This window comes from Corynebacterium antarcticum (assembly GCF_016595285.2).
GTDB lineage: Bacteria > Actinomycetota > Actinomycetes > Mycobacteriales > Mycobacteriaceae > Corynebacterium > Corynebacterium antarcticum.
In genome coordinates this window covers 1-230686 of the sequence record NZ_JAENIP020000003.1, presented here as the reverse complement: position 1 = coordinate 230686, position 230686 = coordinate 1, and the positions used below count along the sequence as shown (strand labels likewise).

The 230686-nt window shown below is 67.1% G+C and carries 198 protein-coding genes, 4 tRNA genes, 3 pseudogenes and 1 riboswitch (1 of these 206 cut by a window edge); of the genes and pseudogenes, 91 read left to right on the top strand and 114 right to left on the bottom strand.

Annotated features, from left to right (window positions below; all coding sequences use genetic code 11):
- From JIM95_RS08400 to typA, 4 genes are all read right to left on the bottom strand, one after another.
- On the bottom strand, positions 1–395 hold the 5' portion of the coding sequence (locus JIM95_RS08400) for a hypothetical protein (RefSeq protein ID WP_248113538.1). The gene continues 13 nt to the left of window position 1, outside the view; the window shows 395 of its 408 coding nt (coding positions 1–395); its start codon is at positions 393–395; its stop codon lies off the left edge, out of view.
- Positions 392–1312, bottom strand: a complete 921-nt coding sequence (gene mshB / locus JIM95_RS08395) for an N-acetyl-1-D-myo-inositol-2-amino-2-deoxy-alpha-D-glucopyranoside deacetylase (RefSeq protein ID WP_200259978.1) — start codon at positions 1310–1312, stop codon at positions 392–394. Before mshB ends, JIM95_RS08400 begins: the two co-directional genes overlap by 4 nt.
- Complete coding sequence (locus JIM95_RS08390; RefSeq protein ID WP_200259975.1) at positions 1313–3211, bottom strand: ABC transporter family substrate-binding protein; 1899 nt, start codon at positions 3209–3211, stop codon at positions 1313–1315.
- A gap of 133 nt (positions 3212–3344) precedes the next feature.
- Positions 3345–5258, bottom strand: coding sequence for a translational GTPase TypA (typA, locus tag JIM95_RS08385; protein WP_200259972.1), 1914 nt, complete (start codon positions 5256–5258; stop codon positions 3345–3347).
- Positions 5259–5692: 434 nt separating this feature from the next.
- Here typA and JIM95_RS08380 point away from each other — a divergent pair, with 434 nt between their 5' ends.
- From JIM95_RS08380 to JIM95_RS08365, 4 genes are all read left to right on the top strand, one after another.
- Entirely contained in the window at positions 5693–6418 is a 726-nt protein-coding gene (locus JIM95_RS08380) for an Rv1157c family protein (RefSeq protein WP_248113536.1), read from the top strand.
- 6 nt (positions 6419–6424) lie between these two features.
- On the top strand, positions 6425–6967 hold the full coding sequence (locus JIM95_RS08375) for a ribonuclease FAU-1 family protein (protein ID WP_200259966.1): 543 nt from the start codon (positions 6425–6427) through the stop codon (positions 6965–6967).
- A gap of 189 nt (positions 6968–7156) precedes the next feature.
- Positions 7157–8008: a formate/nitrite transporter family protein gene (locus tag JIM95_RS08370; RefSeq protein WP_200259963.1), complete on the top strand. Its 852-nt coding sequence runs from the start codon at positions 7157–7159 to the stop codon at positions 8006–8008.
- A gap of 99 nt (positions 8009–8107) precedes the next feature.
- Entirely contained in the window at positions 8108–8974 is an 867-nt protein-coding gene (locus JIM95_RS08365; RefSeq protein ID WP_200259960.1) for a S1 family peptidase, read from the top strand.
- 60 nt (positions 8975–9034) lie between these two features.
- On the opposite strand, the pseudogene JIM95_RS08360 reads toward JIM95_RS08365, so the two are convergent.
- Positions 9035–9223 (bottom strand): annotated as a pseudogene (locus tag JIM95_RS08360) (hypothetical protein); the annotation flags it as partial.
- 213 nt (positions 9224–9436) lie between these two features.
- Positions 9437–9658 carry a hypothetical protein gene (locus JIM95_RS08355; protein ID WP_200259954.1) on the bottom strand — a complete coding sequence of 74 codons (222 nt, stop codon included), beginning with the start codon at positions 9656–9658 and terminating at the stop codon, positions 9437–9439.
- Between the two features lie 467 nt (positions 9659–10125).
- Here JIM95_RS08355 and JIM95_RS08350 point away from each other — a divergent pair, with 467 nt between their 5' ends.
- Positions 10126–10596: a hypothetical protein gene (locus JIM95_RS08350; protein ID WP_200259950.1), complete on the top strand. Its 471-nt coding sequence runs from the start codon at positions 10126–10128 to the stop codon at positions 10594–10596.
- 198 nt (positions 10597–10794) lie between these two features.
- Here the strand turns inward: JIM95_RS08350 and JIM95_RS08345 are convergent, their stop codons facing one another.
- The 11 genes from JIM95_RS08345 to JIM95_RS08300 form a co-directional block, all read right to left on the bottom strand.
- Positions 10795–11184 carry a hypothetical protein gene (locus JIM95_RS08345; RefSeq protein WP_200259947.1) on the bottom strand — a complete coding sequence of 130 codons (390 nt, stop codon included), beginning with the start codon at positions 11182–11184 and terminating at the stop codon, positions 10795–10797.
- A gap of 39 nt (positions 11185–11223) precedes the next feature.
- Entirely contained in the window at positions 11224–11463 is a 240-nt protein-coding gene (locus JIM95_RS11580) for an AAA family ATPase (RefSeq protein WP_410170773.1), read from the bottom strand.
- Positions 11464–11658: 195 nt separating this feature from the next.
- Entirely contained in the window at positions 11659–13344 is a 1686-nt protein-coding gene (locus JIM95_RS08340; RefSeq protein WP_200260154.1) for a dipeptide ABC transporter ATP-binding protein, read from the bottom strand.
- Between the two features lie 47 nt (positions 13345–13391).
- Positions 13392–14399 (bottom strand): ABC transporter permease, encoded by a 1008-nt coding sequence (locus JIM95_RS08335; protein ID WP_200259944.1) that lies wholly within the window; start codon positions 14397–14399, stop codon positions 13392–13394.
- Complete coding sequence (locus JIM95_RS08330) at positions 14392–15318, bottom strand: ABC transporter permease (protein ID WP_200259941.1); 927 nt, start codon at positions 15316–15318, stop codon at positions 14392–14394. Before JIM95_RS08330 ends, JIM95_RS08335 begins: the two co-directional genes overlap by 8 nt.
- A gap of 233 nt (positions 15319–15551) precedes the next feature.
- On the bottom strand, positions 15552–17138 hold the full coding sequence (locus JIM95_RS08325; RefSeq protein WP_200259938.1) for a peptide ABC transporter substrate-binding protein: 1587 nt from the start codon (positions 17136–17138) through the stop codon (positions 15552–15554).
- Between the two features lie 296 nt (positions 17139–17434).
- Positions 17435–17839, bottom strand: coding sequence for an NUDIX hydrolase (locus JIM95_RS08320; RefSeq protein ID WP_200259935.1), 405 nt, complete (start codon positions 17837–17839; stop codon positions 17435–17437).
- Between the two features lie 11 nt (positions 17840–17850).
- Positions 17851–18384, bottom strand: coding sequence for an AAA family ATPase (locus JIM95_RS08315; RefSeq protein WP_248113530.1), 534 nt, complete (start codon positions 18382–18384; stop codon positions 17851–17853).
- An 11-nt stretch (positions 18385–18395) separates the two neighbouring features.
- On the bottom strand, positions 18396–19154 hold the full coding sequence (locus tag JIM95_RS08310; protein ID WP_200259929.1) for an energy-coupling factor transporter transmembrane component T family protein: 759 nt from the start codon (positions 19152–19154) through the stop codon (positions 18396–18398).
- Positions 19147–20688, bottom strand: a complete 1542-nt coding sequence (locus tag JIM95_RS08305) for an ABC transporter ATP-binding protein (RefSeq protein WP_248232451.1) — start codon at positions 20686–20688, stop codon at positions 19147–19149. Before JIM95_RS08305 ends, JIM95_RS08310 begins: the two co-directional genes overlap by 8 nt.
- Positions 20689–20691: 3 nt before the next feature.
- Positions 20692–21327 carry an ECF transporter S component gene (locus JIM95_RS08300; RefSeq protein ID WP_200259926.1) on the bottom strand — a complete coding sequence of 212 codons (636 nt, stop codon included), beginning with the start codon at positions 21325–21327 and terminating at the stop codon, positions 20692–20694.
- A gap of 329 nt (positions 21328–21656) precedes the next feature.
- Between JIM95_RS08300 and JIM95_RS08295 the strand changes: the two genes are divergently transcribed.
- Positions 21657–22319, top strand: a complete 663-nt coding sequence (locus JIM95_RS08295; protein WP_200259923.1) for a DUF4232 domain-containing protein — start codon at positions 21657–21659, stop codon at positions 22317–22319.
- Here JIM95_RS08295 and JIM95_RS08290 read toward each other — a convergent pair whose 3' ends face one another.
- Positions 22320–23291, bottom strand: a complete 972-nt coding sequence (locus JIM95_RS08290; RefSeq protein ID WP_200259920.1) for a lactate/malate family dehydrogenase — start codon at positions 23289–23291, stop codon at positions 22320–22322. It lies immediately after the preceding gene.
- A 128-nt stretch (positions 23292–23419) separates the two neighbouring features.
- Here JIM95_RS08290 and JIM95_RS08285 point away from each other — a divergent pair, with 128 nt between their 5' ends.
- The 3 genes from JIM95_RS08285 (at position 23420) to JIM95_RS08275 (ending at position 25917) form a co-directional block, all read left to right on the top strand.
- Complete coding sequence (locus JIM95_RS08285; RefSeq protein ID WP_200259918.1) at positions 23420–23845, top strand: DUF3592 domain-containing protein; 426 nt, start codon at positions 23420–23422, stop codon at positions 23843–23845.
- A 31-nt stretch (positions 23846–23876) separates the two neighbouring features.
- Entirely contained in the window at positions 23877–24890 is a 1014-nt protein-coding gene (locus tag JIM95_RS08280) for a zinc-dependent alcohol dehydrogenase family protein (protein ID WP_200259915.1), read from the top strand.
- A 79-nt stretch (positions 24891–24969) separates the two neighbouring features.
- Positions 24970–25917, top strand: a complete 948-nt coding sequence (locus JIM95_RS08275) for a DUF808 domain-containing protein (protein WP_200259912.1) — start codon at positions 24970–24972, stop codon at positions 25915–25917.
- Positions 25918–25986: 69 nt separating this feature from the next.
- Here the strand turns inward: JIM95_RS08275 and JIM95_RS08270 are convergent, their stop codons facing one another.
- The 5 genes from JIM95_RS08270 to ychF all read right to left on the bottom strand — a co-directional run bounded on the left by JIM95_RS08270 (position 25987) and on the right by ychF (position 32464).
- Positions 25987–26229: a hypothetical protein gene (locus tag JIM95_RS08270; protein ID WP_200259909.1), complete on the bottom strand. Its 243-nt coding sequence runs from the start codon at positions 26227–26229 to the stop codon at positions 25987–25989.
- 134 nt (positions 26230–26363) lie between these two features.
- Positions 26364–27611: an Nramp family divalent metal transporter gene (locus JIM95_RS08265; protein ID WP_200259905.1), complete on the bottom strand. Its 1248-nt coding sequence runs from the start codon at positions 27609–27611 to the stop codon at positions 26364–26366.
- A gap of 277 nt (positions 27612–27888) precedes the next feature.
- A complete protein-coding gene (locus tag JIM95_RS08260; RefSeq protein WP_200259902.1) occupies positions 27889–28719 on the bottom strand; it encodes a methyltransferase domain-containing protein in 831 nt (276 codons plus the stop codon).
- Between the two features lie 206 nt (positions 28720–28925).
- Positions 28926–31034 (bottom strand): GmrSD restriction endonuclease domain-containing protein, encoded by a 2109-nt coding sequence (locus JIM95_RS08255; RefSeq protein WP_200259899.1) that lies wholly within the window; start codon positions 31032–31034, stop codon positions 28926–28928.
- Positions 31035–31384: 350 nt separating this feature from the next.
- Positions 31385–32464, bottom strand: a complete 1080-nt coding sequence (gene ychF / locus JIM95_RS08250) for a redox-regulated ATPase YchF (protein ID WP_200259896.1) — start codon at positions 32462–32464, stop codon at positions 31385–31387.
- A gap of 332 nt (positions 32465–32796) precedes the next feature.
- Between ychF and JIM95_RS08245 the strand changes: the two genes are divergently transcribed.
- From JIM95_RS08245 to JIM95_RS08225, 5 genes are all read left to right on the top strand, one after another.
- Complete coding sequence (locus tag JIM95_RS08245; protein WP_200259893.1) at positions 32797–34425, top strand: sodium-dependent transporter; 1629 nt, start codon at positions 32797–32799, stop codon at positions 34423–34425.
- Positions 34422–34613 carry a methionine/alanine import NSS transporter subunit MetS gene (metS, locus tag JIM95_RS08240; protein WP_198735548.1) on the top strand — a complete coding sequence of 64 codons (192 nt, stop codon included), beginning with the start codon at positions 34422–34424 and terminating at the stop codon, positions 34611–34613. Before JIM95_RS08245 ends, metS begins: the two co-directional genes overlap by 4 nt.
- A 286-nt stretch (positions 34614–34899) precedes the next feature.
- Positions 34900–36282 (top strand): AI-2E family transporter, encoded by a 1383-nt coding sequence (locus tag JIM95_RS08235; protein ID WP_234034707.1) that lies wholly within the window; start codon positions 34900–34902, stop codon positions 36280–36282.
- Positions 36283–36322: 40 nt separating this feature from the next.
- Positions 36323–37492, top strand: a complete 1170-nt coding sequence (locus JIM95_RS08230) for a DNA recombination protein RmuC (protein WP_200259890.1) — start codon at positions 36323–36325, stop codon at positions 37490–37492.
- Between the two features lie 72 nt (positions 37493–37564).
- Entirely contained in the window at positions 37565–38740 is a 1176-nt protein-coding gene (locus JIM95_RS08225) for a DUF6542 domain-containing protein (protein ID WP_323373338.1), read from the top strand.
- A gap of 479 nt (positions 38741–39219) precedes the next feature.
- On the opposite strand, the gene JIM95_RS08220 is transcribed toward JIM95_RS08225, so the two are convergent.
- Positions 39220–40191, bottom strand: coding sequence for a 4-hydroxy-3-methylbut-2-enyl diphosphate reductase (locus JIM95_RS08220; RefSeq protein ID WP_200259884.1), 972 nt, complete (start codon positions 40189–40191; stop codon positions 39220–39222).
- 116 nt (positions 40192–40307) lie between these two features.
- Here JIM95_RS08220 and xseA point away from each other — a divergent pair, with 116 nt between their 5' ends.
- A complete protein-coding gene (gene xseA, locus JIM95_RS08215; RefSeq protein WP_248232448.1) occupies positions 40308–41546 on the top strand; it encodes an exodeoxyribonuclease VII large subunit in 1239 nt (412 codons plus the stop codon).
- Positions 41547–41583: 37 nt separating this feature from the next.
- Positions 41584–41865, top strand: a complete 282-nt coding sequence (locus tag JIM95_RS08210) for an exodeoxyribonuclease VII small subunit (RefSeq protein ID WP_248113517.1) — start codon at positions 41584–41586, stop codon at positions 41863–41865.
- 25 nt (positions 41866–41890) lie between these two features.
- Here the strand turns inward: JIM95_RS08210 and JIM95_RS08205 are convergent, their stop codons facing one another.
- Positions 41891–42457, bottom strand: a complete 567-nt coding sequence (locus tag JIM95_RS08205; RefSeq protein ID WP_200259876.1) for a DUF4245 domain-containing protein — start codon at positions 42455–42457, stop codon at positions 41891–41893.
- 376 nt (positions 42458–42833) lie between these two features.
- Between JIM95_RS08205 and glpX the strand changes: the two genes are divergently transcribed.
- The 4 genes from glpX to JIM95_RS08185 all read left to right on the top strand — a co-directional run bounded on the left by glpX (position 42834) and on the right by JIM95_RS08185 (position 48027).
- Entirely contained in the window at positions 42834–43835 is a 1002-nt protein-coding gene (gene glpX / locus JIM95_RS08200; RefSeq protein WP_198737491.1) for a class II fructose-bisphosphatase, read from the top strand.
- A 346-nt stretch (positions 43836–44181) separates the two neighbouring features.
- A complete protein-coding gene (locus JIM95_RS08195) occupies positions 44182–45588 on the top strand; it encodes a class II fumarate hydratase (RefSeq protein WP_200259873.1) in 1407 nt (468 codons plus the stop codon).
- A 193-nt stretch (positions 45589–45781) separates the two neighbouring features.
- A complete protein-coding gene (locus JIM95_RS08190) occupies positions 45782–46462 on the top strand; it encodes a TetR/AcrR family transcriptional regulator (RefSeq protein WP_234034674.1) in 681 nt (226 codons plus the stop codon).
- 8 nt (positions 46463–46470) lie between these two features.
- Positions 46471–48027, top strand: coding sequence for an MDR family MFS transporter (locus tag JIM95_RS08185; RefSeq protein WP_234034705.1), 1557 nt, complete (start codon positions 46471–46473; stop codon positions 48025–48027).
- A 99-nt stretch (positions 48028–48126) separates the two neighbouring features.
- Here JIM95_RS08185 and JIM95_RS08180 read toward each other — a convergent pair whose 3' ends face one another.
- From JIM95_RS08180 to JIM95_RS08170, 3 genes are all read right to left on the bottom strand, one after another.
- On the bottom strand, positions 48127–48657 hold the full coding sequence (locus tag JIM95_RS08180; RefSeq protein ID WP_200259867.1) for a GNAT family N-acetyltransferase: 531 nt from the start codon (positions 48655–48657) through the stop codon (positions 48127–48129).
- 207 nt (positions 48658–48864) lie between these two features.
- Positions 48865–49608: an LGFP repeat-containing protein gene (locus JIM95_RS08175; protein ID WP_200259864.1), complete on the bottom strand. Its 744-nt coding sequence runs from the start codon at positions 49606–49608 to the stop codon at positions 48865–48867.
- A 147-nt stretch (positions 49609–49755) separates the two neighbouring features.
- Positions 49756–50466, bottom strand: coding sequence for a type 2 periplasmic-binding domain-containing protein (locus JIM95_RS08170; RefSeq protein WP_200259861.1), 711 nt, complete (start codon positions 50464–50466; stop codon positions 49756–49758).
- A 23-nt stretch (positions 50467–50489) separates the two neighbouring features.
- Between JIM95_RS08170 and JIM95_RS08165 the strand changes: the two genes are divergently transcribed.
- The 5 genes from JIM95_RS08165 (at position 50490) to pcaD (ending at position 56570) form a co-directional block, all read left to right on the top strand.
- The gene (locus JIM95_RS08165) at positions 50490–50897 is read left to right on the top strand and encodes a DUF5997 family protein (protein ID WP_200259857.1); all 408 of its coding nucleotides are present in this window, start codon (positions 50490–50492) and stop codon (positions 50895–50897) included.
- Positions 50898–53426: 2529 nt separating this feature from the next.
- Complete coding sequence (locus JIM95_RS08160) at positions 53427–55106, top strand: FAD-dependent oxidoreductase (RefSeq protein WP_200259854.1); 1680 nt, start codon at positions 53427–53429, stop codon at positions 55104–55106.
- Between the two features lie 51 nt (positions 55107–55157).
- Positions 55158–55430, top strand: coding sequence for a metal-sensitive transcriptional regulator (locus JIM95_RS08155; protein WP_200259851.1), 273 nt, complete (start codon positions 55158–55160; stop codon positions 55428–55430).
- 58 nt (positions 55431–55488) lie between these two features.
- Entirely contained in the window at positions 55489–55653 is a 165-nt protein-coding gene (locus JIM95_RS08150) for a hypothetical protein (RefSeq protein WP_200259848.1), read from the top strand.
- 119 nt (positions 55654–55772) lie between these two features.
- Positions 55773–56570 (top strand): 3-oxoadipate enol-lactonase, encoded by a 798-nt coding sequence (gene pcaD / locus JIM95_RS08145; RefSeq protein WP_200259845.1) that lies wholly within the window; start codon positions 55773–55775, stop codon positions 56568–56570.
- Between the two features lie 117 nt (positions 56571–56687).
- Here the strand turns inward: pcaD and glyA are convergent, their stop codons facing one another.
- The gene (gene glyA / locus JIM95_RS08140) at positions 56688–57998 is read right to left on the bottom strand and encodes a serine hydroxymethyltransferase (protein WP_200259842.1); all 1311 of its coding nucleotides are present in this window, start codon (positions 57996–57998) and stop codon (positions 56688–56690) included.
- Between the two features lie 173 nt (positions 57999–58171).
- On the opposite strand from glyA, the gene coaA reads away from it, so the two are divergent.
- The gene (gene coaA / locus JIM95_RS08135) at positions 58172–59098 is read left to right on the top strand and encodes a type I pantothenate kinase (RefSeq protein ID WP_200259839.1); all 927 of its coding nucleotides are present in this window, start codon (positions 58172–58174) and stop codon (positions 59096–59098) included.
- A gap of 40 nt (positions 59099–59138) precedes the next feature.
- On the opposite strand, the gene JIM95_RS08130 is transcribed toward coaA, so the two are convergent.
- The 4 genes from JIM95_RS08130 to mca form a co-directional block, all read right to left on the bottom strand.
- A complete protein-coding gene (locus JIM95_RS08130; RefSeq protein ID WP_200259837.1) occupies positions 59139–59675 on the bottom strand; it encodes a flavodoxin domain-containing protein in 537 nt (178 codons plus the stop codon).
- A 24-nt stretch (positions 59676–59699) separates the two neighbouring features.
- Entirely contained in the window at positions 59700–60470 is a 771-nt protein-coding gene (locus JIM95_RS08125) for an isoprenyl transferase (protein ID WP_200259834.1), read from the bottom strand.
- A gap of 93 nt (positions 60471–60563) precedes the next feature.
- The gene (locus JIM95_RS08120) at positions 60564–60845 is read right to left on the bottom strand and encodes a hypothetical protein (protein ID WP_200259829.1); all 282 of its coding nucleotides are present in this window, start codon (positions 60843–60845) and stop codon (positions 60564–60566) included.
- A complete protein-coding gene (mca, locus tag JIM95_RS08115) occupies positions 60846–61721 on the bottom strand; it encodes a mycothiol conjugate amidase Mca (protein WP_200259826.1) in 876 nt (291 codons plus the stop codon). It abuts the gene before it with no gap.
- A 216-nt stretch (positions 61722–61937) separates the two neighbouring features.
- Between mca and JIM95_RS08110 the strand changes: the two genes are divergently transcribed.
- The 3 genes from JIM95_RS08110 (at position 61938) to JIM95_RS08100 (ending at position 63816) form a co-directional block, all read left to right on the top strand.
- On the top strand, positions 61938–62396 hold the full coding sequence (locus JIM95_RS08110) for a DUF4307 domain-containing protein (RefSeq protein ID WP_248113501.1): 459 nt from the start codon (positions 61938–61940) through the stop codon (positions 62394–62396).
- Positions 62397–62716: 320 nt separating this feature from the next.
- Positions 62717–63244, top strand: coding sequence for a transcription elongation factor GreA (gene greA / locus JIM95_RS08105; RefSeq protein ID WP_200259819.1), 528 nt, complete (start codon positions 62717–62719; stop codon positions 63242–63244).
- A 35-nt stretch (positions 63245–63279) separates the two neighbouring features.
- Positions 63280–63816, top strand: a complete 537-nt coding sequence (locus JIM95_RS08100; protein ID WP_200259816.1) for a hypothetical protein — start codon at positions 63280–63282, stop codon at positions 63814–63816.
- Positions 63817–64039: 223 nt separating this feature from the next.
- Here JIM95_RS08100 and JIM95_RS08095 read toward each other — a convergent pair whose 3' ends face one another.
- From JIM95_RS08095 to JIM95_RS08045, 11 genes are all read right to left on the bottom strand, one after another.
- Entirely contained in the window at positions 64040–64870 is an 831-nt protein-coding gene (locus JIM95_RS08095) for a Bax inhibitor-1/YccA family protein (protein WP_200259813.1), read from the bottom strand.
- Positions 64871–65040: 170 nt separating this feature from the next.
- A complete protein-coding gene (locus tag JIM95_RS08090) occupies positions 65041–66213 on the bottom strand; it encodes a helix-turn-helix domain-containing protein (RefSeq protein WP_200259810.1) in 1173 nt (390 codons plus the stop codon).
- A gap of 730 nt (positions 66214–66943) precedes the next feature.
- Positions 66944–67020: transfer RNA gene (locus JIM95_RS08085), tRNA-Leu, on the bottom strand.
- Between the two features lie 48 nt (positions 67021–67068).
- Entirely contained in the window at positions 67069–68028 is a 960-nt protein-coding gene (locus JIM95_RS08080) for a Ppx/GppA phosphatase family protein (protein ID WP_200259807.1), read from the bottom strand.
- Positions 68025–68582, bottom strand: coding sequence for a DUF501 domain-containing protein (locus JIM95_RS08075; protein ID WP_200259804.1), 558 nt, complete (start codon positions 68580–68582; stop codon positions 68025–68027). Before JIM95_RS08075 ends, JIM95_RS08080 begins: the two co-directional genes overlap by 4 nt.
- Before the next feature lie 47 nt (positions 68583–68629).
- Entirely contained in the window at positions 68630–69238 is a 609-nt protein-coding gene (locus tag JIM95_RS08070; protein ID WP_234034673.1) for a septum formation initiator family protein, read from the bottom strand.
- A gap of 115 nt (positions 69239–69353) precedes the next feature.
- On the bottom strand, positions 69354–70631 hold the full coding sequence (gene eno, locus JIM95_RS08065; RefSeq protein WP_200259801.1) for a phosphopyruvate hydratase: 1278 nt from the start codon (positions 70629–70631) through the stop codon (positions 69354–69356).
- 247 nt (positions 70632–70878) lie between these two features.
- Complete coding sequence (locus tag JIM95_RS08060; RefSeq protein WP_200259798.1) at positions 70879–71667, bottom strand: lytic transglycosylase domain-containing protein; 789 nt, start codon at positions 71665–71667, stop codon at positions 70879–70881.
- Positions 71668–72023: 356 nt separating this feature from the next.
- Positions 72024–72653, bottom strand: a complete 630-nt coding sequence (locus tag JIM95_RS08055; protein WP_200259795.1) for a MazG nucleotide pyrophosphohydrolase domain-containing protein — start codon at positions 72651–72653, stop codon at positions 72024–72026.
- 22 nt (positions 72654–72675) lie between these two features.
- A complete protein-coding gene (gene mfd, locus JIM95_RS08050; RefSeq protein WP_200259792.1) occupies positions 72676–76359 on the bottom strand; it encodes a transcription-repair coupling factor in 3684 nt (1227 codons plus the stop codon).
- 69 nt (positions 76360–76428) lie between these two features.
- On the bottom strand, positions 76429–77127 hold the full coding sequence (locus tag JIM95_RS08045) for a TetR/AcrR family transcriptional regulator (protein WP_200259789.1): 699 nt from the start codon (positions 77125–77127) through the stop codon (positions 76429–76431).
- A gap of 85 nt (positions 77128–77212) precedes the next feature.
- On the opposite strand from JIM95_RS08045, the gene JIM95_RS08040 reads away from it, so the two are divergent.
- From JIM95_RS08040 to pth, 5 genes are all read left to right on the top strand, one after another.
- Positions 77213–77284, top strand: a tRNA-Gln gene (locus tag JIM95_RS08040).
- A 314-nt stretch (positions 77285–77598) separates the two neighbouring features.
- On the top strand, positions 77599–79098 hold the full coding sequence (gene glmU / locus JIM95_RS08035; RefSeq protein ID WP_200259786.1) for a bifunctional UDP-N-acetylglucosamine diphosphorylase/glucosamine-1-phosphate N-acetyltransferase GlmU: 1500 nt from the start codon (positions 77599–77601) through the stop codon (positions 79096–79098).
- Between the two features lie 2 nt (positions 79099–79100).
- Positions 79101–80078, top strand: coding sequence for a ribose-phosphate diphosphokinase (locus JIM95_RS08030; RefSeq protein ID WP_200259783.1), 978 nt, complete (start codon positions 79101–79103; stop codon positions 80076–80078).
- Positions 80079–80348: 270 nt separating this feature from the next.
- Complete coding sequence (locus tag JIM95_RS08025; protein WP_410170772.1) at positions 80349–80996, top strand: 50S ribosomal protein L25/general stress protein Ctc; 648 nt, start codon at positions 80349–80351, stop codon at positions 80994–80996.
- Between the two features lie 154 nt (positions 80997–81150).
- Positions 81151–81777, top strand: a complete 627-nt coding sequence (pth, locus tag JIM95_RS08020; protein ID WP_248232440.1) for an aminoacyl-tRNA hydrolase — start codon at positions 81151–81153, stop codon at positions 81775–81777.
- 45 nt (positions 81778–81822) lie between these two features.
- On the opposite strand, the gene JIM95_RS08015 is transcribed toward pth, so the two are convergent.
- The 3 genes from JIM95_RS08015 to JIM95_RS08005 all read right to left on the bottom strand — a co-directional run bounded on the left by JIM95_RS08015 (position 81823) and on the right by JIM95_RS08005 (position 84770).
- Positions 81823–81999 carry a hypothetical protein gene (locus JIM95_RS08015; RefSeq protein WP_200259777.1) on the bottom strand — a complete coding sequence of 59 codons (177 nt, stop codon included), beginning with the start codon at positions 81997–81999 and terminating at the stop codon, positions 81823–81825.
- Positions 82000–82128: 129 nt separating this feature from the next.
- A complete protein-coding gene (locus JIM95_RS08010; protein WP_200259774.1) occupies positions 82129–83577 on the bottom strand; it encodes a glyceraldehyde-3-phosphate dehydrogenase in 1449 nt (482 codons plus the stop codon).
- Positions 83578–83723: 146 nt separating this feature from the next.
- The gene (locus JIM95_RS08005) at positions 83724–84770 is read right to left on the bottom strand and encodes a nitronate monooxygenase (RefSeq protein WP_200259771.1); all 1047 of its coding nucleotides are present in this window, start codon (positions 84768–84770) and stop codon (positions 83724–83726) included.
- Between the two features lie 97 nt (positions 84771–84867).
- Between JIM95_RS08005 and JIM95_RS08000 the strand changes: the two genes are divergently transcribed.
- Positions 84868–86520 carry a peptide chain release factor 3 gene (locus JIM95_RS08000; protein WP_200259768.1) on the top strand — a complete coding sequence of 551 codons (1653 nt, stop codon included), beginning with the start codon at positions 84868–84870 and terminating at the stop codon, positions 86518–86520.
- A 32-nt stretch (positions 86521–86552) separates the two neighbouring features.
- On the opposite strand, the gene JIM95_RS11605 is transcribed toward JIM95_RS08000, so the two are convergent.
- The 3 genes and pseudogenes from JIM95_RS11605 to JIM95_RS07990 form a co-directional block, all read right to left on the bottom strand.
- Complete coding sequence (locus tag JIM95_RS11605; RefSeq protein WP_472924524.1) at positions 86553–86846, bottom strand: FeoC-like transcriptional regulator; 294 nt, start codon at positions 86844–86846, stop codon at positions 86553–86555.
- Positions 86846–88842 (bottom strand): annotated as a pseudogene (gene feoB, locus JIM95_RS07995) (ferrous iron transport protein B). Before feoB ends, JIM95_RS11605 begins: the two are co-directional and overlap by 1 nt.
- A gap of 88 nt (positions 88843–88930) precedes the next feature.
- Positions 88931–89197, bottom strand: coding sequence for a FeoA family protein (locus JIM95_RS07990; RefSeq protein ID WP_200259765.1), 267 nt, complete (start codon positions 89195–89197; stop codon positions 88931–88933).
- A gap of 531 nt (positions 89198–89728) precedes the next feature.
- Between JIM95_RS07990 and JIM95_RS07985 the strand changes: the two genes are divergently transcribed.
- Positions 89729–90403, top strand: a complete 675-nt coding sequence (locus tag JIM95_RS07985) for a TetR/AcrR family transcriptional regulator (protein ID WP_200259762.1) — start codon at positions 89729–89731, stop codon at positions 90401–90403.
- Here JIM95_RS07985 and JIM95_RS07980 read toward each other — a convergent pair.
- On the bottom strand, positions 90343–90711 hold the full coding sequence (locus tag JIM95_RS07980; RefSeq protein WP_200259759.1) for a GntR family transcriptional regulator: 369 nt from the start codon (positions 90709–90711) through the stop codon (positions 90343–90345). The genes JIM95_RS07985 and JIM95_RS07980 overlap by 61 nt on opposite strands.
- 128 nt (positions 90712–90839) lie before the next feature.
- Between JIM95_RS07980 and JIM95_RS07975 the strand changes: the two genes are divergently transcribed.
- Together JIM95_RS07975 and JIM95_RS07970 are read left to right on the top strand one after the other, a co-directional pair.
- The gene (locus tag JIM95_RS07975) at positions 90840–92105 is read left to right on the top strand and encodes a DUF6882 domain-containing protein (RefSeq protein ID WP_200259756.1); all 1266 of its coding nucleotides are present in this window, start codon (positions 90840–90842) and stop codon (positions 92103–92105) included.
- 14 nt (positions 92106–92119) lie between these two features.
- A riboswitch (FMN riboswitch) is annotated at positions 92120–92272 on the top strand.
- 122 nt (positions 92273–92394) lie between these two features.
- Positions 92395–93132: a nicotinamide mononucleotide transporter family protein gene (locus JIM95_RS07970; RefSeq protein ID WP_200259753.1), complete on the top strand. Its 738-nt coding sequence runs from the start codon at positions 92395–92397 to the stop codon at positions 93130–93132.
- A 57-nt stretch (positions 93133–93189) separates the two neighbouring features.
- On the opposite strand, the gene JIM95_RS07965 is transcribed toward JIM95_RS07970, so the two are convergent.
- The 4 genes from JIM95_RS07965 to JIM95_RS07950 all read right to left on the bottom strand — a co-directional run bounded on the left by JIM95_RS07965 (position 93190) and on the right by JIM95_RS07950 (position 97160).
- The gene (locus JIM95_RS07965; protein WP_200259750.1) at positions 93190–94272 is read right to left on the bottom strand and encodes an enoyl-CoA hydratase/isomerase family protein; all 1083 of its coding nucleotides are present in this window, start codon (positions 94270–94272) and stop codon (positions 93190–93192) included.
- 98 nt (positions 94273–94370) lie between these two features.
- Positions 94371–95279, bottom strand: a complete 909-nt coding sequence (ppk2, locus tag JIM95_RS07960) for a polyphosphate kinase 2 (RefSeq protein WP_200259747.1) — start codon at positions 95277–95279, stop codon at positions 94371–94373.
- Positions 95280–95358: 79 nt separating this feature from the next.
- A complete protein-coding gene (locus JIM95_RS07955; protein WP_200259744.1) occupies positions 95359–95682 on the bottom strand; it encodes a putative quinol monooxygenase in 324 nt (107 codons plus the stop codon).
- Between the two features lie 956 nt (positions 95683–96638).
- The gene (locus JIM95_RS07950; protein WP_200259741.1) at positions 96639–97160 is read right to left on the bottom strand and encodes a hypothetical protein; all 522 of its coding nucleotides are present in this window, start codon (positions 97158–97160) and stop codon (positions 96639–96641) included.
- 518 nt (positions 97161–97678) lie between these two features.
- Here JIM95_RS07950 and JIM95_RS11395 point away from each other — a divergent pair.
- From JIM95_RS11395 to JIM95_RS07940, 3 genes are all read left to right on the top strand, one after another.
- Positions 97679–97810 carry a hypothetical protein gene (locus JIM95_RS11395; RefSeq protein WP_267164863.1) on the top strand — a complete coding sequence of 44 codons (132 nt, stop codon included), beginning with the start codon at positions 97679–97681 and terminating at the stop codon, positions 97808–97810.
- Between the two features lie 85 nt (positions 97811–97895).
- Positions 97896–98405 (top strand): hypothetical protein, encoded by a 510-nt coding sequence (locus tag JIM95_RS07945; RefSeq protein WP_200259738.1) that lies wholly within the window; start codon positions 97896–97898, stop codon positions 98403–98405.
- Positions 98406–98418: 13 nt separating this feature from the next.
- On the top strand, positions 98419–98634 hold the full coding sequence (locus tag JIM95_RS07940) for a tyrosine-type recombinase/integrase (RefSeq protein ID WP_248702955.1): 216 nt from the start codon (positions 98419–98421) through the stop codon (positions 98632–98634).
- A 145-nt stretch (positions 98635–98779) separates the two neighbouring features.
- Here JIM95_RS07940 and JIM95_RS07935 read toward each other — a convergent pair whose 3' ends face one another.
- The 8 genes from JIM95_RS07935 to JIM95_RS07900 form a co-directional block, all read right to left on the bottom strand.
- Entirely contained in the window at positions 98780–99268 is a 489-nt protein-coding gene (locus tag JIM95_RS07935; RefSeq protein ID WP_200259732.1) for a hypothetical protein, read from the bottom strand.
- A 229-nt stretch (positions 99269–99497) separates the two neighbouring features.
- Positions 99498–101333, bottom strand: coding sequence for an ATP-binding cassette domain-containing protein (locus JIM95_RS07930; RefSeq protein WP_200259729.1), 1836 nt, complete (start codon positions 101331–101333; stop codon positions 99498–99500).
- A gap of 13 nt (positions 101334–101346) precedes the next feature.
- Positions 101347–102273 (bottom strand): 4-(cytidine 5'-diphospho)-2-C-methyl-D-erythritol kinase, encoded by a 927-nt coding sequence (locus JIM95_RS07925; RefSeq protein WP_200259726.1) that lies wholly within the window; start codon positions 102271–102273, stop codon positions 101347–101349.
- Positions 102270–103181: a 16S rRNA (adenine(1518)-N(6)/adenine(1519)-N(6))-dimethyltransferase RsmA gene (rsmA, locus tag JIM95_RS07920; protein ID WP_200259723.1), complete on the bottom strand. Its 912-nt coding sequence runs from the start codon at positions 103179–103181 to the stop codon at positions 102270–102272. The genes JIM95_RS07925 and rsmA overlap by 4 nt, the downstream gene beginning before the upstream one ends.
- 66 nt (positions 103182–103247) lie before the next feature.
- Positions 103248–104393, bottom strand: a complete 1146-nt coding sequence (locus JIM95_RS07915) for a resuscitation-promoting factor (protein ID WP_234034672.1) — start codon at positions 104391–104393, stop codon at positions 103248–103250.
- Positions 104394–104600: 207 nt separating this feature from the next.
- Positions 104601–105407: an energy-coupling factor transporter transmembrane component T family protein gene (locus tag JIM95_RS07910; RefSeq protein WP_200259720.1), complete on the bottom strand. Its 807-nt coding sequence runs from the start codon at positions 105405–105407 to the stop codon at positions 104601–104603.
- A complete protein-coding gene (locus tag JIM95_RS07905) occupies positions 105404–107530 on the bottom strand; it encodes an ATP-binding cassette domain-containing protein (protein ID WP_248702954.1) in 2127 nt (708 codons plus the stop codon). The genes JIM95_RS07910 and JIM95_RS07905 overlap by 4 nt, the downstream gene beginning before the upstream one ends.
- Positions 107531–107767: 237 nt before the next feature.
- The gene (locus JIM95_RS07900; RefSeq protein ID WP_200259713.1) at positions 107768–108616 is read right to left on the bottom strand and encodes a TatD family hydrolase; all 849 of its coding nucleotides are present in this window, start codon (positions 108614–108616) and stop codon (positions 107768–107770) included.
- A 265-nt stretch (positions 108617–108881) separates the two neighbouring features.
- Between JIM95_RS07900 and JIM95_RS07895 the strand changes: the two genes are divergently transcribed.
- From JIM95_RS07895 to JIM95_RS07870, 6 genes are read left to right on the top strand one after another with little or no spacing between them, the layout of a single operon-like run.
- On the top strand, positions 108882–109460 hold the full coding sequence (locus tag JIM95_RS07895) for an MptD family putative ECF transporter S component (protein ID WP_200259710.1): 579 nt from the start codon (positions 108882–108884) through the stop codon (positions 109458–109460).
- Positions 109457–110176, top strand: coding sequence for a CbiQ family ECF transporter T component (locus JIM95_RS07890; RefSeq protein ID WP_200259707.1), 720 nt, complete (start codon positions 109457–109459; stop codon positions 110174–110176). Before JIM95_RS07895 ends, JIM95_RS07890 begins: the two co-directional genes overlap by 4 nt.
- Positions 110173–111678: an ABC transporter ATP-binding protein gene (locus JIM95_RS07885; protein ID WP_248113465.1), complete on the top strand. Its 1506-nt coding sequence runs from the start codon at positions 110173–110175 to the stop codon at positions 111676–111678. The genes JIM95_RS07890 and JIM95_RS07885 overlap by 4 nt, the downstream gene beginning before the upstream one ends.
- A 1-nt stretch (position 111679) precedes the next feature.
- The gene (locus tag JIM95_RS07880; protein ID WP_200259701.1) at positions 111680–113479 is read left to right on the top strand and encodes an ABC transporter ATP-binding protein; all 1800 of its coding nucleotides are present in this window, start codon (positions 111680–111682) and stop codon (positions 113477–113479) included.
- A 5-nt stretch (positions 113480–113484) separates the two neighbouring features.
- The gene (locus JIM95_RS07875; protein WP_200259698.1) at positions 113485–115248 is read left to right on the top strand and encodes an ABC transporter ATP-binding protein; all 1764 of its coding nucleotides are present in this window, start codon (positions 113485–113487) and stop codon (positions 115246–115248) included.
- Between the two features lie 14 nt (positions 115249–115262).
- Positions 115263–115904 carry a TetR/AcrR family transcriptional regulator gene (locus JIM95_RS07870; RefSeq protein WP_200259695.1) on the top strand — a complete coding sequence of 214 codons (642 nt, stop codon included), beginning with the start codon at positions 115263–115265 and terminating at the stop codon, positions 115902–115904.
- A gap of 20 nt (positions 115905–115924) precedes the next feature.
- Here the strand turns inward: JIM95_RS07870 and JIM95_RS07865 are convergent, their stop codons facing one another.
- The 5 genes from JIM95_RS07865 to rsmI form a co-directional block, all read right to left on the bottom strand.
- Positions 115925–116725: an HAD-IIA family hydrolase gene (locus tag JIM95_RS07865; RefSeq protein WP_200259692.1), complete on the bottom strand. Its 801-nt coding sequence runs from the start codon at positions 116723–116725 to the stop codon at positions 115925–115927.
- A gap of 74 nt (positions 116726–116799) precedes the next feature.
- Positions 116800–118869 (bottom strand): outer membrane protein assembly factor BamB family protein, encoded by a 2070-nt coding sequence (locus JIM95_RS07860; RefSeq protein ID WP_200259689.1) that lies wholly within the window; start codon positions 118867–118869, stop codon positions 116800–116802.
- Positions 118870–119319: 450 nt separating this feature from the next.
- Positions 119320–121149: a methionine--tRNA ligase gene (metG, locus tag JIM95_RS07855; protein ID WP_200259686.1), complete on the bottom strand. Its 1830-nt coding sequence runs from the start codon at positions 121147–121149 to the stop codon at positions 119320–119322.
- A gap of 115 nt (positions 121150–121264) precedes the next feature.
- Complete coding sequence (locus JIM95_RS07850) at positions 121265–123097, bottom strand: BCCT family transporter (RefSeq protein WP_200259683.1); 1833 nt, start codon at positions 123095–123097, stop codon at positions 121265–121267.
- Between the two features lie 157 nt (positions 123098–123254).
- Positions 123255–124103: a 16S rRNA (cytidine(1402)-2'-O)-methyltransferase gene (gene rsmI, locus JIM95_RS07845; RefSeq protein ID WP_200259680.1), complete on the bottom strand. Its 849-nt coding sequence runs from the start codon at positions 124101–124103 to the stop codon at positions 123255–123257.
- Positions 124104–124201: 98 nt separating this feature from the next.
- On the opposite strand from rsmI, the gene JIM95_RS07840 reads away from it, so the two are divergent.
- Positions 124202–125824 carry a dolichyl-phosphate-mannose--protein mannosyltransferase gene (locus tag JIM95_RS07840; RefSeq protein WP_410170768.1) on the top strand — a complete coding sequence of 541 codons (1623 nt, stop codon included), beginning with the start codon at positions 124202–124204 and terminating at the stop codon, positions 125822–125824.
- A gap of 53 nt (positions 125825–125877) precedes the next feature.
- On the opposite strand, the gene JIM95_RS07835 is transcribed toward JIM95_RS07840, so the two are convergent.
- The 4 genes from JIM95_RS07835 to galE all read right to left on the bottom strand — a co-directional run bounded on the left by JIM95_RS07835 (position 125878) and on the right by galE (position 129392).
- Positions 125878–127122, bottom strand: a complete 1245-nt coding sequence (locus JIM95_RS07835) for an alpha-amylase family protein (protein ID WP_200259677.1) — start codon at positions 127120–127122, stop codon at positions 125878–125880.
- A 115-nt stretch (positions 127123–127237) separates the two neighbouring features.
- A complete protein-coding gene (locus JIM95_RS07830; RefSeq protein WP_200259674.1) occupies positions 127238–127930 on the bottom strand; it encodes a zf-HC2 domain-containing protein in 693 nt (230 codons plus the stop codon).
- On the bottom strand, positions 127927–128331 hold the full coding sequence (locus JIM95_RS07825; protein ID WP_200259671.1) for a DoxX family protein: 405 nt from the start codon (positions 128329–128331) through the stop codon (positions 127927–127929). The genes JIM95_RS07830 and JIM95_RS07825 overlap by 4 nt, the downstream gene beginning before the upstream one ends.
- Positions 128332–128384: 53 nt before the next feature.
- Entirely contained in the window at positions 128385–129392 is a 1008-nt protein-coding gene (gene galE / locus JIM95_RS07820) for a UDP-glucose 4-epimerase GalE (RefSeq protein ID WP_200259668.1), read from the bottom strand.
- 448 nt (positions 129393–129840) lie between these two features.
- On the opposite strand from galE, the gene JIM95_RS07815 reads away from it, so the two are divergent.
- Complete coding sequence (locus JIM95_RS07815) at positions 129841–130674, top strand: mechanosensitive ion channel family protein (protein ID WP_200259665.1); 834 nt, start codon at positions 129841–129843, stop codon at positions 130672–130674.
- Positions 130675–131034: 360 nt separating this feature from the next.
- On the opposite strand, the gene JIM95_RS07810 is transcribed toward JIM95_RS07815, so the two are convergent.
- The 7 genes from JIM95_RS07810 to JIM95_RS07780 form a co-directional block, all read right to left on the bottom strand.
- Positions 131035–131391: a DoxX family protein gene (locus JIM95_RS07810; RefSeq protein WP_198737566.1), complete on the bottom strand. Its 357-nt coding sequence runs from the start codon at positions 131389–131391 to the stop codon at positions 131035–131037.
- Positions 131388–132011: a TetR/AcrR family transcriptional regulator gene (locus JIM95_RS07805; RefSeq protein WP_200259661.1), complete on the bottom strand. Its 624-nt coding sequence runs from the start codon at positions 132009–132011 to the stop codon at positions 131388–131390. Before JIM95_RS07805 ends, JIM95_RS07810 begins: the two co-directional genes overlap by 4 nt.
- Before the next feature lie 661 nt (positions 132012–132672).
- Positions 132673–132745: transfer RNA gene (locus tag JIM95_RS07800), tRNA-Ala, on the bottom strand.
- Positions 132746–132913: 168 nt separating this feature from the next.
- Entirely contained in the window at positions 132914–134239 is a 1326-nt protein-coding gene (sepX, locus tag JIM95_RS07795) for a divisome protein SepX/GlpR (RefSeq protein ID WP_200259658.1), read from the bottom strand.
- Between the two features lie 137 nt (positions 134240–134376).
- Positions 134377–135081 carry a GNAT family N-acetyltransferase gene (locus JIM95_RS07790; protein WP_200259655.1) on the bottom strand — a complete coding sequence of 235 codons (705 nt, stop codon included), beginning with the start codon at positions 135079–135081 and terminating at the stop codon, positions 134377–134379.
- A gap of 27 nt (positions 135082–135108) precedes the next feature.
- A complete protein-coding gene (gene glp, locus JIM95_RS07785; RefSeq protein WP_200259652.1) occupies positions 135109–136398 on the bottom strand; it encodes a molybdotransferase-like divisome protein Glp in 1290 nt (429 codons plus the stop codon).
- 145 nt (positions 136399–136543) lie between these two features.
- Complete coding sequence (locus JIM95_RS07780; protein ID WP_200259649.1) at positions 136544–137455, bottom strand: UTP--glucose-1-phosphate uridylyltransferase; 912 nt, start codon at positions 137453–137455, stop codon at positions 136544–136546.
- Between the two features lie 72 nt (positions 137456–137527).
- Between JIM95_RS07780 and JIM95_RS07775 the strand changes: the two genes are divergently transcribed.
- The 3 genes from JIM95_RS07775 (at position 137528) to mscL (ending at position 139463) form a co-directional block, all read left to right on the top strand.
- A complete protein-coding gene (locus JIM95_RS07775; protein WP_200259646.1) occupies positions 137528–138223 on the top strand; it encodes a 5-formyltetrahydrofolate cyclo-ligase in 696 nt (231 codons plus the stop codon).
- The gene (locus JIM95_RS07770; RefSeq protein ID WP_200259643.1) at positions 138195–138965 is read left to right on the top strand and encodes an SAF domain-containing protein; all 771 of its coding nucleotides are present in this window, start codon (positions 138195–138197) and stop codon (positions 138963–138965) included. Before JIM95_RS07775 ends, JIM95_RS07770 begins: the two co-directional genes overlap by 29 nt.
- A gap of 72 nt (positions 138966–139037) precedes the next feature.
- Complete coding sequence (gene mscL / locus JIM95_RS07765; protein WP_200259640.1) at positions 139038–139463, top strand: large conductance mechanosensitive channel protein MscL; 426 nt, start codon at positions 139038–139040, stop codon at positions 139461–139463.
- Positions 139464–139664: 201 nt separating this feature from the next.
- On the opposite strand, the gene JIM95_RS07760 is transcribed toward mscL, so the two are convergent.
- The 6 genes from JIM95_RS07760 to JIM95_RS07735 form a co-directional block, all read right to left on the bottom strand.
- Positions 139665–140240 carry a MogA/MoaB family molybdenum cofactor biosynthesis protein gene (locus JIM95_RS07760; protein WP_200259637.1) on the bottom strand — a complete coding sequence of 192 codons (576 nt, stop codon included), beginning with the start codon at positions 140238–140240 and terminating at the stop codon, positions 139665–139667.
- Between the two features lie 79 nt (positions 140241–140319).
- Entirely contained in the window at positions 140320–141648 is a 1329-nt protein-coding gene (locus JIM95_RS07755; RefSeq protein ID WP_200259635.1) for a S1C family serine protease, read from the bottom strand.
- Positions 141649–141722: 74 nt separating this feature from the next.
- Positions 141723–143180, bottom strand: coding sequence for a HAMP domain-containing sensor histidine kinase (locus JIM95_RS11490; RefSeq protein WP_248113418.1), 1458 nt, complete (start codon positions 143178–143180; stop codon positions 141723–141725).
- Positions 143177–143869, bottom strand: a complete 693-nt coding sequence (locus JIM95_RS07745) for a response regulator transcription factor (RefSeq protein WP_200259632.1) — start codon at positions 143867–143869, stop codon at positions 143177–143179. Before JIM95_RS07745 ends, JIM95_RS11490 begins: the two co-directional genes overlap by 4 nt.
- Before the next feature lie 242 nt (positions 143870–144111).
- Entirely contained in the window at positions 144112–144285 is a 174-nt protein-coding gene (gene rpmF, locus JIM95_RS07740) for a 50S ribosomal protein L32 (RefSeq protein WP_200259629.1), read from the bottom strand.
- A gap of 15 nt (positions 144286–144300) precedes the next feature.
- Positions 144301–144567, bottom strand: a complete 267-nt coding sequence (locus tag JIM95_RS07735; RefSeq protein ID WP_198735423.1) for a type B 50S ribosomal protein L31 — start codon at positions 144565–144567, stop codon at positions 144301–144303.
- A gap of 877 nt (positions 144568–145444) precedes the next feature.
- On the opposite strand from JIM95_RS07735, the gene rpmB reads away from it, so the two are divergent.
- From rpmB to JIM95_RS07705, 6 genes are all read left to right on the top strand, one after another.
- Positions 145445–145681 (top strand): 50S ribosomal protein L28, encoded by a 237-nt coding sequence (gene rpmB, locus JIM95_RS07730; protein ID WP_198735422.1) that lies wholly within the window; start codon positions 145445–145447, stop codon positions 145679–145681.
- A 2-nt stretch (positions 145682–145683) separates the two neighbouring features.
- Complete coding sequence (gene rpmG, locus JIM95_RS07725; protein ID WP_010187624.1) at positions 145684–145848, top strand: 50S ribosomal protein L33; 165 nt, start codon at positions 145684–145686, stop codon at positions 145846–145848.
- 3 nt (positions 145849–145851) lie between these two features.
- Positions 145852–146157, top strand: a complete 306-nt coding sequence (gene rpsN, locus JIM95_RS07720; RefSeq protein ID WP_198737577.1) for a 30S ribosomal protein S14 — start codon at positions 145852–145854, stop codon at positions 146155–146157.
- A gap of 12 nt (positions 146158–146169) precedes the next feature.
- Positions 146170–146418 carry a 30S ribosomal protein S18 gene (gene rpsR / locus JIM95_RS07715; protein ID WP_198735420.1) on the top strand — a complete coding sequence of 83 codons (249 nt, stop codon included), beginning with the start codon at positions 146170–146172 and terminating at the stop codon, positions 146416–146418.
- Positions 146419–146671: 253 nt separating this feature from the next.
- On the top strand, positions 146672–147670 hold the full coding sequence (locus JIM95_RS07710) for a putative nucleotidyltransferase substrate binding domain-containing protein (protein WP_200259626.1): 999 nt from the start codon (positions 146672–146674) through the stop codon (positions 147668–147670).
- A 92-nt stretch (positions 147671–147762) separates the two neighbouring features.
- Positions 147763–148425, top strand: coding sequence for a TetR/AcrR family transcriptional regulator (locus JIM95_RS07705; RefSeq protein ID WP_200259623.1), 663 nt, complete (start codon positions 147763–147765; stop codon positions 148423–148425).
- An 18-nt stretch (positions 148426–148443) separates the two neighbouring features.
- Here the strand turns inward: JIM95_RS07705 and JIM95_RS07700 are convergent, their stop codons facing one another.
- The 4 genes from JIM95_RS07700 to JIM95_RS07685 all read right to left on the bottom strand — a co-directional run bounded on the left by JIM95_RS07700 (position 148444) and on the right by JIM95_RS07685 (position 153389).
- On the bottom strand, positions 148444–149304 hold the full coding sequence (locus tag JIM95_RS07700; protein WP_200259620.1) for an HpcH/HpaI aldolase/citrate lyase family protein: 861 nt from the start codon (positions 149302–149304) through the stop codon (positions 148444–148446).
- Between the two features lie 134 nt (positions 149305–149438).
- The gene (purH, locus tag JIM95_RS07695; RefSeq protein WP_200259617.1) at positions 149439–150995 is read right to left on the bottom strand and encodes a bifunctional phosphoribosylaminoimidazolecarboxamide formyltransferase/IMP cyclohydrolase; all 1557 of its coding nucleotides are present in this window, start codon (positions 150993–150995) and stop codon (positions 149439–149441) included.
- A gap of 95 nt (positions 150996–151090) precedes the next feature.
- Positions 151091–151693 carry a phosphoribosylglycinamide formyltransferase gene (gene purN / locus JIM95_RS07690; protein WP_200260129.1) on the bottom strand — a complete coding sequence of 201 codons (603 nt, stop codon included), beginning with the start codon at positions 151691–151693 and terminating at the stop codon, positions 151091–151093.
- Between the two features lie 67 nt (positions 151694–151760).
- A complete protein-coding gene (locus tag JIM95_RS07685) occupies positions 151761–153389 on the bottom strand; it encodes a cell division protein PerM (protein WP_200259614.1) in 1629 nt (542 codons plus the stop codon).
- Between the two features lie 525 nt (positions 153390–153914).
- On the opposite strand from JIM95_RS07685, the gene JIM95_RS07680 reads away from it, so the two are divergent.
- Positions 153915–154658 (top strand): M23 family metallopeptidase, encoded by a 744-nt coding sequence (locus JIM95_RS07680; protein WP_200259611.1) that lies wholly within the window; start codon positions 153915–153917, stop codon positions 154656–154658.
- A 90-nt stretch (positions 154659–154748) separates the two neighbouring features.
- Here the strand turns inward: JIM95_RS07680 and JIM95_RS07675 are convergent, their stop codons facing one another.
- Positions 154749–157262: a UvrD-helicase domain-containing protein gene (locus JIM95_RS07675; protein WP_200259608.1), complete on the bottom strand. Its 2514-nt coding sequence runs from the start codon at positions 157260–157262 to the stop codon at positions 154749–154751.
- A gap of 138 nt (positions 157263–157400) precedes the next feature.
- Here JIM95_RS07675 and JIM95_RS07670 point away from each other — a divergent pair, with 138 nt between their 5' ends.
- Positions 157401–157700 (top strand): chorismate mutase, encoded by a 300-nt coding sequence (locus JIM95_RS07670; RefSeq protein WP_198737585.1) that lies wholly within the window; start codon positions 157401–157403, stop codon positions 157698–157700.
- 21 nt (positions 157701–157721) lie between these two features.
- Here the strand turns inward: JIM95_RS07670 and JIM95_RS07665 are convergent, their stop codons facing one another.
- A complete protein-coding gene (locus JIM95_RS07665) occupies positions 157722–157994 on the bottom strand; it encodes a hypothetical protein (RefSeq protein WP_200259605.1) in 273 nt (90 codons plus the stop codon).
- Positions 157995–158216: 222 nt separating this feature from the next.
- A complete protein-coding gene (locus tag JIM95_RS07660; RefSeq protein ID WP_200259602.1) occupies positions 158217–159698 on the bottom strand; it encodes an NAD-dependent succinate-semialdehyde dehydrogenase in 1482 nt (493 codons plus the stop codon).
- A 286-nt stretch (positions 159699–159984) separates the two neighbouring features.
- Here JIM95_RS07660 and pgi point away from each other — a divergent pair, with 286 nt between their 5' ends.
- From pgi to JIM95_RS07645, 3 genes are all read left to right on the top strand, one after another.
- Positions 159985–161625 (top strand): glucose-6-phosphate isomerase, encoded by a 1641-nt coding sequence (gene pgi, locus JIM95_RS07655; protein ID WP_200259599.1) that lies wholly within the window; start codon positions 159985–159987, stop codon positions 161623–161625.
- Between the two features lie 288 nt (positions 161626–161913).
- Positions 161914–163749, top strand: coding sequence for a site-specific DNA-methyltransferase (locus JIM95_RS07650; RefSeq protein ID WP_248702953.1), 1836 nt, complete (start codon positions 161914–161916; stop codon positions 163747–163749).
- 12 nt (positions 163750–163761) lie between these two features.
- Positions 163762–166731, top strand: coding sequence for a restriction endonuclease (locus tag JIM95_RS07645; protein WP_200259596.1), 2970 nt, complete (start codon positions 163762–163764; stop codon positions 166729–166731).
- A gap of 271 nt (positions 166732–167002) precedes the next feature.
- Here the strand turns inward: JIM95_RS07645 and JIM95_RS07640 are convergent, their stop codons facing one another.
- From JIM95_RS07640 to JIM95_RS07620, 5 genes are all read right to left on the bottom strand, one after another.
- Positions 167003–176230 (bottom strand): type I polyketide synthase, encoded by a 9228-nt coding sequence (locus tag JIM95_RS07640; RefSeq protein ID WP_248702952.1) that lies wholly within the window; start codon positions 176228–176230, stop codon positions 167003–167005.
- Positions 176231–176676: 446 nt separating this feature from the next.
- Positions 176677–177372, bottom strand: a complete 696-nt coding sequence (locus JIM95_RS07635; RefSeq protein WP_248702951.1) for a TetR/AcrR family transcriptional regulator — start codon at positions 177370–177372, stop codon at positions 176677–176679.
- Positions 177373–177460: 88 nt separating this feature from the next.
- A complete protein-coding gene (locus JIM95_RS07630) occupies positions 177461–177874 on the bottom strand; it encodes a YccF domain-containing protein (RefSeq protein ID WP_200259586.1) in 414 nt (137 codons plus the stop codon).
- Between the two features lie 62 nt (positions 177875–177936).
- Positions 177937–178785: an Fpg/Nei family DNA glycosylase gene (locus JIM95_RS07625; RefSeq protein ID WP_200259583.1), complete on the bottom strand. Its 849-nt coding sequence runs from the start codon at positions 178783–178785 to the stop codon at positions 177937–177939.
- 576 nt (positions 178786–179361) lie between these two features.
- Positions 179362–184287, bottom strand: coding sequence for an Lhr family ATP-dependent helicase (locus JIM95_RS07620; protein WP_200259580.1), 4926 nt, complete (start codon positions 184285–184287; stop codon positions 179362–179364).
- A 142-nt stretch (positions 184288–184429) separates the two neighbouring features.
- On the opposite strand from JIM95_RS07620, the gene JIM95_RS07615 reads away from it, so the two are divergent.
- The 4 genes from JIM95_RS07615 to JIM95_RS07600 all read left to right on the top strand — a co-directional run bounded on the left by JIM95_RS07615 (position 184430) and on the right by JIM95_RS07600 (position 186898).
- Positions 184430–185191 carry a 3'(2'),5'-bisphosphate nucleotidase CysQ gene (locus tag JIM95_RS07615; RefSeq protein WP_198737598.1) on the top strand — a complete coding sequence of 254 codons (762 nt, stop codon included), beginning with the start codon at positions 184430–184432 and terminating at the stop codon, positions 185189–185191.
- 70 nt (positions 185192–185261) lie between these two features.
- The gene (locus JIM95_RS07610) at positions 185262–186071 is read left to right on the top strand and encodes a thymidylate synthase (RefSeq protein WP_200259577.1); all 810 of its coding nucleotides are present in this window, start codon (positions 185262–185264) and stop codon (positions 186069–186071) included.
- 3 nt (positions 186072–186074) lie between these two features.
- Positions 186075–186614, top strand: coding sequence for a dihydrofolate reductase (locus JIM95_RS07605; RefSeq protein WP_200259573.1), 540 nt, complete (start codon positions 186075–186077; stop codon positions 186612–186614).
- Between the two features lie 29 nt (positions 186615–186643).
- Positions 186644–186898 (top strand): mycoredoxin, encoded by a 255-nt coding sequence (locus tag JIM95_RS07600; RefSeq protein WP_200259570.1) that lies wholly within the window; start codon positions 186644–186646, stop codon positions 186896–186898.
- A 238-nt stretch (positions 186899–187136) separates the two neighbouring features.
- Here JIM95_RS07600 and JIM95_RS07595 read toward each other — a convergent pair whose 3' ends face one another.
- The 3 genes from JIM95_RS07595 to JIM95_RS07585 form a co-directional block, all read right to left on the bottom strand.
- A complete protein-coding gene (locus JIM95_RS07595) occupies positions 187137–187529 on the bottom strand; it encodes a hypothetical protein (protein WP_200259567.1) in 393 nt (130 codons plus the stop codon).
- 113 nt (positions 187530–187642) lie between these two features.
- Positions 187643–188401 carry a precorrin-6A synthase (deacetylating) gene (cobF, locus tag JIM95_RS07590; RefSeq protein ID WP_200259564.1) on the bottom strand — a complete coding sequence of 253 codons (759 nt, stop codon included), beginning with the start codon at positions 188399–188401 and terminating at the stop codon, positions 187643–187645.
- An 87-nt stretch (positions 188402–188488) separates the two neighbouring features.
- Complete coding sequence (locus JIM95_RS07585; protein WP_200259561.1) at positions 188489–188758, bottom strand: cg0963 family protein; 270 nt, start codon at positions 188756–188758, stop codon at positions 188489–188491.
- A 216-nt stretch (positions 188759–188974) separates the two neighbouring features.
- On the opposite strand from JIM95_RS07585, the gene JIM95_RS07580 reads away from it, so the two are divergent.
- The 3 genes and pseudogenes from JIM95_RS07580 to JIM95_RS07570 all read left to right on the top strand — a co-directional run bounded on the left by JIM95_RS07580 (position 188975) and on the right by JIM95_RS07570 (position 191991).
- Positions 188975–189050, top strand: a tRNA-Arg gene (locus JIM95_RS07580).
- Positions 189051–189379: 329 nt separating this feature from the next.
- Complete coding sequence (locus JIM95_RS07575) at positions 189380–190792, top strand: ArnT family glycosyltransferase (protein ID WP_418904043.1); 1413 nt, start codon at positions 189380–189382, stop codon at positions 190790–190792.
- 327 nt (positions 190793–191119) lie between these two features.
- Positions 191120–191991 (top strand): annotated as a pseudogene (locus tag JIM95_RS07570) (DUF1906 domain-containing protein).
- Positions 191992–192006: 15 nt separating this feature from the next.
- On the opposite strand, the gene JIM95_RS07565 reads toward JIM95_RS07570, so the two are convergent.
- The 7 genes from JIM95_RS07565 to JIM95_RS07535 form a co-directional block, all read right to left on the bottom strand.
- Positions 192007–193347: a cation:proton antiporter gene (locus JIM95_RS07565; protein ID WP_200260123.1), complete on the bottom strand. Its 1341-nt coding sequence runs from the start codon at positions 193345–193347 to the stop codon at positions 192007–192009.
- Positions 193348–193523: 176 nt separating this feature from the next.
- Entirely contained in the window at positions 193524–194420 is an 897-nt protein-coding gene (locus tag JIM95_RS07560; RefSeq protein WP_200259555.1) for a hypothetical protein, read from the bottom strand.
- A gap of 148 nt (positions 194421–194568) precedes the next feature.
- A complete protein-coding gene (locus JIM95_RS07555) occupies positions 194569–196221 on the bottom strand; it encodes a solute symporter family protein (protein ID WP_200259552.1) in 1653 nt (550 codons plus the stop codon).
- Between the two features lie 8 nt (positions 196222–196229).
- On the bottom strand, positions 196230–196574 hold the full coding sequence (locus tag JIM95_RS07550) for a DUF485 domain-containing protein (RefSeq protein WP_200259549.1): 345 nt from the start codon (positions 196572–196574) through the stop codon (positions 196230–196232).
- 400 nt (positions 196575–196974) lie between these two features.
- Positions 196975–199398, bottom strand: coding sequence for an HAD-IC family P-type ATPase (locus JIM95_RS07545; protein ID WP_410170764.1), 2424 nt, complete (start codon positions 199396–199398; stop codon positions 196975–196977).
- 133 nt (positions 199399–199531) lie between these two features.
- A complete protein-coding gene (locus JIM95_RS07540) occupies positions 199532–200317 on the bottom strand; it encodes an enoyl-CoA hydratase (RefSeq protein WP_200259546.1) in 786 nt (261 codons plus the stop codon).
- Positions 200314–201174: an aldo/keto reductase gene (locus JIM95_RS07535; protein WP_200259543.1), complete on the bottom strand. Its 861-nt coding sequence runs from the start codon at positions 201172–201174 to the stop codon at positions 200314–200316. Before JIM95_RS07535 ends, JIM95_RS07540 begins: the two co-directional genes overlap by 4 nt.
- Positions 201175–201310: 136 nt before the next feature.
- Between JIM95_RS07535 and JIM95_RS07530 the strand changes: the two genes are divergently transcribed.
- Genes JIM95_RS07530 through JIM95_RS07505 form a run of 6 tightly spaced genes read left to right on the top strand, consistent with a single transcriptional unit; the run spans position 201311 to position 206354 of the window.
- Positions 201311–201580, top strand: a complete 270-nt coding sequence (locus JIM95_RS07530) for a helix-turn-helix transcriptional regulator (protein ID WP_200259540.1) — start codon at positions 201311–201313, stop codon at positions 201578–201580.
- 22 nt (positions 201581–201602) lie between these two features.
- Positions 201603–202049 carry a hypothetical protein gene (locus JIM95_RS07525; RefSeq protein ID WP_200259537.1) on the top strand — a complete coding sequence of 149 codons (447 nt, stop codon included), beginning with the start codon at positions 201603–201605 and terminating at the stop codon, positions 202047–202049.
- On the top strand, positions 202046–202627 hold the full coding sequence (locus JIM95_RS07520; RefSeq protein ID WP_200259534.1) for a hypothetical protein: 582 nt from the start codon (positions 202046–202048) through the stop codon (positions 202625–202627). The genes JIM95_RS07525 and JIM95_RS07520 overlap by 4 nt, the downstream gene beginning before the upstream one ends.
- A 22-nt stretch (positions 202628–202649) precedes the next feature.
- Positions 202650–203558 (top strand): ABC transporter ATP-binding protein, encoded by a 909-nt coding sequence (locus JIM95_RS07515; RefSeq protein ID WP_200259531.1) that lies wholly within the window; start codon positions 202650–202652, stop codon positions 203556–203558.
- Positions 203555–204799 (top strand): ABC transporter permease, encoded by a 1245-nt coding sequence (locus JIM95_RS07510; protein ID WP_200259528.1) that lies wholly within the window; start codon positions 203555–203557, stop codon positions 204797–204799. Before JIM95_RS07515 ends, JIM95_RS07510 begins: the two co-directional genes overlap by 4 nt.
- Positions 204800–204845: 46 nt before the next feature.
- Entirely contained in the window at positions 204846–206354 is a 1509-nt protein-coding gene (locus JIM95_RS07505) for a carboxyl transferase domain-containing protein (protein ID WP_200259525.1), read from the top strand.
- Positions 206355–206440: 86 nt separating this feature from the next.
- Here the strand turns inward: JIM95_RS07505 and fkpA are convergent, their stop codons facing one another.
- Positions 206441–206800 carry an FKBP-type peptidyl-prolyl cis-trans isomerase FkpA gene (gene fkpA / locus JIM95_RS07500; protein WP_198737617.1) on the bottom strand — a complete coding sequence of 120 codons (360 nt, stop codon included), beginning with the start codon at positions 206798–206800 and terminating at the stop codon, positions 206441–206443.
- Positions 206801–206988: 188 nt separating this feature from the next.
- Positions 206989–208338: a citrate synthase gene (locus JIM95_RS07495; protein ID WP_200259522.1), complete on the bottom strand. Its 1350-nt coding sequence runs from the start codon at positions 208336–208338 to the stop codon at positions 206989–206991.
- Positions 208339–209101: 763 nt separating this feature from the next.
- On the opposite strand from JIM95_RS07495, the gene serC reads away from it, so the two are divergent.
- From serC to JIM95_RS07480, 3 genes are all read left to right on the top strand, one after another.
- On the top strand, positions 209102–210235 hold the full coding sequence (gene serC / locus JIM95_RS07490) for a phosphoserine transaminase (protein ID WP_200259519.1): 1134 nt from the start codon (positions 209102–209104) through the stop codon (positions 210233–210235).
- 155 nt (positions 210236–210390) lie between these two features.
- Positions 210391–211362, top strand: a complete 972-nt coding sequence (sepH, locus tag JIM95_RS07485) for a septation protein SepH (RefSeq protein ID WP_200259515.1) — start codon at positions 210391–210393, stop codon at positions 211360–211362.
- Between the two features lie 7 nt (positions 211363–211369).
- Positions 211370–212260 carry a DUF6928 family protein gene (locus JIM95_RS07480; protein ID WP_200259510.1) on the top strand — a complete coding sequence of 297 codons (891 nt, stop codon included), beginning with the start codon at positions 211370–211372 and terminating at the stop codon, positions 212258–212260.
- Between the two features lie 59 nt (positions 212261–212319).
- Here the strand turns inward: JIM95_RS07480 and JIM95_RS07475 are convergent, their stop codons facing one another.
- Positions 212320–213171 carry a TrmH family RNA methyltransferase gene (locus JIM95_RS07475; protein ID WP_248702950.1) on the bottom strand — a complete coding sequence of 284 codons (852 nt, stop codon included), beginning with the start codon at positions 213169–213171 and terminating at the stop codon, positions 212320–212322.
- Positions 213172–213275: 104 nt separating this feature from the next.
- Positions 213276–214763: an NCS2 family permease gene (locus tag JIM95_RS07470; protein ID WP_200259507.1), complete on the bottom strand. Its 1488-nt coding sequence runs from the start codon at positions 214761–214763 to the stop codon at positions 213276–213278.
- A 223-nt stretch (positions 214764–214986) separates the two neighbouring features.
- On the opposite strand from JIM95_RS07470, the gene JIM95_RS07465 reads away from it, so the two are divergent.
- Together JIM95_RS07465 and JIM95_RS07460 are read left to right on the top strand one after the other, a co-directional pair.
- Positions 214987–216930: a chorismate-binding protein gene (locus JIM95_RS07465; protein ID WP_200259504.1), complete on the top strand. Its 1944-nt coding sequence runs from the start codon at positions 214987–214989 to the stop codon at positions 216928–216930.
- Entirely contained in the window at positions 216927–217631 is a 705-nt protein-coding gene (locus JIM95_RS07460) for an aminotransferase class IV (protein ID WP_200259501.1), read from the top strand. The genes JIM95_RS07465 and JIM95_RS07460 overlap by 4 nt, the downstream gene beginning before the upstream one ends.
- Here the strand turns inward: JIM95_RS07460 and JIM95_RS07455 are convergent.
- Positions 217628–218395, bottom strand: coding sequence for a DUF3027 domain-containing protein (locus JIM95_RS07455; protein ID WP_248113383.1), 768 nt, complete (start codon positions 218393–218395; stop codon positions 217628–217630). The genes JIM95_RS07460 and JIM95_RS07455 overlap by 4 nt on opposite strands.
- A gap of 36 nt (positions 218396–218431) precedes the next feature.
- Between JIM95_RS07455 and JIM95_RS07450 the strand changes: the two genes are divergently transcribed.
- Entirely contained in the window at positions 218432–219262 is an 831-nt protein-coding gene (locus JIM95_RS07450; RefSeq protein ID WP_200259495.1) for a glutaminyl-peptide cyclotransferase, read from the top strand.
- A 9-nt stretch (positions 219263–219271) separates the two neighbouring features.
- Positions 219272–219805, top strand: a complete 534-nt coding sequence (locus JIM95_RS07445) for a DUF2771 domain-containing protein (protein WP_200259492.1) — start codon at positions 219272–219274, stop codon at positions 219803–219805.
- Between the two features lie 30 nt (positions 219806–219835).
- Here JIM95_RS07445 and JIM95_RS07440 read toward each other — a convergent pair whose 3' ends face one another.
- Positions 219836–220225 carry a cold-shock protein gene (locus JIM95_RS07440; protein WP_200259489.1) on the bottom strand — a complete coding sequence of 130 codons (390 nt, stop codon included), beginning with the start codon at positions 220223–220225 and terminating at the stop codon, positions 219836–219838.
- 656 nt (positions 220226–220881) lie between these two features.
- Between JIM95_RS07440 and JIM95_RS07435 the strand changes: the two genes are divergently transcribed.
- On the top strand, positions 220882–221529 hold the full coding sequence (locus tag JIM95_RS07435; RefSeq protein ID WP_200259486.1) for a resuscitation-promoting factor Rpf1 domain-containing protein: 648 nt from the start codon (positions 220882–220884) through the stop codon (positions 221527–221529).
- A 207-nt stretch (positions 221530–221736) separates the two neighbouring features.
- Here the strand turns inward: JIM95_RS07435 and JIM95_RS07430 are convergent, their stop codons facing one another.
- Positions 221737–221928 (bottom strand): hypothetical protein, encoded by a 192-nt coding sequence (locus JIM95_RS07430; protein ID WP_200259483.1) that lies wholly within the window; start codon positions 221926–221928, stop codon positions 221737–221739.
- A 64-nt stretch (positions 221929–221992) separates the two neighbouring features.
- On the opposite strand from JIM95_RS07430, the gene JIM95_RS07425 reads away from it, so the two are divergent.
- The 7 genes from JIM95_RS07425 to JIM95_RS07395 all read left to right on the top strand — a co-directional run bounded on the left by JIM95_RS07425 (position 221993) and on the right by JIM95_RS07395 (position 230544).
- Positions 221993–224374, top strand: coding sequence for a helicase-associated domain-containing protein (locus tag JIM95_RS07425; RefSeq protein ID WP_200259480.1), 2382 nt, complete (start codon positions 221993–221995; stop codon positions 224372–224374).
- Positions 224375–224465: 91 nt separating this feature from the next.
- On the top strand, positions 224466–226127 hold the full coding sequence (locus tag JIM95_RS07420; RefSeq protein ID WP_200259477.1) for a DNA repair helicase XPB: 1662 nt from the start codon (positions 224466–224468) through the stop codon (positions 226125–226127).
- Positions 226128–226181: 54 nt separating this feature from the next.
- Positions 226182–226832 (top strand): DUF3239 domain-containing protein, encoded by a 651-nt coding sequence (locus tag JIM95_RS07415; protein WP_200259474.1) that lies wholly within the window; start codon positions 226182–226184, stop codon positions 226830–226832.
- 364 nt (positions 226833–227196) lie between these two features.
- Positions 227197–228135 (top strand): hypothetical protein, encoded by a 939-nt coding sequence (locus tag JIM95_RS07410; RefSeq protein WP_200259471.1) that lies wholly within the window; start codon positions 227197–227199, stop codon positions 228133–228135.
- Complete coding sequence (locus JIM95_RS07405; RefSeq protein ID WP_200259469.1) at positions 228135–228404, top strand: hypothetical protein; 270 nt, start codon at positions 228135–228137, stop codon at positions 228402–228404. The genes JIM95_RS07410 and JIM95_RS07405 overlap by 1 nt, the downstream gene beginning before the upstream one ends.
- Positions 228405–228616: 212 nt before the next feature.
- Entirely contained in the window at positions 228617–229372 is a 756-nt protein-coding gene (locus JIM95_RS07400; protein ID WP_200259466.1) for a hypothetical protein, read from the top strand.
- An 899-nt stretch (positions 229373–230271) separates the two neighbouring features.
- Positions 230272–230544, top strand: a complete 273-nt coding sequence (locus tag JIM95_RS07395; RefSeq protein ID WP_200259463.1) for a hypothetical protein — start codon at positions 230272–230274, stop codon at positions 230542–230544.
- Positions 230545–230686 lie beyond the last annotated feature (142 nt).

Here is a 230686-nt window from a genome sequence, read left to right as displayed (position 1 = left end):
ATCAACGGCCAACCGCCACCGGCGGTCCCGGCCACGAGTAGCAGCGCCCCGCGCAATGTCTGGGCGACGATGATGTCCCCTGTCACCTCCGGCCAGATGAGCAGGGCGAGGTATCCGAGCAGCCAGACGCCCAGTGGGATCCCCGCGACGAGGCGGTTCTCCGTCCACAGCAGGGCCGTCCGGGACAGGACGAGGGTGAACCCGAAGGCGATCAGGATGGTGAATGGAAAAGCGACGGTCTGTCCCGTCGGCACCGTGATCCGGGCTCCGACGTACACCACCTCGAGAAGCACGGACAGCAGAGCACCGACGGAGAGCCACGCCAGTCCCACGACCTTCTCCCCCGTCGTGTGCTCGCGGTAGATGTAGCGATCTGATGGAGCATCGATGGTCACGGGAACTCCAGTCCAGCCACCGGATCCGACCCGCCGTCCAGCGGGATGCCCCACCCGACCCGGTAACACTCGTTCCGCAGCAGCGGCTGCGCGATGAGGTTGCTCAACGCGAACACGTGGGGTGCCGCCCCAGGATCGTCGACGGCGGCGAAGGCCGCCACCGGATTGACGCGGCTGACCGAGCCGTCGGCGAACCAGATCTGCGTGGCGTGCGCCGCCATCGCCGCCTTCTTCGCCGCCAGGGAACCGTCGTCCAGGGTGATGGTGAGGTCGTGACCCTCGACGGAGGCGAGCTCGCCCGGCTCCGCCCGGCGCCACCCGTCGGGGATCCGGGAGATGGCGTCGAGTCCCGCACGCTGATCAGCGCGCCCGGTCACCGCCCAGAGGATGCGCTGCGGAGCCCGGTCCTCGGGCTCCCGCGCCACCAGTTCCGCGACCGCGGCGTGCGTGATCTCGTGCGCACGGACGTGATCGGGGTGCCCGTAACCACCGTCGGGCCCGTAGGTGACCACCAGCTGCGGGCGGATGTCGCGGAACACGCTGACGAGCTGTTCGACCGATCGTTCACCGGAGTTGGTGAATGCCCGGGGGTGCCGGTTCGCGGGATCGCCGGCCATACCCGAGTCGCGCCAGCATCCGGCGCCCCCTAGGTGAATGCCCGACGCCCCGAGATGCACGAGCGACTCCGTGAGTTCCGCGATCCGGAATCCACCGAGCTGGTCCGCGACATCCGCGACGAGTCCCTGGTAGGGATCTCCGATGACCTCACCCTGTTCGCCGAGCGTGCAGGTGATGACGGTGACGTCGGCGCCCCGGCGGGCGAGGTGGGCGAGCAGCCCGCCGGTCCAGATCGCCTCGTCATCCGGGTGCGCGTGCACCGCGCACACCGTCAGACCCGTGAGGTCGTGTCCACTCATCTACTGCTCCTCCACGGCGGTCCATCCGGCGGCGGTCGACAGTAGGCTGGTCGTCCGCTCCGGATGCCCGGACCATTCTTCGATATCGGTGTCCGGCACCACGATACCGGGTCCCCGGACGATGATGCGGGTCTCCGCGAGGAGCGGGACGGTGAGCATCTCCCGCTCCTCGACCCGGCGCAGCTCGGGCAGTACCGCATCGAGGGTCTCCTCACCGGCCAGCACCGACATCAGCGTACCGTCCAGGGTCCTGGAGCAGATGCCCGAGAGATTCCCGGTCCTGATCACCGGGCGTTTCCGGGAGCGCGAGGACATCGAGGAGACGTCGCTCGCGCGATTCGCGGTGGAGGCGGTCACATCCGACGGATCGACCGCACCGGGACACAGGAACCGGTCCGCCACCGCGACGGGATCGAGCGTGCTCCGGAGTCTGCCGACAACGGCGTCGACTTCCCCGGAAGGCAGAAGATCTCCGGCGATCTCGGTGAATGGGGCGAGCACGACCTCGGCGGCGACCTCCTTCCGGGCGAGGAGATCGACGATGGTGTTCGCCGCAGCGGTCGCCGTCCGGTCGGACGGGTCCGCGGCGATGCGGAGAGGGCGGTTGCGGATCGCGGCCTCGAGGGTGGGGCCGGTGGGTCCCGCGGGTGTGGTGGAAGGCGACTCACCGGCCGGGCCGGTGGCACCCGCGTCCCCGTCCTCCGGCGACGTTCCCCGTGCGAGGGCGGACGCGAAGGCCGTCGGGTCCTCCTCCCCCAGCACACCGCCCGGAATATCGAGATCGGTGGAGCGCCCGGTGGCGAGACGGGCGACCACACCCCTGTCGATGAGTGCGGCGAACTCCCGGCGGAGGGCAGCGGTGGAGAGGATCGGTGAGGTCACCGACATGGTCAGCTCGAGGGCCGCCTCCCGCTGCCGCACGGACACCCGGGTGTCCGGCAGGAGGCTGAAGGCGTCGAATGTCGTCTCCGCAGGGGTGAGGTCGAAGTAGCTGACCTGCCCGGAGCGGAGCATCTGCACCCCCTGCTGGACGGAGCGGATCTCGCGGAACACCAGCGTCTCGGTTCTCGCCGGGTCCGATCCCCAGAAGCGGTCGTTGCGGACCAGAGTCACGATCCCCCGTTGCCGGTCCACCTGATCCACCGTGTACCGCCCACCGGCTGCCGGGATGGACTCGTCCAGGCCTCTCGTGAATCCGTCGGTGGCGTCGCGGAGGAGATGACTGGGCAGGAGGTGGTCGAACAGCCCGCTGACATCGGCGACACGGCGCCGGAAATCCACGTCCACGGTGCGGCCGCCACCGGATGTCCGGATCGCACTGATCTGCCCGTATCCGGCGGCACCGATGACGCCCGGGGTGGAGACCATCGAATCCCGGAGGTAACTGAAGTCAGCGCCGGTGATCGGGGTTCCGTCGGACCACTGCGCCGCCGGGTTCAGCTCGTAACGCACGGTCTGCGCGACCCCCGGAGTCGGCGGATCGATGAAGTCGACCGACTCCACGAGATCGGTGTTGAGTTCGTCGTTGACGTACACCCCCGGGAGGACCAGGTCTGCGAGGGCCTGGACGAAGGCCGAATCCTGGGAGATGAGGTGCGGGTTGAATCCGCCGTCGAGCGGGTCGATCCCGATGGTGATCTCCTGCGCCAGCGCGGACCCGTCCGAGGCGCCGCCGGTGTGGTCCGGGGCCTGTTGAGGTATCACCGACGGGCTCCCGGCGGCGGGCGTGGCCGGAAGGGGCGTGGGTTCGTCGGAGGAGCAGCCGGCCACCGTCATGACGAGCGTCGAGGTGAGTGCGACCGCCGTCCACCGGAGGGGTCGGGGTCGCCGGGCCGCGGAGGCACCGGTCGGGGTACGGGAAACACCCTTCACCGGGATCCAACTCGAGAGAACAGACACACGTCCATCCTAGTCCGTGCGGGTTCCCGGAGGGGCCGCGCTCACGCGGACACCCCGCCGCCCGGGCATCTGTGGTGTCGCCGGGTCAGCGGGGTGTCGATCGTCCGGAGGTTCGCGTCCGGGAATTCGGGGATCAGCCCTTGTTGCGCTGCTTGTCGCGGGAGCGGGCGCGACCGCGTTCGGTGGCGTTGAGGATCGCCTTACGCACCCGGATGACCTCCGGGGTGACCTCGACGCACTCGTCCTGGCCGCAGAACTCCATGGCCTCGTCGAGGGTGAGGTTCCGGGCCTTCGCGAGCGTGACCGTGGCGTCGGCGTTGGCCGAGCGCATGTTGGTCAGCTTCTTCTCACGGGTGATGTTGATGTCCATGTCCTCGTCGCGGTTGTTCGCACCGACGACCATGCCCTCGTAAGCCTGGGTTCCGGGCTCCACGAAGAAGGAACCGCGGTCCGCCAGCTGCTGAAGGGCGTAGGCGGTGATCTGACCCGTGCGGTCGGCGACCAGGGAACCGGAGGCGCGGCCCTTGATCTCGCCGGCCCAGGGCTTATAGCCCTCGGAGTAGTGGTTCGCGATACCGGTGCCGCGGGTCTCCGTCATGAACGTGGTACGGAAACCGATCAGGCCACGGGCCGGGACGGAGAACTCCATGCGGACCCAGTCGGTGCCGGTGTTGTCCATGGACAGCATCTGTCCCTTGCGGGCGGCCAGCAGCTGGGTGATGGCACCCTGGAACTCGGCGGGAACGTCGATGACGATGTGCTCGAAGGGTTCGTGCAACTTGCCGTCGATGGTCCGGGTGACCACCTGGGGCTTGCCGACGGTGAGCTCGAAACCCTCGCGGCGCATGGTCTCGACGAGGATGGACAGCGCCATCTCGCCACGACCCTGGACCTCCCAGGCGTCGGGACGCTCGGTCGGCAGCACCTTGATGGAGACGTTGCCGATGAGCTCCTGATCGAGGCGGGCCTTGACGACACGGGCGGTGAGCTTGTCGCCGCCGCCACGGCCTGCCATCGGGGAGGTGTTGACGCCGATGGTCATCGCGATGGCGGGCTCGTCGACGGTGATCCGGGGCAGAGCGACCGGGTTCTCGGGATCGGCGAGGGTGTCACCGATCATGATCTCCTCGATACCGGAGATGGCCGCGATGTCGCCTGCGATGACCTCGTCGGTGGGGACCCGGTTGACGCCGACGGTACGGAGCAGTTCGGCGATTTTGGCCGTCTTGGTGTGCTGGTTTCCCTCGGAGTCGTAGTGGATCCAGGCGACCTGCTGGCCCTTCTTCAGGCTGCCCGCGTGGACACGCACGAGACCGATCCGGCCGAGGAACGAGCTGGAGTCGAGGTTGGTGACGTGGGCCTGCAGCGGACCGTTCAGGTCCGCGCTGGGCTCCGGGAGAACGTTGTAGAGGACGTCGAAGAGGTCCTGCAGGTTCTCGGTCGACGGCGCGTTGCCGTTGCCGGGGTTCTCCGTCGACGCCTTGCCTTCACGGCCGGACGCGTAGAGCACCGGGAGGTCGAGCAGACTCTCGGCGGCCTCGGCGGCCTCCGGGTCCTCGAGGGTGGAGGCGAGCTCCAGGAGCAGGTCCTGGCTCTCGTCGACGACCTCGTCGATGCGGGCGTCGGGGCGGTCGGTCTTGTTCACGACGATGATGACCGGCATCTTCGCGGCGAGGGCCTTGCCCAGCACGAAACGGGTCTGGGGCAGCGGACCCTCGGAGGCGTCGACGAGCAGGACGACACCGTCAACCATGGACAGCGCGCGCTCGACCTCGCCACCGAAGTCGGCGTGCCCCGGGGTGTCGATGACGTTGATGACCAGATCGGCGCCGTCCTTGCCGACCCCCTTGCGTCGGATGGCCGTGTTCTTGGCCAGAATCGTGATGCCCTTTTCCTTTTCCAGGTCCCCGGAGTCCATCACGCGGTCGACGGGTTCGGCGCGTTCCTCGAAGGCGCCGGACTGACGCAGCATGGCGTCGACGAGGGTGGTCTTTCCGTGATCGACGTGCGCGACGATCGCGACGTTACGGAACTCTGTGGTGCTCACTGGTGTTTTCTCTCCTGGCGGAATGCGAGCGGAGGGACTGAAGCGCCCGCCGCTGTGTTAATCGGTGGTTCAGCGTACCCGCATCGGTGCCGGAACCACACTTTCCCCCTTTTCGGCGTGTGGTCGGGTCACCGTGCCGCACTGTGATCCCGACCCGGTTGTGTAACGAATCGTTATCTTTCCGCGACACAGGGAGTGACCCGGGCGACGGTTTCCCCGACTCCCCCGAGGGGCGGGAACACCGCCCATCCACCACAATCGGCCCCGGACCGACTGGTGCAAAACTAAATGAATGGGGCTAAAGTTACGCATGTTGCTTTAGTGAATGGTGTGAGCGAGTGCGAATGGGTGTCTCCGGCTCCGTGGAAGCTCTCCTCCCACACCCGTCCAACCCCTTTCCCACGATCACACAAAGACAGATGGAGTCCGTCCCCGTGCCAGCCACCTCCCGCAGCATCGCCGCCGCCACAGCGACTCTCCTCCTGTCCACGGCGATTCTCGGCGCATCACCCGCGACCGCGGATCCCGCGGGGTCGGCACCCGTCGGCTCCAGTGCCCCCGGACTCCCCCAGCTTCCGCCGCCGCCGGTGGACCACCTCGGCCGCCCCGCCCCGCACATTCTCCAGCAGCTCCGCGACCTCGCGGCGCAGGAGTTCCTCCCGGAGAAGATCCGCGACATGCTGCTCGCGGCGGTCGGTTTCTTCGAGGGGGGCGGCGAACCGGGTGCCCCGCTCCCCGAGAATGCGCCGGTCTTCGCCCAGTTCGGTTGGCCCACCGTCGCCGAGAACTGCATCGGAGGCGAGAACAGGGCGACCGGAACGGCGATCGCGGTTCCCGGACCCGCCGATCTGCCGCTGCCCGGGGTCCCCGCGGGTCACGCGACCTTCGTCTTCACCGCACTCGGCACCGGACGCGTCGCGGAGAACCAGCAGGCGTCCATGCAGGTCCGCTGGATCAACATCAGCAACCTGCGCACCGGCGTGACCCCCCTCACCTACACCGGCATCAACCCGGACGGGCCCGCCACGATCGCGGGAACCGCCGACACCGGAACGGGGACGATCGTCGCGCTCCTCGACGGTGGTGTGACCACCACCGGGGACGGCGGCGACTCCACCTGCCGATTCCTCCCGACCACCGGCATCTTCGACGTGAGGTAACCAGACATGACCGATCTGCACCCCGTGAAGCACGAGAGTTTCGACATCGACGGCGGCACGAACACCGATCCCAAGGGATTCATCCGTGAGGTCGACACCTACCGCTCGACGGACTTCGGCCTCTACATGGCCCGGGGCGCCAATCATCCACGGTTCGGCTACCTGGAGACCTGGCTCCTCCCGGGGCTGGGCCTGCGGGTCAACATCTTCCACTTCCGCGACGGTGTCGACGTCCACCAGGACTTCTACGTCGACGTCGCGGAGATCACGGTCGGTACGGACGGCACATGGCGCACCCGTGATCTCTACGTCGACCTGGTCTCCGTCACCGGCGAACCGGTCGAGGTCATGGACATAGACGAGCTCGCCGCGGCCACCTCAGCCGGCCTGATCTCCGCGGAGGACGCCGAAACCGCGATCGACACCACGCTTCTCGCGGTCGAGGGAATCACCAGAAACAACGACGACCTCATGGCCTGGCTCCGGAAGAAGGGCATCGAGCTCGACTGGGCGGATCCCGCCACGGTCACCCTCACTCCCCCCGAGTAGTACGCGGGAGTAGTACTTCCCGGACCCCCGTGGATTTCCCGCCGTGGTACCCGCTGGCTACACTGACCTCCCGCCCACCGGCCGGATCTTCCGGCCCGGCACACCATCCGCGCCCCATCCCGGTACCCGATCCGACCCGATCGGGACTGTGTGACATCGGCACGCGCTGAAACGGCCAAGGAGTCCGCAATGTCCGACGAACACGATCCGACCAGAATCGCCCCCCTCGACTGCCGGGAAGACGACGACACCGACACCGACGGCCTGTCGGAGGCGATGATCAAGCAGATCAACGAAGGGACCGAGCGCCTGGTCCGCCCCCCGGCGGCGCTGCTGGTCACCGGGATCATGGGCTCGCTCGAGGTCGGTGTCGGACTGCTCGCCGAGTACATCGTGACCGCCTCCACCGGCAGCGAGATGCTCGGATCGATCGCGTTCGCGATCGGCCTCGTCATCATCCTCCTCGCACACTCGGAGCTATTCACCGAGGGCTTCCTGGTCCCAGTCTCCTCCGTCGTCGCCGGAAAGATGCCCCTCCACCGTCTCGTGAGATTCTGGGCGATCACCTTCGCCGGGAACATCATCGGTGCAGCGGTCATCATGGCGCTCCTCGTCGTCGCCTACCCGGACATGCACCCGCATCTCATCGAGGAGGCCCGCCACTACGCGCTCATGCCGATCGACCCGCAGCACGTCATCCTCGCCGCGCTCGGTGGAATGTTCCTCACCCTGGTCACCCGCATGCACCAGTTCACCGACGAGGTCGTCCCCATGATCATCGCCAGCACCATCGGCGGATTCCTGTTGTCGGCCACGGGCATCGTCCACTCGATCCTCGACACCCTGTTCATCTTCGGTGGTCTCTTCACCGGGGAGTCGGGACTGGTGTTCACCGACTGGCTCTCCTTCGTCTGGTGGGTTGCCCTGGCCAACCTGATCGGCGGGCTGGGACTCGTTTCCGCCCTCCGCTTCGTCCAGGCGGGCCAGGTCGTACGTGAACAGAAGAACGGGGATTCCCCCGCCGGGAAGCACCCCCAGTAGCGCACACGAAGGTAGAGTGTCTCGGAAAGGGCCCGGAAACACACGGGCCACACCGGCACCACGACCACCAGTACCCCACCGCAGAGGAATCCACCGATCATGGCCCACCGCATCCGCCGTGCACTCGCGACAACCGCCGTAGGCGCCGCGCTGCTGTCCCCCCTGGCAACGGCGGTCCCCGCAGGTGCGATCGTCGGGGCCCACAACGCCCATCCCACCCGGGCCGCATCAGCGGTCCGGCTCGCACTCGGCGACATGAACTGCACCGGCACGCTGATCGCACCGGAATGGGTTCTCACCGCCGAACACTGTGTCGGACAGGGCGACACCTCGGAGATCCACGTCGGACCAACCTACCGCTCCGAGAATCACTTCGCCCGCGAGGTCATCATCCACCCGACGGTGGACCTCACCCTGGTGAAGCTCGACCGCCCGTCGGCGGCACCGGTGGCGGCACTCTCCGGGCACCACATGCAGCCCGGCGACATCGGGCAGGCCATCGGCTGGGGCGGGATCCACGGCAGCATCGCTCCCCCGGTCCAGGAGTCCGCCGTGACGGTCCAGCGCCGCGTGACCAATGTCCCCAGCCCCAACCGCTCCGCAACGATGGTCGAGACCTGGGTCGACAGCGGCCGCATCCAGCCGGGCGACTCGGGCGGCGCCGTATTCATGGACGGTGCGGTCACCGGGGTGATCGCCATGTCGAACGCCGGAGCCGAGAACACGGTCGACGGCACGGTCGCCTGGTACATCCCGGTCGCCGAGCACCTCGAGTGGATCAGCCGGTACTCCGGCGCGCCCCGACCGGCGCCCATCGGCTCGCCGGCACCGCTCGTTGACGCCACAAGATACCCGACCGTCGTGCCGGACCGTCCCGATCCCCTGCCTTTCGGGAGCAGCATGCTGCAGCTTCCGCCGGAGCTCTCCTTCCTTCTCCGGGGACTTCCCCCGGTCGGATCCTCCTAGAAGGGCACCGCGCCCGTCCGGCACCACCCCCGGACAGACGAAAGGCCCGACCCCCGATTCTCATCGTGGGGCCGGGCCTTTCGTGCGGGACGAACTCGTCTCGATGGTCGCCCCGAGTTCGCTCCCGAGACCGGGAACCGAGTCGATGAGATCCCGGGTGTACGCTTCCTTCGCTCCGGCGAAGATTTCGTCGGCGGTACCCGCCTCGACGGCCCGCCCCTGCTTCATCACGACGATGTCGTCTGTCGTCTACCGTCTGCCGCGGGGCAGCGGGTTCACGGATGATGGGAGCTTCACCCCGCCACCCCGACCCCGACAGACAACACGAGCAGAGCATGTGGAAAAGCGCCGGACCTGAAGGCTAATTCAAGCCGCCACCGTATCTCGTAGGACAACGGGCCAGAAACTGTAGCGACACCCCAGAATCATCAACCCATGAAAACCAGGCCAGAGCCGTTTACATCAGGCGTCATGCCTCCCAATCACTGGACGCGCAAGCGCAACAGCCAAGGGTAATGGAAAAAGGGTGTAGACAAGAATTTTGAGGTAGGGATCTGTTTCTTCGAGACCCAGGACATGAGCCAGCCCGCTATCGCCTAATACCATTTCGGCAAAGCTCCAAACAATGATTTGGGTTACCAGCCAAATCATTAACACGACCAGGAGGAATTTAAGTGATTTCATTTACGGAGTACAGTTTCCTCGTCCCGGAACGGTCTTGATTTGATAAGAACGGCCTTTCCATTGGCAGCAAGTTACATCGTTGACCTGCCGTAGATTGTCTAGCGCGATTCTGAGAGACCACAGAGCAACCGTAGGTCCTGCCGTCAAACAAAGAAGCTCGGCAGTTTTTACAACCATTGTATAACATAGTTAACCGACCCATGCACATTGGAGCATGCGCGCGACATGACATGTGCATGGACAGAGCTGACCGAAACCGCTAAGGCTACTGGGACTGCAATGATCACCTCTTCCAACACATGGAAAAAGTATGCAGCAACGTCCACACAGCAGTAGACTCGAGACACTACAATTGCCGATACTTCCGCGACGTCTACCGGCTGGCCGTGACTGGCGCCCATCTCGATAATCTCTAGGAGTTGAGTTTGTTTCAACCTACCCAGTTTCTCTTAGGCACAACATGGCTGGTGATACTTCCAACAGCGATCGGAATAGCAATCATTGCCAGGGAAATGAAAAAACGGGAGAAAAGAAGTGAATTACGAAGCATTATAGGCCCAGCATTCACATCCTATCTCCTTGGAATTATCACTGCCACACTATGGCTTTCATGGAATGATTACCACTCCATCAGCGACACATTCCAAAAACGACCTCCGGCCGAAGTGCCTATTTGGCAAGTTGTAGCTTGTGGAATAACGCTTGCAATCTGTTCAGCATCACTTTCCAAATATAGGGCATCAAGAAAAGGCGAAGCAATCCTTTTCACTGTCCTACTGGCATCGGGCCTATCCACGGTAATGTCATTCGGGGTTTCTTTTGGAGTCGGTTCCCAAGAGGGAGTCGGTGTTATCTTCAGCTTCATGGGAGCGCTCCTTGTATCCGCAGTATTTGGACTAATTGCACAGGCAACCGTAAAGTCCGATTCCCCCAAGTGATCTACAACAGACACAGTTTGAGCTCAACACGTACTCCATAGAAAAATCGATAGATACCGAAAGGACTTTTATCGGCGGTTACCCTGCCGCCCGCACACCATCGGCGCATACTTCTCGGCCTTGTCGACCCGACCAAACACGCGGGCCACATCCATGACCGGCCCCTGGGCGGAGCGCCCGGTGGAGAGTTTTTCCAGTTCACACCGTGATCATGCACTCAGCGTCGCAGTGGAATGTGTCCCGTACGGTCGGCGGCCGCTTCGTTCCGTCCGGGGTGATCTGCTCGACTACCCGACGCTGCCCGTTGCGCACCACATCGCCCACACCCGTAGTCAGCGACCGGTCATCACGGCGGGTCAGAGGCGCATCCCCTACAAACGCCCGGTCATCTCGACGCACTCGTCCACCACCTTCTGCACCGCTCGATTCAGAGCTCCGGTTCGAGGCCACCAGGGATTTCTTATCCTCGGAGGTAGCACGCCTCCAGTCGTGGAGGGCGTCGGTCATCACGATGGTTACCGAGCCTGTGGCCTGGGCGGTCTTCAAGGTGCGCACCATCTCCGGGGATACCAGGCCTGCCTCGTCCACGATCACGACAGTATCGGCGTTCCAGCCCAACATCTGCCACTACAGCCCCCGGCTCCGCATCAGCCGTATCGGTCCAGAACTCCGGCGACATCTGCACCGATACGGCTGCCCCTCCCCTTCCATCACGTCAGCCGCTTTGCCAGTCAGAACCAGCCCGAGAACGGTTTTTCCGGGGTTCTCCCACGCACTCCGAGTCGTCTCGAGCGAGGATGTTCTGCCGGCGCAGGCTGGGGCAACGACAACGCAGACCCTGGAAGTCGGAGGGGCTGCTCGTCGAATACCGTGAGCGAAGCAGCCGGCAGCGACATGCTCGGGCCCCTCGCTCTCGCCATCATCCTGCTCACCTACTCCGAGTTGTTCACGGTATACAGCCGGTCGGATCCTCCCGATACCCGGAACCGATTCACCGACCGGAAAAGGCCCGGCGCCCGATTCTCATCGTGGGTCCGGGCCTTTCGTGCGGAACGACCTCGTCTAGATGGTCGTCCCGAGTTCGATCCCGAGACCGGGAACCGACTCGATCAGATCCCGGGTGTAGGCCTCCTCCGCTCCTGCGAAGATCTCGTCGGCGGTACCGGTCTCGACGACCTGCCCCTCCTTCATCACCACGATGTCGTCGGCGGTCTGCCGGACGACCGCTAGGTCGTGGGTGATGAAGAGATAGCTCAGATCCAGTTCGGCCTGGAGATCCGCCAAAAGCTGGAGGATCTGGTTCTGCACCAGCACGTCCAACGCGGACACGGCCTCGTCGAGGACGATCACCTCGGGGTTGAGCGCGAGTGCGCGGGCGACGGCGATACGCTGCCGCTGACCACCGGAGAGTTCGTTGGTGTACCGGCGCATCGTGGACCGTGGCATGGCGACCATGTCGAGCAGCTCGGCCACCCGGTTCTCGCGTTCCTTCCGGTTGCCGACCTTGTGCACCTTCAGCGGTTCCTCGATGCACCGGTAAATGGAGTACATCGGGTCCAGCGACCCGTACGGGTTCTGGAACACGACCTGCAGCTTGCGCCGCATCTCGAAGAGCTCCCGACGATTCAGAGTCGACAGGTCCGTTCCCTTGTAGTAGACCTTCCCGGAGGTGGGGTCCAGAAGGTTGAGCACCATGTTCGCGACGGTCGACTTACCCGATCCGGACTCACCGACGAGTGCGAGCGTCGTGCCCTTCCGGAGACCGAAGGTCACGTCGTCGACGGCCTTGAACTTCTTCTTCGCGCCCCTCGCGCCGCGGATGTCGAAGACCTTGGTCAGGCTCTCCACCCGGATGACCTCTTCACCGACGGTCCCGTCCGTCGAGTGATTCAGCAGCTCCGAGGTCTCCATGCCCTGTTCCTGTGCGGACCTGATCCGCGCGCTGGCCAGTGACGGCGCCGCCTTGACCAGGCGCCGGGTGTAGGGGTGCTTCGGATCGCGGAGAATGTCGAGTGAAGGGCCCGACTCGACGACCCGTCCGCGGTGCATGACCACCAGATGTTCCGCGCGTTCGGCCGCGAGCCCGAGGTCGTGGGTGATGAACAGGACGGCGTTGCCGAGCTCATCGACGAGTTTGCCGAGATGATCGAGAATCTGCTTCTGCACCGTCACGTCGAGGGCGGAGGTCGGCTCATCGGCGATGAGAAGATTCGGTCGGGCTGCGAGTCCCATTCCGATCAGGGCACGCTGACGCATACCCCCCGAGAACTCGTGCGGGTACTGCTTCGCACGACGCTCCGCGTCCGGCAGCCCGGCCTCCTCCAGTAGCTCGGCGACACGCCTGTCGGCCTCTGCTCCGGTGGCGATGTTGTTGGCCTTCAGCGACTCCTTGATCTGGGTACCGATCCGCCAGACCGGATTGAGGTTGCTCATCGGGTCCTGCGGGACGAGCCCGATCTCGGCCCCACGGTAGGCCTCCATCTGTCCGGAGGAGAGCGTGGAGATGTCCTCACCCTTGTACAGGATCCGTCCGCCGGTGATCCTGCCCGTCCCGGGGAGCAGGCCGATCACCGCCATGGCGGTGGTGGACTTCCCGGAACCCGATTCACCCACGATGGCCACCGACTGACCGGGGTAGATCGTCAGATTGACGTCTCGGACCGCCTCGACGGTGCCGGTCGACGTGGTGAATGAGACACAGAGATCCTCGAGCTCGAGCAGCGGTTCATCGCCGTGACGGTGCCCCATGGGGCGGGTGCCGTCGGCGTCCGGGGTGGTGGGATTCACTGGATCGTTCATCGCTTCCTCGCCTTCGGGTCGAGGGCGTCACGTACGGCGTCGCCCATCATGATGAAGCTCAGCACGGTCAGCGCAAGAGCCATGGCCGGGTAGAAGAGCACCATCGGCTGGGTGCGCAACGAACTCTGGGCCTTCGAGATGTCACCACCCCAGCTGACGATCGTCGTCGGGAGGCCGATACCGAGGAAGGACAGCGTCGCCTCGGCGACGATGAACATGCCCAGGGCGACTGTGGCGTAGACGATGATCGGGGCTGCCGCGTTCGGCAGCACGTGGCTGGTCAGGATCTTCGTGGGTGACGCCCCGACGGCACGGGCGGCGGTGACGTACTCCTCGTTCTTGACGCTCATCACCGCGCCCCGGGTGATCCGGGCGATGGAGGTCCAACCGAACAGTCCCAGGACGAGTACGACGGTGGTGATGGTCCGCTGTTCCTTGAACATCTGCATGACGACGATCGCGGCGAGGACGAGCGGAACGGCGAAGAACGTGTCGGTGAGCCGGGAGAGCACGGCGTCGATCCAGCCACCGACGTATCCGGCGACGGAACCGATCAGGGTACCGATGAACACGACGAGCGCCGTGGTCAGGATACCGACGGTCACGGACGCCCGGGCACCGTAGATCGTCCGGGCGAAGATGTCGCAACCCTGCCGGTCGAATCCGAAGGGATGCCCCGCACGCGGCCCCTCCAGGGAGTTCGACAACTCGCACAGGGTGGGATCGGTGGAGGTGAACAGCCCCGGGAAGGCCGCCAGGAGCACCGCGATGAGAATCAGTGTGGCGGACACCCAGAACAGGGGGCGCCGACGCAGATACCGCCAGGACTCCCCCCACACGCTCGTGGGTGCGGATTCGTCGGCCACCGCGTCGACGGCGCCGAGGCCGGTTTCGTCGGTCTCCGCGATGAAGTGGTCCTGACCACGACGGTTCGGGGGGAAGAACGTCCCGGCGGCATCCTCGACTCCCGGGCTGGGCAGTGGCTTGTCAATGTTGTCATGCATAGCGGATCCTCGGATCAAGTACGGCGTAGAACAGGTCCACGAGAAGGTTCGCGACGATGTAGACGATGACCAGGACGGTCGTGAAACTGACCACCGTGGTCGGTTCGCCCTTCAGGATGGCGTTGAACATGGTGCCACCGACACCGTTGATGCCGAAGATTCCCTCCGTGACGATCGCTCCCCCCATGAGCGCACCGAGGTCGGCACCGAGGAACGTGGTCACCGGGATCATCGAGTTCCGCATCACGTGACGGAGCATGACGGAATTGTTGCTCAGGCCCTTGGCGCGCGCCGTGCGCACGTAATCGGCGGTGAGATTCTCGGAGACGGACTGACGGGTCAACCGGAGCACATACGCCAGGGAGACGGCACCGAGCACGGCTGCTGGCATGAGCAGGTTCTTGACCGAGTCATGCGGCCCGACGGTGGACGGGAGCAGGTTGAACTTCACCCCGACGACGTACTGGAAGACGAAGCCGATGACGAAGCTGGGGACGGCGATGACGATGAGGGAGACGACCAGCACGGTCGAGTCGAAGATGCCGCCACGACGGATACCTGCGATGAAACCGAATCCGACACCGATGACGGCCTCGAAGATCAGCGCCATCACAGCGAGCTTGATGGTCACCGGGAAAGCGGTGGCCATGACGGAGCTGACGGGTTGGCCGGAGAAGGTGGTGCCGAAATCAAGGGACAGGATCCCCTTCAGGTACAGCAGGTACTGGATGATGAACGGCTTGTCCAGATTGTATTCGGCCCGGATCCGCTCGGCGGTGGCCTCGGTCAGTCCGCGGTCACCGCCGAGCGCCTGGACCGGGTCACCGGGCATGAGGAATACGAGCGCATAGATGAGGAATGTCGCACCGAAGAAGACCGGAATCATCTGGAGCAGACGGCGCCCTACGTAACGCAGCATGGGGGTTCCTTCTGTCGAGGGAGTTGGGGGCGGAACATGCCCGGCCCCGGAAGGTACCGGGTTACCGTGCCAGGCCCCGGGTCGCCGAAAACGGGGACCCGGGGCCTGGCGTGAACCCAGCTCACCTGGGAACGGGACTCATCCGGCGATCGGGCCACCGCGGCCCGTACCGACCGGATGAGCTCCACGGTCGGTGAGGAGTCTGTGGTACCGGGGCATCCCGGTACCGTCGATCACTCCTTGGTGATCTCGTAGTAGATCGGCAGCGAGTTCCAGCCGAACTGGACGTTCTCGACCGCCGAGGACCAGCCGGCCGTGACGTTCTGGTACCACAGCGGGATCACGGGGAGATCCTGCAGCAGGATCTCCTGCGCCTCGTTGTAGAGCTTCGTGGCGTCATCGACACTGGACGCGCCGGCCGCCTGGTTCAGCTTGCCGTCGAAGTCCTTCGACGAGTAGTCGCCGTCGTTGGAACCGGCACCGGTGCCGTAGACCGGGGCGAGGAAGTTACCCACGGAGGGGTAGTCGGCCTGCCAGCCGGTACGGAAGGCACCGGAGATGGTGCGGTTGGTCACGTCGTCACGCAGGGACTTGAAGTCCGGGTAGGGGTTGCCCACCGCATCGATGTCGAGGGTGTTCTTGATGGAGTTCGCCACCGCGTCGACCCAGGCCTGGTGTCCGCCATCGGCGTTGTAGGAGATGGTGAACTGGCCGGTCCACGGGGAGATCTCATCGGCCTTCCGCCACAGTTCCTTGGCCTTCTCCGGGTTGTACTCGAGAACGTCTGCCCCCTTCAGGGAGTCACTGTGGCCATCGATGACGGGGGATGAGAAATCGGTCGCGGGGGAACGTGTTCCGTCGAAGATCTTGTCGGTGATCTCATCACGGTTGATGGACATGGAGAGCGCCTCACGGCGCAGCCGTCCCTCTTCACCATTGAAGTGTTCGAGCTTCTCCGGGATGGTGAAGGACTGGAAGATCGCGGCGGGCTCGTTGACCCAGCGTCCGTCGAGTTCGTCCTTGTACTTGGTGAAGGCCGAGTCCGGGATCGTGTCGAGGACGTCGAGGTTTCCGTCCAGAAGCGCGGCATACGCGGAGTCCGGTTTCGGGTAGAACACGAACTCGATACCGTCATTCTGCGGTTTGCGGCCACCGTCGTAGTTCTCGTTCGGGACCATCGTCAGGGACTTGTTGTGCGCCCACTCGGCGACCTTGTAGGGCCCGTTGCCGATGGGTTCCTGGCCGAAGGCGTCCATGTCGTCGAACGCGGCGTCGGGCAGCGGGCAGAACGCGTAGTACCCGAGGCGCAGCGGGAAGTCGGCCTCGGGCTGCGTCAGGGTGACGGTGAAGGTGTGGTCGTCGTTGACCTCGAGACCGGTCAGTGACTTACCCTCCTCGAAGCCCTCGATGGGCTCGAAGAAGTGGCTGGACAGGGTCTCATTCTCAACGGCGTAGTTCCATGCGTCGACGAAGTTCTTCGCCTTGACCGGGGACCCGTCGGAGAAGGTCTCGCCTTCCTTGATCTTGATGACGAACTTCTTGTTTCCATCCTCCGGCGTGATGGATTCAGCGAGATCGTTGTGGGCCTTGCCGTCGCCGTCGTAGTAGACGAGGCCGGCGAAGAGGTTCTCGACGACGCGACCGCCACCGGTCTCGTTGGTGTTCTGCGGGACCAGCGGGTTCTGTGGCTCGGAGCCCCAGGCCGTGACATAGTTGCCGCCACCTGAACCACTGCCCCCCTCGGAGTCGGATGAGCAGGCGGACACGGATACGGCGAGTGCGGCCGCGGTCATCGCGGCGATTGTCTTCTTCAGAGTCATGCGTGGGACCTCCAGTATGGGTGAACGGGAACCCGACAGTTGTGTTGTCTCGTTGTCAACTGCCAGTTTCACTGTGGGTCATCTTAACTGTGACCCACCTCAATTATCGAGCGCCCACCCACCCCTGTCACATCGGCGATCCGATACCACAGGCCCCACCCGCACGGCCGACGGTCTGGACCTGCACCTTCATCACTGCTCAACCGATTCAGCACACGGGTCCGTTATTGAATCGTTAGCATACTGACGATGAATGACAGATGAGTCGAGCCTGACAGGACACCCAATCCCGCGGTTCAGCGGGAAATGTCGGCCAGGACCGGGAACACCACCTCACGACTGAGCGGGGCCAACGAGGGGGCCGTCGACTCTACCGGGAAGAAGCGCGCCTCGGCGATCTCCGCCCGGACGGCCGGGACACGGTGCAGGGGGTCGTGGTGAATGAATACGTCGCAGTCGACGCTGCACCCGGCCTCGTTCGCGGCCCGTGCGCTGAAGCGACCGAGAAACGTGAGAGCCCCGGGTTCCAGGTCGAGACCGAGTTCCTCCGAGATCTCACGGACCGCGGCCCCGCGGCCCGTCTCACCCGGTTCGAGTTTCCCACCCGGCATCATGAACGCGTCTGTACCCCGCTTGCGCACACTGAGAACCTCCCCGTCGGAGTTGCGGAGAACGACGGCTGCGATCCGGATGACTGTCATGGTGGATGATCCTATCCACCGGCCACGACGAGATCGACGTCGGACAGAACGTTGGCCGCGTCCGCGGCATGCCGTTCCTCCGAGAGAGCCCAGTACTCCCACCAGTCACCGAACTCCGGGTCCCGGGCCAGGGCGCGGGCCCGACGCGTCTCCTGATCGAGTTCAACGCGGACGGTGACACAGGTACCACGTCGTCTCGCGGCCCGGAGATTCTCCGGGGTCAGCGTTCCAACCCCCTCGACGATGAGCACCTCCCCGGGATCCAGGGGCACCCACCCACCGGGACGGTCGTTCCCCCAGTCCCAGCGGGTGTAGCCGGGATCCACCGGTGCGAGCACATCGCGGGCCACCATGCGGCTCCCCTCGGCCAGTCCACCCCAACCGGGATAGAAATCGTCGAGGTGCACCACCTTGTGTCCGGTCCGCTCCGCCACCGCCCGGGCGAGCGTCGTCTTACCGGAGCCCGACCGTCCGCCGATGAGTATCGTGCGGGTACCCCGGGCGCAGACGTCTGCGAGCAGATCCACCGCGGCATCGAACGACACGACCCCGTCCATCACACCCCCAGGAACCGGAAGTCACCGGTGGCGACCGCGACGCCGAGCGACAGCAGGGAGACCGCGAGACAGCCCCCCATCAGAACCCAGTCACGCGGATGCAGCCGGGTGGGTCTCGCCCAGGTGCGGGTGATCTCCGCTCCGAACGCGCGGGCCTCCATGGCGGTGGCCAGCTTCGCTCCGCGACGCAGTGCCAGAACAAGGAGACCGAAGAGCATGGTGACACCACGGACGATGCGGCCGTCGTCGGCCAGCCCACGGGACCGCCGGGCTCTCCCCATCGCCTGCCAGTCGCGTCTGAACAGGGTTGCCAGACGCACTCCGGCGACAGTGCCGATGACGAACTTCGCCGGCAGGTGCCAGATCTGCGCGAGACTGTCCCCGAGATCCGTCGGGTCCGTCCTCCCGATCATCACGATGGCGGGCAGGCCGATGGCGAAGATGCGGACCATGATCGCCAGCGCAAGCTGAATCGAGTTGTCCGTCACGTGGATCCAGCCGTAGGAGAGGTACTCGGTACCCTCCGGTCGGCCGTACAGGACCATCGAGATCCCCGACAGTGGCGCCGCCAGGAACAGCGGCCACGCACGGATCGGCAGACTCCGGATCTCCGTCCCGGTGAACGGAAGTGCGATGAGGATGGCTCCGAGGCAGCAGGCTGCGGACACGACGTCGATCGACAGCAGCAACGGCGTGGTCAGAAGGGCGAGTCCGGCGATCCGGGCCACCGGGTTGGTGCGAGCGAGGAGATCAGGCATGCTTCCCCACCTCTATCCCGTGGTCCCCGAGAGCACCCGCGAACAAATCGTCGTGGGTGATCGACGCCAGTGTCACACCGGAATCGACCAGCCCGCGCAGCAGCAGCACCAACTCGGTGAACGTCCGACGGTCCTGCCCGAAGGTCGGTTCGTCGAGGATGAGGACCGACGGGGTGGTGACGAGCGCGGTGGCCACGCTCAACCGACGTTTCTGTCCCCCGGAGAGGGAGAAGGGATTCGCCTCCGCGAGATGGTCGAGACGCAGACGGACGAGGAGTTCGTCCACCCGCTCCCTGTCGGCGGCGGTGACCGCGTCCGCGGGTGTGTGACCGGTGAGCCGTCGCCACAGGCCGAGGCGACCGCGCCCACCAGCGGTGACGGCCGGGCCGATCAGCAGTTCCGAGCGGACCGTCCGGGCGACGAACTGGTGCTCCGGATCCTGGAACACGAACCCGATCCTGGTGGCCAGGTCGCGGGACGACCAGGAGTGCGGCCCACCCGACAGCCCCGAGGCAACGCGCTCGCCGGCGTGGACGGACCCGCCGAGGGGGTCGAGCAGACCCGCCAGTGTGAGCGCCAGGGTCGACTTTCCGGCGCCGTTCGGTCCGGTGATCACCGTGGATCGACCTTCCGGGAGGATCAGGTTGTGGGGTGGCCCCACGGCCCGTCCCTCCTCCCACCCGACGGTGAGGTCCACCGCGTCGAGCGCGGGGACGGGGGCAACGCCTTCCGCCGTCTCCGCGGGTGGGAGATCCAGCGGTATTCCGGGGACCCAGACCCCGTTGTCGGCCAGTCGGGTCCCCTCGGCGGCGATCACGTCGTCGAGGGGTCCGGCTGCGATCAGACCGCGGTCGGCGGTGCCGAGGACGAGTGCGTGGTCGACGACGCCGGACCAGATCTCCACCCGGTGCTCGACGACGATGAGGGTGGCTCCCGTCTCCCGCGCGACGCGGTCGACGGCGTCCCGGACCTCGGCGACGCCGTCCGGGTCGAGGTTCGCGGTGGGCTCGTCGAGCAGGATCAGGCGCGCCCCCATGGCGATGACGCCGGCGAGGGCGAGGCGTTGTTTCTGGCCTCCGGACAGTTCCGCGGTGGGGTGATCCAGGGGGAGATCGAGGCCGACCAGCTCCAGCGCGCGGGCTACCCGACGCCAGATCTCCTCGCGTTCGACGCCCAGGTTCTCACATCCGAAGGCGACGTCGTCGCCCACCCGGGAGGAGATGACCTGGGAGTCGGGGTCCTGCAGGACCATTCCCACGACACCGCGGGCCTGCTCGGGCGGGTGTCCGTCGACGAGGAGCGTGCCCTGCCGGTCCCCCTCGTCGTCGCCGCCGAGCACCCCGGCGATCGCGGCGAGGAGGGTGGACTTCCCGGAGCCGGACTCCCCGAGCAGTAGGATGCGCTGGCCCGGTTCGATGTCCAGGTCGAGTTCGGAGATGGTGGGGTGCAGACGCCCGGCGTGCCGCCAGCCGAAACCGGTCGCACGGATCGCCGCTCCCCGGGGCCCGGTACCGGTCAACGGATCCGGTGCCACGGTCTAGACCTGCCGCTGGCGTTCACGCCCGGCGGCGAAGCGGTCCAGTGCACCGGTCGCGGCCAGCGCGCGGACGAGGAGCCAGGAGCAGATGCCGGCGATGACCGCGCCGGAGACCAGGAGTGTGGCGAGGTAGGTGACCTGAAACTCGGTCGACTTACCGAAGTTGCCGGAGAGGAATCCCTCGAGGATCCATGCGCCGGCACCCGCTCCGGCGCCGGCGAGCGCGGCGACGACCGGGCCGAAGCGGCGGTAGAGGAAGATCGCGAGGATGATCTCCGCACCGAGGCCCTGCGCGATACCGGAGTAGAGGGTGCTGATCCCCCACTGGTTGCCGAGGCCGGCGGACACGGAGGCGGCGATGACCTCACAGAGCAGCGCCGCCCCCGGCTTGCGGATCACCAGGCCGCCGAGGACACCGGCGAACAGCCAGGGGCCGACGGCGAGGCCGCCGAATCCCGGGGTGACGGCGCTGATCGACTCATAGAAGGCGCCACCGGGGCCGTTGTAGACCCAGAACACCAGTCCTGCGGCGACCCCCAGGACGGCGAGTGCGATGATGTCGATTACCCGCCAGCTCTTCCTCGACGGTGCGGTGACCGTGATCGGTGTGCGGGTTTCAGGCACAGAAGTGCTCATTGTTTTCCTCATCTCCCTAGCGCCGGCATTACCCGGATCAGGTTGTTACGGTCACCGGTGCGCCGCGGGGTCGAACACCTCGCGGTCAACCGATGTCTCAGCCCGATTCACGCTCGGACACCCGTGGGACCGGGCCAATGATACAGACCGGCCGTGCCGGACGCGAGACGGCGGCGGTACCTCTGATCCGGCGGTTTTCCCCGGACCCACCCCCGAAAGGGAGATGCCCGGACCCGGGGACCCGGTGGTTGATCCGACACGGACCGGTGGACGGTGTTTCCGGTACTGGATTCCCGGGGCCGGGGTTTTGCGGCTATCCTGAAACGATGATGAGTAACAGGAGCCACAGCAGAACCAGCGGCCTCGCGAGCGTTCTGCTGTTCGGTCGACCGACCCGCGGTGGCCGGACCTCCGCGGTGCTGCTGGCGTCCCTCGCCGCGACCTCGGGCCTGGTGAGCGGCTGCGCCGACGACAAACCCTCGGAGGTGATCCTGGCAGGGTCCTCCGGTGCGGGATTCAGCTCCACGGTCACGACCGGGACCACGCCGTGGTCGACCAGCCCTCCGGACCCGTCCCGTGCCTGTCCCGCGGAACAGCTCGACGCGTCCGTCGACTCCACCAGTGCAGGTGCCGGCCACACCTTCTACTCGATCCGGCTGACGAACACCGGCACCCCCTGCACCGTGTCCGGGTACCCGGGAGTGTCCCTCATCGACGCCACAGGGAACCAGGTGGGAGCGCCAGCTGACAGGGAGATCGGGGCGAAAGGTGCCCCCGTGCGGCTCAATCCAGGTACATCGGCGGTCTTCTCCACCAGGTTCAGTCAGCCGTACGCCTACAACGCCGAAGCCTGCCAGCCCACCGAGCGCGCCCAGAGGCTGAAGATCTACCCACCGAACGACACCGGTTGGCTCACGGTCCCGGTGAGCCAACCGACCTGCGGTTCCGAACGGATCAGCACGATCACGGTCACCGGGGTGAGTGCGGGCTGATCACATCACCAGCGCACCCGCATCGGTCATAGCCTGCCGCACCGCGTCCGCCGACGTCATCAACAACGCCTTCTCATCATCGGCGAGTTCAGGTGCGACACGGCGCAGAATCCCTCCTCTGCCGATGACACAGGGCAGCGAGACAGAGACACCGTCCAATCCGTACTCGCCGTCCAGCGGATATGTCGCCGGGTACACGGCGCGCTCATCGAGCAGCACAGCCCGAGCCATCACGATCGCTGACTGCGCCACCCCCGCATTCGTCCAGCCCTTGGCGTTGAAGACGTCGTAGGCCGCCCTGACGACATCATGGGCGAGTTCATCCAGCTCATAGGGATCACCGCCGAACGCGTCACCGAGTCCGGAATTCGGCACACCAGCCACAGAGACCAGGCTCAACGCCGGAACAGCGGACAGACCGTGTTCCCCGAGCATCAGTCCGTGCACGGAACTCGGGTCGATACCGTGGCGATCCGCGAGGAGCCGCCGCATCCGTGCCGAATCCAGCATCGTTCCGGTACCGAAGACCCGCCCGCGGGGAAATCCGAACTCCGTCGCCGCTATGTGGGCCATCGTGTCGCAGGGGTTGGTGATCACGATGACTACCGGGTCGTGGGTCACCGCGGCGATGTCGCCCATCACCTGGCGGATCACCGCGGCGTTCGTCTTCGCGAGCTCGGCGCGATCCGGCACCCTGTTCTCCTCCGAGGGGATGATCGACGGGCCCGCCGCGACGATGACGACGTCGGCGTCCGCGCAATCGTCGTAGTCACCGGCGTGAACGTCGACGTTGACCCGCGTATTCAGTGCGGTCGCGTGATGCTGGTCCAGCGCCTCACCGACGGCGACGCCGTCGGCGGTGTCGATCAGCGCGATCTCACCGTAGAGCCCGGACGCGACCGCATCCGCGAGGACATAGGAGCCGACGTGCCCCAGTCCGACGATGACGAGTTTGTTCACGTGTGTGTTCATGTCTCCAACCCCCAGGGTGTCAGGTCGTCAGGAGGAGATCCGGTGGACAGGGTGGCGCCACAGCGCATCTCCATTTGTGCACCTCCGACGGTACCGCCAAACCCTCCACGAGGGTAGGTTCTTCAGACATGGCCAGTGGACTTCTCGACGCAGCGGTACTCCTCGGTATCGGGTTGCTCGGAATCGCCGTCGCCGCGGGTCTCGTCTTCCGCCGTGTCCGGGTACGACGGAGCTGGTACCGCACCGAGGGCACGGTCATCGATGCGGTCCCGCGGCCCGGCGCGCCCGCCAATGATCCGTTCCGGTGTGCGGTGATCACCTTCACGGGCCCGGACGGTGGCCTCCGCCAGTGGACCGACCCTCACCACACCTCCTTCGCCCGGGAGCAGATCGGCCAACGGGTCGACCTGTTCGTCACGAAGCACGGCACCGGTGACGTCCGCAGGCCCCCGACGGTCGACCCCTTCTTCTTCGTCGTCACGTTTCTCTCGGTCGGAGGACTGGCGCTCATCATGGCGGGAATCGTGCTCGGCACCGAGGCCACACTGCGGTAACCGGGGAGTCCGCCACGTACCATGGCGTGCCATGAAGGCAACCATGATCCACGCCCCCGGCGACATCCGCCTGGAGAGCCGCCCCGATCCGGTCATCACGGAACCGACCGACGCAATCGTCCGCACTGTCGCCACCTGTGTCTGCGGCTCCGACCTCTGGCCGTACCGGGGCGACAACGACATCCCGGAGCCGAACCCCATCGGCCACGAGTACGTCGGGGTCGTCGAGGAGGTCGGCTCGGCCGTGTCCACGGTCTCCCCCGGTGACTTCGTCGTGGGTGGGTTCCTCTACTCGTGCAACGACTGCCCGACCTGCCGTGCCGGCATGCACGCGAACTGTCCCCGGGGTGGCGGGTACGACGGCTGCCAGGCCGAGCTGATCCGGGTACCGCTGGCGGACGGCACCCTCGTGGCCACACCGGGTGTTCCGGACCGCGATCTCATCCCCTCGCTGCTGACGCTGTCCGACGTGATGTGCACCGGGTGGCACGCCGCGGTATCCGCGGGTGTCGGTGCCAGGGATTCGGTTGTGGTCGTCGGTGACGGCGCCGTAGGGCTGTGCGGCGTCATCGCCGCAAAACAGCTCGGGGCGGAGCGCATCATCGCGATGTCCCGGCACGCCGACAGGCAGGAACTCGCCCGCCGCTTCGGGGCGACCGACATCATCGCCGAACGGGGCGACGAGGGAGTGGCGGCGGTCAGGGAGCTCACCGACGGCATCGGCGCCGACCGTGCACTGGAGTGCGTCGGCTCCGAGGGCGCGCGCCGCCAGGCGGTCGACGCCGTGCGGCCCGGCGGGACGGTCGGGCTGGTCGGGCTGCCGCACGGAGGGCTGGAGGCCGAGCGGCTGTTCTGGAGGAACAAGGGGGTCCGCGGCGGGGTCGCGCCGGTGCGGGCCTACCTCGACGAGCTTCTGCCCCTCGTGTGGAACCGGGAGATCGACCCCGGCGCGGTGTTCACCGACCACTACCCGCTGGACCGGGTGTCCGACGCATACGCCGCGATGGATCAGCGGCGGACGGTCAAGGCACTGCTGTGGCCCTGACACATTCGCCGGTGGCGGCGTGCATCAGTAATACTGTGCCCATGCATGCACAGCTGACTGACCGACCGCGGGCCCTCTGATGGCCGGCGGACTGGCGGCCCTCCTCGACGATGTGGCCCTCATCGCCCGGACGGCGGCGGCCAGCGTCGATGATGTCGCGGCCGCCGCCGGCCGCACCAGCGCGAAAGCCGCCGGGGTCGTCGTCGACGATGCCGCGGTGACCCCACGGTTCGTCCAGGGGGTGCGACCGGCCAGGGAACTGCCCATCATCTGGCGGATCACCAAGGGCTCTCTGTTCAACAAACTCGTCATCATCCTTCCGCTGGCGCTGCTGCTCAGCGCGGTGGCCCCCTGGGTGCTCACCCCCATCCTGATGCTCGGCGGCACCTACCTCTGCTACGAGGGAGCGGAAAAGGTGTGGGAGAAGTTCTTCGGTTCCGGTGGGGGCCACGATACCCCGGTCCGCGAATCCGGTCCGGACGCGGAGGACCGGTTGGTGAAGGGCGCGATCACCACGGACCTCATTCTCAGCGCGGAGATCATGGTGATCTCCCTCAACGAGGTCGCGGCCGAACCGTTCTGGACCCGGACCTCCGTGTTGGTCATCGTCGCCCTGTTCATCACGGCCCTCGTCTACGGGGCGGTGGCCGTCCTGATCAAGATGGATGACGTCGGGCTGAAGCTGGCGAAACGCCCCAGCCGCCGTTCGAAGAGGTTCGGCCGGGCGCTGGTCTCCGCCATGCCGAAGGTCCTGGACCTCATGGCCGTGATCGGAACCTTCGCGATGCTGTGGGTCGGCGGGCACATCATCCTCGTCGGCATCGACGAGTTCGGGCTCCACGCACCCTACGGGTTCGTGCACCACCTGGAGGAGGCCGTACGAGGCCGGTCGGGTATCGGAGGCGCCGCGGCGTGGATCGTCAACACGTTCTTCTCCATGGTTCTCGGCCTGGCCTGGGGCGCGATCGTGTTCGGGATCATCCACAACCTGCCGCTCGGAAGAGGAAACACTGAGCCGACGGCATGAAAAGGCTCCGATCCCTCTCACCCGGGATCGGAGCCTCTACTGACGCGTGGTGCTCACCGCGCGGGAAATCTACCTGGCTGAGCTGAGTCGGCGGTAGAGGATGTAGCAGCCGGCGAGGAGGAGCAGGATCGGCAGGATCTTGAAGAATCCGACGACCGCACCGACGAAGGCGAGGATCAGGGCGATCGAGGAAAGAATGACGGTCGCTCCGCCGAGCAGGAGGGACACCCCCTTGTTGCGCTCCCAGGTGAAGAAGCCGGAGACGGCCGTGCAGATGGCGAGGACGGTGAAGGTGACGGTGGCACCGAACATGGTGTGTTTTCTCCTGTGTTTTCAGTGGGCCCGTGACGAGCCGGTCAATGTCGCGGCCGGTTTACCTCCGACCGCGGAACTCCGATGATACGTCACGTTCGCAGGGCGTTCCCGCACTGTGATGCCGGCTCGGTCTACTGCACGAACGTCAGGTAGATGAGCAGGAAGTTGAGGGCCACGATCGCCACCGAGATCGCGATCATCGCGGACCGCACCCACATGTTGTCCCGCCACTGCCCCATCAGCTCCCGCCTGGAGGTCATGCGCGCCAGCGGGATGATCGCGAACGGGATACCGAAGGACAGCGCGACCTGCGAGAGCACCAGTGCCCAGCTCGGGTCCGGGTAGAGCCAGAGGATCAGCAGTGCGGGAATCAGGGTGATCGCCCGACGGAGGACCAGCGGAACCCGGATGTGCAGCAGACCGGCCATGATCTCCGAGCCTGCGTAGGCGCCGACGGAGGTGGACGCCAGACCGGAGGCGAGCAACCCGATGGCGAAGATGACACCGATCGCCGGGCCCAGCGCCTCCTCGATCGCGTGGTGCGCGCCCTCGATGCTGTCGGTTCCGGGGACCCCACCGAGCGCCGATGCCGCGAGCAGCAGCAGCGCGATGTTGATGGTTCCGGCGAGGACCAGGGCCCACACGACATCGTGCTTCGTCGCCTTCAGCAGTCTCGGCAGATCACGCCCGAGTTTCGGGAACCGGTGGTTGACCAGGCTGGAATGCAGGTAGATGGCGTGCGGCATGACGGTCGCACCCAGCATCGAGGCGGCCAGCAGGACCGAGTTGGTGTCCGCGAAACGAGGCACGAGACCACCGAGAACCCCGGTGGCGGACGGCGGACTGATGACCAGACCACTCAGGAATCCGACGGTGATGATGAGCAGCAGACCGATGATGATGAACTCGAAGTGCCGCTGGTGTTCAGGGTTCTGGAACAGCAGCAGCCCCATGGAGATGGCGCCGACGATGGCCCCGCCGACGACGAGTGGCAGATCGAACATGAGATTCAGTGCGATCGCCCCACCGACGACCTCCGCGAGATCGGTCGCAGCGGCGACGAGCTCCGCCTGTCCCCAGAACGCCAGCCGCTGCCGCTTTCCGAGCCGGTCCCCCAGCAGTTCCGGCAGGGACCTGCCCGTGACCAGACCGAGCTTGGCGCTCTGGTACTGGATCAGCACGGCCATCGCGTTGGACAACACGAGCACCCAGACGAGCAGGTAGGCGTAGGTCGCCCCGGCGGAGATGTTCGCCGCGACATTGCCCGGATCGACGTAGGCGACCGCGGCGACGAACGCCGGCCCCAGAAGCGTTATGAGCGGACGCTTCACCACATCATCTGTCGGTGCACCGAATTCTGCAGTTTTGTTGGACGACATACCTGAATCATGCTCCTCCGGTCCGCTGTCCGCAACGCCGCGTTGCCTTAGGTAACTGACGGAGTCACGACCGGAGAGGCTCCGCCTACCGATGGCCCGGATTTCGGCGACGATCGCCCCCGTACCTGTTTCATCAGGCACCCCAGCAACTGCTGACCGATGTCAGGCTGTTACGGCGAGAACATCAGAGTCTCAAGTACCGAGTTCCGGATCAAGTCCCGGGTAGAATCCGTTCACATCATCATCCCGTCGCGCCACACGGAGAGATCCCGTTCATTCAGCGGATCACGATCATCTCACCGTGGGTCATCGTGAAACATGAATCCGGATTATTCGCCCAGCTCCGCCAGCCCCTCACCATCTCGTCCACGTCCGCATCAGTCGTCCCCAAAACGGTGGCGACCCGATCACGGAATACCGCCCCCGAGATGCGGTCGGCCTGACCGTTGCCCCACCACCGGCAACTGTCGGTGTCCGCGTACGTCCATGCGCTGGTCGTGATGACGGGATCGACGAGCCCCGCGGCGTGTGCCCACGCGCGAAGATGACGCCCCGCGTCCGGCTCTCCGCCGCTGCGCTTCGCGAGCTCCCGGTACGTGTTCCGCCACCGTTCCATCCCCGGGTAGTGCGGATACCAGGACATCGCCGCGTAATCGGCGTCCCGTACCGCGATAACCCCGTCCGGAGCGCAGACCCTGTGCATCTCCGTCAGCGCACTGACGGGGTCAACGACGTGCTGGAGCATCTGATGCGCGTGCACCACCTCGAACGATTCGTCCGGGAACGGAAGCTGAAGAACATCCCCCACCACGAAGCGGGTCCCCGAATCGCCTCGATCCGCAGCCATCTGCCGGGCGGCACCCAGCGGTTCGGCGGTGTTCTCGAGCCCGATCACACGCCCCTCTGGGCCGACGATCTCCGCCAGATCGAGAGTGATGCTTCCGGGGCCGCACCCGATGTCGAGAACACTCATTCCCGGTTTCAGGTACGACAGGAGGTAGCCACAGGAGTTTGCCGCGGTTCGCACGGAGTGTGAGGCGAGAGTCGCTGGGTCATGGCCGTGGACGTAGCGCACAGGTTCACCGCCACCGAGGAAGGAACGTTGCATGGGTGAAGTCTATGTGTCCGGGACCGACGCCCCGCGAACCCACACCAGGCGGCCCGGGTTGAGGGGCAACGGGCCAGGTCCCGGGACCGCGGCCCCCGTGCACGACACCCGATACGGATCGCCGATCCGTTGACCGGGACTGTCTCTCACTCACGCTCCGCCTCCGCGACTCAGATCAGTCGAAGGACAGACTGTGACCGGCCGGGTCACCGTTGGATGCGACCGGCCTCAAGCACCAGGTCCTTGAGCGGCCGGATCCCTTCAGGAGTCTCAAGTGCCCAAAACGCGAGACCACCCATGTTGGTCACGCCCAGGAAGTGGGCGGCTTCTTTGAGCGACTCGAACTGCTCCATACCGTCGATCACCAGGATGCCGTCATCATTGATGACGGCATCGACCACCCAGTCAGGGGCCACTGGATCGAGAAGATCGCCGGGAGCCAGGATTCCGGACTCGATCAACTCGGCCAGAGAAGGCTCATCGATCGTTTCGGCAACCTGCGGAACCCGCTCCGTCGTCTTTCCCACGGTCGATCCAGAAAGAAGCTGATAGGCGTCGCGGGTGACCCCGGCCATGAGGCTCCGCCTCTCGTTGAGGAAGTCCTCATAGCCCATGTTCTCCCAGCCCCGGGGAAGCGCATGCCAGTACATCTGCTTCTCCAACCACTCAGCAGACACGGAACGCTCCTCGACGAGCTTCGGCCAATAGTCCGACGGCGGACCATCCGCGATCCTGATGTTGGTGTTCCAGTCCGTCGGAGCGAAGTTGGCGGCCTGGTTGATCCGCTTGATGTCGGTGATTCCCAGTACCTTCTCCTGGTACGCCCGCGGGAACAGGTGATGTCCTTCGGTTCCCTTGACCGCAGGTTGGGAGGGATCCATCCAATCGACCACGCGATCATCCAACATGAACATCTTCGCGTCGAGCACGTTGAGGGCCGCCAGGTAGCACTGATAGTGCGGGGAAAGCCCCGGTCCTGAGGTGATGAGATTCTGCGGAAGGTTGTACTCCCAGAAATCCGGGGTCAGCTGTGAATCGATGATCTCGTTGAGCAATGCCACGAAGCCTCCGGCATCCCCCTCATCAACACTGGAGACACGATCGAGGTCCTTCTGGATCTGGGACTCCGACGAACCCGTGTACCGGCCGGTCAACTGGGCCATGAACAGCCAACGTGCAATGAGATTCCGTAGGACAGCCAGTTCCACACGGTACTGCGTTCGCCCCAGGAGGAAGACAACATAGGAGTAGATGATGTTCATGTTCGACGTCAGGTTCGCGGCCTGACGGAAACCCGCAGTCCTGATCGCCCGCACATACTCCGTCCAACTGACCGGGTTCGTGACCACCGGAAGTGCGGACCTGAGTTTCTCGAGCTCGGCTTCCTGCCGGGATGAATCGACCTGGCCCGTGGTCTTGTCTTTCGCCCGCAGTGCAGCGTACGCATCCTGGAGTCGACCGCGCCCCTGCCCGACCGCGACCAGGGCGCGGACGACGTGGCCGGTCTCTATCTCGATGTAGGGGTTCTGGGCCGTCCAGGTGACCGGAGCGCCGGCGATCTCCGAGGCTCGTTGCGGGCTGATCCTCGAATTCCTCGCGAACGCCTCGATCTGTTCGCGCCCCTCCGGCCAGAAGACACTGAGCCAGGTCAGGATGTAGTCGTAGGCCTTCAGCCGAACTCCCTCAGAATTGATCCGGACGAACACATCCGCCACGAGCTTCTTGTCCACGTTCTTCTGGATGTGCACCACAGTGAATTGGTAGTTCTTGAGCTCGGTGAGTCGTGCGAAGATGGACTCCACGCGCTCCTCCTCGTCCTCCGAGAGTTCGACCCCCGCACTCTCACAGCGTTTCAGGAAAGCTTTGCGGGCGGCGATGGGCGAGGTGAAGCAGGTCGAGATGTCCTCGACCCACTGCACTGACTTCGCCAGCGCGGGTGTACGGACCTCAAATCTCTCGCTGAACGGGTTGAAGGAGATGACGATTCTGCGCTGTCGGTAGGCTTCATCCCGGACAGGATGCCCCTGCATGGCCGCATAGAGACTGGTCAACCGCTGTTGACCGTCGATGATCTGATGGCTCGCGGACAGCTGTGCGGAAGCACTGATTCCTCGCGTCTCACCCTCCGCGGACACATCCCAGAACATCAATTCACCGACCGGGTATCCGCGGTACATCGAGTCAAAGAGATCCCGAACCTTGGTCGCGGGCCAGACGAAGGGCCGTTGGAGATCCGGAAGTTGAACCTGGCCCGTGCTGACACCATTGACGAGCTGCCCCACCTGCCAGGGGACGGTCTTGAAGATTGCGGTCATGTTCTACCTTCCACCCGGGCTTCCGTGCCCTCGGATATATCGGGGACAAACACATTCAACCATCAGTCCGTTGGCGGCCCCTATGACGGCCACCGTGTGCGGGGAACACGGCCAGCCTGGCCGGGTTCCTGGCGATGATCCCATGACGGCCACCGTGTGCGGGGAACACAGTTACCGTTCCATCGGCCGGAGACAGGTACCGAGACCCACGGATCGAGCTATTTTCCATCGTAGAACCGCCCCTCCCGTGAACGACCCCGATAGCGCCCCTGTTTTCCTGGCAGACACGGAAAAAGCCCCTGTCACCACTTCAGTCAGCTGCAGCGGCGACAGGGGCTGTAGAGCGTGAATCAGACGTTGAACTTGAAGTCCACCACGTCGCCGTCAGCCATGACGTAGTCCTTGCCCTCCTGGCGGACCTTGCCGCGGGCCTTGGCCTCCGCCATGGATCCGGCTTCGTCGAGGTCAGTGAAGGCGACGATCTCGGCCTTGATGAAGCCGCGTTCGAAGTCGGAGTGGATCACGCCGGCGGCCTGGGGGGCGGTGTCACCCTTGTGGATCGTCCAGGCACGGGATTCCTTGGGGCCGGCGGTGAGGTAGGTCTGCAGGCCGAGGGTGTCGAAGCCGGCGCGGGCGAGGGAGTGCAGGCCCGGCTCGTGCTGGCCGACGGATTCGAGGAGCTCGGCGGCCTCCTCCTCGTCGAGCTCGAGGAGCTCGGTCTCGGTCTTGGCGTCGAGGAAGACGCAGTCGGCGGGTGCGACCAGGTCGCGGAGTTCCTGCTTGCGGTCCTCGTCGGTCAGGACGGTCTCGTCGGCGTTGAAGACATAGAGGAAAGGCTTCGCGGTGAGCAGGTGGAGTTCGCGCAGCGTTCCGAGGTCGATCTCGTCCTTGGCCTTGAACAGGGTGCGGTCGTCCTCGAGGATCGTCTGCGCCTTCTTGACGGCCTCGACCTCGGCGGCCCTGGACTTGTCCTTGCGGGCCTCCTTCTCCAGGCGCGGGATGGCCTTCTCGATGGTCTCGAGGTCCGCGAGGATGAGTTCGGACTCGATGACCGCCATGTCGCTGACGGGGTCGACGCGTCCGTCGACGTGGATGACGTCGTCATCGCTGAAGACCCGGACGACCTGGCAGATGGCGTCGGATTCGCGGATGTTGGCGAGGAACTTGTTGCCCATACCCTCCCCCTGGGACGCACCCTTGACGATGCCCGCGATGTCGACGAAGGACACGGTCGCGGGCAGGATGCGCTCGGACCCGAAGATCTCGGCGAGACGCTTCAGGCGCGCGTCCGGCAGCTCGACCAGCCCGACGTTGGGTTCGATGGTGGCGAACGGGTAGTTCGCCGCCAGCACATCGTTGCGGGTCAGTGCGTTGAACAGGGTTGACTTGCCGACGTTGGGCAGTCCGACGATTCCAAGAGTAAGGCTCACAGTCGCACATCCTATCAACCTCCATCACGCGGACGGGACAACGCCGGAGCCACCGCGACGCACGCCGGTGGCGACTTGTCATGATCCGCTCCCTCCCAGACCACCCACGTTCCCACCCGACGGGCATCTTGTTCCATGCAGTGAAATGAGCTGCTAGAGTCATGCGAGGTTAAGAAAACCCGTAGAACGCGCTGAAGGTAGTTGGCGTGGCGCCACCCCTGCCACCGACACCTGAGCCGGACACCTGACCGCGGCCGTGATCACAGTCACCACCCCGACGCCCACCGATCGCCGCGGCATCTCCTCATCCGACTTGATCCGAAAGGCCGGCAATGGCTGCTGACACTTCTCAAGGTCGCGAAGTATTCTCCACCCGCATAGCGTTCCTGCTGGCGGCGATCGGTTCCGCCGTGGGCCTGGGTAATATTTGGCGCTTCCCCTACGTCGCCTATGAAAACGGCGGCGGCGCATTCCTGATCCCCTACATGGTGGCTCTGATCACCGCGGGTATCCCCCTCCTCTTCCTCGACTACGCCATGGGCCACCGGTTCCGTGGCTCCGCTCCCCTCGCCTACCGCCGTCTGCGGACGTGGGCCGAGCCGGTCGGTTGGGTGCAGGTCGGCGTCTGTTTCATCATCACGATCTACTACGCGGCCATCATCGGCTGGGCGGCGCTCTACACCCTGAAGTCCTTCAACACGGCGTGGGGCAGCGACCCCAACACCTACTTCTTCGAGGACTTCCTCAAGTTCGACAGCACCCAGATGATGTCCATGGACATCGTCCCGCAGATCGCACTCGCGCTGGCGTTCGTGTGGGTTCTGGCCATCATAGTTCTCGCGATGGGCGTGGACGAGGGCATCGGACGCATCTCCAAGGTGTTCATGCCGATCCTGACGGTGCTGTTCATCCTCGTCGTCGGCTACTCCGTCACTCTGGAGGGCGCAGCTGAGGGCCTCGACGCCTTCTTCACCCCGAACTGGGCCGCGCTGAGCGATCCGGGCGTGTGGGTCGCCGCGTACGGCCAGATCTTCTTCTCCCTGTCGATCTGTTTCGGCATCATGCTGACGTACTCGTCCTACCTGAAGCCGCGCACCAACCTGACGGGCACCGGCCTGGTGACCGCGTTCGCGAACTCCTCCTTCGAGGTTCTCGCCGGCATCGGAGTCTTCTCCGCTCTCGGCTACATGGCCGTGCAGCAGAACGTCGCCGTCGACGAGGTCGCCACCTCCGGCATCGGCCTGGCGTTCATCGCCTTCCCGACGATCATCAACCAGATGCCACTGGGACCGGTCTTCGGTGTCATGTTCTTCGGCTGCCTGACGGTCGCCGGATTCACGTCACTGTTCTCCCTCCTCGAGGTCGTCGTCTCCGCGGTCAAGGACAAGCTCAACCTGCCGCGCAAGGCCACGGCTCTCAGCGTCGGTGTCGTCATGACCCTGATCTCCCTGACGCTGTTCGCCACGACCTCCGGTCTCGCGACGCTCGACATCATGGACAAGTTCGTCAACAACATCGGCATCGTCGGCATCGCACTGATCGCCATCATCATCCTCGACTGGATCCTCCGTCGTGCGGACGAGATGGCGCTGCACCTCAACGCGGTGTCCAGCTTCCGGGTCGGCAACCTGTGGCGGGTCTGCGTCGTGAACATCACCACCATCGTCCTCGGTTACACCCTCCTCCAGGAGCTCATCAGTCTCGTCCAGGAGAACTACGGCGGCTACACCGACCTCCAGATCAACCTCTGGGGCTGGGGCGTCGTCGGGCTGATCGTCGTCGCGGCGGTCGTCATGAGTCTCGTCCCGTGGCGCGGCAACATCGCCCTGGTCGGCCCTCCCGGCTCCGACTTCGGCGTCGACCCCGACCTGCAGCTCGAGATCACCACCCCGCAGAAATACGATCCGCAGCGCCCGCGTCACGCCGGCTTCGCGGTCGAACAGTTAGGAGCCCGCAAATGAGTGGTATCGCAATCATGATGATGATCCTGTTCATGGTGGTCATCTGGGGCGGCCTCCTGGTCAGCATCCTCGCCCTGCGCAAGCACCCCGACGACTCCTCCGGGATCCTCGGCGACTCGCACCTCGCGACGGACGATGTCCTGATCGAGCAGGAGAAGGCCGGTCCCCCGGCCCGCAACACCGACTGATCCGCCCCTGGTCCCAACCGGGCCCGAACCCGCCCCGACCGTCAACCACGGTCGCGGGCGGGTTTCCGGTTCCGGGGGGGGCGGGAACCGGGCCCTGCCCCACGTCCCGTCAGCCCACCATCGGGGCACCGTGTTCAGGCGCACACTGATTTAGGGCAATATAGGGATTGTGAACGACCCCCGCGATTCATCCGACAGCGTCTCCGACACCAGTCCCGGAGACGGCTCGCCGCTGTCCGGGCCCTTCGACTCGACGGCGTCGCCGCATCCGACGGGCGATCAGTCGCTGCGCGGGCCGGAGACCCTCGCCGACGAGGCCTCCCGGACGTTCGAGGAGTTCCAGCCCGACGCGCCCATCGACCGCTCGGAGATCATCGCCGAAGGCCTGCGCGAGTTCGCGGCCTGGTGCCTCCGACTGCTGATCGTCTCCGCCGCGACCTACATGGTCGGTTTCATTCTGCTGAAGGTGTGGCAGGGCGTCCTGCCGGTCGTCCTCGCCCTGATCGTCTCCTCCGTGCTCTACCAACCCGCCAGCTGGCTCCGGCGGCACGGCGTGCCCGGCGCACTGGCCGCGATCGTCACGATCGTCGGCACCCTCGCGTTATTCAGCGGGATGATCGCGCTGATGGCCCCCAGTGTCGCCCGACAGTCGCAGGCCCTCTACTACCAGGCGTTCGAGGGCGTCCAGCGGGTCCAGCTGTGGCTGCAGGATCCCCCCGTCCAGTTCCAGGGCAATGATCTGGGTGACTGGCTCGCCGAGGGGGCGACGTGGCTGCAGAAACAGGCCTCGACGATCGCCGGTGAGATCTTCGCCGGACTCGGTGTCGCGTCGACCATCCTCATCATGCTCGGCATCGTCCTGGTTCTGACCTTCTTCTTCCTCAAGGACGGCGACAGGTTCCTGCCCTGGCTGCGGGCGGTGACGGGGCCGAGGATCGGTTGGCACCTGACCGAACTCCTGACCCGTTCCTGGAACACCCTGTCAGGGTTCATCCGCGCACAGGCGGTCGTGGCGTTGATGGACGCGATGTTCATCGGTCTCGGCCTCGTGCTGATCGGGGTACCGATGGCGCTGGTCCTCGCGGTGCTCACCTTCATCGCCGGATTCATCCCCATCGTCGGCGCCGTCGTGGCGGGGGCACTGGCGGTACTCATCGCATTCGTGTCCCTGGGGATGACCGAGGCGGTCCTGGTGCTGATACTCGTGATCGCGGTCCAGCAGTTCGAGGGCTACGTCCTCTCCCCCTGGCTCCAGTCCAAGGCGATGAACCTGCACCCGGTGATCGTGCTGGTCTCCGTCACCGTCGGTGGTGGCCTGTTCGGCATCATGGGGGCATTCCTCGCGGTGCCCACGGCGGCGATGGTCGCGGTGCTCTTCCGGTACCTCTCGGACATGGTCGCGCTACGTGCCGGAGAGAAGACCGCGGACCAGATCGTCTTCGCCACCGTCGCCGGATCACTGACCGCCCGCCACGGCGAGGAGGCGGGGCGCAGGATGCGGGCGGCGCGACGCTCCGTCGGTGATGGGACCGGCGATCTGCGGACCCCCGGCGATGACGATGACAGGGACATGGGTGCCGCCCCGGGTCCGCCCACATCCGCGGCATATCGGGCCCGGTTCCAGGACGTCACCTCGAAATTCGCACACCTTTTCGACACGCCGCGCTAGCGCCCTCCCTGTGTCCGGTGCGGATGGCACAGTGGTTCCCATGAGTCCGTCCGTCACATTCCTCCTCACCCTGGTTCTCGGCATCGCGATCGGTGCGGTACTCGGCTGGCTCGCCCGCGGACAGAATTCCAGGGCGACCGCCACCGACGTCGAACGGCTCGCGGAGCTCGCCTCCGCGCAACTCCGGGCGGACACCGCCGAACGAACCTCCGCCGCCGCCGAACAGCTCACCGGACGGGTCAGCACCTCCCTCGCACCGCTGCAGCAGGCCGTGGTTCAGCTGAGCCAGCAGGTCCGGGCGCTGGAGCAGGAGCGGGTCGAGGCCTACGCCGCGTTGAGCAGTCAGGTGCAGTCGATGACGAGGACGTCGACGATGCTGTCGGACCGGACGGGCAAACTCGTCACGGCACTGCGCGCGCCCCAGGTCCGCGGCAGGTGGGGCGAGATGCAGCTGGAGCGGGTTGTGGAGATGGCCGGCATGGTGCGCTACTGCGACTTCGACACGCAGGTTTCCGCACGCGGACCGGAGGGCCCGCTCCGTCCCGATCTCGTGGTGCGCCTGTCCGGGGGCCGGACCATCATCGTGGACTCCAAGGTACCCTTCTCCGCGTATCTGGACGCCCTGGACACCGAGGACCCCGAGGAACACGCCGCCCACCTCCGCCGTCACGCGCACCAGCTGCGCACCCACGTCAATCAGCTGTCGTCGAAGAACTACTCGGCCGCGTTCGAGCGGACCCCCGAGTTCACCGTGCTCTTCGTCCCGGCCGATCCCTTCCTCGATGCCGCACTGACCACGGACCCCGAGCTGCTCGAGCACGCGTTCTCGCGGAACATCATCCTCGCGACACCGACGACGCTGGTCGCACTCCTACGCACCGTGGGACTCGGATGGCAGCAGGAGGCGGTCAACGAGCAGGCTGCGGCGATCCACCGGCTCGGACGGCAGCTGTATTCCCGGTTGAACACCATGGCGGAGCATTACAACAAGGTGGGTACCGCCCTGGATCGCGCGGTGGACGCCTACAACTCGACGTTGGGTTCCCTGGAGTCCCGGGTGATGGTCACCGCGCGCACCCTCAATGAAATGGAGGCCGGCCCCGGGGGATCCACCCGCCCCACTGTGCTGCGCCAGGCGACGGGGAGGGGCCGGAGGATCGCACCGGTGGAGGCTTCCGGCGCCCCGGAGTCCGGAACCGAGGATGCCTGAACGACGGGGCCCAGCCGCACCACGGGGTGACGGTACCGAATTTCAGCGCGGAAGTCGGTAACATAGCGTCTCGTGCCCCAGCAGCCTCCGAATCGGTCTAGTACCCGGCGCCCCGGCCCCTCAGCCCGGCGCGCCGGAATTCCGACATGGTGCTGTCCCGTCATCATGATCCTCGCGCTGGCGGTGGGGACGTTCGTCAGCATCGACCAGCAGCAGATCAGCGCCGTCTATCTCACACTCTTCGCCGCGTCGGCCCTCGGATGCACCCTCTTCGTGACACCCCGCGGACTCTGGTTGACCACCGCCGGTGTTCCGCTGTTGTTCGGTGTCGCCACCCCGGTAGCCGCGTGGACGATCGCCCGCTCCAGCGCCGCGGAGGGAAGCGACGCATTCTCAGCGACGGGCATCGCCACGGCGATCTATCCACTGGCCCAGCATTTCCCGATTCTCGCGGCGACCACCGTCGGGTGCATCCTCATCGCCGTTCTGCGCCTCACCCGGGTACGCCAGCTGCAGGCCATGGCCGAGCACACCCACCGTCAGGCCCGAAAGCAGATCACCGACGCCGAGCAGCGCAACATCGCCACCACTGCCAGGGCGCGCAGTGTCAGCGCCCGGGCCCGCCGGGAGAAGACCGAGGGTGACACCCGACCGACGGTCGCGGAGCTCCGCCGGAAGAGCGCGGAGGAAGCCGCACTGCGGCGCCGGCGGCTGCGGTCGGATTCCGGGGACGGCCGTGGGAACGGTGTACAGCGCCCCGTCCGACGGCCCGTAGAGGGGCCCGGTCGACCGCCCTCCGGGCAACAGGCCCAGCCCCAACGGAACCGCGACGAAGCGACCGGTACGCCACGCAAGCGGCGGGTGGTGTGGCCCGATCGACAGGTGGACGGTCAACCCGGACGGGAGCGGCCGGAGACACACCGGCCCCTCGGTCAGGATGACCGCCGTCCGGGCCCGGATGTCCGGCGCGAGCGCTATTCCGTCGGGGAACCCGCCCGTCGCCGGATTCAGGATCCGCGGGAACTGCGCCAGCGGGAGGATTCCTCCGACTACCCGCGCGGCCCGCGTCGCCGACCTGTCGCGCGCCCGCAGCGTCCCCGCAGGGAGCAGCACCTCATCGGGGAGGGCCGCGGGGCCGAGGGGTCCGTGTCCCGGTCCGGTCGTCCGGATCACGACACGGCGGAGGAGACGCCGCAGACGCCACCGAAGCGACGCCGACGGTGGCTGGACGACGATCTCTACAGCTGACCTCCGCCGGTGATCGGCGGCCATCACAGCGGTCACACGGTCCGTCACCGTTCGACCGCTGTCGTTCCTTCCGGTGTGTCCCGCATGATTCCCCTCCCACGGGAACAACGGGGACCGGCCGTGGTGACAGACCACCACGTGGAGCACGGAGAACACGGAACCTGCCGGTCGAGCCAGATCCCCCCGGGTCCATCACTCCCGGAGTCCGGTGAGTTGGTTCGCTTCGACGACCCCCCGCCCGGCAAACCGTACCGAAAGGACGGAGGGGAACGGGTCACCGGGGCAGGCGATCCCGGTTTTCCCCGTCATCCCCGGGGGCTGTCCCCGGGTCGCAGGGTCCGCGACAGGGTGAGTGTACGATTCCGCGAGCGGATGATCACCCCGCCGCCGCTCATCGCGTCGATCTCCACCCCGCGCGGAGGGACCACCGGTCCCGGAAGGCGGGAACGGTCACCCGGGCACCACCCGGTCGGTGGCGGTCAGCGACGTCCGACGGAGTCCTTCGGCCGCAGGTCACGGGGAAGGGCGAAGACCAGCTTCTCCGCGGCGGTGGTGACCTCCTCGACCTTCGAGTAGCCGTGCTCGGCGAGGAGCTCGAGGACGTCGCGGACGAGGATCTCCGGTACGGAGGCACCGGAGGTCACGCCGACGCAGCTGACCCCCTCGAACCATGCGGTGTCCACCTGCGAGGCGTAGTCGACGAGATAGCTCGCGTCGGTCCCGGCCTGGAGGGCGACCTCGACGAGGCGCTTGGAGTTCGAGGAGTTCTGGGATCCGACGACGATCATCAGCTGGCACTGTTCGGCGATGGCCTTGACCGCCACCTGGCGGTTCTGGGTCGCGTAGCAGATGTCGTCGGAGGGCGGATCCTGGAGTTGCGGGTACTTCTGCTTCAGCAGGTTGACGATGGTCATGGTCTCGTCAACGGAGAGCGTGGTCTGGGACAACCAGATGAGTTTCTCGCTGCCGTCGAAGTCGAGCTTGTCGACGCCCTCGACTCCATCGACGAGGTGGACGACGTCCGGAGCCTCGCCGGCGGTTCCCTCGACCTCCTCATGCCCCTCGTGTCCGATGAGCAGGATCTGGTATCCCTGCTTCGCGAACCGCTTCACCTCGTTGTGGACCTTGGTGACGAGCGGGCAGGTTGCGTCCAAGGTCTTGAGATCGAGTGTCCTGGCCTCCGCGTGCACGGCGGGGCTGACACCGTGCGCGGAAAAGACGAGGTGTGCGCCCTCCGGTACCTGGAAGGTCTCATCGACGAAGATCGCTCCGCGTTCGGCGAGGGTGTCCACGACATATCGGTTGTGCACGATCTCCTTACGCACGTACACCGGGGCGCCGTACTTCTCCAGGGCCCGCTCGACGGTCTCGACCGCGCGGTCGACCCCGGCACAGTAACCGCGCGGGGCGGCGAGCAGGACCTTTTTTTCGGTGGCTACGGGTGACGTCATGGGCTACAGCGTAACCAATGGTCCGGTTGAACGCCTACAATCAGGGTTTCGTAGCCGGCCGAGAGCACGGTTCCCGAAGCCCACGATCCCGAGTTCCCGTTAGGAGAAGCGCGCCTGTGAGTCAAGCAGCTCCCTCCGCCGACAATCCGTGGCCCGTCCGGGAGGTGAACGCCAAGGTCAAGGCCTGGATCGAACGTCTGGGACACATCTGGGTGGAGGGACAGCTCACGCAGATCAACGCGAAGCCGACCTGGAAGCTGTCCTACCTCACCCTCCGCGACACGGAAGCCGATGCCAGCGTGCAGCTGACCTGTTACACGTCGCTGCTCCGCAACTCGCCCACACCGCTCCGTGACGGGGAACGGGTGCTCGTGCACGGCAAGCCCGCGTTCTACCCCGGGCGGGGCAGTTTCTCACTGTGGGTGACCGAGATACGCCCGGTGGGCATCGGTGAATTGCTCGCCCGGATCGAGATGCTGCGCCGGACACTGGCCGCCGAGGGACTGTTCGACCCGGGGCGGAAGAAGCGATTGCCCTACCTGCCGAACTGCGTCGGGTTGATCACCGGCCGGGGCTCCGCCGCCGAGCGGGACGTGCTCTCCGTCGCGAGGGACCGGTGGCCGGAGGTTCGTTTCCGGGTCATCAACACGCCGGTCCAGGGGGCGACGGCCGCACCCGAGATCATCCGGGCCCTGGGAACGCTCGATGCCGACCCGGAGGTCGACGTGATCATCATCGCCCGCGGTGGTGGATCGGTGGAGGACCTCCTGCCCTTCTCGGAGGAGTCCCTGCAGCGGGCCGTCGCCGCTGCATCGACGCCGGTGGTCAGCGCGATCGGGCATGAGCCGGACACCCCGGTGCTGGACAACGTGGCGGATCTGCGCGCGGCCACCCCCACTGACGCCGCGAAGCGGGTGGTCCCCGATGTCGCCGAGCAGCGGGCCCTGATCCAGGAGCTGCGGGCGCGGAGCGCCCAGGCGCTGCGCGGCTGGGTGCAGCGCCAGTCGCAGGGCCTGCGGGATCTGCGCAGCCGCCCCGTCCTCGCGGACCCGATGCTGCCGATCACCCGGCGTTCGGACGAGCTCGCGCAGTTCGTCCGGCATCTCCGCGTCCAGGTGACCCACGATCTGGACAGGCAGGAGACCCGGATCCAGGCGCTCCGGTCGAGGGTGGCCACCCTGGGTCCGTCCGCCACGCTCGCCCGCGGCTACGCTGTCGTGCAGGTGGGGCCGGCCGGAGCCGAACCCGAGGTAGTCACCTCGATCGACCAGACCCCACCCGGGAGCCAGTTGCGTATCCGCGTCGCCGATGGCGCGATCACCGCGGCAACCATGGCGACCCGACCGGCTGACTGACCGGCCCCACCCGAGATCGATACAGGAGAGAGACGACGTGAACAGTGACGCTGTAGGTACGGGACAGCCGAAGGAGAACGCCTTTCCCCCGGTCGCGGAACTCAACTATGAGGCCGCACGGGATGAACTGGTGGAGATCGTCAAGATCCTCGAGCACGGCCAGATGCCGCTGGACGAGTCCCTGAGGTTCTGGGAGCGCGGCGAGGCGCTGGCCAGACGCTGCGAGGAGCATCTCGATGGTGCCAGGAACCGGGTCGAGGCCATCCTGCGGTCCGGAGACGCGGACGCACCGGCGGAGGGCGCCCCGGACTCCGAGTGACACCGGGCCCCGGGTTCGCGCCGGCTCAGTTCCGGATCGGCTCAGCGACCAGGGTGTTGTGGATGAGCTGGCGGAATTCCCCTTCGTCGGCGGTTCCCGCGAACACGAGAGTGACATCGCTCAAGGTGGTCGTCCAGACGGTGTCGGCGGTATCCTCGAAAGGCGTCCAGACCGTGAACTCCCGACCGTCCACCTCACGGGACCCGTTGACTTCGCGGGGGTGTGCGTCGATCTGCTTCACGGCGTCCTCCGCGGGTTGATCGGTCTGCAGGAGCTGGAGATACCCCCGGTCCGCGGTGACCCAACCGATGAGCGGGGCGGGTGTGTTGTTGACCGGGTGCCTGCGGGCGGAGTTCGCCACCCACCCCCCGGGGTTTTCGGGCAGCCTGACCGGGAACGTCACCGCCCGTGCCTGGAGGTCGAGGAAGCTCTGCGCGTCGACCTCGCGGACGGGCCCGTTCTCCACGGGATCCTTGCGGAGGGAGCACATCCCGGTGAAGGTGACGACGAGCGCCATGATGACGACGATGACCAGCAGAGACATCACCATGTCCCTGCTGTCCTGGAAGATACGGGGTTTGTTTTCGGCCACGGGACCCAGTATGTCAGAACCCTCTCTGTGAGCTCCCGCCCGGCTGACGGCGGCCTCCGATGGCGCCGGACACCTCGGTACGGGGGTGAAACAGACGTCTGGACCGAACAGGTTGTCCCCCACGCTGCCAAGAAAGTGCAACAATGGGAGACAGCGGACGCACGGACAGATCCCGGCCGCAGTACCGCGCACGTGCGGGGATGCGCCGGGTGCGCCTCCTGGAGGAACATGGCTGCGCGCCCGCAGCTGAAGAACACATGACCTACGACTACAAACAAGCGGTCATATTCCGTCCCGCCCGCTGTGCCGGCTGTTTTCCCGGCAACGGTGGAGGGGCGGGGCCGCACATGAGCGCCTTACAGGAGGCACTGACATCATGAGCATCGAGAAACCCGAGCGTCCGGACCGCAACCTCGCGATGGAACTCGTCCGCGTCACCGAGGCAGGCGCACTGGCATCCGGCAGGTGGGTTGGACGCGGCAAGAAGAACGAGGGCGACGGCGCTGCAGTCGATGCGATGCGAAAGCTCATCAACTCCGTCAACATGCGTGGTGTCATCGTCATCGGTGAGGGCGAGAAGGACGAAGCCCCCATGCTGTTCAACGGAGAGGAAGTCGGCACCGGTGAAGGTGCCGACGTCGACATCGCCGTCGACCCGGTCGACGGTACGACACTGATGGCGGAGGGCCGGCCGAACGCCATCTCGGTGCTCGCCGCAGCGGAACGTGGCTCGATGTACGACCCGTCCGCGGTCTTCTACATGGACAAGATAGCGTGCGGCCCGGAGTCCGCCGGCAAGATCGACATCCTCGCCCCCGTCGAGTACAACATCAAGGCCGTGGCGAAGGGCAAGGGGATCCCGGTGCATGACGTGACCGTCGTCGTGCTGGACCGCCCGCGCCACCGCTCGCTGATCGCGGACATCCGCGAGGCCGGCGCGAAGATCCGCCTCATCCGCGACGGCGACGTCGCCGGTGCGGTCGCAGCTGCGCAGACCACCAACTCGGTTGACCTGATGATGGGCATCGGTGGTACCCCGGAGGGCATCATCACCGCCTGCGCGATGAAGTGCATGGGTGGCGAGATCCAGGGCAAGCTCCATCCCACCAGCGACGAGGAACGCCAGCGCGCACTCGACGCCGGCCACGATCTCGACCGGGTGCTGTTCACCGACGATCTTGTCCGCTCGGACAACTGCTACTTCGTCGCGACCGGTGTGACCAAGGGAGACATGCTGCGGGGCGTGACCTACCGCGCGTCCTCCGCCACGACGCGTTCCCTGGTCATGCGCTCCCGCTCCGGCACGGTGCGCCACATCGAGTCGGTGCACCAGCTCGCGAAGCTCCAGGAGTACTCGGTCGTTGACTACGGCTCCTAGATCGATCAGGTGCCGGGGCGCATGACCCCGGGCCATCTGAGGGCGCCTCTCCCGGTCACCGGGGCTGGCGCCCTCACCGCATTTCGGGAGGAACACAAACACGCCGGGGCAGGTATCGATTCCCGCCTGCCACCCCCGAATGTGTGCACACGCAACCTCCGGTCGCGGCCCTGCCCTGCGATCTGCTTCACAGGACACGGTTCAGGGTGACGGGAACCTGACGGCCCCCGGGTTTTTCCGCCATACTTGGATCAGCTGCACCGCACGACGCCCGGGTCTCCTTCCGTACCTCCCGGGCACCTCCGCGGTGTGACATCCACACACACAATGAAGAGGTTGGTTATTCATGACTGAGCAGGAATTCCGCATCGAACATGACACCATGGGCGAGGTCAAGGTACCCGCGAAGGCCCTGTGGCGCGCCCAGACCCAGCGTGCGGTCGAGAACTTCCCGATCTCCGGCCGCGGCCTGGAGTCCGCGCAGATCCGCGCGATGGGTCTGCTGAAGGCGGCCTGCGCCCGCGTGAATCTCGACCGTGGCCTGCTCGACGAGGAGAAGGCCAACGCCATCATCGCCGCGGCGAAGGAGATCGCCGAGGGCAAGCACGACGACGAGTTCCCCATCGATGTCTTCCAGACCGGCTCAGGAACCTCGTCCAACATGAACACCAATGAGGTCATCGCCTCCATCGCGGGCAGGAACGGCGTCGAGGTCCACCCCAACGACCACGTCAACATGGGCCAGTCCTCGAACGACACCTTCCCCACCGCGACGCACGTCGCCGCCACCGAAGCCGCGGTCAAGGACCTCATCCCGGGCCTGAAGGTCCTGCAGGAGTCCCTGGCAAAGAAGGCCACGGAGTGGGAGAACGTCGTCAAGTCCGGCCGCACCCACCTGATGGACGCCGTCCCAGTCACCCTCGGCCAGGAGTTCTCGGGCTACGCCCGCCAGATCGAGGCCGGCATCGAGCGGGTCGAGGCAACTCTCCCGCGTCTCGGTGAATTGCCCATCGGCGGTACCGCCGTCGGCACCGGCCTGAACACCCCGGCCGACTTCGGTGCCAAGGTCACCGTGGAGCTCAAGGACCTGACCGGGGTCGAGGAACTGCGCGAGTGCGTTAACCACTTCGAGGCCCAGGCCAACCGCGACGCGCTGGTCGAGTTCTCCGGTGCGATGCGTACCATCGCCGTCTCCCTGAACAAGATCGCCAACGACATCCGCTGGATGGGCTCCGGCCCGCTCACCGGCCTCGGCGAGATCCACCTGCCCGACCTGCAGCCCGGTTCCTCCATCATGCCCGGCAAGGTCAACCCGGTGCTGTGTGAGACCGCGACCCAGGTCGCCGCACAGGTCATCGGTAACGATGCCGCGGTCGCCTTCGGCGGCTCCCAGGGCGCGTTCGAGCTGAATGTGTTCATCCCGGTCATGGCCCGCAACGTCCTCGAGTCCGCACGCCTGCTGGCCAACACCTCGCGCGTGTTTGCGGAACGTCTCGTCGACGGCATCGAGCCGAACGAGGAGCGCATGAAGACTCTGGCGGAGTCGTCCCCGTCCATCGTGACGCCCCTGAACTCGGCGATCGGCTACGAGAATGCCGCGAAGGTCGCCAAGACAGCACTGAAGGAAGGCAAGACCATCCGCCAGACGGTGATCGATCTCGGTTTCGTCGACGGCGACAAGCTCACCGAGGAAGAGCTGGACAAGCGTCTCGACGTTCTCGCGATGTGCAACACGGACCGCGACGCGAAGTAGTTTCCCCGCAGCTCCACCCCTTCTGTCCGGGTGGGATCCGACCCCCGCAGCCGTTCTCGCGCTGCGGGGGTTTCCCGTGTTGCCGCAGGACATTCCCCGGGCCATGGTCAGTGTCACAGCTTCCCCACACAGCACCTAATTTCACTCCGTGCATTTTTGCACTTAGTGCATTTTTGGGCGTACAGTAACGGACATGACCAACGACAATGTCCCGCTGCGCGAGGCGAAGCGACTGGCGACACGGGCGGCGATAGACGATCACGCGACACGGCTCGTCCTCGAGCACGGATTCGACGCTGTCACCGTCGAGGACATCTGCTCCGCCGCGGGAATCTCGAGGCGCACGTTCTTCAACTACGTCGACTCCAAGGAGACCGCCGTCATCGGTGAACAACCCCGACCCCTGACCGAGGAGGAGGTGACCGACTTCGTCTCGGACCGTCATCCGGATCTCTTCCACGCGGTGATGCGGTGCGCGTTCCGGATGAGCAACCTTTTCCGGCCCTGTGCCGGCGACCTGGCCACACCGTCCACGGTCGACACCGGAGAGCTGCTGCGCCGACGGCGACGGATCTGCCGGGCGGAACCCCGGCTCTCCCTGCAACGGACCGCCAGATACCCGGACATCCACGACAGCCTGATCGACACCGTCACCTCCTATCTCCGGGCATGGCCGGCCGAACGACGGCTCCCCGAGGCCACCCCCCGGGCCGAGGCGATGACCGTCGTCGCCGTGTCCACCACCGCCATCAGGCTGGGGTTCCACCTCTGGATGGAGGGATCGGACCCCACGGCCGACAACCTGCGGACCCGGTGCACCGACGCACTCGAGGACATGACCCGACTACTCACGAAGGAGGTCGAGAACGCGTGAGCCGCGCACTGACCACAACCACACCGGAGACCTCACCCTCCACCCGTGCGGAACAGCCCCGACTGCCGCTGATCTTCACCGCGCTGATCCTGGCCATGCTGATGAGCGCCCTCGGCCAGATGATCTTCTCCGCGGCCCTGCCGACGATCGTCGGCGAACTGGGCGGTGTCGAGCACATGACGTGGGTCATCACCGCATTCCTGCTCGGGCAGACGATCTCGCTCCCGATCTTCGGGAAACTGGGTGACCAGTTCGGCCGGAAGTACCTGTTCATGTTCGCGGTGTGTCTGTTCATGGCCGGCTCCGCGCTGGGTGGATTCGCGGGCTCGATGGATGTTCTCATCCTGGCCCGGGCGATCCAGGGGGTCGCCGGTGGCGGACTCATGATCCTCTCCCAGGCGATCACCGCCGATGTCGTCTCCGCCCGACAGCGTGGAAAATACATGGGTATCATGGGATCGATTTTCGGACTGTCGTCCGTCCTCGGCCCGGTCCTCGGTGGCTGGTTCACCGACGGCCCCGGCTGGCGCTGGGGCCTCTGGTTGAACATACCGATGGGCGCCCTGACGCTCGTGGGTATCGCACTGTTCCTCACTCTGCCGAACCACGCGCAGGGCGGAAAACTCGACTGGGCCGGGATGGCGACGATGGCACTGGCCACGACGAGCTTCATCCTCACCGTCACCTGGGGAGGCAGGGAGTACGACTGGACCTCCCCCGCCATCCTGGGACTGATCACGGCCGCAGTGGTGTTCTCCGTTCTCTTCATCATCGTGGAGCGGAGAGCCCCGGATCCACTCGTCCCCATGTGGCTGTTCAGCAACCACAATTTCCGGCTGACCACCGCCGCCGGTCTCATCGCGGGGATCTTCATGTTCGGATCCCTGGCGTACATGCCGACCTACCTGCAGATGGTGCACTCCATGAGTCCGACCGAGGCCGGTCTGATGATGGTGCCGATGATGATCGGGCTCATGGGTACATCAGTGGTGGTGGGTGCGCTGGTCACCCGAACCGGCCGATACCGGATCTATCCGGTCGTCGGAATGGCGGTCACCGGACTCGCACTGTGGTTGTTGTCCGGCCTCTCCCACGATTCCTCGCTCCCCGAGGTCGGCGGCTACCTGTTCGTGCTCGGGTTCGGACTCGGTTGTGCGATGCAGATCCTCGTCCTGATCGTCCAGAATTCCTTTCCGATCGCGGTGGTGGGAACCGCGACCGCAGCGAACAACTTCTTCAGACAGATCGGCGGCGCCGCCGGCTCCGCCCTGGTCGGCGGGATCTTCGTCAGCAACCTGTCCGGTCTGCTCAACGACCGTCTCCCGGCGGCCCTGTCGCAACTCGGCGAGGGCGCTGCGGAGACCGGTGCGAGGATCTCGGGACACGGCGCCAACCTCACCCCCGGGCTGGTGCAGTCACTGCCGACCCCGGTCCGTATCGCCATCGACGCGGCCTACAGCGACGCGCTCACCCCCGTGTTCGCGCTTCTCGCACCTCTCGCCATCCTCTCTGCGGTGGTTCTGTTCTTCGTCCACGAGGAGCGGCTGAAGGAAACCGTGAGCTAGTGGACCACTCCGGGTGACAGACGAAAGACGTGGACGTCCCCACCTCAATCGGGTGGACGTCCACGTCCGTGTGCCGAGCCGGACCGGAAGCTCCGCAGATCAGAACGTCTCGGGCTTGGGCAGGAGCTTCTCCCAGATGACGGTGTCGCGCCATTGCCCGGCGAGCTCCCCGTAGGGCATCTTGGCGAGGTGGCTCAGGATGCCCGCCTTCTCGAAGCCACGGGACTGGTGGAGCTTCGTCGATCCGGTGTTCTCCGGGAAGATCCACGAGTGGATGGCCCACTTCTCCAGTTCGATGCACTTCTCGATGAGGGTGTCCAGCAGTGCACCGGCCACGCCACGGCCCTGGGCCCTGGGATCGATGTAGATCGAGTCCTCGACGACCCCGTGGAAGACCTCACGCTGCGAGATCGGCGCCGCCGACACCCAGCCCAGAACAGTCTCGTTGTCGGACCGTTCAACCGCGACGAAAGCACATTCCATGATCTTCCGTCCGTTGAACTCCTCCCACGTCAACGCGTGACGTTCATAGCTCGCATGTCCGGTGTCGAGGCCGCGCTCGTAGATGTGCCGGACCTGACCGTAGTCGTCCTCGGTCAGCGGTCGGATGATGAAATCGCGTTCAGACATGAACGGAAGGATATTGTGCTCGATGCCACACAGCAACCTGAGAGTTCCGGGAAGCATCTGACCAGCACCTTCTCCCCGAGCGCCTTTTCCTGTGCCACCGGTGGGGCCACCGGTCCGGAAATGAGAAAAACCCCGGGGACTGCCGGGGTTTTTCTCATCAGCTCCTCACCTGATCGTCAGGCTAGGGAGGGGAACGGATTCACCGGATTAGTTCTTCTCGATCGTGGGACCCCAGGTACCGTCGGTCTGGGACCAGATGATGTCGCCGTGCTGGAAGTTCTGGGTCCATCCGTTGCCGTCCTGGCGCTCAACCTCGTACGCGGTGGGCATACCCAGGTCAGACTCGAGTCCCCCCTCGGCCATCCAGGTCTCGGCGATCTTGCCGTTCAGACGCTGAGCGCCGGTTTCCTTGGAGTAGGCGATGTAGTAGCCCTTGTTGAATGCCGCGAGATAGCGGCCGTGCTTCTCCTTGAGGTCGGTCAGCTTACCGAGGTGACCGGCCGTACCACCCATGGACTCGTACATCTCGACGATCGGGGTCGGGACGGCGATCTCCTTGCCTGAGGCGTCAGTGACCTCCGTCTTGTGCTCGACGTCATCCTTGGCGTCCTTGGCGTCGCGAGCGGCATCCTCGGCGCCGTCCTTGGCCTTGTCGGCACCGTCCTTCGCGGCATCCTTGGCGTCGCGAGCGGCATCCTCGGCGCCGTCCTTGGCCTTGTCGGCGCCATCCTTCGCGGCATCCTTGGCGTCGCGAGCGGCATCCTCGGCGCCGTCCTTGGCCTTGTCGGCACCGTCCTTCGCGGCATCCTTGGCGTCGGAGGCGGCTTCCGAAACCTTGTCAGCTGCCGAATCCATGTCATTCTTGGCGTCCTGCGAGCAGGCGACCGCACTGAAGGAGAGGCTCAGTGCAGCAACACCGGCTAGAACGCGGGCACGGGTCTTTTTTGTCATTTAAAATAAATCCTAAGCATATGGGATGGACAGTACAACTACATACTATGACACCCATGAGAGGATGCCAATCCTGATACACTAGGACCGCCACCGCCTACCGTATGCGATCCCACCTCCTCAGGTTCGGACATCCAGGTGACATCCTCACTTCCGCCTCCGTCCACGGGAGGATCTTCCCGCTCCACGGCCGGACGCCTTGCTGCGGAACTTCTCCCCCGCAGCCGTCCGGCGCGCCTTCTTCGCGGAAGCCTTCTCCGACGCGGTCCGCTTCGGTTGAGTGGTTCTGGAGCTGGCCCCTGTCCTGCCCCTCGCGATGCCCACGAAATCCTGGATCGCGTCGCAGTCGTCGACCACCCGCCACACCAGAGCGATCGTCGTCGGACATCCGTCGCGGTAACCGCGGTTCTCGGTGCGTCGGGAGCCCAGCCGCCTCAGCAGTGGCCGCGGAGCGAGGACCACACCGACACCTGTCGCGACGACGCCCACCGCCTCCCCCACCGCCCGGACGTCGACGATTCCGTCGGCATCCGGGCGGTGGAAAACCGTCTGATCCGAGATCTCATCCCTGCCGAGCGTGTCCAGCAGGGTGAGTTCGCTGTCCTTGGGGACCGCGATACCGGGTTCCTCCTCGTAGAGACGCACGAGGTGGTGGGTGTCATCTATCCGGGGATCCGGTAACCGGACGAGCGCCAGATCCACCCGACCACCGATGAGCTCCGCCATCGGATCGTGGCTTTCCCCGGTCACCGGTTCCCGGTGGCCGGTCCGTTCCGCGAACCGGTCGAACCACTTCCCGGGTGCCGTACCCGTGACGAAACTGATGGACAGAGCACGCTCGGAGCTACGGGGATTCATGCACGGAATGTTACCGTGAGACAATGACAGACTCTGAAGTACGCCCGCCGTCGAGCACCGCGATGAAACCGCTCACCGCCGCCAAGAAACTGGGCATCTACCTGCCTGCGGCACCCGAGGAGTTCCAGCGCAACGCGCTGACCCACGCGGAGTTCTCTGAACTGCAGCACAATCCCCCGCAGTGGTTGACGGATCTCCGGGCCACCGGCCCCCATCCCCGCCCGGAGGTCGCCCGGAAGCTGGGGGTCACAGTCGCCGCACTCAAACGAAACGACATGGACCGGCCGCTGACCACCGCGGAGATCAAGGACCTTCTCGCCGATCAGCCGGAATGGCTGCGAAAGGCCAGGACCACACTCGCCGAGGAGCGTGCTGCCGCAGCCGCCCGCGAAGCCACCACCGCGGACGAGGGAACCCCGGAAGAGGGTTAGCACCCGTTTCCGCGGCAGCTGCGGACAGCCGCGGGAAAAGAACCCACGGTGGGTCGACGAAGAAGCGTCGGGACCGTACCGCACGAGAAACAGGTGGCCGATCTCCGGCACGGTCCCGCTCCACTGGTTTGGCTTGTTTTTGCTGAACAGGTCACCACACCGCTCCGGCATTCGGGTGATGCCCGGGTGCCTCGCCCCGGGGGATGAGCACAGCGGCTACGGGGTCCCACTTCCCGGGTGTTTCCTCGGGCAACCGTATGTTTCCGTCCGAAGGTCGCCGGTACCGCCATGCCGTGAGGATGTGCAGTGAACCCCGGCGTGGGCCATACCCGCCGTAGGGTCGGAGGATCCGGGCATTGGCGGGATGAGGACTGCATCGCCGACGCCGGTCACGGTGTCGACAGCCCCCGTGTCTCGCGGTGGGGTGTCCCATTAAGATGTGATCTTCGCCGTGGGGTTCCACTCTTTCGGGGGACGGGCACACGGGAGATGGCAGGGTATTCCCCCACTTTCGTGGCCGCGTCCGCCCACCCGTAGCCCGGTCCCCGGGGCCCGCGTCTACGCGCGTACCGGGTGCCCGGGCGTAAGTCCAGAATTCCGCGGGGCGAAAAAAGTGGGCGATGGAGAAACCAGCGGCCCCTCAGATCGTCGACGGCGTCACAACAGGTGCCTGTCCACGGGAGTGGATTCGCTCATCCTCCACGACTACCGATGAAGAGGACGTCGACCCGGCGAGCGAGCAGGACATCAACAATCGAGCTGTGCACGGTTCTGGACCAACCGGAAGGTCAGAGCATGCCCAGTGAGGTATTCCGGCCCGGACCGGCCGGTCGCAGCACTGCGACACACCACCGGTCGACGTGGTCGCGGACATCCGGCATACTCTCATCCGCCGGCGGGAAGTTCCGGGGGAACTCGACAGCTTATTGACGTCCAGCTAATTTCGGCTCCATCGGCACTCGACGGAAGAGCGTCTACGGAAGTAGCCGAAGATCCTTGTGGAGTCGGGGTGATAGTTGCGGCGCCGGCAATGCTCCACCCGGCAGCCCGTGGACCACCGGGAGCTTCACGGAACGCCCGAACACGGTTGCCTCCCACCGGTGTCACGCCGATGGCGCTTCCTCCATCAACGGAGCTGGATCAGCGACCGGTTTCCTGTGGTGGGAGACACCACTCCCTGACACCGTGGACCACCGGCCCCCAGACCACCTGCGACAACTGACCAGCTGAGATCCGCACACCGATCAGAGCGGTCGTCGATGATGCTGAGAGAAAATGACTGTCCACCAGCAGAACTGATCGGAAAAGGCGGTCCGTCTGGACAGCGGATCGCCACGTGAGGGATTGAACGTATCTTCTGCCGGTGCCTCAGAAGGAGATGCCGAACGGTCGGGGCTGTGGGCCGGTGTCGCAGATGTACCGGCATGGCACGGCGCCACTTCCGGGGCGACGGGAGATGACGTGGCGGTGTCGGCACCTCCGACACCGCCACCGGGGAAGGTTGTTCAGACTGTCGACCACCACAGGCACCGGGAAACACGCACGCGGCAAATCCCGGATGCGGTCGGAGACGGGAAGGCCCGCAGGGCACTGGCCCGGCATCTCCCCAGGGGGCAACCGGCCGGCACCGCCTGCCGGACACGGTCGGTCAGGTCGTTGATCAGGTAGCACAGGGAGACAGTACACAGTGCGGGATTCGCGGCGACATCGCCGGACACCACCGCACCGGACCCCGGACCTCGAGGTCGCGCCGGTGGTCGGGGAACACGGCGTGCCGGTGGTCAGAGCGGTCCACCGCCGGTGAGCACGGGGACTCCCGCGACGGGCGGGAAACGACGCCAGGGTCATACGCCTCCAGTCCCCTGTCCCGAATTCCCGGCCAGCGGGCCGGATGAGTCATCCCCCTACCCGATCCATCATCGGGGGCCTCAACTCCCGTTCCCTGCGAGATGTGGTGCGGGGCGTCGAGGATGACCGGATCGACCGATGACGGAAGACACATCGATGCAGGGACGAGCCTCCGGCACAGGGCCATCTCCCCGGGCCGTGCCGGCCAACGGTGCGGAGTGGAGGTAGCCACGGGTGCCGGTGTGCGGGAAATCAACTCCGACGAGGACACCGTGTCGAACACTCGAGGCGGAACCTCGATGTCGTCGGGTTCTTCTCACCTACCCGTTCCGTGTCACCGACCGTGATCCGATCAAGGTCGGGATCCCTCTCGGCGGCGTTGACCCCGGTGGCGTGGGGTCCGGATCGGGGTTGCCGACCCGAAAAACGACGGTCGGATCAGGGCGCGGCGCGGAGCCCAACACCGATGCAGTGGTGACGGATATTTCTGTCACCGCCGGGCTCCGACAGGTTTGCGGGAGATGATCCACCGCGCCACGGTACTCAACGGGACACTTCATCGCGATGCCCCGACAGTTCCCGCAGCAGCGGTACGGGGGTCAGCCTCTTGTCTTGAATATACCCCGGGGGGTATATTCACCGTGCTGAGACATCCACCACCGAGACCACCGGGAGCACACCATGAGACTCGTCATCGTCGGGGGTGTCGCAGGGGGAATGAGCTGCGCCGTCCGCGCCCGTCGCCTGGACGAATCCGCCGAGATCATCGTCCTCGAACGCGGCCCCCACCCGTCCTTCGCCAACTGCGGACTCCCCTACTACGTGGGCGGGGAGATCACCGACCCGGGCGCTCTGCTCGTCCAGGCCCCGGAGTCACTGCGCGACGCCCTCGACATCGACGTCCGCGTCCACCACGATGTCGTCGGCCTCGACGCCTCGGCCCGCACCCTCTCCGTCGACACGCCCGACGGGAACATCCGGATCTCCTACGACGCACTGGTGCTCGCGCCCGGTGCGAAACCCTTCCTCCCGCCCGTTCCGGGACTCGACTCCCCCAGGGTCTCCACGCTGCGCACAGTGGACGATGCGACGGCCCTGCGGGACCGGGTGACCTCGGGTGCCCGGAACGCGGTCGTCCTCGGCGCCGGTTTCATCGGGGTCGAGGCCGCCGAGGCGCTGGCGTTGGCGGGGCTCCGGGTGGACCTGGTGGAACTCGCCGACCACATCCTCCCGCCGGTGGAGCGGGAGATCGCCGGCCCGGTGACCGCGGAACTCGAACGCGCCGGCGTCACCGTCCGGACGGGGGTCGCCGCGGAGCGGATAGAAACCGGGGCCGAAGCGGACACCGTGGTCCTCTCCGACGGCACCCGGCTGCGCGCCGACCTGATCGTCCTGTCGGTCGGCGTGCGCCCCGACACCACCGTGTTCGAGAAAGCCGGGGTCTCCTGTGAGCGCGGGGCGATCATCGTCGACGAACACGGACGCACCAACCTGGACGACGTGTGGGCCGTCGGTGACGCCGTCGCCGACACCGATCCCGTCACCGGGTCCCGACGCCCGGTGGCTCTCGCCGGTCCGGCGAACCGCGCGGGCAGGCTGGTCGCCGACGACATCCTCCGTCCGGGTACCGCACGCCGGACACCACAGCCCCTGGACACCGCCATCGTGCGGGTCGGCGAGGCGACCGTCGCGATGACCGGCGCCAACCGTTCGGCGCTCGAGGCGGCCGGGATACCGTACTTCACGGTGCACCTGCACCCCCTGCAGCACGCCGGCTACTTCCCGGGCGCGACGCAGGTCCATCTCCTCGCGCACATCCACGCGGAGGACGGCACCCTCCTCGGTGCGCAGGCACACGGGGTGGACGGCGTCGACAAGCGGATCGACGTCCTCGCCACCGCACTGCGCACCCGCATGACCGCCGCCGACCTCATCGACCTCGATCTCGCGTACTCCCCGCCCTACGGCGCGGCCAAGGACCCCGTGAACATGCTCGGCATGATCGCCGCGAACGTCACCGACGGCACGGTACGGCTCTGGTACCCGCGGGACCTGCCCGAGGTTCGGCGCGACTGTCTGATCCTCGACGTCCGCGGCGTGGCCGAGGTCGACGCCGTGCGCATCCCCGGGGCGCTGAACATCGCACACACCGAACTCCGCGACCGCATCGACGAGGTCCGCGGCGCCGCGGACGGAAGGCCCGTGCGGATCCTGTGCGCCTCCGGCGTGCGCTCCTATCTCGCGTACCGGCTCCTGACCCAGCACGGCTTCGACACAGCGACCCTCTCGGGAGGGATGCTCACCCTCGAAGCCTGGCTGGGGCACAGTGCTAACACCGTCCTCGAACACGGTCGGAACTGACCCGCACGGCAGCCACGACCACCGGACACCATCAGACGAAGGGGAACCACCATGACCGAATTCCAACCCGAGGACAAGAAACGCATCCTCAACCGGCTGCGCCGCGCCCGCGGACAACTGAACGCAGTCATCGAGGCGGCCGAATCCGGTGCACCCTGCCGGGACGTCGTCACCCAGCTGGCGGCCCTGAGCTCCGCACTGGACCGCGCCGGATACGCCATCATCTCCGGGGCGATGAAGGGCTGCATCCGGGACGGGGACTCCCGGGAGGACGGTGATCTCACCCCCGAGGAGCTGGAGAAGCTGTTCCTCATGCTCGCCTGAGCCGCACCACCCGACAAACACCACCCCACGACAAACCAACCCCACACGGAGGAAAACAATGTGCAGAGCAGTCACCTGCCGCAAATGCGGAAAAACCACCTGGGCCGGATGCGGCCAACACGTCGACCAGGTCATGCGCAACGTCCCGAAATCGGAGCGGTGTCCGGGGCACGCCGATGAACCCGCGACCGGATTCCTCTCCCGGTTGTTCGGACGCCACTGACGTCCGCCCCTTCCCCCCCCCCCCGGGAGCGTCTCGCGTCACTACACTCGGCGGTGTTCGGACTACCACGAGACCCAGCCGCCCGACTCCCGGGACGGTGGCGGAAGGATGATTGCGCCATGACCGAGAACACCACGAACTCCGGGCGATCCACCGTCCGCCTCGACGTGAAGCTCACCGGGGAGACATCGGACGCCATCCCCGTGGTCCTCATCGGATCCCTCGGCTCCGACCGTTCGATGTGGGAGGAGCAGATCGGACCGCTGTCGGAGAAGTGGCCGTTGATCGCCGTCGACCTGCGCGGCCACGGCGCCTCCCCGGTGCCGGACGGGCCCTACTCGATGCCGGCTCTCGCGGCAGACGTGCTGGCGACCCTCGACAACCTGCGGGTCCGGCGCGCCCACATCGTGGGTCTCTCCCTCGGCGGCGCGATCGCCCAGCAGATCGCGCTCGACGCACCCGAGCGGGTGACCAGCCTGACCCTGGTGTCCACTGCGGCGAAGTTCGGCGAGGAGCAGACGTGGCGGGACAAGGCCGCCACCGTGCGTTCGGAGGGAACGAAGGCCCTGGCGGACACCGTCGCGCACAACTGGTTCACACCGACGTTCGGTGAGGCCGGGGCGTTCGCGGAGTACGAGGCCATGGTGTCCTCCTGCCCGGACGAGGGCTACGCGGCGTGCTGCGAGGCACTCGCCGAGTTCGACTCCCGCCCCCGGCTGGGTGAGATCAGCGCCCCGACGCTGGTCATCTCCGCCGCCGACGACCCCTCCACCCCGCCGGACGTGGTGCGCGTCCTCGCCGACGGGATCCCCGGCGCCCGCCTCGAGTCCGTGAGCCCGGCCGCCCACCTCGTCAACGTGGAGCAGGCGGCCGTGGTCAACCAGCTGCTCGCCGACCACTTCACAGCGGCGGTCTGATCCCGCCCGGACAACAGCCGGACACGAAACCGCCCGCCCCACCGAACAAGCGGTGGGGCGGGCGGTTTTTCACGTCCGGGCCGAATCAGTCATCCGGCCCGGGAACGGAGGGCGGGATCAGAGCATCTTCCACTCTTCGAGGCCCTCGTACAGCGGGTAGGACTCGGCGAGTTTCGCGGTGCGGGCACGCAGCGCGTCGACATCGGCGTTCTTGCCTTTCGCCAGGGCGGTGCCGATGATGTCGGCGACCTCGGTGAACGCGGCGTCGTCGAAGCCACGGGTGGCCAGCGCCGGGGTACCGATGCGCAGGCCGGAGGTGACCATCGGCGGGCGCGGGTCGAAGGGCACGGCGTTGCGGTTGACGGTGATGCCGACCTGATGCAGCAGATCCTCGGCCTCCTGGCCGTTGAGCTCACTGTTGCGGAGGTCCGCGAGCACGAGATGGACGTCGGTGCCGCCGGTGAGGACGTCGACGCCCGCGGCGGCGCAGTCGGAGCCGGTGAGGCGCTCAGCGAGGATGCGGGCACCATCGAGGGTGCGCTGCTGGCGGGCGGCGAACTCCTCGGAGCCGGCGATCTTCATGGCGACGGCCTTCGCGGCCACGACGTGCATGAGAGGTCCGCCCTGCTGTCCGGGGAACACGGAGGAGTTGAGCTTCTTGGCCCACTCCTGCTTCGCCAGGATCATGCCGGAACGGGGGCCGCCCAGGGTCTTGTGGACGGTTGTGGACACGACGTCGGCGTGCGGCACCGGGGAGGGGTGCACGCCACCGGCGACGAGACCCGCGAAGTGGGCCATGTCGACCCAGAGCTTCGCTCCGACCTCATCGGCGATGGAACGGAACGCGGCGAAGTCCTGGTGTCGCGGGTAGGCGGACCAGCCGGCGATGAGGACCTGCGGCTTCTCCTTGATGGCCTGCTCGCGGACGCGGTCCATGTCGATGCGGAACGTGTCCTCCTCGACACCGTAGGCGGCGACCTCGTAGAGCTTGCCGGAGAAGTTGAGCTTCATGCCGTGGGTGAGGTGGCCACCGTGGGCCAGTGAGAGGCCCATGATCTTGTCGCCGGGGTTGGCCAGGGCCATGAGAACGGCGGCGTTCGCCTGCGCACCGGAGTGCGGCTGGACGTTCGCGAACTCGGCGCCGAAGACCTCCTTGGCCCGGTCGCGGGCGAGGTCCTCGACGACGTCGACGTGCTCGCAGCCGCCGTAGTACCGGCGCCCGGGGTAGCCTTCCGCGTACTTGTTCGTCAGGACGGAGCCCTGTGCCTGCAGGACTCCGCGCGGGACGAAGTTCTCGGACGCGATCATCTCGAGGGTGTCCCGCTGACGTGCGAGTTCGTCGCGGAGGACCTGCTCGACGGCGGGGTCGAGTTCAGCCAGCGGAAGCCATCGTGAGTCGGCGTTCGGGGTGGAGCTGGATTCGGTCATGTGTGCCCGGTTTCCCTTCGTGTCAGCACCTCCCGGGACAAGACCACGCCCCGGAATATTCAAATGCCCCGTAAGTCTATCCCCCGCGGACGTGATTGTGGATCGGGAGGTCCGCCCACGGGCGCACCCGCCCCCGTGTCCGTGTGCGGGGCACCGGTGTGCACAATGGACCCATGGCACGCCCACGGGAGATCAGCCCGTACCTGGACTTCGACCGGACCGAGTGGCGGCATCTGCGCAAGTCGATGCCGCAGGTTCTGACGGCGGACGAGGTGGTCCAGCTGCGCGGTATCGGTGAGAACATCGACCTCGACGAGGTCGCCGACGTCTACCTGCCGCTGTCCCGTCTCATCCATCTCCGGGTGAAGGCGCGGAGGAAACTGATCAGCACCACCTCCACCTTCGTGGACAAGCCGGCCGAGCACGTGCCGTTCATCATCGGTGTCGCGGGTTCCGTCGCGGTGGGCAAGTCGACGACGGCACGTCTGCTGCAGGTGCTGCTGCAACGGTGGGAGTCCCATCCGCGGGTTGATCTGGTGACGACGGACGGTTTCCTCTACCCCACCGCCGAGCTGGAGCGCCGCGGCCTGTCATCCAGGAAGGGATTCCCGGAGAGCTACGACCAGCGTGCCCTGATGCGCTTCGTCACCGACGTGAAGTCGGGCAGCCCGGTGTGCCGGGCACCGGTGTACTCGCACGAACTCTACGACCGGGTTCCCGACGAGATGGTCGAGGTCCGACAGCCGGACATCCTCATCCTGGAGGGGCTGAACGTCCTGCAGACGGGTCCGACCCTGATGGTCAGCGATCTGTTCGACTTCTCCGTCTACGTCGACGCGCACAGTGACGACATCGAGGAGTGGTTCATCCACCGTTTCATGGCCCTGCGCGCGACATCGTTCAGCAAGCCCGGTTCGCATTTCGCACACTTCGCCGAGCTTGACGACGAGGAATCGCGTCAGGTGGCCCGGGAGATCTGGCAGTCGGTGAATCTGCCGAACCTGGTGGAGAACATCCTGCCGACCCGGGTGCGTGCGTCACTGGTTCTCGTGAAGGGACGTGACCACCTCGTGCAGCGGGTCCGGATGCGCAAGATCTGATCCGGGTCAACCACGCGGGCGGATCAGCCTCCGGGTCGGTTCACGCCCTGTTGCGGTGCACCCACTGTTCCACGGGTCCGAGCTCCGCATCATCGACACGGTCGATGTCACGCCCGTACTGACGGACGATCTCCTCCTCGTTCTCGTTGCGGTTCGACTTGCGGCGGAGCATCTGGTTCAACGACCACAGTGCCCCCCTGTGGACCCTGCTGAGCTGAGAGTGCATGAGCCTGCCCGGCAGGTAGAAACGGGTGACGCGCCCGGCATTGTCGCCGAGTGCCTTGGCCGCCACGTCCTGCTCACGGACCCAGGTACTCACACTCATGCCGACGACAGCCAGTGCGGTCGGGCGGCCGCCGAGATCATTGCCCCGCAGCCATTTTGCCCCGCTGATCTGGTTGGCGTAGTTCGGTGAGAACACGACGACAGGTCCGGTGCCCGGGAGCTGCCCGACGGCGGAGGGGGCGTCACCGAGGGCGATCGGGATCACCCCGAGACGCTCAGCGAAACTCCGGGCGTACTGCTCGGTGGATCCGTAGGTGGAATCGAAGATGACGGTCAACTCGGGCGTGCTCATCGTTGGGTCCTCACAGAAAGCGGGTCATTTTCCGAAGCGTCTGCTCCGGAAGGCGTAGGAGCGGAGCGCCCGGAGGAAGTCGATCCTGCGGAACGCCGGCCAGTAGGTGTCGGTGAACCAGATCTCGGAGTAGGCGGCCTGCCACAGCAGGAATCCGGAGAGACGCTGTTCCCCCGATGTCCGGATGACCAGATCGGGGTCGGGCTGTCCCGAGGTGTAGAGGTGGCGGGAGATCGAGTCGACACCGATCTCGCCGACGATCTGCTCCGGGCTGAGCCCCTCACCGGCCTTCTCGGCGACGAGGTCCCGGACGGCGTCGACGATTTCCTGGCGGCCGCCGTAGCCGACCGCGACGTTGACGGTCACCCCGGTGTGTTCCCCGGTCTTCCGGGCGGCCGCACGCAAGCGTTCGGCGAACTCCTCGGGGAGGAGGTCGAGATGCCCGACGAGCCGGACGCGGCAGTTGGTCTCCGGGTCGGCGAGTTCATCGACGACGTCGCCGATGATGTCGAACAGCAGCTGCAGCTCATCCTCCGCGCGGCCGAGATTCTCGGTGGACAGCAGGTAGACGGTGACGAGTTCCACTCCGGTCTCATCGCACCACCGGACCATCTCCCCGATCTTCCGGGCCCCGACACGGTGCCCGTGGCTGACATCGGCGAAGCCCGCCTCGCGGGCCCACCGTCGGTTCCCGTCGCACATGACCGCAACGTGCTTCGGTCGCCGGCGACCGCGGATCTCGCGGCGCAGCCGGTTCTCGTAGACCGGGTAGAGCAGTTGCGGGAGGAGTTTCACGGTACCGATTCTAGTCGCGGGCGCCCCGGGAGGGGCACGGGGTGACGCATGGGGAGACTTCCACAGCCGACTCCACGGCTGCGGGGCGGTTCATCAGAACCAGAGGCGCTTCGGGGTCTTCAACCCTTCATCAGCCATGGCCCTGTCGATCGCCTCCCGGTCGAAGGGGTCGATGCCGTGCGCCTCAGCGAACTCCCTGCGCCGGGCCATGCTGCGGACACGGCGACTGAGCGCCCACCCGATGTAGAGCACGATCGCACCGAGGAGCACCAGCACGAACAGCCCCACCGGGGAAGCCTTGCCGAACTCCGGGCCGAGCGGACCCGACCGCTCCGCCTGCGCGAGAATGACACCGGCGGCACCCTGGATGTCCATCTAACTCTCCTCTGTCCCGATACCCGCGAACAGATCCGTCTCCGGCAGGGTGGTCCGCACCCTGGTCCGCGCAAGTTCGAATTCTTCCGTCGGCCACAGCTTACGCTGCACATCAACCGGGGTGGCGAAGAACATGCCGGCCGGGTCGATCTGCGTGGCGTGCGCCCGGAGGGCGTCGTCCCGGTGGTCGAAGTAGTCCGCGCACGGCACCCGGGTGGTCACCCGGGCCATGATGTCCGCGCGGTCACTGTTCCAGCGCTCGAGCATCGGGCCGAACGGGCTGGGCCGGCCAGAGGCGACGAGTTCGTCATGGAACAGCTTCATCCGCTGCCGGATGAATCCGTGGGTGTAGTACAGCTTCAGCGGGGTATGCGGCTCCCCCAGCTCCGGGTGGTAGTCCGGGTCACCGGCGGCGTCCCAGGCGACCATCGACACTTCGTGGACCTTCAGGTGGTCGGGGTGCGGGTAGCCGCCGTTCTCGTCGTAGGTGACGATGACCTGTGGGCGGAAGTCCCGGATGATTCGGACGAGATCCCGCACCACGCGGTCGGTGTCCGCGAGCGCGAAGCACCCCTCGGGCAGCGGCGGAAGCGGGTCGCCCTCGGGCAGTCCGGAATCGACGTACCCGAGCCAGGCGTGCCGGCACCCGAGCGCCTCGGCGGCGGCGGCCATCTCGTCATTCCGGATCTGGTCCATGTTCTCGAGGACCCCGGGACGATTCATGGCCGGATTGAGGATCGATCCACGCTCACCGCCGGTGCAGGTGACGACCATGGTCTCGGCGCCCTCGGCGGAGTACCGCGCGAGCGTGGCGGCACCCTTGCTCGCTTCGTCATCCGGGTGCGCGTGGATGGCCAGTAGGCGGTGCTGACTCACAGTCTTGTCATCCTTCTTTCGCGGCTGTCTGCGGTGCGTCGGGCCGGTTCCCGCCCGACGTCGGCGTTGTCCCGGGACCATCCTAGACAACCCCCGGACCGCCCGGCACCGCCGCCCCGGGACACGTCTATCATGGAATCCGTGCACCCCGACGGGCTGCACCGGTTCCGGTCGCGACCGGAACCGGACGCACGGACAGACAGGAAGGCCGCCACCGTGGAGAAGCCGTCCCCCCGCCAACAACTGCCGGCCGACCGCTACGCGGTCACCGCCGACGGCAGCCGGGGAAACCTCTCGGGCCGTCTCATCGCGATCGGATCCGTCCTCTTCCTCATCGCGGCGGTCGTGGTCACGGTCCAGTACTTCCAGAAGACCTCGGCCGCCACCGTCAACGCGACGACCTCGGGGTTCGAGCGCGCCGACGACGAGTCGACCCTGCGGATGTTCGTGGACGTCACCCGGAAGAACACCGACACCGAGAGCTACTGCATCATCCAGGCACTGGACTACGACAAGATCGAGGTCGGGCGCCGGGAGTTCCTCATTCCCCCGGGCGGCGACCGGACGGAGCGCTACACCGTGGAGATCCCGACGCGCGGCCTCCCCGTCGCGGGGAAGGTGTACGGATGCCATGAGAAGGTACCCGCGTATCTCACGGAGGCCGAGCCCCGCTGAACCCGGCTCCCGGCAACGGCCCGTGTGTTAGAATCCATCGCGAAACAGCCCTGACGACACACGTGTGTCCGGCGTTGTTCCCGGACAGTGGATCCCGTTGAATCGGGCGGTCACTGCAGGCCCCACAGTCACGCCCCGTGGGCCGCACCCCGGACGCTCCCGCGTCTGACCGGTGCGGGCCCGGGGCACTGTCAGCTGTCCGGGAACATCCCGCGCCGACGACACATGTACCGATGACTCCATCGGCGCAGGGGCGATCGGAGGATGTGCACCCGCCATCCTCCGATCACGACGACGAAGACTGGGAAGGCACCGACACCATGGCTGACAATCAGAAGCAGTACATCACCCCGGAAACCAAGAAGAAGCTCGAGGCGGAGCTCAACGAGCTCATCGCCCACCGGCCGGTGGTCGCTGCGGAGATCAACGAGCGCCGCGAGGAGGGCGACCTCAAGGAGAACGCGGGATACGATGCCGCCCGCGAGATGCAGGTCGAGGAGGAGGCCCGCATCCAGCAGATCTCCCAGATCCTGGCCAACTCCACCACCGAGCGCGCCGCCGTCGAGGAGGGTGTGGCTCACGTCGGGTCCGTCGTGCACGTCTACTACGACGGCGACGAGTCCCAGAAGGAGACGTTCCTGATCGGCACCCGGGCGGCGGCCAGCGACAACAAGGACCTCGAGACCTACTCGGAGCAGGCTCCGCTGGGCAAGGCCGTACTGGGTGCCCGCGAGGGTGAGACCCGCGAGTACACCGCCCCCAACGGTCGCGTCATCAGCGTCACCGTGGTCTCCGCGGAGCCGTACAACTCCGAGAAGTACGCGACTCTGCGTTCCCAGAGCCAGTAGACCAGCCCCCCACAGAGAAAGGCCCGGAAACGATCATGACCACCCGTACCCGTACCCTGGCGGCCGTCGCCGCCGCAACCCTGGCCCTCGCAGCGTGTTCGCCGCCCAACCAGGTCCCGACCGAGGAACGCGTCGTCACCGCCACGGAGCTGGACGCGCCGGCCAGCATCGAGATGGACGAGACCACGGCCATGCCCACCACCAGCGCGCAGCACGGTGAGTCCACGACACACGGCTCCACCACCGCCACCACGACGAGCAGCGCCACGGATCCCGAGACGCTCCCCGGTGTGATCAACTGCGTCAGCGCCCCCACCCAGCGCCCCACCAACCTGAACCTCGCGTGCTCCGGCAACGACGACCGTCTCGTCGACATCGTCTGGCTCACGTGGACCGAGGAACAGGCCACCGGCACCGCCACCCGCATCACGAACACCTGTGATCCGACCTGCGTCGACGGCACGGAAGAGACGACCCCCGACGTCGAGGTCGTCCTGAGCCTGCCCCGCAACACACCGCAGGGTCCGGCCTTCACCCAGATCACCGTCGATGGGGAGACGATCGCCCTCTAGGGCCCGCTTCTCCTCTCCGACCCACCCGGCAACCGGTTCCAGTTTTCACCGGTCGCCGGGTTTCTTTCTGCCCGCCCACCGACGCTCCACCGGACGACGGGATGCACGGGATGATCGCGCGGAGCCCCCTCCACCAGATACGGAAGAACCCCGGCAGCCGCCCGCTGTCAGTGCGGGGGCTACCGGGGTTCTCGGTCCGCCGGTTCGTCCGGGTGATACCCGGTCAGCGGTTGTTGAAGTAGCTCAGCAGACGCAGGATCTCGGTGTAGAGCCAGACCAGGGTGACCGCGAGGCCGAGGGCGACGCCCCAGGCCATGTTCGCGGGAGCACCGGCACGGACGAGCTTGTCCGCGGAGTCGAAGTCGACGAGGAAGCTCATGGCGGCGAGGACGATGCACACCAGCGAGAAGATGATCGCGATCGGACCACCGTCACGCAGGACGTTGAAGGAGGTGAACATCGACATCAGCATGTTGCCCACGATGAGGATGAGGACACCGACCATGCAGCCGACCAGGATGCGGGTGAACTTCGGGGTGACCTTCACGGCGCCGGACTTGTAGACGTACAGCATGCCGAGGAACACACCCACCGTGCCGAGCACCGCCTGGCCGATGAGGGCTCCGGCGTTGGCGCCACCGACGAGCACACCGGAGAACATCAGGGAGATCCCACCGACGAACAGTCCCTCGAAGGCGGCGTAGGTCAGGGCGATCGGGGCGGAGCCGTACTTCTTTCCGAACGAGAAGATGAGGACGGTGATGAGTCCGCCGATCGCTCCGACGATGGTGAGCAGCATGGCGAGGCCGGGATTGACCATCGCTCCGATGAAGAAGTTGACCACCGCCAGCGCGACGATGATCCCCAGCACGATACCGGTCTTGGTGACGATGTCGTCCACCGTGATCGGGCGCTGGGCCTCGGGGGCACCACCCTGCTGGGCGAGGTACGGGTCCTGGTATCCGGCCTGCGGGTAGCCCGTCTGGTAGGGGTTCTGCTGGGGCTGGTTCCGATTGCCCGTCAGTGAACTGAGAACAGGGTTGCTACTACGCACGTCGTCCCTGGTCCTTTCTGTTGTCCTGGATCTGTCCTGAAGACGTTTACATTCCTTACAACGCTGCTTCCGACCTGAAAGTTCCCGGGAGCGGGTAAAGAAAAGGTAAAGCCGGGGAACGGGCCAACGGCCGACTCCCCCGGCTTCACTGCACTCCAGGATCTGGTGCCCTACCCGACGGCCGAACCACCGGCGATCTCGGTGAACTGCTCGTTCTGGAAGTCCCGCGGGGAGATGCCGTGCATCCCCTTGAAAGCCCGGGAGAACGCCGCCGTGGAACGGTACCCGACCGTCTGCGACACGTCCTTGGGGCGCAGGCCCGCCCGCAGGAGCTTCCGCGCCTCATCCATCTTCTGTGTGAAGGTGAACACCGATGGTGCGGAGGCGGTGTCGGTGCGGGTGACCACTCCGAGGGCGCTGCGGTAGCAGTCCACGACGTCCGCGAGACCGGGAGTGGCATCCAGGTCGGTGTCCGCGCTCATCGGCAGGGCGATCGATCCGGCGGCGATGTCCAGTCGGGTGTTCGTGCCCGCGGGAATCGTCGCACTGTCCCCGTTTCCGAGGAAACGGCAGTAGCCCGGGGTGGTCAACGTCGCGGTTCCCCGGTAGACCCACAGGACCACATCGGAGCCGGTGGACCGGTGCCAAGTGCTCGACGAGGGGATCTCGGGAGGCGTTCCCGCGGGAGCCATTCCGACGGAACCGGGGGTGTAGGCGGACGGCGTGCAGCCGGTGTGCCGGCGGAAGGCACGGGTCAGTGATGAGGTGGCGGCGAAGCCGACGAGATTCGCGACGACCGCGACGGAGAAGTCCCGTGCGAGGAGTTCCGCGGCCGAGGACACCCGGTAGGCGGTGCGCCACTCTGAGAAGGTCATCCCGGTGGATGCGAGGAACTGCCGCTGCAGCGTCCGGGCGGACACCCGGTGCTGCTCGGCGAAGTCCTCGAGTGAGGTCTGGTCACCGGGGTTGACGCGCAGCCGCTCGGCCACGGCGTTGGCCTCCTCGGCCTCGGGGGCCGGCGGTGGGGCGGCGGGGTCATCGAAAAGTCTGGCGATCTCCGGCGAGAGTGTCCGGGCGCCACGGAGGTAGCCCAGCGACCGGGAGAATTCGTAGACCATGAAATCGCCCCATTCCACGCCGAGGTGGACGCGGCGGGACGGTCCGGAGATGCCCAGATTCGGAAAGACGATCGGGATGACCAGACCATCGCCGGACACCGTGGACGGCCCTGCGGCGAAACAGAGTTCGCCGGCGGGGAGTTCACACCTCCAGGTGCCGACTCTGATCGTCGCGGAACCCGAATGGCACCACAGGAGGGCCGGGTGGGGGTAGGAGACAACCATGTCGTACCTCAATCATCTTTAGGCGACGCTAACCTAAACGATAGTAACGGTAAGGCAACACTAAGGCATCACCGACCTGAACGAAAACTCTTGCCAATTGCCGTTAGCGCAACCATTCGTTGAGGTCAAGACATCCTTCTTTCGGCTACCCCCAGTCGATCACCCACCCCCATTAAGGGGAGTCGTGCGAAAAATCACAACTTCCCGGCAGTGGAACCGGTGCAGCGTCGGCGGTTTTCCGACGCACCCGATGCGCCAACCCTGATGGTCACCGAACAATTCGACCCGCGACATTTCCCGTGGGTTCACGGCACACACCGCGCGGAGCCATCACCGGAGATGGAAGGGCCGCCTCCGTCCACCGCGGACGGATCCCCTCCGGTGGTCGGCGGCCGGGCCCAGCGTGTGCGCTCCGCCACCTGTCCCCCGCCCCGTGATCATCTGCCGACGACCCCGGTGGACGGGTGATCGCGGGAACGAAACATCCCGGCCGGCGTCCGACCCGGGAATGACGGACGCGGGATCCTCGCCGACCGCCTGCGCGAGCCACCGGGGACTGCCGACGCCCGACTACCCGCGTCCCTCATTCCCGGTCGCGGCACACCCGCACGAAATCCCGGAGGCCGAGGGAATCCGGTCGGGGACGCCGGTGCCCCTCCCCGGGTGTCACCGTTCCGGCCCTCCGACACGGTCCACCGCTTCGGATGGTCGCCTTCTGATACCCCGACGCTGGTGCCCCCAGTGGGACTCGAACCCACACTGCGCGGATTTTAAGTCCGCTGCCTCTGCCAATTGGGCTATAGGGGCATGCCGGCACAGTTTAACGCACCGGTGGAGCTTTCCCTTCCCTGACCGTCAGCGGTCCAGGTCTCCGGCGAGGCCGGCGACGATGCCGTCGAGGATGTCCTTCTCGGAGACGACCATGGAATCGACTCCCGCGACGTCGCGGGCGAGATCGATGATCCCCTGGACGACGACGGAACCGCCGCCGAGGACGTCCGCACGCCCGGGGTGGATGACCGGATTCGTGGCCCGCTGCTCCGAGGTCTCGGCGATGAGATGGTCCGTGAGTACCTTGAGCGCGTCAAAGCGGAGCACGGAGGCGTGGATCGCGCTGGCGTCATAGCTCTCCAGCCCCAGAGCCAGAGCGGAGAGTGTCGTGAATGTTCCCGCGCAGCCGACGAAGGTGCGTGCCTTATCAACCGGGACGATGGCGCGGACCTGCTCGAGTCGTTCCGCGACGTACTCCCTGGCGATCTCGATCTCGGTGTCGGTGGCCGGGTTGGAGCGCATGATGCGTTCGGTGACCCGGACACAGCCCATCTGGGTGGAGTGGCTGCCGAGGATGCCGTCGTCGACGGTCCCGACGACGAACTCCGTGGATCCTCCGCCGAGGTCGATGACACAGAATGGACCGGTTTCCGGGGGCAGATCGGCGACCGCACCGCGGAAGCTCAGTGCGGCCTCCTCTTCACCGCTGATGACCTCTGCGACCGCCCCGGGTTTGATCCGCCCGAGGAGCTGGCGGGTCATCCGGAAGAAGTCCTCGCGGTTGTGGGCGTCGCGGGTGGCGGAGGTCGCCACCATGCGGACATCGGCCACGCGTTCGATCTCCATGATCTCGACGTAGCGTTCGAGGGCCGCGCGGGTTCGTTCGAGAGCCGCGGGAGACAGTTCACCGTTGGCGTCGACGCCTTCGCCTAGCCGGACGATCTCCATGGCCCGGTGGATCTCCCGGGTCTGTCCGCCACCGACCTCGCAGATCAGCAGCCGGAGGGAGTTGGTCCCGCAGTCGATCGCCGCGAGGCGGGTCATTTCCGGACCTCCGCGTGGGTGAAGTCGAACTGTTCGATGTCGATGCCGAGGTCGGCGCAGGTGGGCCAGTCGGCCGGGATCGCGGTACCGCGTAGTCCAGCGTGCTCGGCGGCCAGCGCCACCGCCTCGTCGCCGAGCCGGAAGTGACCCGCTCCCTCGGCGAGAGCGTAGGCGATGAGGACGTGGAGGCACTTGACACGCTCGGGCATCCCGCCGCCGGAGAAGTCGGTACCGAGGTCCTCGAGGGCGTTGCGCCGTTCGAGGTAGTGGCGATGTGCCGCATCGTAGTCGGCGGCGAGCGTCAGGTCGTCTTTGAGGCGGTCGCTCATCCACTTCATGACGTGCGCGACCTCGAGGCGCGATGCCTCGGCGGTGAGACGGGGGTCGGTGAGGTAGTAGAGGGTCGGGAACGGGGTCCCGTCGGGCAGGCGCGGCGCGGTGGTGACGACACCGGGTTCCCCGTCCGGACAGCGGTAGGCGATGTCGATGACCCCACGGGGTTCGCGGCCTAGCTGTTCGGTCACCCGGGCGATGTCGGCGTCGTTGACTGTCATTGGTGTTCTCTCCTTGTGACCCCGGGCTGCGGGGTGGTCAGATTCTGTCAGTCCGCGGGGGCGGGGGCGGGCTGTTCCTCCGGTGGTGCTGGAACCGCGGTCGGCAGGTTGCCCTTCGCGTTCTCGTCGAGCGGTTCGGGGTCCGGGGCGGTGCCGGGGAGACTGACCCCGGCGTCGCGGTCGGCGACCGAGTTCCACAGCACGCCCCACCAGGGGCCGCTCACCGTCGGTGCGGTGTCCTCCCCGCCACCGGTGGTGGCGGTGGAGGTGGTGATCTCCGGATCAATGATGCGGAAGGGGGTCTCCCCCGGCTCGATGACGCCGAGGCGCTGCCGGGCCTGCTCGCGGATGTACGCCTCGGAGCGGTACTTCTCGATCTCGTCGACGAGGGCGTCCCGTCGCTCCGTGCGTTCGGCGATCGACGCGCTGAGCCGGGCGATCTCCGCCCGCTGCTGGAAGTAGTTGCGCACGGGGACCGCGATCATGACGAGTACGAGGATGAGTACGAGGATGAGGATCGCGACCTGGAGTGCGCTGAACCGCCCACGGTTCCCGCGCGCACGTGACGGCACCGCCGACCGCCCCGGTCGCTGTCCTGATGTTCCGCGGTTGGTCACGGGTACCCGTTTCCGCCGCATGCGCGCTTGATTCACCATTGTCCGTCGATCCTACCGCGCGGGCGCGTGGCCGTGCGAGCCCCGGGACACGAACAGGCCCGGATCCCCCTCTGGCGGGGTGTCCGGGCCTATTCCTGCGCTTCAGCGCCGGATGCTACTTCCTGAACCGCGGGAATGCGGAGCGGCCGGCGTAGCGTGCGGCCGGGCCGAGCAGCTCCTCGATGCGGAGCAGCTGGTTGTACTTGGCGACGCGCTCGGAGCGGGCCGGCGCACCGGACTTGATCTGGCCGCAGGACAGTGCGACCGCGAGATCGGCGATGGTGGTGTCCTCGGTCTCACCGGAGCGGTGGCTCATCATGCAGCGGTAGCCGTTGCGGTGGGCGAGCTCGACGGCGTCGAAGGTCTCGGAGAGGCTGCCGATCTGGTTCACCTTGACCAGCAGGGCGTTGGCGACGTCATTGTCGATGCCCTTCTGCAGGCGCTCCGGGTTGGTGACGAAGAGGTCGTCGCCGACGATCTGGACCTTGTCGCCGATCGCGGCGGTGATGGCCTTCCAGCCCTCCCAGTCGTCCTCGTCCAGCGGGTCCTCGATGGAGACGATCGGGTACTTGGCGACGAGGTCGGTGTAGACCTTGCTCATCTCCTCGGCGGTGTGCTCGCCACCCTCGAAGTGGTACTTGCCGTCCTTGTAGAACTCGGAGGCGGCGACGTCGAGGGCCAGGGCGACGTCCTCGCCCGGGGTGAAGCCGGCCTTCTCGATGGCCTCGACGATGAGGTCGATGGCCTCGGCGGTGGAGCCGACGGAGGGTGCGAATCCACCCTCGTCGCCCAGACCGGTGGACAGGCCCTTCTCCTTGATGACGCCCTTGAGGGTGTGGTAGACCTCGGCGCCCATGCGCAGCGCCTCAGCGAAGCTGGAGGCACCGATGGGGGCGATCATGAACTCCTGGCAGTCGACGCCGGAGTCGGCGTGGGCACCGCCGTTGACGATGTTCATCATCGGGACGGGCAGGATGTGGGCGTTGGGGCCGCCGATGTAGCGGAAGAGCGGGAGACCGGCGGAATCGGCGGCGGCGTGTGCGACGGCCATGGAGACGCCGAGGATGGCGTTCGCGCCGAGCTTGGACTTGTTCGCGGTGCCGTCGGCGTCGATCATGACCTGATCGATCTCGCGCTGATCGTCGGCCTCCATGCCCGCCAGCTCGTCGACGATGGTCTCGTTGACGGCCTCGACCGCCTTGAGGACACCCTTGCCCTGGTAACGGTCGCCGCCGTCACGCAGCTCATGTGCCTCGTGGACGCCGGTGGACGCGCCGGAGGGGACGGCCGCCTTGCCTGCGGAGCCGTCGGAGAGGACGACCTCGCACTCGACGGTCGGGTTGCCGCGGGAATCCATGATCTCGCGGGCGAATACGTGCATGATCTCAGCCACAGTGGCCTCCTATGCCTTTTGGGTGCTGCTTCGATTGTCGTTCTACGTGGCGCCGCACAGGCCCTCAACCGAAACACACCACCCGGGCAGTACCCCACACAACCGGAAATAACCGGGCGTTTTAGGGAGATGTGTCCCGGAGGGATCTGATGGTCGGCGACCATGCGGAACGCTCACCTTCAATTGTTCCATGAAATCTCCCGCCGCGCCGCTGGACCACACATCCGGGCACCATGTCACACCGGCGTCACACCGGCGGCTGGCGGAGCGCGTAGGCCGCTGCGGAGTCCCGGACCTTGATCAGGTAGTCGGCGGAGTTGTTGTAGGACCGGATGGCCTGCGTCCACCCTTCCGGGGTCGCGAGGTCACGGTCGTGCGCACAGAGCAGCCGCGCGGCCGCGAGCGCCGCGTCGTCGATCTGCTGGGGGTCCGCGACGCCGTCCCCGTCGGCGTCGCGTCCGTAGATCCGCCAGGACGAGGGGATGAACTGCATCGGACCGACCGCACGGTCGAACTCGGTGTCTCCGTCGAGCCGGCCGCCGTCGGTGTCCGGCACCCGGGCGAGTCCGGGACCGCCGTCCAGGGGAACGCCGATGATCGGCGGGTCGACGATCCCGGCCTCGCCGATCCGCGAGCCCCCGAAGATCTTCCCGGAATATGTCCCGTGGCGGGTCTCGACCTGGCCGATCCCGGCGAGGGTGTTCCAGGAGAGATGACAGCCCGGCCAGCTCTGCTGGGCGATGAGGGTCGCGTTGCCGTACGCCTGCACCGCGGCGACCGGGATGCCGGTGTCGGCGGCGAGCGGTTCAGCCCAGAAGCCGAGTTTGAGTGAGGTCCTGCCCGGGGCGTTCACGTCGATCTGCGGGACCGCCTCCCCCACCGCGGGAGGGACGTTGTCGGGTACGGGCTGCAGTTGCCTGATCGGACTGGGACCATCGAGGAAGGACAGGACCCAGCCGACGAATGCGACGACCATCACCACGGCCAGGACCGAGGTGAGGCCGGCGACGAAGGTGCGGCGGACTGCGGATCTCATAGCGGCGAATTCTACCCATGCCGACCCTCCCGGATGCCAGCCGTCCGTATTTCGCACCCCGGCAGCCTCGTCCGGTCGTCCTCCTCCGTTCCGGTGGCCACCGGATCGCGGTTGCGACCCCGTCGCATCCACCGGCCCTCGGGGAATGTGCGCCAGGGGAGAATCGGAGGAGTCACTCTCCCCGTCAGCTCCCCCGGTGCGGACGGGACCGCCCCTGACTCACCGTCCCCGCGGCCACATCACCGTTCGACACCCTCGGGGCTCTCCCGGGACGGACACCGCCGCGGAGGTGTGCCGCACCGATCCGGGGACCGCACTCCCGACCCGCACGGTGGGGCCCGGGGCGGGGCAACGGATCATCCGCCCCGGTTCTTCGCGGCCTGCCACAGATTCTCCTGCTGTTCGACGGGGACCGTGGTGCGCGTCCCGTCGAACAGGTAGGGCGCTCTGCGACGCAGTTTCGAGGTGAAGGAGTCGGCGACATCGTCGAGGTCGAAGTCTCCCCGGAGCGCGGCGATCTCCGCGTGGAAGAGCACCTGGAGCAGCACGTCCGCCAGCTCCCCGCGGAGCTCGACCGCGGTGCCGGCACCTTCGGCGTGGGCCCGCACGGCGTCCGCGAACTCCTCGGCCTCCTCCCGGAGATAGGGGAGCAGACTGACGTGGTCCTGGCCCCGCTCCCACTCGCCGATGTCGAGTGCCCTGGTCATCACGGCCCGGGCTGCCGCGATACCCGATGCCCCCGGCCCGCTGACCTCCTCCCCCGCGGCCGACCGGCGCAGGACCTCCGGCGAACCGGGATCGGTGTCCACCCAGATCGTCGCCGCCCCCGGTGCTCCCCTCCGCAGGCCGTGGCCGAGCACGAGCTCCCGAACAGAATCGGGGACGGATTCACCGAATGCCACGGTGTCCCCCGCCTCAGCGGCGGCGGTGATCACCTCCGCCGGAACCAGTGTGGGTGATGCGGAGTCGAGCAGCAGAACCGTCATGCGGACATCGTAGCGGCGCGAATCAGCCCCCGATCGAGACGATCCCGGGTTTCCGGCCGCCCGTACCCGCCTTGCCGCCGGTAACGTCCAGGGGCGGCACGTCGAACATCGCGGAGAGGAAGTCCGCGCACCACTGGATGAGGGCCACGTCGCGCAGCGGCGGATCGGTGACCTTTTTGCCGGCCTTCGGGAAGCTCAGCTGGATGGCCTTCGCCGCGGCCCGGTAGTTCGATCCCGGGTAGAGGCGTTTCAGCCGGACCTGCTTCGAGTCCGGCAGGTCGACCGGGTGCACCTTGATCCGGGTGCCTTGGACCCCGATGTCGGTGATTCCCGCGGCGCGGCACTGGTGCCTCAGCCGTGCGACGGACAGCAATCGCTCGACCTCGACGGGAACGGGGCCGTAACGGTCCTCCATCTCATCCACCGCGAGCCGCAGGTCCGTCTCCGACTGGGACTGGGCGAGCTTCCGGTAGACCTCGAGGCGCAGCCGCTCGGAGTTGATGTAGTTCTCCGGGATGTGCGCGTCGACGGGGAGATCGACCCGGATCTCCTTCGGCGCCTTGTCCGTCGCGTCCAACGGCTTACCGTCGGCGATCGCGCGGTACATCTCGACGGCCTCGCCGACGAGCCGGACGTAGAGGTCGAAGCCGACGCCGGCGATGTGTCCGGACTGCTCCGCGCCGAGCACGTTGCCCGCGCCGCGCATCTCCAGATCCTTCATGGCGACGGCCATACCGGCGCCGAGATCGTTGTTCTGCGCGATCGTCGTCAGCCGGTCGTAGGAGGTCTCGGTGAGCATCTGCCCCTTCGGGTAGAGGAAGTACGCGTAGCCCCGCTCCCGGGAACGTCCGACCCGACCGCGGAGCTGGTGCAGCTGACTCAGTCCCATGTGGTGGGCGTTCTCGACGATGAGGGTGTTGGCGTTGGCGATGTCGAGACCGGTCTCGACGATGGTGGTGCACACCAGCACGTCGTACTCGCGGTCCCAGAAGCCCTGGACGGTCTGCTCCAGCTGCTCCTCGGCCATCTGCCCGTGGGCGACGACGACCCTCGCCTCCGGGATCAGCTCGCGCAGCTGCGCGGCACGCTTCTCGATGGTCTTGACCTTGTTGTGCACGTAGAACACCTGGCCGTCGCGCAGCAGCTCGCGGCGGATCGCCGCGGCGATCTGCTTGTCCTCCTGCGCGCCGACGTAGGTGAGCACGGGGTGCCGGTCCTCGGGCGGGGTGAGGATCGTCGACATCTCCCGGATCCCGGCCATCGACATCTCCAGGGTCCTCGGGATCGGGGTCGCCGACATCGTCAGCACGTCGACGTGGGTGCGCAGTGCCTTGATGTGTTCCTTGTGCTCCACACCGAAACGCTGTTCCTCGTCGACGATGACGAGCCCGAGGTTCTTCCAGCCCACGCCCGTCTGGAGCAGGCGGTGGGTGCCGATGACGATGTCGATCGTCCCGTCCTTCAGCCCCCGGAGGATCCGCTTCGAGTCGGCGCCGGAGGTGAACCGCGACAGTCCCTCGACGGTGACGGGGAAACCGTCCATCCGCTCGGTGAAGGTCGCCAGGTGTTGCTGGGCGAGCAGTGTCGTGGGGACGAGGACCGCGACCTGACGCCCGTCCTGCACCGCCTTGAACGCCGCCCTGACGGCGACCTCGGTCTTGCCGTAGCCGACGTCTCCGACGACGACCCGGTCCATGGGCACGGGCTTCTCCATGTCCTCCTTGACCGCGTCGATCGCGAGCATCTGGTCCTCGGTCTCGACGTAGGGGAAGTTGTCCTCCATCTCCCGCTGCCAGGGGCTGTCGGGCGCGAACGGGTGCCCCGGGGAGCCCTGCCGCTTCGCGTAGAGCTCGATGAGCTCACCGGCGATCTCCCGGACGGCGGACCGGGCCTTCTTCTTGGTGTTCTTCCAGTCCGAGCCGCCCATCTTCGACAGGGCGGGTTTCTCCCCGCCGACGTAGCGGGAGAGCAGGTCGAGGGCGTCCATCGGGACGTAGAGCTGATCGCCCGGCCCACCGCGCCGTGACGGCGCGTACTCGATGACCAGGTACTCCCGGCGGGATGTGCCGTCGCCCGTGGTGATGGTCCGTTCCGTCATCTCCACGAAACGGCCGATGCCGTGGGACTCGTGGACGACGAGGTCCCCGGGCTTCAGCGCCAGCGGATCGACCTTGTTGCGTCGCTTCGCCGGACGCCGTTTGGCGCCGGCGATGTCACCGACGCGGTTGCCCGTCAGGTCGGTCTCTGTGATCACGACCAGCGGGAGGGCTGCCGTGTCCCTCAGTTTACGGACCTTCGGGAACACCAGGCCCGCGTGGCTCAGGGCCCGGTAGAGGGTGACCTCGCCCGGGGACGGCTCCCACCCCGGCGTCGCCACGTGGGTGGGGATCCCCTTCTCCCGGAACCTCTCGGTCATCCGTTTGACCGGTCCGGCGCCCGGCGCGATGAACGCCGCCCGTCCCCCGGCGCGGGTGTGCTCGAGGAGCAGCGCCATCATGGCGTCGATCTCCTTCAGGTCCCCGCGCGGTGTCGGGCCGGGGGCGAAATCGAGCGGGAGTGTCTCCGATTCGGCGGCGTCCCCGAGCATTCCGGCCGGACCGAACGTCCACCACGGGGATCCGACGGCGCGGGCGGAGACCTCGAGCGACTCCCAGGAGCGGTAGGACCCGGCGGACAGGTCGAGGCCCTCGGCGGCGACGGGGCCGGTCGCCCCCATGGCGGCGGCCTCCCAGCCTGCGGCGAGGAATTCGTCGTCGGTGGTGATCAGGTCGTCGATGCGCGTCCGGATCTTCTCCGGGGCACAGGCGAGGATGTGGGTGCCCTCGGGCATCAGTTCGGGGAGACTGACCAGGGGGGTGTCGGTGAGAACCGGGATCAGTGCCTCCATCCCGTCGGCGGGCTGTCCCTCACCGAGTGTGGTGAGCAGTTCGACCAGGGTGGCGTTGCCCGGGTGGCTGACCGCGAGTTTCCGGGCCCGGTCGGAGACCGCGTCGTCGACGAGCAGCTCGCGGCAGGGGTAGATCTCCACCTCCCCGACCTCGAGTTCGGGGATCGTGCGCTGGTCCGCGACGGAGAACTGGCGGACGTCGGTGATCTCGTCACCCCAGAACTCCACGCGCACCGGGTAGTTCAGTGTGGTGGGGAAGATGTCGATGATGCCACCGCGGGTCGCGAACTCGCCGCGCCGCGCGACCATGTCCACGTGCCGGTACGCACGGCTCACCAGGTCGCGGACGAGGGTGTCGAAGTCGTACTCGCGTTCCTCGGCGAGGACCACCGGATCGCGGCCGGCGGCGGTCTCGAGCACGGGCTGGCAGAAGCCGCGCGCCGCGGTCACGACGACACGCAGGCGTCCCGCGGAAAGATCGTGCAGGACCTTCGCCCGACGTCCGACGGTGTCCACCCCGGGGCTCAGCCGTTCGTGCGGCAGCGTCTCCCAGGACGGGAACCACGCGACCCGCTCCCCCAGCATCGCGCTGAGCTCCGCGGTGAGGTCCTCCGCCTCCCGGCCGGTGGCGGTGACGACCAGCAGCGGTGCGTGGTGCGCGAGGGTCCCGATCATCCAGGGCCGGACCTGGTCGATTCCCGTCACGCGCAGACGGGATTCCCCCACCTGGCCGACCAGTCCCTTGAGCTTCGGGTCGGTCGCGGCGACCTTGAGCAGGCCGGCGAGCGCAGGTGTCGACGCGGACGGTTTTTCGGGCAAAATGACTCCTGACGTGACATTCCGGGGCGTCTGGCCCCGTCGTTGATGATTGCCGGTGGACGCGCCGGACTAGCTACCGGACTGCGGGTCCCCGGGATCCACGGCACCGCCGGATTCCCCCGTCGTGCCCGCGTCCCCGGTCTCCGCGGCATCGTCCGAGGTTCCCATCGTGCGCAGCCGGGGCACGGCCTCCATCCCCGCCAGACCATTCCAGCAGAGGTTGACGATGTGCGCGGCGACCTCCTCCTTGGGCGGTTCCCGGACGTCCAGCCACCACTGGGCGGTCGTCGAGACCATACCCACCAGCGCCTGACCGTACAGCACCGCGTAGTCCGGGTTGAGCCCCGACCGGGTGAATGCGTGCGCCAGGATGTGCGCGACCTGCCCCACGGCGTCGTTGAGCATGGTGGAGTAACTGCGTTCGGCCCCGGGGGTCAGGTCGCGGACGAGGATCTGGAATCCGTCGGTGTGCTCCTCCACGTAACTGAAGAGCGCGAGTACGACGCGCTCGATGCGCTCCCGTGATCGACCCGTGGACAGCGATCCCGTGATCAGGGCCTCCAGCCGCAGCATCTCGCGGTCGACGACGACGGCGTACAGCCCCTCCTTGCCCCCGAAATGCTCGTAGACCACCGGCTTGGACACCCCCGCACGGGCCGCGATCTCCTCGACGCTGGTGGCCTCGAAACCACGTTCGGCGAACACTTCCCGACCGACCTTGATCAACTGCTCACGACGCTGCTTGCCGGTCATCCGCTGCCTCACCATGGTGATGATCCTACCGCCCCACCGAATCGAGAGACCGCTCTCCCGTACGGTAGAGTCTCAAGCGCCGCGAACTTATGAGCGGCGTTTCCCCGTGGTGTAATTGGCAACACTCTGGTTTTTGGTACCAGCTTTCCAGGTTCGAGTCCTGGCGGGGAAGCTCCTCCTTTCACCCCGTGGACAACCCGGGCGCGGGGCTCTGCCCCGGCCCTGTCGGGGCCCTCCCGAAGCCCGGTTCCGGAGGCCACCGGGACACGGATCCCGGCGCCGTCCCCGTTGTGCCCGCCGGTACCCCCGGACGACTCCGCATCCTTCCCCGGCCGGCGACATTCCCCGGCCGTTTCCCCTCTGTTCGGCCGTCCGTGACCGCCGGGCCATACGGAGTGCACTGACCCGCACCGGGGTAAATCTCAGGAGCTCCGGTAGCGTGGGGGTGAACAAATCCGTCTTTCACACCCCATGATCGGAGCCCCCATGACAGAGATCCCCTCTGACGATGTGGCCGTCATCATCCTCGCCGCCGGAGCCGGCACCAGGATGAAGTCCTCGACACCGAAGATGCTGCACCGCGTCGCCGGGCGCACCATGCTCGCCCACGCCCTGCACGCGGCTGCGGGGTTGCGGCCGGCCGGCATCATCACGGTCGTCGGGCATCAGCGGGACAAGGTCATTCCGGAGGTGGCGGAGGAGCTTCCCGCCCTCGAGGCGGCCTACGGCACCACATCCCTCGGGATCGCCCGCCAGGAGGAGCAGAACGGCACCGGACACGCCGTCGCCTGCGGCCTGGAGGAGCTCTCCCCCGACTTCACCGGCACCGTCGTGGTCACCACCTCCGATGTGCCGATGATCAACTCGGAGACCCTGCGCGCCCTGGTCGAGGAACACAACACGAAGCCGCGGGCCGCGGTCACCGTCCTCACCGCGACCGTCGACGACCCGACGGGGTACGGCCGTATCGTGCGGACCCCGGACGGGGAGGTCACCCGGATCGTGGAGCAGAAGGACGGTACCGCGGACGAGCTCGAGATCACCGAGATCAACTCCGGCGTCTACGCCTTCGACGCGGAGCTCCTGCGCAGCGCGGTCACGCAGCTGGACACCGACAACGCGCAGGGCGAGTTCTACCTCACCGACGTCATCGGCATCGCCCGGGACAACGACCGTTCCGTGCGGGGACACCGCCTGGACGATGCGTCCATCATCGCCGGCGTCAACGACCGGGTGCAGCTCGCGGCCATCGGTGCCGAGTTCAACCGGCGGCTGTGTGAGGCTGCGATGCGCGGGGGTGCGACGATCGTCGACCCGGCCTCGACCTTCATCGACGTCGACGTGCGGATCGGCCGGGACGTCGTCATCGAACCCGGCACCCAGCTGCGCGGTCGGACGGTGATCGGCGACAACTGCACCATCGGCCCCGACACCACCCTGACCGACATGGTGGTCGGCGAGGGCGCCTCCGTCATCCGCACCCACGGTTCCGAATCGGAGATCGGCCCGCGGGCCACGGTCGGGCCCTTCACGTTCATCCGGCCGGGGACGTCCCTGGGCGAGGAGGGCAAGCTCGGCGGCTTCGTGGAGGCGAAGAACGCGACGATCGGTCGCGGGTCGAAGGTGCCGCACCTCACCTACGTGGGGGACGCGACGATCGGCGAGGAATCGAACATCGGCGCGTCCAGCGTCTTCGTCAACTACGACGGTGTCAACAAACACCACACCACGATCGGCAGCCACGTGCGCACCGGCAGTGACACGATGTTCATCGCCCCCGTGACCGTGGGTGACGGAGCCTACTCCGGGGCGGGTACAGTGATCAAGGATGACGTCCCGCCCGGGGCACTGGCCGTCTCCGGCGGCCATCAGCGCAACATCGAGGGTTGGGTACGGCGCAAACGGCCCGGCACCCCGGCAGCGGACGCCGCCGAACGCGCAGCAGCGCAGCTCAGCGTCAACAATCAGGAAGGCGAAGCAGAATAGACATGTCTGCCCAGTGGATCGACAACCAGAAGAACCTCATGCTGTTCAGCGGGCGGGGAAACCCGGCGCTCGGCGAGGCCGTGGCGCGGGAGCTCGGCGTCCAGCTGACCCCCACCACCGCCCGGGACTTCGCCAACGGCGAGATCTTCGTCCGTTTCGAGGAGTCCGTCCGTGGCTGCGACGCCTTCGTGCTGCAGTCGCACACCCAGCCGCTGAACAAGTGGCTGATGGAACAGCTCATCATGATCGACGCGCTGAAGCGCGGCTCGGCGAAGCGGATCACCGCGATTCTGCCGTTCTACCCGTACGCCCGGCAGGACAAGAAGCACCGCGGCCGCGAGCCGATCTCCGCCCGACTTGTCGCCGACATGCTCAAGGCCGCGGGCGCGGACCGGATCGTCTCCGTGGACCTGCACACCGACCAGATCCAGGGATTCTTCGACGGGCCGGTCGACCACATGCACGCCATGCCCATCCTGACCGAGCACATCAAGAAGAACTACAGCCTGGAGAACATCTGCGTCGTCTCCCCCGACGCCGGTCGCGTGAAGGTCGCCGAGAAGTGGGCCAACACCCTGGGCGGTGCGCCGATGGCGTTCGTCCACAAGACCCGCAGCGTCGACGTCGCCAACCAGGTCACCGCCAACCGTGTCGTCGGTGACGTCGCCGGCCGCACCTGCGTGCTGCTGGACGACATGATCGACACCGGTGGAACGATCTCCGGCGCGGTCGGGGTCCTTCGCGAGGCCGGTGCGGGCGACGTCATCATCGCCACCACGCACGGCGTGTTCTCCGGCCCCGCCCGCGAGCGACTGTCCCGCTGCGGTGCCCGTGAGGTCATCGCGACCGACACGCTGCCCCAGAACACGGACGGCTGGGACAACCTCACGGTGCTGTCCATCGCGCCGCTGCTGGCGAAGACGATCCACGAGATCTTCGAGAACGGATCGGTGACCACCCTCTTCGAGGGCCAGGCCTGATCCACCCGCCACCGGCCACGCCCCCGCGCCGCGGCACATTGTGTCCGGTTCCGGGGGCGTGGTACTGTCATCAGCGTCTCGGCGAGGGCCGATCCCACGGATCAGCCGTTATCGACGCGATGTGACGCATGAAGCGCCCCACCTCCGCACGCGGAGGACGGACAGCCTGCGATGACTCGACGAGAACCCGGGTCCCGCAGGCTTTTGTTGTGTCTGCGTCCGGGACCACACATAACTGTCCAACCAACGCCCAGGAGAAACACCATGGCCATCAACAAGGCTATCCCGCTCGAAGCAGCACCCCGTACCGAGTTCGGCAAGGGCGCGGCGCGCCGTGCCCGCCGCGACGGCCTGATCCCCGTCGTGATCTACAGCAAGTCCATCGATGAGCCGCTGCACGTCACCGTCGACCGTCTCGACTTCACCGCGATCATCCGCAACCACGGCGTCAACGCCGTCGTCGACGTCGACATCGAGGGCGAGAAGCAGCTCGCCATCGTCAAGCACCTCGACCAGAACGTCCTGACCTTCAACATCGACCACGTCGATCTCCTCGCCATCTCCCGCGGCGAGAAGATCGAGGTCGAGGTCCCGGTCGTCCACACCGGTGAGCCGGCTCCGGGCGCCATGGTCATCCAGGACGCCGACGTCCTCGCCGTCGAGGCTCCCGTGCTCTCCATTCCGGAAGAGTTCGAGATCGACATCGAGGGTCTGGAGATCGGTACCCAGATCACCGCCGCCGACGTCAAGCTGGAGGAGGGCATCACGCTGGTCTCCGATCCCGAGACGCTGATCATCAACATCGTCGAGCCCGAGGAAGAGGAACTGCCGGAGCCCGAGGGCGAAGAGGGCGAGGGCGACGCCGAGGGCGAGTCGGTCGAGGCCACCGAAGAGGGCCCGACCAACGACAGCGAGTAGTCTCCTGTCACGGACGGGTTGAACCACCCGCCCGACTGAACACCCGCTCCGGGGCAGCCCGACCGCACACGTGGTCGGGTGCCCGCCGGGGCGGGTTTTCCGCTGTGCACGGGGTGTCCGTGAGCCCCGGTCCGTGTGTGCGACAATGTTCGGCGTGAGTTCACCTGACACCATCCCCCGGAACAACCCCGGATCCCCCACCGGCCCACTGCTCGTCGTCGGGCTGGGTAATCCCGGTCCGAAGTACGCGGCCACCCGGCACAACGTCGGCTTCATGGTCGTCGACGAGCTCGCGGAGCGGGCGACCCCGATGCCCGCGACCTTCAGCGTGCACAAGCGCTCGAACGCCGAGATCGCACAGATCCGGATCAGCGGGCGTCCCGTGATCCTGGCGAAGCCGCGCAGCTTCATGAATCTCTCGGGCGGCCCGGTCAAGGCACTCGCCTCGTATTTCGGCGTGGAGCCGGCGGACATCGTGGTCATCCACGATGAACTGGATCTCGAGCCCGGTGTCGTCCGGCTCAAGCTCGGCGGTGGGGAGAACGGCCACAACGGGTTGAAGTCGACCAGCAAGTCGCTGGGCACCAGGGACTACATCCGCATCCGCATGGGCATCGGACGCCCCCCGGGGCGGATGGATCCCGCGGACTACGTGCTGCGCCCCATCCCGCAGTCGGTGTGCGCCGAACTGGCGATCCAGTGCGCGGATGCCGCGGACGGGGTGGAACTGATAGCGGGATCCGGCCTGGCGATCGCGCAGAACACGATCCACGCCCGATGACGGAGGAGGAGTCCCCGATCGGCCCCGGGTGACGGTGCACCGGGATCAGCGGATGCGCGCCTTGGCCCAGACCTTCTCCAGGGCGGCGTCATCGAGGTCGAAGGCGTGGGTCTTCTCCAGGCGTTTCAGAACCACGGGACACAGCTTGCAGCGCTGCCGGGACCGGCAGCACTTCTTCTTCCCCCCTTTGGCGGCCTTCCGCCGCATCTTCATCATGTCCACGTGACCGAGCCTATTACCGTCCCCCGCCGTTGACACTTCCCGCGGCGAACACGGGCGCATATCACCCCCGGAAAGGGCGGAACCCGCCCCGGATAGGATCACGGGGCGGGTCTGTGGGGGAAGAGTGCGTCAGAGTTCGTCGATCCCCCGACGACGCGGCAGGACGATCGGGCGGGCGTGCGCGATCTCCTCGACGATCCGGACGACCTGACTGGAGTAGCCGAACTCGTTGTCGTACCAGACGTAGAGCACGAGGTGATTGCCCTGCGCGATGGTGGCCAACCCGTCGACGATGCCGGCCTGCGTCGTACCGACGAAGTCAGTCGAGACGACCTCCGGGGACTTGATGTACCCGATCTGCTGGCGCAGCACGGACTTCAGGGACACGTCCCGCAGGTAGGTGTTCACCTCGTCGACGGTGGTCTCCGTGTCCAGGGTCAGGTTCAGCACCGCCATCGACACGTCCGGGGTGGGCACCCGGATCGCGTTACCGGTGAGCTTGCCGCCGAGTTCGGGAAGCGCCTTGGCCACGGCCTTCGCGGCACCAGTCTCGGTGAGCACCATATTCAGCGTCGCGGCCCGGCCCCGGCGCTCACCGGTGTGGAAGTTGTCGATGAGGTTCTGGTCGTTGGTGAACGAGTGGACCGTCTCCACGTGACCGAAACGCACCCCGAAACGGTCGTTGACCGCCTTCAGCACCGGGGTGATCGCGTTGGTGGTACAGCTCGCCGCGGAGAGGATCCGGTCGGAGTCCTCGATGTCACAGTGGTTGATCCCGTAGACGATGTTCTTCAGGTCGCCCTTGCCCGGGGCGGTCAGCAGGACGCGGGACACACCCTTCGACTTCAGGTGCTGCTCCAGACCCGCGCGATCGCGCCAGCGGCCGGTGTTGTCGACGACGACGGCGTCGTCGATGCCGTACTCCGTGTAATCGACGCTGGCCGGATCCGAGGAGTAGATCACCTGAATGGGCGTGCCGTTCGCCCAGATGATGTTCTTCTCCCGGTCGATGCTGATGGTTCCGTCGAACTGTCCGTGGACGGAATCACGCCGCAGCAGGGAGGCACGCTTCTCCAGATCGATGTCGCCGTTCTTCCGGACGACCACAGCCCGGAGCCGGACCCCGAGTCCACGCCCCTCGCGGGCGACGAGGATACGGGCAAGGAGGCGACCGATGCGGCCGAAGCCGTAGAGCACGACGTCCGTCTCGGGGGTCTTCTCGGCGGTGCCGATGACCTCGGCGAGTTCCTCCTCGAGGAAGGCCCTGAGATCACCCCCCTGCTCCCGGAAGCGGGTGGCCAGGCGGCCGATGTCGATCGATGCGGTACCCAGGTCCATCTCCACGAGTTCCCTGACGATGGGCAGGGTCGCGGCGAGGGACATCTCCTGTTCCGTGATCCGGCGGGCGAACCGGTGCGACTTCACGATGTCGATCGCGGTGACGTTCTCGAGCAGCCGACCGTAGATCGAGGTGACCACGTTGTGTTCCCGGTGCAACCGGCCGAGCAGCGGCACCATCTCCTCCGCGAGTGCGAGCCGTTCATTGAAGTTCCGGTGGGTGGCGGTCAGGTCCGTCATGGGTGTGTGACTTCCTCTTTCAGGCGGGTCGGCGACGCTGGATCAGGGGTGTATGAACGCAACGGGACATACCAACACCACGGTATCCAATTTCCCGCTCGACGTGTCCGTTTTCTTCACCCCCGGGGGGCAGTCACCCTGAAGCGTCAGAGACCGGCGAGCCGACGCAGCACATCGGTCGCGGAACCACCTTCCACGTGGGCGACCCCGGTCCCGGCCCAGGCCGCGAACAGCTCCGGTTCCCCACCACACCCGGCGGCGGCCCGGATCGGCCGCATGACGGCGTTGACCGCCGGGTAGACCGCCGGGGCAGCGGCACCGGGGCCCTCGGTGAACGGGGTGGCCACTGCCCTTGCGGGACGCCCGGAGTACGCCCGGGTGACGACGGTGCGGGGAGCACCGGCGAGTGCGGCACGGTGCACCGGCGCGGTGCCGGCCTCGTCCGAGAGCAGCAGCGCCGTGCCACACGCGACCGCGGTGACACCGGGCAGTTCGAGTGCCTCCGCGACCGAGACGGGGTCCGACAGCCCACCGGCGGCGACGAGCGGTACCGCGCCGTCGACGACCCGGTGCACGGCGGCCACGAGCTCCGGGAGCGGCTCCGTACCGGGTTCCTCGGCGACGGTGCGGGTGGCACGGTGTCCACCGGCACCGGGCCCCTGGACGATCAACGTGTCGATTCCCCTGTCCACCGCATCCCGCGCGTCCGGAACATCGGCGACGGTGGCCCAGGCCTCGATCCCTGCCCCGTGGAGCCGGTCGATCTCCCGCGCGGTGAACAGGCCGAAGGTGCACGACACCACGGCGGGCCTCCGCCGCTGATCCGCACCGCACACCGCATCGAACTTCGCGGCGAAACGGTCCGCCGGGTCCGCGACGGCCAGCCACCCGGGGACCTTTCCCGGGTCAAGACCCAGTCGACGCATCCGGGGTGCCAGTCCCCGCGCGTGGTCCGCGACGGCGGCGAGATCGGCGACGTCGGGAGCGGCCTGCGGATAGAAGAGGTTCACTCCGAACCGGGTGGCGCGGATCGCCTCCGTCTGCTCCACCAGGTCCTCCGCCCCCAGATACCCGCCGGCGAGGAACCCGAGTGACCCCACCGCCTCCGCGGCGTCGACGAGCGCGGGCGTGGACGGGCCCCCGGCCATGGGGGCGGCGATGACCGGGCAGGTGAGGTCGTGGACGATGCTCATGGCGCCCAGGCTAACGGGAGGCAGCTGATGGCGTACCCTGACGGGAGTCACGTTTTCCACCCCCGTCCGGCCGTTCGTCTGAAAGATGCACCGAAACATGAGCGAGAGCACCACCCACAACGATCCGGCGTCCGAGGCAACCCGCCGCCGCACCTTCGCGGTGATCGCCCACCCGGACGCCGGTAAATCCACCCTGACCGAGGCGCTCGCGCTGCACGCGCACGTCATCAGTGAGGCCGGTGCGGTGCACGGCAAGGCCGGCCGCAAGGCGACCGTCTCCGACTGGATGGAGATGGAGAAGGACCGCGGAATCTCCATCGCCTCCTCGGCCCTTCAGTTCGAGTACGCCCCGGCGGGTCACGAGGGTGAGCCGTACATGATCAACCTCGTCGACACCCCCGGCCACTCGGATTTCTCCGAGGACACCTACCGGGTGCTCACCGCCGTCGACGCCGCCGTCATGCTCATCGACGGCGCCAAGGGCCTCGAGCCGCAGACATTGAAGCTGTTCCGGGTGTGCAAGGCCCGCGGCCTGCCGATCGTCACCGTGGTCAACAAGTGGGACCGGCCGGGCAAGTCGCCGCTCGAGCTCATGGACGAGATCGTCGCGGAGATCGGGCTGCAGCCCACCCCCCTGTTCTGGCCCGTCGGCGAGGCCGGCGACTTCCGCGGGCTCGCGCGCCTGGACACCGAAGGGGAGATCGAGGAGTACATCCACTTCATCCGTACCGCCGGTGGTTCCACCATCGCCCCGGAGGAGCACTTCACCCCGGATGAGGCCGCGGAGAAGGAGGACGTCGCCTGGGAGACCGCGGTGGAGGAGGTCGAGCTGATGACCGCGGACGGTGCCGTCCACGACCGGGATCTCTTCCTCGACTGCACCACCTCCCCGGTCATCTTCGCCTCCGCGATGCTCAACTTCGGTGTGCACCAGATCCTCGACGCGCTCTGCGAGCTCGCGCCCGGGCCGGCGGCCCGACACACGGACCCGAAGGTCCTGGCGTCCGCGTCCTCCGCGGTCGACGAATCCCGGGCACCGGGCGACGACTTCTCGGGTGTGGTGTTCAAGGTGCAGGCCGGCATGGACCGCAACCACCGCGACTCCCTGGCCTTCATGCGGGTCGTCTCGGGCGAGTTCTCCCGCGGCATGCAGGTCACCCACGCACAGAGCGGGCGCAGCTTCTCGACGAAGTACGCGCTCACCGTCTTCGGTCGGACCCGCTCCACCGTCGAGGCCGCCTACCCGGGGGACATCGTCGGGCTGGTCAACGCCGGTTCCCTCGCGCCGGGCGACACCATCTACGAGGGCCGCAAGGTCCAGTTCCCGCCGATGCCGCAGTTCGCACCCGAGCACTTCCGGACCCTGCGGGCGAAGTCGCTGGGCAAGTACAAGCAGTTCCGCAAGGCGCTCGAACAGCTCGACTCCGAGGGTGTCGTCCAGGTCCTCAAGAACGACGCCCGCGGCGATGCCGCACCCGTGATGGCCGCCGTCGGCCCGATGCAGTTCGAGGTCATGCAGGCCCGGATGCTCGCCGAGTACAACGTGGAGACCGTCACCGACGCGGTCCCGTACACCGTGGCTCGGCGCACCGACGCCGCGACCGTTCCGGAACTGGCGAAACAGCGGGGTGTCGAGGTATTCACCCGCACGGACGGTGAACTGATCGCCCTGTTCGGCGACAAGTGGCGCCTCCAGTTCATCGAGAAGGAGCACCCCGAGTTCACGCTCGAGGCGCTCGTCGCCGACTGACCTCAACAGGAACGGGTCGGTCGGCGACCGGCTCAGTGACCGGGGGGCGGGTCCCCGCCCCGACGCCGCAGAACCAGGGCCACCGGCCCGGTTGATCCCCCACCGGAGGCACACCCGCCCCCGGACCCGGCGGCCGGGCAACAGGAACACCCACCCCCCGAGCAGAACGCGCCGAGCGGCGCACGGGACAGCCTCCCCATCCGCTCCAGACGCTCGATCGCGGCATCGACCAGATCTGCGCCGAGCCCGGTCTGACGGACGATGGCCCGACGGTTCACCGCCCCGTCGGCTATGGCCTCGGAGACCCTCGTCAACGGCCCCTCCATCACAGCACCAGCTTGAGTGCGTTGAAAACCAGGACGGCCAATGCCCAGGCACCGGTCAGCTGGACGACCATACCGACCACCGTCCACCACAGGCCGATCTCGCGCCGTTGGGCCGCGAGCGTCGCCACGCACGGCGTGTACGCCAGCAGGAAGATCATGAAGGCCCATACCGCAGCCAGGGTGTGTCCCCCGGAGGCCCCGGCGAAGTCCACCCGGATCGCGGCCGCGAGCGGACTCTCCGCCTGCTCCTCCGGATCGGCGTCCGTGGGATCATCGACCGCGTAGGTCTGTGCCCACGACGAGATCACCGCTTCCTTGGCCACGAAGCCCGTGATCAACGGCCCGGTGAGAGACCAGGTGCCGAAGCCCGCGGGTTCAAACACCGGTGCCATAGCCGAGGACACGGCACCGTACGCGCTGTCCTGGGGCAGCAGGTCCTCGTCACCGAAACCGTATCCCCCGACCACCGGGGTGGACTGGAGCGCCCAGACCACGATGACCGTGGCCACGATGATGCGGCCGGCGGTGTGCAGGAAACCCTTCAGCCGCATCCACATCACGGACAGCGCCAGCCTGGGTCCGGGAAGCTGGTACACGGGAAGATCGATGACGAGAGGTTCGGAGCCGAGTGTCCGCCAGACCATCGTGCGCAGCCCGAGTCCGGTGAGTACCACGAGCCCGATGGAGATCAGGTACATCACGAACACCACGGTCCCGGAATGCTCGGGGAAGAACACGCTGGCGACCATGACGTAGACCGTGAGTCGCGCCGAGCAGGAGGTGAACGGGACCAGCAGGCAGGCGACCAACCGTTGGCGCGCGGAACCCAGAACCCGGGTCGCGGAGATCGCAGGCACGTTGCAGCCGAAGCCCACGATCAGCGGGATGAATGCCTTTCCCGGAAGTCCGATGGCGCGCATGAGCCGGTCTGCGACCACCGCCGCGCGGGCCATGTAGCCGGAGTCCTCGAGCACCGCCAGACAGAGGAACATAAGCGCCATGAGCGGCACGAAGGTCAGCACCATGCCCACCCCGCCGATCAGCCCCTCGGTGACCAACCCACGGAGGGGTTCCCAGGTGAGACCGACGGCGTCCATGATACGGCGCGCGCCGTCGGTGACCGGTCCGTCGAACAGCTTGCCCAGACGGTCCTGCAACGGGGACGCCACGGTCGTGGTGATCTGGAAGACGAGCCACATCGCCGCAAGGAACACCAGGGGCCCCGCCACGCGATGCAGGACGACCCGGTCGATCCGGTCGGACATGCTGTTGGCGGCGGGACTGCTGGTCACGGCTTTCCGGCAGACCTCATCCACCCAGGCGAAGCGGGCGTCCTCCCGGGCAAAGTCCGCATCCTCCCCGTCCTTCCCGGCACCGTCCCCCGTCGCGACGGGTCGGACGGGTGTCACGCAGCACGAGCTCCGTTCGAGTTCCAGGGCGACCGTGTCCGTCAGATCGGACAGTTCGTTGCGGCGCGGATCGACGGCGACGACCTTCACCCCATCGCGAGGGACAGTGCCTCAACGTCGACGGAGATTCCGCGGGAAGCGGCGACATCGAGCTTCGTCAGTGCCACGACGATGCGGTAGGGCTCCTCCGCGATCTGGGCGACCAGGTCGAGGCAGCGGGCCAGATTGGCGGCGTCGACGACGACGAGAACCGCGTCGGGGCACTCGTCCACGGGGTCCTCTATGAGCTTCGCGCGGGTGAACTCCTCGTCGGGGCTCATCGGATCGAGTGAATAGGCACCGGGGAAGTCGATGATGTCGACGGTGCGGTTCTTCGTGGTCCCGGTGCGCCAGCGTCCACGGCAGACCTCCACCGTGGTCCCCGGCCAGTTCCCCATCACGGCCCGGGCTCCTGTCAAGGCGTTGAACAGCGTGGATTTTCCCGCGTTAGGGGCTCCGACCAGAGCCACGACGGGGGTTCCGGGTGGCGCCGGTGCGAGCCCTCCGCTCCCGTGGCAGGAAGCTCCGTGATTCTTCGCTCGGCTCATGTGGGTGTTCATGATGTCCGTCCGCTTCGGTGATGGGGAGTGAACCGGTGTCCGGCGGCGGCTGTGCCGCAGGAGACAGGGGATGTGTTCAGCCGACGTAGATGTCGGTTGCGGTGTGTCTGTCGAGGGCGTAGCGGGACTGCCCGATCCTCACGATCCGGGCGCCGCCGGAGCAGGTCTGCACGACCTCGATGCGGGATCCGGCCCGGAAACCGAGTTCAGCGAGTCGGCGCCGCAGTCGTGGCTCGGACCCCGCGCGGACCATCACCCCGCCCGAACCGGCCTTCAGGCTGTAGAGCATGACCGGATCAGGGTGTCCCGCGTTCCCGGTTCCGGATTGTTCGACCGTGACCATGGTCAGTCCTCTCGACGTGGGGCCGGTCGGCCCCGGTGGACATGTGCGCGGGCCGGTAGTCGGATCTGCGGATCGGGGGTACCGGACCTGTGGAGGATGACTCCCGCTCCTGTTTGCCAAACCTACGCTGGCCTCTCACGAAAATAACCGCCTAATTGAGCCTCACTTAACGTCAACCAACTCCGTTCACACCACAAAGGCTTCACTACTGCATATGATCCTCATTTAGATAGGCTTCCCATGCCGGAAGGATCATTGCCTCCGGAGGAATGGGGCACGCCTCTGGAACACGGGGTAAACCCACGTCAAAGCGGAATACAAAGGGCGTAACCGGTACGTCCGACACGTGCCCCGCCCCCACCCCATCTCGTTCGCCGACCCACCGGAATGCCCGGCGCGGGGGTACACCCGGAGAGCCTGTGGGACGCTCATCACATACCCCCGAAGTGGGGCATCGTCCGCGCCTCAGACGACAACCGGTGTCATCACCACCCGGAGGAACACCGATGGCCGGAGCGTTAAGCTCGATGCATGACCGGAATACGCGAGACGAAGAAGGCGACCACGCGGGCCGCCCTGGCCCGGTGCACCGCCGAACTCGCCTACGAGCAGGGCGTCGAGGGGATGACCGTCGCCGCCATCACTGCGGCCGCCGGGGTCTCGCAGAGGACGTTCCACAACTACTTCGACTCCCGCGAACAGGCACTGCTCACATTCATCGAATCAAGCATGGAGAAGCTGGGCGCGAAGCTCGCGGTCCTCGCCGGAGAGAGCGACCCGGTCACCGCCGTGGAACAGCTCGTCATCGACGAGGTGACCTCAGGGACCGTCGGCGTGGACTCCTTCTTCGCCCTCGACCGGCTGACGCGTGCGCTACTGTCGACGAACCCCGCGGACGCCGGCGAACACCAGCTCGCGGCGCTCCGTGACGCGGTGGACCGGATCCTCACCGAACAGCTCGGGCTGACCAGCTTCGAGGAGGTCGTCGCGGTACACGCGATCCTCCACTCCGGATTCGTGGCGCTGATCTACCACGAGTTCGAGACCCGCCACGGTCGTGCGGTCGATGATCCTCTCAGCCTCATCAGGAGGGCGTTCGCCGTGGTCCGGGGCGGGGTGGACGGGACATCCGCACCGAGCGGTGGTCAGGCGCTCCCGAGTTCCCTCTCGACCAGGCCACGGACCGTCGATCCGTCGATGCCCTGACAGCGGGCCCGGGCGACGAGTGCCCGGAGTTCCGCGGTCAGGCGTTCCTCGGCGCCGGGAACCGGTTCCCGAGGGGACAGCACCACACTGCCGGAACGGTGGCTCGTCGCGATGATCCCCTCCGACCGGAGCAGATCATAGGCCTTCTTCACGGTCGCCGGATTGATGTCCAGCGCACCGGCGACCGATCTCACGGAATCCAGGTGCCCGCCCGCGGGAAGGTCTCCGCGGGCGATGGCTCCGATGATCCCGTCATGGAGCTGCATGAAGATCGGGGTGTCCGATAGCGGGTCGAGACGGATGTCCATCGGGGGTGGGATCCTCCACTGTCACGGGTACAACTGCACCACTCAGGCTAATACACGGTCGGCATCCGGAGTCCGTCGGGTAACGGCGGATAAGGTGGATCCACAACCCCGCTGAAGGAGCATCGCACATGGAACATCCAGCACCGCGGACACTCGCGGAGATCGTCACCGACGGCACGATCGCGTGCGCCGACGCCGACGCGGCTTTCACGGCCCTGATCGGGCGACCCGGGGGAATCGAGTTCAACCGCGACGGCGACCGGATGGAGGTCCGCGCAGCCCGCCACGGGGCTCCGGACGTCTCCACCGCCGGAACCGTCGTCGCGGAGATCCGGGACGGGAGGTGGACCTGGCGGAGCCCCCGGGCGGCAGATGCGGCCGCCCGGTTCGGGATTCCGCAGCTGTCCGGAACCCGCCCAGCCACCGACGATCTCCTCACCGCCGCCCGCACCCTCCACGGCTGCGCCCCGGGGCTGCTCGCCCCGATGCCGGACGGCACGACGGCGGTCGTGTGCCTCGATCCCCCGCAACCCATGGGCGACACCCGTACCGCCCTGATCACGGCGACCGGGATCCCGATTGCGGGTGAAGACCTCCCCCGGGCACTGTCCGGCTTCGCGGCGATCCGTGGCCTGGACGTCCGGGTCGACGGGCCGGTGTGGTTGTTCTCCGACGGCGCCGCCATCCGGGTGGAGGACGGCCGTCTGCGGGACATCGCCGGTGGGCTCGACATCGATCCCGTCCGCGCCGATGCGCTGCTCCCCTCCATCGAATCCCAGATGTACCTGGATGCGACCTTTCCCGGCGCCACGGCCATCGCGGACCCCGTGCAGGGGCTGATCACCCTGGAGACGCCGACGGGTCCCCGGATGCAGGCCCGGGGGGTCGTCCTGGCCACCGTCACCGGCGACACCTGGTGCTGGGGCTGGGCGGACCGAAACATCTCCGCGGCACCCGGTACAGCCGACTGCCACCGGATCCGGGACTTCGGACGCCGCGAGGGCATCCCCGTGTTCGTGTCCCCGACACTTCCACTGTCGCTCGCCCGGGAGCTCGACCTCGTCTCCGCGGCGAAACCGGTGCTCGGCAGGTGGTTCCACACGACGACGCAGTTGACCGCCGACACCTGGGCGATCGTGGTGTTCTCCGACCGCGGTCTCGTCCTTCCCGCCCCCACGGTGCCGGTCGTCGGTGCGGTCATCGACACGATCCGCGGCACCGATCTGGGGGGAATCGACGCACACCGCGCGGTCACCGCGTACGCGCGGCACCGGGGCCTCGGGATTCTCCCCGACCCCGGATCCCGGGAGTACATGCAGCTCCGGACGCAGGACGGAACAGTGACCGTACACTTCTCCCCCGACGGCAGGGTGATGAACACGACCGTCGGATGACCGACTAAGCTGATCGGTGTTCTCAGGGCGGGGTGGAAGTCCCCACCGGCGGTGACACCTTCACGGTGCAGCCCGCGAGCGCCACCACACGGATGCCGTGCGGTGGGTCAGCAGATCCGGTGTGATTCCGGAGCCGACGGTCATAGTCCGGATGAGAGAGAACCTGCACGGTCGGTGTACCCGGACGTCGGTGAGCCGTACCCGCGGCCCACCCGTCCCGGCTGCGACCGGGCAGTTTTTCAGCCCCGAGGATCCATGTCCACACCCCTCTTTCACATCAGGGAGAACCATGAATCCTTTCACCGATCTACTCGACGCCACGATCTCCATCGGCGGCGTCTCCATCCTCTGGCGCGAGATCATCGGCAACGCCTTCGGACTCGCCAGCGCGTACGGCGGAATGAAGCGCGTCGTCTGGGCCTGGCCCATCGGGATCGTCGGAAATCTGCTCCTGTTCACCGTTTTCCTCGGTGGGGTTTTCAACACCCCCCAGGCACTGGACCTCTACGGTCAGGCCGGCCGTCAGGTCATGTTCCTCATCGTCTCCGTCTACGGCTGGTACCAGTGGTCGCGCGCCCGGAAGCAGGGTCTCCGCGAATCCGCGGAGACCGATCCCTCCCGGTCCATCGTGACCGAGCCCCACGAGGACACCGCCGCGGTCCAGCCCCGTTGGGCCACCGGACGCGAACGCCTCGGACTGGTCATCTCGGGCGTCGTCGGGACCGTCGGGTGCGCGATGATCTTCTCCGCCCTCGGGTCCTGGGGCCCGTGGGCCGACGCCTGGATCTTCACCGGTTCCGTGCTCGCGACCTACGGGATGGCCCGTGGCTGGACGGAGTTCTGGCTCATCTGGATCGGCGTCGACATAGTCGGCGTCCCCCTTCTCCTTGCCGCCGGCTACTACCCCTCCGCCGTGCTCTACATCGTGTACGGGGCGTTCGTCATATGGGGTTTCACCGTCTGGATGAAGGTGCACAAGAAGTCGGACGAGTCACCCGAACCGGACCGGCTGCACGCCACGGTCTGATCTTTCGTCGACGACGGCAGAGCCCGCACGCGCGGTACGCGTGCGGGCTCTGCTCGGTCAGGACGGGACACCCGGTGGCTGACGGTGCTGCAGGATCGTCCGGTAGAAGTCGACGTCGACCTCCCCTGTTTCGGAGGGGTCGAAGGCCGGTTTCCGGTCCTTGTCCACGAGAACGGCGCGCACACCTTCGGAGAAGTCGTGCTCCCTCCGGAGCACCGCCCCCAACGCGTACTCGTTCTCGAGGGCGTGCGCGATGTCCCGGGCTTCGCGGTTCGCCGCGTAGAGCTCGGCCGCCGCGACGACGGAGGTGGGGCTGGATTTCGCCATCAGTTCCCGGACCCGGGCAACGAAACCGGCGTTGCCGTGGGAATTCAGCGCGTTGTCGATCTCCGCCCAGGAGTCGTGCCCGAAGGTGTCCCGGATGTCGGGGAGCATCCCCTCGAGTTCCCCGGCATCCACGAAGTCGACGGGGCGCGCGTACTGCTCGAGTGCATCGTCGAGGGACTCGGCGATGACGGTGTCGATGAACCGGTCGACGTCCTTCGAAGCGATGAGATCCGTGGCGAGGCCGGACCAGAGCATGTCAGCCGGTGTCAGCCGCCACCCTGTGATCCCGAGAAACGTGGCCAGCTCCGGTATCGCCGCCCCGCTCTCCCCGACCATCCGTTGCATCATCCAGGTGGTCCCGACATCGGGGATGAACCCGATGGCCATCTCGGGCATCGCGGCGAACGCCTTCTCCGTGATGACCCGGTGGGAACCGTGGACGGACACGCCGAGCCCACCGCCCATCGCGACGCCGTCGATGACGGCGACGATGGTTTTCGGGAACTCCTCGAGCTGCCGGTTCATCTCGTACTCGGCACGGAAGAACCGGTCACCCGAGTCGAAGTCCCCGGACAGCCCCTCCTCGCGGCAGGATCGGACGTCCCCGCCCGCACAGAAGCCTCGTTCGGACGAGGAACAGATGACGACGCGGTGCACGGAATCGTCGTCCCGCCACGTCTCCAGGGCCTCCGAGATGATGTCCACCATCTCGTGGTTGAGGGAGTTCAGGGCCTTCGGCCGGTTCAGTTCGAGCACACCGGTGGTGTGTCGGACGAAAGCGTTGACGAGGTTCTGGGTGGGACGTTGTTTCATGTACGAAGTCTGTCATATCCCGCCACGACCGCGCCACGGTTTCCGCACGGAAAATCCCCGGGGTGTGACTCCGGGGATCGCACCGTTTCGAGCGGAGACTACTTCTTCTTGTGCCCCGACTTGCCGTCCTTCTTCGCGGCCTTGTTCTTCGCGGCCTTGGCCGCTTCCTTCTTCTGCTTCTTCCGGGCGAGCTCCAGCTCCGCGGCGACGTCCGGCACATAGCGGAAGTCACTGCGCGGGGGTCGCTCGTAGTCGTTCGTGGACTGCGGGCGCTGCGGGATCTCGGGGAGTTCGCGGTCGATCTTCTCGTAGGGGATCGTCGACAGCAGGTGGCTGATGACGTTGATCCGGGACCGCTTCTTGTCCTCGCTCTCCACCGTGTACCACGGGGCGGAGGGGATGTCGGTGTGGATGAACATCTCGTCCTTCGCCCGGGAGTAGTCCTCCCAGCGGGTGATCGACTGCAGATCCATCGGGGAGAGCTTCCAGCGACGCAGCGGATCCTCGCGACGGGAGGTGAAGCGCTTCACCTGCTCCTCATCCGAGACACTGAACCAGTACTTCCGCAGCATGATCCCGTCCTCGACGAGCAGTCGCTCGAAGATGGGAGCCTGGTGCAGGAATCGGCGGTACTCCTGCGAGGTGCAGAACCCCATCACCCGCTCCACGCCCGCACGGTTGTACCAGGACCGGTCGAATATCACGATTTCGCCGGCGGTCGGCAGTCTCTCCACGTACCGCTGGAAGTACCACTGCCCCTGTTCCCGGGAGCTGGGCGCGGGCAGAGCCTCGATGCGGCAGGTGCGGGGGTTGAGGTACTGGGTGATCCGCTTGATGGCGGAGCCCTTGCCCGCGGCGTCGCGCCCCTCCATGACGACGACCACCCGGGCTCCGGTCTCGACGACCCACTGCTGCATGTCGACGAGCTCGGCCTGCAGCCTCTTCAGCTCGGCCTCGTAGTGTTTCTTGGACAGCTTCGGCGGTTTCTTCGCATCCTTTTTACCCATGTTGACCAGCCTACCCTTGAGGGCCGGGCGTGGTCAGCATACTTCCGGCCCCGCTCCGGAGCACACGGGAAGAGGGGCCTCAGTCGACGCTGAACTCGGCCATCCGGTCCCACTCGGTCTTCCCCTCGATGAGGGTGTTGATGATCTGCGGGGTCTCGACGAGCACGGTCGGGAACAGCTCGCAGGCCTTCTTGAAGTGATCCGAGTTCACGTGGGCCTCGGCAGCATCATCCTTGAACCCCTCGACGAGGATGTACTCGTTCGGATCATCGGTGGACCGGAACCAGTCGAAGAAGAGGCAGCCGTCCTCGGCCCGGGTCGCGTCGGTGAACGGCGCGACGGTCTCCCGGAACGTGTCGGCGTGCTCGGGCTGGACGTTGAAACGTACGTTGATGAGGATCATGATCCCAGGATACATACTCTGGAGCTTTGCGTACACGCTGGTCAGCGTCGTGCTACTCATCATACCGTTGGCACTGTTGGCGTCGCGCCTGTCGGGTCTCCAGGGGGGATTTAGGGGATGATGAGCGCCCGATTCTCCTCGATGACAGTGACACCTACCTCGTAGCCTCGTCGCGCCAGGCCATGGTCGCTGCTCTTCTCGAGCCCCTACCCGCCAAGCCGGAACTATGGCGGGTTTAGATGTTCGCCACCGCCTGCCTGGGCCACCAGGAGCCACTTGCCGTCAGCCGCACAAAGATACAGCCCCCTCTTACTACCCCCAAACGCCTTTCCGGCACGGCCTGCCAGTTAACCCCTTATGATTTCCGAAGGTTCTCTCCGCCTTTGTTGATAGGAACACCCATGTCTACTTCCACCCCAGAGAGCTCAAAGGCAAGTGGCTGTGTCAAGCCCTTGGCCATTGTCGCTTCCGGTTTCTTCGTCATGATCGGTTTGATCAGCGCCTGTGGACCAGAGGTCCGGGAGGTCGAGGTACAGGGCCCCGAGATCACCGTCACTGCGACGACTACGGCACCACCAGTCACCAAGACCACCACGGTGACTACTACCGCAGAAATCGAGGCAGCCCCTGAACCCGCACCCGAACCGGAACCGGAGCCCCAGACGGAGCCTGCCGCGGACACGGTCATGCACGGATTCGCAGGAGCGACGGCCGGCACAGGTGGCGACAACAACATTCGTCCGCCCGCCCCGGCGCCAGCACCAGCACCCGCCCCGGCACCAGCCCCAGTTGGGCGGACTGTTACCGGTGGCGCGTTCTGCAAGAACACCGAGGTCGGCCAGACCGGCCAAACTACTACTGGGCTGACCCTCACCTGTAGCAAGGCCCCCGGTGATGATCGTGCTCGATGGCGCTAAGCTCTCTCTCCCCCCAAAAAACAACGAAAGGCCCCACCCTCACGAATGAGAATGGGCCTTAGCCTTTAGCGTTGCCCGGCGGGTAGCGTGTGGGCAGGTCAGAATCATCAACCTCAACGGGCTGCCGTATACAACGATGCGCAGCTCTGAAGTGACAGAAGCAACATCAGGAAAGATAGCCGCAGGAAGGACCAGCAGAGTTTTCGGACGGCTCTGCCACTTATCAGTAGTCCACCGCTCACGGTCGGTCATATGTCGAATCGCGAGATCCTTCTCTCCATGCGCACGGGCGATGTGACTGTCTTGGTTTGTCACCCGCTGGGATAGCTCCAGCAGTTCCTGATTCTGGGACTCCAGGACGCCCTGGGCTGCGGACCGTAGTCTCTCTGCAGCCTCGGCCACAACCTTTCCCTCTCGGCGTTTAACATCCTCAGCGGTGACCTTCGCACCATCCGCAGCCTGCTTCGCAGTTCTTCCTTCGCTAAAGGCCCTCCACAGCAGGCCACCGATGGTGCCAACGCTGGCGGTGATCGATCCGAAAACCAGGTCGAAGTCTGTCACTCTCCGTCCTCGGTCAGTACAGGTTGGCTTCTGCTTCAGCGCGCAGTGTCTCAACCGGGTCGGTCTGAGTTGCTGTCTGTGCCACTTGCGCCTCCAAGTCATGATGTGGGCGACCGTCTCTACAACGCCAGCAAGTGTACGAGGATCCCTGCGGGGCGACTGTGGGAAGCGGAGCACGTGGATGATGTCCGGTGAAGGCGGGTCGCAGATGATCGTTTCTCATGTCCCTGTGTCTGATCATTACAGTCACCATGCAGCCAACGGGTTGCGGCAGTGCCACGCTTGGCTACGTCGCGTTCGTCGTGGTCGGCGGCGAGTAGTTTCCCACCCCAGTTTTTCGTTTTGCCACGATACATGGGTAGTCCGCACCACCAGCAGGGGGTACCGTCGCGGTGGTGGTAGAGGAGCCTGTCACGTTGCTTCTGGTGGGTCCAGCCGTAGCCACGTTCGGTGGTGGATTTCTTTTTTCGGGTAGTGCGTTGGGCGATTCCCCGGTGTTCGACTGTGACATCTAAGCCGTGAGCTTGAAGGCCTCGGAGCTCGTCCCAGAGCCGGAGAATCGCACCCAGCACCGCTACTACGCATCCCAGCTCGGTGACATCGGGGACATCTCCGTCGGCAGGCGCCGTCGCGCGGACATGCAGCGGTGAGCGAAGTAGCTGACCGAGGGGTGCCCGTGGGTGGAGGGGTGGGACTGCTCTGCAGGCGACGACGGTCCGCGACATCGGCGTGCGGGTGACTGGTCTGCTGTGGCACACGGTGGGAGATCGCAGGATCAAGGAGCGTCCTGCGGAGCTGCTGGTACTACCGGACGCGGTAGACACGGTGCGGCTCACTGACCTCCTCACCGTCGACCAGATCAACAGACCAATCAGGGTATGTCGGGTGGAGATTCGCTACGAGGTGCCGGAGCATAAGGCGCACCCGTGGGAGGTGGTGCCCCATCCGATGCTGGCACGCATTGTCGGAGTTATTGTTGGCGCCAGCCTGCACTCCTCCGAGGTCGCTGTCCTGCGGCGGCGGGACATGCCACCCGAAAAGCTCAGCTTCGAGGTGACGGTGCAGGCATCACGGGACAGCAAGGGCGTGAAGTCGCCTGAGTCAACACAGGGCGGCGTGCGGCGCCGATGGGTCTGGATCTGGTGCTGCTACTACGCCAGCAACGGACGGAGGGCTTGGAAAGCCCGGAGGGAGCGATCTTCGGCACACGACGCGGGGCTCGGTTTAATTCCGGCAGGCTGGTGATACCTACCGGAAATTGAAGGCAGCTGTGGGCCTGGATGATCTGCGCCTGTACTCGCTGCGACACTTCTATGCGTCTCGCCTGCCTGCTTCAGGTGTGTCGGTGAAGGCGATGTCTGTGGTGATAGATCACAAGTCTCCAGAGATCACGCTGCAAATTTATACGCACCTCTGGCCGGGTGATCTGGATGCGATTCGTGCGGCGTCGGCGGAGTTCTTCCTAGGAGGGTGAAAACACCCTGGACTGCGTGGTCACACGGGGTAAGTGATCAACCGTGTGTCACGTTAATGAAAACCATGGCCTCAATCCTAACGCAGCGTGATGGTGTCATCAGTGCAGCGGAACGTGCATCCGGGCACGCGACGGGTCACCGTGGTCAGTAGTCGACCTGGGGGCAGAGACTGTCGGTGGTGTGGAGCTCATCGTCCAGCAGGGTCGCCCGGACCGGGGTGTCGAGCCGTGCCCGTGTGCTCTCGAGGGCCTGGCACAGATCATCCCTGTCTCCGAGAACGGGGAGGTAGACGACGTAGTATCCGGGAGCGTCGCCGTCCCCACCGAGGGAACCGCAGGTCGTCGATGAGGTGTAGGTGGCCCCCAGGGGCCGGGTCATGGCCGTTCCGACATCCTCCACGGTCGCGTAGTCACCGAGGAGGAGGACACCTGATCCGTCACATTCCGGGGTCGAGTACGGCAGTGGCGGGATCGGACCGGAGTCCTCCCCTCCCGGCGATCCCGGCGAGTCCACCTGCCCGGAGAGGGATCCCCGACCATCCGGGTCGGTCATCCCCCCGGAACGCATGACGTCCGTTCCGATGAACACCCCGACCGCCACCAGGGAGAGCAGGACGATCAGCGCGCCGAGCATGTGCGGGCACCTCATGTTCCGGTCGCGCCCGTCCGAATCCGGGGTCGTCTCCGCACCCCGAATTTCCTCCGAACTCAACCGGACACCACCTTCCGCAAACACGGCCGAATGAGGCTATTCACAAATACCCTTCGGCTTTTAGCCTTCTCTTAAGTAGGCGTCAGTTTAACGTATTGCGCATTCGGTGCAGAGTTTCGTTACCACTCCCCCCAATACGGGGGTAACAACATTAGCCCTCGAGCGCCTCCCCCAGTTCCATCCACTGGGTCTCCAGCTGATCGATCTCCTCCTCCAGCTCGACTCTGCGTGCATCGAGCTCAACGAGTTTCGACTGGTCGAGGTTCTGCGCCGCCTCGGCCATCTCAGCCGCGAGCGAGGCCTGCCGGGACTGGAGCTTGCCCATCTTCCGTTCCACGGACCGCATCTCCTTCGTCAGCCTCTGCTCCTCCGCGGCGGACATCTTTCTATCGCCCCCACCGGCGCCACCGTCCGACGCCTCGGCGGCCGATCCGCCAAGGTCATTGGCGGAACCCAGGTTCAGGACCCCCGTGTTCCCCTCCGCCTCCGCGCGCGCCCGGTGCTGAAGGTACTCATCGATCCCACCGGGAAGGTTGGTCAGGTCACCGTCCCCGAACAGTGCCCACGTGCTGTCACACACCCGCTCGATGAGATATCTGTCGTGCGAGATCACCACGAGGGTTCCGGGCCAGCCGTCGAGCAGGCTCTCCAACTCCTGTAGCGTGTCGATGTCGAGGTCGTTGGTCGGCTCGTCGAGCAGCAGCACGTTCGGCTCCGCCATGAGCACCCGGGTCAACTGCAGTCGGCGCCGTTCACCACCGGAGAGATCGCCGACAGGCGTGCGCTGGCGTTTCGCGGAGAAGCCCAGCCTCTCAGCCAGCTGTGAGGCGCTCAGCTCGCGTTTACCCATCTGTACGTAGCTCGCCACTTCCTCCACAGCGTCGAGGAGCCGCTGGTCGGGATCCAGGTCGTCGAGCTCCTGACGCAACCACCCCAGGCGGACCGTCTTACCCTCGATCCTGCGCCCCTCGGCGAGCTCGTGCTCCCCGGCGATGGCACGCAGCAGAGTCGTCTTCCCGGAGCCATTCACCCCGACCAGACCGATCCGTTCGCCCGGGTTCAGGCGCCAGGTGAGATCGCGGACGAGTTCACGGCCGTCCGGGGTCGTGATCGTCGCGTCCTCGAGCTCGATGACCACCCGTCCCTGCCGTTTCCGCGAGAAGGCCATGAGTTCCACGGTGTCCCTGGGCGCGGGAACATTGCTGATCAGCGCCTCGGCCGCCTCGATCCGGTAGCGGGGCTTGGAGGTCCGTGCGGGTGCACCGCGGCGGAGCCACGCGAGTTCCTTCCGGGCGAGGTTCTGCCGTCGCTGCTCGATCGCATCGGCCTGCCGCGCCCGCTCCGCACGAGCGAACATCCAGTCGTTGTAACCACCCTCGTAGGCGTCCACGACACCGTCGTGCACCTCCCACGTGCGGGTGGCCACGGTGTCGAGGAACCACCGGTCGTGGGTGACGACGACGAGGGCACACCGGCGTGCGACGAGATGCGCGGCGAGCCACTGGACCCCCTCGATGTCGAGATGGTTGGTCGGCTCGTCGAGGATGAGCAGATCCAGGTCCCGGACCATGGCCGCGGCGAGGTTGGTCCGGCGTCGTTCACCGCCGGACAGCTGGCCGACGGGTGTGTCCAGCCCGAGATCCACGATGCCGAGTCCACTGAGGACCTCCCGGACCCTGGCCTGGGACGCCCATTCATAGGTGTCCAGCCCGAGCGGACGCAGCACGACGTCGGCGACGGTGTCGGTGTCGGTCAGGTTCGCCCGCTGGGTCACCACCGCCATCCGGAGGTCCCCGGTGTGGGAGACACGACCGGCGTCCGGCGGTTCGATACCCGCGAGGATCTCGAGGAGTGTGGTCTTGCCACCACCGTTGAGTCCGACGACACCGATCCGGTCACCGGTCTGCACACCGATACTCACCGAGTCGAGCAGCGTCTTCAGCCCGAAGGTCTTGGACACGTTCTCCAGATTGATCAGATTGGCCACAGCCGCTTACCTTTCATCGTGAAACAAGTTCGGCCCCGGGCGCCGGCCCGGTGGCGGTCGCCGTCATGATGACGCCGTCCACCCGGGTCACCGCATCGGCGACCCGGCGGGCGGTGCCTGCATCGGCACAGAGGAAACCACAGGTCGGCCCCGATCCGGAGACGATTCCAGCCAGCGCCCCGGCGGTCCGCCCGACATTCAGGACTTCCGCCAGAGCCGGGGACAGGTGCAGTGCGGGCGCCTCGAGATCGTTGAACAGCAACGGTGCGATCTCCGTGGGGCCGGCATCGGCGAGGAGCGCAGCCCGGATCCCGGCCGTGTCGCCGGGGGCGGCCGCGGAGCCGGACCGCATCCGGTCGAGGGTCCGGAACACCGTCGGGGTGGACAGTCCCGTCCGGTTGAACGCCAGCGCCCAGTGACAGGTCCGGGTCGCGGGTATCTCCTCGAGCCGCTCTCCCCGTCCGGTTCCTCGGCGGGTCCCACCGAGGAGGGTGAACGGGACGTCGGATCCGAGCTCTGTCGCATGCCCCAGCAACCGCTCCTCCGGGACCACCGTTCCGGTGGCCTCACGGAGCACCTCGGCGGTCGCCCGGAGCGCGGCCGCGGCATCCGCGGAACCACCCGCCATGCCACCGGCCGTGGGGATGCCCTTGGCTATGTGGATGTCCACCGCGGGAGCACCGACGGCGTCGTCGAGGATGAGTTCCGCGGCCCGCCAGGCGAGATTGCTCCGGCAGGTCGGTACGTCCGCGGCTCCGAGTCCTTCGACGGTGAGCCGGCGGACACCGGACGGACCGTCGACGGGCGTGACGGTGACCCGGTCGTGGAGATCGAGTGACTGGAAGACGGTGTCCAGTTCGTGGAAACCGTCGGCGCGCAGCGGCCCCACGACGAGGGCGAGGTTGATCTTCGCGTGCCCGAGGGAGGTGACCGCGCTCAACGGCCGACACCCGCGAGCCGGACGAAGTCGACCACACCGAGTTTCTCCCCCCGGAGCCCCGGGTCGATGTCCGCGGAACGCAGTGCCTGCTCCGCGGCAGCACCGGAGCCGTAGTGTCCGGAGAGGGCCGCGCGGAGGGTCTTCCTCCGCTGCGCGAAGGCTGCGTCGACGAGGGGGAACACGGTGGCCTGCGCATCGGCGGTGACGGGCCAGGGTTCGCTTCCCGCGGGGAAACGGTCGATCCGGACCAGCCCGGAATCGATCTTGGGGGCGGGCCAGAACACGTTCGTGCCGATGGATCCCGCCCGCCGGACCGCGCCGTAGAAAGCGGCTTTCACGCTGGGCACCCCGTAGATCTTAGATCCGGGTGCCGCGGCCAACCGGTCGGCGACCTCAGCCTGGACCATGACGAGCACCCTGTTGATCGTGGGAAACTCGGCCAGCAGGTGCAGGAGCACCGGGACGGAGACGTTGTACGGCAGGTTCGCGACGAGAGCGGTGGGGGCGGGGGCTCCGGCGGCCCGGAAATCCCCGGGAGTCACCGTCAACGCGTCCCGGAGGAGGAGCGTGAGCCGGTCCGCGTGGTCCGGGGCCCGGTCGGCGACGGTCCGCGGTAGTCTGCCTGCGAGCCGCGGATCGATCTCCACGGCGGTGACCGACCGCACCGTGTCCAGCAGAGCGAGAGTCAGTGAGCCGAGCCCCGGGCCCACCTCGACGACGTCATCGTCGTCCGCGACCGCGGCGGCCGTCACGATCCTGCGGACGGTGTTGGGGTCGTGCACGAAGTTCTGCCCGAGCTTCTTCGTCGGGGTGATGTCGAGCTCGTCGGCCAGCTGCCGGATCTCCACCGGGCCGAGCAGCGCGGCAGGCCGTGGACCTGCGGGGGACTTCTCCAGGGGCGTATCCATGATGCCGCCAAATCTACCGCAGTGCGGTGCTGGAACACCCATCGCCCCGGGGACCGGGGCGGGCCGTCAGCGGAGGCCGAGCTTGGAGGTGCAGGCGGGCCACGCACCCCAGCCCTGACCGGCCCGGACCTTCTCCGCCACCGCGATCTGCTGCTCCCTGGTCGCCTGCCACGCCATCGGAGCGTACTGTCCGCCACCGAAGGCCAGCCAGGTGGACGGGGTGAACTGGAGACCACCGGAGAACCCGTTTCCGGTGTTGATGGACCAGTTGCCGGTGGACTCGCACTGCGCGATCGCGTCCCAGACGGAACCGTTCGCGACGACGGGCGCCGCCGGGCGGGTGCCACGGGCGATGGTCGCCGGAACGGCCGGGCTCAGTTCCGCGTCCTCGATGACGGTGCTCGCGACCTCACTGCCGTTGACCCAGCGGACGTCGCGGACGATCCGGCGGGTACCCTCCACACCTTCCGCGGTGACGGTCTCGGTGCCCTGCTCGGCCTCCGGATCGTCGACGTAGACCGGCGGGACACTGAACGGCACGGTTTCCGTGACGGTGTCGGTGCGGATCCGGTCGATGACGATGTTCATGCCTTCGGTCACCGGTGCGTCCGGGGACGGGGATATGGTGTCCAGTTCACCGAGGGTCACGCCCTCCGCATCGAGGAGATCCCCGACCGTCGCCACCGGTGCCGTCGTCGTGCGTCGTGCGCCACCGTCGAAGAGATCGACGGTCTTCGGCGTGGTGATCTCCAGGGTGAACCCGGAGACCGGGAGAGCCGTGTCCGGGGAGGCGCTCAGCCTGTCGTCGGGACCGACGGTCCCCAGTTCATCGATGAGAGCGCCGACGGTGAGTGCGGTGGTCTCCACGGTCCGTGGCTCACCGTCGACGGAGACGGTCACGGGGCGGACGGTGCGGACGGTGATCCGGGCGTCCTGTCCCTCGATTCTCGCCCCCAGGGCTGGGATGACCACGGCTTCCGTCGAGCGGACATCCACGCCGGCCTCGTCGAGCACATCGTCGACGGTGGTGGACAGGGTCGCGAGTCGGATCGTCTCCCCGTCGACGTCGAGAGCGACATCCTTCTTGGCGATGACCGCCAGGCCGCCGCCGACCATGAGGGTCGCGAGCATGCCGCCGGTGGCCATCCGCAGGGGAACGCTGCGGCTGCCGTTGAGACGGTTGATACGGGACTGCCGGTGCTGTGCTGTCATGATGGTGGTGGGGGTACCTGTCTGCCTGGACGAACTGGGGTCCGGTGCGGGCGGACCCAGTCCGCCACCCGGCTCAATCACCGTCACGATACGGTAACGGGACGTGGCTTGTCGACCTTTCAGCGGGAGTTAAGTCACAGGAGTCACAGCAGGTGACAGGCGATTTCCCGGGCCCCGCCCGTTTCACCGGTACAGTGACGTGCCGCGTCACCCCAGGGCGATAAGCCCCACGACACTCGACACCACGATGACGGCGGGAAGTACCCAGTGCACGGGCCGGAGTTCGATCGCGTGGTGCAGCGTCCGGGTCCGGTAGGCGCCGAAGGCGCGACCGTCGACCGCGACGGAGAGCTGCTCGCCCTGACGCATCGACGCCGCGAGAACCGGCACCGTCGCAGCGGCCATCACCCTCGGCTGCGCCACCCGGTTCCCCCTGGACCGCAGCACGGACATCCGTCCGACCGTGAGCAGATCCCGCCCGATGATGCGCAGGTAACGCATCCCCAAACCGAGGATGTCCACCACCCGGTAGCTGACCGGTATGTACCGAAGAACGGTGTCGGTGAACTCGCGCCAGGTCACCATGAGCAGCAGTGGCGCCGCGACGGTACCCGCGGCGGTCGTCCGCAGACCACCGGTCAGACCCTGCAGCACCTTCTCCCGCGGCGGGTCCCCGGGCAGCCAGTCCACCGGCGGCGAAGGCACCGGGGGATCCGGGAGCCAGAACAGGAAACTCAGCCCCACGACGACCACGAGCACCGGCAGCGACAGCGTGGCGGCCAGCCCCCACCGGGGGTTGAGCAGCCAGATGGAGATGAGGGTGACCGACAGGACGACGGCGGGGAGTTCGGGCCCCCGGGCCATCAGTGTGACCACCATGGGAACGACCACTGCGGCGGTGACGAGCAGTGGGTGCGCCCACCGGCTGCGTGTCGTGCGGCGGTCGTAGGAACGGACGGCGGCGGTCCGTTCCCGCTCCGTCAGCGTCCGCATCTTCTCCGGAACGGAACTCATGCAGGGGTCACTCCTTCGGTCTTCCCGCCGACCAGGCGCATCCGGTGGGTGGCCACCGCATCGGCGAAGGCGGGGTCATGGGTGGCGATGACGGTCACCCGGCCCGCGGCGTGGGTCGAGATGATGTCGGCGATCTGCCGGGCACCCGTGCCGTCCTGGGAGCTCGTCGGCTCATCGAGCAGCACGAGTTCCGGGTCCCCTATCATCGCGACGAGGACCGCGAGACGCTGCCGCTGCCCCCCGGAGAGTTTCAGCGGGTGCTTGTCCCCCGCGTCCGCCAGCCCGATCATGCGCCGCCACCGGGCGAGATCGTCCCCGGTGGCGGTGAGACCCGCTGCCCGGGCTGCCGCGCCCAACTCGGCGTCGACGGTTCCGCTCAGGATGAGGTCGCCGCTGCGCTGGGGGGCCCAGCCGATTCCCGACCGGATCCGGTCGCGGCGATCCGGGGCCACCCGTCCACGGAGGCCACGACGCACACCCGACAACACCCGGATCAGCGTCGTCTTGCCGGATCCGTTCGGGCCCCGTAGAGCGAGGACCGAACCCACCGGAACCTCGGCGTCGACGCCGTCGAGAAGCTCCCGGCCGTGTCCGTGGACACCGACGCCTTCAAGGCGGATCCCGGGATCTCCGTCCGTCACGGGGAGGCTCGACGCCGTGGGGCAGTCCCGGCCGGAGCCGACGAAGGTCTCGTCGTGGGCCCAGGGTTCCGGCACCCGCAATCCCAGTTCCCGGCATTCCGCGGAATGCCGCCCGTAGACCTCCGCGGGGGTCCCGTCGACCGCCACTGAGCCGCCCGGCGCGATGACGACGACCCGGTCCGCGAGCCCCATGTGGGCCTCCGCGTGATGGTCGACAGCGAGAACCGTGATGTCCCTGGTGCTCCGGATCCGTTCGAGGACCTCGGTGAACCGCTCCGTCGCCTCGTCGTCGAGCTGGCTGGTCACCTCATCGAGGACCAGCACCGGGGTGTCGAGGACGAGAGCCGCGGCGAGAACGAGCCGTTGCTGCTCACCGCCGGAGAGGGTCCAGGGGTCGCGCAGCGGATGGATGTGGGACAGTCCGACGTCGTCGAGGGCCGCGAGGGATCTGCGGGTCCCCTCCTCGGCCGGAACGCAGAGGTGGTCGAGTCCCCGACGAATCTCGTCGATCACGGTCGCTGCGAAGAGCTGGCTCTCCGGGTGCTGCCAGACCGCGGCGACCCGTCGACTGACGTCGGCCACCGGGGCGACCGTCCCCTCGGGGCCGGCGACCGTCGTGCCGTCGATACGCACGGAACCGGTGGTGTGCGCGGGGAATCCCGCGCCCAGCACGCCCGCGACCGACAGTGCGACGGTCGATTTTCCGGAGCCGGTCGGACCGGAAACCAGTGTGTAACTGCCCGCTTCGAGGGTGATGTCCACGTCGTCGACCGCGGGCGCGGACGCACCCGGGTAGGTGACACTCAGGTGGTCGATGACGACCTCCGCGGAGCGTGGGGCCACGTCCCCCCTACCGGGCATCCGGGTGATCCGGCCGGCGTCCCGGGACCGGGCCTTGTCCAGCGCGATACCGCGCAGGTCGAATCCGGCGCCGATCAGGCGCTCGGCCAGGAGCCATGCCAACCAGCCGTACACCGCCCCGAGACCGATGCGCACGACTCCGGCCATCACGATCCAGACGGTGTCCAGCAGAAGAAACTCACGGTAGAAGAACATGGAGATCCAGTTGACCGCGCCGACCGCCATACTGGCGAGGACGGCCGCTAGCAGCCAGCCACCGCTGGAGTCACGGTTCCCGCGCATCGTCCACGGCGCGAGGACCGCGTCGATGATCAGGCCCGATATCGGCGAGAAGGGATTGAACCCGACGATCCCGGCGACGACGGAGGTGATCGTGGCGACACCGGGTCGGCGCAGCAGCAGCGCCGCGGTGATCATCGGCAGCATCCACGGGAAGGGTGTGGGGAAGGCCAGCCACGGGACAGTGACCTTCAGGACCCAGCCCACGGGGCGGGCGATCTGGATGATCAGTCCCGATGCCGCACCGAGGACGCAGCAGACGATGAGCGCCCGGGTGGTGAGGGTCGGCATCCGGAACCGGCTGCGCGGCGGGGCACCGCCGGAGGACTTCACCGCGCTCACAGCGGCATCAGCGGGCATCGGCCCCCGGAATCGTCGCGGTGATGCGGAAGATACGGCGGTTGCGGTGACTGCGGGGGCACGGGGTGATCCTCTCGGCGGGGTCGGACGGAGAGACACGGCCGCCGGGCTGGGAGCGGAGCGTCAGCTCCGTCCGGTACGGTCCGGCGGAATTACCATCAGGCTAACCTTATCTCACCCGCGGCCTTCAGCCACGCTCCCGCCCCGGCCGGTGGCGACTCAGCCCGGCAGGTCCAGTCCGTAGACCCGGTCGAACGTCGCGTTGACCTCGTCCGCGAGCTGCCCGACCTCCACTCCACGGACCTCGGCGATCCGCGCGTAGGTGTGCCCGATGAGCGCCGGCTCATTCTTCGCTCCGCGGTACGGGACGGGAGTCATGTAGGGTGCGTCGGTCTCCACGAGCAGCTGGCCCGGAGGGGCGATCCGCGCCGCCTCCCGCAGGTGGTCGTTCGCGTTGAAGGTGACGTTGCCGCTGAAGGAGAGCACGTATCCGCGGGACAGCGCCTCCTCCGCCACATCCAGCGGGGATGAGAAGCAGTGCAGCATCACCTCGCGGGGTGCCGGGGAATCGGCGAGGATCCGCAGGAGATCGGCGTCGGCCTCCCGGTTGTGGATCATCAGTGTCCGGCCCGAACTCACCGCGAGGTCGATGTGCCAGCGCAGCGCCTCCTCCTGCGCGGCCATCGGGGCACAGGTCTCTGAGCGGGTGATCCAGTAGGCGTCCAGACCGGTCTCCCCGATCGCGACGCAGCGCGGATCACGGGCCATCTCGGTGAGCCGGGCCCGGACGGTGTCATCCATCCGGTCCGCCCTGGTGGGATGCACCGCACACGCGGCGTAGACCCGCTCATGGTTGTTCGCCGCCGCGAGTGCGGCGCACGCCTCCTCCAGCCCGTCTCCCACGGTGCAGAGCTTCTCGACACCGGCGTCCACGGCACGGGCGACGACGGCATCGACCTCCTCCGGCGTGCGGGCACCGCAGCTCGCGAGATGTGTGTGGGCGTCGACCAGTCCCGCGACGCGATCCGCGGGAACAGGGGTGGGGCGGGGCTTCTTGTTCTTGGCCATGTCGCCCGATTCTAACGGTCCCGCACGGGACACCCACGGAACACCGTGAATCCGGCACGGGTTTCCGGTCGGATGCCCCCGGCCACGGGGAAGGTACCCAGGAGCCACGCGGCCACCCACTACCGGAACCGGTAAGCCTATGCTATTACTGAATGGCAGTCACTGTTCCGGGGTACGGACCCGAGGTACCCCATCCGCAAACGGCACCACGGATCAGAAGACCAGGCAGTCGCTCCGCGACTCCCATCACCCCAAGGAGCACCGAGTGGCATCCCGACTCGACACCAGAGATTTCATCAATGTCGGTATCTTCACCGTCATCTACTTCCTCATCCTCTTCGCCACCGGCATGCTCGGGATGATCGGACCCCTGATCATGTTCGTCGGGTTCGGACTGGGCCTACTGCTCAACGGCACCGTCATAGCTCTGTACCTCGCACGTACCCCGAAGATGGGCGCACTGACCCTGATGAGCCTGATCGTCGGAATCCTCTTCGTCCTCACCGGGCATCCCTGGATCACCCCGATCGTCTCCACCCTCGCCGGGTTCTGCGGCGACATCGCCTTCGCCCGGCTCCGCGGCAGCTGGCGCATGCCCGTCGCCTACGCGATCTTCTCCCAGCTCTACATGGCACCGTGGGTGCCCCTGCTGTACAACTCGACCGGGTACGTCGATGACATCGCCGGGACGATGGGCCAGGACTACATCGACGCACTGGAGTTCTTCCTGCAGCCCCGGTCCATGATCGTCTGGATGATCCTCGTCTTCATCCTGGCCCTGATCGGAGGACGGATCGGGGTACGCGTCGGGCGGCGGAACTTCGCACGGGCAGGGCTGGCGTGAGACACGCCGATCCACGCACCCTCATTCTGCTGCTGCTGACCGTCAACGCACTGATGATGGGCCGGACCGATCAACTCGTGGCCATCGCAGGTGCACTGCTGACGGTCACGGCTCTCCTGGTCACGGGACGGATCCGGTGGGCGATCCTGCTCCTGGTGTCGGTTGTCCTCCTGACGGCCGCCGCCTACTGGATCCCCGCCCACTGGTCCAACTCACCTGCGGCGCTGGTGGGAGTACTGGCCTACTGGATCTCCCGGTTCACGGTCGCCGTCGGTATCGCCGCGTTCGTCCTCACGCAGCTGCGCCCGACTGAGTTGAATGCGGCGCTGCGCAGGATGCATGCGCCGAACTGGCTCATCATCCCGCTGGCCGTGGTCGTACGGTTTCTCCCCGCACTACTGGCGGAGACCCGTGCGATCAACGAGGCAATGAGCCTGCGCGGGATCCGGCCCGGCACTCTCGGTCTGCTCTTCCCCCCGGTGCGCTACGGCATCTACGTAGTCATCCCGCTGCTGTCCTCGGCGATCCGGATCAGTGACGAGCTCGCGGCCGCCGCATTGATCCGGGGGTTGGGGGTCACCACCCTGCCCGACGGATCAACCATCCGCCCGACCACGGTGACCCGGATCGGGTTCGGGCTGACCGATCTGGTGCTGCTGCTCGCCATCGCCGCGCTCATGGGCCTGCACTTCAGCGGCTGGGAGCTGCAACGATGACGGACATGGGCCGGATCAGCCTCGACGGCGTCAGCTTCAGCTACCGCGCCGACCGCGCCGCCGGAGCCGACGATGTCTTCGGGGTCGTCGAGACGGAGACAACGGCACCGGTGGAGCCCGGACGTGGGGTCCGCGACATCACCCTGAGCTGTGCACCGGGAAGCCTCACATTGTTGTGCGGACCCTCCGGCTCCGGGAAATCGACCGTGCTCCGTCTCATCAACGGACTCGCCCCGAACTTCCATCCGGGCGACATCAGCGGAACGGTCCGCGTCAGCGGAGCCGACATGCCGACGACCCCTCTGGCGGAGGTAGGGGGATTGAGCGCCACCGTGTTCCAGAATCCCCGCACGCAGTTCTTCACCTCGACGGTGACCACGGAGCTCGCCTTCGCACCGGAGAACTTCGGGGTCACTCCCCCGGAGATCCGTGCCCGGGTCGCCACGGCAGCCGACCGGTGCGGAATCTCCGGACTGCTCGGGCGGAAACTGTCGACCCTGTCCGGTGGGCAGCTCCAACGGGTCGCCTGCACCTGCGCGGTCGTCGCCGGGGTACCGGTCCTGCTCCTGGACGAGGCCACATCGAACCTCTCGCCGACCGCCGTCGACGAGCTCGCGGAGCTGCTCGCCGAACTCAAGTCGGAGGGTACGACGATCATCACCGCCGAGCACCGGCTGCACCACCTGCGGGATCTGGCCGACACGGTGCACTACCTGCGCGACGGCCGTATCGAACGCAGCTTCACCGGGCGGGAGTTCTTCACCCTCGACGACGGCACGCGACGACGACTCGGGCTCAGATCCCTCACCCGTCCCGCCGCACCGGTCCCCACGGCGGACCCCGGAGCCCCCGCAGGTACCGACGGCCTGGAGCTGAGGGACATCCGTTTCTCCTACGGGTCACGGACCGTACTGGACATCCCCCACATGGTGTTCCCGGCAGGAACCGTCACGGGACTGACCGGACCGAACGGAGCCGGGAAAACCACCCTCGCCCGACTGATCTGCGGGCTCGAAAACCCGGCCAGGGGTGGTCGCGTCTCGCTGGCGGGCCGTCCCCTCTCCGCCCGGGCCCGGGCGGCGAACGGGTACATCGTCATGCAGGACACGGGGCGGCAGCTGTTCGCGGACACCGTCATCGGTGAGGTCACCCTCGGTACGGACGGCGACCACCACGGTGGCGACCACGCCGCCGAGCTGCTGGCGGCACTGGGACTGGCCGACACGGCCACCCGCCACCCGCTGTCACTGTCCGGGGGCCAACGCCAACGACTGGTCATCGCCACAGCACTCGCGCAGAACAAGCGGATCTACGTCTTCGACGAACCCACCTCCGGGGTCGATCTCGCGCATCTGGACGCGATCGCGACCAAGCTCCGGGAGCTCGCGGAGGGCGGCGCGGTGGTGATCGTCATCAGCCACGACGTCGAACTGATCGCCACCTGCTGCGACCGTGTCATCGAACTCACACCACACCGAACAGAACACGAATCCGAGGAATGACATGACAACCACCCACACGAAACCGGACGATGAGAGAATCACCGATGCCGCCGAGCGCTCCGCCGCGGAAAAGGCGGCTCTCAAGGAGCTGCTCTCCCCCGTGGCGGGAGCACTGAACATCGGGCGGGTGTTCGGTGTGCTCTCCGGCATCGCCGCCATCGCCCCCTACATCGCCCTCGTCCGGCTCGGCGAGATCTTCCTCACGGCACGGGCGTCCGGGGTGTCACCCGACCGCGGCGAGGTGACCACTGTGACCGCATGGCTCATCGGCGCCTTCGCCGCCCAGGCGGTGCTGATGCTCACGGGACTCGGGATCACCCACTACGCGGACCTGAAACTGGGCACCCTCGTCCGCAACCGACTGGTCGCCCGCGTCGCCACCGCCCCGCTGGCGTGGTTCAGCGACACCAACTCGGGACGGGTGCGCAAGGCCGTGCAGGACGACATCCGCACCCTGCACACACTCATCGCCCATGCACCCGTGGAGTCGGCCGCGGCGTCGGCGGCCCCCGTCGCGCTCATCGTCTACGCGTTCTTCGTGGACTGGCGGCTGGGTCTGCTCGCCGTGGCGAACCTGCCCGCGTACATCCTGATCATGATCCTGTCGATGCGCGGCATGGCGGAGAAGACCACGGAGATGGACGTCCTGCTCGGCGACGTCTCCGCGACCGCCGTCGAGTTCGCCGACGGCATAGAGGTGGTCAAGGCGTTCGGGCAGACCGGCCGTGCCCACCGGCGGTACGCCGATGCCGCGGACCGGTTCTCCTCCTTCTTCTACGACTGGTGTGGACCGCAGATGCGTCGCTCCGCGATCGCGGAAGCGATCATCAGCGTCCCCCTGCTGATCCTGGTCAACTTCGCCGGTGGCTCACTGCTCGTGCGAAACGGAACCGTCTCCATCGCGGACGTCCTCGCCACGACCCTCATCTCGCTCGTCATTCCGACGGCCGTCGTCGTCATGGCCAACTCATCCTGGGGCTATCTCACAGCCGGAGCCGCGGCGAAACGACTGCAGGAAACCCTCAGCGCCCCGTCACTCCCGGTGGGCTCCGGCGGGAGGCCCGATGGACACACCGTCCACTTCGAGGACGTCAGCTTCTCCTACGGTGACGGCACCGGGAACACCGCCATCGATCATGTCGACCTGACCTGCCCGGAGGGGACGGTGACCGCGCTGGTCGGTCCGTCCGGTTCCGGTAAGTCGACTCTCGCGACGATGCTCGCGCGGTTCACGGACCCGGATTCCGGACGCGTGCTCATCGGCGGCGTCGACATCCGTGAACTCACCACCCGGCAGCTCTACGGCGAGGTCAGCTTCGTCCTCCAGAACCCCAAGCTCCTCCAGCTCACGATCCGGGAGAACATCCGACTCGCCACTCCGGAGGCGACCGATGAGGAGGTCTGGGCCGCGGCTCGTTCAGCCCGCATCGCCGAGGAGATCGAGGCACTGCCGGACGGGCTCGACACCGTCATCGGCGGTGAATCCGGGACGGACCTCTCCGGAGGCCAGGCGCAACGCATCGCGATCGCACGTGCACTGCTCGCCGACACCCCGATCCTCATTCTCGACGAAGCGATGGCCGCCACCGACCCCGACGCCGAGTCCGAGATCCAGTTGGCGCTGAACGAACTCGTCGCGGGGCGCACGGTGCTGGTCATCGCGCACCGACCGGAATCAGTCCGCGGTGCCGACCAGATCGTCCGTCTCGAATCAGGCCGGATCACCGGCCGACTCACCGGCGACGAGGTCACCGACCCCGCCATCGACGCCCTCATGGGCCTCAGCACCGAAGGGAAGTGACCGTCATGGCCACACACGGAATCGATCCGCTGCAGCTCGGGATCCTGCGCCGCCAGATGAGCGACAGCGGCATCCACCAACTCAACAAGCACCTGTCCGCGAACGTCGCCAACGGTGCACTCGAGGGGATCTCCCTCCTCGCGCTCCTGCCCGCGGCGAGCACACTCGCCACCGGGTCCGACACCCTCGGAATATCCTTCACCGGTTGGCTGATCATCCTCGCCGTCCTCGCCGCGATCACCTTCTACTTCCGCTACACCCAGGCGGTGACCGGATTCACGGCCACCACCGACTACATGCGACACACGCACCATGCACTCGGTGACCATCTGGCGACACTGCCGCTGGGATGGTTCAGTACGCTGTCCACCGGCGGATTGTCCAGACTGGTCTCCACCAGCTTCGTCCTCATCTGCCAGATCCTCGCCCACATGCTGCAGATGGTCATCTCGCAGGCGGTATCGGTGTTCGTCATCCTCATCGGCTGCTGGCTGTGGGACTGGCGCATCGGTCTGACGATGACCGTCGCCACGCCGTTCATCTTCATCTCCCTGGCCGGACTCCGGGCGGTCAAGATCCGCAGCGATGAACGGGTGAGCGCCACCGACGCGGTTCTCGCCGACCGGCTGGTCGAGTTCGCGGTGTGCCAACCCGAGCTTCGTGCGGCGGGTCTCACGGATGATTTCACCCCGCTGGTCGAGGCGGGTGAGCGCAACGACTCCGAACGGCTCCGCGACTTCTTCATCTCCGCGGTGGTCCTGGGGATCAACGGTCTGCTCATCCAGCTGGTGTCCGTCGCGCTGATCACCACCGCGGCGGTCCTGGCGACGAACGGCGCACTGGGACCGATCGAGACCATCGCGTTCATCGGCATGGTCCTCCGCTTCACACAGAACCTGCAGGCGCTCGGCGAGGGCTACGCCGGAATCAGCGTCGTCCGGACACCGATGAAGGAGATGCGGCAGATCCTGGACGCCCCCGTGTACGAGGCCCCGGAGAACCCGGCCGGTGTGACGGCCCCCGGGGAGGTCGTCCTCGACGACGTCACCTTCGGATATCAGCCCGAATCGCCCGTCCTGGAGGGTGTCTCCTTCACCGCGGGCCCCGGAACCCTGACAGCACTCGTCGGCCCCTCCGGTTCCGGCAAGACCACGATCGCGAGACTGATCTGCCGCTTCTACGACGCCGATTCCGGATCCGTGCGTGTGGGCGGGGCCGATGTCCGGGACCAGTCGACCGAGCAGCTGATGGAGCAGGTCTCGATGGTGTTCCAGGATGTCTACCTGTTCGACGACACACTCGAGGCGAACGTCCGGATCGGACGTCCCGACGCCACCGATGAGGAGGTCCGGGACGCCGCGCGCCTCGCCGGGGTGGACGACATCGCCGAACGCCTCGGGTGGGACACCAGGGTCGGCGAAGGCGGCCGTTCCCTGTCGGGCGGTGAACGCCAACGGGTGTCCGTCGCCCGGGCGCTGCTGAAGAAGGCGCCGATCGTGCTTCTCGATGAGGCGACCGCGGCTCTCGACGCGGAGAACGAGGCCAACATCGTGGCTTCCGTCGCGGAACTCGCGCGGCACTCGACCGTGATCGCGATCGCCCACAAACTGGACACGGTCAGGGCCGCCGATCAGATCATCGTCCTGGATGAGGACGGGCGCATCGTACAGAAGGGTACGCACGACGAGCTCATCACCGAGCAGGGACCCTACCGGCGGTTCTGCGAACGTCGCGAAGCCGCCGCGGGGTGGCGCCTGACACAATCCTGATAATATTGTGATCCATGGAACATTGTCAGGCCCCACGTCGCAAAACCGGCCCCAAACCGGTATTCACGCTCAATGAAGCGGTGGACGCCGCGATCGCACAGGGAATCGACCGCTTCACCCTCACCGGTGTGGCCAAGAGACTGGGGGTCGCAGCCCCCAGTCTCTACCGTGTGATCAGCTCCCGGGACGACCTCCTGATGCACTGTTTCCTCCGGGCCACCGGCGAGCTCAGCCTGCCGGATCCGGGGCACAGCTGGCAGGACCAGCTCCGCGAGTACACGGTCGCGGTGTGGGAGATGTGCGGGACGTACCCGGGTATCGCACATTCCCTGCTCACGTTCCCAGGTTCACACTTCGCCATCCAGGACTATCTGGACGACCTCACCGAGGGCCTGCTCCGTGGCGGCTTCCCCGGCGGAGACGACGACATGCACTTCATCGTGGACCTGTTGGGGGACAATGCCCTGGTTGCCAGCATGGTCACGCAGTCCCTGCGCGACGGTGACGGGTTCGAGCTGGCCAGGCAACGCCTCGGGTCCGTCCGCAGCGAGGACAGGCAGCACTTCCCGATCAGGGAGGATCTGTGGGACTACAACTGGCTGCAGCGCAAGACCGAGTTCGTGATCCGGGGAATGGAGCTGCAGCTGCACGGATGACCGCGCAGCTGTGAACCGGACTACTTCTTCTTCGACGACTCTTTCGCGGGTTTCAGCAGCTGATTCACGCCGTCGAGCATCTCGTTGGCCTGGAACGGGAACTCCCGGACAGAGTCCTTCGAGGAGATACCGGAGAGCACGAGGATGGTGTAGAGCCCGGCTTCCATTCCTGCGACGATATCGGTGTCCATCCGGTCACCGATCATTCCGGTGTTCTCGCTGTGGGCGCCGATCTTGTTGAGCGCTGAGCGGAACATCATCGGGTTGGGTTTGCCGACCACATACGGTTCCTTCCTGGTGGCCTTGGTGATCAGCGCGGTGATCGCACCAGTGGCGGGGATGATCCCCTCTGAGCTGGGCCCGGTGGGATCCGGGTTGGTCGCGATGAACCGCGCGCCCTCGTCGATCAGCCGGATCGCCGTCGTGATCGCCTCGAAGGAGTAGTTGCGCGTCTCCCCCACGACGACGAAGTCGGGATCCCGGTCGGTGAGGACGAAACCCGCCTCATGAAGTGCGGTGATGATGCCGGCTTCGCCGATGACGTAGGCGGTCCCACCGGCGGCCTGTTCCTTCAGGAACGTCGCGGTCGCCAGCGCGGAGGTCCAGATACGGTCCTCCGGGACGTCGAGCCCGGAGTCCTGGAGACGGGCCGCGAGGTCGCGCGGGGTGTAGATGGAGTTGTTCGTGAGGACCAGGAAGGGCGTCTCGTCCTTCTTCCAGGTCTCGATGAGGTCCCGGGCACCGGGAAGGGCCTTTTCCTCGTGGACGAGGACACCGTCCATGTCGGTGAGCCAACTGGATACATCTGATCGCGTACGCATGCTCCCCACGGTAGTCCATCGGGACCGGACCGGTCGGTCGATCCTCCCGCACCGGCAGCGCCGCCACCAACCCGCTACAGGTACCGGGCGGTTCCCTCCGGTCCCACGTCATTGGACACCAGACGGGCATAGCAGTCGTCGTGTCCGAAGCCCTGGTCCCGACACCACTGCAGGGCACCTTCCGCAGTGGGGAAACCGACTCCCGACAGGGTGACCCACCAGTCCTTGCGGTCGTAGTTCCGCCAGTCGCCGCTCCACACCAGACGTGAGGTCGGGTACGGGTCCCGGAACTCCAGGTGGGCGCGGAGAATCGAATCACAGTCGTGTCCCCCGGTTCCCGGCTGCATCGACGCCAGCTGTGGCTGCCACAGGCCGGCGAGCTCGGCTTCGATGATCGGCCGGTCACGCCGACGGATCTCCTCGAGTGCCTCACAGGCCGTTTCGACGACCTCCTCGGCTCCGAGTCCGTTGTCCCGCGCGACCCCGGCTTCCGTGGACCCGCTGAGATCACCGTCCGTGGACCCGCTGAGATTGACCTCCACCGGTCGAGTCTTTCGTTCCGCTCCGCCGTCGCCACGTTCACATTCGACGATGAGGGTCGCACCCGACAGTCGCACGGTGCCGGACACCTCTCCCGTGGCCGCGGCCCGGTCACCGGCGAGGCTGCCCGGGGCGATCCAGTAGCTGCCCTCGGGGAACACGAACCGGACGCTACGTCCTGAAGCCGGGATCCCGACCGGGGACCCGGAGAGATCGAACACACCACTGGCGACCGTGGTTCCGCCATCCGTCAGCAGCCGGATCGTGAGACCGCGCCCTGCGAGGACATCACCTTCGGGGCAGGTGGGTTTCACGAACATGTCGGCGGTGAGGATTCCCCCGTCGAGCGACAGGGCCTCGGCCTTCAGTTCCGGGACCCGACCACAGGCGGTGAGGACCCCGCGTTCACCGGTGGACACGTCCGCCGGTGATCCGGGGGAGGTCGCCGACAACTCTGCCCCGTCGGCGTTCCCCGCCCCGGCGACCGTGATGTTCCCCTGTCCGGGGAGCGACGTGACGGGATCTCCCGTCGCGCGGTAGAAGTTCACCCCGGCCCGGTCGCTCACGATGAGACCGTCCGGCGCGGTACCGACCCCACCGCCGGTACCGGTGACGGGTAGCGTCCACGCCACCTCACCGGTCGCGAGATCGACAGCCTGACCGGTGGTGAAGAACAGGAGCCGCCCATCGGTCCCCACCGGTTTCCCGGGATCCTCGACGCGCCCGCTCCAGAGGACCTCCCCGGTCGCCAGGTCGACCCCGGCACGTCCCTCTGGCGCGGTGAACACGGCGGTGTCCCCCACCACGACCAGCCCGGACAGCGCCGGGCGGGAATCCGCCGCCCACGGGAACACACCGGCGGCGACATCACCGGTCGCCAGGTCCACGAGATCTCCGTCGGCGACGGCGACGTCCCGTGGTGTCGCGCTCACCTGCCAGGACGGCAGGATCACGGACCCGTAGTCGCCGACGACCTTACCGTTCAGGGCGGTCAGTGCTCCCGGGCCGGCGGGACCTCCACCCGCGCCGGGGGCGGGTGTGGTGCAGGGCCGGGCGAACAACGGCCCGTCCGGGCCGGGAACCGCCGAGAAGTTCGCACCAGTGGTGAGGATCGCGAGGGTGTCCGGATCGAACACGAAGGCTCCCGCACTGCCGGTGTCCAGTCCGATCGAACCGTTGAATGTCGCGGAGGGCACCGGGTCACCGAGGATCGGGCACATCTGGGACGCCGCGATCGTGACGGTCGACCACCCGGAGCCGTCGATGTCCCTCCTGGCCAGCAGGTAGCCGTCCCCCTCACCTGGATATCCGTGGAGATACACCGCGCCCCGGTGGACGAATCCGCCCACCAGCACCCTCATGACGCCCGCCGCCTCCGGATTCCCCGCGATTCTGCGGCTGGCACCGGTGGCTGCGTCAATCAGGTGGAGTTCCCCGTCACCGGAACGGCACACGAGCTGTCCGGAGTGCGCGAAATCCGGGAAACACCCGAGTTCATCGTCCCTCCACACCTCGTCGCCGCTACCGGTGTCGTACGCCACGACACCGTCACCGTCGGAGTCGAGCACCGCCACTCCCCGGTCGACGTGGAGGGGAGCCGTCATGATGGGGTTCGAGCCGGGGTCTCCGGCGGATCTCCCGGACAGAGCGGGTGCGTGCCACTCCCCGACAGGGGTCGTCGGAAACATGATCCGTGACAGATACGGGGAGCTGACGGCGTGCGCGTCCGTCCCGGAGGTGTCCCCGCCGGAATCGGTTGCCGTGTCCCCTGGGATTCCCGGTAGGCCACAAGCGGCGGCGGCGAGAAGACACACGGCGGCGATCGCCCCGAGGATCACCCTCCATGGCCTCGCGTCTGTGTCGGATCGGCCTGCACCATGAGGGTCAATCACTGCTGTCAGCTCCCGGTATCATCGGCCGTTGCCGAGAGCGAGCCCTCAGCGGACCCCGGGAACCCTGGGCTACGTGCACGAACACTGTATCTGCCCCGAGGGTACCGGAGTCGATGCACCGGGTGACCGTGAAAAAGGGGGGCGCCCCGTCGACTCAGCCCCTCACCGCACCGGCGCCCACTCAGGGCCGGTTTCCCCGAGTTCCGGATCGAGCTTCGCGATGAGCGGTTTCGGCTTCTCCAGCGTGGTCCCCGGAACGACGGCGGTGCGCTCCCAGCGGGCCTGCTGGTTGGCGTAGTCGCCCATGATGACCGGGTAGCTGCGCCCCTTCTCCGGGACGCCGACACCGACCGGCTCGACCGGCATGTCATCGGTCACCTCGTGGATCTCGGGCATCGCCGCCCAGATGCCGTCGCGACCGAGGGTCTCGTGCACCTTCTGCGCGGTGTGCGGGAGATACGGCGTGAGCAGGGTGTTGCAGTCGCTGACCACCTGCAGGGCGGTGTGCAGCACGGTGGCCAGTCGCTCGCGCTGCGACTCGTCCTTCGCGAGCTTCCAGGGCTCCTGCTCTGCGATGTAGGCGTTCGCCTCGCCGACGACGTGCATCGCGTGGGTGATACCGGCCTTGAACTTGGACTGGCTGAGTGCCCCACCTACGACGTCGAACGCCTCGGCGGCGAGGTCGAGGATCCGGCGATCCGCATCGGTGAGCTCACCCGGGGTCGGGACCTCCCCGAAATTCTTGTGCGCCATCGACACCGTCCGGTTGACCAGGTTGCCCCAGCCGTTGGCCAGTTCGTTGTTCACCCGGCGGACGAACTCGTCCCACGTGAAGTCGGTGTCGGTGTTCTCCGGGCCGGCGACGGCGATGAAGTAGCGCAGCGGGTCCGGGCCGAACTCCTTCAGGAAGTCCTTGACGTAGATGACCACGCCCTTGGACGACGAGAACTTGGAGCCCGACATGGTGAGGTACTCGGAGGACACGACCTCGGTGGGGAGCTGAAGGGCACCGAACTCGCCCTGCTGTCCTCCCCTGGCCCCCAGGCCACGGTATCCCAGGAGCTCTCCCGGCCAGATCTGGGAGTGGAACGTGATGTTGTCCTTGCCCATGAAGTAGTAGGACAGGGCCTCCGGGTCGGTCCAGAACTTCCGCCACGCCTCCGGCTGCCCCGTGCGCCACGCCCACTCGATGGACGATGAGAGGTAACCGACGACGGCGTCGAACCAGACGTACAGCTTCTTCGCACCGTTCCCGGACCAGCCGTCGATCGGGACCGGCACGCCCCAGTCGATGTCCCGGGTCATCGCCCGCGGACGCAGATCCCCCAGCAGGTTGAGCGAGAACTTCAGGACGTTGGGGCGCCAGTCGGTGCGCCCCTTCAGCCACTCCTCGAGCGCCCCGGCGAGGGCGGGGAGATCGAGCAGGAAGTGCTCGGTCTCGACGAATTCGGGGGTTTCGCCGTTGATCTTGCTGACCGGATCGATGAGATCGGCCGGGTCGAGCTGGTTGCCGCAGGCGTCACACTGGTCCCCACGGGCCCCCGCGGCCCCGCAGAGCGGGCAGGTTCCCTCGATGTACCGGTCGGGCAGGGTGCGGCCCGTCGACGGGCTGATGGCCCCCATGGTGGTCTCCGCGACCATGTAGCCGTTGTCGTGGAGCCCCCGGAAGAGCTCCTGGACGACGGCGTAGTGGTTCCGGGTCGTGGTCCGGGTGAACAGGTCGTAGGAGAGGCCGAGCCCGGCGAGATCCTCGACGATCTGGCGGTTGTACCTGTCGGCGAGCTCCTGGACGCCCACGCCCTCCTTCTCCGCCTGCACGAGCAGCGGGGTACCGTGCTCGTCGGTGCCGGAGATCATGAGCACATCCGAACCCGACATTCGCTGGAAACGGGCGAACACGTCGGAGGGGACACCGAACCCCGCCACGTGTCCGATGTGGCGGGGACCGTTGGCGTAGGGCCAGGCAACAGCAGTGAGCACAGACTTCGTCATGTGCACCAGCCTAATTTATCGGTTCCACGGGTGCCGCCCCCGGGGCCCGGAGCACGATGAAACCCCGCCTCCGGATGAACCGTGGGCGGGGTTTTCGGCGATGCGTGGAAAACAGTTACCTGCCGGTTTCCTTCTTCGCGGACCTGGAGGAGGCCTTGACCTTCGGCGATTTCGCCGCCTTGGCCGCCTTCTTCGCCTCCCGCTTCTGGTGCTCCGCGTGGATGCGGGCCTCACGCGCGAGATTCATGGCGAACTCGCGCTGCGCCTTGTGATCCAGGTAGAGCTGGTCGTTGCGCAGATCCTTCACGATCGCGAACATCAGCAGGAAGATCACGAGGAGGAAGGGGCTGGCGACGATGATGGTCACGTTCTGCAGGTTGCTGAGCACGTCCTCGCCACCACTCATCAGGAGGGTCAGCCCGATTGCGGCGGTACCGATTCCCCAACCGGCGGTGACGAAGCGGTTGGCCTCCAGCCGGCCGTTCTGGCTCATCGAGCCCATCACCGTGGACGCGGAGTCCGCCGAGGTGATGAAGAAGGTGGCCAGCAGCAGCATCGCGAGGAATGCGGCGATGGAACCACCGGGCAGGGTGTAGAGGAGGTCGAACAGCTGACGCTTGGCGTCACCGTCACCGTAGATGGACTCATCGATCTGCTCGAGGTGGATCGCGGTGCCGCCGAAGATGCAGAACCAGACGACGGAGACGGCGGTCGGCACGGCGATGACGCCGATGACGAACTCACGGATCGTGCGGCCGCGGGAGATCCGGGCGAGGAACATTCCGACGAAGGGGCTCCACGAGATCCACCACGCCCAGTAGAAGATCGTCCAGCCCGCGAGCCAGTCGCCGGCGGTGCCGTTGGCGGAGTCCGCGGTCCGGGCGGCCATCTCGAAGAACTCGAGGAGGTAGTTGCCTGCGGCGGTCGGGATCATGTTGAGGATGTGGACCGTCGGCCCGAGGATGAACACGAACACGGCGAGGAGACCGGCCAGGATCATGTTCACGTTGGAGATGTACTGGATGCCCTTACCGACGCCGGACATCGCGGAGATGACGAAGGCGAGAGTCAGGACGAGCACGATCATCAGGATGGTGTTGTCGGAGGCGTCCGGGATCAGACCGGTCTTGTCCAGACCTGCGGAGATCTGGACGGCACCGATTCCCAGCGATGCCGCGGTACCGAAGACCGTGGCGATGATGGCGAGGATGTCGATGATCTTGCCGAGCACGCCCTCCGCACCCTTCACGCCGATCAGCGGGGTGAAGGCGGAGCTGAGCAGCTGCTTACGGCCGACGCGGAACGTGGAGTAGGCGATACCCAGACCGACGATGGCGTAGACGGACCACGGGTGGAGGGTCCAGTGGAACAGGGTCGTGGCGAATGCGGTGCCGACCTCCTGCTCCTCATGACCGGGGACCCCGGCACGATAGTGGCCGAGCGGCTCGGAGGTTCCGTAGAACATCAGACCGATGCCCATGCCGGCGGCGAACATCATCGCGATCCAGCTCACCGTCGAGAACTCGGGGGCCTCGTTGTCCCGGCCCAGTTTGATGTGGCCGAACTTGGTGGCGGCGAGGATCACGATGAACGCGACGAACACCGTACCGAACAGGGCGAAGGCCCAACCGAAGTTGTTCACGACGACCGCGAGGGTGTCGGAGGCGAAGTCGGAGAAGGTCAGAGGGCTGACCAGCCCCCAGACGACGACGGCGATGACGATCGCCATCGCCGGTATGATCACCGGCCAGCAGAGCCGGTGGAACTCGGCGTCGGCCTCCGAGACGATGTCCTCGGTGTCGTCGATGTGGTGGAGCCGATCCGGCGCTTCCAGCATCGACGCCAGGGTCTGCGTCGCTGAGCGGGGCTCGGGTTCAGTCAGACCGTCCTTCGGTCCGCGCTGATGGGTGTGGTGCGCGTCTTGTTCATTCGGGTCAGAGTTGGTCATGTTTCCAACATGGTGCCAAACGCATGATTAATCAAATGACCAGCGTTTTTTATCACCCACTTAAGGAAAATACGGGGTTAATCGCAGCTCTGTGTTCCCTCCATATCCCCTGACCAGAGTGTCCGCCGAACCTTTTACGTAACAGATCGGCAACAGTTCAGTCACGAAGTGTCACGACGGCGTCGTAAATCTGTTTCTTGGAGACCCCGTGCGCTGCTGCGAGTTCCGCGCACACGGTCTTCAGACGCTCTCCGGCGGACGCCCTGGCAGCCGCCTCCACCACGAGTTCCGAGACATCCTTGACGGCGGGTCGCGCCCCCTCTATGACCACCGAGATCTCACCCCGGACACCCTCGTCCGCCCAGCGGGCGAGCTCCTCCAGAGTGCCCCTCTTCACTTCTTCATAGGTCTTGGTGAGTTCCCTGCAGACCGCGGCCCGACGCCGGGGACCGAGCACCGCGGCGGCATCCGCGAGGGTCTGCGCCAGCCGGTGCGGGGACTCGAAGAAGCACACCGCCCGGCGTTCGGTCGCCAGCTCCTCCAGCCAGGACACCCTGGCCCCGTGCTTCCGGGGCGCGAACCCGTCGAAACAGAACCGCCCGACGGGCAGACCCGACAGAGCGAGTGCCGTGGGCACGGCGGACGGTCCGGGGAAACAGGTCACGGGAACACCTGCGTCGTGTGCCGCCTCAACGAGCGGAAATCCCGGGTCAGAGACACCGGGCATTCCGGCGTCACTGACCACCACCACGGTCCCCGTCCGGGCGACATCGAGGAGCTGCCGGACACGCCCGACCTCATTGTGGTCGAAATTGGAGATGATCCGCCCCTGCGGCCGTACCCCCAGCGCGGAGGCGAGCGCGGAGCACCTCCGCGTGTCCTCCGCGGCGATGACATCGGCGTACTCGAGGGCCGTGGCGAGACGTGGCGACGCATCGGCGATGTTCCCCAGCGGGGTGGCGGCGACGATCACACCTGTCGGCAGCTGACGGGGTTCGGAATGCATGCGACAAGTCTCCCACATACCCCGCCCGGTGCACCGCGCACACCGAATTGGACCACCTGCACTGTCGCACCCGCAGCACAACCAATAGACTCATTCGGGTGACCGATGCAGCAGATACCCTCACCTCCGCCGAATCCCGTGCCGTGACGCCCCCGGCACGGAGGTCCGGGCACCGCTTCCAGCTCCCTCCCCCCACCGGCCCGATGCACTACCCGTGGACGCGCACCGACACCGCCACGTTCCTGGTCATCGGCCTGCTCGCCCTGATCACACGCTTCTTCAGACTCACCTCGGCCACCGGTGACGGCACACCGGTCTTCGATGAGAAGCACTACGTCCCGCAGGCATGGGACATGGTCCGTTCAGCAGGCAATCCGGTCACCGGTGGCATCGAGGCGAACCCGGGATACGGGCTCGTCGTGCATCCACCGCTGGCGAAACAGCTCCTCGCCTACGGCGAGATGCTCTTCGGGTACACCCCCCTCGGCTGGCGGTTGAGCACCGCCGTGTTCGGCGTCGCGACGGTCGTCCTCGTGATGGCCCTGACCCGCCGCCTCACCGGCTCCCCGGTCGCGACGGCCGCGGCCGGGCTCCTCGCCGTGATCGAGGGGGTGCTCCTCGTGTCGTCCAGGTTCGGCATGCTCGACATCTTCCAGGCGTTCTTCGTCGTCGCCGCGGCATACTGCCTCGCGCGGGACTTCGCGCAGGTCTGGGACAACTATCACCGGGCGTGGCTGGACGGTACGCTCCGATCGGTGTCCTCCGCCTTCGGCCCCCGGGCCGGGTTCAGATGGTGGCGGTTCGGGTGCGGGATCCTGCTCGGGATGGCTCTCTCCATCAAGTGGTCGGGCCTCTACTACATGGCCTTCTTCGGTGTTCTGACGGTCTGTCTGGACATCTGGCTCCGCCACCACTACCGCATCGCCCGCCCGCTGACGGGGATGCTCGTCCGCGATGCGGTGCCGGCGTTCGCCTCGACCGTCATCGTTCCGGTTCTCGTCTACGCCTGGAGCTGGCGGGCCTGGTTCGCCTCGGAGACCGGGGTGTACCGGCACTCGGCGGTCAACGGCGACATCTCGCCGGACTCCCCGCTGGCCAAACTCCCCGACGCCCTGGCGGGATGGCTGTACTACCACCACCGGGTCCTCGATTTCCACGCCTCGTTGACCAGCTCCAGCGGCCACAGTCATCCGTGGGACTCCAAGCCCTGGTCGTGGCTGGCCGCCACCCGGCCGATCCTGTACTACTCGCAGACCGGACTCAGCTGCGGTGACGACACCTGCCGGCGGATGATCCTGCTCTTCGGGAACCCCGCCGTCTGGTGGCTGACGGTCCCCGTCGTGCTGTGGGGTCTGTGGTGCCTGATCATCCGCCGCGACCTCCGGTTCGCGGTTCCGGTCACCGGTTTCACGGCGGGCTGGCTCCCGTGGCTCGCCGCCTACGACCGGCAGATGTACTTCTTCTACGCCACCGCCATGGTGCCCTTCACGGTCATCCTGCTCGGGATGACGCTCGCCCAGATCGCCCGGGCGGGAGCCCCCGTCCGGTCGAGGTTCCCCGGGCTCCCGGTACCCCGGAGCCTCACCACCGGTGGCCTGGGTGTGATCTGCTACCTGGCGCTCGCGGTGACCCTGTTCTTCTACTTCCTGCCCATCCTCTACGGCTTCCGGATCACCGACGCACACTTCGAGTCGTTGATGTGGCTCCGCAGCTGGAAGTGACACCCGTTTTCCGCCCCGCACACCACGCACGGTGTGCGGGGCGGAAGCGTCCGTCACCGGCCGAAGCCGTGGATCTCCTCGCCGTCGCGGCTGATCCGTACGGCCGGGGACGGTTCCAGTGAGAGTTCCACCCTGAGCCGTTCGTCCCCCTCGCCGACGCAGTCGTAGGTGTAGGCCGTGTTCGACAGATCGACCGTCTCCACCCGTGCCCGGACGAGCCAGGGATGGTTGCGGCGGACACTGATCAGATCGTGGTGCAGCCGGCGCAGCCGGTCACCGGTCTCCCCCAGGTCGTCCGGCGACGCGGGGAACGACGGACGGACCTCGTCGTCACCGCCGATCCGCTCGTACTTCTCCCCCTCCATCCCGAACTCGTCCCCGTAGTAGACGGCGGGGGTGCCACCGACGGTGAAGAGAACGGCGGCTGCGACAGCCGCCTTCTCCGGGCCGACCTTCGTGGCGATCCGGGTGACGTCGTGGTTGCCGACGAACGTGTAGGGCGTGAAGGTTCCCAGCATGTCGTTGTGTCGACGCAGGCTCCACTCGAGTTCGAAGAAGTTCCCGTCGTTGAGTGAACTCCAGATTGCCTTCCACAGTTCGTAGGCCGTGATCGAATCGACGCCAGAACTCCGCACGTAGTCCGCGTAGTCTCCGTGGATCATCTCCCCGTAGATGAACGCCTCCGGGAACTCCTCCCGTACCCGAGGCAGGACGGAGGACCAGAACTCCGCGGGAACCGCGTAGACCGCGTCCAGACGCCACCCGGCGATGCCCCGCCGGAGCCAGTGGAGCATCACGTCCGTGACCAGATCCGCGACGCGGGGATCCTCGTGGTTGAGCTCGACGAGCCCCTCGTGTCCCTCGAAGGTCTCGGCGGATGCGGTTTCCCCGTCGAAGGAGATCCGGAACATTCCCGCGTACTCGCCGTCCGGGCCCTCCGACAGTGCCCGCTGCACCAGCGGGTGCTCACTGCTGACATGGTTGAACACCCCGTCCAGGAGCACGCCGACACCGCGGTCCGTCGCGGCGTCGATCAGCTCATCGAAATCGCCGTCATCACCCAACCGTGGATCGATGCGCAGGAAGTCCAGGGTGTCGTAGCCGTGGGACGTCGATTCGAACACCGGACCCAGCTGGATCACGTTGAATCCGAGTCCGACCGCGTAATCCAGCCAGTCGATCAGGGCGGGCAGCCGGTGTGTGAGCTCACGCTCCCCGGGGCCTGAGGGGCGCACCGGAGCCGCGGTGAATCCCAGGGGATAGACGTGCCAGGTGATGGCGTGATCAACGAAACTCATGACGTGTTTTAGCTCCTGGGAAATCGGGTTCAGGTAGACGGGATCCGGGGCGTCGACCGGCCCCGGCCCCAGTCTGCCACGGAGGCCCCGTATGCACACAGCCCGCGGGATGCCCTCAGTCGGGCCGGGCGGTCGCCGCCCGCCACGCCCGTCCCATGGCCACCAGACCGAAACCGGACAACCAGGTCCACAGGAGAACCAGGGTCGAGAGAAGCAGCAGAACGAGCCCGAAGACATCGGAGGCACTCGCATAGCCCAGCACCACGTCCCGGGTGGCGAAACCGAAGCTGAACGCCCACAGCGCACCGTAGACCGGGACCATGCCCGCGACATTCTGCGGGCGCCACGCGGCGAAGAACAGGCCGAACGCGAGCGCGAGTCGCACGGCCGCGGCGTCGACGAACAGTCCGGCGGTGACGGAGGTGTCCACACCGGGATCGACCGGTGGCGCCACCACGGCGGCCGAGTCCCCGAGGAGCACGATCGCCCAGATGACGTAGGCGAGCCCGATCCCGACCAGAACCACGCGGGACAGGGCCAGCCCGAACGCCCGGGCCGCGGCCCGGCGCCGGGCCTCCGGCTCGATGCCCGCGAGAATGGTCTCGGACAGATCCGGGGCGACCATCGGCCCCGAACCGGAGGCGGTGGACAACTTCAGCTGGCGGTTCAACGCGGCGGCGGAGTCGAGGAAAGCCCGACACTCCACGCATGCGGCGACATGGGCGTCGACGACGTCGTCGGCGATACCCGCGGGTTCCCCGTCCAGCCGGGCCGACAACGCCCGCTGGATCCCGGCGCAGTCCATCATCTGCTCAGGACCCCGTCGATGCTCGCGCGACCGGGACCGAACACCACGACCATCAGCAGAGCGGCGATGAGTACCACGACGTACTCGAACCCCCCGTCCGCGACGAACACGGTCGAGCCGAGGTGGACGAAGTAGAAGGCGCAGGCCATCAGGAGCGCGAGACCCGCGGCGACGAACGTCGCCAGGAGCCCGACGACGAGCATTCCCCCACCCACGAGCTCGGCGAGCGCGGCGATCCACGCCGACAGCTTCGGCTGCGGCACACCCGCCGCACTGAACTGTCCCGTGGTCTCGGTGATGCCGGTGAAGAAGAGCTTGTCCCATCCGTGGGCCACGAACACCAGCCCGAGGATGGCGCGAAACACCAGCAGCATGCCGTCCCTGACAACCGGTTTATCCATATCGACAGACTACCCGGTGGCACCCACGTGCCCTGACCCGACGGTCCCGGTTCCTAGAACTCCTCGAGGATGCTCCCGCGGACCTCGAACCACTTCAGGGTGTCGGCGATGCCTTCGTCGATGGAGTGCTCCGCGACCCAGCCCAGTTCGTCCTTCGCCCGGCTGGACCGGGTGAACGCACCCGCGACATCGCCCGGGCGCGGTGGCCCGGTGACGACCTCGAGCTTCTCACCGGAGACCCTGGAGAAGGCGTCGGCGAGCTCGAACACCGTGGTCCCGTCACCGGTGCCCAGGTTGATCACCCGGTAGGAGCTCTCGGCGTCAGTACCCGGGACCACGTCGTCGAAGCGCTCCACGGCCCGGCAGTGCGCCTGGGCGAGGTCCCAGACGTGGATGTAGTCACGGATCCCGGATCCGTCCCGGGTCGGCCACTCGACACCGGTCACGGTGAACGGCTTTCCCGCGTTCTTCGCCTCGATCATCTTGCCCATGGCGTGCGAGGGGAACTCGAGCTGCAGACCGGTGCGCATCTTCGGGTCGGAGCCGATCGGATTGAAGTAGCGCAGGGACAGAACCTTCAGTTCGGTGCCGTGTGCGATGTCCCGCAGCATGCCCTCGACGTGGGCCTTGGTGCGTGCGTAGGGGCTGGTCGGTGCGATGTCGCAGTCCTCGTCCACCGCGAAGTCCTCTCGGACCGCGTAGATGGACGCCGACGACGAGAAGATGATCCGCCGGCAGCCGTTGGCGAGCAGCGCATCGACGAGCTCGAGCGTTCCCTCGACGTTGTTGCGGTAGTACATGATCGGCTCCGCGACGGACTCGGGAACGACGATCGACGCCGCGCAGTGGATCGTCACGGCGATGTCCGGGTGCTCGGTGAAGATCCGGTCCACCACGGACCGGTCCGCGATGTCCCCCTCGTACACGGTGCGGTCGGTGACGAACTCCCGCCGACCGGTGGAGAAGTTGTCGAGCACGATGACGTTGTGGCCGAGCTCCATCAACGCGGAGCCGACCGTCGATCCGATGAAGCCTGCACCGCCGGTGATGAGAATGTCCATGTGGGTTCCTTGCCTGGGTTCGTCTGTCGCGCGACCGGGTTCGAGGTCGTGGCCACCGACCTCTGTCGGCGGGTAACGGAATGGTCTCGTTTCCACTGAACCTATCACTGCCGGGCGTACATCAGGCGGGACACCGCCGGGAAACAGGACGATTCCCGGACATCCACATGATTCAGCTCGTATGCAGCAGCATCTCCGTCGCACGCCGTGCCGGCCGGGGCATCATCCCCTCCCCCGGAGCGCCACCTCCACCCGGGCTCCCGTCACGGATTGCGGTCACCGCCGACCGTCCGGGCCGGCGGACCCCGCGGTCGTCCCGCCGTCGTCACGTCCCGCGCGGATCCCCATCACCGTTGTCTGGCGGGGATGCACGGAGCCCCGTTACCCTGGCATCACCGGGAACATCTCCGCCCCTGCCCGGCCGACAACGCGAAGGAACCGCCGACAGATGCTCGAACTACCGCCGATCACCTGGCAAGCGGTACTCCTCGGACTCACCGTGGCCGTGTGCGGCTATGTCCTCTCCCGGCTGATGAACTGGGCGACCTCCCGGTTCCTGCACTGGCGGGGCCGCAGCGACTCCTCCCGCCGGGTGTTCGCGGGCCTGGTCCAGGCGGCCGTGATCGTCATCTCCCTCGGCGCGGCCCTGACCATCGTCTTCCCCAGCGTCAAACCCGTCGACATCCTCGGCGGAATCGGTCTGTTCTCCCTGGCGATCGGTATAGCCTTCCAGACGGTGCTGGGCAACATGTTCGCCGGAATGGTCATCCTCGCCCGGGACCGGTTCCGTGTCGGCGACCAGATATCGCTGAAGGATCACGCGGGAACAGTGGTGGAGATGCAGCTCTCCCACACCGCGATCCGCACCTTCGACGGTCGACTGGTACTCATCCCGAACTCCGCGCTGCACTCCGAGATCGTCACCGTGCAGACGGGCTTCGAGTACGTCCGCTCCACCGTCGTCTTCGACCTCACCATCGGCACCGATCCCACCGCAGCCCGCGAGGTGGCACTGAACGCCATCCGTGAACTGCCCAGCGTGCTCTCGGATCCCCCGGCACAGGCGCTGTTCTCACAGGTCGGAACCGGGACGATACAGCTGGATCTGAGGTTCTGGACCAGCGCCCGCCAGCTCGACACCAAGGAAGCTCAGGACGCGGTGATCGAGCACGTCCTGGGTTCCTTCGCCGAGAACGGAATCACCATCGGGACACCTCCGTTGGCCGTCCAACTCACGGAGAGCCCGAATGCGGAGAACGAAGGACCGGAAGAACAGGCCTAGCAACCCTGGATCTGCACCACGCGCTAAACGCGGGTGCCGCAGGGCTCCGCCGCCCCGGAACCCCGCGATAGGGGTTGTCGTAGGAACATCCGGAGCATTGTTCTCCCGGGACGGACAGATCCCGTCGACAGCAGGAGATCCGGGTGCCGGCGGTCTCTTGCGGTGGGCTCAGGGGCACGTGTCCGACTCCATGCTCGTGGGGATCATGTGTTGCCTGCTTCTGCGTTGGTTACGCAGGTGGACTGCACGACATCAATCGTGCAGTCGTGGATGCCGCGGATGAAGAAACGTTATCGGCGTACATTCACCGGTGCGGCCCATCCCTCTGCGGTCAGGTCTGAAGCATCGCCAGTTCAGACCTCAGAGGAAGCTCGACACGAGGGTCACGCACGACAATGCCAGCATCCCCAGGCAATTGACCCGGAAAGCGGCTCCGGTTGCTTTCGCCCGGATGTGGGCTGCTGATGCGCACAGGAAGTAGGCGATGACCCCGCTGTTGGCTGCAAAGGCGATTCCGGGGACCCAGATGCCCGCGATGAGCCCCCCTGCCGCAAGCACCTTGACAACGAGCAGGATCCACCACCACTCCTCGGGGAACCGGACACCGTGGAGACACATGCGGATGAAGCCGAGCGGCCGGATCGACAGCGCCACGTCCAGGAGAAGGACGGCGGCCAGGAGAGCTGGTGGCACCCACCACGACGGAAGCAGAATCACGGGTGACCTCCCCCATGCGGGCAGATCGCCGCGAAGACGTCCCGCAACTGAGCCGTGAATTCCGACACGGACCTCTCCGGCGTGGCCGACCACATGAACAAGCTCCCGATGTACGCCGCGTGGAACGCGTCGGCACACCCGCGTGCGTCGACGGATCTCGGGCAACCGCAGGCTTCCACCAGATGCTCAAATACAGCGATCAGCCGCCGCGCGAGGTCGGTGAAGACCACGGAGGAATGTCTCCCACCGACCAGAATCGAGGCGTACGCCTGCGCGAGGTCACGACGCTCATCGAAGAGCGACACGAACGGCTCAACCACTGCCACCGCCTCTTCGTCGCACCGGGTTCCGACACCCGGGGCGAGAGCATCGGCGTACTGCTGACGCTCCGCGATAAGGCTGTCGAAGAACTCCACCAGCAGGGTTTCCTTGTCTCCGGCCGCCATCACGGTCCCGACACTCACACCCGCTTTCCGCGCGATATCCCTCACGGTCGTCTCAAGGAATCCACGCTCGTCGAACAACTTGCCTGCCGCCTCCAGCACGGTACGGCGCGTCGTCTGACGCGCCTCAGCCCGGATGCCGTTCATCTCCACCTCCTGAACCTGTTCACTGAACATGTTCAGATTACTTCAGGGGACTGAGCTCTTCAAGAGACGTTGGCGGTACACCCGCACAGAGAGTCAACCCGGAGGCGATGCCCGACATGTCCACCGCATGCCAGAACGTATCTCCCTCTCGGGTGCACCTCCGTCACATAGCGAAACCAGTGGGAATGGCGACGTTTGACGATCCGGTTCCCGACACCGAGATGCCCTCCTCCCCAGCTGTGGACACGACAAATCTCTACCAGCAGACACACGGGGCCGATCGGAAGATGCCGAAAAGCCTGGAAGCTCGCAGGAAAGTCGTTGGGTCTCCACGCGGTGACTTCATTGAAGCAGTGGGCCCTGGCATATTCAGTGACTCCACCGACAAGCCATGAAAAGGACTCGAACGACAAAAAGGAACCAGAACGAAGCAATCCAACTCAATAACGCAGAAGCCACACTCTCCGAAAGCGGGGTCTGCACCGGTAACGTCTGGGAGAAATACGCCCACACCACGGTGGACACCGCTGAAACGCGGGAGCCCCCTGAATACTCCACGGACAAGATCTTCATCGGCGACCACACCATCACCGTCGCCTAACGGTGCCTCGACCACGGAGACACGATCGCCCCGGAAAACACGGAAAAGGGGAAGTGAGAACCCCAAAGAGTTCGACACTTCCCCTCGACGTGGAGCTAAGGGGAATCGAACCCCTGACCTCCTCGATGCGAACGAGGCGCGCTACCAACTGCGCTATAGCCCCTCACGGTGCTTCCCTCGGGAAACACCCGGGAACCGGGATCCGGACTCAACCGGACCACTCGGTGCTGGTGGACATGTTACGCCCACAGGGCCGGTGACACAATTTGGGCTCTGCCCTCCCGGATCAGTGCCCGTCACCCGCCCGAAACCGGTAGTACCGGTCGCCCGGTCAACCCGCCCGGCGCGGGTGGTAGGTCGAGATGTCGATCACGGTGTCCTCATCGCTCCCGGCCCCCGCGAAGCCCTCGTGGAGTTCGAGCTCGTGGAAATCGGGGCTCTCATCGTCAATCTCCAGGACGACCGCACCGGGACGTCGCAGGCGTGCGGGAAGCCCGAGTTCGGCGTCGGCTGCATTACGTACGCCGAGACGTGCGCGGCGGATCTGACGGATGCGGCGGGCGCGGAGTTCCTGTTCGGCCATGACCTGGGTGCGCAGCGCGTAGAGGTACATGCCGAGCAGCAGCCCCACGGCGGCTGACACCAGCCAGTACAGTCCGCCGAACAGGAAACCGATGCCGAGACCCGCCAACAGGAGCACGGCGAGGATGATCAGGGTGCGTTGGCGCCGTCGGAACCGGGCTGCGGCGTAGGCGTCGTGTGTCTCCGGATCGAATCCGCCACGACCACGGCGGCTCGCGGCGAACGCGATGTCCTCTTCGGTGAGTTCCGGTTCGGCCTCCTCGATCTCGGCGACAGCGGTATCCGCGGTATGCGGCTCATCCCCGTAGTCGTAGGCCTCACCGGTGTCGTCAGCTGGCCGGTAGTCGCCCGCCGGGTGCAGGAGGTCGGCGGGGTCGGTGTAGGCGTCGTCGTGGTGGAACGCCTCTTCGTCGTCGTCATCGTCGAGCTCGACCGCGGGGACGACCACGGTATCGACCGTCTCGGAGTGCGCGGCCAGGGCGGGTAGCTCCGTGACGACCTCACCTTCGAGGATCTCGATGGCGTCCTGTTCGGTCGGGCGTGTCCGGGCGCGCATCCGGCTGCGGATCTCCGCTGCCGCCGCCCTGCGGCGTTCGCTGGCGGTGGCGGTGCCGGAACTCCTGTCTCCGTCCTCCGCTCCCGACCCGGCACCGTCGTCGACCGCCGACCTCCGGCCGAACAGGGCGGAGAAGAAGCCGCCGATACCGGAGCCGCGCGCCGCCCCCTCGTCCTCGTGGACGGCGGGCTCACCGGCGTCGTGTTCCACGGTCCCGTCGTCGACCCTGCTCCGCTGTCCTTCGATGACCTCCGGATCGTCGAGCAGTTCGTACTCACCGACGTCCGGTTCCCCGGAGTCGATCGGAGCTGTCGGAGATCCCTCGTGGCCGTGCGCGTGGTGCCCGAGCCGTGGCCTACGACGGGGAGTCTGCGTGGCATCGTCCCCGGAGAAGACGATGCGGGTGTCGTCGAACCCTTCACCCGCGTGTCGGATGGGGCGCCGGTTGCGCAGCACGAGTGGAAGGAGCACAAACAGCCAGACCACGATCATCAGGCCGATCACGAATGTCCCGAACATGAGCGTCCGCCCACCTTCCACTTGATTGCAACAGAATGACGGGCAGGGTGACCTGCCACTTCCACCCAACACTAACCGTGTTCGACGGGGCTTTCCGGTAGGCACGCCGGGTGTTCGCGGGGTCGGGAAAACCAGCGTCAGTCCGCCTTCCGGAGGATTCTGCCGCCGCGTATCAACCGGTCGACGCAGGAATCGAGGAACTCCCCCTCGGTCAGTGCCACGAGATGGTGGTCCCTCCAGTCACCGTCGATGTGGAGGCACCGCACCAGGTAGCCCTCCTCACGGAACCCGTTGATCGCGAGGACCCTTCCCGATGCCGGGTTGGCGGGCAGGTAGGTCGCGGTGACCCGATGCACACCGACTCTGCCGAAGGCGTGGTCCGTACCGAGTGCGACAGCGGCCGTCGCCACACCGCGCCCGGTGTAGCGACTGGACACCCAGTAGCCGATCCAGCAGTCGGACACGACACCGTGCTGGATGTTGCCGAGGGTGAGCTGCCCGGCGAAACACCCGTCGCATTCGATGGCCATGGGGACCAGGACCCCCGTGTTCGCCATCGTGCGGAGGGTCAGGAGAAGTCGCCACCAGGCGGAGCGGTCGTGGGCGCTTTTCCAGGTGCCTGCGACGGTGGGCTCGACGGGGCGGAGGATCTCCACGTCCTCGGTCCGCATTGCCGACCAGGACCCGGCGTCACGCCGCAGCAGGGGGCGGAGGCGTACCGGGGAGCCGTCGGGGAGAATGACCCGGTCGGTCACTTCGGGCCAGCCCGGGTGCTCGGGGTGCGGATCACGGCCCACCTGCTTCTCCGACCGCCTGACCGCACGCCCGAAGGGATCAATCACCTGCGTCCACGTCCCCGGCAGGTCCGGTCACTGACTCTGGGAGAGGAAGAGGACATCGACGACGTCTCCGGGACGGATCGCGGTGACCTCCTCCGGGATCCGGATCATCGCGTTCGCCGCCCCCATCCCTGCGAGCAGGTGGGCGGGCGCACCGCCTGCACCACCGAGTCCCTCGACGAGGTAGTCGCGCGTCTCGGCGTCGCGCATGAGGCGGGCCCGGATGAGTCCACGGCGTCCCTCACGTGAGGTGATGCGGTTGAGCGCCCGGGCCTTGACGGTCCGGCGGGTGGCGTTACGCTTGCCGAGCGACAGTCGCACGACCGGGCGGATGAATGTCTCGAAGATGACGAGGGCGGACACCGGGTTCGAGGGCAGGAGGAACACCGGAATGCCCTCCTCCCCGAGAAGACCGAACCCCTGCACGGATCCGGGGTGCATGGCGACGCGGGTGGTGTCGATGTCGCCGATCTCGGAGAGCACCCTACGGATGGTCTCCGAGCCGGCACCGCCGACCGCTCCCGAGATGACGATGATCTCGCTGCGCAGCATCTGTCCCTCGATGATCTCCCGCAACCTGCGGGGCTCCCCGGCCGCGATACCGACCCGGTGGACATCCGCGCCGGCTTCCCTGCCCGCGGCGGCGAGCGCGTAGGAGTTGACGTCGTAGACCTGCCCCCGACCCGGTTCCCGGTCGATGTCGACGAGTTCGGCGCCCGCGGAGATCACGGACATCCGGGGACGGGGATAGACGAGGACCTTCGGGTGACCGACGGCGGCGAGCAGTCCGATCTGCGCGGGGCCGAGCACACTGCCCGGTGACACCGCGACGTCGCCCTCACGGATGTCGTCCCCGACCTTGCGCACGAACTCACCCGAGCGTACGGGGCGTTCGGCGGTCATTCTCTTGTGCCCGCGGTCCGACCAGGCGAGCGGGAGAACCGCGTCGGCGAGGGTGGGCAGGGGCGCTCCGGTGTGCACGCGCACGGCCTGCCGCGGCTGCAGGCGGAGCGGCTGCTGCGAGCCCGCGGGAACTTCACCGACGACGGGAAGCGATTTTGCGGTCGCCTTCGTTTCCCCGTCCGGATCATCCTTCGCGGAGGAGAGCTCCGGGGAACCGATTCCGCGTTCCCCTCCGACGTCAACGGCGCGGACGGCGTAGCCGTCGATCGCGGCCTGGGTGAATCCGGGGAGGGGGCGTGTCGCCTGGACCTCCTCGGCGCACATGAGGCCGAGCGCCTCGGAGATGGCGATGCGAACCGGTTCCGGGGTGACCGCGGCACGGGTCACGAGGGACAGTTGCTGTTCGACGGAACGCACTCGCTTCGTCTCCTTCCCGACGGACACGGACCTGATCACCGCATCGTTCCGCCGTCATTGTAGTGCGGTGGAGCTACTCCGGGGCGCTATCGCCGCGGGAGAGTCCGGGTGTCGCGACTCCCCCGCACCGCCGGCCCCACAGCGGCTAGTCGGATTCGAGGAGTTCGCCGACCCATCTGCGCAGAGAGGGGCCGTACTCGGGGTGGTGGATCCCGTAGTCGACGCAGGCCCGGATGTACCCCCCGGGGTTTCCGAGGTCATGGCGGCGCCCCTCGTGGATGACGATGTGCACGGGGTGCCCCTCGGTGATCAGGAGCTCGATCGCGTCGGTGAGCTGGAGCTCACCCCCCTTACCGGGTTCGATCCGGCGCAGCGCATCGAAGATCGCCCTGTCGAGCAGGTAGCGTCCGGTCGCGACGAAGGTCGAGGGGGCGTCCTCCCGCGCAGGTTTCTCGACCATGCCGAGGACGCGCTTCACGTCACGCGCATCAGCGTCGATCTCCTCGATGTCGAACACGCCGTAGTTGCTGACCTGGTCGGGTTCGACCTGGAAGGCGCAGAGCACGCTGCCGCCGAGTTCGGCGCGGACCTCGGCCATCCGTTCCATCACCCCGGTGGGGAGGACGAGATCATCGGGGAGCATGACGGCGACGACGTCCTCGTCGTCATCCAGCACGTTCTCCGCGAGCCCGACCGCGTGTCCGAGTCCGAGGGGTTCGTCCTGCTCGACAGGCACCGCGCGGATCAGCGAGGGGGCGCGGCGCACCTTTTCGAGCTGTTCGTTCTTGCCCCGTTCCTCGAGGGTGCGCTCGAGTTCGGGGTGCTCCTGAAAATGCGCGAGCACGCCCTGTTTCTTGGGTGCGGTGATCACCGCGAGCCGGGAGGCCCCCAGGTCGGCCGCTTCCTCGGCGATCAGTTCGATCCCGGGCGTGTCGACGACCGGAAGCAGTTCCTTCGGGACAGTCTTCGTCGCGGGCAGAAAACGGGTGCCCAGCCCCGCTGCGGGGACAACGACCGTCTTCACCGCATGCTTGTGCATCTTCATCGGCTTGCTCATACTTTGAGCCTACCGGCCCCGTATAACGAAACGGACAACGGATACCCGAGTGGGTGATTAGGATGATTTGACATGGATATTCGGACGCCGGAGACGACTTCCGGCGCAGTCGTCGATCCCCGGGAAGTGAAGGAGACGCTGCGCCGCTCGATCCTGGATGCCCGGGCGTCCACGCCCCCCGGGCGGCGCCGGACACTGGACACGCGTCTGGTCGAGGGTGTCCTGCAGCTGATCCGCTCCGGCGACCCGTCCACGGTCGCCGCGTACTCACCGATGCCGGGGGAACCGGGTGGAGGGCTACTGGTGGAGGCGTTGCTGTCGGTGCTCCCGGGGATCTGGCTGCCGGTGAGCGGACCCGCCGGTCGACTCAGCTGGGCCTTCTGTGAGTCAACCGGCGACCTGCACCGTGGCAGGTTCGGGATCACGGAACCTGCCGGCCCCCGGATGGAGACTCTCCCCGGGGATGTGGAGCTTCTGCTGTGTCCCGCGCTCGCCTGCTCGGTGGAGGGCGTTCGGCTCGGCAGAGGCGCCGGCTACTTCGATCGCGCACTCGCCGGTGTTGACCGGAACCGGTGCAGAATCATCGCGTTGACATACGATTCAGAGTTGCTCGACGGGCTGCCGGCGGAGGCACACGACGAACCTGTGGACGGGGTCCTCACCCCGGACGCATTCCACACCTGCGCTGCACCGACGGAAGGTCGGGGAACCCCCGATGGTTCCGGAGCGTCCCACAGGCATGAGAAATCCCCGCGGAACGAGGCGTGATTCCACGAAGCCCGACCCCCGCCCCGGGTGGCGCTCCCCCGTCACCCGGGCACTGACCCCGGGGTGGCGGCGTAGCCGTGCGATCCGTCGGTCCACGGCCCTGCTGCTCGTGGTGTCGGCCGCAATCACCGCGGTCTTCTCGACCCGGAGCGACGATCCGTGGGCCGTCACACTCGCGCGTCCGGTGACAGCGGGGGCGGAGCTGAGCCGCGAGGACCTGGATCTGGTCCGGGTCCCGCCCGGCCTGCACCCGGAGGGAACCCTCGAGTCCGTCGATGCGGGCGTAGGACGGATCGTCGTCACCTCCGTGGATCCGGGACAGGTCCTGACGACGTCGCTTCTGATCGACCCCGGTGCGACGGCACGGATGCTCGGAGGAGCCGAGCACAGCTCCGGGCGCGGCAGGCCGACCCTGGTACCGCTCCGCCTCGCGGAACCCGCGGTCGTTCCTTTTCTCGTCCACGGCGATACGGTCACCGTTCTCTCGGCCGGGGACGGGGGTCCGGGGGCAGACTCCGATGCCGTTGGACCGGGGGTGGACGCGGGATTCCACGTCATCGCCACCGGAGCACGTGTGATACTGACGGCGCCACCCGGCGATCGCGGAGGTCAGAGCGCCGCCACCGTTCTGCTTGCTCTGCCGGAGGAGGACGCACGGAGGGTCGCGGCCGTGTCGTTGACGTCCCCCGTCACGGTCGTTCTGACGGGTCCACGGGCGGCTGGAGCGGAGAAACCGGTCTGAGCCATCTAGAGTGTTCACGTCGCCTCAGCGACGAACACCGTGTTTTCCCCTAACTAGGAGCTGCAGACCTTCATGCTTAACGGTTTCAAGAATTTCATCATGCGGGGCAATGTCGTCGACCTCGCGGTTGCGGTTGTGATCGGTTCGGCATTCACCGCGATCGTCACCGCCTTCTCGAACAACCTCATCAACCCGCTGCTCGCCGTGTTCGGCGGCACCGACTACGCCGGCCTCGGCTTCCACCTGCGCCCGGGCAACGAGGCGACGTTCATCGACTTCGGGGCGATCATCACCGCCGCGATCAACTTCCTCATCATCGCGGCGGTGATCTACTTCGTTCTCGTCGCCCCCATGAACCGGGTGAAGGAGATCCAGGCCGCGCGTGCCGGCAAAGAGGACGAGGAGACCCCCGCTCCCGTGGAGGTGGAGCTCCTCACGGAGATCCGCGACCTGCTGAAGGAACAGGGCCACGGCCCCACGGCGGAACGCCTGGGCTAGCCCCAGTGCGGCGGACGTTGACTCCGCCAGTACGTTTCATCGAAGCCCTCGGACACGGACGCGTCAGATCCGCCCTGTCCGGGGGCTTGCGTCATGCGGCGGGTCACCGATGCCCTGTCGACCGAACGGTCGATGTTCTCCGCGGTGGACGGCCTGACAACCCGGCGACGTGGGCGCGAGGATGTGGACATGCTCACTCCACTAGTCCATCGACCATGCCTGAAGCTGGTCGATGATGTGGTGGACCAACGGTCCGAGTGTCGCCATACCGTCGCGGATGGCAGCCCGGGAGGGGGCGAGGTTGACGATGACGGTCGATCCGGACACCCCGGATATTCCCCTGGACGTACCGGCGTCGATCGCGCCGCACGCCAGGCCGGAGGCGCGCAGCGCCTGGGCGATTCCGGGGAGAATCTGATCGAGGACGGCGCGCGTGGCGTCGGGTGTCTTGTCCCGGGGGCCGACACCGGTGCCGCCGACCGTGATGACCAGATCCGCCCCGCCGACGACGGCGGTCTCGATGGCCTTGCGGATCGCGCTCTTGGTCGAGGTGACCTTGACCACCGCGTCGACCGTGAAATGGTCCTCCTGGAGCAACTCGGTGACCAGACGATCGGTGTCGTCGCGGTCATCGGCGATCTGATCCGTGACGAGAACCACGAGCGCCCGACGGGGAGCCGGAAGGGGCCGGTTTCCCTCGGCGGCCTTCAGGAACTCCGGGTCCGGCTCGCCGAAATCGTCCAGGACGCTGCTGTCGGGGGCCAGGTTGTTGTCCATGTCCTAGGAGTGTACTTTCTCCGCACCAGCGGCGTCGATTGATCGTTTCATTTCCGCGGACGTTGGCGGTCTTCGCCGATCAGCTGTCGGTCAACGTGACCTCGACGTCCCGGCTGGTCCCGTTCTCCGGATCAGCCACCTTCAGTGTGACAGTTTCACCGAACTCATGCGAGCGAATCGCGGCGATGAGCGCGTCATTGCTGTCGATCACCCGGTCATCGACTTTGAGCACCAGCTCACCGGGACGTATGCCGGCTCTCTCCGCGGGGCCACCGGGGGTGAGTGACTCGACGAGCCCACCCCGGTACCGCGACTTCTGGGCGAGCAGCACCCCGAGTAGCGGGTGTGTCACCACGCCGGTGTCGATGAGCTGCTGCGCGATACGCCGGGCCTGGTTGACGGGGATGGCGAAGCCGAGTCCGATGGATCCCGCCTCGCCGCTGGCGGTGGAGGCGATGACGGAGTTCATTCCGATCAACTGCCCCTCCATGTTCACCAGGGGACCACCCGAGTTGCCGGGGTTGATCGCGGCATCGGTCTGGATCGCGTCGATGAGGGAGGACTCCCCGCGGTCGCCACCGGCACGTACGGGGCGGTTGAGCGCCGAGACGATGCCCGTCGTCACCGTCGCACTCAAGCCGAGCGGCGAACCTATGGCGACGACCTGTTCACCCACCGTCAGGTCGTCCGAGTCGCCGAAGGTCATCACCGGGAGATCCTTCGCCTCGCGGAGCTTGATGACCGCGATGTCGGTCTGGGCGTCGGTGGCGACGATGTCGGCGAGGTACGAACGGTCGTCATTCAGGTTGACCCTGATCTCCGCAGGTTCGCCGACTCCCGTCACCACGTGGTTGTTGGTCAGGATCATTCCGTCCGCGGAGATGATCGACCCGGATCCCTCCCCCGCTTTGGTCGGTCCGGTGACCTCGATGGAGACCACGGCAGGCAGCACACTGGCAGCGACGTCCTCGACGCTTCCGGCCGCCGGCAGGCTGGTCCGGTGGGCGGCGGGTTCGTTGAGGGCGTTCACCTGCGGCGCGGACGGGACGGGCTGCTGACTGTCCCGGCTCACCACCACTCCGGTGATGGTTCCGGTGAGAATGGCGGTGGTGAGCATGAGTGCGGTGACGGGCACGACGCCGAGCCCCTGTCTCTTGTTTGACCGGTGCCGCCGAGGCTGCGGCTGGGGGGCCGTCGGGGTCACGCCTTGAGTGGGGAAACCACCCTGGGGCGGTGGGGTCTGCCCGTTCCCCGTCTGCCGCGGATACGGCGATGCGGTCCCGTCAGAGGAGCCTCGGCCTGAATGCCACTGTGCGGCGCCGCCGGCGAAATCCGATCCCGTGTTGCCGTACGGGTTGCCTGCTGAACCACCCGTGTCCTGGTTGCGGTCGAAGCTGTCGTTGTTCATGGGTCCGATTATCGTCCTTGCTTCTGTACGTTGGCTGTGAATCAACTGTAGGTCGGTTGGATACCTGCGTCAGATCAGCTGTCGACGCCGTCGTCGACGGAGGGGGTGCCGGGGAGGGTGACCCGCATCATGGCTCCCCCGTCGTCGGACTCCTCGGCGGCGATGGTTCCCGCGTGGCGTGCGATGACCTGCGCGACGATCGCGAGGCCGAGTCCCGATCCCGGCATGCTGCGGGCGGCGATGGACCGGTAGAAGCGCTCGAACACCTTCTGCCGGTCTTCCACGGGGATACCCGGTCCGGAATCCGAGAACCTCACCTCGATCACGCCTTCCCTGATCTGCTCCATGTCGATCCGCACCTCACCGCCTTCGGGCGACCATTTCGCCGCATTGTCCATGAGGTTGAGGGTCGCCCGCCCCAGGGCGAAGGGATCTCCGTAGAGGAACCACGGTGTCGAGTTGAACGTGAAGGTGACGTCCGGCCTGCGGCGGCGCACCCGCTCCAGGGAGGTCTCCATGCACTCGACGAGATCGATGCACTCGACGATCTGCTGCGGCCCGTCCTCTCGGGCGAGATCGACGAGGTCCCCGATGAGAGTCGACAGTTCCTCGATCTGGGCGATGACGTCGTGCTCCAGATCCCTCCGGTCCTGCGGACTGATCGAGGCGCCGCTCTGCCTGTCGACCATCATGAGGAGCTCGACATTGGTGCGCAGACTGGTGAGGGGCGTCTTCAGCTCGTGCCCCGCGTCCGCGACCAGCTCCGCCTGTCGACGACGCGACGCCGACAGGGCCGCCAGCATCCCGTTGAAGCTGCGGGTGAGCTGTGCGAGCTCGTCATTGCCCACCACCGTGATGGGCCGGAGGTCGTCGGTGCGGGCGACGTAGTCGACGGCCTGCCGGAGCCGGCTGACAGGACGGAGTCCGGTCGTGGCGACGACCATGCCCGCCGCGATGGCGATGAGAACCCCGATGCCGCCGATCAGGAGCAGCACCAGCCCCAGCGAGGAGATCAGCTGGTGGGTGCCGCGCATGTCCTGGGCGAGGATGACGGTCGCGCCTATCTTGTTCTGTCGGGCGAAGATCCGCTCGTCACCGCTGCTGCGCACGGAGACCTCACGACTGCCCTGGAGAACATCGACCTCGTCGAGGATCGGGACGCTGTCCCCGATGGGTTTCACCGACCCCGGTGGGTAGTACGCGACCCGGATGTCGGGGTTGTAGGTCTTGAACGCCGCGACCTCGACCGCGGGGTTGTAGACGAAGGCGGGGTCGAAGCTGTTCTGCAGCAGCGAAGACGCCTTGTCCTCGAGCTCCTGGTCCACGTGCCGGGTCAGGGAGGTGGACACCGTCCAGTAGGCGACGACGGTCATCACGCCGACGGCCACCGCGACCATGACTGCGGTGACCAGTGACAACTGCCATCGTAGCGGCGCACGCCGGGACCAACCGACGTGCGTCTGTTCGAGTGGATCCGGCCCGTCGTCCCCCACAGCCGGGCCGGAGTCCGGCGTCGGCGTACGGAGAATCACGGAGCAGTCTCCCGGAGGACGTAACCGACGCCGCGGACCGTGTGGATCAGTCTGGGTTCACCGTCGGCCTCCGTCTTGCGACGCAGGTAGCCGATGTAGACCTCGAGAGCGTTGCCGGAGGTCGGGAAATCGTAGCCCCACACCTCTTCGAGGATCGACGCCCGGGACAGCACCCTCCGGGGATTGCTCATCAGCAACTCGAGGAGGGCGAATTCCGTCCTGGTGAGACTGATGGACCGTTCACCCCGGGTCACGTCCCGGGTATCGGGATCCAGCCGGAGATCCTCGAACTCGAGCTCCCGGGAGCCGACGCTGTTCACCGCGTCCGCGGCTGCGCGCCGGAGCAGTGACCGCACCCGGGCGAGAAGCTCCTCCAGTGCGAAAGGCTTCGGCAGGTAGTCGTCGGCACCAGCGTCCAGGCCGGCCACCCGGTCCGAGACCCCATCCCGGGCCGTCAGCACGAGGATGGGGCGATCATCACCCGTGGAACGCAGGCTGCGGCAGACCTCGAGACCGTCGACCTTGGGCATCATCACGTCAAGAATCACGAGATCGGGCTGTTCCTTGGCGATCAGTTCGAGCGCGGCCTCACCGTCTTCCGCGAGCAGGACGTCGTACCCGTTGAAGGAAAGCGAACGCCGCAGTGACTCACGGACCGCCTGTTCATCATCTACAACCAGAATCTTCATGCACCCATTGTGCCCTCATCACATGTGTTTTCGCTGAGCATCCTCCGCGCACGCCTCGGGGCGGGCGCTGACGTGGGAAAACACCGCGGACGGATGGCGGGCGCCCCGATCATTCCGGCGCCGCGACGCCGCGGGACACGGAGACACACCCCAGCCGGGGACGTGAGAAACCCGCCCCCGCACAAGATGTGCGGGGGCGGGTCCGGGAAGGGCCTCCCGACCGCGGCCGGGGGACCGTTACCTCAGAACTGCTCGACCTCGACGAGGCCCAACTGCGCGGCCTTGACCAGGCGGCGCGGAATCAGGTGCTCACGGCCGTCGATCTTGACCTCCTGGAGGGCGACATTGTCGGCCTTCCACTGAGAACGACGGTGGTGCGTGTTGGCACGGGACATACGACGCTTCGGAACTGCCATTTTCTATTCCCTCCTCTAAGCCTTCTTGGCGCGACGGGCACGGGACCCGTAGCGACGCTGGAACTTCTCGACACGGCCGGCGGTGTCCATGACGCGCTGCGCTCCGGTCCAGAACGGGTGCGACTCGCTGGTGACATCGACGACGATGAGCGGGTACTCGTTTCCGTCCTCCCACTCAACGGTGCGCTGGCTCTTGGCGGTGGAACGGGTCAGGAACTTGTGACCTGTGCCCGCATCCTGGAAGACCACCGGGTGGTAGTCGGGGTGGATATCCTTCTTCATTCTCATCCCTTTAAGATCACGTACGTGTGCTGATCGGCGTACTGCGCTCTGGGAGCGCGGTGTGCAGCCGCTGACAGATACTGGTACTAACGGTGCCCGCAGGCCTGCCACGCCACCTCGACGAGCGACGTCATCCGGATGAACCGGCACCGTACCCGCCCACGCTGGTGACACCCCCGACCAGATCTGTGACGACCGCGCCGGGGGCATACCGCGGCGCAGCCGTGTATGCATCGGTGAATCCTACAACGTAGGACGCCGAATACCGAAATCCCGGAACGACGGGGCCCGATACTCCTTAGATATAAGAGAGGCGGGGCACCACCGCAGAGGGTCCGCCCGCACATCCTGGCGGACACCCGGACCGACCCGAACCATGGATTCAATTCGACCCGTCCATCCTAGTCGCCACTTCGCGGAGATTGCAAGGACGCCGTGGTGCGGCACAGCGGGCACCGGCGGCCGCACCGGTCGACCGGCTCCGCGAGCGGCGACACCCCGAGAGTCGCGACCGGGAACAAAGGTTTTCCGCGCATCCCGCGGACGGTCCGGACACCGCCCCAGCCGGCACGACGGCCCCACACACCGGAGCGGCTGACCCCGGGAGTCGCCGGATGGACCGGCCACGAGTCCGACGCCACGCCGGTCTCCACGTGCAGTTCGGCAGCTCCCCCGAGACAGCGACGGTCTGAGCCGACCGGCGAATTAGGCAAAAGTTCGTCTTGACGGTATGGTTGTCCCTTGCTGTTGTCGAAATATTCGTTATCGCCCGCACATCTGTCATGGCCGCGCCCCGTTTCCCACCTGTTCACGCAGGTCAGCGAGGCGGAGCGGCTGCGGTCAGCGTTGTAGCCGGGCGGCTAGGAGAAAGAAACCCATGTCGGCTATTTGCCAGGTCACGGGACGCAAGCCGGGTTTCGGCAAGTCCGTCTCGCACTCGCACCGGCGCACCAACCGCCGTTGGAACCCCAACGTGCAGCGCCGCAAGTACTACCTGCCCTCTGAGGGCCGGACCATCACGCTCAACGTGTCCACCAAGGGCATCAAGGTCATCGACCGCGACGGCATCGAGGTCGTTGTCGCCCGTATCCGAGCTCGCGGAGAGAAGGTCTAGAGATGGCACGTAATGATATCCGTCCGATCATCAAGCTGAAGTCCACCGCGGGCACCGGCTACACCTACGTGACGCGGAAGAACAAGCGCAACAACCCCGATCGCATCACGCTGAAGAAGTTCGATCCGATCGTCCGCAAGCACGTCGAATTCCGCGAGGAGCGATAATTCATGGCCAAGAAGTCAAAGATCGCCAAGAACGAAAAGCGCAAGGAAATCGTCGCCCGCTTCGCGGAGCGTCGCAACGAGCTCAAGGCCATCATCAAGAACCCGAACTCCTCCGACGAGGAGCGCATGGATGCGCAGTACGAGCTGAATCGCCAGCCGCGCGACGCCTCCCCGGTTCGCGTCCGTAACCGTGACGCCGCTGACGGCCGTCCCCGCGGTTACCTCCGCAAGTTCGGCCTGTCCCGTGTCCGCGTCCGCGAAATGGCTCACCGCGGTGAGCTCCCGGGCGTCCGTAAGTCCAGCTGGTAAGGGAGTAGCGAAATGAAGCGCACCAACATGAAGAAGGCGCGGATGGAGCAGTCCCGCCGCCCCAAGAAGAACCCGCTCAAGGCCGCCAAGATCGACCGCGTCGATTACAAGGACATCGACACCCTGCGGCTGTTCATCTCCGACCGTCACAAGATCCGGTCCCGCCGGGTCACCGGCCTGACCCCGCAGCAGCAGCGTCAGGTCGCGACCGCGGTCAAGAACGCACGTGAGATGGCTCTTCTGCCGTTCACCAGCCGCTAGATTGAGGATTCATCGGGGGACCCGCGAGGGTCTCCTTCCGCAGCCGCCTGAAAAGAGCGTCTATGCGATGACAGCGAACTTTCGCCGCTGACACTCGTGACACGGCCAAAGTAACGTCGGTGCACAACCGTCGTGAACAACCGGCCCGCAACAACCACCCCTTCACCGGGTAGTGGCGCTTGCGGGCCGGTTTTCGTGTGTCCGGACCCGGTGCCGACGTCGATCACCGGTGTCTCCGGCCGGTGCTGGTAAATTGAGTCGGAAGATCCTCGAGCACACGACCATTCCGGAGGACGACACCGTGCTGCATGACTCACTCACCGACCTCGCTGAACAGGCCCCCCTGTGCGCCTCAGCGGCAACCGTGCGGGGAGTACTGACGGAGTCGCACGATCTGCTGCGCAACGCCCTCAACCACAGTGCCGATGTCCTGGAGGTCACCCGCTGGTACACGACCCTGGTGACCGATGCCCTCCACAGCCCGGGCGCGGTGTCGCTGACCCGGGGTGCGGAGATCGTCATCACGGGCCCGTACAGCCGTGGTTCCGGAACACCGACGGCGAAGCTCCACTGGTTGACCGTCCTCCCGTCCGACGTGGAGAACACCACCGGTGACCCCTCCACGGAGCTCGCCGCACTCGTCTCGGAATCCGGGATCCTGCTCGGACACCTGCCGGGTCCGATGGGGCCCGCAGACAGGTCCACGTGGTCGGCCCGCATCGACTCAGCGGTCGGAACCGGTGACGGGGCCGCGTTGGGATTGCTCGCGGACGCCGGTGACTGGTTCACCCGGGCGGTCATCGAACGCTGCCGGGACTTCACTCCGCTGCTCGCCGAGGCGGTGGAGCACCGGCCTCCGGCCGTTCGCTCCCGGGAGGGTCTACCGCGCAAGGATGTCGCCATCGACGTCCAGGGGCAGCTGCTCACCCCGCTCGGACAGATCGCCCGCTGGGCCGGAGTCGCCGCCGGGTGCACCCAGACCGGTGTGCCGGAGAGAATCGGCGCCGCACGGGCGGCCGGGGTCCTGCTGCCCTCCGAGGCGGACTACCTTCTCGAGGCGTGGGAGGCAGGTCTCGAGTTGACGCTCACACGGTGGCTTGAGCGGGTCCAGGATGAACCGACGACCCTCGACATGCTCCCCCAGCTTCAGCGGTCCACCTTCGGCGCAGCGTGTCGCATGCTCGCGGACGTCACCCGGTCCACGGCGGAACGCCACGGTGTCGACACCGGGGAATACGGCAGGGACGCATGACGACCGCATCCGGGAGATGCCGGTGTGCCCCGTGCTCACCGGCTAGACTCTGGAGATCCACGGTCCTCGAACAAGAAAGGCGGGTGAGCTAGATGGCTGGCGCTGTCGGACGGCCACGCAAGAACAGCCCCCGCCGCAGGGGGAGCACGGCCCGCGAGGAGATTCTCGACGCTGCCGCGGAGCTGTTCACGACCCAGGGTTTCGCCACGACCTCGACGCACCAGATCGCCGATGCGGTGGGGATCCGGCAGGCGTCGCTGTACTACCACTTCCCCTCGAAAACGGAGATCTTCCTGACTCTGCTGCAGTCCACGGTGGAACCGTCACTCGCTCTCGCCGAGCGACTCGAGGCCTCGGATGCGGGCCCGGAGCTCAAGCTCTGGGCGCTCGTCGCCGCGGAGGCACGGCTGCTGCTCTCCACCCGCTGGAACGTCGGCAGGCTCTACCAGCTGCCCATCGCGTCGTCGGCCGAGTTCACGGACTTCCACGGCCAGCACCGCGAGTTGAAGGAGATCTTCCGCTCGATGGCGGCGGAGCTGACGGGTCGCGATGATCAGCGCATCGAGCTGCCGTTCTATCTGGCGCAGTCCGCGACGGAGATGCGGAGCAATGACGGTGTGGTTCCGTTCCCGTTGTCCGCGGAGACCCTTCCCCCGACCGCCGTGATGCTCGCCGACGCGGCGCTGACGGTCCTCGGCGGTCTCGCCCCGGCGGACCGCGTCAGCCGGACCCTGGAACTGCTCGTCACCGGCTGAGACCCGGCCCCGGGCACCCTATCCCGCGCGAGCCACCAGGCGGTGGGCCTGGGCGATGAGCGGCGCGTCGATCATCTCACCGTCCATCTTGAACGCACCGGGATGTCTCCGCGCCTCCTCGACGATCCTGCGGGCCCGCTCCAGCTGGGCGGGCTCGGGGGCGTAGGCCCGACGGACGACCTCGATCTGCCGGGGATGGATGCATGCGGTGGCGGCGAACCCGGACCGGGCCGCATCGGCGGCCTCCTCATAGAGTCCGCGGTCGTCGTTGAAGTCCGCGTGCACGGCGTCGACGGTGAATTTACCGGCGGCCGCCGCGTGCATGTGCATGAGGGAGCGGGCCATCAGCATGGTGCCCCGGTAGCGGCCGGGACGGTCCTCGGGAGCACCCTCGTCAGGCTGCACCCGGGAGTGCGTGCCGCCGAGATAGGCGCAGAGATCCTCGGCACCCCAGTACAGCCCCACGACATCGGGATCCGCCGCGAGTGCGCCGAGATTGAGAACGGCCTGCGGCGTCTCGATGAGCGCGATGATCCGGAAACCGCGCACCTCGTCCGGGATCCGGTCGGTCACCTTCGGGACGATGACGGTGCGGTAGTCGGTTTCCCGGATCGCCCTGACATCGTCGGCGAACCCGGGATCCTGCGGACCGCAGACCCTGGCGATCGTCCGCCGTGGGTCCAGGCCCGAATTGATGATGTTGCGTCGCCCCTCCTCGCGGGAGACCGAGCCCGCCCCGTCCTCGAGGTCGAGGATGACCATGTCCGAGCACGCCGCCGCGCGCGCGAAGCGCTCGGGGCGGTTGGCCGGGGCGAAGAGCAGTGCGGGGCCGGTGATCACGGGGTCCGGTGCCCCGCCTTGTCCGCTGGTTCCGGTCATCATCGGTCCTCTCGCACTCGGTGGCGCGGTCGTGGGTCGGCCACACCCGGGCCGCACCGGGGGCCGGTGCGGCGTCTCAGGGACCATTATGCCGGAGATCCCCCGCACGTACGCGGGATTCCGGGATCGGTCGGTCAGTGTGCGAAGTGGCGTGCTCCGGTGAGGTACATCGTCACGCCCGCCTTCTCGGCGGCCTCGATGACCTCGGCGTCACGGATCGATCCTCCGGGCTGCACGACCGCTGTCACACCCGCCTCGGCCAGTACCTCGAACCCGTCGGCGAAGGGGAAGAAGGCGTCGGACGCGGCGACCGCGCCACGGGCTCGGTCCGCCCCGGCCCGCTGGACGGCGAGACGCGCGGAATCGACCCGGTTCACCTGTCCCATGCCCACTCCGACGGTCGCGCCGTCCGCGGCGAGCAGGATCGCGTTCGACTTCACCGCGCGGACGCTGCGCCAGGCGAAGACCAGATCGGCGAGGGTCGCGTCGCCCGCGGGCTGACCGGCCGCGAGGGTCCAGTTCGCCGGGTCGTCTCCGTCGGCGTGGACGAGGTCGCGCTCCTGGACGAGAACACCGCCGGAGATCTGGCGCTGTTCGAATCCGCCGCGGACGGGTGCCTCGGCGACGAGGATGCGGATGTTCTTCTTCCGGGAGAGCACCTCGACCGCACCGTCCGCGTAGGACGGCGCGATGATGACCTCGGTGAAGATCTCGGCGACCTGCTCGGCCATCTCGATGCTGATCTCCCGGTTGGCGGCGATCACGCCACCGAACGCGGAGACCGGGTCACACGCGTGCGCCGCCCGGTGCGCCGCGGCGATGGACTCATCGGAGACGGCGATCCCGCAGGGGTTGGCGTGCTTGATGATCGCGACACAGGGACGCTCATGGTCCCAGGCCGCGCGCCAGGCGGCGTCGGAGTCGGTGTAGTTGTTGTAGCTCATCTCCTTGCCGTGCAGCTGCGTCGCATGGGCGAGTCCGGCGCCGTCGACGTCCGCGTAGAGGGCGGCGGACTGATGGGGGTTCTCCCCGTAGCGCAGCGTCGCGGAGCGCACGTGGGTGGAGCCGATCCAGGTGGGGAATGCCTCGTCCGCGCCGGTCTGTCCGGTGAGCCAGCCGGCGACGGCCACGTCGTAGTCGGCGGTGTGGCGGAACGCCTCGGCGGCGAGACGGGCCCGCTCATCACGGGTGAAGCCGCCCTCCGCGGCCGCACGGGCGACCTCCCCGTAGCGCGCGGGGTCGACGACGACGGCGACGGAGGGGTGGTTCTTGGCGGCGGCACGCACCATCGACGGGCCTCCGATGTCGATCTGTTCGACGCACGCGTCGAAGTCCGCGCCGGAGGCCACGGTCTCGGTGAACGGGTAGAGGTTGACCACGACCAGCTCGAAGGGCTCGACATCGAGCTCACTGAGCTGGTTGAGGTGCTCGGGACGACGGGTGTCGGCGAGGATTCCCGCATGTACACGGGGATGGAGGGTCTTGACGCGTCCGTCCAGGCACTCCGGGAATCCGGTGAGTTCCTCGACCCGGGTGACCTTCACCCCGGCCTCGGCGATCCGGGCGGCGGTGGAACCGGTGGAGACGATCTCCACGCCCGCGGAATCGAGGGAACGCGCCAGTTCCTCCAGACCGGTCTTGTCGTAGACGCTGATGAGTGCGCGGGTGATTGCCTTGCGGTCGTCGCTCATGGCTGCTGTGTGGGCCTTTCGGTCGTTCGGGGTTGTGTCGTTGTGGTCCAGCGTAGGTGCCGGGGGTGACTCCCGGCGTGCCTCAGGGGGTGCGGCTACGGTGCGGTGCCACGCACGTCCGCGGGGTCGACGGTGTCGAGCAGTTCGACGATGAGTCGGCGTTCGACGGTCTTGATGCGCTCGTGGAGACTGTCCACGTCATCGTCCGGCAGGACGGGAACCGCGGACTGCGCGAGAATCGGGCCCGTGTCGACTCCTTCGTCGACGAGATGGACCGTGCAGCCGCTGACCTTCACCCCGTGCGCCAGGGCGTCCGGTACCGCGTGTGCCCCGGGGAAGGACGGAAGGAGCGCGGGGTGGGTGTTGATGACCCGGCCCGGGAAGCCCGCGAGGAACCCGGGGCCGAGGATCTTCATGAATCCGGCGGAGAGCACCAGATCCGGTCGCATCGCGGTGACGGTGTCCCGCAGTCGCTCATCCCACTCGGTCCGGGGCCGGTCCCCGGTGAGCGGTACGACCTCCACCGGGATCCCGGACGCGGACGCGCGGTCGCCGGCCCCGCAGGGCTTGTCGGTGACGACGCCGACGACGACGTAGTTCGGATAACCGGCGTCGAGGATCGCCTGCAGCAGGGTTCCCGCACCGGACGCGAGGACCACCACTCTGGTCAGTTGTCTTTCTTCGGTCACCGGGACAATGTTAGTACCCGGTGGGCCGGCCTGAGGGTCCGCATCACCTTTCAGCGCCCGGCGGCGCCCCGACCGGTCACGGCAACGGCCGGGTTCCGTGCTCCGGGTCGGATCCGACCTCACCTGTCACCGCAGTCTCCGGATACCCACCGTCGGACGGATCCTCCACCGCCTCACCGACCTCTGATCCGGGAGAACCGGCGGAATCCCCGGGGCCCCCGTCGGTCTCCGCAGGCCCGGGTTCGGTGTCGGCGGAACCTCTCGTCCCCTTCTCATCCCGGTCCTTCTCCGCCACTCCACCTCTCTCACCGGGGTCCGCGGGGTCCGCGGCGCCGGTCCCTTCGGCGTCCGGGGAGCGTTCGCCGGCGGTGGGGGAACCTCCGGTCTCCGTCTCCCCGTCAGGTTCCTCTCCGTCGGGTTCCTCCCCGCCGGCCGCGATGAGGTCCTCCTCATCGACGAATTCCACGGGATCCGCGGCCCCGGTGTCCCCGTCACCGTCGGCGGGCTCCGCGACCGGGGCACCGGAGTCCACTGACCCGGTCCCGTCGTCAACCCCGTCCGTGGTGGTGCGCCGGGCCCGGCGCTGCCGCAGTCCGACGACGGCGTTCACGACGGCGCCCACCGCCGCGAGCTCCACGGCCACGAGGGCCGCGGTGAACAGGACCATCATCCCGCTGGATCCGTAGACACCGACGGTACCGCCCGACAGCCACCCTGCGATGAGGGCGAATGCACCCGCCCAGACTCCGGCGGCGATGATCTCCGACCAGGCCCGCGGGGTGGTCCGGCAGTGCGCGTGGGAAACGGCACCAGCCAGTGCGAGCGGGACGATGATGAGGGCGAGCGCCCATCCGCCGACGGACCCGGGGAAAGCCGCCAGGATAGGTAGCGGCGGTAGTGGGACGACCGTCGCATCGTAGAGGGACACCGAGGCGTCCCCGATGTGGAACTCGGATCCGACCAGTACGGCGGCACCCGCGACGGCGGCATCCGGAAGATAGAGCAGGCTGAGTCCGAGCAGACCCGCGGCGGCAGGGCCGCCGTCGAACGAGGAGAGCAGCTCACCCAGGACACGCCAGTGCGCCGCGAGCGACACCAGGGCCAGCACGAGCCCCGCGGCACCGAGGGACAGCACGAACCTCACGGCCGGCACCACCGGGTCGACCACCGCCGCCGGCACCGAGAACCTCCGCGAGAGCGCCCGCCAGAGTTTCGGCCCCATCCCGATGGCGAGCGCGGTGAGATGCAGGAGCAGAACCCTGCCGAACACCGTCGCGAGCGGGGGAACCTCCACCGGGAGGACGGAGCGTGCGTCGAGAAGCATCACGGCGGCGGTCAGCGCCAGGAGTGCGGGGACGATGAGGACACACCCGGTGAGCACGGCGAGGTCCAGAATCGAGATCCGGTCGCGGACAGCCACCCGCACGCGGTGGGCGACCAGCCACACGACCCCCAGGGCGGGGAGCATCGGGAGCTGGGACAGCACCGCGGAATCGGATGCCACAGGCGCCAGGTTCACCGCGAGCCAGAGTTGCGCCACCGTCGCCGCGAGCGGGACGAAGCCGGAATCGGTGAGCATCAGCGCGCACAGGGCGAAGAGAACGACGCCGGCGACGACGACGGCGTTGGGGATCAGGGCGACCGGCAGGAAGTTGAACAGCCTCCGCCGGAGGGAACTGTCTTCCGGTGGTCGTGTACCCGCCACGGCTTCCGGGCCCGGGGTGGTGCGGGTGCGTCCCGGTCCCCCAGTCCTCCGTGGACCGCCGCCCGGTCGGCTACGCGACGTCGGGGGACGGTTCGGGCGGGGGTTCTGACGTGTCTTTCTGCTCACCGGTCCAACTGTGCCATCTTCCCCGCCACCCGGGGCGCTGACACGACCGGGCGGCCCTCACCCACCGGGGACACCCGCGGGGACCGGGGCCACCCGGGACCCGGAGGATGTCAGACCGGCAGGTCGGATGCCCCTGGTTCTCCTGCATAATCCGGCCCCGCGGTGTACTGTTGCCCAGGTCGGGCGCCGCGGTGACAACGCTGCGCTGTCGGACAAGTAGATTCAGAACAACTCTTCACACCCGGGGTGACGACCCTCACAGACAATATGTGGGAATGACTTGCCAGGTTTGTAACAAACCGTTATCGTTGTGAACCGGTAGGTAACGAGACGGTCACATCACACCGCATCAGACGATGTACCGGCGAATGTGGCGGAAAACAGATGGAAGAAGGCTTCATGCACAAGCAGGCTCAGCGGAAGACCGCAGGCGCGCACCGCAAGCAGTCCGTCTCGTCGAACGCCAAGAGCCGCATCGCTCTCGTCGCGGTAGCGACCGGAGCGGTGTCCACCGCAGGAGCAGGCGGCGCGGCCGCCGCACACGTCACCCACCCGGCCGCCTCGGCCGAGATGCAGAGCGAGACCCCCGATTACACCCTCGTGGCCGACACGGCGGCACCGGTCCTCGGCAGCTCGGAAGCACCGCAGATCCTCAACATCGCGGAATTCAAGCCGATCGACAACCTCGCGGAACAGCTCAACAAGGCCATCCAGTACAACGCCGAGCGAATCGCCGCTGATCTCGCGGCCCGCGCACCGAAGAGCTCCGCCCCCGCCCAGGGCACCCTCACCTCCACGTTCGGAGCCCGCTGGGGAACCCTGCACGCCGGAGTCGACATCGCCAACGCCCTCGGCACCGCCATCACCGCGGTCGAGGACGGAACCGTGATCGACGCGGGACCCGCCTCCGGATTCGGCCAGTGGGTCCGTATCAGGCATGCCGACGGCACCGTGACGGTCTACGGACACATGGAGACCATCGAGGTCACGGTCGGCCAGCAGGTCTCGGCCGGTCAGCGCATCGCGGGGATGGGATCACGCGGTTTCTCCACCGGCGTCCACGTCCACTTCGAGGTTCACCCCAACGGTGGCGGCGCCATCGACCCGCTGCCCTGGCTCGCCGAGCGCGGAGTCTTCCTCTAGGCACAGAGCCTTCTCCGAGACACCCGGACACGCCACGGTTCCACCGTGTGACGTGTCCTTTTTTCATGCACCGTCGTGTCGTCGCGGAACCTACAGCTTCTCCATCGGGAGCCCCGCCATGAGCATGAGCCGGACCGTTCCGGACGAACCGAAGTCGATCGTCGCGGAGTCGTAGGCACCCACCGGGGAAACCTCCTGCACCGTCCCGAGGCCGTACTTGTCGTGGTTGACCCGGTCCCCCACCGCGAGCTTGAGTGCCGGCCGTCCCGAACCGCTCGACCGTGGACGTGTCGAACGCCCGGTTCCGCCCACCCCACCGGATGCAGCGCCCGAACGACCGCGGTACGTACCGTAGTTCCCCGTTCCACCGCCCCAGGCACCACCACCGGTGGCCCCGGGCTCCTCACGCCGCCAGTCGATCAGCTCGGCGGGTATCTCCGCGAGGAACCGGGACGGGGGATTCGTCATGGGATTGCCCCAGGAACTCCGCAGCACCGCCCGGGTCAGGTAGAGACGCTTCCGCGCCCGGGTGATTCCGACATAGGCCAGGCGCCGTTCCTCGGCCAGCTCTGCCGGGTTTCCGAGAGACCGCAGGTGCGGGAACTGTCCGTCCTCCCACCCGGTGACGAAGACGACCGGGAACTCGAGGCCCTTCGCGGTGTGGAGCGTCATCAGGGTCACGACCCCCTGATCGTCGTCCGGGATCTGATCGGCGTCCGCCACGAGGGAGACCCGCTCGAGGAACGCCTGAAGGCTTCCCGGCTCCGGCTCCCCGGGCTCCGTTTCGTGGGTTCCACCGTCCATCTCCTCGTACGCGACCCGCATCGCGGCGTCGCTCGAGAACTCCCGGGCGACCGCGATGAGCTCCCTGAGGTTGTCCAGCCGGGTGGCGTCCTGCGGGTCGTTCGACCTCTCCAGTTCAGCGATGTATCCGGTACGGGTGCACACCTCGGTGATGAGTTCCCCGAGATCCGGCATGCGGGTCTCCTCATTCACGGTGTTCGCGCCCACTTCACGGAGTTCCGTGAGCAGATTGACGAATCCGGCGATCGCGTTGCGCCCCCGTGCCCCCAGCATGTCGACCTCCCCGGCGGCGGCGTCGAGCAGCGCACGGTGGAAGCTGATGCGGTTCGTGTCCGCGTGCAGCGCCACGAACGCCTGCGCCCGGTCGCCGATCCCCCGGCGCGGGGTGTTGATGATCCTGCGCAGGCTCACCGTGTCATCGGGATTGTCCAGCACCTTGAGGTAGGCGATGATGTCCCGGACCTCCCTGCGCTCGTAGAACCGTGTCCCCCCGACGACGCGGTAGGGGACCCCGGACCGGATGAAAACCTCCTCCAGCGCGCGGGAGGCGTTGTTCGTCCGGTACATCACCGCGATGTCGGAGTAGCGCAGCCCCTTGTCGGACAGGGCGTCGATCTCGGCGGCGATGAACCGGGCCTCGTCGTGTTCGTTGTCCGCCACGTACCCGGTGACGGGATCCCCCTCCCCCAGCGCGGTCCAGAGCTTCTTCTCCCGCCGACCCGCGTTCCTGGCGATGACGGCGTTCGCCGCCGAGAGGATCGTCTGCGTCGAGCGGTAGTTCTGCTCGAGGAGAATCGTCCGCGCGTCCGGGTAGTCCCTCTCGAACTCCTCGATGTTCCGGATCGTCGCCCCACGGAACGCGTAGATGGACTGGTCGGCGTCGCCGACCACACACAGTTCGCTCGGCGGCACCGCATGGGGAGCATCCGGTTGCGGCCGCCCGACGAGTTCGGCGACAAGCCGGTACTGGGCGTGGTTGGTGTCCTGGTACTCGTCGATGAGCACGTGGCGGAACCGGCGCCGGTAGTGTTCGGCGACGTCGGGATGGGACACCAGTAGACCGACGACCTCGCCGATGAGGTCATCGAAGTCGACCGCGTTGGAGCGCCGGAGCCGGGTCTGGTACTCGGCGTAGACCTCGGCGACCGTCATCCCGAACCTGTCGGCAGACCGGGACGCCTGTGTGGCGGCATCCGAGGGGTCGACGAGTTCGTTCTTCAGATTGGATATCGCGTTCGCCAGCGCACGCGGGGTGAACTTCTTCGCGTCGAGGCCCATGTCCTTGGCGATCATCCCGAGGAGTCTGCGGGAATCGTCCGAGTCGTAGATGCTGAAGTTGGTGTTGAGTCCGTCCACCAGGGCCGCCTGCTGACGGAGGATGCGCACACAGGTGGAGTGGAAGGTGGACACCCACATGCGTTCCGCAGAAGGGCCCACCAGACCACGGACCCGCTCACGCATCTCTGCCGCGGCCTTGTTGGTGAAGGTGATCGCCAGCACCTGTCCCGGATGGACTCCCCGGTGCGCCAGCAGGTAGGCGATGCGCCTGGTCAGGACGGCGGTCTTACCGGACCCGGCACCGGCGACGATGAGCAACGGGCCGCCGGTGTGTTCCACCGCGGCACGCTGCTGTTCGTTCAGCCCGTCCACCAGGTCCGTCGGCGACCCGAACGCGTCTGCGGCACTGTGGCCGGTTCCCGAACCGGATCGGTTTCCGAGACCGCCCCGGGGCTGGATCGCGTCCGCACCGCCGGAGCGGAACGGGGAGGAGGACTGGGTTCCATCGGACAAGGTGCTCATAGTTCCTCCAACTTACAGTTCCCGCGGTACCGTCTCCGCTCCCCCTCCCGGAGGTCTGCTCGGGGGCCGGTGGGGTCGTGCGCCCCTGCCCGTCACCACCCGGACCCGGTTCCCCGCGGGCGTGGCAGAATACGGTGCATGAACGCCGAACGTTTCGAGATCCGTAGCCCCTCCGGGACCGATGACCCGTTGTCCGACGCCGAGATCCAGCTCTACCGGCAGGAGATCGACAGGCTCGACCGCGAGATCATCGCCGCAGTGAAGCGTCGGCGCGAGATTTCCCGGGCGATCGGCAAAACCCGGATGGGGTCGGGCGGAACCCGCCTGGTCCATGGCCGGGAGGTCGCGATCATCAACCAGTTCCGCGACGAGATCGGCGAGGAGGGGCCGGCACTGGCAGGCATCCTTCTCCGGATGGGGCGCGGCAAGCTCGGCTGATCCGGCGCCGGCTCCCGGGGATCACCCCCGACCGGTGCTCAACGACGGGTCATCGTCCGCGTTCCCGCGTGCGCGCCGGTGCAGGAAATCGAGTTGCTCGCGCCACGACGTGAATTCGCGGTCGCCGTCACCCGAACGGAAACGGAGCTCCGCGATCCGTTCGAGGCGCACGTACTCCCGCAGGACGTGCTCGATCAACGCGTCCGTCCCGGCATCGTGCCGTCGCGCGCATTCCCGGAGTTCAGCCAGCAGCTGCGCGTCAATCTCGATGTGGTTTCCGTGTCCGTCGCTCATGTCTCCACTCTTGCGCCCCGGGTGGTCGGTGTCAATGAGCCGGATACCCACCGGCATCCTTAACGTGCGGTGGACGTACGGTGGACTCCGGAGGGTGATTCCCCGTCGACCCCGCGCCCGTCGGACGCCGATCATCCTGTCCCGCCCGGGGCCGTGGACCGAACAGTGGGAGGGGCCCACCGGACCCGGGGATCGGCGGCCCCTCCCGTTGACTTCAGTTCGTCAGCTCGGCAGCGAGATCAGCTTGGTCTCCAGGAATTCGTCGATGCCCTCGAGACCACCCTCACGCCCGAGCCCCGACTGCTTCACCCCGCCGAAGGGCGCGGCCGGGTCCGACAGGGCCCCCTTGTTCACTGCGACCATTCCGACCTGTATCTTCTCCGCGGCGTCCAGTGCGCGGGTGAGGTTCTCGGAGAAGACGTAGGCCGCGAGCCCGAAGGGGGTGTCGTTCGCCATGCGGATCGCCTCCTCGTCCGTGTCGAAGGTCGTGACCGAGACAACCGGACCGAAGATCTCGGCGGACCGGATCTCGGCGTTCTCGGGGGCGTCGGTGAGCACGGTCGGCGGGTAGAAGCTGCCGTTCTCCGGGACGTCGGGGAGCTCGGAGGTGTCCCCACCGAGGAGGACCTTCGCGCCCTTCTCCTTCGCATCGTCGACGAGGTCCCGGACGGTCTCGAGCTGATCATCACCGGACAGCGGGCCGACGGTGGTGTCCGGGTCGGTTCCCCGTCCGACGGTGAACCGACGCATCCTCTCGACCACACCGGCGACGAACTCGTCCTTGATGGACGAGTGGACCAGGAACCGGTTCGCGGCGATGCACACCTGCCCCGCACCACGCATCTTCGCCGTGGCGACGGCCTCGACGGCCGCATCGAGATCAGCGTCGTCGAACACCACGTACGGGGCGTTCCCGCCGAGCTCCAGCGAGACACGCACGGTGTTCTCGGCCGCCTTCGACGCCAGCATCTGCCCGACCTCGGTCGATCCGGTGAACGTCAGCTTGCGCAGGCGCGGGTCCTCCAGCAGCGACGAGACGTTCGACGCCTTCGCGGTGGGCAGCACGGAGACCACCCCGTCCGGGACGCCCGCCTCGGACAGCAGCTTCGCCAGATAGAGCATCGTCAGCGGGGTCTTGGAGGCGGGCTTGATGATCATCGTGCAACCCGCGGCGAGCGCCGGCCCGAGCTTCCGGGTCCCCATAGCGAGCGGGAAGTTCCACGGGGTGACCGCGAGGCTCGGCCCCACGGGCTGCCGGGCGACCACGATCCGGGCGTTGCCCGACGGGCTGTGGCGGTAGTCCCCCGTGATCCGCACGGCTTCCTCGGCGAACCAGCGGAAGAACTCGGCGCCGTACGCCACCTCGCCACGGGAATCCGGCAGGGCGCGTCCGAGTTCAGCGGACTGGAGGTACGCGAGCTCCTCGGTGTGGTCCAGCACGAGCCGGTTGGCCCGGTAGAGGATCTCGGACCGTTCGCGGGCCGGTGTGGCCGCCCAGTCGTCCTGGGCGGCCACCGCCAGGTCCAGTGCACGGCGGGCGTCGTCGCCGGTCGCGGATGACACCGTCGCCAGCACGGAGCCGTCGGAGGGATCGGTCACGTCGAAAGTTCCGCCGTCCGAGGCGGCGACGAACTCCCCTCCGATGAACAGTTTCTTCGGGGCGTTCCCGATGAGTGTGGTCAGGTTGATTGCGGAGTCAGTCATGCCCCCACTATGCCCGCTTTCCCGCCGGCGTGTGATCCCCGGTAACCGACCCGGGGTAAGCACCTCCGCTTCCCGACACCCCCACATGCCACGGCCCCTCCCCGTGGGACCCGACCTGCATCGCGCCGGTCTGGGTCGCGGGCCCGGCCCACCGGCGCGAGAACGACTAACGTGGGGATGTAAACGCCGACACCGGGATCGGTGCAGTGCGGCGTCCCGTCACCCTGACTGGTCACCCTCGCTGCGCACCGGCCCGGCGACCGACATCCCTATAAAGGAGACGTCCATGCCCAACGACATCACCACCACCCCGCAGTGGAAGGCACTCGCCGAGCACTACCGGCACTTCGCCGGTACCAACCTCCGGAGCCTGTTCAGTGAATCCGCAGACCGGGCGGAGAGGTACACGATCGATGCCGCCGGACTGCGCGTCGATCTGTCGAAGAACCTCGTCTCCGACGAGACGGTCGATCTCCTGGTGGACCTCGCCGAGGCCGCCGACCTCAAGGGACGCACGGAGGCGATGTTCACCGGCGAGCACATCAACATCACCGAGGATCGCGCCGTCCTCCACACCGCGCTCCGTATGCCCGTCGAGGACGAGCTCACCGTCGACGGCCAGGACGTCGCCGCGGACGTCCATGAGGTACTCAGCCGGATGCGGGACTTCTGCCACGCGCTGCGTTCGGGCGAATGGCTCGGCCACACCGGCCACACGATCAAGACGGTGGTCAACATCGGCATCGGAGGCTCGGATCTCGGCCCCGCGATGGCAGTGAAGGCGCTGCGCTCCTACGCCACCGCAGGCATCGACGCGAAGTTCGTGTCCAACGTCGACCCGGCCGACATGACCGCCGCACTCGACGGCCTCGACCCCGGCTCGACCCTGTTCATCGTCGCGTCGAAGACGTTCACCACGCAGGAGACGCTGGCGAACGCCCACGCCGCGAAGCGCTGGCTGCTCGAGGCGTTCGACGGTGACGAGTCCGCCGTGGCGAAGCACTTCGTCGCGGTGTCCACCAACGCGGAGAAGGTCGCCGAGTTCGGCATCGACACGACCAACATGTTCGGCTTCTGGGACTGGGTCGGCGGCCGCTACTCCGTCGATTCCGCCATCGGCCTGTCTCTCATGGCGGTCATCGGACCGCAGGACTTCATGCGTTTCCTCGAGGGCTTCCACGACATGGACGTCCACTTCCGCACCGCCCCCATTCGCGAGAACATTCCCGCACTCATGGGGCTGTTCGGTATCTGGTACGGGGACTTCCACCGCGCCGGCACCCACGCGGTGCTCCCCTACTCGGAGGACATGTCACGGTTCCCCGCGTACCTCCAGCAGCTGACGATGGAATCCAACGGAAAGTCCGTGCGCATCGACGGCTCCGCCGTGAACTGCGCGACCGGCGAGATCTACTGGGGCGAACCCGGCACAAACGGCCAGCACGCCTTCTACCAGCTCATGCACCAGGGCACCCGCATGGTGCCGGCCGACTTCATCGGCTTCGCCCGCCCGAAGCAGGACCTGCCCACCGCCGACGGCACCGGCAGCATGCACGACCTGCTGATGAGCAACTTCTTCGCCCAGAGCAAGGTCCTGGCCTTCGGTAAGAACAAGGCCGAGATCGCCGACGAGGGGGTCCCCGAGAACCTCGTCACCCACAAGGTGATGCCCGGCAACCGCCCCTCCACCACGATCCTCGCCGAGGAACTGACCCCCTACATCCTCGGATCCCTCATCGCCCTCTACGAGCACATCACCTTCACCCAGGGCGTCATCTGGGACATCAACAGCTTCGACCAGTGGGGCGTCGAACTCGGCAAGAAGCAGGCCGGTGACCTGCTTCCCGCCGTCACCGGCGCCGAGAAGCCCGAATCCGGGGACTCCTCCACCGATTCCCTGATCAACTGGTACCGCTCCAGGAAGTAACTCCCCCGTCTCCACGGACATCAACCGGACGCCGTCCCGGCCCGCTGACTGACACGCGGGCGGGGACGGCGTCCGGTTGTTCCGTCCGGTACCCGATCAACAGCAGCGGACACGATGGATCGGGATACCGGGGGAAGGCGGACCGCGGGGCCCGTCCGTCGGGGTTCCGGGGCCACCACGGCGGGCACCGTGGACCGGTGCCACGGTCGGGACTGTCGGTATAGTCGGGAAAATGTGCAGACCCGCGCATCTTCGGCCCGCGCCTGCCGACCGATGGAAGGTAACCCCGTGAGCGACGAACACCTCGGTGTCCCCCGCACCAGCCCCGACCTCCGCACCGAACTCGCCCGGAAACTCGCCGAGCTCGCACCCGAGATCATCAGCGACGGAAAGCTCGATCTCAACAAGCTCTCCGAGCTCCTCGACGACGACGCCGCAGACGGTCCCGAACGTTTCGGTCTCAACTGGCCGGGCAAGCGCGATGCACAGCGGATGGCTCAGGTGCCGACGACCGCGACCCTGAGACCCGACCGGAAGAACTCGAGGGACTGGGAGAACACCCGGAACGTCTTCATCGAGGGCGACAATCTCGAGGTCCTCAAGATCCTGCAGACGCACTACCACGGCAGGATCGCGATGATCTACATCGATCCGCCGTACAACACCGGCAACGATTTCGTCTACCGGGATGACTTCCGTGACGGCGTGGGCGCCTACCTCGACTGGACCGGGCAGCTCGACCATGGTGGGCGGGTCTCCTCCAACCCCGAGACGGCCGGACGCTACCACTCCAACTGGCTCAACATGATGTACCCACGCATCAAGCTGGCGCGGAATCTCCTGTCCGATGACGGGATCTTCATGGTCTCCATCGACGACAACGAACAGGCGAAGCTGCGGGACCTCTGCGACGAGGTGTTCGGCGAGCAGAACTTCATCGCCTCCCTGGTCCACCAACGGGCCAAGGGCGGTGGACAGGCGAAGTACGTGGTCAAGGGCCACGATCTCATCCACGTCTACGCCCGTTCCATCACGCACGCCCCACACCTCGTGCGGGAGAAGGTCGTCCAGGGCAGGGTGGTCCACCGCGACGGCGTCGCGTACCTCCGCAACGACGACGTGATCCGCAAGGTCTTCGGAAGGTACTCGAAGGGCACCGAACGGCGGTGCTTCTACGAGGAGATCGAGGAGCTGAAGGGACCGGAGAAGAAACGGGAGATCGACGCCGATCTGGCATCAGGTGCCCTGGAGCTCGAGGTGGACGGGAAGACGGGGAACCACATCGTCGTGCGGTACGAGCCCGTGGACCGGGCGAAGTCGAAGATGTACTCCATCATCAAGGCCCTGTCCGAGCACGGCAGGAATGATCTCGCGGAGCTGGGCATGGACGGGTACTTCTCCTACCCGAAGCCCACGGAACTGCTCGAGCTCCTGGTGTCCGCGGCCGTCCCCGACGACGGCACGGTGCTCGATTTCTTCGCCGGTTCGGCGACGACGGCCCACGCCGTGCTGAAACTCAATGCCGGGGACGGGGGTCGGCGCCGGTGCATCTCGGTCCAGCTGCCGGAACCGATCCGTGGAGGTTCCGCCGCGCGCGACGCCGGTTTCCGGACCATCGCCGACATCTCCCGCGAGCGCCTTCGCCGGGCCGGTGACCGGATCGCATCCTCCGGGACCGGTCAGGGCGACGGGGCCGTCCGGCCGGACACGGGTTTCCGGGCCTACACGCTGGCGGACACGAACTTCACCGGATGGTGTGCGGATCCGGACGTCGCCGCGGATGAGCTGGTTGCTCTTCTCGAATCGGCCCGGGGATCCGTGCGGGATGACGCCTCACCGGAGGACCTGTTCGTCGAGACTCTCCTGAAGCTCGGAGGCTCCCTGACGGAGACCTACGCCGCCGCCACCGTCTGTGGTCTCGAGGTGTTCAGCGTGGATCACGGGCGTGTGGTCGGCTACTTCGACCGGCACCTCAAACCCACGTTCGAGCAGCTCCGCGGACTGGTGGACGCCGTAGAGGTACGGCTGATCATCCTGGAGGACACCTTCCACGGGGACGATGAGCTGAAGACGAATCTCGTGCAACTGTGCAAGTCCCGCGGCATCGATCTGTCGATCGCGTAGAGGAGCGCAGCGGTGAAATTCGTGTTCGACGACAGGCAGGCCCACCAGCTCGAGGCGATCAACTCCGTCGTCGATCTGTTCCGGGGGCAACCCTCCGGGTCCGACATCCCGGAGGACGCGGTGTGCCGCGGGCACGGTTCCCCGTCGGCCGGGCACACGGGCACGCGACCGGGAACCGGCGTCGATCCGGTGGACGAGATCGACGCTGTGGGCAACAACCTGCTCCTGGACACGGGCACGATCCTGGAGAATCTGCGTAGGGTCCAGGACCGGGGCGGACTGGAGGTCACAGACTCCCTGATCGACGGCCTGCAGTTCGACGTCGAGATGGAGACCGGCACGGGCAAGACCTACGTCTATCTGCGCACCATCCTCGAGCTGGCCAGACGCTACGCCTTCCGCAAGTTCATCGTCCTGGTGCCGTCCGTGGCCATCCGGGAGGGAGTCAGGAGCTCCATCGAGACGATGCGGGACCACCTCCGCGACCTCTACCCGGAACAGCCCTTCGATTCCTTCGTCTACTCCGGCAAGCGGCCGGAGGAGGTGCGGTCATTCGCCACCTCCACCTGCGTGCAGATCATGGTGATGACCATCACCTCCCTGCGCGGGGACAGGAACAACCGGATCATCCACCAGCGGCGCGACCGACTCAACGGTCTGGAACCGATCGAGTTTCTCAGGGCCGTCCGGCCCATCGTCATCATGGACGAGCCACAGAACATGGAGTCCCTGCTGTCGCAGTCGGCGGTCGGGGAGCTCGACCCGATGTGCACGCTGCGCTATTCGGCCACCCACCGCACCACGCGCAACACCGTGTACCGCCTCGACCCCGTTGACGCCCACGAACTCGGTCTGGTCAAACAGATCGTGGTCGCAGAGGCCGTCCGGGAGGGTGGGACCACGACGCCGTACATCAGGCTGCTCGGGGTCAGGAACAAGCCGAGTTTCCGGGCCCGGCTGGAGCTCGTCGTCGCGGGCCGCGACGGAGCACTGAAGAAGGCCCGGCGGTGGGTCACACCGGGCGCGGACCTCGAGGCCGTCACCGGGAACCCGGCGTACGCGGGCAACTGGCGAATCGACGAGATCAGTGTCGCACCGGAGTCCGTGAAGCTCACGAACCATCCCGGGAAACTCGTCCCAGGTGAGGCGATCGGTGGGGCGTCAGGGGACATCTACCGGGAGATGATCCGCGAGACCGTCCGCGAACACCTGCGCAAGGCTACCCGGGTGAACCCGGAGGGAATCAAGGTGCTGTCCCTCTTCTTCATCGACAGGGTCGCCAACTATCTCGGATCGGGCAGCGACAACGCCGACGCCGACGGCGATTTCGCGAGGTGGTTCGACCGGATCCTCGATGAGGAGCGGGCGGGCGATCCGGACTGGGCGGCCGCGGTGCCGGGCCCTGCGCGGGACCTGAGGGCCGGTTACTTCGCGCAGATGCGGAAGGGCGGTGGCACGGCGAAGACCGTCACCTTCGTCGATTCGTCGGGAACCACCAGGAAGGACGATGACGCCTACGACCTCATCATGAGGGACAGATCCCGGTTGCTCTCCACGGATGAGCCGGTCCAGTTCATCTTCTCCCACTCGGCGCTGCGCGAGGGATGGGACAACCCCAACGTCTTCCAGATCTGCACCCTCCGGGAGATGGGCGGCGAAACCGAACGCCGCCAGACGATCGGCCGTGGGCTCCGACTGCCCGTGAACCAGGCCGGTGAGCGGCAAACCGACCGGAGCCTGGCGCAGTTGACGGTCATCGCCAACGAGTCCTACCGGGAGTTCGCCGCGGGACTGCAGGCCGAATACGCGAGCGTCCACGTCCCGGTCGGGTGTGTGCGCGAAGGCGATTTCGCCCGCATCACCGTCAGCGACGGCACCGGGACCCACCGCCTCGGCTTCGCCCGCTCGAAGGAGATCCACAGGTACCTGCGACAGGCCGGCTTCATCGACGACAGGGGCGCGGTACAGCCCTCGTTCCGCCCCGGTGCATCCGGTTTCACTCTCCGGCTGCCCGATCCCCACGCACGGATCGAAGCGGAGATCATCGCCCGGATCACCACCTGCGTCAACGGCATCACCCGGTCCAGGAGGGACAGGATCAGCCGTGGGCTCAACAGACAGATCCATTCCACCGCCGAATTCGGGAGATTCTGGGGGGCCATCGCGGCACGCACCACCTGCACGGTGGTCCTCGACCGCGGGAAGCTGATCGACGCGACCATCGCCACGATCAGGGACGCCCCGGCGATCACCCCGGCCCGGATCCGCGTCATCCACTCAGACGTGGCGATCACCCGTGGCGGTGCGAAAGCCACCGGGCGCGCGACACGCACGGCCGCAGCGTCACGGGAACATCCCCTGCCCGACATCGTCGGACAGCTCCAGAAGGCCACCCCCCTGACCCGCAGGACCATCATCGACATCCTGATCGGGTCCGGCAGGCTGGCCGAGTTCCCCGCCAACCCGAGCGAATTCATCGGGACGGTCAGAGATGCGATCGACACGCACCTTCCCTCATTCCTGGTTGACGGTGTCCGGTACGAGAGGATCGGGGGCTCCGTCCACGAGCTGGATGATCTCCGGGCGAACGCCATCGCGGAGGCGGAGAAGGACCGCTTCATCGACCGTCCCTACCGGGTGAAGAACACCGGGAAGACGGACTTCGACCTCGTCATCTGCGACTCGGATGCGGAGCGACAGCTCGCCGAGCTGCTCGACGGCCGTGGGGACGTCAGACTGTTCATGAAGCTGCCCGACGGGTTCATGATCGATACGCCGGTCGGCCCGTACAGCCCCGACTGGGCGATCGCGCAGAGCGGGGACGGCGGGGAGAGAATCTACACGGTCCTCGACACCGGACACGCACCCGATCCGGCTCAGCGAGATCCCTCGGAGAACGCGAGGATCGCCGCGGCCAGGAAGCACTTCGCGGCGATCGGCGTGAATTACGGGGTGGGGGTGCCGGGAGAATGGGGTCTGTAATTGTGGAGCTGTACGCCGCGGTGAAGCGGGCCCAGGGGCCCGGGATTGAAGCCGACCCAGGCTTCCGGGGTAGCGGGCAAGCACAGGCACCGGATCCTGGGGATCAGGCGTACCCGACGTGACACCGGCGGCAGCGGGAACCCGATGAAGTGAACGGTGCGCCCCGAGCCGGAAACCTGCACGGAACAGATCAACCCGGCCCCACAGCCGCAGATCGTTACGATCCGGACGTCTGTGGGGCCGGGTTGTTCATGACATCAGGCGTTCACCGTCAGGCCCGCGGGAACACGCCGTCCTCCCCCAGCCGGACATCGGGGTCGAGGATCAGGTTGATCTCCGCCTCGTGTCCGCCCTTCTCGGGGAGCCTGCGCCCGACGGGCACCTCGTAGAGCGGTGCGCGACCGATCATGCCGGCCTCCAGCCTGCGGACACCGGCCTGCAGTCGGGTGCTGGCCCGCCGGCGCCATTCGTCGACGTCGTGGCCGGCGTTCGCCAGGGCCTTCTCGAAGCAGGTCGGGTGTGCGAGCACCACGACGGCCGAGACGTGTCCGAACCCGAGCGAGGTGAGCACGCCGGCCTTCACTCCCCCGACCCCGAGATCGAGCGGTTCCCGCAGCCACACGAGGTTCGTGGCCTTCGGTGCGATCTCGGGATCAACGCAGTCGAGGGCCGCGTTGGCGGGCAGCTCACCGGTCGCGAGGATGTGGGTCAGGCCGCCGATCTGGAAGAGGGCGGCACCGCCCTTGGCGTGGCCGGTCAACGTCTTCTGGGAAACCACGAACATGGGGTTGTCCGTGTCCCGGCCGAGAGCCGCCCACAGCTGCGAGTGCAGCTCGGACTCGTTGGGGTCGTTCGCGTTGGTGGAGGTGTCGTGCTTGGACACCACGCGGACGTCGTCCGGGGTGAGGCCCAGGCCCTTCAGGTTGCGGGCCAGGGCGGAGCGTTCCCCGCCGCGGGCCGCACCCAGGGCACCGAGCCCCGGGGCCGGGATCGAGGTGTGTGCCCCGTCGGCGTAGCTCTGGGCGTGGGCGACGACGGCGAGCACGGGCAGGCCGAGCTTCGCCGCGACATCGCCGCGGGCGATGATGACGGTTCCTCCGCCCTCGGCCTCGACGAAGCCGCCGCGACGACGGTCGTTCGCGCGGGAGTAGAAGCGCTCGTCGATTCCCTTGTCCGCCATCGCCTGCGAGCGGGCGGTGGCGTTCATGTCGCCGAAGCCGGTGAGCGATTCGACGCTGATGTCGTCGATGCCGCCGGTGACCACGACCTCCGCCTTCCCGACCCGGATCTTGTCCACGCCCTCCTCCAGGGAGACGGCCGCGGTTGCGCAGGCGGCGACGGGGTGGATCATCGCGCCGTAGCCGCCGACCCAGGACTGCATGACGTGTGCGGCGACGACGTTGGGCAGGGCCTCCTGCAGGATGTCGCTGGGGCGGTCCTCACCGATGAAACGGGAGACGAACACCTTGTGCAGGGACTCCATGCCGCCGATGCCGGTGCCCTGGGTGCAGGCGACGTCACCGGGGTGCACGGCCGTGAGCAGTTCGGCCGGGGTGAAGCCGCTGGCGAGGAACGCATCCACGGCGGTGACGAGGTTCCAGCAGGCGATCCGGTCGAGACCGTCGATCATGGAGGCGGGGATGCCCCAGTGGGCCGGGTCGAAGCCGGTGGGCATCTGGCCGCCGACGGTGCGGCTGAGGCACGCCCGGCGCGGGATCGAGGCGCGGGCGCCCTTCGCCTTGTGCACCGTCCACTCACCGTCGTCGCCCTCCCAGATCCGGGTGGTCGCCGGGTCGGCGTCGAGGTAGTCGCGGGCCTCGGATTCGCTCGCGACGGTGAATTCGATGTCGCGGTCGAGGTACACGGTCGCGAGGTCGATCGATCCCTGGTCGACGAGGGTGAAGTCGTCGACGAAGGTGCGGATTCCGGAGCGGGCGACGACCTCGTCGCGGAAACGGTCGTAGATGTCCTCCTCGGCGACCGCGGCACCGGAGTCGTCGTACCAGCCGGGTGTGGGGTCCTCCGCCCACGTGATCAGACCCATCATCCAGGCGAGTTCCATGACACCGGCCGCGGTGAGATCGACGCTGCCGTCGCGGTGGATCCCGTACTCGGCCTCGGTGCGGGTACGCCCGGAGCCCCAGGATGAGACCTCGCCGACACCGACGACGACGATGAGGTCCTCGAGGTCGGTGGTCACCTCGCCGATGTCGACGGGCTGCGGCTGTGCGCGGCGGGCCGGGGTGGGCAGGGCGCGGATCGTGGCTCCCGTGTCCCCGGACTCGTCGGTGCCGGCGGCGGCCGCGGCCAGCGCGTCACGGTCGATGCCGCGGGCGAGTTCAGGCAGGGACACCTCGGAGTCGGCGAGACCACCGGTCAGGTCGGCGTCGATCGGAGCATCCGCCGCGCGACGGCGGGCGTCCGGGGTGGCCAGTCCGAGCAGGTCGCCGGTGATCTCGTCGGGAGTGTAGACGTGGATGCCGGCCTTCTCCGCGGCGGGCACGAGCAGGTCGTTGCCGCCCATGAGGTTGGTGCCGGACACCCAGCCGATGCGGGCCTGGGCGAGGCTGATGTGCTCGGGCCAGCCGGTCTCGGAGTGCCACTTGGCGAGGATCGCGTCGAATGCGGCCTTGACCTCGCCGTAGGCCCCGTCACCGCCGAAGGTGCCGCGGTTCGGGGAGCCGGGCAGGACGACGTGGGCGCGGGTGCCGACGGAGCCGGTCGCCGCGAGTCGGGCGAGCCCGGCGATGGTGCGTTCGACGGACCAGAGCAGCAGGCGGGCCTGGTTCTCGGCGGCCCCTCCGGCGTCGGCGAGCGATCCGGAGACCCGGGGCGCGGCGAACGGGAACGCGAGGGTCGGGATGAGTGCGGGCTTGGTCACGGTGACCTTCTCCCCGACGGTGACCTTCTCCTCGGTTCCGATCCAGTCGATCAGGGAGTCGACGTCCCGGAAAGAGGACATGTTGGCCGGTACCAGCCAGAGCCGGGCGCCGGCAGTGGCGTGCGCCGCGTAGAGGCCGCGCGCGTACTCCTTGCGGGCCTGCGTGACGCGGGAGGCGGTCATGATGACCGTCGCCCCGCGCTCGAGCAGGCCGGCGACGATGGAGCCGGCGATGGAGCCGGGCGCCGCACCGGTGACCAGTGCGACCTCCCCGTCGAACTCGGGGGTGGAGTCACCGGTGGCGGCCTCGGCGATGCGGGCGAGAACCTCGCGACGGGTCTCGTCGTCGGTGCTCTCCGACCACCAGCGGGCCTGTCCGGCGACGGTCTCCCCGGTACCCGCGAAGCGGGCGATGGTGGCGGTGTCGTCGGTGGCCGCCTCGGCGCCGGTGGCGATGCGGGCGAGTTCCTCACGGGCGATCGCCCAGCGGTCGTCGAAGAGCACGGCCCGCTCCGCGTCGAATACCGGGGTGACGAGTTTCAGCCACTGGGGGCCGAGCTCCGATTCCACGGCCTCGAGCAGGGCCCCGTCCGCGGAACCACCGTCGGTCTCCTCGGGCGACGGGGTGAGCCCCAGGGTGTCGAGGATGGTGCGGGCGGTAGCCGCGAGGACACCGTCCGGTCCGGTGACGGTGTCGGCGTAGGCGTCGAGGGCCGCGGAATCGACAACTCCCCCGCCACCGCCGGTCGATCCGCCGCCGAGGGATACCTCGGTGCTGTTCGCCGCGGCGACGGCACGGACGGCGGCGTCGATGAGTGCGTCGAAGTCGGCCGTCGAGGTCGGCTGCGCGCCGGGCAGGGTCCCCAGCTCACCGCCCCGCACCGATTCCTCGGTGCGGGTGCCGAGGACGAGTTCCACCTCGACGGGGGCGACCCAGCTGGTGGGCAGACCCCAGGTTCCGGTGACGCGGTCGCCGATGTGGGCCGCCTTGGACCCCGCCTGCGCGGCGAGGGTGCGCAGGCGCGCGCCGGTCAGTTCGGACAGCACCGGTCCGAAGGGCGTGTAGCCGGGGGCGGCGGTGGTCACGCGGGACTTCAGCGTGGTGACGTCCGCCTCGGCGGCGCCGTCGATCGTGGGGACGCCGAGTTCGGCGGCCATGTCCATCAGCAGCTGGTTACGCCTCGAGGAGACCCCGTTGGTCAGTGTCTCGGTGGTGTCGGTGCCGGTGATCTGCTCGGTGCGCAGCTTGTTCTGCACCGCGAACAGGGTGATGATCGCGTCGGCAGCGGTGAAGTTCAGTTCGGGCGCGGGTCCCGCGGCCTGCCCACCTGAGGGGGCGGGATCGGCTGCGGGGGCGGCGACCTCCGCCGTTGCGGGTACGGGGTCCGGGGTGGCGGTCGCGGTCCCGGGGTCGACTGCGGCGGGTTCGTCCGCGGCCGCGTCGCCCTGGTCCTCATCCGCGGTGTCCGTGGCGGGGGCGTCCTGCTGATCGGTCAGGTACACCACCTGTTCGTCGCGCTCCAGGTTGTGGACCGTCGTGGTCGCGGTCGCGAACTGCGGCAGGTCCAGGGTGCGGGCCATGAGGTTCGCCAGCGTCGGGGAGGACGCCAGGCCGACCTCGACGACGTGCTCCACGCCCCGGTCACCGAGCAGCAGCGCCTGGGTCTCGATCCACCGGACCGGGGAGGCGAACTGCCAGGACAGCAGCTCGATGAGCAGCAGCCGGGAGAGTGCCGCCGGGTCATCGGAGGCGAGCTTGTCGAACGCGCCGTCCTCACCGAGCAGCTCCCGGAGGGGCTCTGCGGGGACGACCTCGAGGATGGACTCCGCGAAGTCGCGGGTCAGCTCGAAGGGGCGGGCGACGAGGTTCGGGATGTAGCGGTCGACCAGGGCGTCGACGTCCAGGTCGGTGGGCAGCAGGGCGTCGAGCTTCTCCGCGAAGGCGGCGACACCGGGGCGCAGCACCGAGGAGTGGAAGGGGACGTCGATGCCGGGGATCGGGATGAACGCGCGGCGTCCACCCGCGGCCTCCGCGCGCGCGGCGGCGTCAGCCTCCAGTGCCTTCAGTCCGGCGAGGGTTCCGGCCACGGCGTACTGCTGGCCCGCGACGTTGAAGTTCACGATCTCCAGGAACTCGCCCGAGGCTTCCGCGATCGAGCGGACGTACTCCACCACACCGTCGTCGTCCACGCCGAACTGGTTCGGTCGCAGCGCGCCGAGGCCGTAGTTGGAGCGGCCCCGGTCGTCGCGCGGGACGAGGGAGTGCATGGCCGAACCGCGGGAGAAGACGATGTCGATGACGCCCTCGAGCTCGAAGATCCCGGCCGTCGACGCGAGCGAGGTGTACTCGCCCAGCGAGTGCCCGGCGTACATCGAGCCGGGGACGAGCAGTCCCTCGTGCCGCAGACGCTCGGTCTGACCGTAGGCGACGACGGCGAGAGCGACCTGGGTGAACTGCGTGAGGTAGAGGACACCCTTCGGGTGCCGGTAGACGGTCTCCCCCACCTTCAGCTCGACGGGGTTGTCGTCGACGACCTGGATGATGGAGAACCCGAGTGCGGCGCGGGTGTGTTCGTCGGCCCGCTGCCAGACGGCGCGGGACGCTGCGGAGGCGGCGCGGTCCGCGCTCGCCATGCCCTGTGCCTGGATGCCCTGGCCGGGGTAGACGTAGGCGGTGGTCGGTGCCTCGAGGAGCGCCTGGCCGCGGGAGACGACGACCCCGTCGATACGGCAGGTGACCTCCACTGCCGGGTTCGGGCCGCTGCGTCCGACGCGCTCGACGGTGATCTCCACGACGTCATCGAGCTGCACCATGCCGTACATGGAGTAGGTCCAGCCGAGCAGGCGGGCCGGGCGACTGCCTGGCTCCGCTGCGGTGGCGAGGTGCTGGGCGGTGGCCGAGAGCCACATTCCGTGCACCAGCGGTGCGTCGAGGCCGACGAGGCGGGCCGCGTTGGTGGAGGTGTGGATCGGGTTGTAGTCACCCGACACCACGGCGAAGGGGGTCATGTCGCCCGGCGCGGTGACCGTCGCGCGGCGGATGAAGCTGCGCGGGGTGTCGTCGATCGTGGCGTGGACGCCACCGAACTCGGGTGCCGCCGGTGCGGGGTCGGTGGTGGTGACGCGGCCGCGGATGGCGAAGCGTTCGACCATCGTGGCGATCACGTCACCGTCGTGGCGCAGGACGAGGTCCACGGTGACGATGCGGCCCGAGGCGGACTCGTCGAAGGGGCGGGTGCGGGCCTCGACGTCGATGTGCCGGTCGGTGCCGTCGCGCAGTTCGGCGAGCGGGACCCGGAGGTCCACGCAGTGGTCGAGGTGCACGGCGTTGAGCAGGCCCTCGATGACGGGGTAGCCGTCGGAGAGTTTTCCGGAGCCGAGGGCGGTGTAGATCGCGGGCCAGCAGGGCCCGACGAGGGCGTCGGCGGTGCCGGGCGCGGTGCGCACCCCGGTGAGTACGGCGCCGGTGACCGCGGTGTGCGCGGTGAACAGGTGGGCGGGCAGGGTGAAGGAGTCGCGGACGACGCCGAACGCCGAGCCCTCATCCTCGTGGACGCGGGGCAGGTCGGTGATGTCGTCACCGGCCGCCGAGGTGGACCCGACGCCCGCTACGCCGGCGAGCAGCGCGTAGACGCTGTCGGGGAGGTGTTCCCGGGAGACGACGGGAACGGCGCCGGTGGCGCAGGCCTCCCCCAGCAGGACGGGGATGTCGACGTGCTCGATGACGAAGGGATGCTCTCCCTCGAGTCCGTCCCAGTAGGAGTCGCAGAGGATCCGGATCGTCCACGGGTCGCCGTCCGTGTCGGGTTCGAGGAGTTCGAACGCCTCGGGATCGAGGACGTGGGCGGGGTTGTCGATGAGGTGTCCGTGCCACACGATGTGCGGGGCGGCCAGCAGGAAGTCCCGTTCGGTGACGGCGGAGGCCAGTCGGGAGAACACCGCATGGACCGGGGCGTCGTTTTCCCTCAGGTCCTCGACGCAGGCGGCCTCGAAGCGGCCGAGGAGTTCAGCGACGGGTTCATCGACACGGTCGATGCCCGCGACGGAGACCGGCCCGGGGATGCAGCGGACCTTGTCGGCGTCGTAGCGGTCGTCGTGGGCCTGCCAGAGTGTGTCCAGCCCCCACCAGCGGGCGATGTCGGCGTCGATGGCCGGTACCCAGGGCATGGGCTTGTGGTGCTTGCGGTTCAGCCCGATGAACCAGGCGGCGTCCCGGGCGCCGACGATGGTGTCGGTGGCCTCCGGGTAGCGGTCCAGGAGTTTCTCGACGACGGCGGGACCGTCGGTGATGGAGTCGATGTCCGGGAACAGGGTGGGGATCTCGCCGTGATCGGCGGGTGCGAGGCGCGCCTCGATCCGGTGGACGAGGTCGAGGAAGCGGTCGGACCAGCTCGGGTCGGTCCAGGGCCAGGCGAGTTCGACGAAGCGCTGCAGCCACTGCGCGTAGGTCATCTCGGAGACCTCACCGAAGTAGGGCTTGGCGGTGGCGTCGAGGGCCGCGATGATCTCGTCGCGGCGCGCGGCGACGGCCTCGTCGGAGGAGGTGTCCAGGGAGCTGAGCAGTCGGGAGCAGCGGGCCGAGGAGTTGTCCACCTCGTACATGTCGGCGTGCAGGTGGGAGAGCCCCGAGGTGACCCCGCCGCGGGAGTTGCCGCGTCCGACCCAGCCCCCGGCGTCGTCCGGGTCGACGCCGGGTGTGTCGACGAGGAGCTGCTTGACCTGCGGTGAGGTGGTGGCCTCCTTCGTGGTCATCGCCGCGGTGCCGACGAGGACACCGTCGACGGGCATGGCGGGCATGCCGTGGCGGGTCGCCCAGGAGCCGGTGATCCACTGCGCGGCCTTGTCCGGGGTGCCGATGCCGCCGCCGACGAGGACGACGACGTTGTCGTGGGCGCGGATCTCGGCGTAGGTGGCCAGCAGCAGATCGTCGAGGTTGACCCAGGAGTGGTGTCCACCCGCGTGCCCGTCCTCGATCTGCATGATGACCGGGGTGTCCGGGTTGGCCTCCGCGATGGCGAGGCAGGCCCGGATCTGCTCCACGGTGCCGGGCTTGAAGCAGACGTAGGGGAATCCGTCGGCGTTGAGGCCGGTGATGAGCTCGGTGGCCTCCTCGATCTCGGGGATGCCCGCGGAGATGGTCACGCCGTTGAGTGAGACTCCCGTGGCGCGGGCCCGGGAGACGATGCGCTGCGCACCGAACTGGAGGTTCCACATGTAGCGGTCGAAGAACATCGAGTTGAACTGCGCGCAGCGCCCCTGATCGAGCTGCGCGACGAGTCCGTCCCGGTTCTTGGCGAAGACCTCCTCCGAGTACTGTCCGCCACCGGCCATCTCCGCCCAGAACCCGGCGTTCGCCGCGGCGGCGACGATGCCCGGATCGACGGTGGTCGGAGTCATACCCGCGAGGATCACCGGCGAATTGCCGGTGAGGGTGGTGAACTTCGTCTCCACGCTGAACGAGCCGTCGGAGAGGTGCAGCAGCTTCGGGGCGAACCGGGAGAAGTCACTGGCCTGCGGCAGGTCGGTGCCCGGGGTCGCGAGCTGGTCGCGAGCCGCGACGGTGGAGGCGTCGACGATGGCGATTCCCCGGCCCTGCAGGAGCGGGCGGGTCATCCGGTCCAGCGCCCCGCCCGGATCGATGACCAGCAGGTGCGAGCAGTTGTCGAGGCAGTCGGCGAGTTCCGTGTCCCAGTCGTGGTGGTCGACCAGGATCGACCGGGCGAGATCGGTCGCGGGGACATTCTCCAGGTCGCACCGCGAGGACAGCGCCGCGGCGCGGTCCACGGCCGGGATCATCGACGAGTGGTGGAAGGGGGCGGCGACCTCGAGGACGTCGAAGAAGGGCTCGATCAGTGAACCACCCCGCTTCTTGCCGATGATTCCCTCGTTGTGGGTCTCGGCGGCCGCCGTGAGCGCCCCCCGGACACGGGCCAGTCCCTCCGCCGTCCCGGCGAGAACGAAATGCCGGGGACTGTTGCACAGAGCGACCTCGACGTCGGATCCGACGACCTGCGCCAGTGCGGCGTCAATTCCCTCGCGGCAGAATCCGCGGACACTCAGCATGCAGGATTCGTCCGAGCTGATGCCGAGTTCACGGGCGCGTGCGGAGGTCACGGCCCCGAGGATCAGCGCGAAGGCGACGACGTCGACCAGCCGTGAACGGTCCCCGTCCGCGATGGCCTCGGCCGCGGCGACACCGAGGCTGCCCTGTGAGTGACCGGCGAACCGCCAGGAGCTCAGGCTGACCCCGGCATCCACGAGCTGATGGAGGGCGCCGATCTGGGCGAGCGTGATGCCCGCGACGGAGACCGCGGGCTCCCGGTCGAGGGGCAGCCGGTGCGGAGCCGTTCCCCCGATCAGGGAGTGCAGGCGTTCACGGGCGCCGGGAACGATGATCGAGATGTCTCGGGCGGCGGGGGCGCACCGGTGCCAGGCGGCGTCGAGAAGCTCATCCAGGAGCCGGGCGGTCGACGTGTCCGTCACACTGTCCGCCAGCGCCTCGACCCACTGGGACGCCTGCCCGGCGAACAGGATCCCCGGATGCGGTATCTGGTGCAGGGGGGTCTCACCGGCGGTGAAGCTCGTGATGTCGTTGGTGTCGGCGTGCGTGGTGGTCACTGGTGGGACTCCTCGGTAGGACGTCGACGGTGGTGCGCACGCGTCGGCCACCCGGCCCGGAATCCGGGAGTGTGGGAGCTGGTTTCCCGCCGCGTCCGCCCGCCGTCGTACTCGGATTGGCGTGTGCTGACTGCTGATCGACGGCTCCATCACGTTCCCCACGTCCGGCGGCCGACCAGGTCACCAGGGCATGCGGACAGACGACGGACCCGTCTCCCCCGGAGCGTAAGACCGTAAGGTTAGCCTGTCGAATACATTTCTGCATCAAAGCAATACGATCATGTATCGCAGCCGCTCACAGCCGTTTCAACCTCTGATGTGTTCTTTCACGCACCCGTCGCGTACCGGCGGAACAGCGTTTCAGACGGTCGCCCGAATGGTTTCCCCCACCCCGGTCAAGCACATGCGGGAGGTGACATCCCGCACTGCGCGCCCGTTCCCCCGAACTACTCCGACGTCCCCTCCGTCACGGGCCGCGACGAGGCCATCAGCAGAGTGAGAACCAGGTCCAGGATGTCGTCCAGCTCGAGCATCGTTCCCCTCCGATGGTGCTCGGCCTCAATTTCGGACAGCCGGTCCCGCCACACCGACACCCCGGTGTAGCGCATCGTGATGCCGATGACGGCCTGCGCGATCGCCTCGGTGCGTTTGACCGGGACCCGGTCGACCTCCGCGAGCATCAGCTCGAGAGCCCGCCCGACACCGACCACGAATTCGCGGTTGATCTCCATGAACTGCATCGCCCACTCCGGTTCCCGGGCCGCGCGGGCGAGGAGCTCGTTGTGCAGGACGAGGAAATCCCGGTCCAGTCCCAACCGTTCCCTGGTCCGCAGCAGGGCGTCGGTCAGTTTCTCGGCCGCGACCTCGTCCGGGCATGAGGCGTGGCGCGCGCCGGGATGGAACGCCGCGACCCACTCGCGGGTCACGGCGTCGAGAAGCTCGATCACCCGCGAATACTCGTCCCGGACGACCAGGGTGAACAGTGCGTCCTTGTCCGCGAAGTTGGAGTAGAACGCACCCCGGGTGAAGCCCGCGGTCTGGCAGATCCGCTCCAGGGTGCACCCCTCGAAGCCGTGGGAGGCGATCACCTCCCGGGTCGCCGCCGCCAGCCTGGACCGGGTCTCCGGGCTACTGCGCACCACGCCTCGTCTCCTCGGATAGTTCATCGATGTCGCTACGGGGACGCCTGCGTGGAGTGTTCACCCGCACCTCGCCTCCCCTGCCCGTGGGTCACATCTGCACCATCGGGTGGTACCCGGCCGGGATCCGGTTGTTGTCGACGATCCGCTTCCCGAAGGGGAAACAGGTCACCGGGATCATCTTGAGGTTCGCCAGCGCGAGCGGGATGCCGATGATGGTCACCGCCTGGGTCACCGCCGTGGCCAGGTGACCGAGGGCCAACCAGAAACCGGCGACGACGAACCAGATGACGTTGCTGAAGGTGCTGAGTCCGCCGGAACCGGTGTCCGGGACGATGACCGAGCGGCCGAACGGCCACAGGGCGTAGTTGGCCATCCGGAAGGAGGCGACGCCCGCGGGGATGGTGACGATGAAGATGCACGCCACGACCCCGAAGATCACGTAGGCCAGAGCCAGCCACACGCCGGCGAATACGAACCAGATGATGTTCAGGAGGAGCTTCATGCCCCCATTCTATGGCGGTCGCCTGTACGGATCCTGCGTCCCACCCCTGAGAACGGCGTGGATCACCCACCTCCCCCGGTCCACGTTCCCGGTACCGGCTGGCAGTGGGGACACCACCAGATGACCCGCTCCAGCTCGCCGTCATCCCCGTCCCTGTCGACGCCACCGAGGAAACTCTGCTCGATCAGGGTCCCGCATCTGCGGCACGGGCGGTGGTTGCGCCCGAACACGTAGCTGGTTTCCCCCGCACGCTTCACCCCAGTGGTCACCCGCACCGGTTCAACGCGGTTCGCCCACATCAGCCGGCGGGTCACATCGAGAACCCGATCCACGTCCACCTCCGAGACGGGCGTCGCGGGATGGACGCCGCACAGGAAACAGATCTCCGCGCGGTACTCGTTGCCCACGCCCGCCAGATTCCTCTGGTCGAGCAGCGCGGCGCCGATGGCCCGGTCCGGGCGGGCCAGAATGCGGCGCCGCGCCTCGTCCCGCCCCCACTCAGCCCAGTCGTCGTAGAGCACATCCGGCCCGAGATACCCCATCCGCTCCCGGTACTCGGACGCGGGGAACACCCGCACGAGCCCCAGGTCGAACCCGACGACCTCTATCGGTGCACGCTCTGGACCGTCACTGAGCTGCAGAACCACACGTGCCGAGTGCCCGGGTTTCCGCCACCGGTCCCCCTCCCGGTGCACCGACCAGGTGCCCTCCATCTTCAGGTGGGTGTGCAGGATCCGGTCGCCGAAGGACATGAACAAGTGCTTGCCGAGCGGCCACACCGCGCTCACGGTCTCCCCGGTGAAGGAGACGGTGGCGTACCGGGGTACGCGTATCGACGTCGAGGTCACCTCGCGTCCGCACATGAACTGCATCCGCGCGGACAGCTGGTGGACGGAATCACCCTCGGGCACGGAGCTCCTTTCAGGATCATGGGGGTACCTGATCAACCTGTGGGTGCAGGTGATCCTCCGGCACCGGGGTGGCGACAGTGGTTGTACGTCCACCGTAGATCCTTACGCAACAGCGGCGGGATGAGGACGACTGCCACCGCACCAATCTCCACCGTGCGGCAACACGATTCTCCGGGCGGAAGCACCCTCAGATCATTGAGTACAACTCTTTCAGGTTGCACCTCTTCCCATGATGCCCGTGGTGTTGTCCCGGTTTCGCAGTCACCAGGACGCCTGCATCGCTGCCGCACGGAGCGTGCCGGTGGAGAACACTTCCCGGGGTGTCGGACGCCGGGCCACCGTCGTCTCACCCGAGTTTTCGTCCCGGCGGTGCAGGCGATGGAGGACCTGGCGGACATCCTCGGTGGCAGAACCATCGGGAGATTCACGAGCGGATCATGGTCCCCACGGGAACAGTGAAGACGGAGGACGGTCGTCGTGCTCACCGGAAGAGATGAACATGAGGTCTCTCATCCGGACTGCGCCGTCACCGCGCTGACCCGGCCATCTTCCCGGTGCGTCCGGGCCGCGGCCCCCTCACCGCCCCGGCTGCCTCGGCCTGCGGAACCCGCCGCCGGGCGGCGGATCGTCGAAGGTGAGGTCGATGTCGGAGGTGTCGGCATCGGCTGCGGCCTCGGCCAGCGAGCGCCCCGGTTGGGTGCGCGCCACCCGGGGCGTGACGGTGCCGGTGGTTCCGGCCAGCCGCAGTCCCTTCGGGGTGATCGCGGCCCCCGCCGAGCGGAAGGCCCCGACCAGCGGCGATTCGAGGGCAGGTTTCCCGCCGATCTTCTCCACGGTGAACCGGGACATCCGCCCCGCCGCGACCGCGTCCACCAGGGCGGCGACCACGAGGGCGACCATCTCCGCCTCCCCGACGGGGCAGATTCCGGTGAACAGGGTGAGGCTGCGGCCACCCCGGGTGAGGTACGCCAGCGGCAGCCCGTCGGCCAGGACCACCACGGCACCGGCACTGCGGGTCGGCCGGGCCCCCGGGCAGTCCGGCCACGGCAGCGCGGCTCCGTAGGGGTTCGCCGGATCAGCGGCCGCGAGCAGTACCACCTCCGGATCGGTGGTTCCCGAGGGCCAGCCCTCGACGTCCGGGGTGTCGGCCAGTCCCCGGAGCCGGTCGATGACGGCGGTGGTGGAGAACTGTGCGGCGCCGAGGCCGTCGATGACGTAGCCGCGCATCGCTCCACCGGTCTCCTCGAAGGAGGACAGCACCTTGTACGCGAGCGCGAACCCGCCGGTGACATCCTCGGCGACGACACTGCCCCGGGTGACCACGCCGTACCGGTCCAGCCACGCCTCACCGTGCGCGACGGAGCGGGTCGTCGGGTCGGTCGCCGGGGTCACGGCGGCGGTCCACCGTCCCACCATGTCCGGAGGGGCGGACACCGCCGTCGCGTTCGCTCGTTCGGCCTGCGCGAAGCGGGTGCGCCCCATGCGCAGGCGGTTGCGGGAGGGCCGGCGTTTCGCCCGGTGTGCCGTGGCGCCGGAGGTCGTTCCCGCGAGGCGGGCCCGCAGCGGTGCGAAGCTGTCCGGGCTGACCAGTCCCAGTTCGACGAGCTCCCGGAGGGCGTCCGCCAGATCGCGGGCCTCGACCGTGCGCGGCACGGCGATGTCCAGGTCGTCCTGCGCGAGCGTGGACACCTCCCCGAGCAGCTCGGCGAAGTGGAAGCCACCCCCGCGGTGCAGCACGGTGAGCACCGCCTCCTGCAGTCCGGTGAGCGCGGGCGGGTCGGTCTGCGGGGCGAGCTGTGCGGCGTAGTCGGCGGGCAGCAGCATGATCCACGGGTCGCGGGTCCCGGCGGAGCCGGCGCCCAGGATGAGCACCTCCCCGGTGGCGGTCAGTTCGTCGAGCAGGCGCGGGGTGTAGTCACCGACGCGGGCAGGCAGGACGAGGGTCTCCCAGGCACTCGCGGGCAGGCGGACACCGGCGAGCTGTTCGATGACCGTGTACACGCCGTCCGCGCCGCGCAGCACCGGGCGACGACCGACGCAGGCGATCTGGTGCCAGTCGGTGAGGAAACGTGCGAAGGTCGAACCACTGACGGGTTCTGCCTGGGAACGGGCGAGCGCCAGTGATCTGCCGCGGATGGTGCGCAGGACCTCGACGGCGCAGTACTCGGGCCCCTCGATACCCGCACGGTAGTGCCCCTCGATGACGGTTCCGTCGGTGACGGCCTGGCGGAGCGCGGTGTGCGCGGCGGCGGGCGCGAGTCCGAAGGTGTCCGCCAGGTCCCCGAGGGTGAACGGGCCGCGGGTTCGGGCGAAGCGGTTCACGAGCTGGGCCAGGGCGTCGGTGACTGTGGCCGGTTGCGCGGCCACGCCGGCGGGTACCGGAACACCGAGCGCGTCGCGGAGCAGCGGGGCGTCGAGGGACTGCGCCAGGTGCTCGATTCCGGCGATGCGCACGAGCATGACCCGGTCGCGGAGGTGGTCGAGGGCGAGGTCGACGACGGTGCCGGGCTCACCGAAGGTGCAGTGCTCGTGGACCCTGGTGACGGGGACGGGGCCGATGATGCGCAGCACGTCGGCGAGTTCCTCCGGGCCGCGGGCCTTCCGGCCGTCGGCGGTGCGCTGCAGCTGGGCGTGGACCTCGGTGATGACCCCGGCGTCGAGGAGTTCCCTGAGTTCCACGGTTCCGAGCAGTTTCGCCAGGAGCGCGGGGTCGAGGGCGAGTGCCGCCGCGCGTTTCTCCGCCAGCGGGGTGTCACCCTCGTACATGAACGCGCCGGTGTAGTTGAACAGCAGCGAGGAGGCGAAGGGGCTGGGTTGGTCGGTGGTGATCTCCGCGATGCGGACGCGACGCGCACCGAGATCGGCGCACAGCTGTTTCAGCGCCGGCAGGTCGTAGACGTCCTGCAGGCACTCGCGCACCGTCTCCAGGATGATGGGGAACGACGGGTATTTCCGGGCGACGTCGAGGAGCTGCGCCGAACGCTGGCGCTGCTGCCACAGCGGTGCCCGTTTGCCGGGGGTGCGGCGCGGCAGGAGCAGTGCGCGGGCCGCGCACTCCCGGAACCGGGAGGCGAACAACGCCGAGTTGCCGACCTCCCGGGTGACCAGGTCCTCGATGTCGTCGGCGTCGAAGGCGAACAGGTCGGCACCGGGTTCACCGTCCATGTCGGGCAGGCGGAGGACGATGCCGTCATCACCCGCGACCGCCTGGGCGTCCATGCCGGTGTTCTCCGCGATCCGCGCCCCGACGGCGAGCGCCCACGCCGCATTCACCCCACGCCCGTAGGGACTGTGCAGGATGATGCGCCAGTCCCCCAGCTCGTCGGTGAAGCGTTCCAGCACCAGCGTCCTCTCGTCCGGGACTATGCCGGTGGCGTCGGCCTGCTCCGCGAGATAGCGGGTGAGATTCTCGTGTGCCCAGGTGTCCAGGCCGAGCCCCGCGGCGCGCGCCGGATCGGCGGCGACCTCGCGGCGGAACGCCCCGAGCGCGGCGCCGAGTTCCGCGGGGCGGCCCGCCTGGTCCCCGTTCCAGAACGGCAGCCTGCCGGTGTGCCCGGGCGCCGGGGTGACGATGACCTGGTCGCGGGTGATCTCCTCGACCCGCCAGCTCGACGCCCCGAGGGTGAATACGTCGCCCACCCGCGTCTCGTAGACCATCTCCTCGTCGAGTTCACCGACCCTGCGGGGTGCCCCTCCGTTCTCACCGGCGGTGCCCGCGAGGAACACGCCGAACATGCCCCTGTCCGGGATCGTGCCCCCGGAGGTGACGGCCACGCGCTGGGCGCCGGGCCGGGTGGTGAGCATCCCCGTGACCCGGTCGTAGACGACGCGGGGGCGGAGCTCCGCGAAGTCGGTGGACGGGTACACGCCGGAGGCCAGGTCGATGACGGCGTCGAACACCTCGCGGGCGAGGGTGGCGTACGGGTGGGCGCGACGGACGGCCTCGTACCACTCGTCGACGTGGATGTCGCGGGCGGCGACGGTGGCGACGGTCTGCTGGGTCAGCACGTCGAGGGGGTTGCGGGGCACGGTCAGTTCCTCGATCGCCCCGGCCCGCATCCGTTCGACGGTGACCGCGCTCTGGACGAGATCGGAACGGTGCTGCGGGTAGAACGAACCCCTGGAGACCGCGCCGACGGTGTGCCCGGCGCGGCCGACGCGCTGCAGCCCGGCGGCGACCGACGGTGGTGAGGCCACCTGGATGACGAGGTCGACGGCGCCCATGTCGATGCCGAGTTCCAGGGATGAGGTGGCCACCACGCAGGTGAGCTCGCCGGACTTGAGCTGCTCCTCGATGCGGGCGCGTTCCTCCTTGCTCACCGACCCGTGGTGGGCCCGGGCGAGGATCGTGTCGGCCTTCCCGGCGACGTCGACGGATTTCATCAGCTGCGCGGGTGGTCTGCGGGTCGGTGCGGAGAGCGCATCCGGGTCGTGTTTCTCGGCGTGGATCTCGTTGAGTCTGCTGGTCAGTCGTTCCGCGGTGCGGCGTGAGTTGACGAAGACGAGGGTGGAGCGTGCCCGGGTGATCTCCTCGTAGAGCTCGGTCTCGATGAACGGCCAGATGGAACCTCCGGTGGGCAGCGCCGATTCCTGCGGTGCGCCTGTCGACGCCGCGGGTCCGCCGGCTCCGTCCGGCGGCGAGGTGGTCAGGCCGAGGGGATCGTCGATGACGGCGTCCCCGATGGTGGAGGCGTGCTCCGGGGTGGGCAGATCAGACATGTCGGGGACTGGGACGTGGACGTCGAGTTCCCACCGTTTCCCGCTGCCCGGTGCGATGATCGCGACGTCGCGGTCGGTTCCGCCGAGGAACGCTGCGACCCGCTCGAGGGGCCGGACGGTGGCCGAGAGTCCGATTCGCTGCACCGGCCTCTCGGTGAGCAGTTCCAGGCGCTCGAGAGACAGTGCGAGGTGCACACCGCGTTTCGTACCCGCGAGGGCGTGGATCTCGTCGACGATGACGGTGCGCACGCCGGTGAGCGTGCCCGCCGCCTTCGAGGTGAGCATGAGGTAGAGAGACTCGGGCGTGGTGATGAGGATGTCCGGCGGGTTGCGCTGCTGGCGGGCCCGTTCCTTCGCCGGGGTGTCCCCGGAGCGCACACCGACGGTGATGTCCGGTGCCGCGACGCCGAGGCGGTCGGCGGCACGGGCGATCCCGGTCAACGGTGCGCGGAGGTTGTTCTCCACGTCGACGCCGAGTGCCTTGAGCGGGGAGATGTAGAGGACCTTCACCCCGGAGCCCTCGATACCGGTGGATGCAGGCGTCGGGTCGGATCCCTCCGGGGCGGGCAGTCGGGTCTGCCCGGGGCGTGCGGTGAGCGAGTTCAGCGCCCAGAGGAATGCCGCGAGGGTCTTGCCGGAACCGGTGGGGGCGACGACGAGCGCGTGCCCACCGGTGGAGATCTCGGCCCACGCCTGCTCCTGTACGGCGGTGGGTCGGGCGAAGACGTCCGTGAACCAGGTCCTGACCTCCGGTCGGAAGCGGTCGAGTGTGGACGTCGGCATGTCCCCCATTCAACCAAATGTTCGCATCGACGGTTCATCCGCGTCGGACGGTCGAACGATTTCCGAACATGCCCGACCGTGTGACGGGTATGACCCCTCGGGCGCCGAGCGGACGCCCGTTCCAACAACTAGAGTGGGGACCATGACCGCGAACATTGATGATGCCATTCTCACCGCCCGCCTCGCCCAGGGAACAGGCGACATCCTGAAGGGGGTGCGTGACGTCGGACTGTTGCGGGGTCGTGGCCTCGGCGACGCCGGTGACGAGCTGGCCCAGAGCTGGATCGCCCGGGTCCTGGCGCAGCACCGCCCGGACGACGGTGTTCTGAGTGAGGAGGCCGCGGACAACCCGGCACGCCTCGGCAAGGACCGCGTCTGGATCATCGACCCCTTGGACGGCACCCGCGAGTTCGCCACCGGTCGACAGGACTGGGCGGTGCACATCGCCCTGGTCGACAACGGAAGGCCCCTGTCGGCGGCGGTCGCCCTCCCCGACCTCGGCGTCGTGTTCAGCTCCCACGACGCCCGCGCGGTGAGCGGCCCGTTCGCCCGGAAGATCATCATGTCCCACAACCGGCCCCCGAAGGTCGCCTTCCACGTCGCGGAGAAGCTCGGCTTCGAACCGATGGACATGGGTTCCGCGGGCGCGAAGGCCATGCACGTCCTGTTGGGCGACGCCGACGCCTACGTCCACGCCGGTGGGCAGTACGAGTGGGACTCCGCCGCACCGGTCGGTGTCTGCCAGGCGGCCGGCCTGCACTGCTCCCGTCTGGACGGCAGTGAGCTGACCTACAACAACAAGGACACCTACCTGCCGGATCTCCTGATCTGCCGGAAGGATCTCGCCGACGAGATCCTGGAGATCGCCGCCGGGTTCCTGAAGGAAAACGGCTCCTACACCTAGGCCGTACCGTATTCCGGAACACAGCCCCCGCAGTAAAGGCCCGGGGCTGTGTTCCGTTAGTCTGGACGCCATGAGCGTCACCGCCATCCACACCCCCTACGAGGATCTCCTCGCGCAGATCATGCGCGAGGGGACCCACAAGGACGACCGCACGGGAACGGGAACGACCAGCCTGTTCGCCCGCCAGATGCGGTTCAACCTCGCCGACTCCTTCCCGTTGATCACCACGAAGAAGGTGTATCTGAAGGGCGTCGTCGGCGAGCTGCTCTGGTTCCTGCGGGGCGAGTCGAACATCGGGTTCCTGAGGGAACACGGGATCCGGATCTGGGATGAGTGGGCCTCCCCCGAGGGTGATCTGGGTCCCGTATACGGGGTGCAGTGGCGCAGCTGGCCGACCCCGGACGGCCTGCACATCGACCAGATCTCCGAGGTCCTGGACCAGCTGCGGAACAACCCGGACTCCCGCCGGATCCTCGTCTCGGCGTGGAACGTCTCGGATCTGGAGAAGATGGCGCTGCCCCCGTGCCACCTGCTGTTCCAGTTGTACGTCGCGGACGGGCGCCTGTCCTGCCAGCTCTACCAGCGCAGCGCGGACATGTTCCTCGGAGTCCCCTTCAACATCGCCTCCTACTCACTGCTCACCCACATGTTCGCGCAGCAGGCGGGGCTCGATGTCGGTGAGTTCATCTGGACCGGCGGCGACTGCCACGTCTACGACAACCACCGGGAGCAGGTCGAACTGCAGCTGTCCCGCGAACCGCGCCCCTATCCGCAACTGCAGCTGCGCAAGGCGGACTCGATGTTCGACTACACCTTCGACGACATCTCCGTCACGGGGTACGACCCCCACCCCGCGATCCGCGGAAAGGTGGCGGTCTGAGCCATGGGCTACCGGGCGATCTGGGCGCAGTCCGTCGACGGGGTCATCGGCGACGGTAGCGACATGCCGTGGCACATTCCCGAGGACCTCGGGTACTTCCGGGAAACCACCCTCGGTTCCCCCGTCCTGATGGGGCGGCGCACCTGGGAGACGATCCCGGAACGGTTCCGTCCCCTACCCGGCCGTGACAACTACGTCCTGACCACCCGCCCGGCCGGTACGTGGTCGGAGGGCACCACGGTGATCGGTGATCCGTCCCAGGCCCCGGAGGACGCGTGGATCATGGGGGGCGGCCGGGTCTACGCCGACACCCTGCCGATGGTGGATGAGGTTCGGGTGACGCTCGTCGACGCCGAGCTGCGCGATGTTCTCGGCCCCGTCGCGGTGTTCGCGCCGGAGCTCGGGGACGCGTTCACGTGCACCGACGACACCGACTGGATCGAATCCGTGAAGGGTCGGCTGACCGGTGCGGCCGAGGCGGCCCGGCAGGAGGGGCCGCTCCGTTACCGGGTGCTTACCTACCGCCGCGACCCGGTGGAATAATCCCGACGGCCGGTGTCGTTGTACCGGACATGAGCGACAATCACATCACAGTTTTCCTGACCGACTGGTGCCCTTACTGCAACCGCCTGGTGAAGGCCCTCAACCGCACGGAGACGCCGTTCACCGCCGTCAACGTCGAAGAGGACGCGGAGGCCTCGGCATGGGTTGAGTCGGTGAACGACGGCAACCGGATCGTGCCCACCGTGAAGTACTCGGACGGAACGCACGCCACCAATCCGGCCGCATCCGAGGTGCGCCGCAAGCTGGAGGAGCTGCAGGGCTGACCCCGATGAGACCCGACGGCCCCCGGACGCGAGAATGCGTGCGGGGGCCGTTTCCCGTTCCTGCGACGGTCGACTGTTCACCGGTGTACGGCCGGTCGGGGAACCTGACACACCGGGTTCGCCCGGATTCGATCGGCGAATGGACGAACCGGACACGCCACCAGTTCGTGGCGGTCAGCCGTGTTCCGAACCGTGCCGCCGGCACGACCGGGACCGGATGCGCGGTTACGGTAAACAGCTAGTCGTCGCCGCCACGCCAGAGGTGCAGACCTCCGCCGGTCCGGCGCGGTGCGGAAAGGCTGATCAGCGCGAGGACGAGCCAGGGTACGCCGACGAACAGTGCGAGAAGGAACCACCAGCTGAATGTGACGGCGACCGCCCCGGACAGGATGAGTGCCACGGGACAGGCGAGCCCCGCAGAGGAGCGCAGTTCCGGGATGACCGTCACCCCGGCCGCGGTCATGGCGGTGAGAAGTGAGCTGACCCCGAAACCCCAGGTGAGTGCATGGATACCGGCACGGTGCGCGAGGAGAGCGAGTACCGCCCAGACGGCCGCGAGGATCCAGGTGACAACGATCCACGGACTGAACGGCACGTTCTGCTTCTTCCGCTTCGCGTTCCTGCGTTTCACGGCCACTGTGCCGTCACCTTCTCTCGTTCCCGGGGCCCGGAACGGCCATCACCGTCCGTCGGAGCCAACCTACCCGGGAACACGGGGAGCACCAACCGGCGAGTTGTGCCCGGTCATTCCCCACTGAGCTCGCGCAGGAGATAGGTGTCCATGATCCATCCGTGGTTCTCCCGGAGGGTGTACTTCAGGGCCGCGACCTCATCGCCGATGTCGTGGACATACCCGGCACGGAGGATCTGCTCCGGTGTCCCCAGATACGCGCCCCAGTACATGTAGGTGTCGGGCCCGGCGACCTCGTTCCAGGTCGTTCCGCCGTCGAGCATGACGAAGCAGTTGCGCCTGTCGGCGGCGCTCGTGGTGGGGAGCAGACGGCCCGTGGTCACGTGGATGGGCTCGCCGATCCGGTTGGCGGTGATGGCGTGTGCCGCGGTGAGCGTCTGGAGCGCGGTGATACCGGGGATGACCCTCACCGCGCACTCGAGTCCGGTGTCGCGCCGCATGCGGTCGATGATGCGCAGGGTCGAGTCATAGAGCGACGGATCCCCCCAGACGAGGAACGCTGCGGTACCGTCTGGGCCGGTCGCACCGACGATCGCATCGGAAAGCAATCTTGCGCGCTCCCCGTGCCACCGGCGGACCTCCGCCCGGTAGTCATCGGGGTCGCGGTCCCTCTCGGGATCGGTCACCGCGACGATGGGAGTCTCCGGGGAGTGGGCATCCACCACGGACCGGCGAGCCTCCAGGAGGTCGGCCTTCTGTTCGCCCTTGTCCAGGGCGATGACCACGTCCGCGGAGCGGAGCGCATCTATCGCGCCGAGCGTGAGGTGGCCGGGGTCACCCGCCCCGATGCCGATGACCAACAGTGTCCGCATCCTGGGTCCGCCCTTCCCGTCCGCCGTCGATGGAGTCCCCCGGCACCCGATACTACGGTGTGGTCCGGGTCCCCATCACGGCGTCATCTAGTCGTCGCCGTGGATGTCCTCGTGGTCCTTCGCGGACAGCCCGGAGGTGAATCCGTCGAAGTTGGCGATGAAGGACTGCCCGAGGTAGCGGGTGCACGCCTCGGAGAGGTGCTTCGCATCGTAGATATTCAGAAGGAGGATGTTGCTGAAGGTGCCGTCTTCCTCGATCTTGTCCAGGGAGAGCACGGGGCCCTTCTCTCCGGTGACGATGTTGGCGATGACCTCGACACGGTTGACGTCGGTGAACAGAGGCTTCTTGTTCGGCATGATGTACCTTCCTTTGATCCGGAACGGGCCCCTCCGGGCCCACAAGTATTACCCCTAGCCTATGTTCTTTTCGCCGCCGTTGAAGTGAGCTCGGGGGTAGTGTCCCTGATCTCACAGTTGGAGCCACCCCCGATGTCGCTCATTCGGCCGGTTTTCACCACCGCGCACCGATGGGCTAGTCTGACACCGTCCGGTCTTGCACAAGGTCGGTGTCAGGCCCTAGTAGCTCAGTGGATAGAGCACGGCTCTCCTAAAGCCGGTGTCGGAGGTTCGATTCCTCTCTGGGGCACCACGGTTGCCCCCTGTTCGATCCGGGGCCGTCACGTCCATCCGGAAACGGAGGTTCCGTCGTACCGCCGGTGATTGCCGGTCTCCCCCTTCCGCGGAACTTCCCCGGACTCCGCCTCCGCTCCCGACCGATTGAGCGTCCCGACGCCAGATGCGGGTACTCTCTCGGTCCCGGTGAGAGCCGGTGCATGATCCATCCCTGTCATTCGGCGTCGTAGGACACCTTCGACCAGCTCAATCCCGTCGAAGAAGTCATGCTAACCTCTACTACCATGCACGACTGCTCCGCCCACCGCACAGGAGCCGGGAACCCGATTTCCAGGTGTCGGGGAAATGCCGTGCGATCCTCCCGGCACTTCACCTCTTCTTTCGTCCCGGGTTGTACCCCCGCGTGCGCCCGCGGAGAGCTCCACCTGTCCGAAGTGCTCCAATGCCCCTCCGTCAGATGAAAAGAAGACCATGACCGCTCCCCACGTGAGTTTCAGACATCCGAGACTGACCGGTCTCATCACAGCAGGAATCGCCGTCGTCGCAGCTGTGGCAGCACAGGTTGCCTCACACCGACCTGTTTTCCATCACAGTCTTTTGCTCAACGTCACCGAGGGGGAGCCACTCGCGCAGTTGATCCGGGCGGAGGACCCGGCGTTCAGGTTCACGACCGGCGCCGATCACTACGACGGAGTCTATCTCTGGGCGATGGCGCGGGATCCGTTCGCCTCCGGGCAGGCCCATGAGCTGATCGATCTCGCCGCATACCGGTACGGGCACCCGTTCTACTCGTGGATGGCCTCCCTTCTCGCGTTCGGACAACCGCGTCTCCTGTCGACCGCTTTCTGGATCCTCGGCCTGGCTTCCATCGGGACAGCCGCATACCTGGTCTCCCGATTGGCGGCATCCCACGGATGCTCACCCTGGTGGGGACTGCTGGTCGCGGCCAGTCCCGGCCTACTGTTCAGCTCCACCACAGATCTGACTGAGCCTTTTCAACTCGCACTGGTCACAGGACTACTGCTGGCGTGGCGCGCCCGGGTTCACCCCACATGGATCGCGGTGTTGTGCATGGTGATCTGCCTGTCCAAGGAACAGCTTGTCCTGGTTCCCGCCGCACTCGGCATTCATCTGCTCAGCCTCATGGTCCGGGACCGGCGCCTGTACTGGCGACGGGCACTGGCACTGGCAACCGGGCCGATTGCACTGGCGGCGTGGCTACCGTTCATTCGCAGCCACTTCTCCGCCGATCAGCTCACCTACGACGACGGCAACATCGACATGCCGGTCATCGGGTGGCTGAGGATATTCGATCTCGCCGGTTCCATGCGGGTGAGCGGCGACATGAACTCATCTCAGATCGGGTCCACCGCCGTACCCGCCCTCATCGCGTTGGCGGTCCTCATGCTCGCAGCTGCCGTCATCGGCCTGATCAGACGCGACGAGCTCGGCCTGATCGTCGCCACTCAGGCGGTACTCGTCTCGTGTCTGGACTGGCGGACGCTGTTCTTCCCGCACGAGATGTACCGGATACCCGCGGTACCGGCTCTACTCGCGGCACTGCTCGTCATCATCCACCTCACCACCGGGTGCCGCGCCACGTCCACCGGTGCGGACGATCGGCGTCCCGCCGGCGCTGACGCCGGCGGACTCCGGGATGGGGATGCTGCGGACGTTGGGGTGTCAACGCGGACGGAGGATCATCGGCAACAACCCGCCAGAGCCGTGACGGAGGAGAGCTCCGCCCCCGCTCCCTGACACCCGTCGACTCCGCCACGCCCCGCGGGCGTGTCCCCTCCGGTACCTTCCTCGCGGGCCTGTGGCCCGTGGACCCCGCCCACCGGTGTCCATTGTGGCTCACCGTCGCAGGATCTTCCGCATTCCGGACCATCCCCCGCACCGTTCACAGATGGTGTCTCCGACATGTGCGGATGAATCCCCGGGGTACCACGAATGACCGCCATCAGGGCCGGAACGTGGGCATGAGCAGAGACTACGCATCACTGTTGTGTCTTGAAGTTGCTAATGTGGTGCATATGACCCGTGGGAATGGCAGGTTCTCCCGATCACCGCAGAAGGTACCGTATGACATCGCAGCGCCCCCTCATCCAACGTCGCACCCTCCTCAAGGCGGCGGCACTCGCCGCGGCCGGCGGCACCATCGCATCCTCGACCGGGACGCTCCCCCGGGCATACGCCGCCCGGCCCGTACTGGGCACGGTGCTGGACTACGCCGCCGGGGGTTCCCGACGCCCGCGCGATCGCGGCAGCGGGCCACCTGGGTGCCGTGAGGTACGTTTCCGGCAGGCGCCCGGGCACCGAGAACTGGATGCTGGGGAAACCCGTCACCGCCGCGGAAACCCTCGCGTTCCGGTCAGCGGGGCTCGCCACAGCCAGCGTCTACCAGTTCGGCCGCGCCGACACCGCGGACTGGCTCCCGGGTGCGGCAGGTGCCGCCACCCACGCCCCCCCAGGCCATCGCCCTCCACGCCGCTGCGGGCGGTCCTGCGGGACGGCCGATCTACGTCGCCATCGACGACAACCCGACCCGGGGCCAGTACGAGGGCCAGATCCGCCCCTACCTGACCGTGTTCGGGACCGCGCTCGAGGTCGCCGGACTCCGGTTGGGTGTGTACGGCAACTACAACGTCATCGAGTGGGCCCTGGCCGATGGACTCGGCGAGTTCTTCTGGCAGCACGACTGGGGCTCCGGCGGACGCCTCCATCGCCGGGCGGACCTGCACCAGCCGGCTAAGCGCAGAGCCTGGATCTCAGGTGTCGAGGTTGACGTGAACGACGTCTACTCCCGGGACTGGGGACAGTGGACGGCCGTGTTCCCGGAACCCGCGACCCCGGCTCCGGCGGAGGTGCCGGCACCCCTGCCTCCCGCTCCCGAGGGAACCCCGGCCAGCTCGATCGGTCAGCTGCCGACGCAGTTCACCGCCCTGTCCAGCTGAGCACGGAGCCTTCCGTCAGTCCCCGTCCGAATCGATCGTGATCTCGTCGTCGGAGACGGTGCGGCTCTTCGGCCTCGGCCTGGGACGGACGGCACCCGACCGTCGTGCGCCACCGTTCGTCTCACTCCGGTACTCGGCGGCTTCAGCCTCGATGTCCCCCACCACCCGCCGGCGCTCCTCGTCGTCCCCGGGACACTCCGGGGAGGGGACGTGGGAGTGCACGTTCGCGGCCAGCATCGGGAACAGGAGCACCGTGGCGGCCCCCGTGGCGACCATGACCGACGCGTGCCCCTCCCCGAGCAGTCCCCGGTCCACGGCGATCTCGGTGACCGCCACGATGATCGGCAGGCCCGTCGCCGAGTACAGCGAGAGCTCCATCTGGTCCCGGAAACCCCGGATCCCGGAGCCGGTGTCGGTGAAGCGTTCCATCAGCAGTATGGGCAGGCCCCGCGCGATGAAGATGACGACGATCCCCACCACCACCGCCCAGGGCGAGTGCAGGACCTCACGGACGTTGATCGCCATACCGGACGTGATGAAGAACACCGGGATGAGCAGACCGTAACCCATCACGTCGAGACGCGCCTCGACCGTCTTCCTCGCGCGCACTGGAACCAGCCCGCGGAGAATGATGCCCGCCGCAAAGGCCCCGAGCACCACGTCGAGTTCGAACACGGCGGCCATCGCCATCAGGGTTGTGAGGAGGACGATCACCATCCTCATCACGGTCTGACTCGTGTGGCTGGCTCCGTCACGGACCGCGTGTCCGACCCAGGGCACGAGACGGGACACGGTGCGCGGAACGAACGCCACCATCATCGCACCACCCATGAAGAGCACGAGGATGAGCAGGGTGAGCCAGGTCGTCCGCGTGGACAGCAGTAGAGCCATCGCGAAGACGGGCCCCAGTTCCCCGACGGCACCGTGGACCAGAACTCCCTGGCCGACCGGGGAGTCCGCACGTCCGGAGTTCTTTATCACCGGCAGCAGTGTGCCCATCGCGGTGGACGAGACCGCTATGGCGAGCACGATGCTCCGGAGCAGATCATCGGTACCGAGCAACAGCAGCGCCGCACCGACGGCGAGCCCCAGGCTGAGCAGCCAGGTTCCGGTGGCCCGGCGTCCCTGTCTCCCCCGCATGACATCGGGATCGATCTCCCAGCCCGCGAGCAGGAAGAGCATCCCCAGGCCGAGTTCCCGGAGCAGGGCATTCGACCCGTCCAGATGGGCCAGGTCGAGGACCTCCGGACCGATGAGGACCCCGAGCAGGAGCATGAACACCACGCCCGGGACCCGTTTTCCGGTCAGGAAGGACAGCAGCGGCGACGCGAGGGCCGCGATCGCGATCCACATCATCGAGACGATGACCCCCGGTGCGACCGCGGCGCCGGAGGCGAGCACAGTTATCGAATTCAACGTCGACCTTCAATTCGTGGAGGGGAACTACGGACGGGGCGGTACCGGGGCCCTGACGATTGCCCATGATAAGCCGGTGAAGCGGAACCGCTGCAGTGGAACCGTATCGGACAGCCCTATCCCCCGGCTTCCAGACGGCGCCCGGGAGGTGGGGGGACGGATCCGGCACGCTCACCGACGAGTCCGCCCAGCTGGGCCTCCACCAGTGCGGTGAGATCTTCCGCGGACCCGGTGACGGCCGCCGCCGCGACGAAATCCCTCCCGAAGGTCACCGAGGAGTGGAGCGAGTAGTCGTTCGACCATCCCCACTTGGTTCCCACCGCCCCGGGCAGAACCGCCGTACCGAAATCCTGCGGGTACCCGTCGGCCGCGAATTCGTCGGACTGGGTCATCGCGGTGAGGATCGGCGACATGGGGTCGGTCTCCAGCTTCTGCTGGATGAATGAGACGACATCGTATGTGGAGGTGACGCTGTATCCCCACCGTTCCTCGTCCGATCTGGTCGACAGCAGCCCGTAGTTCTTCGCGGTGACGTCGATCGCCCGCGGGTACCGGTCCCAGAGCTCGTCGGCGAGGTCATCGTCGGACGAGCGGATCATCTCGACGGCCGCCGGTTTGTCCTCGGGCAACCCGTACCGGAGCACGTAGTCCGCGATGTACAGCTTGATCAGGCTCAGCGCGGGGCGGGCGAACCTCTCTGTGGCGGTACCGGTGTGCCAGCCGTCGGAGAGCCGCGTGAACGAGACCTGTGACCCGGTCGCGTTGGCGGTGAACTCGCCGAGGTCCTCGCTCGAGAGACTCACACCCGAGGCCCGGGTGCCCACCGGCGATGCGGTGGGCACCCGCGGGGTCACACCGACGCCGGAATCCCCGTCGTCAACGACGACGGGGAGGAACGGGAGCGAGAGGATGCAGGATACTGCGACGATGACCGGGGTTACCCGCACCATCCGCCGCCAGCGGTCACTACGTCCGTCCGGGCCAGCCCGGTGCCCGGCGGAATGTTTAGCCATGTCGGACATGATACCGGCGGCCCCGTCCACCCCCAATTCTCTCGGGTTCTGGTGGACGGGGCCGCCGTCTTGTTCTACTGCTGTGATGCCTGGTGCCCACCCGCCGTCACGGGTGGAAACCGATCAGCGTGCGAAGTGGAAAACGGTACTAGTGGTCGACCGCGGCTTCCACACCGACACCGGTCAGCGAGCGGACTTCCATTTCAGCCTGGAGGTCGTCCAGGTTGTCCGGCTTGCCGAAGATGGTGCCGAGGTAGCCCGCGAGGAACGCCGCCGGGATGGAGACGAGACCCGGGTTACGGAGCGGGAACCAGGCCCAGTCGGCGTCGGGGACCATCGAGGACGGGGTACCGGACACGGCCGGGGAGAACACGATGAGAACCAGAGCCAGGATGAGGCCGGTGTACATCGAGCAGAGGGCTCCGGTGGTGTTGAACTTCTTCCAGTACAGCGAGTACAGGATCGTCGGCAGGTTTGCCGAGGCTGCGATGGCGAAGGCCAGGGCGACCAGGAAGGCGACGTTCTGACTCATCGCCAGGATACCGAGGATGATCGCGGTGACACCGATGACGACCACCGTGATCCGGGAGACCCGAACCTGTTCCGCCTCGGTGGATTCACCGTTGCGGATGATCGAGTGGTAGATGTCGTGGGCGACGGAGGCCGACGCCGTGATGGCGAGTCCGGCGACCACTGCGAGCACGGTGGCGAACGCCACTGCGGAGATCGCGGCCATGAAGAAGGAGCCACCGAGTTCGAGCGCGAGCAGCGGTGCCGCGGAGTTCTGCCCGCCGGGCGCACCGAGGATGCGGTCCGGTCCGACCATGGCTGCTGCGGCGTAGCCCAGCATCAGGGTCATGAGGTAGAAGGCGCCGATGAGCACGATGGCCCAGGTGACGGAGCGGCGGGCTTCACGTGCGGTCGGGACGGTGTAGAAGCGCATCAGCACGTGCGGGAGTCCCGCGGTACCGAGAACCAGGGTCAGACCCAGGGAGATGAAGTCGATCTTGGTGACGCTGTCCTTGCCGAACTTGAGGCCGGGTTCCAGGATCGCGTGGGCGTCGTAGCCCTTGCTGGCGAGGTAATCGGACTCGGCGTGCTTCTGGACCGCTGCGTCGAGCAGCGTCGGGAAGGAACCGACCTTGATGAAGATCAGCGCGGTCATGATGCCGACACCGCCGACCAGGAGGACGGCCTTGATCATCTGTACGTAGGTCGTTCCCTTCATTCCACCGAAGAGGACGTAGGCGATCATGATGACACCCACGACAGCGACGACGATGGCCTGCTGCGACTTGTCGTGCACGTTCAGCAGGACGGCAACCAGTGAACCGGCACCGGCCATCTGAGCGATGAGGTAGAAGAGCGACACGAACAGGGTGCCGAGTGCGGCGGCCATCCGGACGGGCTTCTGATTGAGTCGGAACGACAGGACGTCGGCCATCGTGAACTTACCGGTGTTCCGCAGCGGCTCGGCGACGAGCAGCAGCGCGACCAACCAGGCCACGAAGAAGCCGATGGAGTAGAGGAAGCCGTCGTATCCCGCGAGGGCGACGGCACCGACGATACCGAGGAAGGAGGCGGCGGACAGGTAATCGCCCGCGATGGCGAGTCCGTTCTGCTTACCGGAGAACTGGGCGCCACCGGTGTAGAAGTCGGAGGCCTCACTGGTGGACTTGCCCACCTTGATGACGACACCCATCGTGACGACGATGAAGATGATGAAGACGGCGATATTCAGGATCGGATTACCGGCCTGCGCGCCCACTTCCTGGGCGGAGTAACTGATGTTGTTATTCATGAGAGGTATTAGCCTTCCATTCTCTCACGGATCGCTGCCGCCTTGGGCTCGATCTTCTTATTGGCAAAATTGACGTAGATCCAGGTGATGGCGAAGGTGGTCACGAACTGGAGAAGTCCCATGATCACGCCCCAGTTGACGTTTCCGAACACCGGGGTTCCCATCCAGTCCTTCGCGTAGACCGCGAGGAAGACGTAGAACATGTACCAGAGGAAGAACGCGATACTCATCGGGAAGGCGAACCCGCGGAACGTCTTCTTGAGGTCGAGGAATTCAGGATCTTTCTGCATGGCCCGGAATTCTGCGGCACCGGGTTCACGGCGCCGCACCGGGGCGGATGAGTCTGCACTCATGTGAGGGTCATCTCGCTTTCTGTGGTTAATTTTGACGGAGGCACTATTCAGGTCGGGCGGATCGGCCACCGAATGGCCGTCCGCTCTCCCACTTCGCACACCACTGTCGGACGCTCGAGGGTGGTGACGGAACTGGCCCGCCGGCCATCATTGTGCAAGCGATCACAAAACAAGGTGTAGGTGTGAAGTTACCTAGCTCACGTTGCAATGTGAAAGCTAATCGCGGGAATTACTGCATTCACAGCATTCCCCCACCCCCACAGTCGGTCCTGAACTGCAACATCCCCATTCGTCAACAACCCCCCATCGCCCGCCTGTTCGGGCTGTGTGAAGATTGCGAATCCAACTGTCTTCCGGTTGAAGCACCGGGGCACCCGAAAATGAGGCCACGGGGAAGGCCTCATCCGCCGAAAGCGAAGATCCTCACGGTTCGACCGGACCGTTTCTGGCCAATCCACCATGACACCTCGATCATCGCGGCACCGATACCGCCCACGACGAGGGCCCGGAACAGCAGTGCGGGATCAGAGGCATCCAGGAAGAGCAGGCGTGCGAGCGGCGGCACCGAGAAAATGACGACGTAGGCGACCGCTCCACTGGCGATCAGCGCGATCCGCCACCACTGGTACGGTCGGGCGACCACGGCGAGCACCCAGAGCGCCATGACGAGGGTCACCGTGAGGGTGGCCGTTCCCGCCTGCCTCACCTCCATGGCCGGCGCGTGAGCCCCCGGGTTCACGAGGAGCCAGAACGCCACGGTGAACACCCCGATCAGCAATCCCGAGGGAAGGGCGAGACGGAGGACCCGGGCAACGAATCCCGGCCGGGCCCGCTCATGGTTCGGGGCGAGTGACAGGACGAACGCCGGGATCCCGATCGTGAACCAGCCGATCATCGTGACGTGGATCGGCTGGAAGGGAAAGGTCACCCCGAACAACCCGACGACCAGAGCCAGCACGATCGAGTAGATTGTCTTGGTCAGGAAGAGATTCGCGACGCGCTCGATGTTGCCGATGACCCGCCTCCCCTCCGCCACGACATGGGGAAGGGTCGCGAACCGGTTGTCCAGGAGCACCACCTGCGCGACCGATCTCGTGGCGGGGGAACCCGATCCCATGGCGACCCCGATCGACGCATCCTTCAGCGCCAGCACGTCATTGACGCCGTCGCCGGTCATCGCGACGGTGTGCCCCTGCGATCTCAGCGCCACCACCATGTCGCGTTTCTGCTCAGGGGTGACGCGACCGAACACCGTCCCCTCACTCACCTGCCGGACGAAGTCGGGATCATCGGCCACAGGAAGCTCGCGTGCGTCGACGACCTTGCCCACCAACCCGAGTGACGCGGCGACGGCGCCGACCGAGACGGCGTTGTCGCCGGAGATGACCTTCACCTCCACCCCTTCACGGGCGAAGTACCCCAGGGTCTCCGCGGCGTCCTCCCTGATCTTCTGTCTCAGCACAACCAGGGCGCACGGGGTCAGTGACGTACAGCCCGGTGCCGCGGGCGACGCCGAGACATCCCCGAGTGCCTTCGCCCGACAGAGCATCAGCACGCGGAGACCACGGTCCATGTAGGGTTCCACGGCGGTGAGAACATCGTCCCCGTCCGCGACGAGGACATCGGGCGCGCCGAGGACCCAGTCCCCCGTCCGCACGGTGGACACACCGGACCATTTCCGGGCGGAATCGAAGGGGATCGTCGAGGTCACACCGTCGGGTTCGATATCGTTGACCTCCTCCGCGATCGCCTGCATGGTGTCGTTCCGGTGATCGTCCGCGGCTGCGATCGTGGCGAGTACCCGGCGCGCCAGTTCGGCGTCCGAGTGGCCACCCACGGGGACTATCCCGTCGAGCTCCATCCGGTTCTCGGTCAGGGTGCCGGTTTTGTCGGCGCAGACGAGATCGACGCGGGCGAGGCCCTCGATCGCGGGCAGCTCGTTTATCAGCGCCTTGCGTTTACCCAGCCGGACGACCCCGACCGCGAAGGCGATGGAGGTCATCAGCACGAGTCCCTCGGGGACCATCGGGACGAGGGCCGCGACCATGGACAGAACGGCTTCCCTCCAGGGCGCCCCCGTCCGCCCGAGCTGGGTCCACACGGTGAGGACGCCCGTGGGAATGAGCAGCCAGGTGATGATCCGGAGAATCCGGTTGATGCCGTCCATCAGCTGCGAATCCGTCAACGTGAACCGGCCAGCTTCCGCGATGAGCTTCGCCTGGTAGGAGTCCTCCCCGATGGCGGTCGCCTGGTACGTCCCCGACCCCGCGGTGACATACGATCCCGAACGGATCTCGTCCCCGCTCTGTTTGACCACCGCGTCGGATTCCCCGGTGAGCATGGATTCATCGACCTCGAGGGCGTCAGCGGAACGCACGTAGCCGTCGACGACGATCTGGTCCCCCGGGCCGACGTCGATGAGATCATCGAGGACTATCTCATCACGGACGATCTCGGTGGTCACCCCGTCCCGGACCACCCGGGGCATGGATTCACCGAGGATGGTGAGTTTGTCCAGGGTGCGTTTGGCGCGAAGCTCCTGGATGATGCCGATCGCCGAGTTCGCCACGATGAGCAGACCGAAGGCCGCGTTGATGATCGATCCGGTGATCAGGACGATGACCAGCAGCACACCGAGGATCGCGTTGATCCGGGTGAATACGTTGCTCCGGACGATGTCCGGGACACTGCGTCCGGTACGCCGTACCGAGTGATTGACCTTCCCCGACTCCATCCGTTCCCGGACGGTCCCGGAATCGAGCCCCTCCGGGCCGGTTGTGTAGCCGGTCGTGGCGACAGCGGTGGCTGCTGGATCCATGTTCATGGCGCCAACTCTAATCCGCGGGAACCCGGCTGACAGCATTCACCGTCGGATGTCCGAAAGTCGGCTGTTCAGCCCGCCGGGCCGTCGTACGCAGGTACTTCAGGGACCGGCCTCCGGTGTCCGCCGTGACAGATCAACGGCCGGTGAACTCTGCCGGCCGCTTCTCCGACCTGGCTTTCCGCGCCTCAGCCGCGTCCGCACTCGCCCAGCAGATGTCGTGGAGTTCGCGGGCCGCGGCTCCGGTTCCCGCGGCCGCGTTCCCGGTGTCGTTGAGCGCGAGTTTGAGCTGCCGCACCGACAGTGGCGCGAGCATAGCGACCCGACCCGCCAGTTCCGCCGCATCCCGGGAGCCGCCGGAGGCGTTGGCGAATCCGCATGCCGCGGCCTCGGTGGCGGACATCCGCAGACCACCGAGCATCAGCCCCCGGGCCCGGGACCCGCCGATGAGGTCGACGCACCGTCCGACGGTCCAGTCGTCCAGGGCGATCCCCAGTGCCGCGGGCGGGAGACCGAACCAGGCGTCCGGCCCGACGACACGCAGATCACTCGCCAACGCCAGCTGCAGGCCGGCGCCGATGCACGGCCCCTGGATGTCTGCGATCACCGGCAGCGGGCACTCCACCAGGGTCCGGAGGAGTTCCCCCAGGGTGTCGAGAAACTCGGGCGAGTGCGCCTGATTGAGGTCCGCTCCGGCGCAGAAGGCCGGTCGGGAACCCCGGAGCAGCAGCACCCGGGGCCCGACCCCGTGCCCCGGGTGGGTTCCTTCCTCACCCGCGGCGCGGATGGCTCCGGTCAACGTGGCACAGAGGCCGGTGTCGAGGGCGTTGCGGACCCGGGGTCGATCCAGGGTGAGAACCCTGGTTCTGCCCTCGTCGTGGACGTGGAGCTGATCCGTCCCCGGATTCTGTACCGGGCTCATTCTTCGGGGAACGTCAGCGGGTCCGGTCCGATCCGACCGGCGATGGTGGAGTCATCCAGGGAGGTGATGCACTCCATGTCGCGGTCGCCGAGGTGGAAATCGAAGATGTCGAAGTTCTCGCTGATCCGCTTCGGGTGCGCCGACTTCGGGATGATGATGTTGCCCAGCTGGAGGTGCCACCGGAGCATCACCTGCGCCGGGGTCCGGTCATGCTCTTCGGCGATCCGACGGATCACCGGATCATCGAGCCCCCTGCCGCGACCGATCGGGGACCATGCCTCAGTGGCGATCCCCCGCTCGCGGTTGACCGCGCGGAGTTCCGCCTGGGAGAAACCCGGGTGCAGTTCGATCTGGTTGAGGACGGGGGTGATCCCGGTTCCGGAGATCACCTCATCCAGGGTCTCGGCGTAGAAGTTCGAGACACCGATCGACCGGATACTGCCGAACCCCTGGAGCTTCGCCATCGATCTGAAGGTCTCCACGGCGAGTCCCTTCCGCGGGCAGGGCCAGTGGATGAGATAGCAGTCCACGTAGTCGAGCCCGAGCCTGGACAGTGATTCCTGGAAGGCACGGGCCGATTCCTCTGCACCCTGGCGGTCGTTCCACAGTTTCGTGGTGACGAACAGCTCCTCGCGGGTGACGTCACCTGCCGCGATGGCGTCCCGGATGGCGTTGCCCACCTGCTCCTCGTTGCCGTAGATGGCGGCGGTGTCGATGTGCCGGTACCCGACCTCGATGGCGTGCCGGACCGCGGTGACGCACTCATCGTCCTTCAGCTTGTAGACACCGAATCCGAGCTGCGGTATCTCGTTGCCGTCGTTCAGGGTCACGGTCGTGGGGAAGGTCTTCTCAGTCATGGGCCCCATTGAACACCCATGTCCGGGGACGCGCACGGGGCCTTAAGGTCACAGGAGCGTCGGATTCGCACGACCCCATACAACGGCACAGAGCGATATCTTGACATATCGTTGTGTTTATACAACACTTCATTCCATGTCCCCATCGAAAAAGCCGACGCGGCCAATCTACAACCGCGTCAAAGTTCTGCGCACGGAGCGCGGGATGTCACGTGCTGATCTCGCGGCGGTCATCGAGGTCAATCCACAGACCGTCGGAGCGCTCGAGCGTGGAGACCACTACCCCAGCCTCGACCTGGCGATGCGCATCGCCGAGACCTTCCGGTTACCGGTCGAGGCGGTGTTCTCCCGGGATGAGTTCAGCCCCATGTCCCACGACCTCTACCCCTCACCGGTTGCAAGGTGAACGCACGGAAAGGAACACGACGATGACAGCTCCCCGGACAATCGCACCGACCGTTCCCCTGCGCGGGCGGCGTCTTCTCGCCGGATCATTCACGGCGGCTACCGCCGTCGCGGCACTGATCGGGATCGGAATCGGCACGGGCGCGGTGCCCGTGTACCCGTTCGCCGCCACCTGCGTCCTACTCGCCGTACTGTCCAACCGACTCGGCACGGTGACCGGGATGAACGACCGGTCCCGCGAACTGGACGAATACGAGCACGCACAGAGGTCACGCCGTCGCGAGCAGGCCCTGTGGATACTGTCGGCCTGCGCCGGCGTCTGTGCGCTGGTCATCGGGGTCTCCGCGGAATCCGGTTCGGTGGATCTGATCCGTGCCACCACCGCGTTCCTCCTCCTTGCGGTCCTTTTCGCCCTGACCTGGCCGAACCTCGTGACCGCGTGGACCACACCCGACGGGGAGGACATGTGACCGGCCGCGGGATCTCCCCGATGACCCGCTACCGCAGGCACCGCCTGGACAGTTTCGAACGTCGGCGGGACGTCCTGGATTCCCGGTTCCACCGCTGGCGGAACCGTCGCCACCGGCGGGCCCTGGTTCTCCTGTTCTCCGGGGTCTACCTCACCGGGGTGGCACTCAGTGTCGTGGCGGTACTCCGCGAACAGGCGGCACTGCTCGCGGTCGCGGCGGTGCTGTCCCTGGTGGCCTGTGTCCTCTGGTTCACGATCCGCACCCTGATCCGACTGGAGGACATGGCCCCTCCGGAGTTCCTCGACGAATACGAACTGGCGCGGCAGCTCCGGCTGCGCGCCGCGACCACCCACTTCTACTACGCGATCGGGCTGGTCTACGCCGGAATCATCACCTTCGGATCGGTCCGGGCGCTGGACAGAGGGTGGGCGATGCGAGATCTGTACGACCTCACGTACACGACCGGCATGACGATGTTCCTCATCATCGGTCTGATCGGCGCCATCCCCGGACTCGTGCTCGCCTGGACCCTTCCCGACCCGACCGATCCCGATCTGCTGTTCCCCGACGCGGACTGAAACCAGAAGGAAGACAAACCCCATGACACACTCACCATCCCCGCTCGTCATCGACGGGATATCCAAGAGATACGGCGACCTCACCGCCCTCGACGGCATGACCTTCACCGTGCACCCCGGCGAGATCTACGGCTTCGTCGGCTCCAACGGGGCCGGCAAGTCAACCACCATGCGCATCGCGCTCGGGGTCATCGCAGCCGACTCCGGCGAGGTCCGACTCGGTGACGAACCACTCACCGAATCCTCCCGTCGACGCATCGGCTACATGCCCGAGGAGCGGGGCCTCTACCCGAAGGAGAAGATCGGCGCACAGCTGACCTACCTCGCCCGCCTGCACGGAGTCGACAGATCCTCGGCGGAGTCCCGCACCACCGCGCTCCTCGAAAAGCTCGGGCTCAGCGACCGTGCGGGCGACCAGCTGGAGTCGCTGTCCCTCGGCAACCAGCAGCGAGTGCAGCTGGCCGCCGCCCTCGTCCACGACCCGGATGTCCTCGTCCTGGATGAACCGTTCTCGGGACTCGATCCCGTGGCGGTGAACGTGATGAGCGACATCCTCGTCGAGCGGGCGGAGGCGGGGGTCCCGGTCCTGTTCTCCTCCCACCAGCTCGACCTCGTCCAACGTCTCTGCCACCGCGTCGGGATCATCGCCTCAGGCCGGATGCGCGCGGAAGGCACCGTCGACGAGCTCCGGGACACCGGTGAGGACACCTACGAGGTGCATGTCGACGCCCCGGGTGACTGGTGGCGGTCGGTGCCCGGCATCCGCCGGGCCGGGGGAAACGACACCGCGACACTACTCACCCTCGACCCCGGATCCCCGGCCACCGACCAGGACATCCTGCGCGCCGCGATGGCCGCCGGTCCCGTCCACCATTTCACCCGACGCCGCCCCGACTTGTCCGATCTGTTCCAGGAAGTAGTGAAACCATGAGCCGTCCGACCGACACCTATTCTTCGACTGCCGCGATCCGGCTGATCGCCGCCCGTGAGGCACGCGCCGTACTCACCCGGAAATCCGTCTGGGTGACCCTCGCCATCATGCTCGTCGCTGTCCTCGGAGGTCTCGGCTGGGGCGCCTGGCAGGGATCGAAGGAGAACGCACCACAGGTCATCGGCTACGTCGGTGCGGAACCCGCCGCACTCGCCGCCGTAACCGACGACAACGGCGACGGGCCCGCGATGGAATCCGCCGGGTACCCGGACCGGGACACCGCACTCGCGGCACTCTCCGACGGAGACATTGACGCCATCTACCGGCCCGCGGAATCGGGTACGGGATGGGAGCTGGTCTCCGAGTCCTCCGTCGACACGGACTCACTCACCGCTCTCCGGGCGGCACAGGCCGCGATCGCACGGGACGGGTTGCTCACCGAGTTCGGGATCAGTGGCGAACAGGTCGCCGAGATCACCGCCGCCGGTACCGTGACCACCGTCCGCGTCGACGGTGGTTCAGACGGCGGGGCCTTCGGTGACCCGCGCACGGCGGGCACGGTCATGGTCACCCTGATCGGTCTCGGCGTGCTGGTGATGTCGGTGATGATGTTCGCCATCACCATCGGCTCCGCGGTCATCGAGGAGAAGTCCTCCCGGGTCGTGGAGCTCATGGTCGCCACGGTCCGTCCCCTGGACCTGCTGTGGGGCAAGATCATCGGCGTCGGCGGCGTGGGGTTGGCGTTCGTCGCCACGCTGTTCGCAGTCACGGCTGCGGGGATCGGCTTCACCGGGATCGGCGAACGCTTCGACGTCGAGATCGACCTCACCGTTCTCCCCGTTCTGCTGCTGTTCTACGTCCTCGGATACCTCTTCTTCTCGGTGCTCTACGCGGCGGCCGGTTCGCTGGTGTCCCGGATGGAGGATTTCCAGGGCGTGCAGACACCGGTGATCCTGCTGCTGATGGCCGTGATGTACGTTCCCTTCTTCGGTCTGACACAGGTCGACTCGACGTTCATGCGGGTGGTCGCCTGGGTGCCGCCGTTCTCCTCGTCGACGATTCCTCTGCAGTACGCGGTGGGCAACGTCGGTGTCGGAGGGGTCCTGGGCGCGGCCCTCATCCTCACCCTCGCGACCGTCGCCACGAGCTGGCTGGCCGCCCGGATCTACCGCTCGTCGATCCTGCACACCGGTTCGCCCGTCGGGTGGTTGAAGGCACTGCGTGGGGTACGGCGGGGCTGACTCGGACCAGCCCCGGGCGGCCGCTCCGGCGGCTACAGTGTCAGCCATGACGAACACCACCTCCCACGACCTCATCGATCAGGTTCTCGACCCCGGGTCCTTCATCTCCTGGGACACCGCACCCGTGTACGGCGATATCAGCGACGACTACCGGGCGACCCTCGACCGGGCCCGGGAGAAGTCGGGGGTGGACGAGGCGGTGATCACCGGCGAGGGAACCGTCAACGGTGCGCGGGTGGCGTTCGTCCTGAGTGAGTTCGGGTTCCTCGGTGGTTCCATCGGAGCGGCGACCGCCCGCCGGATCATCGACGGAATCCACCGGGCGACGGACGGCGGGCTCCCGCTGCTGATCTCGCCCGCGTCCGGCGGAACACGGATGCAGGAGGGCACCCCGGCGTTCGCACTGATGGTCTCCATCACGACCGCGGTCTACCGGCACAAGGACGCCCATCTGCCGTTCCTGGTCTACCTCCGGAACCCGACGACCGGTGGGGTGATGGCGTCCTGGGGCTCCGCCGGGCACTTCACCTTCGCTGAACCCGGCGCCCTACTGGGATTCCTCGGCCCGCGGGTCGTCGAACTCACCACGGGCACCCCGATCCCGGAGGGCGTGCAACGTGCGGAGAATCTCGCGACCCGCGGCGTCATCGACGGCGTCGTCTCACCGGGCCAGCTGAGGGAGGCCGTGGTGAAGATCGTCGATGTCCTGCGCCCCCAGACCACGGCCGCGCACTCGCTCGACGCCGCGGCGATCACCTCCCCGGAGGAGCCCCGGATCGACGTGTGGGACGCGATCACCGCCACCCGCCGCACCGACAGACCGGGGCTTCGGAATCTCGTCGGGCGGCTCTCCGAACACCTCATCCAGTTGTCCGGGACCGGCGACGGCCGCGTCTCCCCCGCCGTCATCGTCGCCCTCACCCGGATCAAGGGACAGCCCTGCGTGCTCATCGGCCAGGACCGGCACGCCCAGCCGCCACACGCGGACACGGAGCTCGGACCGGCTGCGCTCCGCTTCGCGCGCCGCGGTGTGGCACTGGCGCACGGTCTCGGACTGCCACTGGTCAGTGTCATCGACACACCGGGAGCGGAGTTGTCCGCCGCGGCGGAGGAGGCCGGCATGGCGGGATCCATCGCCCGGACCCTCGGGGAGCTCGTCGACGTCGACGTCCCGACGGTCTCCGTGATCCTCGGACAGGGGTGCGGCGGCGGGGCGCTGGCGATGCTGCCCGCCGACACCGTCCTCGCGGCGGAACACGCCTGGCTCTCCCCCCTTCCGCCCGAGGGCGCCTCGGCCATCATCCACCGGGACACGGACCACGCCCCGGAGATGATGCGTGAGCAGCGGGTCTCGGCGTTCGCGCTGCGGGAGGCGGGCATCGTGGACACACTCATCCCGGAGCACCCCGACGCGGCGGACGAACCGGACGAGTTCACCACCCGGGTTCTCTGCTCCGTCGCCACCGCCCTCCGGGATCTGGCGTCCGATCCGACGAAGGTCGGCCGCGAGCACAGGTTCCGACACTACGAGCGGTGGGCCGTCGAGCAGGGGTGATCCGGAGCACACGGAAAAACCGCCGCCCGGCATGTTCGTCCGAGAGACGGTTTTCTCAGGGTGCACGGCGAGAGCCGTGACTTCCGTCAGCCGACGCTGATCAGGTCGATCACGAAGACCAGGGTGCGACCGGAGAGGGGATGCCCACCGCCGGCGGGACCGTAGGCGGCCTCCGGCGGAATGGTCAGCTGGCGACGACCACCGACCTTCATGCCCGGGATCCCCTCCTGCCATCCGGCGATGAGGCGGTGAAGGGGGAACTCTATGGTCTGTCCACGGTCCCACGAGGAGTCGAACTCCTCGCCCGTCTCGAAGTCGACGCCGACGTAGTGCACCTCCACCAGTCCGTTCGACTGCGCTTCGGGACCGTCGCCTTCGATGAGGTCGACGATGACGATGTCCTCCGGGGCGGGGCCAGTCTGTGCTTCGATCGTGGGCTTGTCCATGAACGCTCCTTTGGGCTTTAGACGTGATGGGCGGGGTCACGGCGGAACCCGAACCATCAAATTCGGGGGTCGGTGACGCCGGAAGTCACCTTACGTGGGATTTCTCGCCCTGAAGAAATCCGGGGGCCGCCGGACACGGAGGAACCCGCGGAGAACCGCGGGTTCCTCCACCGGTACCGGTGGTGTGTTTAACGCTCCGGACGCGGCACGAATTCGCGCAGCGTCTCGCCGGTGTAGATCTGGCGCGGGCGGTAGATCTTCGAACCGGGGTTCTCGATGAGCTCGCGGTACTGGGCGATCCAGCCCGGCAGGCGGCCCATGGCGAACAGCACGGTGAAGAAGTCCGTCGGGAATCCCATCGCACGGTAGATGAGGCCCGTGTAGAAGTCGACGTTCGGGTACAGCTTGCGGGAGATGAAGTAGTCGTCCGCGAGGGCGATCTCCTCCAGGTTCAGGGCGAGATCAAGCAGCTCGTCGCCGCCCATCTTCTCCAGCACCTCGTGCGCGGTGGACTTGATGATCGCGGCACGCGGGTCGTAGTTCTTGTAGACACGGTGACCGAAGCCCATGAGGCGGACACCGGCCTCCTTGTTCTTGACGCGGGTCATGAAGTCGGTCGCGTCACCGCCGTTGGCCTTGATCTCGTCGAGCATCTCGAGCACAGCCTGGTTCGCGCCACCGTGGAGCGGACCGGACAGTGCGTTGATTCCCGCGGCGATGGACACGAACATGTTCGCCTGGGCGGAGGCGACCATACGCACCGTCGAGGTGGAACAGTTCTGCTCGTGATCGGCGTGCAGGATGAGCAGCTGGTCGAGGGCCTTGGACATGACCGGGTCGACCTCGTAGTCCTCGGTCGGGAAACCGAACATCATCCGCAGGAAGTTCTCGCGGGTGTTGAGCTTGTTGTCCGGGTACATCCACGGCTCGCCGTGGCGGGCACGGTGCGCCATCGCAGCCAGCATCGGGACCTTGGCCATCAGACGGACCGTGGCCTTGTCCCGATGCTCCGGGTCCAGCGGATCCAGGGAGTCCTGGTAGTAGGTCGAGAGAATGTTGAGGGAGGAAGCCAGGACGGACATCGGATGTGCGTCGCGGGGGAACACCCGGAACTGGCTCTTGAAATCCTCGTCGATGAGGGTGTGGTGACGAACCTCGTCGTTGAACTTGGTGAGCTGCTCCTGCGTGGGAAGTTCACCGTGGATCAGCAGGTAGGAGACCTCGTTGAAGGTCGCCTTCTCCGCGAGGTCCTCGATGGCGTAACCACGGTAGCGCAGAATGCCCTTGTCACCGTCAATGAAGGTGATAGCGGACTCCGTGGAGCCGGTGCTGACATAGCCCGGGTCGTAGGTGACGAGTCCGGTCTCAGCGAGCATCTTGCCCAGGACGATGCCGTCCTGACCTTCGGAAGCCCGCTTGATGTCCATCTCGAACTCACCACCGGGGTAGTGAAGTACGGCCTTGTCCTTGTTGTCAGTTGCCACAATGTACCTTTCAAGCTTTGTCAAATGTCGCCCTCCCGGATCTGGGACGGCCATTGCACCGCAGTGCACCGCAGCGTGTTCCGCCGCGTCGGACTTCCACGCTCTCCGGAAAGTGTTGCCCGGACCACAGTCCGGATAATCACCTCCACGCTATACGGTTTGCCACGCACAGGCATCAACTCCGGTTGCACCCGCTGCATCACGCCCGTTCCACGACGGTCACGGACACGGACACCCGCAACCACCACTTCAGTCGATTCGCCGCCCGGCAGCACCGGGTGCCCTGAGCACGTGACACTCGCTGTGAAGTTGTCTGTGTTCCCCGAGTTCAGGGGATCTTCGGAGCCCCGGAGCAGGGAATGTACGGCGCCGGCCCGAAAGCTCCGGCAGGTCATGATTTCACGGTCCCACACGGAATACCCAATGGAGTGGGGTGTGGCACAGTTTATCAAACGATGTGACCGCAAAGACACGCCAAGTCCACCGCAGACAACCCCGCTACACCCGCTCCGGGGGAGATAGATACCCCCGATCACCCCCGCAGACCGCACCATCCCCGAGTCATCGACACGCGCCCCGGGCCGCATCCCGGCGACCGGCGGACCGCGCGGACGACGGCGCGCACGGACCGGCACGCACCCGTACTCGCCGACCTCCCGGTGCACATCCCGTTACCCCGGATCGCGCCCCCGGTTCACGTCCGGGGACTAGAGTTACCCGGGTACGGTTGCTGTGTCTGAAACAGTCACAGACAGCCTCAGGTGATCACCGAAGATCACGGCCCCAGTACCCGACGAGGAAGAACCCCCATACCACCATGACCGATCAGTTCCCGACCCTCCCCGCGAATCTGTTGCCCTCCGACGGCCGCTTCGGCTGCGGCCCGTCAAAGGTCCGACCCGCGCAGCTCCAGGCCATCGTCGACGGCGCCACCGGGATTGTGGGCACCTCCCACCGCCAGGCTGCCGTCCGCGATGTCGTGGGATCCCTCCGTGAGGGCCTGACCGAACTGTTCAGCCTGCCCGAGGGCTACGAGATCGTGCTGTCTCTCGGTGGTGCCACCGCGTTCTGGGATGCGGCCACCTTCGGCCTGATCCGCGAGCGTTCCGGCCACCTGACCTTCGGGGAGTTCTCGGGGAAGTTCGCGACCGCGGCCAAGAAGGCGCCGTGGCTCGCCGAACCCGAGATCCTCGCGGCTGAGCCCGGCGACGCCCCCACCCCGCGTGCGTTCGAGGGCTGCGATGTCATCGCCTGGGCACACAACGAGACGTCGACCGGCGCCATGGTCCCCGTCACCCGCCCCGAGGGATCCGGGGACTCCCTGGTCGTCATCGACGCGACCTCCGGCGCAGGCGGCCTCCCGGTGGCGATGGATCAGGCCGACGCCTACTACTTCTCCCCGCAGAAGTGCTTCGCCTCCGACGGTGGACTCTGGTTCGCCGCCATGAGTCCCGCCACGATCGAGCGGATCGCCGAGATCAACGCCTCCGACCGGTTCATCCCCGCCTTCCTCAACCTGCAGACGGCCGTGGACAACTCCCGGAAGAACCAGACCTACAACACCCCGGCCGTCGGCACACTGCTGATGATGGACAACCAGGTCCAGTGGATGAACGCCAACGGCGGCCTCGAGGGCATGGTCCGGCGCACCACCGCCAACTCCCGCGCGCTCTATTCCTGGGCCGACGCCCGGACCGAGACCACGTGTTTCGTCACCGATCCCGCAAACCGGTCCCTGGTCGTCGGCACCATCGACTTCGACGACTCCATTGACGCTGCGCGCATCGCGAAGATCCTGCGCGCGAACGGCATCGTGGACGTCGAGCCCTACCGCAAGCTCGGCCGGAACCAGCTGCGGGTCGGCATGTTCCCCGCGATCGACACGGAGGACATCGAGAAGCTCACCGCAGCCATCGATTACGTCCTCGACGAGGGTCTCGCCGGCGCGTAGCCGGACCGCTCCACTCACTCGGGGAAGCACACCACCAACACACCACCGCGACCGGCTCTTCCGACCGGTTCCGCGGTGGTGTGTGCGTTAGAGTGGGATGAGAGCCGGGGTTTTTCCGGCACGTCCGGTTCCACCAGAGCACACAGGGAGATCGCATGCGGGAGCTCAACGTCATACCCGAGGAATCAACACCCGGGTCGCTGGTTCTCCGCCCCGTCGACCACGACCCGGACGCCGGCGACGGTGAGCAGTTCTTCCTCGCCGTCGACGACGCCCTCCGCGCGGTGATCACCGGATCCGGGGACGACACGGCCACTGAAGGGGACGGCCGTGTCAGCCGGGACACCGGGTCCCCCGCCACCCCTGCGGGGGACGCGCCGCAGGCCCCCCGCACCACCCGCGAACCCGATCCCCGGCTGTCCGCACCACTGACCATGAGTCCCCGGGACATCCAGGCCCGGATCAGAGGCGGAGCGAACATCACCGAGCTGGCGGCCGAGTGCGGGGTGCCGGAGAGCCGCATCGAGCCGTTCGCGCACCCGGTACTCCTCGAACGCGGCCGCATCGCCGACATGGCGAAGCAGGCACATCCCGTCCGCGACGACGGTCCCGCTCCCCTGACCCTGTGGGAGGTCCTGGCCACCGCCCTCGCGGCCCGGGGCGACGACCTGGGCGACAGCGAATGGGACGCCTACCGGGAAGCCGGCGGCCAGTGGGTCATCCTGGTCACCTGGCTCGAGGGGCAGACCCGGACCACCGCGGAGTGGTCGTACCACCGCCAGGGGATCAGCAACGCGACGGCGGTGGCGCGGAATTCGGTCGCCGCAGCCCTTCTCGACCCGAACTTCGGACGGCCCACGCGCCCACTGAACCCGGTCCGGGAATCCGACGACGGCGGTGATCAGGGGCATTCCTCCGGAGCCCCCGCCACCGGATTCACCGATCGGAGGGACGACGGTCGGGGCACCGTCGGCCCCGGTACCCCGCAGCCGGACGGAGAGAACGACGAATTCCTCCGCCATCCGGACGAGGATCCGCAGCGACGTCCCCGCCGCAGGGCGATTACCCCGCACTGGGAGGATGTCCTGCTGGGTGTACGGACCAACACGAAACGACCGAGGAACTGAACGCACGGTGAGCACCTCCTCCCCCAGCTACACCGTTGTCACGATCTGGTTCGTCACCACGACGGACCCGGCGGCCGTCATCGCCGGCGAACCCCGCTCCGACCGGGGATTCGGCCGGAAGTACCTGGCTCAACTCAATCCGGCGTGGCCGATAACGCCGATCGGGCAGTTCGCGTTGAACCGCAGCGCCCCCGCCTCCACCGGCGAGTACTACATCGCCGGGTATCCGGGAATCACCCTGGTACAGACGGTCATCGAGGACCTCCGCCGATTGTCCGGACTGGACCCCCGTCTGCTCACCTCGCTGCCCGCGAACGACGTCTACGTCTTCGCGACGGACGCCGCGACGGGTTTCGGCGGCATCGCCCACTTCCGTGACAGGGAGGTCGTGCGTTCACTGTGCGCCCGGCGGGACCGGCTGTACGAGGACATCGGCCTGCCGGACCCGTTCGAACTGCCCTTCTGGGCGGGTGATCACGATGACGGCAACGGTTCCGGGATCGATCTGCCCTTCCATCCCGTGGACCTGGTCCCCGCCGCCCAGCGGGCGTGGCTGGGATTCGACCTCGCGGCCGACGGCCCCGACGTCCACGTGACGGCCTTCGCCGTCGACGGTCGCCCGGAGCCCCGTTTCCTCGACGGGCCGGACCGCCGCATTGAACCGGACCTCGACAGCGTCGTGGGTCGTGCCTCAGCGAAGCTCGGCATCTCCGTGCGTGATCCCGGATACGACGACTACGAGACCCACGACAGCGGGGACGGGGACGGCGACGAGTTCCGTCGGCTGGCGGAGGCCGGTGCCGCGGCCGCCCGCCGGATCGGACGGAGCGTCGCGCGCCGCGGCCGGCGTCTGGGTGCGACCATCGGGCAGAAACTACGGCACACCGACCATCCCTGACGCCCCGGCACGGCATAACCGGCCCGCGCCACCGGAGTGGCCCGGGCCGGTTGTGGACCTCAGCGCAGGCTGCGCTGCCGCTCGTAGAACGCGACGGCGGCGGCGGTGGCCAGATTGAGTGAATCGGTGCCGGGGGCCATCGGTATGCGCGCCCGGACATCGGTCGCCCGCATCGCGTGTTCCGAGAGCCCGGGTCCTTCCGCGCCGACGAGAAGTGCCAGCCTGTCCACCGGTTCGCCGTCGGACCGGGTGACCGCGTCGGCGAGGTGCTCGGCGGCCGGATCCGGGGTCAGGGACAACAGGGTGAACCCGTCGGCCCGCAGGTCCGCCAGTCCGCGCTGCCACGTCGTAGGCGTGCCAGGCAGGTGCGCGAACGGTGTTCTGAGGACGTGCCCCATGGAGACCCGGACGACCCTGCGGTAGAGCGGATCGGCGCAGCCGGCACCGAAGAGCACCGCGTCCACGCCCAGTCCCGCGGCGTTGCGGAACAGCGAACCGATGTTCTCGTGGTCGCCGACGCCCTCGAGCACCGCGATGGTGCGGGCGTTCTCGATCGCGGCACCGACGCTCATGCCCGGTACCCGGTCCGCCGCGGCCAGCAGTCCCCGGTGCATGTCGAATCCCACGGTCTCGGCGAGCGTCCGTCGCTCCACCTCGTAGACGGGGATGTCTGCTGCCGCGACCGCCCGGGTGACCTCCGGGTCCGCGAGGAACTCGTCGAGCCGGTTGCCGAAACCGACGATGGAACGCACCGGGAACCGGGAGACGAGGAGCCGGCCGACGACCAGCGGTCCTTCGGCGATCACCAGCCCCTTTCCGCCCGGAAGATCTGGCCGGTTGTCGGAGTGGTTGAGATCCCGGTAGTCGCGGAGACGGGGATCATCGGATGAGGTGACGGGTATGCGCAACACGTTGCCATCGTAGGACACGGCCCCGACCTGACACACGGAAGGCGCCGGTCCCGCCCGCGGGGAAAGCGGTGTCGGGGCCGGCGCCGTCGGCTCGGGGTGAGGGGCTACGCGATGGCGTGCATCACCGGGTCGATGGTGAAGTAGACCATGAACAGCGCGGAGATCAGCCACAGCAGCCAGTGGACCTTCTTCGCCTGTCCGCCGGCCAGGGCCATCAGGACGTAGGCGATGAACCCGACGCCGATGCCGTTCGCGATCGAGTAGGTGAACGGCATGATCACGATGGTCAGGAACGCGGGGAGCGCGATGTGGAACTCGGTGAAGTCGATGTCCACGACCTGTCCCATCATCATCGCACCGACGACGACGAGCACGGGCGCCGCGGCCTCGATCGGAACGACCTCATAGAGCGGGGTGAGGAACATCGCGGCGAGGAAAAGGATGCCGGTGACGACGTTCGCGAGACCGGTGCGGGCGCCGTCCGCGATACCGGCGGCGGAATCGATGTAGACCGTGTTCGACGACGCGGAGACGCCACCACCGACGATGGCGCCGGCACCCTCGACGATCAGGGCGCGCTTCATGTCAGGGAGATTGCCGTTCTCATCGACGAGGCGCCCCTGCTTGCCCAGCGCGGTCATGGTGCCCATGGCGTCGAAGAAGTTCGCCAGCACGAGGGTGAACACGAGCAGCGACGCCGCGAGGACGCCGATGCGGCTGAAGGCACCGATGAGGTCGACCGCACCGACGAGTGACAGGTCCGGCGCGCCGCCGACGGTGTCGGGGAGCTGGGGCACGGCCAGTGACCAGCCGGTGGGAACCGGCTTTCCGTCGACGAAGGAGGGGCCGGAGTCGGTGAGTGCCTCGACGATCATGGCGATGACCGTGGTCGCGACGATACCGATGAACAGTCCGCCGCGGACCCTGCGGGTGACGAGGATTCCGCAGATGATGAGTCCGGCGCAGAACACGAACGTCGGCCAGGAGCCGATCGAGCCGTTGATGCCGAGGCCGACCGGGACCGTGGTGCCCGCGGCGTCGGGGATACGACGCACGAAACCGGCGTCGACGAGTCCGATGAGGGCGATGAACAGGCCGATGCCGACGCCCATCGCGGCCTTCAGGGAGTGGGGGATCGCCTCGAACACGGCGACCCGGAATCCGGATACCGCGAGGATCACGATGATGATGCCGTCGATGACCACGAGTCCCATGGCCTCGGGCCAGGTCAGCCCCTCGGTGGCCACCAGGGTCACCGCGACGAGTGTGTTGATCCCGAGTCCCGTGGCGATACCGAAGGGGTACCGGGCGATCACACCGAAGGCGATGGTCATCACACCCGCGGCGAGCGCCGTGACGGCCGCGACCTGCGGGATACCCAGGGTGTCACCGTTGATGTCGGCGGTGGTACCGATGATCAGCGGGTTGAGGATGATGATGTAGGCCATGGCGAAGAAGGTGACCACGCCGGCCCGGATCTCGGTGCCCACGGAGGAACCGCGGGCGCTGATGTGGAAGAAACGGTCGAGTGCGCCGTCGGACTGGTGTGTCGTCGGCGCGGCAGCGGGAGCGCTGCCGTTGCTCTCGGTCATGAGTGTGGGGTGTCTTTCCGTACGTACGGTCAGGGAATGTCACACGCCCTCCCGTCCAACCGGGCAAGAGGAATACTGTGCCACGGATACAATGGCACCGGCACGCACCCGTGGGCAACCGGACTTCCTGCAGGACCGGACGTGATTCGGTGTCTTCCCCGCGCCCGATGGACCGCCCGCCGGACACACCCCGCGGACGCACCCCGACCTCCCGGACCTGACTGTGACAACAATTCTGCTGATAGACAACCACGATTCCTTCACCCATCTGCTCGGCGACCTGATTCACCGCGCGACCGGGTTAGCCCCCCGCATCCTCCCGAACAATTCCCCCCGGGTCACCCCCGGACTCATGAGCTCCGCGGATGTGGTCGTCATCTCCCCCGGCCCCGGTTCGCCACACTGCCGCGAGGATCTCGGCGTCTCCGCCGCCGCGATCGCACAGGACCGGGTACCGGTGATCGGCATCTGCCTCGGACATCAGGCCATCGCCCTGGCGGCCGGCGCGACCGTCAACCGCGCCCGCCATCCCCGCCACGGCCTGGCGAGCAGGGTCACCCATGACGGCATCGGTATCTTCAGCGGTGTCCCCTCCCCCATGGAGGTCGTGCGGTACCACTCGCTCGACGTCACCGACCCTCCGCCGAACATCGATGTTCTCGCGCGGGCGGACGACGGCACGATCATGGCACTGCGGCGCACGGACGCCCCGCAGTGGGGCGTCCAGTTCCATCCCGAGTCCATCGGAACGCACCACGGCGAGAGGCTCATGCGGAACATGGTCGAGGAGGCGCTCCGGCACACCGGATCGCGCGGGACCGACGGTGTGCGCCAGTGGCGGCGGATCCCCGTCACCGCCCCACCCGGGGCGCTCGGGGTCGCCGACGTCTGGCGCAGCAGGTACCCGGCGCTGATCTGGCTCGACGGCTCCGCCGGAGCGACGACCGGTGCCGGGGAGGCACAGTCACCCTCGGATCTCCCCGGAGCCACCGGAATCGTCGCGGCCGGGCATCGCATGGTCCATCCGGCGGACATCCCCGCGGGCCGGCTCACCCCGGACAGTGCACCGGCCCGGCCCGACGTCGTGCCCGGCGCGTTCGGGGTACTGACCTACGAGGCGTCGGGTGGGTGGGACGGCGCGACCCCGGCGCAGGTCGACTCTGGCGAACGGCTGCTCGTCCCGGACATCGTCTACCAGTGCGGACCCGCCGGAGGGTATCTCACCTTCCCCGCCGAGCTGTCGGACGGGGAGGCCCTGGCGCTCCTGCCTGATTCGGGGCCGGGACACCCCGCGGAGGTTCCGACCGCACCGGCCCTCACCGGCGAGGTCCAGCTGCGGCACGACGCCACAACTTACCGGGAGCTGGTCGAGCGGTGCAGACGCTACATAGAGTTCGGCGAATCCTATGAGCTCTGTCTGACGACACGGGCCACCGCGGAGCTGGCGGAGGATCCGGATCCGTTCGCCCTGTTCCTCCGTCTCCGGCATCTCGCCACGGCACCCCGTGCGGGGTTGTTCATCACCCCGCACCGGTCCGTGCTGTCGGTCTCCCCGGAGCGGTTCGTGACGGTGACCGCAGGCTCGGTCGGGACGTCCCCGATCAAGGGGACCCGTCCGAGGGGCACGACCCCCGGGCGCGACGCCGCACTGATCGAGGAACTCGCCTCGAGTGTGAAGGACCGTGCGGAGAACATGATGATCGTCGATCTGCTGCGCAACGATCTGGCACGCAGCTGCATTCCCGGCTCCGTGACCGTCCCGGAGCTGTGCGCCGTCCACACCTTCGACCGGGTGCACCAGTTGATCTCCACCGTGACGGGTCGGCTCCCGGTGACCTCGACAGGAATCGATGCGGCGCTCGCGGCGTTTCCCCCGGGGTCGATGACCGGAGCCCCGAAACAACGCAGCATGGACATCCTCGCGGAGCTCGAGAAGGCTCCCCGTGGTGTCTACTCGGGATGCATGGGCTGGTTCTCCGCCACCGGTGACGTGGACCTGTCGGTGCTGATCCGCACCGTGGTGGTCACCGGCAGGACGCTGACCTACGGCGCCGGGGGTGCGGTGACCCGGTTGTCGGATCCCGCGGAGGAATGGGCCGAGGTCATGGTGAAGATGCTCCCGTTCCGGCTGCTCCTGGGAACGGATCTTCCGGGGGAGGACCGATGACCGGCGGTGCCCGAGTCGCCACATCGTTCCGGATGGTCGACGGCAGGGTCCGGTGCTGGGGGGCGCACATGGATCGCCTCGGTCCGTTCCTGTCGGACGGGGTCGAGTCACGCATCCGGTCGGAGCTGCGGACCGCGGGACCGGGTGCCTTCAACCCGATGGTGTCGGTGGGACCGGATGGGGTGGAGGTGCTGATCCGTCCGGACCGTGGGTTCTCCGACCGGGTGACCGTCGACGCGGTGGGACACCGGGACCTGCGCCGGTACCCCACGGTGAAGGGCCCCGACCTCGGATGGCTGGCGGGCCGGCTGGCGGCATCCCGGGGACGGGGCGCCGGGGAGGGACTGCTCCTCGACGACTCCGGTCATGTCGTGGAGGCCGTCTACTCCGCGATCCTGGTGCTGGGACGGAGTCGAGCGACGCTCGTCCGGCATCCCAGGTCCCTGGAGTCCACGACGGCCACCGGGGTATCCGGCTACCTCCGCCGCGCGGGATGGACGGTGACCGACCGGGAGGAGATCACACCGGGGGAACTCATGGACTCTCCCGTCTGGTTGCTCAACGCGTTCTCCGGGGTCCGGGCCGTCAGTGGATGGGTCACGGCGGCGGGGGTCACCACCGCACCGGACGCGACCACCGCCGGCCCGGAGGGCATCGCCGGGGTCGGCGCGTGGCTCTGGGGAAACGCGACGGAACTCTAGAACTCGACGGTGGACTCGTCGTCGAACGCGGTTCCCTCCGGCCGACCGAGAACGTCCGCGGGCGGGGTGTCCGAATGCGCGCCGCACCCGTACCCGCTGTGCGCGACACGTCCGTCGGCGGCGTACTCGTTGGTGCAGACCCCGAAGCTCCCCATGATCTTCTCCGGCAGGGGCACCCAGAAGGCGCAGCTGCCGCAGTGCAGTGCCGCGTGCCGCGCGAACTCACTGGTCGGCCCGAAGTCACTCCCCCGCCACCTGTGCAGGGTCTCGTCGAGGCCGCGCCGGGTGAGTCGCTTGCCGGTGTGCTGACACGGAATCGCGGGACGGTCCGGGCCCGTGGTGTCGTCGAGCTCGGTGGCGTCGACGAGGCGCCCGTCGTCGGGCCGCGGCGGCATGACGTCTCCGGGCCCCAGGTCACCGGGTCGGACCCTGTCCACGTAGGGCACCCAGTCCGGAGCCCGGAGCGCGTCCGTGCCCGGCTGGAGGGCCACCTCGTTGACGGTGATCCGCTCGGAGTCGGGGGCGCAGGCCACGACGGCGACCCATTCCCATCCCCCGTACCCGGGGACGTCGGCCGCGAACCGGTGGATCGCGGCGTGCTCCCCGGTCCGCGACACCCCGAGATGAACGCCGACCCCGCCCTCACCGAGCTCGAGGACGGCATCCCGCGCGACGGCGATCGCCCCGGCTCCGAGCAGGGGGTCCCCCGTCGGCCTATGCTGCGGGTCAGCGGTCCGGTTTCGTCTGCGGTTTCTCTTCGGCACGCGTTCATTATCCCGTATCTGGTGCATGATGAACGAATGCCCCCTGTCACGCCCCGGAGAAATCGTCGCGCACTCACCACCGCCCTGATCGCCCTGCTGCTCACCGGTTGCGGTGCCGGACCCGAACGCGTGGACCGTGACGACCGGGGGGTGGCGCGGTTCGGGGTGGAGGTCGTCGGGCGGCATCCGATGGATCCGAGCAGTTTCACCCAGGGTCTGGAGTACGACGGCGAACGGCTCCTCGTCGGGACCGGGCTCACCGGCGCCTCCCGGATCTACACCTCCGGGCTGGACGGCACGGAGATCCGCTCCGCGGCCCTGCCCGGGGAGTTCTTCGGCGAGGGGGTCACCGACACCGGAACCGTCATCTGGCAGCTGACGTGGAAGGGGCGAACCGCCATCAGGCGGGACCGGGAGACCCTGCGAGAGATCGGACGGGCGTCCTACCGGGGAGAGGGGTGGGGGCTGTGTTCCTTCAGCGACACCGTGGTGATGTCGGACGGCACCGATCACCTGCGGCTGCTCGACCCCGACGATCTCCGGGAACGGTCACGGGTACCGGTCACGATCGGGGGCGAACCGCTGGACCAGCTCAACGAACTGGAGTGCATCGAGATGGAGGGCCGCAGGTCCGTTCTGGCGAACGTCTGGAAGAGCACCGACATCGTGCGCATCGATCCGGCGACCGGCGCCGTCGACGCGGTGATCGACACCTCGGACCTAGGCGCTCCGGCGCCCCGCGATCCGGACGACGTCCTGAACGGTATCGCCCGGATACCGGGTACGGACAGGCTGCTGCTCACCGGCAAACGCTGGGGCACCCTCTACGAGGTGCGTCTGACCGAAAGCCCGCCGACCGACGGTTAGACTTCGGGCATGGCTGATCGAAAGAACAAGGGCAGGAATCTCCGGCAGTTCGTCACGCTCATCGTCGCGGTGGTCATCGTCGTCGTGGTGTCGGTGCTGTTCCAGCACTGGTGGAACAACCGACCCGGGCCGCCGCCCCGGGACATCACGATCGAGGCCTCAGCCGGGGACCGGACCGTGACCGTGCCTCCGTACAGCGCCTGCGAGATCGATGTCGAGTGCCCCGAGGGCGAGGTGACGGATCTGGCGGTCGGAGCGGACGAGACCCTCACTGTGACGCTTCCGCCTGAGGTCTACGACCATGATTTCTCCCTGTTGATGATCTACGACAACCCGGCCGCGAACGACCAGCGCCTCTACCCCGGCAACAGCACCAGGGAGGTCGAGGTTCCGGGATCCGTGGCGCTCAAGGCCGACGACGGGGAGGAATCGACCGACGCCAGGCTGCTCGTCGTCGAGGTGAGATCACCTCAGATCGGTGTGGGCGAGGACGGGACGGAGAGCCCCGTCCGTGTCGTCTGGTCGATCAACGCCCAGCCCTAGTCCCGTCCTGGCCCTGCTCCGGCGACCGGGTCAGGAGTCGAGTTCCCGCGCCACCGCGCGGAGAATCTCGGCCACCTGGCGCCCGGTCTTCCGGTCCGGCCTGCGCCCCGAACGCAGATCCGGCTGAACCTTCGACTCCATCAGCGTCACCAGATCGGAGATCATCCCGTGGAGCTCCTCGGGCTGATACTTGTGCTGCGCCCGCCGGGACACCCGGGGACTGTCCAGGAGCTTGACCCGAAGTGCCTGCGGCCCGCGGCGGCCGGCCGCGAAGTCGAACTCGATCCGCTGCCCCGGGTGGAGTTCCTCGACCCCCTCCGGGAGCACCTGCTTTCCCACGAAGCAGTCCTCGTCGCCGGGGTTGGAGACGAAGCCGAAGCCCCGCTCGGAGTCGTACCATTTGACCTTGCCTATGGGCATTGGGAGTCACCCTTTCATTGAGCACTGTGCGGGTCCGCTGACATCCAGGGATCGGGCCCGTGAAGACCTTCCCCGCCGACACCCGCAGATCGCGTAAAACATCCAATATACCCCGGCGAACCCACTGTCCCGCACACACGCCGTTCCGGGGACGCCCCGGAGTGCTCCGGAGGGCACGGAAGCGTCGCCGCCCGCGGGAATCGACCGGATGCACCGTATTCTCCCCTCGACGGTCGGGGACGAAAAAATTGTGACATATCCACATCACCGACCTTCACCTGCTGTTTCCCTGTTTTCCGGACGATCAGATTCGTCAAATATCAGCAAAGAACGTGACAGTTTCGTTATAAACCAGTACCGTAGCCAGTCGTAGGCCCCACCACCGCGCCGCCGGACCCATCGCACCCCTGTCCGGGACACCCGGCGACGCGGCAGCCACCACCGGGGCCCGTGGATCTCCAGACGACCACAACGCAGACCATCTTCATGACACGGCCCATCCCATCCGGGACGGTACGTGGAGCACCCGACACAGACAGCCAGGACAGGGACGGAGCACCACCGCGCCGGAGCCCAGAACTCCGGTGCCGGCAACCGGGGAACCGGATGCCGGGGTGGCCCCGCCGAGCGATGACCGAGAGGAAACAGAACACTTCATGGCCCGCCACGCAAAGAAAACCCACTCCCGTATGACCCGTCTCGCGGCCTCCGCCGTGACCGTCGGTGCCGCGGTGTCCATCATGGCGCCCACCGCCGGTGCCGCCCCCTACTCCGACTGGGACCGGCTCGCGCAGTGCGAGGCCGGCGGAAACTGGGCCATCAACACCGGAAACGGCTTCTACGGTGGGTTGCAGTTCACCCCGGGCACCTGGCGTGCCTACGGCGGTACCGAGTACGCGCCGCTGCCGCACCAGGCCACCCGCGAACAGCAGATCGCGATCGCCGAAAAGACCCTCGCCGGCCAGGGTTGGGGAGCATGGCCCGCCTGCTCCGCCCGACTCGGCCTGAACTCCGCGCCGAACACGAACCGCGGAGTCCCCGCACCGGCTGCCGCACCGGAGGTCGAGAACGTTCCCGCCCCGGCCCAGTTCAACGCCGAGGTGACCGAGGCCGAGGATGCCGCCGTCGGCTCCAGCTACCTCACCCCGGTCGACTCGCTCTACAACGCTCTGGTGGCCGCCATGCGGAACCACGGCATCCCGGTTCCCCGTGAGCTCACCGCCTTCTACCAGGCGAACCGCAACAACTTCGAGGCGTTCTACAACGCCAACCGGGACACCATCGGATTCCTCCTGGGCCGCTGATCTTCCGGACCACTCCCCCCTCACGGGGATCCCGGGTGACAGCCCACCGAGCCCGGTGCACACATCGCGTATGCGTGCACCGGGCTCTCGTGTTTCTCCGGCCGGCCGTGCTGCGGCTGATCCGCAGCACCCCTCCGGCAGTACGAAAAGCCGGTGGTCGTCGCACCCCTGCGACAGCCACCGGCGGAGGCCGGGAGATCTTCGGTTCTAGCGGTTCACCCGGGTGTAGGGGTGGACGTAACCGAGTTCCTCCACGGGACGCGGGAACACCGTGTCGTCACCGAACGGGCTCGACGCACCGTCGACCTTGGAGACCAGCTCAGTCACCGGATGTCCGCCACCGGGAACATGGTCCGGCCAACCGGGATCAACGTAGGATTTCTTCTCGATTTTCGACATGCCACCATTGTCTCAAACGCGACGGAGAAAAGTCACCTTATGACCCTCTAAACTTGTCGGCACCATGAAAAAACCCGACACCGCCTCCGATTCCGGCCCCACGTTCCGTCAGTGGTTGTCAGGGGTCGATGATGACCGACTCTCCCGGATCATCGACAACCGACCCGACACCGCGTGGCCGCTATCTCCCGGAATCGGTGCACTCGCGGCCCGACTGCAGCTGCGGGCCTCCGTCGCCCGCGCCACCGCGGGCCTCACGGCCCTCCAACTCGTCGTCCTCGAGGCCGCGGCCACTCTCGGTGGTGAGCTCCACCCGGTCGGTTCCCCCGAAGTGGTGGAACTGGTCATCGACCGACTGGGGGCCGGTGGTGGCTCCGTGCGCATCGCCCCGGGAACGGTGATCCGTACCCTGGGGGAACTCATGGACCGCGCCCTGGTCTACGGGGACGACGAACAGCTCCGGGTGACCGCTGAGGCGATGTCCTCCCTCCCCGCGAACTGGCAGCTCCTTCCGGACCCCGGCGGCCGCGCGGAACTGCTCGACGAGGACGCGGCACGGGCCCGCATCGATGATCTCTCCCCCCGGGAACGCCGCATCCTCGACGCCCTCGTGTCCTCCGGAGGATTCGGACTGTCGAAGGACGCCGCCCCCGACGCCGATCCCGAACGTCCCGTCCCCCGGCTCATCGATGCGGGACTGCTGCTGCGGGTGGACAACCGTACGGTCAAGATGCCCGCGTTGGTACGGGGGATCCTGGACGGGACCGGAGTGGCCCACCAGCCTCTGCTCCCGTCCCCGCGGTGCGGTGGCGAAGGCGCGGACGGTCTCGTCGCCGATGCGGCGGCGCAGCGCCGCACCGATGATGAGGGCGCGGCCGCCGGACTCGAGGTCACCCGCCTCATGCGACGCCTGATCACCATACTCGGCGAACACCCCGTCCCGTGTCTGAAGGAGGGCGGAATCGGTGTCCGGGCAATGGGCAGGTTGGCGAGGGAACTGGACTGCGACGAGATCACCGTCGACCGGTTGATCTGTCTCGGTGTCTCGTCCGGGCTGCTCGGCAGAGGTGAACCGGATCCGCCCCCGGCGGATGATCCGGGAGGTGACCTGCTTGCCCCGACAGTCGAGTCGGACGCCTGGCTCGCCACCGGGTTAGCCGCCCGTTGGGCGACGCTCCTCGTCGGCTGGTCCCGGTCCATCTGGGCGTACTGGCGGAACGGGCGGACCGATGCGCGTGGTCGCTCCATCCACCTTCTGTCCTCCGCGACCGAGCACCAGGGACTCCCCGACGTCCGTGCCCTGGTCATGGCCCAGTTCATCCGCCCTCCGGAAGGCATCCGGCTCAGCCGCGGCGAACTCGACGAGGATCTCCGGTTCACCGCACCGGTCCCCGCCAGCCGCATCCGTCCGGGCACCGTCGACGAGATCCTCGCCGAGGCATCCTGGATCGGGGCGCTGGCCCACGACACCGCGACCACGCCGCTCCGCGTCCTGTCGCGCGAATCCTCCGCCACCCCGGAGACCCCGGGCCCGGCGGTTCTCGCCGCCACCGGCTCCGTGATCCCGGCCTCCGTGGACACCCTCATCGCCCAGGGCGACATGACCGTTCTCGCCCCGGGACCACTCGAACCCGAACTCGAATCGGAGCTGACCCTGACCGCGGACATCGAATCAGCTGGAGTGGCCAGCGTGTTCCGCATCACCGAAAGCTCGATCCGGCGGGCACTGGACGCCGGACGCAGCGGCACCGACATCCGCTCGCTCCTGGAGCGGCACACCCTGGGCGAGCTTCCGCAGAACATCGACTACCTCATCACCGACGTCTCCCGGCGCCACGGCGCCCTGCGCGGCGGCCCGGCCCTCTGCTACCTGCGGTGCGACGACGCCGCACTCCTCCTGCAGGTCGCCCAGACCCCCGGCGCACGGAAGGTCGCGCTCCGTGTCATCGCCCCCACCGTCGCCGTCGCCCAGGCCCCGCTGATACAGGTGCTCGACGCCCTCCGGGCCGACGGATTCCAACCGGTCGCGGAGTCCGCCACCGGGGCCAGCCTCGATCTCCGGGAACGTCCCTCACGGCTGCGGGCGGAACCACGCCCCGCGCACACCGTGTCCCCCGGCACCGACCCCACACGCACCCGCGACGTCGTCGCCGCCGTGCGTCGGGGTGAAGCCGCACAGGATGCGGCGAGGAAGGGCCGCACCGCCACCGACGACACCGGACGGGTCGTTCAGGGGGCGCGCACCCTCGGCATCCTGCAGGCCGCCGCGAGATCGAACCGGACGGTGACACTCGGATTCGTCGACAATCACGGCCAGGCCGGGTACCGGCGCATCACCCCGGTGATGGTGTCGGGCGGGCAGGTCGACGCCGTCGACGAGGCAACCGGGGAAACCCGTCGCTTCCTGCTCCACCGGATCACCGAGGTCATTCTCGGCGACGACTGACGCGCGGACATCCCCCGGCAGACGGTGCAATAATGGTGGTTTGTCCCCTGCCCGGGGATCATCCGCGAAGCTGGAGAGGACGTGATCGCCTGTGCCCATCGGCGATGGACCGCTGATCGTGCAGTCCGACAAGACCGTGCTGCTGGAGACGGGGCACGAGAAGGCCGCCGCCGCCAGATCGGCGCTGGCGCCGTTCGCCGAACTCGAGCGCGCCCCGGAACACGTGCACACCTACCGGATCACGCCGCTGGCACTGTGGAACGCACGCGCCGCGGGACACGATGCGGAACAGGTCGTCGACATGCTCGAGACCTACTCGCGCTTCCCCGTGCCACAGGCGCTGCTCATCGATGTCGCGGAGACCATGAGCCGCTACGGCCGGGTCCGGCTGCACAAGGACCCGGCGCACGGTCTCACCCTCGAATCGGACGAGGCGGCGATTCTCGCCGAGCTCATCCGGCACCGGAAGATCGCCCCGATGCTCGGACAACGGATCGACGACACCACGTTCGCCGTGCACCCGAGTGAACGGGGCCGACTCAAACAGGAACTGCTCAAGGTGGGCTGGCCCGCCGAGGACCTCGCCGGCTACGTCGACGGGGAGGCGCACCCGATCGAACTGTCCACCGAGAACGAGCAGTGGGAGCTGCGGGACTACCAGTCCCAGGCCGCCGAGGCCTTCTGGGCGGGCGGCAGCGGAGTGATCGTGCTCCCATGCGGTGCAGGTAAGACGATGGTCGGTGCCGCCGCGATGGCGAAGGCCAAGGCCACGACGCTCATCCTCGTGACCAACACCGTGGCCGGGCGCCAGTGGCGCGACGAACTGATCCGCAGGACCTCCCTCACCGCCGACGAGATCGGCGAATACTCCGGCGAGGTCAAGGAGATCCGCCCGGTCACCATCGCGACCTATCAGGTGGTCACCCGCCGCACCAGGGGCGAGTTCCGGGCACTCGAGCTGTTCGACTCCCACGACTGGGGGCTGATCATCTACGACGAGGTCCATCTGCTGCCCGCGCCGGTCTTCCGGATGACCTCGGACCTCCAGTCGCGGCGACGCCTCGGACTCACCGCCACCCTCGTGCGCGAGGACGGTCGTGAGGGCGACGTGTTCTCCCTCATCGGCCCGAAACGCTTCGACGCCCCGTGGAGGGACATCGAGGCCCGCGGCTACATCGCCACCGCCGACTGCGTCGAGGTCCGGGTCACCATGACCGATGCCGAACGCATGGCCTACGCCACAGCGGAGGCCGCCGACCGGTACCGGCTGGCGGCGTGCGCCGGATCCAAGATGCGGGTCGTCCGCAAACTACTGGCCAGGCACGCGGGCCAACCGACCCTGGTTATCGGCGCCTACCTGGACCAGCTGCAGGAGATCGGGCAGACGATCGACGCCCCCGTCATCGAGGGCAGCACCTCGAACAGGCGGCGGGAGAAACTGTTCGCCGCGTTCCGTGCCGGTGAGATCAAGGTCCTCGTCGTCAGCAAGGTCGCGAACTTCTCCATCGATCTTCCGGAGGCCGCGGTCGCCATCCAGGTGTCGGGCACCTTCGGTTCCAGGCAGGAGGAGGCGCAGCGCCTCGGCAGGCTGCTGCGCCCCAAGGCCGACGGAGGTGAGGCCCACTTCTACTCGGTCGTCTCCCGCGACAGCCTGGACACCGACTACGCGGCGCACCGGCAGCGCTTCCTCGCTGAGCAGGGCTACGCGTACCGCATCATGGACGCGGCCGATCTTCCCTCCCCCGGCGTCTAGACTGACAGATGGCACCGGCCACAGACTCCAACCACGGAAGGTAACTCCCACGCGATGAGCGCAACCGACTTCCCCTTCACCGTCGACGAGGCCCACAACAAGGCGAACAACGAACTGTTCCGGGATTCCCGTCGCCTCGTGGTCTCCGCGGGGGTGTTCGGTCTGATCCAGCTCGCCGTCGCGGCCGGGGTCCTCCTGTACTTCGGTGGACAGCCGTGGGTCTGGATGATGGCGATCGCACTGGCCGTGATGGCTCTGGTGAGTTTCGGCATGATGGTGGTCCTGCCCAGGAAGGTCGGAACGGCGCAGGAACTCTACGACCGCTACCCCCTGGTACCCGCGGTCGTCGCGGAGGTCAACGAACGGGATCTCGTGCTCCTGGCACTGGTCGACACGACCGTCGACGAGGCCGGGGAGCCCCGCTGGGCGCTCGCCGCACGGACGGTCACCAGACTCACGGGCCATCCGCGGAGGGTCGGTGAAAGGGTCCCGTCGGTCGCGGTGTCGGGGCAGAGGAACCTCTCGGACAGGGAACACTGGAGCGAGGTCACCCCGATGCCGATCTCCTGGGCGACACCGGACACAAGCGTGATCGACCGCGCCGCCGACGCCATCCCGGCGGCCCGGTGGAAACGCCTGGAGAAGTCCTTCGGCCGCCTCGCCGAGGTCCGGGAGACCCCCGCAGACCTGCTCGTTCTCGACTGACGGGTCGCGGCCCGGAGTTTGCACCCGCCGGACGGTCGCGCGTCGGCGGCGCCGGGGTCGGCCGCGACGGCTCCAGCGGCGTCGGCTCAGACACGGAGTCGCCGCCACCGGTCAGGGTTCCCCGTGCACGGGATCATCGACCGCTCCGGGTTCTCCCGTCGAAATCGCCGATCCACACGGACGGTCGGCCCGGGTATCACCCGGACCGGCGTCGGCCACAGCCCTCGGAACTATGGGGTACCCATGGGGTCCATCGGACGCTAGAACTGACGGTGGACGGTTCTTTTCCCCGGGTTCCGTCGACCCGGGATCCCCACCGTGAACGGAGCGACCACATGGACCTCGACTGGCGCGGTGCCACGGCATGAGTGGATCAGCGGACAGCCCCGGAACCGGTGTCTCCGACGACCGTGGGCGTCGCATCCATGAATCGGATGTCGATCCTCCGTTCATCCCCGCACCCGCGCCGTCCGTCGGGAACCTCGAGCAGAGCCCCTCCGAGCCCACGACCAGCCGACACCGGGCGGAAGCTGCGGTGTTGCGGGTCACCGCCTCCGCTACGAGCGTCGCCTGGATCCTGGCTCTGGTATTCAGCCGGACCGGGAACCATGTCGCGGGACAACTCACCGCGGGGAGCTTCAGCGGACCGCTCGCAGCGGCAGCCATCCTCCTGATCTGTGCCGCACTTCCGCTTCTGGTGTTTTTCAGCCCGGATCCGAGACGCTACCGGCGGCTGATGGTTCTCTCCGCCACGGGATACACCGTCATCATCAGCACCCACATCGTGTTGAAGGCGGTGTACGGCAGTTCTCCTCTCGGCGACCTCCACATGGAGGACTACGCCGGGTTTCCCGCCATGTTCTTCACCGCCTCACTCCGACCGCCGCTCGGATACGCTCTCGGCGCGATCATCATCGCCGCCTCCACACTCCTGAACAATACGATTCTCCGTCGTAGCCACTTCTTTCTCGCGATCGCCCACGGTGAGATCATCGTCTTCCCCTTCCTCGTGTTCCTCGCCTACGCGACCAGCACCGCCCGGCGACTCGATGCTCGCGTTGCGTCACTGCGCCGCGCCGCACTGGTGAACGCCGGGTCCCGGACGCTGCGGGAGACGGAGACCCAGTTTCTGGCCCACGTGCATGACAACGTCCTCACCCTCCTCGGCTCCGTCGCCCCGGGGGCAATCCCGGGATTGATACCGAACAGATCGTCGGAAGATTGTCACCCGACGGGGTTCCGTGCACGGGCGGTGCCCCGGTCGCGGTCCGTGACCTCATGGATGAGGTGCTGCAGATCGTGATGACGTTCGATCCGTCCACCGTTGTCACATCGACACCCGTGCCCTCCACCGCGGTGACCCTTCCGGCTTCGGCCGGGGCGGCGATCTGTGACGCTCTCCGCGAGACTGCGCTCAATTCCGTGAAACACGCTCCGGACGCCCAACGCCGGTGCGCGATCATCGTCGCCCACAGCGACAAGCGTCTGCGTGGTTTGACCGTCCGCTACAGCGTGACGGTCCCGGTTTCGACATCAGACGGATTCCGGACGACAGGGCGGGGCTCCGACTGACGGTCTTCGGCCGCCTGCAGACCACGAAGGGCGGAGTCGTCGACATCGAATCGGCACCGGGGAAAGGGGTGGCCGTCACGATCGGATGGAGCGCCGACAACTACACCCGGATGCCGGCGGCACAACCCCGCGACCCGTTCAGGTTCCCACCACTCGAGCGACTGACCGGCCGACATGTCACATACAGTCCGTGGTTCGCGGGGTGCATCACGATGACGTTCATGGGAATGCAGTGGGTCGAGCGGCACCAGTACACCAACCACCCGGCGCAGATTGTCGCGACGATCGGTTTCGGGGTCGCGGTGGCGGCGATCATGACCGGGAGGGAGTTCAGGCTATCGTTACCGGCGACGTGTGCAACGGCGACGGGCGTCCTGATCATGAGCGTCAGTGGACTGATGATGGGAGCCGGGCACAACATGCCTTGGCCCGCCCACTGGTGGTTCTACGCCCTCCATTCGATTCTCCCTCTCCTCGCCATCCGACGGCGCGGGGGAACAGCCACGGCAACGTTCGGATGCGTCGTGGTAGTTGTCGCGGCGGCACGTGCGGCGGGAGCGACGGTGGACGCACCGACTCTGTTGAACATCCTCAACGTATTCCCGACGATCTTCGCCGGGGCACTGGTTCCGCTCCTGATCAGGAGAGCGACGAGCCAGTTCCCCATCGCGACGGAAGATGCGCTGAAGCACGACGAAGCCGAGCTCCGCGAAGGTACCCACACCGGATATCTCAGGCGAAACTGCGAATGGGTGAAAGCGATGATCGAATTCGCGTTGCCGGATGATCTGCCGATGCCGGAAAGGACACGCAACGCGCGCCTCCTCGAGATGCGGCTCCGTGATTCAATCAGATCTCCGTTCCTCGACGTCCCCGATCTCACCCGGGAGGTGTGGAATGCGAGGAAACGGGGCGTCAAGGTCACCTTGCTCGATGATCTCACCCCGGCGAGGGCCTTCCACCGGTGAACCGCCGATCACCCGCAGCGCCCACCCGAGGTCGATGAAGCCTGCTCGTTGGCAGCGAAAATCCTGAAGTCACGGACGGAGGACGGGTGACCGTACGGCTCATACCGGAAGGCCGGGAACTGGCGGCGACCATCCTGACGGAGACACCGTCCGGAACGACCTGTCACTCGATCAGGAATCACGGAGAGTCGGAGCCGGAACAATCGACGTAGCCGCGACACCGGTGGGGAGGCGCCGTGGCCGCATGTCCCCTCCCGGAACGGCGCGCCTTCTTCCTGCCCATCCCCCCGTCAACCCGTGCGGCGAGGTCGTCTCCGAATCCGGGGAAACCCGAGCCCGTCCTCCCCGGTACCGGGTGCCGACGAGCCGTGGTCGCTGCTTCCACCCCGATGACAGCGGCGGAATCTGTGTCCGGGATGAAGCACCAGTCTCGGCGATCGCCGGAACTCCGCGACCGCATGCGCGATACAGAAGGACAGCTACAAGAGCGGCAAAGCCCGACACATCACCGCCCGAAACCGGTACAAGAGCGGTCCGACGGGAGAGAACCGCACGCGGAGCCCGCTGCTGCCCGGACTTCTTCCACTTTCCCTGTCGGTACCGAGGGGTACACGCCGGTGGTATAGCGCCGTCGAGAGTGTCGGGGCGGATTATCGGATGAAGCAGATCAACTGCCCGCGCAGGTACGTCCCGGAGAGAAACAGCACAGGGTCGACCGGCACCGTCACCCGACCCCGGCGAGAAAATATGCACGCTGTACATTTTTATGCGGTAGGCGCCCCGAACGACAGATGCCCGGACCGTTGCACGGCGGTACCGGGCATTCGGGAACCCACCAATGTGCCTGCCGACCGGTCACTGTCTGGTGCACGTGGACAATCTGATGGAAGGAGAAACAGATGAGAAACAAATGGGCCTTCTACGGAGAAACCGAACCGAGGTGGTTGCTGGCCATCGCGTGGCTGCTCATCCTCGCGCTCCCCGTGGTCACGTTCTTCGCGTTGCGCATCGACAACGGCTATCAGTTGATCTTCATGTACTCACCCGTTGCCGGCCTTGTCGCACTAGCCGCCGCAGTGAGACTCCGCAGCTGGCTGCTCATCCTCCAGGGGATCTTCACGGCGACCTTCTACGGATACCTGGCGTTCCTGTACTTCGGTCTCGTCCCGTAGACATGGGCGTCTGCGGCGTACACCCGCCCCCACGGCTGCCGCCCTAACTGCCCACGCCAGGTATTCCGACGCGTGGGCTTCATCATGTCCACACATCGCCGTCATTGCCGTGAAAACCGGCGCCTCGGAGTCCGCACGCACA

Bases quoted from the DNA above. Each gene is read 5' to 3' on its own strand.
- mshB (WP_200259978.1), bottom strand. From the start codon at position 1,312: ATGAGTGGACACGACCTCACGGGTCTGACGGTGTGCGCGGTGCACGCG.
- JIM95_RS08375 (WP_200259966.1), top strand. From the start codon at position 6,425: ATGACCGATCTGCACCCCGTGAAGCACGAGAGTTTCGACATCGACGGC.
- JIM95_RS08370 (WP_200259963.1), top strand. From the start codon at position 7,157: ATGTCCGACGAACACGATCCGACCAGAATCGCCCCCCTCGACTGCCGG.
- JIM95_RS08365 (WP_200259960.1), top strand. From the start codon at position 8,108: ATGGCCCACCGCATCCGCCGTGCACTCGCGACAACCGCCGTAGGCGCC.
- JIM95_RS08355 (WP_200259954.1), bottom strand. From the start codon at position 9,658: ATGAAATCACTTAAATTCCTCCTGGTCGTGTTAATGATTTGGCTGGTA.
- JIM95_RS08340 (WP_200260154.1), bottom strand. From the start codon at position 13,344: ATGGGGCACCGTCACGGCGATGAACCGCTGCTCGAGCTCGAGGATCTC.
- JIM95_RS08335 (WP_200259944.1), bottom strand. From the start codon at position 14,399: ATGCATGACAACATTGACAAGCCACTGCCCAGCCCGGGAGTCGAGGAT.
- JIM95_RS08330 (WP_200259941.1), bottom strand. From the start codon at position 15,318: ATGCTGCGTTACGTAGGGCGCCGTCTGCTCCAGATGATTCCGGTCTTC.
- JIM95_RS08325 (WP_200259938.1), bottom strand. From the start codon at position 17,138: ATGACTCTGAAGAAGACAATCGCCGCGATGACCGCGGCCGCACTCGCC.
- JIM95_RS08320 (WP_200259935.1), bottom strand. From the start codon at position 17,839: ATGACAGTCATCCGGATCGCAGCCGTCGTTCTCCGCAACTCCGACGGG.
- JIM95_RS08310 (WP_200259929.1), bottom strand. From the start codon at position 19,154: ATGCCTGATCTCCTCGCTCGCACCAACCCGGTGGCCCGGATCGCCGGA.
- JIM95_RS08300 (WP_200259926.1), bottom strand. From the start codon at position 21,327: ATGAGCACTTCTGTGCCTGAAACCCGCACACCGATCACGGTCACCGCA.
- JIM95_RS08295 (WP_200259923.1), top strand. From the start codon at position 21,657: ATGAGTAACAGGAGCCACAGCAGAACCAGCGGCCTCGCGAGCGTTCTG.
- JIM95_RS08290 (WP_200259920.1), bottom strand. From the start codon at position 23,291: ATGAACACACACGTGAACAAACTCGTCATCGTCGGACTGGGGCACGTC.
- JIM95_RS08285 (WP_200259918.1), top strand. From the start codon at position 23,420: ATGGCCAGTGGACTTCTCGACGCAGCGGTACTCCTCGGTATCGGGTTG.
- JIM95_RS08280 (WP_200259915.1), top strand. From the start codon at position 23,877: ATGAAGGCAACCATGATCCACGCCCCCGGCGACATCCGCCTGGAGAGC.
- JIM95_RS08275 (WP_200259912.1), top strand. From the start codon at position 24,970: ATGGCCGGCGGACTGGCGGCCCTCCTCGACGATGTGGCCCTCATCGCC.
- JIM95_RS08270 (WP_200259909.1), bottom strand. From the start codon at position 26,229: ATGTTCGGTGCCACCGTCACCTTCACCGTCCTCGCCATCTGCACGGCC.
- JIM95_RS08265 (WP_200259905.1), bottom strand. From the start codon at position 27,611: ATGTCGTCCAACAAAACTGCAGAATTCGGTGCACCGACAGATGATGTG.
- JIM95_RS08260 (WP_200259902.1), bottom strand. From the start codon at position 28,719: ATGCAACGTTCCTTCCTCGGTGGCGGTGAACCTGTGCGCTACGTCCAC.
- JIM95_RS08255 (WP_200259899.1), bottom strand. From the start codon at position 31,034: ATGACCGCAATCTTCAAGACCGTCCCCTGGCAGGTGGGGCAGCTCGTC.
- JIM95_RS08245 (WP_200259893.1), top strand. From the start codon at position 32,797: ATGGCTGCTGACACTTCTCAAGGTCGCGAAGTATTCTCCACCCGCATA.
- metS (WP_198735548.1), top strand. From the start codon at position 34,422: ATGAGTGGTATCGCAATCATGATGATGATCCTGTTCATGGTGGTCATC.
- JIM95_RS08230 (WP_200259890.1), top strand. From the start codon at position 36,323: ATGAGTCCGTCCGTCACATTCCTCCTCACCCTGGTTCTCGGCATCGCG.
- JIM95_RS08220 (WP_200259884.1), bottom strand. From the start codon at position 40,191: ATGACGTCACCCGTAGCCACCGAAAAAAAGGTCCTGCTCGCCGCCCCG.
- glpX (WP_198737491.1), top strand. From the start codon at position 42,834: ATGAGCATCGAGAAACCCGAGCGTCCGGACCGCAACCTCGCGATGGAA.
- JIM95_RS08195 (WP_200259873.1), top strand. From the start codon at position 44,182: ATGACTGAGCAGGAATTCCGCATCGAACATGACACCATGGGCGAGGTC.
- JIM95_RS08190 (WP_234034674.1), top strand. From the start codon at position 45,782: ATGACCAACGACAATGTCCCGCTGCGCGAGGCGAAGCGACTGGCGACA.
- JIM95_RS08180 (WP_200259867.1), bottom strand. From the start codon at position 48,657: ATGTCTGAACGCGATTTCATCATCCGACCGCTGACCGAGGACGACTAC.
- JIM95_RS08175 (WP_200259864.1), bottom strand. From the start codon at position 49,608: ATGACAAAAAAGACCCGTGCCCGCGTTCTAGCCGGTGTTGCTGCACTG.
- JIM95_RS08170 (WP_200259861.1), bottom strand. From the start codon at position 50,466: ATGAATCCCCGTAGCTCCGAGCGTGCTCTGTCCATCAGTTTCGTCACG.
- JIM95_RS08165 (WP_200259857.1), top strand. From the start codon at position 50,490: ATGACAGACTCTGAAGTACGCCCGCCGTCGAGCACCGCGATGAAACCG.
- JIM95_RS08160 (WP_200259854.1), top strand. From the start codon at position 53,427: ATGAGACTCGTCATCGTCGGGGGTGTCGCAGGGGGAATGAGCTGCGCC.
- JIM95_RS08155 (WP_200259851.1), top strand. From the start codon at position 55,158: ATGACCGAATTCCAACCCGAGGACAAGAAACGCATCCTCAACCGGCTG.
- JIM95_RS08150 (WP_200259848.1), top strand. From the start codon at position 55,489: ATGTGCAGAGCAGTCACCTGCCGCAAATGCGGAAAAACCACCTGGGCC.
- pcaD (WP_200259845.1), top strand. From the start codon at position 55,773: ATGACCGAGAACACCACGAACTCCGGGCGATCCACCGTCCGCCTCGAC.
- glyA (WP_200259842.1), bottom strand. From the start codon at position 57,998: ATGACCGAATCCAGCTCCACCCCGAACGCCGACTCACGATGGCTTCCG.
- coaA (WP_200259839.1), top strand. From the start codon at position 58,172: ATGGCACGCCCACGGGAGATCAGCCCGTACCTGGACTTCGACCGGACC.
- JIM95_RS08130 (WP_200259837.1), bottom strand. From the start codon at position 59,675: ATGAGCACGCCCGAGTTGACCGTCATCTTCGATTCCACCTACGGATCC.
- JIM95_RS08120 (WP_200259829.1), bottom strand. From the start codon at position 60,845: ATGGACATCCAGGGTGCCGCCGGTGTCATTCTCGCGCAGGCGGAGCGG.
- greA (WP_200259819.1), top strand. From the start codon at position 62,717: ATGGCTGACAATCAGAAGCAGTACATCACCCCGGAAACCAAGAAGAAG.
- JIM95_RS08100 (WP_200259816.1), top strand. From the start codon at position 63,280: ATGACCACCCGTACCCGTACCCTGGCGGCCGTCGCCGCCGCAACCCTG.
- JIM95_RS08090 (WP_200259810.1), bottom strand. From the start codon at position 66,213: ATGGTTGTCTCCTACCCCCACCCGGCCCTCCTGTGGTGCCATTCGGGT.
- JIM95_RS08080 (WP_200259807.1), bottom strand. From the start codon at position 68,028: ATGACCCGCCTCGCGGCGATCGACTGCGGGACCAACTCCCTCCGGCTG.
- JIM95_RS08075 (WP_200259804.1), bottom strand. From the start codon at position 68,582: ATGACAGTCAACGACGCCGACATCGCCCGGGTGACCGAACAGCTAGGC.
- JIM95_RS08070 (WP_234034673.1), bottom strand. From the start codon at position 69,238: ATGGTGAATCAAGCGCGCATGCGGCGGAAACGGGTACCCGTGACCAAC.
- JIM95_RS08060 (WP_200259798.1), bottom strand. From the start codon at position 71,667: ATGAGATCCGCAGTCCGCCGCACCTTCGTCGCCGGCCTCACCTCGGTC.
- JIM95_RS08055 (WP_200259795.1), bottom strand. From the start codon at position 72,653: ATGACGGTTCTGCTGCTCGACTCCGCATCACCCACACTGGTTCCGGCG.
- JIM95_RS08045 (WP_200259789.1), bottom strand. From the start codon at position 77,127: ATGGTGAGGCAGCGGATGACCGGCAAGCAGCGTCGTGAGCAGTTGATC.
- glmU (WP_200259786.1), top strand. From the start codon at position 77,599: ATGACAGAGATCCCCTCTGACGATGTGGCCGTCATCATCCTCGCCGCC.
- JIM95_RS08030 (WP_200259783.1), top strand. From the start codon at position 79,101: ATGTCTGCCCAGTGGATCGACAACCAGAAGAACCTCATGCTGTTCAGC.
- JIM95_RS08010 (WP_200259774.1), bottom strand. From the start codon at position 83,577: ATGACGGACCTGACCGCCACCCACCGGAACTTCAATGAACGGCTCGCA.
- JIM95_RS08005 (WP_200259771.1), bottom strand. From the start codon at position 84,770: ATGAGCATCGTCCACGACCTCACCTGCCCGGTCATCGCCGCCCCCATG.
- JIM95_RS08000 (WP_200259768.1), top strand. From the start codon at position 84,868: ATGAGCGAGAGCACCACCCACAACGATCCGGCGTCCGAGGCAACCCGC.
- JIM95_RS11605 (WP_472924524.1), bottom strand. From the start codon at position 86,846: ATGGAGGGGCCGTTGACGAGGGTCTCCGAGGCCATAGCCGACGGGGCG.
- JIM95_RS07990 (WP_200259765.1), bottom strand. From the start codon at position 89,197: ATGGTCACGGTCGAACAATCCGGAACCGGGAACGCGGGACACCCTGAT.
- JIM95_RS07985 (WP_200259762.1), top strand. From the start codon at position 89,729: ATGACCGGAATACGCGAGACGAAGAAGGCGACCACGCGGGCCGCCCTG.
- JIM95_RS07980 (WP_200259759.1), bottom strand. From the start codon at position 90,711: ATGGACATCCGTCTCGACCCGCTATCGGACACCCCGATCTTCATGCAG.
- JIM95_RS07975 (WP_200259756.1), top strand. From the start codon at position 90,840: ATGGAACATCCAGCACCGCGGACACTCGCGGAGATCGTCACCGACGGC.
- JIM95_RS07970 (WP_200259753.1), top strand. From the start codon at position 92,395: ATGAATCCTTTCACCGATCTACTCGACGCCACGATCTCCATCGGCGGC.
- JIM95_RS07965 (WP_200259750.1), bottom strand. From the start codon at position 94,272: ATGAAACAACGTCCCACCCAGAACCTCGTCAACGCTTTCGTCCGACAC.
- ppk2 (WP_200259747.1), bottom strand. From the start codon at position 95,279: ATGGGTAAAAAGGATGCGAAGAAACCGCCGAAGCTGTCCAAGAAACAC.
- JIM95_RS07955 (WP_200259744.1), bottom strand. From the start codon at position 95,682: ATGATCCTCATCAACGTACGTTTCAACGTCCAGCCCGAGCACGCCGAC.
- JIM95_RS07935 (WP_200259732.1), bottom strand. From the start codon at position 99,268: ATGCTCGGCGCGCTGATCGTCCTGCTCTCCCTGGTGGCGGTCGGGGTG.
- rsmA (WP_200259723.1), bottom strand. From the start codon at position 103,181: ATGGATACGCCCCTGGAGAAGTCCCCCGCAGGTCCACGGCCTGCCGCG.
- JIM95_RS07915 (WP_234034672.1), bottom strand. From the start codon at position 104,393: ATGACAGCACAGCACCGGCAGTCCCGTATCAACCGTCTCAACGGCAGC.
- JIM95_RS07910 (WP_200259720.1), bottom strand. From the start codon at position 105,407: ATGAGTTCCGTTCCGGAGAAGATGCGGACGCTGACGGAGCGGGAACGG.
- JIM95_RS07900 (WP_200259713.1), bottom strand. From the start codon at position 108,616: ATGGCCAAGAACAAGAAGCCCCGCCCCACCCCTGTTCCCGCGGATCGC.
- JIM95_RS07885 (WP_248113465.1), top strand. From the start codon at position 110,173: ATGACGGACATGGGCCGGATCAGCCTCGACGGCGTCAGCTTCAGCTAC.
- JIM95_RS07880 (WP_200259701.1), top strand. From the start codon at position 111,680: ATGACAACCACCCACACGAAACCGGACGATGAGAGAATCACCGATGCC.
- JIM95_RS07875 (WP_200259698.1), top strand. From the start codon at position 113,485: ATGGCCACACACGGAATCGATCCGCTGCAGCTCGGGATCCTGCGCCGC.
- JIM95_RS07870 (WP_200259695.1), top strand. From the start codon at position 115,263: ATGGAACATTGTCAGGCCCCACGTCGCAAAACCGGCCCCAAACCGGTA.
- JIM95_RS07865 (WP_200259692.1), bottom strand. From the start codon at position 116,725: ATGCGTACGCGATCAGATGTATCCAGTTGGCTCACCGACATGGACGGT.
- JIM95_RS07860 (WP_200259689.1), bottom strand. From the start codon at position 118,869: ATGACGGCTCCCCTCCACGTCGACCGGGGAGTGGCGGTGCTCGACTCC.
- metG (WP_200259686.1), bottom strand. From the start codon at position 121,149: ATGACGAAGTCTGTGCTCACTGCTGTTGCCTGGCCCTACGCCAACGGT.
- JIM95_RS07850 (WP_200259683.1), bottom strand. From the start codon at position 123,097: ATGACCAACTCTGACCCGAATGAACAAGACGCGCACCACACCCATCAG.
- rsmI (WP_200259680.1), bottom strand. From the start codon at position 124,103: ATGCATTCCGAACCCCGTCAGCTGCCGACAGGTGTGATCGTCGCCGCC.
- JIM95_RS07835 (WP_200259677.1), bottom strand. From the start codon at position 127,122: ATGAGTTTCGTTGATCACGCCATCACCTGGCACGTCTATCCCCTGGGA.
- JIM95_RS07830 (WP_200259674.1), bottom strand. From the start codon at position 127,930: ATGATGGACTGCGCCGGGATCCAGCGGGCGTTGTCGGCCCGGCTGGAC.
- JIM95_RS07825 (WP_200259671.1), bottom strand. From the start codon at position 128,331: ATGGATAAACCGGTTGTCAGGGACGGCATGCTGCTGGTGTTTCGCGCC.
- galE (WP_200259668.1), bottom strand. From the start codon at position 129,392: ATGGACATTCTCATCACCGGCGGTGCAGGCTTCATCGGATCGACGGTC.
- JIM95_RS07815 (WP_200259665.1), top strand. From the start codon at position 129,841: ATGCTCGAACTACCGCCGATCACCTGGCAAGCGGTACTCCTCGGACTC.
- JIM95_RS07805 (WP_200259661.1), bottom strand. From the start codon at position 132,011: ATGTTCAGTGAACAGGTTCAGGAGGTGGAGATGAACGGCATCCGGGCT.
- sepX (WP_200259658.1), bottom strand. From the start codon at position 134,239: ATGTTCGGGACATTCGTGATCGGCCTGATGATCGTGGTCTGGCTGTTT.
- JIM95_RS07780 (WP_200259649.1), bottom strand. From the start codon at position 137,455: ATGAGCAAGCCGATGAAGATGCACAAGCATGCGGTGAAGACGGTCGTT.
- JIM95_RS07775 (WP_200259646.1), top strand. From the start codon at position 137,528: ATGGATATTCGGACGCCGGAGACGACTTCCGGCGCAGTCGTCGATCCC.
- JIM95_RS07770 (WP_200259643.1), top strand. From the start codon at position 138,195: ATGAGAAATCCCCGCGGAACGAGGCGTGATTCCACGAAGCCCGACCCC.
- mscL (WP_200259640.1), top strand. From the start codon at position 139,038: ATGCTTAACGGTTTCAAGAATTTCATCATGCGGGGCAATGTCGTCGAC.
- JIM95_RS07760 (WP_200259637.1), bottom strand. From the start codon at position 140,240: ATGGACAACAACCTGGCCCCCGACAGCAGCGTCCTGGACGATTTCGGC.
- JIM95_RS07755 (WP_200259635.1), bottom strand. From the start codon at position 141,648: ATGAACAACGACAGCTTCGACCGCAACCAGGACACGGGTGGTTCAGCA.
- JIM95_RS07745 (WP_200259632.1), bottom strand. From the start codon at position 143,869: ATGAAGATTCTGGTTGTAGATGATGAACAGGCGGTCCGTGAGTCACTG.
- rpmF (WP_200259629.1), bottom strand. From the start codon at position 144,285: ATGGCAGTTCCGAAGCGTCGTATGTCCCGTGCCAACACGCACCACCGT.
- JIM95_RS07735 (WP_198735423.1), bottom strand. From the start codon at position 144,567: ATGAAGAAGGATATCCACCCCGACTACCACCCGGTGGTCTTCCAGGAT.
- rpmB (WP_198735422.1), top strand. From the start codon at position 145,445: ATGTCGGCTATTTGCCAGGTCACGGGACGCAAGCCGGGTTTCGGCAAG.
- rpmG (WP_010187624.1), top strand. From the start codon at position 145,684: ATGGCACGTAATGATATCCGTCCGATCATCAAGCTGAAGTCCACCGCG.
- rpsN (WP_198737577.1), top strand. From the start codon at position 145,852: ATGGCCAAGAAGTCAAAGATCGCCAAGAACGAAAAGCGCAAGGAAATC.
- rpsR (WP_198735420.1), top strand. From the start codon at position 146,170: ATGAAGCGCACCAACATGAAGAAGGCGCGGATGGAGCAGTCCCGCCGC.
- JIM95_RS07705 (WP_200259623.1), top strand. From the start codon at position 147,763: ATGGCTGGCGCTGTCGGACGGCCACGCAAGAACAGCCCCCGCCGCAGG.
- JIM95_RS07700 (WP_200259620.1), bottom strand. From the start codon at position 149,304: ATGACCGGAACCAGCGGACAAGGCGGGGCACCGGACCCCGTGATCACC.
- purH (WP_200259617.1), bottom strand. From the start codon at position 150,995: ATGAGCGACGACCGCAAGGCAATCACCCGCGCACTCATCAGCGTCTAC.
- JIM95_RS07680 (WP_200259611.1), top strand. From the start codon at position 153,915: ATGCACAAGCAGGCTCAGCGGAAGACCGCAGGCGCGCACCGCAAGCAG.
- JIM95_RS07675 (WP_200259608.1), bottom strand. From the start codon at position 157,262: ATGAGCACCTTGTCCGATGGAACCCAGTCCTCCTCCCCGTTCCGCTCC.
- JIM95_RS07670 (WP_198737585.1), top strand. From the start codon at position 157,401: ATGAACGCCGAACGTTTCGAGATCCGTAGCCCCTCCGGGACCGATGAC.
- JIM95_RS07665 (WP_200259605.1), bottom strand. From the start codon at position 157,994: ATGAGCGACGGACACGGAAACCACATCGAGATTGACGCGCAGCTGCTG.
- JIM95_RS07660 (WP_200259602.1), bottom strand. From the start codon at position 159,698: ATGACTGACTCCGCAATCAACCTGACCACACTCATCGGGAACGCCCCG.
- pgi (WP_200259599.1), top strand. From the start codon at position 159,985: ATGCCCAACGACATCACCACCACCCCGCAGTGGAAGGCACTCGCCGAG.
- JIM95_RS07630 (WP_200259586.1), bottom strand. From the start codon at position 177,874: ATGAAGCTCCTCCTGAACATCATCTGGTTCGTATTCGCCGGCGTGTGG.
- JIM95_RS07620 (WP_200259580.1), bottom strand. From the start codon at position 184,287: ATGCCGACGTCCACACTCGACCGCTTCCGACCGGAGGTCAGGACCTGG.
- JIM95_RS07615 (WP_198737598.1), top strand. From the start codon at position 184,430: ATGACCGCGAACATTGATGATGCCATTCTCACCGCCCGCCTCGCCCAG.
- JIM95_RS07610 (WP_200259577.1), top strand. From the start codon at position 185,262: ATGAGCGTCACCGCCATCCACACCCCCTACGAGGATCTCCTCGCGCAG.
- JIM95_RS07605 (WP_200259573.1), top strand. From the start codon at position 186,075: ATGGGCTACCGGGCGATCTGGGCGCAGTCCGTCGACGGGGTCATCGGC.
- JIM95_RS07600 (WP_200259570.1), top strand. From the start codon at position 186,644: ATGAGCGACAATCACATCACAGTTTTCCTGACCGACTGGTGCCCTTAC.
- cobF (WP_200259564.1), bottom strand. From the start codon at position 188,401: ATGCGGACACTGTTGGTCATCGGCATCGGGGCGGGTGACCCCGGCCAC.
- JIM95_RS07585 (WP_200259561.1), bottom strand. From the start codon at position 188,758: ATGCCGAACAAGAAGCCTCTGTTCACCGACGTCAACCGTGTCGAGGTC.
- JIM95_RS07575 (WP_418904043.1), top strand. From the start codon at position 189,380: ATGCCGTGCGATCCTCCCGGCACTTCACCTCTTCTTTCGTCCCGGGTT.
- JIM95_RS07565 (WP_200260123.1), bottom strand. From the start codon at position 193,347: ATGATGTGGATCGCGATCGCGGCCCTCGCGTCGCCGCTGCTGTCCTTC.
- JIM95_RS07560 (WP_200259555.1), bottom strand. From the start codon at position 194,420: ATGGCTAAACATTCCGCCGGGCACCGGGCTGGCCCGGACGGACGTAGT.
- JIM95_RS07555 (WP_200259552.1), bottom strand. From the start codon at position 196,221: ATGAATAACAACATCAGTTACTCCGCCCAGGAAGTGGGCGCGCAGGCC.
- JIM95_RS07550 (WP_200259549.1), bottom strand. From the start codon at position 196,574: ATGAGTGCAGACTCATCCGCCCCGGTGCGGCGCCGTGAACCCGGTGCC.
- JIM95_RS07545 (WP_410170764.1), bottom strand. From the start codon at position 199,398: ATGAACATGGATCCAGCAGCCACCGCTGTCGCCACGACCGGCTACACA.
- JIM95_RS07540 (WP_200259546.1), bottom strand. From the start codon at position 200,317: ATGAGCCCGGTACAGAATCCGGGGACGGATCAGCTCCACGTCCACGAC.
- JIM95_RS07535 (WP_200259543.1), bottom strand. From the start codon at position 201,174: ATGACTGAGAAGACCTTCCCCACGACCGTGACCCTGAACGACGGCAAC.
- JIM95_RS07530 (WP_200259540.1), top strand. From the start codon at position 201,311: ATGTCCCCATCGAAAAAGCCGACGCGGCCAATCTACAACCGCGTCAAA.
- JIM95_RS07525 (WP_200259537.1), top strand. From the start codon at position 201,603: ATGACAGCTCCCCGGACAATCGCACCGACCGTTCCCCTGCGCGGGCGG.
- JIM95_RS07515 (WP_200259531.1), top strand. From the start codon at position 202,650: ATGACACACTCACCATCCCCGCTCGTCATCGACGGGATATCCAAGAGA.
- JIM95_RS07510 (WP_200259528.1), top strand. From the start codon at position 203,555: ATGAGCCGTCCGACCGACACCTATTCTTCGACTGCCGCGATCCGGCTG.
- JIM95_RS07505 (WP_200259525.1), top strand. From the start codon at position 204,846: ATGACGAACACCACCTCCCACGACCTCATCGATCAGGTTCTCGACCCC.
- fkpA (WP_198737617.1), bottom strand. From the start codon at position 206,800: ATGGACAAGCCCACGATCGAAGCACAGACTGGCCCCGCCCCGGAGGAC.
- JIM95_RS07495 (WP_200259522.1), bottom strand. From the start codon at position 208,338: ATGGCCGTCCCAGATCCGGGAGGGCGACATTTGACAAAGCTTGAAAGG.
- serC (WP_200259519.1), top strand. From the start codon at position 209,102: ATGACCGATCAGTTCCCGACCCTCCCCGCGAATCTGTTGCCCTCCGAC.
- sepH (WP_200259515.1), top strand. From the start codon at position 210,391: ATGCGGGAGCTCAACGTCATACCCGAGGAATCAACACCCGGGTCGCTG.
- JIM95_RS07470 (WP_200259507.1), bottom strand. From the start codon at position 214,763: ATGACCGAGAGCAACGGCAGCGCTCCCGCTGCCGCGCCGACGACACAC.
- JIM95_RS07460 (WP_200259501.1), top strand. From the start codon at position 216,927: ATGACCGGCGGTGCCCGAGTCGCCACATCGTTCCGGATGGTCGACGGC.
- JIM95_RS07450 (WP_200259495.1), top strand. From the start codon at position 218,432: ATGCCCCCTGTCACGCCCCGGAGAAATCGTCGCGCACTCACCACCGCC.
- JIM95_RS07445 (WP_200259492.1), top strand. From the start codon at position 219,272: ATGGCTGATCGAAAGAACAAGGGCAGGAATCTCCGGCAGTTCGTCACG.
- JIM95_RS07440 (WP_200259489.1), bottom strand. From the start codon at position 220,225: ATGCCCATAGGCAAGGTCAAATGGTACGACTCCGAGCGGGGCTTCGGC.
- JIM95_RS07435 (WP_200259486.1), top strand. From the start codon at position 220,882: ATGGCCCGCCACGCAAAGAAAACCCACTCCCGTATGACCCGTCTCGCG.
- JIM95_RS07430 (WP_200259483.1), bottom strand. From the start codon at position 221,928: ATGTCGAAAATCGAGAAGAAATCCTACGTTGATCCCGGTTGGCCGGAC.
- JIM95_RS07425 (WP_200259480.1), top strand. From the start codon at position 221,993: ATGAAAAAACCCGACACCGCCTCCGATTCCGGCCCCACGTTCCGTCAG.
- JIM95_RS07415 (WP_200259474.1), top strand. From the start codon at position 226,182: ATGAGCGCAACCGACTTCCCCTTCACCGTCGACGAGGCCCACAACAAG.
- JIM95_RS07410 (WP_200259471.1), top strand. From the start codon at position 227,197: ATGAGTGGATCAGCGGACAGCCCCGGAACCGGTGTCTCCGACGACCGT.
- JIM95_RS07405 (WP_200259469.1), top strand. From the start codon at position 228,135: ATGACGTTCGATCCGTCCACCGTTGTCACATCGACACCCGTGCCCTCC.
- JIM95_RS07400 (WP_200259466.1), top strand. From the start codon at position 228,617: ATGACGTTCATGGGAATGCAGTGGGTCGAGCGGCACCAGTACACCAAC.
- JIM95_RS07395 (WP_200259463.1), top strand. From the start codon at position 230,272: ATGAGAAACAAATGGGCCTTCTACGGAGAAACCGAACCGAGGTGGTTG.